The sequence below is a fragment of the Stenotrophomonas sp. RIT309 genome, from assembly GCF_000632045.1.
GTDB classification, from domain to species: domain Bacteria; phylum Pseudomonadota; class Gammaproteobacteria; order Xanthomonadales; family Xanthomonadaceae; genus Stenotrophomonas; species Stenotrophomonas indicatrix.
Window position 1 is genome coordinate 1 of the sequence record NZ_JFYS01000034.1, and the last position, 228,393, is coordinate 228,393.

204 protein-coding genes, 18 tRNA genes and 1 other RNA gene (1 of these 223 only partly in view) are annotated in these 228,393 nt (G+C 65.8%); 72 read left to right on the top strand and 151 right to left on the bottom strand.

The window, feature by feature from the left end; translation table 11 throughout:
- The first annotated feature begins 51 nt into the window (after positions 1–51).
- From lptA to BW38_RS05360, 14 genes are all read left to right on the top strand, one after another.
- Complete coding sequence (lptA, locus tag BW38_RS05425) at positions 52–576, top strand: lipopolysaccharide transport periplasmic protein LptA (RefSeq protein ID WP_025874018.1); 525 nt, start codon at positions 52–54, stop codon at positions 574–576.
- Positions 576–1,295, top strand: a complete 720-nt coding sequence (gene lptB / locus BW38_RS05420) for an LPS export ABC transporter ATP-binding protein (RefSeq protein ID WP_025874019.1) — start codon at positions 576–578, stop codon at positions 1,293–1,295. Before lptA ends, lptB begins: the two co-directional genes overlap by 1 nt.
- 40 nt (positions 1,296–1,335) lie before the next feature.
- Positions 1,336–2,775: an RNA polymerase factor sigma-54 gene (locus BW38_RS05415; RefSeq protein ID WP_032977283.1), complete on the top strand. Its 1,440-nt coding sequence runs from the start codon at positions 1,336–1,338 to the stop codon at positions 2,773–2,775.
- A gap of 58 nt (positions 2,776–2,833) precedes the next feature.
- A complete protein-coding gene (gene raiA / locus BW38_RS05410; RefSeq protein ID WP_004147311.1) occupies positions 2,834–3,151 on the top strand; it encodes a ribosome-associated translation inhibitor RaiA in 318 nt (105 codons plus the stop codon).
- A 21-nt stretch (positions 3,152–3,172) separates the two neighbouring features.
- Positions 3,173–3,625: a PTS sugar transporter subunit IIA gene (locus BW38_RS05405; protein WP_032977285.1), complete on the top strand. Its 453-nt coding sequence runs from the start codon at positions 3,173–3,175 to the stop codon at positions 3,623–3,625.
- Entirely contained in the window at positions 3,622–4,572 is a 951-nt protein-coding gene (hprK, locus tag BW38_RS05400; RefSeq protein ID WP_004147299.1) for an HPr(Ser) kinase/phosphatase, read from the top strand. Before BW38_RS05405 ends, hprK begins: the two co-directional genes overlap by 4 nt.
- Before the next feature lie 27 nt (positions 4,573–4,599).
- Positions 4,600–5,484, top strand: a complete 885-nt coding sequence (rapZ, locus tag BW38_RS05395) for an RNase adapter RapZ (RefSeq protein WP_032951584.1) — start codon at positions 4,600–4,602, stop codon at positions 5,482–5,484.
- Positions 5,485–5,913: 429 nt separating this feature from the next.
- A complete protein-coding gene (locus BW38_RS05390) occupies positions 5,914–6,306 on the top strand; it encodes a PTS fructose IIA component family protein (protein ID WP_025874023.1) in 393 nt (130 codons plus the stop codon).
- The gene (locus BW38_RS05385; RefSeq protein ID WP_025874024.1) at positions 6,299–6,568 is read left to right on the top strand and encodes an HPr family phosphocarrier protein; all 270 of its coding nucleotides are present in this window, start codon (positions 6,299–6,301) and stop codon (positions 6,566–6,568) included. Before BW38_RS05390 ends, BW38_RS05385 begins: the two co-directional genes overlap by 8 nt.
- Before the next feature lie 2 nt (positions 6,569–6,570).
- Positions 6,571–8,340, top strand: coding sequence for a phosphoenolpyruvate--protein phosphotransferase (gene ptsP / locus BW38_RS05380; protein WP_032977287.1), 1,770 nt, complete (start codon positions 6,571–6,573; stop codon positions 8,338–8,340).
- 282 nt (positions 8,341–8,622) lie between these two features.
- Positions 8,623–9,984: a magnesium transporter gene (gene mgtE / locus BW38_RS05375; RefSeq protein ID WP_025874026.1), complete on the top strand. Its 1,362-nt coding sequence runs from the start codon at positions 8,623–8,625 to the stop codon at positions 9,982–9,984.
- A gap of 11 nt (positions 9,985–9,995) precedes the next feature.
- Positions 9,996–10,262, top strand: coding sequence for a hypothetical protein (locus tag BW38_RS05370; protein WP_032977289.1), 267 nt, complete (start codon positions 9,996–9,998; stop codon positions 10,260–10,262).
- A 70-nt stretch (positions 10,263–10,332) separates the two neighbouring features.
- Positions 10,333–11,130 carry a prolyl oligopeptidase family serine peptidase gene (locus tag BW38_RS05365; RefSeq protein WP_032977291.1) on the top strand — a complete coding sequence of 266 codons (798 nt, stop codon included), beginning with the start codon at positions 10,333–10,335 and terminating at the stop codon, positions 11,128–11,130.
- Positions 11,131–11,262: 132 nt separating this feature from the next.
- On the top strand, positions 11,263–11,754 hold the full coding sequence (locus tag BW38_RS05360) for a transposase (protein WP_051585095.1): 492 nt from the start codon (positions 11,263–11,265) through the stop codon (positions 11,752–11,754).
- 118 nt (positions 11,755–11,872) lie between these two features.
- Here the strand turns inward: BW38_RS05360 and BW38_RS05355 are convergent, their stop codons facing one another.
- Genes BW38_RS05355 through BW38_RS05345 form a run of 3 tightly spaced genes read right to left on the bottom strand, consistent with a single transcriptional unit; the run spans position 11,873 to position 13,866 of the window.
- Positions 11,873–12,823, bottom strand: a complete 951-nt coding sequence (locus BW38_RS05355) for an aspartate carbamoyltransferase catalytic subunit (protein ID WP_025874030.1) — start codon at positions 12,821–12,823, stop codon at positions 11,873–11,875.
- Between the two features lie 16 nt (positions 12,824–12,839).
- A complete protein-coding gene (gene ruvX / locus BW38_RS05350) occupies positions 12,840–13,307 on the bottom strand; it encodes a Holliday junction resolvase RuvX (protein ID WP_025874031.1) in 468 nt (155 codons plus the stop codon).
- Positions 13,300–13,866 (bottom strand): YqgE/AlgH family protein, encoded by a 567-nt coding sequence (locus BW38_RS05345; protein WP_032977293.1) that lies wholly within the window; start codon positions 13,864–13,866, stop codon positions 13,300–13,302. The genes ruvX and BW38_RS05345 overlap by 8 nt, the downstream gene beginning before the upstream one ends.
- Positions 13,867–13,947: 81 nt before the next feature.
- Between BW38_RS05345 and BW38_RS05340 the strand changes: the two genes are divergently transcribed.
- Both BW38_RS05340 and BW38_RS05335 read left to right on the top strand, forming a co-directional pair.
- A complete protein-coding gene (locus BW38_RS05340) occupies positions 13,948–15,759 on the top strand; it encodes a DUF4153 domain-containing protein (protein WP_032977295.1) in 1,812 nt (603 codons plus the stop codon).
- Positions 15,756–16,301, top strand: coding sequence for a DNA-3-methyladenine glycosylase I (locus tag BW38_RS05335; RefSeq protein ID WP_025874034.1), 546 nt, complete (start codon positions 15,756–15,758; stop codon positions 16,299–16,301). Before BW38_RS05340 ends, BW38_RS05335 begins: the two co-directional genes overlap by 4 nt.
- Positions 16,302–16,375: 74 nt before the next feature.
- Here BW38_RS05335 and BW38_RS05330 read toward each other — a convergent pair whose 3' ends face one another.
- A complete protein-coding gene (locus BW38_RS05330) occupies positions 16,376–17,083 on the bottom strand; it encodes a YitT family protein (protein ID WP_025874035.1) in 708 nt (235 codons plus the stop codon).
- A 409-nt stretch (positions 17,084–17,492) separates the two neighbouring features.
- Positions 17,493–17,705: a DUF4287 domain-containing protein gene (locus BW38_RS05325; RefSeq protein ID WP_032977298.1), complete on the bottom strand. Its 213-nt coding sequence runs from the start codon at positions 17,703–17,705 to the stop codon at positions 17,493–17,495.
- Between the two features lie 394 nt (positions 17,706–18,099).
- Here BW38_RS05325 and BW38_RS05320 point away from each other — a divergent pair, with 394 nt between their 5' ends.
- Entirely contained in the window at positions 18,100–18,999 is a 900-nt protein-coding gene (locus BW38_RS05320) for a LysR family transcriptional regulator (RefSeq protein WP_025874037.1), read from the top strand.
- A 57-nt stretch (positions 19,000–19,056) separates the two neighbouring features.
- Here BW38_RS05320 and BW38_RS05315 read toward each other — a convergent pair whose 3' ends face one another.
- The 4 genes from BW38_RS05315 to BW38_RS05300 form a co-directional block, all read right to left on the bottom strand.
- On the bottom strand, positions 19,057–20,040 hold the full coding sequence (locus BW38_RS05315; protein ID WP_032977300.1) for an aldo/keto reductase: 984 nt from the start codon (positions 20,038–20,040) through the stop codon (positions 19,057–19,059).
- A 142-nt stretch (positions 20,041–20,182) separates the two neighbouring features.
- A complete protein-coding gene (locus tag BW38_RS05310; RefSeq protein WP_152543319.1) occupies positions 20,183–20,851 on the bottom strand; it encodes a PIN domain-containing protein in 669 nt (222 codons plus the stop codon).
- 43 nt (positions 20,852–20,894) lie between these two features.
- A complete protein-coding gene (locus BW38_RS05305; RefSeq protein WP_025874039.1) occupies positions 20,895–22,037 on the bottom strand; it encodes a PilT/PilU family type 4a pilus ATPase in 1,143 nt (380 codons plus the stop codon).
- A gap of 100 nt (positions 22,038–22,137) precedes the next feature.
- Positions 22,138–23,175, bottom strand: a complete 1,038-nt coding sequence (locus tag BW38_RS05300; protein WP_004147099.1) for a type IV pilus twitching motility protein PilT — start codon at positions 23,173–23,175, stop codon at positions 22,138–22,140.
- 87 nt (positions 23,176–23,262) lie between these two features.
- Here BW38_RS05300 and BW38_RS05295 point away from each other — a divergent pair, with 87 nt between their 5' ends.
- Both BW38_RS05295 and proC read left to right on the top strand, forming a co-directional pair.
- Positions 23,263–23,940 (top strand): YggS family pyridoxal phosphate-dependent enzyme, encoded by a 678-nt coding sequence (locus BW38_RS05295; protein WP_032977304.1) that lies wholly within the window; start codon positions 23,263–23,265, stop codon positions 23,938–23,940.
- A 16-nt stretch (positions 23,941–23,956) separates the two neighbouring features.
- Positions 23,957–24,778: a pyrroline-5-carboxylate reductase gene (gene proC, locus BW38_RS05290; protein WP_032977306.1), complete on the top strand. Its 822-nt coding sequence runs from the start codon at positions 23,957–23,959 to the stop codon at positions 24,776–24,778.
- A gap of 54 nt (positions 24,779–24,832) precedes the next feature.
- Here proC and BW38_RS05285 read toward each other — a convergent pair whose 3' ends face one another.
- On the bottom strand, positions 24,833–25,708 hold the full coding sequence (locus BW38_RS05285; protein ID WP_025874042.1) for a LysR family transcriptional regulator: 876 nt from the start codon (positions 25,706–25,708) through the stop codon (positions 24,833–24,835).
- A gap of 98 nt (positions 25,709–25,806) precedes the next feature.
- On the opposite strand from BW38_RS05285, the gene BW38_RS05280 reads away from it, so the two are divergent.
- A complete protein-coding gene (locus BW38_RS05280; protein ID WP_025874043.1) occupies positions 25,807–26,409 on the top strand; it encodes a short chain dehydrogenase in 603 nt (200 codons plus the stop codon).
- 37 nt (positions 26,410–26,446) lie between these two features.
- On the opposite strand, the gene soxR is transcribed toward BW38_RS05280, so the two are convergent.
- Positions 26,447–26,881: a redox-sensitive transcriptional activator SoxR gene (gene soxR / locus BW38_RS05275; RefSeq protein WP_032951587.1), complete on the bottom strand. Its 435-nt coding sequence runs from the start codon at positions 26,879–26,881 to the stop codon at positions 26,447–26,449.
- Between the two features lie 88 nt (positions 26,882–26,969).
- Here soxR and BW38_RS05270 point away from each other — a divergent pair, with 88 nt between their 5' ends.
- Positions 26,970–28,331: an MFS transporter gene (locus BW38_RS05270; RefSeq protein WP_032977308.1), complete on the top strand. Its 1,362-nt coding sequence runs from the start codon at positions 26,970–26,972 to the stop codon at positions 28,329–28,331.
- Between the two features lie 20 nt (positions 28,332–28,351).
- Here the strand turns inward: BW38_RS05270 and BW38_RS05265 are convergent, their stop codons facing one another.
- Complete coding sequence (locus tag BW38_RS05265; RefSeq protein WP_032977310.1) at positions 28,352–30,394, bottom strand: alpha/beta hydrolase; 2,043 nt, start codon at positions 30,392–30,394, stop codon at positions 28,352–28,354.
- Entirely contained in the window at positions 30,391–31,368 is a 978-nt protein-coding gene (locus BW38_RS05260) for a DUF4105 domain-containing protein (protein ID WP_032977312.1), read from the bottom strand. The genes BW38_RS05265 and BW38_RS05260 overlap by 4 nt, the downstream gene beginning before the upstream one ends.
- A 163-nt stretch (positions 31,369–31,531) precedes the next feature.
- Here BW38_RS05260 and BW38_RS05255 point away from each other — a divergent pair, with 163 nt between their 5' ends.
- Positions 31,532–31,936 carry a GFA family protein gene (locus BW38_RS05255; RefSeq protein ID WP_032977314.1) on the top strand — a complete coding sequence of 135 codons (405 nt, stop codon included), beginning with the start codon at positions 31,532–31,534 and terminating at the stop codon, positions 31,934–31,936.
- Between the two features lie 278 nt (positions 31,937–32,214).
- Here BW38_RS05255 and BW38_RS05250 read toward each other — a convergent pair whose 3' ends face one another.
- Both BW38_RS05250 and BW38_RS05245 read right to left on the bottom strand, forming a co-directional pair.
- Complete coding sequence (locus BW38_RS05250; protein ID WP_032977315.1) at positions 32,215–35,316, bottom strand: efflux RND transporter permease subunit; 3,102 nt, start codon at positions 35,314–35,316, stop codon at positions 32,215–32,217.
- Positions 35,317–35,320: 4 nt separating this feature from the next.
- A complete protein-coding gene (locus BW38_RS05245; RefSeq protein ID WP_032977497.1) occupies positions 35,321–36,487 on the bottom strand; it encodes an efflux RND transporter periplasmic adaptor subunit in 1,167 nt (388 codons plus the stop codon).
- Positions 36,488–36,639: 152 nt separating this feature from the next.
- Between BW38_RS05245 and BW38_RS05240 the strand changes: the two genes are divergently transcribed.
- The 3 genes from BW38_RS05240 to BW38_RS05230 all read left to right on the top strand — a co-directional run bounded on the left by BW38_RS05240 (position 36,640) and on the right by BW38_RS05230 (position 40,879).
- Positions 36,640–37,323, top strand: a complete 684-nt coding sequence (locus BW38_RS05240) for a response regulator transcription factor (protein WP_025874050.1) — start codon at positions 36,640–36,642, stop codon at positions 37,321–37,323.
- Positions 37,301–38,686, top strand: coding sequence for a HAMP domain-containing sensor histidine kinase (locus BW38_RS05235; protein WP_032977317.1), 1,386 nt, complete (start codon positions 37,301–37,303; stop codon positions 38,684–38,686). The genes BW38_RS05240 and BW38_RS05235 overlap by 23 nt, the downstream gene beginning before the upstream one ends.
- Positions 38,687–38,785: 99 nt before the next feature.
- A complete protein-coding gene (locus BW38_RS05230) occupies positions 38,786–40,879 on the top strand; it encodes a TonB-dependent siderophore receptor (RefSeq protein ID WP_032977319.1) in 2,094 nt (697 codons plus the stop codon).
- Between the two features lie 541 nt (positions 40,880–41,420).
- Here the strand turns inward: BW38_RS05230 and BW38_RS05225 are convergent.
- The 3 genes from BW38_RS05225 to BW38_RS05215 all read right to left on the bottom strand — a co-directional run bounded on the left by BW38_RS05225 (position 41,421) and on the right by BW38_RS05215 (position 44,172).
- Positions 41,421–42,308, bottom strand: a complete 888-nt coding sequence (locus BW38_RS05225) for a LysR family transcriptional regulator (RefSeq protein ID WP_032977321.1) — start codon at positions 42,306–42,308, stop codon at positions 41,421–41,423.
- A 39-nt stretch (positions 42,309–42,347) separates the two neighbouring features.
- The gene (locus BW38_RS05220) at positions 42,348–43,229 is read right to left on the bottom strand and encodes an SDR family oxidoreductase (protein WP_032977322.1); all 882 of its coding nucleotides are present in this window, start codon (positions 43,227–43,229) and stop codon (positions 42,348–42,350) included.
- Positions 43,230–43,308: 79 nt separating this feature from the next.
- Complete coding sequence (locus BW38_RS05215; RefSeq protein WP_032977499.1) at positions 43,309–44,172, bottom strand: DMT family transporter; 864 nt, start codon at positions 44,170–44,172, stop codon at positions 43,309–43,311.
- 133 nt (positions 44,173–44,305) lie between these two features.
- On the opposite strand from BW38_RS05215, the gene BW38_RS05210 reads away from it, so the two are divergent.
- Both BW38_RS05210 and BW38_RS05205 read left to right on the top strand, forming a co-directional pair.
- Positions 44,306–45,694: a PLP-dependent aminotransferase family protein gene (locus tag BW38_RS05210; protein ID WP_032977324.1), complete on the top strand. Its 1,389-nt coding sequence runs from the start codon at positions 44,306–44,308 to the stop codon at positions 45,692–45,694.
- A gap of 49 nt (positions 45,695–45,743) precedes the next feature.
- Entirely contained in the window at positions 45,744–46,469 is a 726-nt protein-coding gene (locus tag BW38_RS05205) for a hypothetical protein (protein WP_032977326.1), read from the top strand.
- An 11-nt stretch (positions 46,470–46,480) separates the two neighbouring features.
- Here BW38_RS05205 and BW38_RS05200 read toward each other — a convergent pair whose 3' ends face one another.
- On the bottom strand, positions 46,481–46,954 hold the full coding sequence (locus BW38_RS05200; protein WP_152543320.1) for a hypothetical protein: 474 nt from the start codon (positions 46,952–46,954) through the stop codon (positions 46,481–46,483).
- Between the two features lie 117 nt (positions 46,955–47,071).
- Here BW38_RS05200 and BW38_RS05195 point away from each other — a divergent pair, with 117 nt between their 5' ends.
- The gene (locus tag BW38_RS05195) at positions 47,072–47,755 is read left to right on the top strand and encodes a class I SAM-dependent methyltransferase (RefSeq protein ID WP_032977330.1); all 684 of its coding nucleotides are present in this window, start codon (positions 47,072–47,074) and stop codon (positions 47,753–47,755) included.
- 15 nt (positions 47,756–47,770) lie between these two features.
- On the opposite strand, the gene smqnr is transcribed toward BW38_RS05195, so the two are convergent.
- Positions 47,771–48,418 carry a SmQnr family pentapeptide repeat protein gene (smqnr, locus tag BW38_RS05190; protein WP_032977332.1) on the bottom strand — a complete coding sequence of 216 codons (648 nt, stop codon included), beginning with the start codon at positions 48,416–48,418 and terminating at the stop codon, positions 47,771–47,773.
- 173 nt (positions 48,419–48,591) lie between these two features.
- On the opposite strand from smqnr, the gene BW38_RS05185 reads away from it, so the two are divergent.
- Together BW38_RS05185 and BW38_RS05180 are read left to right on the top strand one after the other, a co-directional pair.
- The gene (locus BW38_RS05185; RefSeq protein WP_032977333.1) at positions 48,592–49,365 is read left to right on the top strand and encodes a DeoR/GlpR family DNA-binding transcription regulator; all 774 of its coding nucleotides are present in this window, start codon (positions 48,592–48,594) and stop codon (positions 49,363–49,365) included.
- Positions 49,366–49,376: 11 nt separating this feature from the next.
- On the top strand, positions 49,377–50,510 hold the full coding sequence (locus BW38_RS05180; protein ID WP_032977335.1) for an MFS transporter: 1,134 nt from the start codon (positions 49,377–49,379) through the stop codon (positions 50,508–50,510).
- A gap of 88 nt (positions 50,511–50,598) precedes the next feature.
- Here BW38_RS05180 and BW38_RS05175 read toward each other — a convergent pair whose 3' ends face one another.
- The 5 genes from BW38_RS05175 to BW38_RS05160 form a co-directional block, all read right to left on the bottom strand.
- Entirely contained in the window at positions 50,599–51,939 is a 1,341-nt protein-coding gene (locus BW38_RS05175) for a ricin-type beta-trefoil lectin domain protein (RefSeq protein ID WP_235189986.1), read from the bottom strand.
- A 101-nt stretch (positions 51,940–52,040) separates the two neighbouring features.
- Positions 52,041–53,546: a PepSY-associated TM helix domain-containing protein gene (locus tag BW38_RS05170; RefSeq protein WP_032977339.1), complete on the bottom strand. Its 1,506-nt coding sequence runs from the start codon at positions 53,544–53,546 to the stop codon at positions 52,041–52,043.
- 11 nt (positions 53,547–53,557) lie between these two features.
- Entirely contained in the window at positions 53,558–55,696 is a 2,139-nt protein-coding gene (locus BW38_RS05165) for a TonB-dependent receptor (protein WP_032977340.1), read from the bottom strand.
- Positions 55,697–55,814: 118 nt separating this feature from the next.
- On the bottom strand, positions 55,815–56,204 hold the full coding sequence (locus tag BW38_RS0120855; protein WP_032977342.1) for a DUF2946 family protein: 390 nt from the start codon (positions 56,202–56,204) through the stop codon (positions 55,815–55,817).
- 192 nt (positions 56,205–56,396) lie between these two features.
- Entirely contained in the window at positions 56,397–56,777 is a 381-nt protein-coding gene (locus BW38_RS05160) for a tautomerase family protein (protein ID WP_032977344.1), read from the bottom strand.
- Positions 56,778–57,335: 558 nt separating this feature from the next.
- On the opposite strand from BW38_RS05160, the gene BW38_RS05155 reads away from it, so the two are divergent.
- Complete coding sequence (locus BW38_RS05155; RefSeq protein ID WP_032977346.1) at positions 57,336–57,764, top strand: hypothetical protein; 429 nt, start codon at positions 57,336–57,338, stop codon at positions 57,762–57,764.
- A 54-nt stretch (positions 57,765–57,818) separates the two neighbouring features.
- On the opposite strand, the gene BW38_RS05150 is transcribed toward BW38_RS05155, so the two are convergent.
- The 14 genes from BW38_RS05150 to BW38_RS05085 form a co-directional block, all read right to left on the bottom strand.
- A tRNA-Val gene (locus BW38_RS05150) sits at positions 57,819–57,893 on the bottom strand.
- A 114-nt stretch (positions 57,894–58,007) separates the two neighbouring features.
- Entirely contained in the window at positions 58,008–58,361 is a 354-nt protein-coding gene (locus BW38_RS05145; RefSeq protein ID WP_025874071.1) for a PilZ domain-containing protein, read from the bottom strand.
- On the bottom strand, positions 58,358–59,314 hold the full coding sequence (locus BW38_RS05140) for a DNA polymerase III subunit delta' (protein ID WP_032977348.1): 957 nt from the start codon (positions 59,312–59,314) through the stop codon (positions 58,358–58,360). Before BW38_RS05140 ends, BW38_RS05145 begins: the two co-directional genes overlap by 4 nt.
- Positions 59,311–59,976, bottom strand: coding sequence for a dTMP kinase (tmk, locus tag BW38_RS05135; RefSeq protein ID WP_032977350.1), 666 nt, complete (start codon positions 59,974–59,976; stop codon positions 59,311–59,313). The genes BW38_RS05140 and tmk overlap by 4 nt, the downstream gene beginning before the upstream one ends.
- A complete protein-coding gene (mltG, locus tag BW38_RS05130; RefSeq protein WP_032977352.1) occupies positions 59,973–61,034 on the bottom strand; it encodes an endolytic transglycosylase MltG in 1,062 nt (353 codons plus the stop codon). The genes tmk and mltG overlap by 4 nt, the downstream gene beginning before the upstream one ends.
- A gap of 128 nt (positions 61,035–61,162) precedes the next feature.
- Positions 61,163–62,527 (bottom strand): aminodeoxychorismate synthase component I, encoded by a 1,365-nt coding sequence (locus BW38_RS05125; protein ID WP_032977353.1) that lies wholly within the window; start codon positions 62,525–62,527, stop codon positions 61,163–61,165.
- A gap of 92 nt (positions 62,528–62,619) precedes the next feature.
- The gene (gene fabF, locus BW38_RS05120; protein WP_025874076.1) at positions 62,620–63,882 is read right to left on the bottom strand and encodes a beta-ketoacyl-ACP synthase II; all 1,263 of its coding nucleotides are present in this window, start codon (positions 63,880–63,882) and stop codon (positions 62,620–62,622) included.
- 145 nt (positions 63,883–64,027) lie between these two features.
- Positions 64,028–64,267 carry an acyl carrier protein gene (acpP, locus tag BW38_RS05115; protein WP_025874077.1) on the bottom strand — a complete coding sequence of 80 codons (240 nt, stop codon included), beginning with the start codon at positions 64,265–64,267 and terminating at the stop codon, positions 64,028–64,030.
- 152 nt (positions 64,268–64,419) lie between these two features.
- Positions 64,420–65,163, bottom strand: coding sequence for a 3-oxoacyl-ACP reductase FabG (fabG, locus tag BW38_RS05110; protein ID WP_025874078.1), 744 nt, complete (start codon positions 65,161–65,163; stop codon positions 64,420–64,422).
- Positions 65,164–65,245: 82 nt separating this feature from the next.
- Entirely contained in the window at positions 65,246–66,190 is a 945-nt protein-coding gene (fabD, locus tag BW38_RS05105; protein ID WP_032977355.1) for an ACP S-malonyltransferase, read from the bottom strand.
- Positions 66,191–66,327: 137 nt separating this feature from the next.
- Complete coding sequence (locus tag BW38_RS05100) at positions 66,328–67,110, bottom strand: hypothetical protein (protein WP_032977357.1); 783 nt, start codon at positions 67,108–67,110, stop codon at positions 66,328–66,330.
- Positions 67,111–67,183: 73 nt separating this feature from the next.
- Positions 67,184–68,161, bottom strand: coding sequence for a beta-ketoacyl-ACP synthase III (locus BW38_RS05095; protein WP_025879387.1), 978 nt, complete (start codon positions 68,159–68,161; stop codon positions 67,184–67,186).
- A 91-nt stretch (positions 68,162–68,252) separates the two neighbouring features.
- Positions 68,253–68,447, bottom strand: coding sequence for a 50S ribosomal protein L32 (gene rpmF / locus BW38_RS05090; protein WP_025879386.1), 195 nt, complete (start codon positions 68,445–68,447; stop codon positions 68,253–68,255).
- A gap of 107 nt (positions 68,448–68,554) precedes the next feature.
- On the bottom strand, positions 68,555–69,064 hold the full coding sequence (locus tag BW38_RS05085) for a YceD family protein (protein ID WP_025879385.1): 510 nt from the start codon (positions 69,062–69,064) through the stop codon (positions 68,555–68,557).
- Positions 69,065–69,178: 114 nt separating this feature from the next.
- Here BW38_RS05085 and BW38_RS05080 point away from each other — a divergent pair, with 114 nt between their 5' ends.
- Positions 69,179–69,751, top strand: a complete 573-nt coding sequence (locus BW38_RS05080; RefSeq protein ID WP_032977501.1) for a Maf family nucleotide pyrophosphatase — start codon at positions 69,179–69,181, stop codon at positions 69,749–69,751.
- Positions 69,752–69,826: 75 nt separating this feature from the next.
- Here the strand turns inward: BW38_RS05080 and BW38_RS05075 are convergent, their stop codons facing one another.
- The gene (locus BW38_RS05075; protein ID WP_032977359.1) at positions 69,827–71,668 is read right to left on the bottom strand and encodes a glycosyltransferase family 39 protein; all 1,842 of its coding nucleotides are present in this window, start codon (positions 71,666–71,668) and stop codon (positions 69,827–69,829) included.
- Positions 71,669–71,712: 44 nt separating this feature from the next.
- Between BW38_RS05075 and BW38_RS05070 the strand changes: the two genes are divergently transcribed.
- Genes BW38_RS05070 through BW38_RS05055 form a run of 4 tightly spaced genes read left to right on the top strand, consistent with a single transcriptional unit; the run spans position 71,713 to position 76,079 of the window.
- Positions 71,713–72,666, top strand: coding sequence for an AAA family ATPase (locus BW38_RS05070; RefSeq protein WP_025879382.1), 954 nt, complete (start codon positions 71,713–71,715; stop codon positions 72,664–72,666).
- Positions 72,667–72,668: 2 nt separating this feature from the next.
- On the top strand, positions 72,669–73,613 hold the full coding sequence (locus BW38_RS05065) for a DUF58 domain-containing protein (protein WP_032977361.1): 945 nt from the start codon (positions 72,669–72,671) through the stop codon (positions 73,611–73,613).
- The gene (locus BW38_RS05060; protein ID WP_032977363.1) at positions 73,606–75,555 is read left to right on the top strand and encodes a DUF3488 and transglutaminase-like domain-containing protein; all 1,950 of its coding nucleotides are present in this window, start codon (positions 73,606–73,608) and stop codon (positions 75,553–75,555) included. Before BW38_RS05065 ends, BW38_RS05060 begins: the two co-directional genes overlap by 8 nt.
- A complete protein-coding gene (locus tag BW38_RS05055) occupies positions 75,552–76,079 on the top strand; it encodes a Slp family lipoprotein (protein ID WP_025879379.1) in 528 nt (175 codons plus the stop codon). Before BW38_RS05060 ends, BW38_RS05055 begins: the two co-directional genes overlap by 4 nt.
- A gap of 121 nt (positions 76,080–76,200) precedes the next feature.
- On the opposite strand, the gene BW38_RS05050 is transcribed toward BW38_RS05055, so the two are convergent.
- From BW38_RS05050 to dnaX, 4 genes are all read right to left on the bottom strand, one after another.
- Positions 76,201–76,560 carry a histidine triad nucleotide-binding protein gene (locus tag BW38_RS05050; RefSeq protein ID WP_032977365.1) on the bottom strand — a complete coding sequence of 120 codons (360 nt, stop codon included), beginning with the start codon at positions 76,558–76,560 and terminating at the stop codon, positions 76,201–76,203.
- Positions 76,561–76,626: 66 nt separating this feature from the next.
- The gene (gene recR / locus BW38_RS05045) at positions 76,627–77,226 is read right to left on the bottom strand and encodes a recombination mediator RecR (protein ID WP_025879377.1); all 600 of its coding nucleotides are present in this window, start codon (positions 77,224–77,226) and stop codon (positions 76,627–76,629) included.
- Between the two features lie 111 nt (positions 77,227–77,337).
- Positions 77,338–77,658 carry a YbaB/EbfC family nucleoid-associated protein gene (locus BW38_RS05040; RefSeq protein ID WP_025879376.1) on the bottom strand — a complete coding sequence of 107 codons (321 nt, stop codon included), beginning with the start codon at positions 77,656–77,658 and terminating at the stop codon, positions 77,338–77,340.
- A 6-nt stretch (positions 77,659–77,664) separates the two neighbouring features.
- Positions 77,665–79,761, bottom strand: a complete 2,097-nt coding sequence (gene dnaX / locus BW38_RS05035) for a DNA polymerase III subunit gamma/tau (protein ID WP_032977367.1) — start codon at positions 79,759–79,761, stop codon at positions 77,665–77,667.
- Positions 79,762–79,883: 122 nt separating this feature from the next.
- Here dnaX and BW38_RS05030 point away from each other — a divergent pair.
- Positions 79,884–79,976, top strand: a tRNA-Ser gene (locus tag BW38_RS05030).
- Between the two features lie 517 nt (positions 79,977–80,493).
- Here the strand turns inward: BW38_RS05030 and BW38_RS05025 are convergent.
- On the bottom strand, positions 80,494–81,288 hold the full coding sequence (locus BW38_RS05025) for an isocitrate lyase/phosphoenolpyruvate mutase family protein (RefSeq protein WP_032977369.1): 795 nt from the start codon (positions 81,286–81,288) through the stop codon (positions 80,494–80,496).
- A gap of 123 nt (positions 81,289–81,411) precedes the next feature.
- On the opposite strand from BW38_RS05025, the gene BW38_RS05020 reads away from it, so the two are divergent.
- A complete protein-coding gene (locus BW38_RS05020; protein WP_032977370.1) occupies positions 81,412–81,855 on the top strand; it encodes a GNAT family N-acetyltransferase in 444 nt (147 codons plus the stop codon).
- Positions 81,856–81,910: 55 nt separating this feature from the next.
- On the opposite strand, the gene BW38_RS05015 is transcribed toward BW38_RS05020, so the two are convergent.
- Both BW38_RS05015 and sugE read right to left on the bottom strand, forming a co-directional pair.
- Positions 81,911–91,174: an autotransporter-associated beta strand repeat-containing protein gene (locus BW38_RS05015; RefSeq protein ID WP_032977373.1), complete on the bottom strand. Its 9,264-nt coding sequence runs from the start codon at positions 91,172–91,174 to the stop codon at positions 81,911–81,913.
- Positions 91,175–91,541: 367 nt separating this feature from the next.
- Positions 91,542–91,859: a quaternary ammonium compound efflux SMR transporter SugE gene (gene sugE / locus BW38_RS05010; RefSeq protein WP_032977375.1), complete on the bottom strand. Its 318-nt coding sequence runs from the start codon at positions 91,857–91,859 to the stop codon at positions 91,542–91,544.
- Positions 91,860–92,158: 299 nt separating this feature from the next.
- On the opposite strand from sugE, the gene ffs reads away from it, so the two are divergent.
- Positions 92,159–92,255, top strand: an RNA gene (gene ffs, locus BW38_RS21585) — signal recognition particle sRNA small type.
- A gap of 76 nt (positions 92,256–92,331) precedes the next feature.
- Here the strand turns inward: ffs and BW38_RS05005 are convergent.
- From BW38_RS05005 to BW38_RS04995, 3 genes are read right to left on the bottom strand one after another with little or no spacing between them, the layout of a single operon-like run.
- Positions 92,332–92,721 (bottom strand): DUF4440 domain-containing protein, encoded by a 390-nt coding sequence (locus BW38_RS05005; protein WP_051585091.1) that lies wholly within the window; start codon positions 92,719–92,721, stop codon positions 92,332–92,334.
- Entirely contained in the window at positions 92,718–93,485 is a 768-nt protein-coding gene (locus tag BW38_RS05000; RefSeq protein ID WP_025878163.1) for an MBL fold metallo-hydrolase, read from the bottom strand. Before BW38_RS05000 ends, BW38_RS05005 begins: the two co-directional genes overlap by 4 nt.
- On the bottom strand, positions 93,485–94,234 hold the full coding sequence (locus tag BW38_RS04995; protein WP_025878162.1) for a 3-deoxy-D-manno-octulosonic acid kinase: 750 nt from the start codon (positions 94,232–94,234) through the stop codon (positions 93,485–93,487). Before BW38_RS04995 ends, BW38_RS05000 begins: the two co-directional genes overlap by 1 nt.
- Positions 94,235–94,254: 20 nt before the next feature.
- Here BW38_RS04995 and BW38_RS04990 point away from each other — a divergent pair, with 20 nt between their 5' ends.
- A complete protein-coding gene (locus BW38_RS04990; protein ID WP_032977376.1) occupies positions 94,255–95,301 on the top strand; it encodes a glycosyltransferase family 9 protein in 1,047 nt (348 codons plus the stop codon).
- Positions 95,302–95,419: 118 nt separating this feature from the next.
- Here the strand turns inward: BW38_RS04990 and BW38_RS04985 are convergent, their stop codons facing one another.
- Together BW38_RS04985 and BW38_RS04980 are read right to left on the bottom strand one after the other, a co-directional pair.
- Positions 95,420–95,824 carry a DUF6165 family protein gene (locus BW38_RS04985; RefSeq protein ID WP_032977378.1) on the bottom strand — a complete coding sequence of 135 codons (405 nt, stop codon included), beginning with the start codon at positions 95,822–95,824 and terminating at the stop codon, positions 95,420–95,422.
- A 220-nt stretch (positions 95,825–96,044) separates the two neighbouring features.
- Positions 96,045–96,135, bottom strand: a tRNA-Ser gene (locus BW38_RS04980).
- Between the two features lie 169 nt (positions 96,136–96,304).
- Here BW38_RS04980 and BW38_RS04975 point away from each other — a divergent pair.
- Positions 96,305–97,009 carry a protein phosphatase 2C domain-containing protein gene (locus BW38_RS04975; protein ID WP_025878157.1) on the top strand — a complete coding sequence of 235 codons (705 nt, stop codon included), beginning with the start codon at positions 96,305–96,307 and terminating at the stop codon, positions 97,007–97,009.
- A gap of 283 nt (positions 97,010–97,292) precedes the next feature.
- Here the strand turns inward: BW38_RS04975 and dnaQ are convergent, their stop codons facing one another.
- Genes dnaQ through BW38_RS04960 form a run of 3 tightly spaced genes read right to left on the bottom strand, consistent with a single transcriptional unit; the run spans position 97,293 to position 99,135 of the window.
- Positions 97,293–98,021, bottom strand: a complete 729-nt coding sequence (dnaQ, locus tag BW38_RS04970; protein WP_025878156.1) for a DNA polymerase III subunit epsilon — start codon at positions 98,019–98,021, stop codon at positions 97,293–97,295.
- 4 nt (positions 98,022–98,025) lie between these two features.
- Positions 98,026–98,478: a ribonuclease HI gene (gene rnhA, locus BW38_RS04965; RefSeq protein ID WP_025878155.1), complete on the bottom strand. Its 453-nt coding sequence runs from the start codon at positions 98,476–98,478 to the stop codon at positions 98,026–98,028.
- A 12-nt stretch (positions 98,479–98,490) separates the two neighbouring features.
- A complete protein-coding gene (locus tag BW38_RS04960) occupies positions 98,491–99,135 on the bottom strand; it encodes a methyltransferase domain-containing protein (RefSeq protein WP_032977380.1) in 645 nt (214 codons plus the stop codon).
- A gap of 11 nt (positions 99,136–99,146) precedes the next feature.
- Between BW38_RS04960 and gloB the strand changes: the two genes are divergently transcribed.
- The gene (gene gloB / locus BW38_RS04955; protein ID WP_032977381.1) at positions 99,147–99,911 is read left to right on the top strand and encodes a hydroxyacylglutathione hydrolase; all 765 of its coding nucleotides are present in this window, start codon (positions 99,147–99,149) and stop codon (positions 99,909–99,911) included.
- Positions 99,908–101,110, top strand: a complete 1,203-nt coding sequence (locus BW38_RS04950; protein ID WP_032977383.1) for a lytic transglycosylase domain-containing protein — start codon at positions 99,908–99,910, stop codon at positions 101,108–101,110. The genes gloB and BW38_RS04950 overlap by 4 nt, the downstream gene beginning before the upstream one ends.
- A gap of 366 nt (positions 101,111–101,476) precedes the next feature.
- Here the strand turns inward: BW38_RS04950 and BW38_RS04945 are convergent, their stop codons facing one another.
- From BW38_RS04945 to BW38_RS04860, 18 genes are all read right to left on the bottom strand, one after another.
- Positions 101,477–103,432 (bottom strand): peptidyl-prolyl cis-trans isomerase, encoded by a 1,956-nt coding sequence (locus BW38_RS04945; protein ID WP_032977385.1) that lies wholly within the window; start codon positions 103,430–103,432, stop codon positions 101,477–101,479.
- A 184-nt stretch (positions 103,433–103,616) separates the two neighbouring features.
- A tRNA-Asp gene (locus BW38_RS04940) sits at positions 103,617–103,693 on the bottom strand.
- A gap of 89 nt (positions 103,694–103,782) precedes the next feature.
- A tRNA-Asp gene (locus BW38_RS04935) sits at positions 103,783–103,859 on the bottom strand.
- Between the two features lie 89 nt (positions 103,860–103,948).
- Positions 103,949–104,025, bottom strand: a tRNA-Asp gene (locus tag BW38_RS04930).
- 89 nt (positions 104,026–104,114) lie between these two features.
- Positions 104,115–104,191 (bottom strand) — tRNA-Asp (locus BW38_RS04925).
- A gap of 25 nt (positions 104,192–104,216) precedes the next feature.
- Positions 104,217–104,291: transfer RNA gene (locus BW38_RS04920), tRNA-Val, on the bottom strand.
- Between the two features lie 11 nt (positions 104,292–104,302).
- Positions 104,303–104,575 carry an HU family DNA-binding protein gene (locus BW38_RS04915; protein ID WP_004146343.1) on the bottom strand — a complete coding sequence of 91 codons (273 nt, stop codon included), beginning with the start codon at positions 104,573–104,575 and terminating at the stop codon, positions 104,303–104,305.
- 218 nt (positions 104,576–104,793) lie between these two features.
- Complete coding sequence (gene lon, locus BW38_RS04910; RefSeq protein ID WP_025878144.1) at positions 104,794–107,247, bottom strand: endopeptidase La; 2,454 nt, start codon at positions 107,245–107,247, stop codon at positions 104,794–104,796.
- A 142-nt stretch (positions 107,248–107,389) separates the two neighbouring features.
- Positions 107,390–108,679, bottom strand: a complete 1,290-nt coding sequence (clpX, locus tag BW38_RS04905) for an ATP-dependent Clp protease ATP-binding subunit ClpX (RefSeq protein WP_025878143.1) — start codon at positions 108,677–108,679, stop codon at positions 107,390–107,392.
- 126 nt (positions 108,680–108,805) lie between these two features.
- Complete coding sequence (gene clpP, locus BW38_RS04900; protein WP_025878142.1) at positions 108,806–109,432, bottom strand: ATP-dependent Clp endopeptidase proteolytic subunit ClpP; 627 nt, start codon at positions 109,430–109,432, stop codon at positions 108,806–108,808.
- Between the two features lie 76 nt (positions 109,433–109,508).
- Complete coding sequence (tig, locus tag BW38_RS04895; protein ID WP_025878140.1) at positions 109,509–110,804, bottom strand: trigger factor; 1,296 nt, start codon at positions 110,802–110,804, stop codon at positions 109,509–109,511.
- Between the two features lie 191 nt (positions 110,805–110,995).
- A tRNA-Leu gene (locus tag BW38_RS04890) sits at positions 110,996–111,080 on the bottom strand.
- A gap of 123 nt (positions 111,081–111,203) precedes the next feature.
- Positions 111,204–111,530 carry a hypothetical protein gene (locus BW38_RS04885; RefSeq protein WP_032977387.1) on the bottom strand — a complete coding sequence of 109 codons (327 nt, stop codon included), beginning with the start codon at positions 111,528–111,530 and terminating at the stop codon, positions 111,204–111,206.
- A gap of 471 nt (positions 111,531–112,001) precedes the next feature.
- Positions 112,002–112,077, bottom strand: a tRNA-Lys gene (locus BW38_RS04880).
- A 151-nt stretch (positions 112,078–112,228) separates the two neighbouring features.
- Positions 112,229–112,304, bottom strand: a tRNA-Lys gene (locus tag BW38_RS04875).
- Between the two features lie 79 nt (positions 112,305–112,383).
- Positions 112,384–112,460: transfer RNA gene (locus BW38_RS04870), tRNA-His, on the bottom strand.
- Between the two features lie 173 nt (positions 112,461–112,633).
- A tRNA-Arg gene (locus BW38_RS04865) sits at positions 112,634–112,710 on the bottom strand.
- Positions 112,711–112,749: 39 nt separating this feature from the next.
- Positions 112,750–112,826: transfer RNA gene (locus BW38_RS04860), tRNA-Pro, on the bottom strand.
- A gap of 181 nt (positions 112,827–113,007) precedes the next feature.
- Between BW38_RS04860 and BW38_RS04855 the strand changes: the two genes are divergently transcribed.
- Together BW38_RS04855 and BW38_RS04850 are read left to right on the top strand one after the other, a co-directional pair.
- Positions 113,008–113,766 carry a Bax inhibitor-1/YccA family protein gene (locus BW38_RS04855; RefSeq protein ID WP_032977389.1) on the top strand — a complete coding sequence of 253 codons (759 nt, stop codon included), beginning with the start codon at positions 113,008–113,010 and terminating at the stop codon, positions 113,764–113,766.
- A 97-nt stretch (positions 113,767–113,863) separates the two neighbouring features.
- Positions 113,864–114,496 (top strand): flavin reductase family protein, encoded by a 633-nt coding sequence (locus tag BW38_RS04850; protein WP_032977391.1) that lies wholly within the window; start codon positions 113,864–113,866, stop codon positions 114,494–114,496.
- Between the two features lie 4 nt (positions 114,497–114,500).
- Here the strand turns inward: BW38_RS04850 and BW38_RS04845 are convergent, their stop codons facing one another.
- From BW38_RS04845 to grxC, 6 genes are all read right to left on the bottom strand, one after another.
- Complete coding sequence (locus BW38_RS04845; RefSeq protein ID WP_032977393.1) at positions 114,501–115,262, bottom strand: sulfite exporter TauE/SafE family protein; 762 nt, start codon at positions 115,260–115,262, stop codon at positions 114,501–114,503.
- Between the two features lie 27 nt (positions 115,263–115,289).
- Positions 115,290–116,198 (bottom strand): LysR family transcriptional regulator, encoded by a 909-nt coding sequence (locus tag BW38_RS04840; RefSeq protein ID WP_032977394.1) that lies wholly within the window; start codon positions 116,196–116,198, stop codon positions 115,290–115,292.
- A 53-nt stretch (positions 116,199–116,251) separates the two neighbouring features.
- Positions 116,252–116,995, bottom strand: coding sequence for an isochorismatase family cysteine hydrolase (locus tag BW38_RS04835; protein WP_032977396.1), 744 nt, complete (start codon positions 116,993–116,995; stop codon positions 116,252–116,254).
- Between the two features lie 216 nt (positions 116,996–117,211).
- The gene (locus tag BW38_RS04830) at positions 117,212–118,216 is read right to left on the bottom strand and encodes an isocitrate dehydrogenase (RefSeq protein ID WP_025878127.1); all 1,005 of its coding nucleotides are present in this window, start codon (positions 118,214–118,216) and stop codon (positions 117,212–117,214) included.
- 350 nt (positions 118,217–118,566) lie between these two features.
- Complete coding sequence (locus BW38_RS04825; RefSeq protein WP_005408260.1) at positions 118,567–118,959, bottom strand: carboxymuconolactone decarboxylase family protein; 393 nt, start codon at positions 118,957–118,959, stop codon at positions 118,567–118,569.
- A complete protein-coding gene (gene grxC / locus BW38_RS04820; RefSeq protein WP_025878124.1) occupies positions 118,956–119,246 on the bottom strand; it encodes a glutaredoxin 3 in 291 nt (96 codons plus the stop codon). The genes BW38_RS04825 and grxC overlap by 4 nt, the downstream gene beginning before the upstream one ends.
- Positions 119,247–119,338: 92 nt before the next feature.
- On the opposite strand from grxC, the gene BW38_RS04815 reads away from it, so the two are divergent.
- The 9 genes from BW38_RS04815 to lpxH all read left to right on the top strand — a co-directional run bounded on the left by BW38_RS04815 (position 119,339) and on the right by lpxH (position 133,338).
- Complete coding sequence (locus BW38_RS04815) at positions 119,339–121,039, top strand: M48 family metalloprotease (RefSeq protein WP_181950205.1); 1,701 nt, start codon at positions 119,339–119,341, stop codon at positions 121,037–121,039.
- A 116-nt stretch (positions 121,040–121,155) separates the two neighbouring features.
- Positions 121,156–121,845: a phosphate regulon transcriptional regulator PhoB gene (phoB, locus tag BW38_RS04810; RefSeq protein ID WP_025878121.1), complete on the top strand. Its 690-nt coding sequence runs from the start codon at positions 121,156–121,158 to the stop codon at positions 121,843–121,845.
- A gap of 105 nt (positions 121,846–121,950) precedes the next feature.
- Positions 121,951–123,282 (top strand): phosphate regulon sensor histidine kinase PhoR, encoded by a 1,332-nt coding sequence (gene phoR / locus BW38_RS04805; RefSeq protein WP_025878120.1) that lies wholly within the window; start codon positions 121,951–121,953, stop codon positions 123,280–123,282.
- 4 nt (positions 123,283–123,286) lie between these two features.
- Entirely contained in the window at positions 123,287–125,374 is a 2,088-nt protein-coding gene (gene ppk1 / locus BW38_RS04800; protein WP_032977397.1) for a polyphosphate kinase 1, read from the top strand.
- Between the two features lie 597 nt (positions 125,375–125,971).
- Positions 125,972–127,498: an exopolyphosphatase gene (gene ppx / locus BW38_RS04795; RefSeq protein WP_025878116.1), complete on the top strand. Its 1,527-nt coding sequence runs from the start codon at positions 125,972–125,974 to the stop codon at positions 127,496–127,498.
- Positions 127,499–127,814: 316 nt separating this feature from the next.
- On the top strand, positions 127,815–130,742 hold the full coding sequence (locus BW38_RS04790; protein ID WP_032977399.1) for a TonB-dependent receptor: 2,928 nt from the start codon (positions 127,815–127,817) through the stop codon (positions 130,740–130,742).
- Positions 130,743–130,908: 166 nt separating this feature from the next.
- Positions 130,909–132,054 carry a glycosyltransferase family 1 protein gene (locus BW38_RS04785; protein WP_032977401.1) on the top strand — a complete coding sequence of 382 codons (1,146 nt, stop codon included), beginning with the start codon at positions 130,909–130,911 and terminating at the stop codon, positions 132,052–132,054.
- Positions 132,035–132,574: a phosphatase PAP2 family protein gene (locus BW38_RS04780; protein WP_025878111.1), complete on the top strand. Its 540-nt coding sequence runs from the start codon at positions 132,035–132,037 to the stop codon at positions 132,572–132,574. The genes BW38_RS04785 and BW38_RS04780 overlap by 20 nt, the downstream gene beginning before the upstream one ends.
- Positions 132,575–132,591: 17 nt before the next feature.
- Positions 132,592–133,338 carry a UDP-2,3-diacylglucosamine diphosphatase gene (lpxH, locus tag BW38_RS04775; RefSeq protein ID WP_032977402.1) on the top strand — a complete coding sequence of 249 codons (747 nt, stop codon included), beginning with the start codon at positions 132,592–132,594 and terminating at the stop codon, positions 133,336–133,338.
- A gap of 87 nt (positions 133,339–133,425) precedes the next feature.
- Here lpxH and BW38_RS04770 read toward each other — a convergent pair whose 3' ends face one another.
- Entirely contained in the window at positions 133,426–134,679 is a 1,254-nt protein-coding gene (locus BW38_RS04770; RefSeq protein ID WP_025878107.1) for a zinc-dependent metalloprotease, read from the bottom strand.
- A 226-nt stretch (positions 134,680–134,905) separates the two neighbouring features.
- Here BW38_RS04770 and BW38_RS04765 point away from each other — a divergent pair, with 226 nt between their 5' ends.
- Complete coding sequence (locus tag BW38_RS04765) at positions 134,906–136,372, top strand: DUF2235 domain-containing protein (RefSeq protein WP_032977504.1); 1,467 nt, start codon at positions 134,906–134,908, stop codon at positions 136,370–136,372.
- Between the two features lie 74 nt (positions 136,373–136,446).
- On the opposite strand, the gene BW38_RS04760 is transcribed toward BW38_RS04765, so the two are convergent.
- From BW38_RS04760 to BW38_RS04730, 7 genes are all read right to left on the bottom strand, one after another.
- Complete coding sequence (locus BW38_RS04760) at positions 136,447–137,271, bottom strand: ferritin-like domain-containing protein (protein ID WP_032977403.1); 825 nt, start codon at positions 137,269–137,271, stop codon at positions 136,447–136,449.
- Between the two features lie 10 nt (positions 137,272–137,281).
- Complete coding sequence (gene purF, locus BW38_RS04755; protein ID WP_025878104.1) at positions 137,282–138,748, bottom strand: amidophosphoribosyltransferase; 1,467 nt, start codon at positions 138,746–138,748, stop codon at positions 137,282–137,284.
- Positions 138,749–138,778: 30 nt separating this feature from the next.
- The gene (locus BW38_RS04750) at positions 138,779–139,558 is read right to left on the bottom strand and encodes a CvpA family protein (protein ID WP_025878103.1); all 780 of its coding nucleotides are present in this window, start codon (positions 139,556–139,558) and stop codon (positions 138,779–138,781) included.
- Positions 139,559–139,604: 46 nt separating this feature from the next.
- Positions 139,605–140,642, bottom strand: coding sequence for an SPOR domain-containing protein (locus BW38_RS04745; RefSeq protein WP_032977408.1), 1,038 nt, complete (start codon positions 140,640–140,642; stop codon positions 139,605–139,607).
- Between the two features lie 81 nt (positions 140,643–140,723).
- Positions 140,724–141,995, bottom strand: a complete 1,272-nt coding sequence (folC, locus tag BW38_RS04740; protein WP_032977410.1) for a bifunctional tetrahydrofolate synthase/dihydrofolate synthase — start codon at positions 141,993–141,995, stop codon at positions 140,724–140,726.
- Between the two features lie 42 nt (positions 141,996–142,037).
- Positions 142,038–142,682, bottom strand: a complete 645-nt coding sequence (locus tag BW38_RS04735; protein ID WP_025878100.1) for a histidine phosphatase family protein — start codon at positions 142,680–142,682, stop codon at positions 142,038–142,040.
- Between the two features lie 199 nt (positions 142,683–142,881).
- On the bottom strand, positions 142,882–145,044 hold the full coding sequence (locus BW38_RS04730; RefSeq protein ID WP_032977412.1) for a S46 family peptidase: 2,163 nt from the start codon (positions 145,042–145,044) through the stop codon (positions 142,882–142,884).
- A 289-nt stretch (positions 145,045–145,333) separates the two neighbouring features.
- Here BW38_RS04730 and tdh point away from each other — a divergent pair, with 289 nt between their 5' ends.
- Positions 145,334–146,356 (top strand): L-threonine 3-dehydrogenase, encoded by a 1,023-nt coding sequence (gene tdh / locus BW38_RS04725; RefSeq protein ID WP_032952044.1) that lies wholly within the window; start codon positions 145,334–145,336, stop codon positions 146,354–146,356.
- A gap of 185 nt (positions 146,357–146,541) precedes the next feature.
- On the opposite strand, the gene BW38_RS04720 is transcribed toward tdh, so the two are convergent.
- Positions 146,542–147,234, bottom strand: coding sequence for a TorF family putative porin (locus BW38_RS04720; RefSeq protein ID WP_032977413.1), 693 nt, complete (start codon positions 147,232–147,234; stop codon positions 146,542–146,544).
- Between the two features lie 211 nt (positions 147,235–147,445).
- On the opposite strand from BW38_RS04720, the gene kbl reads away from it, so the two are divergent.
- Positions 147,446–148,651, top strand: coding sequence for a glycine C-acetyltransferase (kbl, locus tag BW38_RS04715; protein WP_032977415.1), 1,206 nt, complete (start codon positions 147,446–147,448; stop codon positions 148,649–148,651).
- A gap of 123 nt (positions 148,652–148,774) precedes the next feature.
- Here kbl and BW38_RS04710 read toward each other — a convergent pair whose 3' ends face one another.
- From BW38_RS04710 to BW38_RS04695, 4 genes are all read right to left on the bottom strand, one after another.
- Positions 148,775–149,113, bottom strand: a complete 339-nt coding sequence (locus BW38_RS04710; protein ID WP_032977417.1) for a hypothetical protein — start codon at positions 149,111–149,113, stop codon at positions 148,775–148,777.
- A gap of 84 nt (positions 149,114–149,197) precedes the next feature.
- Complete coding sequence (locus BW38_RS04705; protein ID WP_032977419.1) at positions 149,198–150,007, bottom strand: pseudouridine synthase; 810 nt, start codon at positions 150,005–150,007, stop codon at positions 149,198–149,200.
- Positions 150,008–150,027: 20 nt separating this feature from the next.
- The gene (locus BW38_RS04700) at positions 150,028–150,534 is read right to left on the bottom strand and encodes a hypothetical protein (protein WP_025878093.1); all 507 of its coding nucleotides are present in this window, start codon (positions 150,532–150,534) and stop codon (positions 150,028–150,030) included.
- Between the two features lie 217 nt (positions 150,535–150,751).
- A complete protein-coding gene (locus BW38_RS04695; RefSeq protein ID WP_032977421.1) occupies positions 150,752–151,840 on the bottom strand; it encodes an OmpA family protein in 1,089 nt (362 codons plus the stop codon).
- 358 nt (positions 151,841–152,198) lie between these two features.
- Here BW38_RS04695 and BW38_RS04690 point away from each other — a divergent pair, with 358 nt between their 5' ends.
- From BW38_RS04690 to BW38_RS04670, 5 genes are all read left to right on the top strand, one after another.
- Positions 152,199–153,218 (top strand): zinc-binding alcohol dehydrogenase family protein, encoded by a 1,020-nt coding sequence (locus tag BW38_RS04690; RefSeq protein WP_032977423.1) that lies wholly within the window; start codon positions 152,199–152,201, stop codon positions 153,216–153,218.
- Between the two features lie 105 nt (positions 153,219–153,323).
- Positions 153,324–153,953 carry a membrane protein gene (locus BW38_RS04685; protein WP_032977425.1) on the top strand — a complete coding sequence of 210 codons (630 nt, stop codon included), beginning with the start codon at positions 153,324–153,326 and terminating at the stop codon, positions 153,951–153,953.
- A gap of 106 nt (positions 153,954–154,059) precedes the next feature.
- A complete protein-coding gene (locus BW38_RS04680; RefSeq protein WP_032977427.1) occupies positions 154,060–156,090 on the top strand; it encodes an NADPH-dependent 2,4-dienoyl-CoA reductase in 2,031 nt (676 codons plus the stop codon).
- A gap of 299 nt (positions 156,091–156,389) precedes the next feature.
- Entirely contained in the window at positions 156,390–156,848 is a 459-nt protein-coding gene (locus tag BW38_RS04675; protein ID WP_025878087.1) for a cell wall hydrolase, read from the top strand.
- Positions 156,849–156,934: 86 nt separating this feature from the next.
- Complete coding sequence (locus tag BW38_RS04670) at positions 156,935–157,546, top strand: glutathione S-transferase N-terminal domain-containing protein (RefSeq protein ID WP_025878086.1); 612 nt, start codon at positions 156,935–156,937, stop codon at positions 157,544–157,546.
- A 65-nt stretch (positions 157,547–157,611) separates the two neighbouring features.
- Here BW38_RS04670 and BW38_RS04665 read toward each other — a convergent pair whose 3' ends face one another.
- The 6 genes from BW38_RS04665 to BW38_RS04640 all read right to left on the bottom strand — a co-directional run bounded on the left by BW38_RS04665 (position 157,612) and on the right by BW38_RS04640 (position 164,322).
- Positions 157,612–158,655, bottom strand: a complete 1,044-nt coding sequence (locus BW38_RS04665; RefSeq protein ID WP_032977429.1) for a suppressor of fused domain protein — start codon at positions 158,653–158,655, stop codon at positions 157,612–157,614.
- Between the two features lie 46 nt (positions 158,656–158,701).
- Positions 158,702–159,205, bottom strand: coding sequence for a hypothetical protein (locus tag BW38_RS04660; RefSeq protein ID WP_032977431.1), 504 nt, complete (start codon positions 159,203–159,205; stop codon positions 158,702–158,704).
- Between the two features lie 227 nt (positions 159,206–159,432).
- On the bottom strand, positions 159,433–161,313 hold the full coding sequence (gene prpE, locus BW38_RS04655) for a propionate--CoA ligase (protein ID WP_032977433.1): 1,881 nt from the start codon (positions 161,311–161,313) through the stop codon (positions 159,433–159,435).
- A 666-nt stretch (positions 161,314–161,979) separates the two neighbouring features.
- Positions 161,980–162,594, bottom strand: a complete 615-nt coding sequence (locus BW38_RS04650; protein WP_025879434.1) for an RluA family pseudouridine synthase — start codon at positions 162,592–162,594, stop codon at positions 161,980–161,982.
- Positions 162,595–162,717: 123 nt separating this feature from the next.
- Entirely contained in the window at positions 162,718–163,704 is a 987-nt protein-coding gene (locus tag BW38_RS04645; protein ID WP_025879435.1) for a malate dehydrogenase, read from the bottom strand.
- Positions 163,705–163,830: 126 nt separating this feature from the next.
- Positions 163,831–164,322 (bottom strand): peptidylprolyl isomerase, encoded by a 492-nt coding sequence (locus tag BW38_RS04640; protein ID WP_025879436.1) that lies wholly within the window; start codon positions 164,320–164,322, stop codon positions 163,831–163,833.
- A gap of 239 nt (positions 164,323–164,561) precedes the next feature.
- Here BW38_RS04640 and typA point away from each other — a divergent pair, with 239 nt between their 5' ends.
- From typA to BW38_RS04625, 3 genes are read left to right on the top strand one after another with little or no spacing between them, the layout of a single operon-like run.
- Entirely contained in the window at positions 164,562–166,409 is a 1,848-nt protein-coding gene (gene typA, locus BW38_RS04635; RefSeq protein ID WP_025879437.1) for a translational GTPase TypA, read from the top strand.
- Between the two features lie 11 nt (positions 166,410–166,420).
- Positions 166,421–166,888, top strand: coding sequence for a DUF2127 domain-containing protein (locus BW38_RS04630; RefSeq protein ID WP_025879438.1), 468 nt, complete (start codon positions 166,421–166,423; stop codon positions 166,886–166,888).
- Between the two features lie 41 nt (positions 166,889–166,929).
- Positions 166,930–168,552, top strand: a complete 1,623-nt coding sequence (locus BW38_RS04625) for an amidase (protein ID WP_032977435.1) — start codon at positions 166,930–166,932, stop codon at positions 168,550–168,552.
- A 74-nt stretch (positions 168,553–168,626) separates the two neighbouring features.
- Here the strand turns inward: BW38_RS04625 and BW38_RS04620 are convergent, their stop codons facing one another.
- Positions 168,627–169,772 carry a mechanosensitive ion channel family protein gene (locus BW38_RS04620; protein WP_170919619.1) on the bottom strand — a complete coding sequence of 382 codons (1,146 nt, stop codon included), beginning with the start codon at positions 169,770–169,772 and terminating at the stop codon, positions 168,627–168,629.
- A gap of 675 nt (positions 169,773–170,447) precedes the next feature.
- Complete coding sequence (locus BW38_RS04615; RefSeq protein WP_025879324.1) at positions 170,448–171,839, bottom strand: 3-deoxy-7-phosphoheptulonate synthase class II; 1,392 nt, start codon at positions 171,837–171,839, stop codon at positions 170,448–170,450.
- A 222-nt stretch (positions 171,840–172,061) separates the two neighbouring features.
- Between BW38_RS04615 and BW38_RS04610 the strand changes: the two genes are divergently transcribed.
- Positions 172,062–174,188 carry a TonB-dependent receptor gene (locus tag BW38_RS04610; protein WP_032977437.1) on the top strand — a complete coding sequence of 709 codons (2,127 nt, stop codon included), beginning with the start codon at positions 172,062–172,064 and terminating at the stop codon, positions 174,186–174,188.
- A gap of 77 nt (positions 174,189–174,265) precedes the next feature.
- Here the strand turns inward: BW38_RS04610 and BW38_RS04605 are convergent, their stop codons facing one another.
- From BW38_RS04605 to BW38_RS04375, 47 genes are all read right to left on the bottom strand, one after another.
- Complete coding sequence (locus BW38_RS04605) at positions 174,266–174,772, bottom strand: disulfide bond formation protein B (protein WP_025879322.1); 507 nt, start codon at positions 174,770–174,772, stop codon at positions 174,266–174,268.
- A 212-nt stretch (positions 174,773–174,984) separates the two neighbouring features.
- Positions 174,985–175,368: a 50S ribosomal protein L17 gene (gene rplQ / locus BW38_RS04600; protein WP_025879321.1), complete on the bottom strand. Its 384-nt coding sequence runs from the start codon at positions 175,366–175,368 to the stop codon at positions 174,985–174,987.
- A 197-nt stretch (positions 175,369–175,565) separates the two neighbouring features.
- Positions 175,566–176,564 (bottom strand): DNA-directed RNA polymerase subunit alpha, encoded by a 999-nt coding sequence (gene rpoA / locus BW38_RS04595; RefSeq protein WP_025879320.1) that lies wholly within the window; start codon positions 176,562–176,564, stop codon positions 175,566–175,568.
- Positions 176,565–176,619: 55 nt separating this feature from the next.
- Entirely contained in the window at positions 176,620–177,249 is a 630-nt protein-coding gene (gene rpsD, locus BW38_RS04590; protein ID WP_025879319.1) for a 30S ribosomal protein S4, read from the bottom strand.
- Between the two features lie 15 nt (positions 177,250–177,264).
- On the bottom strand, positions 177,265–177,654 hold the full coding sequence (gene rpsK, locus BW38_RS04585; RefSeq protein WP_004145443.1) for a 30S ribosomal protein S11: 390 nt from the start codon (positions 177,652–177,654) through the stop codon (positions 177,265–177,267).
- Between the two features lie 11 nt (positions 177,655–177,665).
- Positions 177,666–178,022 carry a 30S ribosomal protein S13 gene (rpsM, locus tag BW38_RS04580; protein WP_025879318.1) on the bottom strand — a complete coding sequence of 119 codons (357 nt, stop codon included), beginning with the start codon at positions 178,020–178,022 and terminating at the stop codon, positions 177,666–177,668.
- A 346-nt stretch (positions 178,023–178,368) separates the two neighbouring features.
- Positions 178,369–179,736, bottom strand: coding sequence for a preprotein translocase subunit SecY (gene secY, locus BW38_RS04575; protein WP_025879317.1), 1,368 nt, complete (start codon positions 179,734–179,736; stop codon positions 178,369–178,371).
- A 7-nt stretch (positions 179,737–179,743) separates the two neighbouring features.
- Positions 179,744–180,187, bottom strand: coding sequence for a 50S ribosomal protein L15 (gene rplO / locus BW38_RS04570; RefSeq protein ID WP_025879316.1), 444 nt, complete (start codon positions 180,185–180,187; stop codon positions 179,744–179,746).
- 4 nt (positions 180,188–180,191) lie between these two features.
- Positions 180,192–180,383 (bottom strand): 50S ribosomal protein L30, encoded by a 192-nt coding sequence (rpmD, locus tag BW38_RS04565; RefSeq protein ID WP_025879315.1) that lies wholly within the window; start codon positions 180,381–180,383, stop codon positions 180,192–180,194.
- A complete protein-coding gene (gene rpsE, locus BW38_RS04560) occupies positions 180,376–180,918 on the bottom strand; it encodes a 30S ribosomal protein S5 (protein WP_025879314.1) in 543 nt (180 codons plus the stop codon). The genes rpmD and rpsE overlap by 8 nt, the downstream gene beginning before the upstream one ends.
- 161 nt (positions 180,919–181,079) lie before the next feature.
- Positions 181,080–181,433 (bottom strand): 50S ribosomal protein L18, encoded by a 354-nt coding sequence (rplR, locus tag BW38_RS04555; RefSeq protein ID WP_025879313.1) that lies wholly within the window; start codon positions 181,431–181,433, stop codon positions 181,080–181,082.
- Between the two features lie 32 nt (positions 181,434–181,465).
- Positions 181,466–181,990, bottom strand: a complete 525-nt coding sequence (gene rplF, locus BW38_RS04550) for a 50S ribosomal protein L6 (RefSeq protein ID WP_025879312.1) — start codon at positions 181,988–181,990, stop codon at positions 181,466–181,468.
- Positions 181,991–182,007: 17 nt separating this feature from the next.
- Positions 182,008–182,406, bottom strand: a complete 399-nt coding sequence (gene rpsH / locus BW38_RS04545; protein ID WP_025879311.1) for a 30S ribosomal protein S8 — start codon at positions 182,404–182,406, stop codon at positions 182,008–182,010.
- Positions 182,407–182,639: 233 nt separating this feature from the next.
- Positions 182,640–182,945, bottom strand: a complete 306-nt coding sequence (gene rpsN / locus BW38_RS04540) for a 30S ribosomal protein S14 (protein ID WP_032977438.1) — start codon at positions 182,943–182,945, stop codon at positions 182,640–182,642.
- Positions 182,946–182,963: 18 nt separating this feature from the next.
- The gene (gene rplE / locus BW38_RS04535) at positions 182,964–183,506 is read right to left on the bottom strand and encodes a 50S ribosomal protein L5 (RefSeq protein ID WP_025879309.1); all 543 of its coding nucleotides are present in this window, start codon (positions 183,504–183,506) and stop codon (positions 182,964–182,966) included.
- Positions 183,507–183,517: 11 nt separating this feature from the next.
- Positions 183,518–183,835, bottom strand: coding sequence for a 50S ribosomal protein L24 (gene rplX, locus BW38_RS04530; protein ID WP_025879308.1), 318 nt, complete (start codon positions 183,833–183,835; stop codon positions 183,518–183,520).
- Positions 183,836–183,851: 16 nt separating this feature from the next.
- Positions 183,852–184,220, bottom strand: coding sequence for a 50S ribosomal protein L14 (gene rplN / locus BW38_RS04525; RefSeq protein ID WP_025879307.1), 369 nt, complete (start codon positions 184,218–184,220; stop codon positions 183,852–183,854).
- A gap of 12 nt (positions 184,221–184,232) precedes the next feature.
- Entirely contained in the window at positions 184,233–184,502 is a 270-nt protein-coding gene (gene rpsQ, locus BW38_RS04520; RefSeq protein WP_004145355.1) for a 30S ribosomal protein S17, read from the bottom strand.
- An 11-nt stretch (positions 184,503–184,513) separates the two neighbouring features.
- A complete protein-coding gene (gene rpmC, locus BW38_RS04515; RefSeq protein ID WP_025879306.1) occupies positions 184,514–184,699 on the bottom strand; it encodes a 50S ribosomal protein L29 in 186 nt (61 codons plus the stop codon).
- Positions 184,699–185,112, bottom strand: coding sequence for a 50S ribosomal protein L16 (gene rplP / locus BW38_RS04510; RefSeq protein WP_025879305.1), 414 nt, complete (start codon positions 185,110–185,112; stop codon positions 184,699–184,701). Before rplP ends, rpmC begins: the two co-directional genes overlap by 1 nt.
- A gap of 5 nt (positions 185,113–185,117) precedes the next feature.
- Complete coding sequence (gene rpsC, locus BW38_RS04505) at positions 185,118–185,852, bottom strand: 30S ribosomal protein S3 (protein WP_004145350.1); 735 nt, start codon at positions 185,850–185,852, stop codon at positions 185,118–185,120.
- A gap of 18 nt (positions 185,853–185,870) precedes the next feature.
- Complete coding sequence (gene rplV, locus BW38_RS04500) at positions 185,871–186,206, bottom strand: 50S ribosomal protein L22 (protein WP_004145348.1); 336 nt, start codon at positions 186,204–186,206, stop codon at positions 185,871–185,873.
- 12 nt (positions 186,207–186,218) lie between these two features.
- The gene (gene rpsS, locus BW38_RS04495) at positions 186,219–186,488 is read right to left on the bottom strand and encodes a 30S ribosomal protein S19 (RefSeq protein WP_004145340.1); all 270 of its coding nucleotides are present in this window, start codon (positions 186,486–186,488) and stop codon (positions 186,219–186,221) included.
- Between the two features lie 6 nt (positions 186,489–186,494).
- Positions 186,495–187,322 carry a 50S ribosomal protein L2 gene (rplB, locus tag BW38_RS04490; protein ID WP_025879304.1) on the bottom strand — a complete coding sequence of 276 codons (828 nt, stop codon included), beginning with the start codon at positions 187,320–187,322 and terminating at the stop codon, positions 186,495–186,497.
- 10 nt (positions 187,323–187,332) lie between these two features.
- A complete protein-coding gene (rplW, locus tag BW38_RS04485; protein WP_025879303.1) occupies positions 187,333–187,632 on the bottom strand; it encodes a 50S ribosomal protein L23 in 300 nt (99 codons plus the stop codon).
- Positions 187,629–188,234 carry a 50S ribosomal protein L4 gene (rplD, locus tag BW38_RS04480; protein ID WP_025879302.1) on the bottom strand — a complete coding sequence of 202 codons (606 nt, stop codon included), beginning with the start codon at positions 188,232–188,234 and terminating at the stop codon, positions 187,629–187,631. Before rplD ends, rplW begins: the two co-directional genes overlap by 4 nt.
- A gap of 12 nt (positions 188,235–188,246) precedes the next feature.
- Positions 188,247–188,897 (bottom strand): 50S ribosomal protein L3, encoded by a 651-nt coding sequence (gene rplC / locus BW38_RS04475; RefSeq protein ID WP_025879301.1) that lies wholly within the window; start codon positions 188,895–188,897, stop codon positions 188,247–188,249.
- Positions 188,898–188,908: 11 nt separating this feature from the next.
- The gene (gene rpsJ, locus BW38_RS04470; protein ID WP_010341589.1) at positions 188,909–189,220 is read right to left on the bottom strand and encodes a 30S ribosomal protein S10; all 312 of its coding nucleotides are present in this window, start codon (positions 189,218–189,220) and stop codon (positions 188,909–188,911) included.
- A 333-nt stretch (positions 189,221–189,553) separates the two neighbouring features.
- The gene (gene tuf / locus BW38_RS04465) at positions 189,554–190,744 is read right to left on the bottom strand and encodes an elongation factor Tu (protein ID WP_032977440.1); all 1,191 of its coding nucleotides are present in this window, start codon (positions 190,742–190,744) and stop codon (positions 189,554–189,556) included.
- A 51-nt stretch (positions 190,745–190,795) separates the two neighbouring features.
- On the bottom strand, positions 190,796–192,937 hold the full coding sequence (gene fusA / locus BW38_RS04460) for an elongation factor G (protein WP_032977442.1): 2,142 nt from the start codon (positions 192,935–192,937) through the stop codon (positions 190,796–190,798).
- A 138-nt stretch (positions 192,938–193,075) separates the two neighbouring features.
- Positions 193,076–193,543: a 30S ribosomal protein S7 gene (gene rpsG / locus BW38_RS04455; RefSeq protein WP_025879343.1), complete on the bottom strand. Its 468-nt coding sequence runs from the start codon at positions 193,541–193,543 to the stop codon at positions 193,076–193,078.
- Positions 193,544–193,555: 12 nt separating this feature from the next.
- Positions 193,556–193,930, bottom strand: coding sequence for a 30S ribosomal protein S12 (gene rpsL / locus BW38_RS04450; RefSeq protein WP_025879344.1), 375 nt, complete (start codon positions 193,928–193,930; stop codon positions 193,556–193,558).
- Positions 193,931–194,324: 394 nt separating this feature from the next.
- On the bottom strand, positions 194,325–198,566 hold the full coding sequence (gene rpoC / locus BW38_RS04445) for a DNA-directed RNA polymerase subunit beta' (RefSeq protein ID WP_025879345.1): 4,242 nt from the start codon (positions 198,564–198,566) through the stop codon (positions 194,325–194,327).
- An 89-nt stretch (positions 198,567–198,655) separates the two neighbouring features.
- Entirely contained in the window at positions 198,656–202,810 is a 4,155-nt protein-coding gene (rpoB, locus tag BW38_RS04440; RefSeq protein WP_025879346.1) for a DNA-directed RNA polymerase subunit beta, read from the bottom strand.
- A gap of 326 nt (positions 202,811–203,136) precedes the next feature.
- Positions 203,137–203,502, bottom strand: a complete 366-nt coding sequence (gene rplL / locus BW38_RS04435; RefSeq protein ID WP_025879347.1) for a 50S ribosomal protein L7/L12 — start codon at positions 203,500–203,502, stop codon at positions 203,137–203,139.
- Positions 203,503–203,565: 63 nt separating this feature from the next.
- Positions 203,566–204,102, bottom strand: coding sequence for a 50S ribosomal protein L10 (gene rplJ / locus BW38_RS04430; protein ID WP_025879348.1), 537 nt, complete (start codon positions 204,100–204,102; stop codon positions 203,566–203,568).
- Between the two features lie 388 nt (positions 204,103–204,490).
- Complete coding sequence (gene rplA / locus BW38_RS04425) at positions 204,491–205,189, bottom strand: 50S ribosomal protein L1 (RefSeq protein ID WP_025879349.1); 699 nt, start codon at positions 205,187–205,189, stop codon at positions 204,491–204,493.
- Positions 205,190–205,193: 4 nt separating this feature from the next.
- Positions 205,194–205,622: a 50S ribosomal protein L11 gene (gene rplK, locus BW38_RS04420; RefSeq protein ID WP_004145248.1), complete on the bottom strand. Its 429-nt coding sequence runs from the start codon at positions 205,620–205,622 to the stop codon at positions 205,194–205,196.
- Between the two features lie 196 nt (positions 205,623–205,818).
- Positions 205,819–206,379, bottom strand: a complete 561-nt coding sequence (gene nusG, locus BW38_RS04415) for a transcription termination/antitermination protein NusG (RefSeq protein ID WP_025879350.1) — start codon at positions 206,377–206,379, stop codon at positions 205,819–205,821.
- Positions 206,380–206,389: 10 nt separating this feature from the next.
- Positions 206,390–206,803, bottom strand: a complete 414-nt coding sequence (gene secE / locus BW38_RS04410; RefSeq protein ID WP_025879351.1) for a preprotein translocase subunit SecE — start codon at positions 206,801–206,803, stop codon at positions 206,390–206,392.
- 48 nt (positions 206,804–206,851) lie between these two features.
- Positions 206,852–206,927: transfer RNA gene (locus tag BW38_RS04405), tRNA-Trp, on the bottom strand.
- Between the two features lie 101 nt (positions 206,928–207,028).
- A complete protein-coding gene (gene tuf, locus BW38_RS04400) occupies positions 207,029–208,219 on the bottom strand; it encodes an elongation factor Tu (RefSeq protein WP_032977440.1) in 1,191 nt (396 codons plus the stop codon).
- Positions 208,220–208,258: 39 nt separating this feature from the next.
- Positions 208,259–208,334: transfer RNA gene (locus BW38_RS04395), tRNA-Thr, on the bottom strand.
- A 48-nt stretch (positions 208,335–208,382) separates the two neighbouring features.
- Positions 208,383–208,456: transfer RNA gene (locus BW38_RS04390), tRNA-Gly, on the bottom strand.
- 26 nt (positions 208,457–208,482) lie between these two features.
- Positions 208,483–208,568: transfer RNA gene (locus BW38_RS04385), tRNA-Tyr, on the bottom strand.
- 142 nt (positions 208,569–208,710) lie between these two features.
- Complete coding sequence (locus tag BW38_RS04380) at positions 208,711–209,721, bottom strand: isoaspartyl peptidase/L-asparaginase (RefSeq protein WP_032977444.1); 1,011 nt, start codon at positions 209,719–209,721, stop codon at positions 208,711–208,713.
- A gap of 111 nt (positions 209,722–209,832) precedes the next feature.
- Positions 209,833–210,852 (bottom strand): cyanophycinase, encoded by a 1,020-nt coding sequence (locus BW38_RS04375; RefSeq protein ID WP_032977445.1) that lies wholly within the window; start codon positions 210,850–210,852, stop codon positions 209,833–209,835.
- A gap of 170 nt (positions 210,853–211,022) precedes the next feature.
- Here BW38_RS04375 and BW38_RS04370 point away from each other — a divergent pair, with 170 nt between their 5' ends.
- From BW38_RS04370 to BW38_RS04345, 6 genes are all read left to right on the top strand, one after another.
- A complete protein-coding gene (locus BW38_RS04370) occupies positions 211,023–213,761 on the top strand; it encodes a TonB-dependent receptor (RefSeq protein WP_032977446.1) in 2,739 nt (912 codons plus the stop codon).
- A 177-nt stretch (positions 213,762–213,938) separates the two neighbouring features.
- A complete protein-coding gene (locus BW38_RS04365) occupies positions 213,939–216,704 on the top strand; it encodes a response regulator (protein ID WP_032977448.1) in 2,766 nt (921 codons plus the stop codon).
- Positions 216,701–217,918, top strand: a complete 1,218-nt coding sequence (locus BW38_RS04360; RefSeq protein WP_032977449.1) for an EAL domain-containing response regulator — start codon at positions 216,701–216,703, stop codon at positions 217,916–217,918. Before BW38_RS04365 ends, BW38_RS04360 begins: the two co-directional genes overlap by 4 nt.
- Positions 217,919–218,045: 127 nt before the next feature.
- Positions 218,046–221,249 carry a hybrid sensor histidine kinase/response regulator gene (locus BW38_RS04355; RefSeq protein ID WP_032977450.1) on the top strand — a complete coding sequence of 1,068 codons (3,204 nt, stop codon included), beginning with the start codon at positions 218,046–218,048 and terminating at the stop codon, positions 221,247–221,249.
- The gene (locus BW38_RS04350) at positions 221,246–221,887 is read left to right on the top strand and encodes a response regulator transcription factor (protein WP_025879152.1); all 642 of its coding nucleotides are present in this window, start codon (positions 221,246–221,248) and stop codon (positions 221,885–221,887) included. Before BW38_RS04355 ends, BW38_RS04350 begins: the two co-directional genes overlap by 4 nt.
- A gap of 262 nt (positions 221,888–222,149) precedes the next feature.
- Positions 222,150–225,392, top strand: a complete 3,243-nt coding sequence (locus BW38_RS04345) for an autotransporter outer membrane beta-barrel domain-containing protein (RefSeq protein WP_032977505.1) — start codon at positions 222,150–222,152, stop codon at positions 225,390–225,392.
- Between the two features lie 542 nt (positions 225,393–225,934).
- Here the strand turns inward: BW38_RS04345 and ychF are convergent.
- The 4 genes from ychF to BW38_RS04325 all read right to left on the bottom strand — a co-directional run.
- Positions 225,935–227,026, bottom strand: a complete 1,092-nt coding sequence (gene ychF / locus BW38_RS04340; RefSeq protein ID WP_025879150.1) for a redox-regulated ATPase YchF — start codon at positions 227,024–227,026, stop codon at positions 225,935–225,937.
- A gap of 98 nt (positions 227,027–227,124) precedes the next feature.
- Positions 227,125–227,706 (bottom strand): DUF4375 domain-containing protein, encoded by a 582-nt coding sequence (locus BW38_RS21245; RefSeq protein WP_235189987.1) that lies wholly within the window; start codon positions 227,704–227,706, stop codon positions 227,125–227,127.
- Positions 227,707–227,747: 41 nt separating this feature from the next.
- Positions 227,748–228,326, bottom strand: coding sequence for an aminoacyl-tRNA hydrolase (gene pth / locus BW38_RS04330; RefSeq protein WP_032977454.1), 579 nt, complete (start codon positions 228,324–228,326; stop codon positions 227,748–227,750).
- A gap of 50 nt (positions 228,327–228,376) precedes the next feature.
- Positions 228,377–228,393 carry the 3' end of a 50S ribosomal protein L25/general stress protein Ctc gene (locus tag BW38_RS04325; RefSeq protein WP_025879148.1) on the bottom strand. It continues 601 nt past the right edge of the window, so the window shows 17 of its 618 coding nt (coding positions 602–618); its start codon lies off the right edge, out of view; its stop codon occupies positions 228,377–228,379.

Here is a 228,393-nt window from a genome sequence, read left to right on the forward strand (position 1 = left end):
GTGGTGGCCCCCGGTCCCACCGGAGGGCCACCACCGGTAGAACGGACCCCGATGAAGATTCCCTTTGCAGCCGTGCTCGCACTCAGTCTTCTTGTCCCCGCTGTCGCCTTTGCCAAGTCGACGGACCGCAACGAAGCGATGAACATTGATTCCGGTGCGCAGTCCGGCACCCTCACCGGTGATGGCAAGACCGTGCTGTCCGGTGGCGTGATCATCACCCAGGGCACCCTGGACCTGCGCTCGTCCGAAGCGGAGATCTACCTCAAGGGCGGCGAAGCCGTGCGTGCGGTGTTCACCGGCAAGCAGGCCAAGATGAAGCAGCAGCTCGACGATGGCACCTGGATGGATGCGGTGGCCGACCGGATCGACTACGACATCACCACCGAGATCATCACCCTGACCGGCAACTACAAGGTCACCAGCGCGCGCGGCACCAATGCGGGCCAGCGCATGGTCTACAACACCCGCAGCGGTGAAATGAACTCCGGCGGTGATGGCAGCCGCGTGCGCACCGTGATTCCGCCGAAGAACAAGACGCCTGCTGCCGCTCCGGCTCCGGCTGGAGGCAAGAAGTAATGCTCGTCGCAACTGGCCTGCGCAAACGCTACAAGCAGCGCGAAGTCGTCAAGGACTTCGGGCTGACCCTGGACGCCGGTGAAGTGGTTGGCCTGCTCGGTCCCAACGGTGCCGGCAAGACCACCTGCTTCTACATGATCGTCGGCCTGGTCGGTGCCGATGCCGGCAGCATCGTGCTGGACGGCAAGGACATCACCGGCGACCCGATGTACACCCGCGCCAAGCAGGGCGTGGGCTACCTGCCGCAGGAACCGTCGGTGTTCCGCAAGCTGACCGTGGCCGACAACCTGCGCCTGGTGCTGGAACTGCGCGAGGACCTGGATTCGGCGGGCCGCGAGCGCGAACTGAACAGCCTGCTCGACGAACTGCAGCTTGGGCATGTTTCCGAACAGCTCGGCGCCAGCCTGTCCGGTGGTGAGCGCCGTCGCTGCGAGATCGCCCGTGCACTGGCCGCCAAACCGCGCCTGATCCTGCTCGACGAACCCTTCGCCGGTGTCGACCCGATCTCGGTCGGCGAAATCCAGCGCATCGTCACCCATCTCAAGCAACGCGGCATCGGTGTGCTGATCACCGACCACAACGTGCGCGAGACCTTGGGAATCTGCGACCGCGCGTATATCCTCGCAGAGGGCACCGTACTGGCCCAGGGCTCGCCCGAGGCGATCCTGGACAATGCCGACGTGCGCCGCGTCTACCTTGGGGATTCCTTCAAGCTGTGACCGCGGCCGCCGGGCCCTCTCCCTTCCGTTCGGCACAGGCATGAAGACTCGGCTGCAGACATCGTTGGGACAGCAGCTGGTGCTTACGCCCCAGCTGCAGCAGGCGATCAAGCTGCTGCAGATGTCCACGACCGAGCTGGAGCTGGAAATCGCCCAGGCGGTGGAGAGCAATCCGCTGCTGGACTGGTCGGACAGCAGCGACGAAGGCGCCGGTGTCGACAAGGACGGCAGCAGCGAGGACGCGGGCGGCGACAATGACGCCCCGCCCGACAACGCTGAAAGCAGCGGCGACGACTGGGCGCCTGCCGAGCTGGACTGGAGCAGTGGCGGCAGCGGCGGTAGTTTCGATGACGACGACGACAACGGCAGTGCCGCCGAACGCGTTGCCGAAACCGAAACCCTGGCCGACCACCTGCTGTGGCAGCTGCACCTGACTCACCTGTCCAAGCGCGACCGCAGCATCGGCGCCGCGCTGATCGATTCATTGGAAGACGACGGCTATCTGCGCGAGCCGCTCTCGGCCATCGCCGAAGCGCTGTTGCCGGCGATCCACGCCGGTGAAGACGAAATCCTGACCGTGCTGCACCAGATCCAGCGCTTCGATCCCGTTGGCGTGGCCGCACGCAGCCTCGGCGAATGCCTGCAACTGCAGCTGGACGTGCTTCCTGCTGATACCCCGTGCCTGGCCCTGGCCCGGCAGGTTGCCGCCGGCCCACTGGAACAACTGCCGCGCTCCGGCGTGACGGGCCTGGCCCAGCAGCTGAAACAGCCGCTGGCCGAGGTCGAGACCGCCGTGGCCCTGCTGCGCTCGCTGGACCCGCGCCCCGGCACCCAGATCGCCCCGCTCGCCCAGAACACCTACGTGGTGCCCGACGTCGTCGTATGGCGGCAGAACGGCATCTGGCGCGCCGCGCTGGCCGCCCATGCCGGCCCCAAGCTGGTGATCCACCGCGGTTACGAGCAGATGATCCGCCGCTGCGGTGACGCCGATGCCGGTTATCTGCGCGGCCAGCGGCAGGAGGCGCGCTGGCTGCTGAAGGGCCTGCAGGCGCGAGGCGAGACGCTGTTGCGGGTCGTGCGAAGCCTGATCCAGCAGCAGGCGGGCTTCCTTGAATTCGGCGAACAGGCACTGCGCCCGCTGACCCTGCGCGAAATCGCAGCCGAACTGGGCCTGCACGAATCCACCGTGTCGCGCGCGATCGCCCGCAAACATGTGCGTACGCCACGCGGCACCTTGCCGCTGCGCGCCTTCTTCGCTTCGGGCATCGACACCGACGGCGGCGGCGAAGCGTCCAGCACCGCCATCCAGGCCATGATCCGGCGCCTGATCGATGACGAGAACCCACGCAAGCCGCTTTCTGACGCCAAGCTGGCTGACCTGCTCAAATCGTCGGGAATCCCAGTAGCGCGGCGCACCGTGGCGAAGTATCGTGAGGCCATGAACATCTCCGCCTCGCACGAAAGAGTCAGAATCGTTTGACGCGCCGCCGCGCCCGGCGGAGAGGTTCATTGGCACATCCGATCAAAGGAGAAACCCGATGCGCATCGAAACGTTTGGCAAAGATGTCGAAGTCACCCCGGCCCTGCAGTCCTATGTAGAGGAGAAGCTGGCCCGGATCGGCAAACACTTCGACCAGCACTGCGAAGCGCGGGTGACGCTCAAGCTGCAGAAGACTGAACACCACGTCGATGCCAGCCTCAATATTCCGGGTCAGACCCTGCACGCTGAAGCCAATGCGCAGACCATGTATGCGGCGATCGACCTGCTGGCGGACAAGCTTGACCGCCTGGTGATCAAGCACAAGGAGAAAAAACAGCAGCACGCACCGCTGCCGGTGGGCGACAATGGTGGCTGATCGCCACCGCTCCCCGCAGACATGCCCCTGACTGACCTCCTGGCGGCCGTGCAGACCCAGCTCTGCACGGCCACCGACCGCGACAGCGTCCTGCAGGCCGCGGCCGGATTGCTGGCCTGCCGCCAGGCCAACGCCGAACAGATCTATCTCAACCTGTGCCAGCGCGAGGCGTTGGGCAGTACCGCGATCGGCTACGGCATCGCCATCCCGCATGGTCGTGCGCCGACCCTGGATCGCCCCCGTGGCGCGCTGCTGCGTCTGCAGACCCCCGTCGATTTCGGTGGTGACGAGCCGGTGGACCTGGTATTCGCCATGGCCGTTCCCGCCCACTACACCCATCAACACCTGATGCTGCTGTCCGAGCTGGCCGAGCTGTTTTCCGCGCCCTGCATCCGCCAGGCGCTGCGCGAGGCCGGTGATGCACGGGAGCTGCGCCAGGCCCTGGACCTGACCCCACCGGCGAGCGCCGCATGAATACCAGCATCACTGCCCGCGAACTGTTCGAACAGCAGCGAGAGCGGCTCGGCCTGCGTTGGGCAGCGGGCAAATCCGGCGAGAAGCGTGAGCTGGAGGCCGGCAATACGGTCTCGCGACGCCCTTCGCTGGCCGGCTATCTCAATGCGATCTATCCCAACAAGGTGCAGATCCTCGGTACCGAGGAACTGTCCTGGCTGGATGCGCTGGAACCACGCCAGCGCTGGGAGACCATCGAAAAGATCATGCAGTCGCATCCGCTGGCGCTGGTGCTGACCCGCAACCAGCCGTGCCCGGAAGACCTGCGCGCGGCCGCCGATGAATCCGGCACGCCGCTGTGGTTGTCACCCAAGCGCGGCCACGAACTGCTCAACCATCTGTCCTACCACCTGGCCCGGACGCTGGCGCCGCGGGTGATCCTGCATGGCGTGTTCATGGAAATCTACTCCATCGGCGTGCTGATCACCGGTGAAGCGGGATCAGGCAAGAGCGAGCTGGCCCTGGAACTGCTCAGCCGCGGTCACCGCCTGGTGGCCGACGACGCCCCCGAGTTCACCCAGATCGCCCCCGACGTGCTCGATGGCACCTGCCCGGAACTGCTGCAGGACCTGCTGGAAGTGCGCGGCCTGGGCGTGCTGAACGTGCGCGAGATGTTTGGCGACACCGCTGTAAAGAAGAACAAGTACCTTCGGCTGATCGTCCACCTGACCAAGCCGATGACCGAGCCCACCCCCCATGGTTACGAGCGCCTGACCGGCGACTCGGGCACGCGCCACGTGCTGGACCTGGACGTGCCGCTGATCACCCTGCCGGTGATGCCCGGCCGCAACCTGGCCGTCCTGACCGAGGCGGCCACCCGCCTGCACATTCTGCGTACCAAGGGTATCGACCCGGCGGCGATGTTCATCGCCCGCCACAGCAACCTGCTGGAACGGCGAACGCCCTGACCCCCCTGTCCTTCGAAGAGCCCGTCCATGAGCACCGTCATTCCCACCGCCCCGACCCTGATCATCGTCAGCGGCCTGTCCGGCTCGGGTAAATCCGTCGCCCTGAAGACCTTCGAGGACCAGGACTACTACTGTTCGGACAACCTGCCGATCCAGCTGCTGCCGGATTTCGTGCGCAATGTGCTTAGCCACCATGACGGCGCGGCATCGCGCCGGTTGGCAGTGGGCATCGACGTGCGTGGGCAGAGCGACCTGACCCAGTTGTCCAGCTGGCGGCAGCTGGCCACCGATGCCGGCGTCGACGCCAAGGTGCTGTTTTTCGAGGCCAGCGATGAAACGGTGCTCAAGCGCTACGCCGACACCCGCCGCCGGCACCCGCTGAGCCAGCTGGGCCTGTCGCTGCCCGAAGCGATTGCCCGTGAGCGCGAGCTGATCGCGCCGCTGCGCCGCGAAGCCGATGCGGTGATCGATACCAGTGCGTTGAACGTGCACCAGCTGCGGCGCCGGATCATCACTGAATTTGCGATGGGCCATGCCAGCCGCCTGTCGCTGCTGTTCGAATCGTTCGCCTACAAGCGTGGCGTACCGGCCGAGGCCGACTTCGTGTTCGACGCGCGCGTGCTGCCCAACCCGCATTGGGATCCGGAACTGCGTGCGTTGAGCGGCCGCGAGCCCGGCGTGCGCGACTACTTGGAGGCGCAGCCGGATGTTCAGCGCTACCTGGCGCAGCTGATGGATTTCCTGGATACCTGGCTGCCCAAGCTGGGCGATGGCACCCGCAGCTATGTGACGGTGGCCTTCGGTTGCACCGGCGGCAAGCACCGCTCGGTGTTCCTGGCCGAACGTCTGGCCCGCCATGCGCGTGAGATGGGCTGGGAAGACGTGGCGACGTACCACCGCGAACAGGATTGAGGGGGTCGGCCGGGCTGCGCCCGGCACCCGCAGAAACCACGGCAACGTCAACAGCAACAGCCGAAGCAACAGCAACATCGGATTCCCTTGGATGGCGAGGCGGTGTGGGCGCGCAGGACACGCCGTAAACCCATCCTTGGGGGCTCGATGGCGCCATCCATGGCGCCAACGGTCCTGCACCCCCACACCGCCCCGCCTCTGACAGATCGCGGCGGGTCGGAGTTGCACTGTGGGTAGGTGTCGACCTTGGTCGACACGGTAGATCCACGCCATGCGTGGATGAATCTCTGTCAGGCATCGAAAAAACGGATGGAGTCGGATCCCTTTTTCAACGAAAAAGGGCTCTGACCCGAACAACGCTGAATACGGGACACAGTGCCCCTCTCCTGCTGCTATCGCCAATTCACCTTGACCTGTTAACGTGCAGTAATGACCTGTGGCATTCTCCTCGTAACACATCCTGGGGTCGGGATCGCCCTGCTCGACGTGGCGACCCGGCTTCTGCGGCAGTTGCCGCTGAAGACCGAAGCTTTCGAAGTACCGTTCGACGCAGACTTGGATGCTCTGCTCCCGCTCGCCTCGGCCGCTCTGCGGCGGGTCGATGGGGGCGATGGCGTGCTGATCCTGACCGACCTGTACGGCGCCAGCCCTGCCAACCTTGCCGGGCAGCTGGCCCGGTTGGGGACCCCGGTTCGCCGGGTGTCGGCGCTGAGTCTGCCGATGTTGCTGCGGGTGATGAATTATCCGGAACAGGGACTGGATCAACTGCCCGCCACTGCGGCGGCGGGCACCCGTAATGGAGCGATAGTCGACGATGCTTGAACGAGAACTCACTGTGAGCAACCGCCTGGGCCTGCATGCCCGGGCCACCGCCAAGCTGGTGCAGACCCTGGCGCCGTTCCGCTGCAACGTGACCATGGCCGCCAAGGGCCGTGAGATCAACGCCAAGAGCATCATGGGCGTGATGCTGCTGGCGGCCGGGCAAGGCACGCCGGTCACCATCCGCATCAACGGCGAAGACGAAGTCGCCGCGATGGATGCGGTGGTCGACCTGTTCGAGCGTCGCTTCGACGAGGACAACTGAGCGTGCCGCGCGCGCGCGCCGGCCAAACCCCTACCGGCCAACGGCCGGTACAGCTGCTGGCCGGCCACGGCGCCGCCCGCGGCACGGCAATGGGCCGCGCCCGCGTGCGCCTGCCGCATGCACTGGAAGTGGCCGAACAGCGCGTCGCCCCCTCCCAGGTTGAATCCGAGCTGGCACGCCTGCATCGCGCCGTGGACGCGGCGCGCACGGAGATGCACGAGCTGCGCCAGCGCCTGCATGGCGCGCTGAACCAGGAAGTGGGCGAGTTCCTCGACCTGCATGCACTGCTGCTGGACGATCCCGAACTGCTGTTCGGCCTGGACGAACTGATCCGCAGTGGTCCCTACAGTGCCGGCTACGCGCTGCGCCTGCAGCGCGACCGCCTGGCCAAAGTCTTCGACGGCATGGACGATGCCTACCTGAAGAGCCGCATGGACGACCTCGACCATGTGATCGGGCGCATCCATGCGTTCCTGCAGCCCGAGCGGCCCGCAGCGGTGAAGGGCCTGGCCGGCGAAATCCTGGTCTGCGACAACATCGCCCCTTCCGAGCTGGCCCAGCTGCAATCGCACGGCGTGGTCGGCATCGTCACCAGCGCTGGCAGCGCGCTTTCGCACAGTGCGATCCTTGCCCGCAGCCTGCACCTGCCGTTGATCGTCAGCGTGCCGCAGCTGCTGAACAAGGTGATCGACGGCGACGTGCTGATCATCGATGGCGCCGACGGCAGCATCACCGTCAACCCGCAGGCCGACAACCTGCGTGATTACCGGGCGCGCCTGAAGGAGCACGCACGCGAGCAGCGCGAGCTTGGCCGCCTGCGCAGCAAGCCCAGCCGCACCCGCGACCAGGTCGACATCGCACTGCTGGCCAACGCCGAATCGCTGGAAGATGTGACCCAGGCGCATGCGCTGGGCGCCCACGGCCTGGGCCTGTACCGCACCGAATTCCTGTTCCTGCAGCGCAACGAGCTGCCGGACGAAGAAGAACAGTTCCAGACCTACCGCGATGCGGCGCTGGGCATGAGTGGCCGGCCGGTGACCATCCGCACCCTCGACCTGGGTGCAGACAAGGCCGACCGCACCGGCCTGACCCTGAGCAACGAGGAAAACCCGGCGCTGGGCCTGCGCGGCGTGCGCCTGTCGCTGGCGCGGCCCAAGGTGGCCGACACCCAGATGCGCGCGATCCTGCGTGCCTCGGCCTACGGCAAGCTGCGCGTGCTGGTGCCCATGGTCAGCACCCGCGACGAACTGCTGGCGGTGCGCCGGCGCATGCTGAAACTGGGCGAGCAACTGCGCGCCGAGGGCCACATGGTGGCCGAGCACGTGCCACTGGGCGCGATGATCGAAGTACCCGCCGCCGCGCTGGCGCTGGAGAGCTTCATCGATCTGGTCGACTTCCTGTCGATCGGCACCAACGATCTGGTGCAGTACCTGCTGGCCGCCGACCGCAACAACGAAGCACTGGGCGAACTGTATTCGCCGCTGCATCCGGCCGTGCTGCGCCTGCTGCAGATGGTGATCGAGACCGGCGCACGCCATCGCATCCCGGTGGCGGTATGCGGCGAAATCGCGGGCGACGCACGGATGACCCCGCTGCTGCTGGCACTGGGCCTGACCGAGTTCAGCCTGCACCCGGGCACCCTGCTGGAAGTACGCCGTGCTGTCCGTGATGCCGATCTGGGAGCCCTGCGCGCCCGCGCACCGAAGCTGCTGGGCATGCGTGACCGCCGCGGCATCGAGCGCTGGCTGGCGCTGGTGGCGGACGCGCCCTGACGCGTCGCGCTACGTGCTCGCCGGGCACGGCCCGGCGCTACCGCCGCGTGTCACCTTTGGTAGCGCCGGGCCATGCCCGGCGGATTCGGTCTGGAGCAGCAGCCCCTTGTTGTTCAAGGAGCGCGCCGACAGGCGGGGGATGAGGTGGCATGCGTGGACCCCAGTGGCCTGTGGCCAGCGGGGTATGCGCTGAAACATCCCCTTGCGATAATGACGCGCTGAACACCCCTGTTGCCGCATCCTTGCCAGGATCGCGGCTTTTCTTATCCCGCGGGAGCTGCGATGGCTGAGGCCGTACGCCACGACAAGACTGCGCGCCAGTTGCGGATGCTGTCCGATGCACTGGACAGCGGTCGGCTGGGCCCGGTACGCCGTCTGGTCAATACCCTGGCGCCGGCCGAGATCGGCAACCTGCTCGAATCGCTGCCGCCGGGCAAGCGCGAGATCGTCTGGGGCCTGGTCGATCCGGAAGACGATGGCGAGGTGCTGGTCCACGTCGGCGACGACGTGCGCGAAAGCCTGCTGGCGGACATGGACCCGGACGAAATCATCGCCGCGGTCGAAGACCTCGACATCGACGATCTGGCCGACCTGGTTGAAGACCTGCCGGACACGGTCATCGACGAAGTCCTCAAGTCGATGGACCGCGAGAACCGCGAGCGCCTGGAGCAGGTGCTGTCCTACCCCGAGGACAGCGCCGGCCGCCTGATGAACCCGGACGTGGTGACGGTACGCGCCGACGTCAACGTCGATGTGGTGCTGCGCTACCTGCGCCTGCGCGGCGAACTGCCGGACCACACCGATCACCTGTTCGTGGTCAGCCGCCGCCACCAGTACCTGGGCCGCGTGTCTCTGGCCTCGCTGGTGACCCACGAAGACACCACCCCGATCAACCGCCTGATCGACGATGAGCAGCCTGCCATCGATGTCGGCGAGAGCGACCAGGAAGTGGCGCGGCAGTTCTCCGACCATGACTGGATCTCGGCGCCGGTGGTGGATGACAACAACATCCTGATCGGCCGCATCACCATCGATGACGTGGTCGACATCATCCGTGGCCAGGCCGAGCACCAGGCGCTGGGCGCCGCCGGCCTGGACGAGGACGAGGACCTGTTCAGCCCGGTCTGGCGCGCGATGCGCCGCCGCTTGATGTGGCTGTCGGTGAATCTGTGCACAGCCTTCCTGGCCTCCAGCGTGGTCGGCCACTTCGAGGGCACCATCGACAAGCTGGTCGCCCTGGCGGTGTTGATGCCGATCGTCGCTGGCCTCGGCGGCAACGCCGGCACCCAGGTACTGGCGCTGATGGTGCGCGGCCTGGCACTGGGCCAGGTCGGCAGTTCCAACGCACGCACGCTGCTGTGGAAGGAAGTGCGGGTGGCCCTGCTCAATGGCGTGGTGCTCGGTTCGGTGCTGGGCCTGATCGTGCTCGCCTGGTTCCACTCGCCCGGGCTCTCGGCCGTGATCGCCATCGCGTTGACCTGCAACCTGTTGTTCGCGGCGCTTGCCGGCGTGCTGGTGCCCCTGGGCCTGAAGCGCTTCGGCTTCGATCCGGCGCTGGCCAGCGGCATCTTCCTGACAGCGGTGACCGACTCGATGGGCTTCTTCACCTTCCTCGGCCTGGCCACCATGGTCCTGCTGCACTGACTGGAACTGCCATGGCAACGACGATCGATAACTACTTTGCGCCGGGTTGGCGCGACCAGCTTCACACCTGTGCCGCCTGCGAGTGGAAAGGCAGTTCGCGGGCAATGGTGATGGAACTGGACGAGGACGCCACCGAGTATGTGTGCCCGGTGTGCGAGAACCCGTTGCTGGTGGTGCTGCACCCGGACATGGCGCAGGTGCAGGCCGCGGCCGCAGGCGGCAATGCCGAAGCACAGGAGCAGCTGGAGATCATCGCCAGCTTCCCGCGCCCGCAGTGATGCGGCGCACGATGCCGGGCCGGTCGCGGCGCACTACCATCGAGGCGACATCGCCCTCATGGGAACCGCAATGCTTCGATCGCTTCTGCGCTGGCTGCCGCTGCTGGCCCTGCTGATGTTGACCGGGTGTGCCAGTACGCCGCCCGGTGCCCGCGGCCACTTCGAGGCACGTGCGGTGAAGGTGGACGGCGACACCGCCTACTACCAGGTGTTCATACCGGCCGCTGCCGCGCGCGCGGCTGGTCGGCTGCCGGTGGTGCTGTTCCTGCACGGCTCCGGCGAGCGCGGCGGCGATGGCGTGAAGCAGACCCACGCAGGCCTGGGCCCGTACCTGCGTCGGCACGCGGCCGACTTCCCCGCGCTGGCGGTGTTTCCGCAGGTTCCCGGCGACGAGGAATGGAGCGGCCGCAACAACCGCGTGGCGATTGCGGCACTGGACGCCACGATCGCCGAGTTCGGCGCTGACCCGGCAAGGCAGTACCTGACCGGAATGTCGATGGGCGGCTATGGCAGCTGGAACATCGCGCTGGACGATCCGAAGCGCTTTGCCGCGATCGTGCCGGTGTGCGGTGCGGTGCTGGCACCACGTGCGGTACGCCCTACCCTGTTCGTCGAGCAGGTGGCGAACGAAGCGGATCCCTATGCGGTGATCGCGCAACGGTTGCAGCGCACCCCGATCTGGATCTTCCACGGCGCGCTGGATGACGTGGTGCCACCGGATGATGATCGCCGGCTGCATGCAGCGTTCCAGACCGCCGGCGCGCGCGACGTGCGCTATACCGAGTACGCGGAGGGCAACCACAATGCCTGGGATGCCACCTACGCCGACGCGGCGATGTGGGCGTGGCTGTTCGCCCAGAAGCGCTGAGCGCTTGCTCCGGTAGAGGCCAACCTTGGTTGGCCCCCTTCTGGTAGATGCCAACCTTGGTTGGCACCAGCCTACCCAAGATCAAGCCATTCCCCGATGTCCGTCGCAAGCGTGTCCGCCCAAGCTTGCGGCATGCAAAACGTCCGCCTCCTGCTCGGCCGTCGCTCCAGCATCGGTCTCAGCTACATCCTGACTACCGTCGTGGATCGTCGTGCGCCCCTGTTCGCCAACGACGCTGCCGCAGCCCTGGCAATCCAGGAATTCCAGAGGCTGGATCAGGAAGGCTTCACCCGCTCGATCGCCTACGTGGTCATGCCCGATCACATCCACTGGCTGCTCGAACTACGTGCGGGAACACTGGAAACCGTCATGAAGCGCTTCAAATCGCGCACGGCGCAGCAGGCAAACCGGTTGTTGGGAAGGGGCGGGCGCTTCTGGCAGGCCTGCTACCACGATCATGCGATCCGCTCGGACGAATCGTTGTACCGGCATGCGATGTACCTGATGGGCAATCCGATCAGGGCGGGTCTGACGACGCAGTTGGGGCAGTATCGGCACGCATGGTGCGAGTGGGAGCTCGAGGCCTTGGGTGATCGACCAGAGGCATTCAGCACGGACGGATAGTGCCAACCAAGGTTGGCATCTACCAAAGCAGTGCACGTGCCAACCAAGGTTGGCATCTACCAAAGCAGTGCACGTGCCAACCCAGGTTGGCACGCACCAACGCAGCAATCGGAGGCAATCAACCCAGCAGGGTTTCCAGCACGGCCATGCGTACGGCGACGCCGTTGGCGACCTGGCGCAGCACCCACGACTGCGGGCCGTCGGCCACTTCGTCGGTCACTTCCACGCCGCGGTTGATCGGGCCCGGGTGCAGCACGGCGGCGTCCTTGCCGGCGCGGGCCAGGCGCGCGGTGTTCAGGCCGTACTGTGCGTGGTACTGCTCCAGCGACGGCACCAGGCCTTCTTCCATGCGCTCGCGCTGCAGGCGCAACATCATCAGCGCGTCGACGCCTTCCAGCATCGCGTCGAAATCATCACCGACCACGCAGCCCTTGAGGGTGTCGTCGTCAGGCAGCAGCGACTGCGGGCCGCATACGCGGATCTCGCCCACGCCCAGCGTGCGCAGGGCATGCAGGTCGGTGCGGGCCACGCGCGAGTGCTTGACGTCACCGACGATCACCACCTTCATCTTCGAGAAGTCCGGGCCCTTGGCCTGGCGCAGGGTCAGCATGTCCAGCAGGCCCTGGGTCGGGTGCGAGCTGCGGCCGTCGCCGGCATTGACCAGCGCGGTGCCCTCGCCCGCCACCGCAGCCAGCGCCGCCACGGCGCCGTCATCGGGGTGGCGCACCACGAAACCGCGCACGCCCATCGCTTCCAGGTTCTTCAGCGTGTCGCAGGCGGTTTCGCCCTTGCGCGTGGACGAGGTGGAGGCGTCGAAGTTCAGCACGTCCGCACCCAGCCGCTGCGCCGCCAGATGGAACGAGCTGCGGGTACGGGTAGAGGGTTCGAAGAACAACGTGCACACCGCCGATCCGCCCAGCACGTGGCGCTTGTTACCGACACGGCCGACCGCGGCATCGCGGATCTGGCCAGCGCGGTCGAGCAGTTGCACCAGGGTGTCGCGGGGAAGACCTTCAAGCGTCAACAGGTGGCGCAGGCGGCCGGAGTCATCGAGTTGCTGGGCGGTCATGGCGGGGTTCGTATCGTCAGGGAATGGGAATGGCGTCGTCCGGCGACGACAACCAGCGGTCGATGATCACCGCCGCAGCCACGGCATCGAGCGCAGCCGCGTCGCGGCGACGCTTGCGCCCTTCGGCGCGCTCGACGGCGAAGCGGCGGGCGGCCTCGACCGAGCTGGAACGCTCGTCGATCATCACCACCGGCAGCTTGAAACGTTCCCGCAGCTGGCGGGCAAAGCCCTGCGCGCGCTTGCGGTTGGGCTGGTCCTGGCCGTCCAGGGTCAGCGGATCGCCAACCACCAGGCCATCGGGCTTCCATTCCTTGAGCAGGCGTTCGATCGCCGCCCAGTCGGGGCCATTGCCGTGCACATCGACCACGGCCACCGCACGCGCATGCGCGGCGAAGGCACTGCCGATCGCCACGCCGATCCGGCGCGAGCCGACATCGAAACCGAGTACGGTGCCATCGCGACGGATGAGGGCCGGCTCAGACATGGCCGCTGTAATCGGTCAGCCGGAACAGATCGACGCCAATGCGCGACGCGGCGCCCTGCCAGCGCTGTTCCAGCGGCAGCTGGAACACCAGTTCGGCATCGGCCGGCACGGTCAGCCAGCTGTTTTCGGACAGTTCGCTTTCCAGCTGGCCGGCACTCCAGCCCGCGCAGCCCAGGGTGACCACGGCATTGGCCGGGCCTTCGCCACGCGCCATCGCCTCAAGGATGTCACGCGAGGTGGTCAGGTACAGGCCCTCACCGACGACGAGGCTGGAATCCCACGCGCGCGCGTCGTCATGGATGACGAAGCCACGCTCGGGATGCACCGGTCCGCCATTGAGCACCGGACGCGCCTGCAGGACGCCATCGCCGGTAGCGATCTCCATCTGCGCAAGCACCTCGCCCAGGGTGTACTCGGACGGCTGGTTGACCAGCACCCCCATTGCCCCGTTCTCGTCGTGCTGGCAGATCAGCGCGACGGTGCGGGCGAAGGTGGCGTCGATCAGCGACGGCAGCGCCACGAGCAGGTGATTGGCGAGGGAAGTCGGCATTACTGGCATGGGCGCCATTCTAACCGCTGCGACCGGATGCGGGCGCGAAGGGATGGGCTAGGATGGCGCTCTTGCAAGGAGGACGACCCGATGCAGCAGGATGCAACGCTGTCATGGCCCACCCGCAGCATGATCGTGTTGATCGCACTGCTGCAGGGGCTGATGCTTTTCGCGGCCCAGGAACTGGCGGATCAATGGCCGTTCCGGGACATCGGCTGGCGCTACTGCTGGTATGCCTGGGTATTGACCGTGCCCACCGCAGTGGCCTTGACGCTGGTCGATCTGAAGGCCTGGCGCCTGTGGCTGCACGCCGGGTTGGCCTCGTTGCTGGTCCTCGCCCTGGCCGCTTGGACCGCCTGGAACCTGAGCGGAGAAACCGCGCTGTATGCGGCCGTGCTGCAGGTTCCGCTCTCGATCTGCCTGGCCGTTGCCACGTTCATTGCCCTGCCGTGGTGGCAGTTCCGCCTGCATGCCGGACATTGGCGGGCCGACTATGGCGCGTTGTTCGAACGCGCCTGGCAGAACGGGCTGACCCTGGTGCTGGCGGCGGTGTTCACCGGCTTGACCTGGCTGCTGCTGTGGCTGTGGGCGGCGCTGTTCCGGATGGTCAAGGTCGACTTTTTCCACGTCCTGTTCGGCAGCGATGCCTTCATCGCCTTGGCCACCGGCATGCTGGCAGGCTTCGGCGTGCTGATCGGGCGCACCCAGCATCGCGCGATGCAGATCACCCGCCAGGTGCTCTTCGCGATCTGCCGCGGCCTGCTGCCATTGCTGTCGTTCATCGCGGTGCTGTTCGTGCTGTCGCTGCCGTTCACCGGGCTGGCGCCGCTGTGGGCCACGCGTTCGGCCGCCAGCCTGCTGCTGGTGCTGGCGGTGCTGCTGATCAGCCTGGCCAACGCGGTCTACCAGCACGACGACGGCACCCCGCCCTACCCGGCATGGCTGCGCCGGCTGGTCGAGGCCAGCCTGCTGGCACTGCCGATCTACGCCGGCCTGGCGCTGTATGCGATGTCCCTGCGGGTCAGCCAGTACGGCTGGACCCTCTCGCGCTTCTGGGGCGTGGCGGTGGCAGTGCTGATTGCCGGCTATGCCATCGGCTACGCCTTCGCCGCACTGCGCCGGCACGGGCGTTGGCTGCATCGGCTTGAGCCGGTCAACCGCTGGATGTGCTGGGCCGTGCTGGCAACCGCACTGCTGGCCATCTCGCCGGTGATCGACCCGGTGCGCATCACCCTGGCCAGCCAGATGAAGCGCCTGCGCGCCGATCCGGCGTTGATGACTGCGGACGCCGCAAATCAGCTGCGTTTCGAGCTGGGCCGTCGAGGTGTGCAGGCGCTGCGCACGCTGCAGAAAGCACCGTCATTGGCGGCCGACACGCGCGCCTCCAGCATCATCGTGCAGGCCCTGGCCCGGCAGAAGCGCGAGTCACGCTGGGATAACGACATCGACGATGGCGTGCGCGACCTGGCCAGCCTGAAGTCACGGATCGTGCAGGCCAAGGGCACCGCCTCGCCAGCCGATGACTGGTGGCAGGCGATACTGGACCGTCGCTTGCACGCGGGCGATTGCCTGGACGACGACAAGACCGGCGACAACCGCTGCGTCACCCTGCGCCGTGACCTGGACGGCGATGGCCAAGACGACGTGCTGCTGTGCATGACCAGTCTGTACAGCGGTCCGCGCTGCCAGCTGCACGTGCGTGAACCGGCTGGCTGGAGAAAGGAGGGTGAGGTTTCCTTCCAGGACGTTGACCAGCGCACCTCGGACGGGGCCCCGCAGGCCCTGCGCGACGGCCGCCTGACCATGCAGCCGCCGCGCTGGCCGACGCTGCTGCTTGACGGCGCGGCGGGCCAGCTGGAGATTGATCGCAGCAACGACCGCGCGGAGGCGGCCACACCATGAGCGGATACTGCCGCATCGCCCCGGGCCATCCGGTGCACGAGTACTACCACGCCAATGAATATGGCTTCCCGCAGCGCGATGAGCGTGAACTGTTCGAGCGCCTGCTGCTGGAGATCAACCAGGCCGGCCTGAGCTGGGAGACCATCCTGAAGAAGCGCGAGGGATTCCGCGCGGCCTATGACGCGTTCGACGTTGATCGCGTGGCGGCCTACGCCGAGCAGGACATCGAGCGCCTGCTGTCGGACCCGGGCATCATCCGCAACCGCTTGAAGGTGCTGGCGGCGATCCACAACGCGCAAGTGATCCAGCAGCTGCGCCAGAGCCACGGCAGCTTCGCCGCCTGGCTGGACGCACACCATCCGCGCAGCAAGGCCGACTGGGTGAAGCTGTTCAAGAAGACGTTCCGCTTCACCGGTGGCGAGATCACCGGCGAGTTCCTGATGAGCCTGGGCTACCTGCCGGGCGCGCATGCCGAGGACTGCCCGGTGCATGCAACGCTGCTGAAGCTGGCACCGCCGTGGGTACAGGCAGCGCGCGGCTGATGCGCATCCGCCGGGCATGGCCCGGCGCTACCGGGGCGCGTGGCACCTGGGCGGGCGATCCGCCGAATGCGGAATCAGACGCCCATGTAGCGGCCCGGGCGGTGGTTGAACATCAGCACCAGGCTGAGTACCACCGCACCGATGGCCGAGTACATCACTTTCGACGGCGACAGCACGAAGAACGCGGCCACCATCAGGCACGCATCGAAGGACATCTGCACTTTGCCGGCGCTCCAGCCGCGGGTGCGCTGCAGGTACACCGCCAGGATGCCGATGCCGCCGAGGCTGGCGCGATGGCGGATGAAGAACAGGATGCCCAGGCCGGACAGCGCGCCACCGACCAGCGCCGAGTACAGCGGCGCGATATGCGAAAAGTCCGCCCAGCGCGGCAGGATGTCGGTGAGCAGGCCGCAGGCAGTGACCGCTGCGAACGTCTTCAGGGTGAATTCCCAGCCCATGCGGCGCACGGCCACCCAGTAGAACGGCAGGTTGACCAGCACGAACACCAGGCCGAAGTTCCAGCCCATCGAATAGTGCAGCAGGAAGGCCATGCCGGCCATGCCGCCGATCATCAGCCCGCCCTTGGCGAAGATGGCCAGGCCCAGTGAGGCCACGAGCATGGCCAGCACCATGCCCTGCACGTCCTCGGCGACCGAGTGGCGCAGCGCCTTCTCATCGGCGGGGGTGCCGGCAACATCGGGCGGCGGGGTCAGCGGGCCAGCGGTGACCAGGTGGCCGTCAGCGTCGTCGCACGGCGCCGGGCCATGGGATTGGAGGGACATACAGGTGGGGGCACTACGGGTGGGGAGCGGTATTAGACACGATCTGCATGACAGTTGCAGATGAAATCGTTCAGTTGGGAGTTGCGGCGAACGGCGCAGCCCCTCGTGGCTGGGCGGCGTAATGCAGTTCAGTGGCTTGGCCAGGCGGGGTGAGGCTGCGGGGGACGCCGTGAATCCGTCCCTGGGGACTTGGCCGCGTCTTGCTCGTGTGCGCTGTCCTGCGCACACAGCAAGACCGGGATTGGGCGTCCCGTCCTGCCCAACCCGCCCGAGGCATGCCTCGGGCCCATGCCGCGGACACCCCCGCAGCCTCACCCCACCCGGCCTTGGACAGGTTCCGTGCGCGTCCAGCCACGTAAAGAGAAAAGAAGAGCAAAAGCGGGTCGCTTCGCTCGGTGGAGCGGTTGTCTCAGCGCTGGGTGGCCAGGTGGTGGGCGACCAGGGCGTTTGCGTGGCCATGGCCCAGCCCGTGCTCGGATTTCAGGAAGCTGACCAGTTCCATGTGCTTCAGCCCCGGCCGTTTGGCCAGCAGCGCCAGCCAATGCGCCACCGGCTGCCCGTAGGTCTTTTCGATGGAAGGAAAATAGGACGCCGGGCCCTTGGGTTTGCTGTCGGTGCTCATGTGCTGCTCCCTTTTCTTTGGAAAGTACCCGATCGACGAACCACGGAACCACAAATCGACATAGCGCATTAACCGACCAGCGCCCGGCGCCACCAGTCACGCGCATCCACGCATGGCGTGGATCTACGTGTCGACCAAGGTCGACCCCCACCAACAACAAGTCATGCAATTCCAACAGATCGCGGAAAACTGTCGAAGGCGGGGTGGGTCCGGTTGCGGGGGTGTCCGCGGCATGGATGCCGCGGCCAAGCCTCCATGGATGGATTCACGGCGTCCCCCGTAACCGGGCCCACCCCGCCATCCCAGCAGGAAGCCAGCTGTTGCTGTTGCGGTTGCCGGCCAGCGGCCGGCACTACCGCGGGCGCCGGGCGCAGCCCGGCCGTATCATCCCCTCATGCCGCGTGAAAACCTCAACGACCTGCAAGCCTTCGTCCACGTTGCCCGCGAAGGCAGCTTCACCAAAGCCGCTGCCCAGCTGGGCGTCTCCCAGTCCGCCCTCAGCCACGCCATGCGCGGGCTGGAAGAGCGACTGGGCGTGCGCCTGTTGACCCGCACCACCCGCAGCGTCGCCACCACCGAGGCCGGTGCCCGCCTGCTGGAAACCCTGGCCCCGCGCCTGGCAGAGATCGAAGACGAACTGGCCGCGCTGGCCGAGTACCGCGAGCGCCCCGCAGGCACCATCCGCATCAACGCCACCGGCCACGCCGCCGAATACCTGGCCTGGCCCAGGCTGGCGCCGCTGCTGCAGCAGTACCCGGACCTGAAGGTCGAGCTGACCACCGATTACGGCCTGGCCGACATCGTCGCCGAGCGCTACGACATCGGCATCCGTCTCGGTGAGCGCCTGGCACGCGACATGGTGGCGCTGCCGATCAGTCCGCCGCTGCGCATGCGCGTGGTGGGGGCACCGTCGTACTTCCGCCAGCACGTGGCGCCGGTGCATCCGCACGATCTGGCCGCGCACAACTGCATCACCCTGCGCCTGCCCACCCATGGCGGCCTGATGCCGTGGGATTTCGGTCAGGATGGCCACGAACTGAGCATCCGCGTCTCCGGCCAATGGACCTTCAACACCATGGGCATGACGCGGGCTGCGGCGCTGGCCGGCAGCGGACTGGCCTGGCTGCCCGAAGACCAGGTGCAGGCGGCCCTGCTGGAAGGCCGCCTGCAATCAACACTGGATGACTGGTGCCCGCACTTCGATGGCTACTACGCGTATTACCCGTCACGCCGGCATGTCACCGTGGCGATGCGTACGGTGCTTGATGCGCTGCGCGGGCCGATGGTGGGGTGAGGCGTGCGGACCAACGGTCCGCACCCACCACAGGACGAAAGTCCGCACACACTGCGATCAGCCCTTGGCCTGCGCTGCGCGCTGCGCGTTGTAGCGCTCGCCGACGATGGCGATCTCCTGCAGCGTCTGCGCGATGCGCTCCAGCTCGGCGGGAGACAGCTGCAGGTCGGCGGCGGCGAGGTTCTCTTCCAGGCGATGGATCTTGGTCGTACCCGGAATCGGCACGATCCACGGTGCCTGCGCCAGCAGCCAGGCCAGCGCGACCTGTGCCGGGGTGGCGCCCCGCGCCGCCGCGATCGTGGTGATGCGGTCAACCAGCGCTTGATTGGCGCGACGCGCTTCCACTTCGAAGCGTGGCACGGTGTTGCGGAAATCGTTGTCGGCGAAGGTGGTGTCAGCGTTGATCGCGCCAGTCAGGAAGCCGCGACCGAGCGGGCTGAACGGCACGAAGCCGATGCCGAGTTCCTGCAGCGCCGGCAGCAGTTCGCGTTCCGGTTCGCGCCACCACAGCGAGTACTCGCTCTGCACTGCGGCCACCGGTTGCACGGCATGCGCGCGACGCACCGTGGCGGCGCTGGCTTCGGACAAGCCGAAGTGGCGCACCTTGCCCTCGGCGATCAGGTCACGCACGGTGCCGGCCACATCCTCGATCGGCACGTTCGGATCCACGCGGTGCTGGTAGAACAGGTCGATGTAGTCGGTGCGCAGGCGCTTGAGGCTGGCTTCGGCCACCGCACGGATGTTCTCCGGACGACTGTCCAGGCCGGTGTCGACCTGTGCGTCCTTGAAGCCGAACTTGGTGGCGATCACCAGCTTGTCGCGGTGCGGTGCCAGCGCCCTGCCGAGCAGGTCTTCGTTGGTATACGGTCCGTAGACTTCGGCGGTGTCGAAGAAGGTCACGCCGCGCTCGACCGCGGCGTGCAGCAGGGCGATGCCCTGGCTCTGCTCGACGGCGGGACCGTAGCCGTGGCTCAGGCCCATGCAGCCCAGGCCCAGGGCGGAGACTTTCAGGCCGCTGCGGCCGAGTTCACGTGTCTGCATCGTCGTGCTCCAGTAGGGGAGCGATGACGATACGCCTGCAGGGGCAGCGGATTGAACGACCTGGATGGCAGTCGGTCATGACTGGATTTCATGAATGCCGTCCTGCCGCCCGCACCAATTCTGCATCCGGTGGACGAGTTACCTACGCTACCTTGGACGGCAGCTGATAACGTACTTTGCTGCCCTCCAGTGTGATCCATTTCTTCTGCTGCAGTTGCTGGATGAGCGCAGTGACATCCTTTGCGGGAAGTGCCTTCTGAAACAGGCTGTTGATCGCGCAGGTGAGCGACTTCATTGAAGCCGGCCGCGCCTTGCCCTGCTTCACCAACACTGCATGTACGCGTTGCAGGCGCGCGTCGACACTCAACGCTGGCGGCTTGGCCTTCGATACGACCGGCGTCGGTGGCTTGGCCGGAGCCTGCTGCGTGCCACGGAGCATTGGCAGATCGGCAACGGATGCGCACCGCAGGACGTTGAGACGCCGCGATTGCAGGTGCGCCACCAGTGGATCGAAGCCGGTGTCCCTCGAAACGATCTGGAAGAATGCGCTGGGATCGACCGCAGCCATCTCGCCGATGTAAAAGGCGATATGGAAATCCAGCGCGTTCGACCCGCTACCATTGCAACGCACATAGCGTCCGTTGCCACCCAATGCCTGGACTGCCTCGGCAACATCCATGCTGATCCGCGATTGCGATGCGCCAACGAAGATCAGCACGGTGAAACCAGGGGCAACCAACTCCTTGAGAGACGGAGGCTGCACATTCTCGTAATCGATGAGCACGACGTTGCGAGCACGCGGCATATCCATATGCACCCCATTTACGATAGTCAGCCAGCGGCGGGCGGCGCCCTCACCGGACCTCTGAAATCTCCACGCCATCCAACCCCTGCGACAGGGTGCGGGCATCGCCGCCCTGGCTGAGCTTGATGCGCAGGCGCACTTCGTTCTGCGAATCGGCGTAGCGCAGTGCGTCCTCGTAGCTGATCTCACCGGCCTGGTACAGCTCGAACAGGCTCTGGTCGAAGGTCTTCATGCCCAGCTGGACCGATTCCTTCATCAGCTCCTTCAGCTTGTGGATCTCACCGTCGCGGATGTAGTCCTGCACCAGCGGCGTGCCCAGCAGGATCTCCATCGCCACCTTGCGCGAGCGGCCATCCGGCGAAGGAATCAACTGCTGCGCGACCACGCCCTTCAGGTTCAGTGACAGATCCATCAACAGCTGGTTGCGGCGATCTTCCGGGAAGAAGTTGACGATGCGGTCCATCGCCTGGTTGGCGTTGTTGGCGTGCAGCGTGCACAGCACCAGGTGACCGGTTTCAGCGAAGGCGATGGCGTGGTCCATGCCCTCGCGGGTACGCACCTCGCCGATCATGATCACATCCGGCGCCTGGCGCAGGGTGTTCTTCAGCGCGGCTTCCCAGCTGTCGGTATCGATGCCGACTTCGCGCTGGGTGATGATGCAGCCCTCGTGCTTGTGCACGAATTCGATCGGATCTTCGATGGTGATGATGTGCCCGGTCGAATTCTGGTTGCGGTAACCGATCATCGCTGCCAGCGAGGTTGATTTACCGGTACCGGTAGCGCCGACGAACAGGATGATGCCGCGCTTGGTCATCGCCAGCGTCTTGATGATCGGCGGCAGGCTCAGCTCTTCCACGGTGGGAATGCGCGTCTCGATGCGACGCAGCACCATGCCGACCTGGTTGCGCTGGTAGAAGCAGCTCACGCGGAAGCGGCCGACGCCGGACAGGCCGATGGCGAAGTTGCATTCGTGGGTCTTTTCGAATTCCTCGCGCTGCGCTGGCGTCATCACGTTCAGCACCAGGTCGCGGCTCTGCTGCGGCGTCAGTGGCGTCTGGGTGATCGGCGAAATCTTGCCGTTGACCTTGATCGCCGGCGGCATGCCGGCAGTGATGAACAGGTCCGAGGCGCGCTGGTGCGCCATCAGCTTGAGGAACGAGGTGAAATCGATGGTGGTCGCGGTGGTGTTCACGGCGGGCTCCCAATGGGGCATGTACCAGGAATCGGTCGGTGGAGGAAACAGCGCGGGGCCGGCGACGTATTCGCGCGCCCTGCCCCGCCATTGCCTCGCCTTACTCGAACAGACGCTTGTCCTTGGCGTATTCGCGGGCCTGGTTGCGGGTGATCAGGCTGCGCTTGACCAGGTCCTGCAGGTGCTGGTCCAGGGTCATCATGCCGTACTGCTGGCCGGTCTGGATGGCCGAATACATCTGCGCCACCTTGTCCTCGCGGATCAGGTTGCGGATGGCCGGGGTGCCCACCATGATTTCCCACGCAGCGGTACGACCGCCGCCGACCTTCTTCAGCAGCGCCTGCGAAATGACCGCGCGCAGTGATTCGGACAGCATCGAGCGCACCATCGGCTTTTCGCCGGCCGGGAACACGTCGATGATGCGGTCGATGGTCTTGGCCGCCGAACTGGTGTGCAGGGTGCCGAACACCAGGTGGCCGGTTTCCGCGGCGGTCAGCGCCAGGCGGATGGTTTCCAGGTCACGCAGTTCGCCGACCAGGATGATGTCCGGGTCCTCACGCAGTGCCGAACGCAGCGCTTCGTTGAAGCCATGCGTATCGCGGTGCACTTCGCGCTGGTTGATCAGGCACTTCTGCGAGGTGTGCACGAATTCGATCGGATCCTCGACGGTGAGGATATGGCCGTATTCGTTCTTGTTGATGTAGTCGATCATCGCCGCCAGCGTGGTCGACTTGCCCGAACCGGTCGGGCCGGTCACCAGGATCAGGCCCTGCGGCTGCTGGATCACCTCGCGGAACAGCGGCGGGCAGGCCAGGTCTTCCAGGGTCAGCACTTCGGACGGAATGGTACGGAACACCGCACCGGCGCCACGGTTCTGGTTGAACGCATTGACACGGAAGCGCGCCAGCGACGGGATCTCGAAGGAGAAATCGACTTCGAGGAATTCCTCGTAATCGCGGCGCTGCTTGTCGGACATGATGTCGTACACCAGCGCGTGGACCTGCTTGTGGTCCAGGGCTGGAATGTTGATCCGGCGAACATCACCGTCCACGCGGATCATCGGCGGCAGGCCTGCGGACAGATGCAGGTCGGACGCTTTGTTCTTTACGGAAAACGCCAACAGCTCGGCGATATCCATGAGCGGCTACTCCCCAATAACGGCTTCGACTGGAAGGATCTTTCCCCGGGCGGCAGTATAGCCTCCTGATTGAACGGAACGCGTTACGTGGCCACTCCCCTGCCCCAGATCCTGAGCAACCTGCACAACGCCGCCGCTGCCGCCGGGCGGCCACCGCCGCGCCTGCTGGCGGTGTCCAAGACCCAGCCGGCCGAGGCCGTGGCTGCGCTTGCCGCGCAGGGCCAGACCGCGTTCGGCGAAAACTACGTGCAGGAAGCGCTGGCCAAGATGCAGGAACTGCAGCCGCTGGGCCTGGAATGGCACCTGATCGGCCACCTGCAGTCGAACAAGGCCGAACCGGTGGCCACGCACTTCGACTGGGTGCAGAGCGTGGACCGGCCCAAGCTGGTCGCCGCGCTGGCCCGCTACCGCCCCGCTGAACGCGGCCCGCTGAACGTACTCATCCAGGTCAACATCGATGACGAGTCGAGCAAGCACGGCTGCGCGCCGGACGACGTGGACGCGCTGGCGGCAACCATCGCCGCCGAGCCGAACCTGCGCCTGCGCGGCCTGATGGCGATTCCTGCGCCGTGGCCCGACGCCGAGCGCCGGCGCGACGCGTTCGTGCGCATGCGCACACTTTTCGAGGCGCTGGCTGCCGCTCATGCCCAGGTGGACACCCTGTCGATGGGCATGAGCAGCGACTACGCTGAAGCGATCGCCGAAGGTGCCACCCTGGTGCGCATCGGTACCGCCCTATTCGGCGCGCGTCCGCGCCCGGCCTGATTCCAAGGAGATTCCCATGGCAGCTGATTCCATCACCTTCATCGGCGGCGGCAACATGGCCCGCAGCCTGATTGCCGGCCTGATCCGGCAGGGCGTGCCGGCCGCGCACATCCACGTGGCCGAACCGGTGGCCGAACTGCGCGAAAATCTGGCTGCCGATTTCGGCGTGCAGACCCACGACAACGCGGCCGCTGCGGCGGCGCAGGGCAACACGTGGCTGCTGGCGGTGAAACCGCAGGTGCTGCGCGAGGTCTGCCAGTCACTGCAGGTGTTGGCGCAGGCACAGGAGCCGTTGGTGATCTCGATCGCCGCCGGCATCACCAGCCCGCAGCTGCAGCGCTGGTTGGGTGGCACGCTGCCGGTGGTGCGCGCGATGCCCAACACCCCGGCCCTGCTCGGCGCCGGGGTCACCGGCCTGTATGCCACGCCAGCGGTGGATGCGCAGCAGCATGCGCAGGCCGAACGCGTGCTGGCCAGCGCGGGACGCACGGTGTGGATCGACGACGAAGCGCAGATGGATTCGGTCACCGCCGTATCCGGCAGTGGCCCGGCCTATGTGTTCCTGCTGGCCGAAGCAATGGAAGCGGCCGGCATCGCACAAGGCCTGCCTGCAGAAGCGGCGCGCACGCTGGTGGTGCAGACACTGCTGGGCGCCTCGCGCATGCTGGACGAAGCCGGTGAAAGCCCAGCCGAACTGCGGCGCCGGGTGACCTCACCCAACGGCACAACCCAGGCGGCGATCGAAAGCTTCCAGGCAGGTGGGTTTGAAGCGTTGGTGGAAAAGGCACTGCGTGCCGCGCAGGTGCGTGGGCAGGAACTGTCTGCCGCCAATGATTGAAACAAGTGTGCCGACCAACGGTCGGCACCCACCGCCATCCACGCATGCGTGGATCTACGTGCCCAGCCTGGCCATGACGAAATCAACGAAACACTGCAGCCGCGGTCGGGGGCGACGGTCGGGCAGGTAGATCAGGTGCATCGGCCGTGGCTCGGGCAGATAGTCGCGCAGCAGTGGCTTCAATCGTCCCGCTGCGATTTCACCGGCAAGCAGCGCGGTCGGCTGCAGCACCAGGCCTGCGCCCGCCACGGCTGCTTCGCGGAGCGCGTAACCGTCATTGCTGGTCAACCGCGCTTCCCAATCGACCTGTTCGCCATTGGCCAGCTGCCAACCGTGACCGCCGCGCCAGGCCAGGTGGCTCAGGCAATCATGTCCTTCAAGATCGGCGGGCGTGCGCGGCGTACCACGGCGGCGCAGGTACGACGGTGATGCACACAGACTCATCGCATACGGCGGCAGCGGCCGCGCCACCAGTTCCTGCGACGGCAGCGGACCGACGCGGATGGCTGCATCGAAGCCATCCTCGATCAGGTCGATGCGGCGATTGCTCAGGTCCAGCTCGATGTTCAGCAGCGGCTGTGCCCGCAGCAGATCGCTCAACACGGGAGCCAGCACGCAGCTGCCCCAGGTGGTCGGCGCACTGACCCGCAACAGCCCGCGTGGCTGCACCTGCAGCCCGGCCACGTCCGCCTCGGCCTGCTGCACCTGTTCCAGCACCTGCCGGCAACCGGCCAGGTAGGCAGTGCCGGCTTCGGTCAGACGTTGGCGACGGGTGTTCCGCTGCAGCAGCGCGGTGCCCAGGTGCGCTTCCAGCTGCTGGATGTACTTGCCGACCATCACCGCCGACACCTGCAGGTGGCTGGCGGCAGCGGAAAAACTACCGTGCTCGGCCACGGCGACGAAGGCCTGCATGCAGCGCAAGGTATCCATTGCAAATCCCTGGTTAGGAATATGCGAATCATAAGCCACTTACCAAACCAACCGGTGACAGCGCAGACTGCATCCATCCCCTCTCGCAAGGAGCTGTCATGAAGATTCTTCTCGTCGGTGCCAGCGGCACCCTCGGCCAGGCGGTCGCCCGCCACCTGGGCCAGCAGCACGACATCCTCGCTGCCGGCCGCCACAGCGGCAGCCTGCGCGTGGACCTCACCGACGACGCCAGCGTGCGCGAGCTGTTCGCGCAGACCGGCCCGGTCGATGCGGTGATCTCCACCACCGGCAAGCTGCATTTCGGCCCGTTGCAGCAGATGACACCCGAACAGTTCAACGTCGGCCTGCAGGACAAGCTGCTCGGCCAGGTGCGTCTTGCACTGGCCGCGCAGCACCATCTCAATGCTGGCGGCTCGATCACCCTGACCAGCGGCATCGTCAGCGCGCAGCCGATCCGCGATGGCGCCAACGCCACTGCCGTCAACCATGCGCTGGAAGGTTTCGTGCGGGCGGCGGCGCTGGAACTGCTGCCGCGCGGGCTGCGCATCAACGTGGTCAGCCCGAACGTGCTGGTGGAATCGATGGAAGCCTACGGCCCCTACTTCCCCGGCTTCGAAGCGGTGACCGCACAGCGCGCGGCACTGGCCTTCCAGCGCGCGGTGGAAGGCATCCAGAGCGGCGAAACCATCACCGTCTGGTAACGAGCGTGCCGACCAGGGTCGGCACCCACCAGCACGGTCAGCCCCAGCGCATCGGGCCGTCGCCGCGCTCGCCGAGCACGTCATCCGGGTTGGCCAGGCGGCAGCGCTTCAGTGACAGGCAACCGCAGCCGATGCAGCCGGTCAGCTCGTCGCGCAGCAGCTGCAGCATGTGGATGCGTTCCTCCAGCTCCACCTGCCAGCGTGCCGACAGCTTGGCCCAGTCGGCCTTGGTCGGCGCCCGCCCCTGCGGCAGGCTCTCGAACGCACGTGCCACCGCTTCCAGCGGCATGCCCACGCGTTGCGCCACGCGGATCACCGCCAGCCGGCGCAGCACGTCGCGGGCGTAGCGGCGCTGGTTACCCGACGTGCGCAGGCTGCTGATCAATCCCTTACGCTCGTAGAAATGCAGCGCAGAGACGGCCACGCCGCTGCGACGGGCGACATCGCCGACGCTCATGTCCTGTGCCAGCATCGATTGACCTCAACTTTGGTTGAGGTGGCATGCTGCTACCATCGCCGCCAGATGACAAGCGCGGCCCGTCCGCCCCCGCAGGAACCCGATGCCCTCCCCCGCTGCCACGGCCGATCCGGTCGATTCCTCCATCCTGTCCGCGCGCTACCGCGCCACCACCCTGGGCATGGTCGCCCTGGTCTCCCTGCATGCCTTCGAGGCACTGGCGGTGGCCGCAGCAATGCCGACCGTGGCCGAGGCCCTGGACGGCCTGCGCCTGTATGCGTTGGCCTTCGGCGGCACCTTGGCCACCAGCGTGATCGGCATGACCCTGGCCGGCCGCTGGGCCGACCGCCACGGCCCCGCACGCCCGCTATGGTGGGGCCTGGCCTGCTTCGTGCTGGGCCTGCTGCTGGCGGGCTTCGCCCTGCGCATGGGCATGCTGGTGGCCGGACGCCTGCTGCAGGGCCTGGGCGCAGGCGCCATTTCGGTGTCGCTGTATGTGATGGTCGGCCGGACCTATCCCGAGCATCTGCGGCCGAAGGTCTTCGCCGCGTTCTCTGCCGGCTGGGTGGTGCCGTCGATGATCGGCCCGGCGCTGAGCGGTGTGATCGTGCAGCATCTTGGCTGGCGCTGGGTGTTCCTGGCGGTGCCGCTGCTGGCGATACCGGCCGGCCTGCTGCTGCGACCGGCACTGGCGCGCATGCAGGCTGCAGCCACGGATGTTGCCGATGATGGCCGCGGCAACATCGTGCGCTGGGCCAGCGGCGCCTCCCTGGCTGCCCTGCTGCTGTATCTGGGCGGGCAACAACAGGGCGTACCGGCACTGCTGTGCATCGGCGTGGCGATGCTGGCGCTGCTGTTCTGCGTGCATCGCCTGTTGCCCGCTGGCACCCTGCGCCTGCGCCGTGGCCTGCCCAGTGTGATCGCATTGCGTGGTGTGGCCGCTGCTGCGTTCTTCGCCTGCGAGGCCTACCTGCCCCTGCTGCTGCAGCGCGAGCGTGGGCTGACACCCAGCTGGGCCGGTGCAGTGCTGAGCCTGGGCGCGCTGGGCTGGTTCACCGGCTCGTGGCTGCAGGGTCACCAGCAGCGCGGCTGGTCGCGGCAGCAACTGCTGCGCGTGGGCACACCGCTGATGACCGTGGGCATCGCCGCGACGCTGGCAGTGCTGTTCACTGCGGTGCCACTGCCGGTCGCCCTGGTCGGCTGGACGCTGACCGGCTTCGGCATGGGCATGATCTACGCCAGCCTGTCGGTGCTGACGCTGTCACTGTCACCACCACACGAACAGGGTGCGAACACCTCGGCCCTGCAGTTGAGCGAAGCATTGTCGGTGACCACCGCACTGGCGGTATCCGGCGCGCTGTTCGCACTGTTCGTGGAAAGCGCCCCGCATACCGGTTACATCCTGTGCCTGGCCATCACCCTGGGCCTGGCGGTGTTCGCCACGGTGATCGCACGTCGCGTGTAGACGCCCCGGAGAGCGTCCCGTTACGGCCTCGCCACCGTACCCACTTCATCGATGTCCTGGTGCAGGATGCGGCGCACTTCCAGCACTGCCTGCGGCGTCTCCTGCACGCTGTGGCCGGAGATGATCACCTTCTCCGACAACGCGCCCGGCAGGTGCGAGCTCCAGTACGGCACCAGCCCATCGTCGGATTTCTCCACCGGCAGTTCCGGTTTACGCTGGGCGATGATGGAGTGGTACTTCAGGCCCGGCGTGATCGGCAGCTGCGCAGCGGCTTTCACGAACGGGTCGCTGGCCTTGAGGTTGTCGATGCTGTTGGGAATCTTCGGCTTGGCCGTGCCATCCGCCTGCTGCTCGGCCTGTGCCAGTGCCAGGAACACATCCTCGAACTTGCCGAGGATGGTCAGCGGCAGGCGCACCAGGCGGCCGATCAGGCGGCCGACCTTGTTGCCGGCGATGTCCGTGCCCTGGTGCGGGGCGGCGATGAAGATCGCACGCTCTACGTTCGGTTCGGCCTTGAAGTGCAGCAACGGACCCAGCTTGGACTGCACCCGCTTCAGGCGCTCGCCCTTCAGGTTGTAGTTGGCGAGCAGATCATTCCACAGCACATCGCCGGAATCGCTGACCAGCAGGCGCGCCAGCACGCCACCCATGCTGTGGCCGATGTAGACCATGTCCTTCGAGGCGCGCGTGCTCCCGTTGGGGTCGAAGTGCTGCAACGTGTCGTTGAATGCGTTGGCGATCTCGTAGCGGTTCAGCGCGATCGGCGCATTGGTCGGGTAGTACACCTGCCACACCTGGAACTGCTGGCGCAGTTCGGGGTCACCCATGATCTCGTTGGCCAGGTTCACCCACGCTTCCGGGCTGCTGCCCAGGCCATGCAGCATGAAGATGATGCGGCGGTTCGGATCCCATGGCTGCATCAGGTAGATGTGCGGCTCGCCGATGCCCTCGCTCATGCCGAACAGGGTACGCAGCGACTGCGTGGCGAATCCGCTCTGCGCCAGCCACAGACCGTAGGCGGCGGTGAAGTTGCCCGCCAGCGGCACCTCTTCGCCATGCAGGGTGATGCGCTCGGTGGCCTCGGGCGAATAGCCATCCAGCAGCACCTGGCGGGTGCGCATCACGTCTTCCAGCGTGTTGCCTTCAAAACGCAGCAATGCCGTAACGTTGATCGAGGACATCTCGCTGTACTCGGGCACCGAATCATCGTGCTGGTGGCGGCGTCCGCGGCGGACGCCCTCCTCCTGCTCGTCCTTGGTGGCCTGCGCCTGTGCCGTTTCGGCCTTGGCCCCTTCCGCGGCGACGGCAGGCACCACCAGCTTCGGCGGGTCCATCACCATCACCAGCTCGGCGCCGAAACCATCGCGGCGATAGGTGCTGCGCATGCCGACGAAGCTGACGGTACCGGCCGGCACCAGCTGCTTGGGGATGCTCTTCAATGAAAGGCGCTGGAAATCGGAAGCCAGCGTCCAGCTGCCCGCCGACACCGGCTTGGTGTAGTCCTCGCCGGCCAATGCTGCGGCACGGGCACGCGCGAACAACACCACGGCGGCCTTCTCGGCAGCATAGTTGTAGTAATCGCGTACCTGCGTCTGCCGATCCTCGAACGCGCGATCGGAGGGCGAGCGCCCGCTGTAGAACAGATAGGCATAGCCATAGCGCGCCGCCTCCAGCCATGCATCCAGCGCTGCATCGCTCATCGGCGGTTCGTTGGCCGCCTGCTTCTTCGACGTCAATGCCAGAGCGGCCTTCACCCACAGCTCGGACAGCGTCGACAACCGCTGCTCGACGTTGAGGTCATCGGTCATCAACAGCGTGCTGCGGCAGACCAGGAAGTCCTTCTCGCACTGTGATTCGTCCAGCCCGGCCGCACTCAGTGTCTCGCGCGAGGCGGGGCTGAGCTTGCCGGTGTTGAGCACATCGGCGCGCTTGTTGACCAGGTAATCGCTGGACGCCACCTGCTTGACGGTGACCATCGCGCAGCCGCTGCCGCCCAGCAGCAGGAAAGCAGCCAACAACGCCGGCAGCGCGCGCTGCCAGCGGAACAGGATCATCGGGGTCATTGCTGCGGGTCCTGCTCGGTGCCAGGGATGCCCTGGCGGATCACGGTGGAGAAGTCATCGTCGGGTGCCATCTTCAGCGCGCGCTCGGTGATGCGGCCCTTGGCATGCAGTTCGGCGTACGGCACGCCAGGCGTGAGCGCGCCCACCTCCTGCGCGTACTCGGCCAGGTAGCCCGAGGCCAGCAACCGGTAGTCCAGCGGCAGGCGCGGGGCGATATGCCGCGCCAGGTCGAAGACAATCGTGGTGCAGTTGCTGGTCAGCGTGTTGTAGAAGCCGGGCGTGGCATCAAGCTGGCGTGCTTGGTCGATGTAGGCAGCAAACAGGGTCTTGAGCTGGTTGCGGTCCATGCCGTGCAGGCGGTACAGGTAGACATCCTCGCCGCGCGCGTTGGTGCGCGTGCGGATGATGTCGGTTTCTTCGGACGCGACCAGCGTCATCTCGAACTTGCGGAAGAAGCCGCCCAGTGCCGAGAACGATTCACCACGCTCCTTGCGGATTTCCAGCGAGAACACCAGGTGGCGCCCGTCCTCGAATCCGAACGAGACCAGGGTGTGGGCGATCGCCGGGCCCATCCAGTACGACAGCACCAGGTCGGCCGAACGCAGCTGGTCCAGGTCGTAGCTGCGGCGCACCCAGCGCGCGTCGTAGTCGGTCTCGGTGCGCCAGGTGAAATCGCGCACGTTATCCAGCACCACGTGGCGGCCATCGAAGGATTCCACGTGCAGGCGCTGCGCCACGTCATCGGCCCAGTCGCGGTCCTGGCGTGGGGTCAGCAGCAGCCACCACAGCCCCGCCAGCGCCAGAGCGCCGGCAAAGGCCGCCCACAACCGGCGCGTGCCACGGCCGCGCGCCACCTGCCAGGCCGCCCAGGCGGCGGCCAGCAGCCACAGCATCGCCGCGGTCACGCCCAGCCAGCCTGGCCCGGGCATCTGGTAGGTCAGCAGACCGGCCACCCACAGCGCCAGCAGCACCATCACACATCCTGTCATCCATCGTCCTGCGGCTTTCACTGGCATCCTGTCGGGGTCCCGGGGCGGCATAGTTAGCCACAAGCCGCCTCACGGCGACATCTACGACGGTTCAGGCTGGCGCCTGCGGGCGCATACTGGCGTCCACCAAGGTGTACAGGGAGCGAGGATGGGCATTACCACCGTGGCCGGCGTCGCCGTGCAGGCGCAGCACCGGGCCAGCTGTCATTGCGGCACCGTCGAGCTGCTGCTGGACCTGCCCGAGGGCATCGTCGACCCGCGCCGCTGCGACTGTTCGATGTGCCGGCGCCGCGGCGCCATCGCCGCCAGCGTGGCCGAAGACGGGCTGCATATCGTGCGTGGCCAGGCCCATCTGCGCCTGTACCAGTTCAATACGCACGTGGCCGAGCACTACTTCTGCGACGTCTGTGGCATCTACACGCACCACCGCCGCCGCTCCAACCCGGACCAGTACGGCTACAACGTGGCCTGCCTGGAAGGCATCGATCCGTTCGCGCTGGGAACGATTCCGGTCAATGACGGGGTGAACCACCCCGCCGACCGCACCGGTTAGTGGCGGCTGCGCCTGGGCGGCGGCGCGACCTTCTGCCACGGGGCCATGCTGGCCCGGCCGACGCGCAACGGACGCTTCAACGGCGTTCGACGCGCGGGCAGGTCCGCTGCAGGCGGCAGCGTCGCGGCGGGCAGCGCAGGGCGTGAGGGCCAGAGTCGGTCAAGCAACCACATGGCAGGTCTCCGTGGGGGACGGGGACGATCACCCTACCGATGCCCGGGCCAAGACCGGGTGATGGCGTTGCGGCAGGCCGATGACAACCGACGGCCCTGGCCTCCTCAGTGCACCGGCCGCGCCCTGCCCATCCGCCGTACCAGCACGAAGAACAGCGGCACCAGCACCACCGCCAGCACCGTTCCGGAGAGCATGCCGCCGATCACGCTCATGCCGATTTCACGCCGGCTGACCGCGCCGGCGCCGGTGGCCAACGCCAGCGGGATGACGCCTGCCACGAAGGCCAGCGAGGTCATCACGATCGGCCGCAGGCGCAGGCGCGCGCCCTGCAGTGCCGCTTCCACCGCTGAACTGCCGGCGCGGTAGCGTGCTTCGGCGAACTCCACGATCAGGATCGCGTTCTTTGCCGACAATCCAATCGTGGTCAGCAATCCCACCTGGAAGTAGATGTCATTGACGAAGCCCGCAGCCGTGGTCGCCAGCACCGTACCGATCACGCCCAGCGGAATCACCAGCACCACCGCTACCGGCACCGTCCAGCTCTCGTAGAGCGCGGCCAGGCACAGGAAGATGAAGGCAATCGAAGCGGCGTACAGGTACAGCGTCTGGTTGCTGGCCAGTTGCTCCTGATAGGACAGCCCGCTCCATTGCAGATCGAACCCGGGTTGATCGGCCACCAGCGCCTGCATGCGCTGCATCGCTTCACCCGAGCTGCGCCCCTCGGCCGCGCTGCCCTGGATCTGCATCGCCGGCAGGCCGTTGAAACGCTGCTGCAGCTGCGGCCCACGCGCCCAGTGGCTGCTGGCAAAGCTGGCGAACGAGGCCATCTGACCGTTGCCACCGCGCACGTACCACTGGCCGATGTCGTCGGGCACGCTGCGGTAAGGCTGGTCGCCCTGCATGTAGACACGCTTGACCCGGCCGCGATCCAGGAAATCATTGATGTAGCTGCCACCCCAGGCGGCAGACAGCGTGGAATTGATGTCGGCCTGTGCCAGGCCCAGCGCGCTGGCCTGGGCGTGGTCGATGTCGAGCCGCAGCTCGGCCTTGTCGCCCAGCCCGTTCAATCGCACCGAGGTCAGTCCGTCGTCTTCGCCGGCCGCGCGCACCACCTGCTCCTGCGCGGCCTGCAACGCCACGCGTCCGGCCGCGCTGGTGTCCTGCAGCCACAGCTCGAAACCGCTGGACTGCCCCAGGCCGCGCACTGCCGGCGGCGCCAGCACGTTGACCTTGGCATCGGGCAGCTTGCGGAAATAGGCATTGGCGCGCGCGATGATCGCCGCTGCGGTGTTGTCGCCCTTGCGCTCGTCCCAGGGCTTGAGTGCCAGGAAGCCCTGCCCCGCATTCTGGCCGGTACCGGCGTTGTTGCGACCGACCACCACGAACACCACGTCCAGGTTCTGCTTCTCGTGCTCCATGAAGTAACGGCTGATCTGCTCGCCCAGCGCCTCGGTGCGCGCCATCGGCGTGCCTTCCGGCGTGGAGAACTGGAAGGTCACCTGGCCCTGGTCCTCCACCGGCAGGAAGCCGGTGGGCATGCGTGCGTACAAGGCAATCATGGCGATCACCAGCAGCAGATAGAACGCCATCCAGCGCCGCGGACGTGACACCACGCCACCGAGCTTGCCCTGGTAGGCCGACTGGCTGCGTTCGACGCCACGGTTGAACGCGGCGAAGAAGCGCCCCGGTGGCTTCTGCGCCGACGAGGGCTTGAGCAGGGTCGCGCATAGTGCTGGTGTCAGGGTCAGCGCGACCAGCGCCGACAACGCCATGGCCGATGCAATCGTGATCGAGAACTGCCGGTAGATGATGCCGGTGGAACCGCCGAACAGCGCCATCGGCAGGAACACCGCACCGAGCACCACGGTGATGCCGATCAGCGCACCGGTGATCTCGCCCATCGACTTCTCGGTTGCCTCGCGTGGCGGCAGATGCTCTTCGTGGATGATGCGTTCCACGTTCTCCACCACCACGATCGCGTCATCGACCAGCAGGCCGATGGCCAGCACCATCGCAAACAGCGTCAGGGTGTTGATGGTGAAACCGGCCACCGCAAGGACGCCGAAGGTACCCAGCAGCACCACCGGCACCGTGATCGCAGGAATCAGGGTGGCGCGCAGGTTCTGCAGGAACAGGAACATCACCACCACGACCAGTACGATCGCCTCGATCAGGGTGTGGATGACCCCTTCGATGGAGACCCGTACGAACGGCGTGCTGTCGCGTGGATAGGCCACCTGCAGCCCGGGCGGGAACGTAGGCCGCAACCGTTCAAGCTCGGCGCGTACCGCATCGGCAGTGGCCAGCGCGTTGGCGCCGGAGGCCAGGGTCACTGAGAAACCCGCAGCCGGATAGCCGTTGAGGAAGCTGCTGGTCTGGTAATTCTCCGCGCCGATCTCGACCCGCGCCACGTCGCCCAGGTGCACCGCCGCGCCGCTGGGCAGCGTGCGCAGGATGATCGCGCGGAACTGTTCCGGAGTCTGCAGGCGCGACTGCGCCGTGACGGTGGCATTGAGGCTCTGCGTCGCACTGGACGGCAACGCCCCCAGCTCGCCGGCAGTGACCTGGGTGTTCTGTGCCTGGATCGCGCTGCGCACATCCGACGGCATCAGGTCGTAGGCACGCAGCTTGTGCGGATCCAGCCACACCCGCATCGCATAGGCCGAACCGAACACATTGATCTCGCCGACGCCGGCAATGCGGCTGATCGGGTCCTGCACGTTGCTGACCAGGAAATCGGAAACGTCCACCCGCTCCATGCGCCGGCTGGTGTCGTACAGCGAAACCACCATCAGCGAGTCGCCCTGCGACTTGGCCACGGTCACGCCCTGCTGCTGCACTTCCTGCGGCAGGCGGTTGATGGCCTGGTTTACGCTGTTCTGCACCTGTACCTGGGCGATATCGGGGTTGGCGCTCTGGTCGAAGGTGACCGTGATCCGCGCCTGTCCCGAAGACGAACTGGTGGAGGAAAAATACAGCAGGTGGTCGATGCCCTTGATCTGCTGTTCGATCACCTGGGTGACGCTGTCTTCCACCGTCTGTGCAGACGCGCCGGTGTAGTTGGCGGTGATGTTGACCTGCGGCGGTGCGATGTCCGGGTACTGCTCGACCGGCAGCTGGGTCACCGCAATCGTGCCGAACGCCATGATGCAGATCGCCAGTACCCAGGCGAATACGGGGCGGTGGATGAAGAAGCGCGGCAGCATGCGCTCAGTCCTTTCCGGCCGGCGCAGCCACGGGCGCCGTCTTCATCCGCACCGGCATGCCGTCGGCAAGGCCCTGCGCCCCCGCCACCACCACCTGATCGCCAGCGCTGATGCCATCAAGCACCAGCCACTGGTTGCCGACCGCGCGGGCGGTGCGGAAGGTGCGCAGCCGCGCCTTGCCCTCCTTGTCGACCAGCCACGCCTGCGCCTCGCCCTTGGCACTGCGGTCCACCGCCGACTGCGGTACCAGCAACGCCTGCTGCTGCGTGCCCTGGCCTACCTGCGCGCGCACGTACATGCCCGGCAACAGCTGTCCCTCGGGGTTGGGGAACTGCGCGCGCAAGATGATGCTGCCGGTCTCCTGCTGCACATCGATGTCGGCAAATTCCAGCGTGCCCGGCAGCGGGTAGTCGGTGCCATCGGACAGGCGCAGCCGCACCGGCGCGCTGTTGGCCTGCACGCCCCCCTCGGCAATGGCGCGACGCAGCGCCAGGTACTCGTTGCTGGACTGGGTGATGTCCACGTTCATCGGGTCGACCTGCTGGATCCGCGCCAGCGGATCGGCCTGGGCGGATGTCACCAGCGCCCCCGGGGTGAACAGCGCGCGCCCGATGCGACCGGCAATCGGTGCGGTGACCGTGGCAAAACCCAGCCGCGTACTGGCGGTATCGCGCGCTGCCTGCGCAGCCTGCACGGCCGCAGCCGCCTGCTGGCCACTGGCGATGGCATCGTCCACGTCCTGGCGCGCGGCCAGCTGGTCCTTGCCCAGCGCCTGCATCCGCTGCGCCCGCAGGCGAGCGGTCACGGCGGCCGCTTCGGCGGTCTTCAGATTGGCCTGCGCCTCGTTCAGGGCGGCCTGGTACAGCGCCGGCTCGATCTGGAACAGCGGCTGCCCGGCCTTCACCAGCTGCCCCTGCTCGAACAGGCGCTTCACCAGCACCCCGTCCACCTGCGGGCGTACATCCGATTCCTGCGAGGCAATGGTGCGTCCCGGCAGTTCCTGCTGCAGCGCCAGCGTCTGGTTCTGCAGCGTCAGCACGGTCACTTCCGGCGTCGCCTTGCCTGGTTTGGGCGCGTCCTTGCCGCAGCCGGCCAGCAGGGTAGCCAGGGCAAGCACCAGCAGCGGCCGGCGCCAGCCCGCGGCAGGCAGGGAGAAGTACGGAAGGGTCATCGGCAGCAGGTTCCACGCGCGGGGGGAGCGTTCGGCGCCGAATATAGAAGACAGCGCGCTGCGATCCAGCGAAAAACGCATGAAACATTTTTCATTTGCAGTGCACGCCTACGGTTGCGAGGATGCGCAGGTCCCAATCTGCAAAGTGGCCCATGCCGCGCGTACTCACCATCGAGGACGACCTTGTCACCGCGGAGGAAATCGCCACCGAGCTGCGCAGCCACGGCTTCGAGGTGGATCTGGCCAGCGACGGCAGCAGTGGCCTGGCGCTGGCACGTTCAGGCGACTACGCGGTGATCACCCTGGACCGCATGCTGCCCGGCATTGACGGGCTGGCCCTGGTCACCACGCTGCGCCATGAAGGCATCGCCACGCCGGTGTTGATGATCAGTGCGCTGTCGGACGTGGATGAACGCGTGCGCGGCCTGCGCGCAGGTGGCGACGACTACCTGACCAAGCCGTTCGCCTCCGATGAAATGGCCGCGCGCGTGGAAGTGCTGATCCGGCGCCAGGGCCAGGCCGCTGCCAGCGACAAGGTGCTGCGCGCCGGCGACCTGGAACTGGACCTGATGAGCCGCTCGGTACGCCGTGGCGGCCAGGAGATCAACCTGCTGCCGACCGAGTTCAAACTGTTGGAATTCCTGGTCCGCAATGCCGGCCAGGTGGTCACCCGCACCATGTTGTTCCAGGAAGTCTGGGGCTACCACTTCGACCCGGGCACCAACCTGATCGACGTGCATATCGGCCGGGTGCGCAAACGCATCGAACAACCCGGCCGGCCGCAGCCGATCCTGACCGTACGTGGAACCGGTTATGTCTTCGACGCGCAATCCTGACCATTGGCGCTCATCCAGCAGCCGTCTGCTGGGCCTGTACTGCATCCTGTTCGTGGCCTGGTCCAGCCTGCTGCTGGGCGTGATGTACTGGCGCATCTCGGACTACCTGAACGACCTGACCGAATCGGGCCTGCAGCAGCGCGCCCATCTGTTCATGAGTTTCGACGGCCCGGCGCTGGATGACGCGCTGCGCGACAGCCAGCGCTTCGACCTGCACCAGGTGTATACGTACGGGCTGTTCGACAAGGCCGGCGTGGCGATGGCGGGCCCGCTGACGGCCATCCCCGAAGGACTGCCGCTGGATGGCAACTCGCATCAGGTAGCGGGTTGGACGCTGGTCGATGGCCGCCACGAGAGCGGTGGCAGCGCGCTCGGCGTGGTGACCCGGGATGGCCGGACACTGGTGTTCGTGCGCCAGAACGGCAAGCTGATGGCGGTCAACAGCATCATCCTCGATGCACTGCTGTGGGGTGTGTCACTGACCGTCATCCCCGGGCTGGTGGGCTGGCATCTGCTGCGCCGGCGCCCATTGAAGCGGATCCAGCAGATCGAAGCGGCCACCAACCGCATCATTGCCGGTGACCTCGGGCAACGCCTGCCGGTATCCAACCGACGCGATGAGATCGATCGGCTGTCGAGCATCGTCAATGCCATGCTGGAACGCATCGAACAGCTGATGACCGAGGTCAAGGGCGTGTGCGACAGCATCGCGCATGACCTGCGCACACCGCTCACGCGCCTGCGTGCACACCTCTACCGCATGCGGGTTGGCCTGGGCGAGCACGACCCGCATGCGGACCCGCTGGACAAGGCGCTGGCGGAGACCGACATGCTGATGGCGCGCTTCGCCGCCCTGCTGCGCGTGTCCGAGCTGGAAAGCCACCAGCGCCGTTCGGCCTTCGACGAGGTCGACATCGCCGACCTGCTGCAGGAACTGCACCAGTTCTACCTGCCGTTGGCCGAAGAGAAGCAACAGGATCTGCAGCTGCAGGTGGCGCCGCAGATCGGCATGCTGCGCGGCGACCGCGAACTGCTGTTCGAAGCGGTGGCCAACCTGCTGTCCAACGCGCTGCAGTTCACGCCTGCGCACGGACGCATCCTGCTGCGCGCGATGGACGACCACGGCGCGCCCCGGATCGATGTGATCGACAACGGGCCGGGCATCCCGCCGCAGGACCGCACCTTGATCTACCAGCGCTTCTTCCGCGGCAGCAGCAGTGCCGGGCAAGGGCCCGGCTTTGGCTTGGGGCTGTCGATCGTGGCCGCCATTGCCGGGCTGCACGGCTTCCGTGTCCGCGCCGGCAGCGCGCCCGGCGGCGGCGCCTGGATGAGCATCCGCGGCGCCGCAGACGGCCTGCCCTGAAGCCGGGCTCATCACCGGCAAGTGCATTTGGGAATCATTTGTATTTGGAAGCGGGCATCCGGATAATCCGCCGTCACCGCCCTTCCCGGATTCCCCACGATGCCCGCCCTGCCGTCGCGCCGCCCGCTGCTGTACACGCTGTTCCTGCCCACTCTGCTGGCGTCGGCCATCGCCCAAGCCCAGGACGGCACTGCGGCCCGGACCCTGGACAAGGTGACCGTGGTGGCCGAGCGCGCCAGCACCGCGACCAAGACCGACACCGCCCTGACCGAGACGCCGCAGGCGATCAGCGTGGTCACCCAGCAGCTGTTCACCGATCGCGGCGCACACAACCTGCAGGAAGTGCTGCGCTACAGCGCCGGTGTCACCGCTGACGCCTGGGGCCTGGACACCCGCAATGACGCCAGTTCGGTACGCGGCCTGGACCCGGTGCAGTACCAGGATGGCCTGCGCCGCAGCTACGGCTTCAGCCCGCTGGCACGCCCGGAGGTATACGGCCTGGAACGGGTGGAAGTGCTGCGCGGCCCGTCATCGGTGCTGTACGGAGCGGGCGCCACCGGCGGCATCATCAACGCCATGAGCAAGCGCCCGACCTTCGGCGCCGCCAGCGGTGAGGTCGGCCTGCAGCTGGGCAGCTTCGATCGACGGCAGCTGCAGGGCGACATCGGCGGTGCGCTGAATGACGACGCCACGATTGCCGGGCGTTTGGTCGGTCTGGTCCGCGAATCGAACATGCAGACCGATGTCCTCAAGGACGACCGCGTGTATCTGGCACCCTCGATCAGCTGGCGCGGTGAACGCAGTACGTTGACCCTGCTGGCCAGCTACCAGCACGACAAGACCGGCTCCAGCCAGCAGTTCCTGCCGCTGGCCGCCACCCTGCACGCAGCGCCCGGTCGCCGCCTGGATCCGACCACCTTCATCGGCGATGCCGGTTTCGACCGCATCGATTCGCGCGTATACAGCCTGACCGCCCTGTTCGATCATCGCTTCAACGATGCGGTCAGCCTGCGCTCGGCGGTGCGCTACATCGACGGCAAGACCACCCTGCAGCAGTTGTATGTGGACAGCTACAGCAACCCGGAAAACCCCTTCATTGATGCCGACCGGCGCGTGGTCAACCGCACCGCCTACGGCACGCAGCCGGACATCCAGGTGATCAGCGCCGACAACGCGGTGCAGTTCGACTTCGCCACGGGCGCCTTCCAGCACCTGCTGCTGGCCGGCGTGGACTACAGCCAGTACAAGGAGCAGCTGCAGCGGCTGGATGCCACCGGCACGCCCATCGACGTCTACGCGCCGGTATCGACCGCCCCGACGGTACGTGGCTGGGAGCGCCAGCCGGACCAGGAATCTTCCCAACTGGGCGTGTATGTGCAGGACCAGATCCGCTGGGCTGATCGCGTGTCGCTGGTGCTGGGTGCGCGTCGCGACCATGCTCGCTCGAAGACCGAAGGCCAGCCCAGCCAGACCGACGATGCCACTACCTACCGTGCCGGACTGATCGGCGACGTCGGCGGCGGCGTATCGCCGTACCTGAGCTACAGCGAATCATTCCTGCCGGTGTCCGGCCAGGATCTGTTCGGCAATGCCTTCAGGCCGATGCGCGGACGCCAGGCCGAAGGTGGCATCAAGTGGCAACCGGCCCGCAACATGCTGTTGACCCTGGCCGCCTACCGCATCACCGAGACCAACCGCCAGACCAACGATCCGGACAACGTGCTGAACGTGGTCCAGACCGGCCAGATCCGTTCCAAGGGCGTGGAGCTGGAGGGCCAGTTCCAGTTCGCCAACGACCTTACGGTCACTGCGGCTTACGCGCGCAACGAAGCCGAAGTCAGCCGCAGCAACTTCGCACTGGAAGTGGGCGAACGCCTGAACGACACCCCGCAGGACCTGGCCTCGGCCTGGGTGTCCAAGGGCTTCCAGCTGGATGACGCCGCACGAATGAAACTCGGCCTGGGTGTCCGCCATGTCGGCAACACGGTGTCGCTGGGCAACGGCGGCCGCGTCATCACCCCCAGCTACACCCTGGCCGATGCGCTGGTGGAAGTGCAGGTGACCAACTGGACCTGGGCCTTGAACATCACCAACCTCACCGACAAGCGTTACTACGCGCCGTGCCGCACCTTCGGCGATTGTTTCGCCGGCTACCCGCGCGTGGTCACCGGCACCATCAGCTATCGGTTCTGAGCACGGCAACGGACGGCGACCGCCGCAGCAGCACAGCCAGCACCCCATTGCTGGCGTGCTGGCCACACGTTACGCAGGTGCGCAGATGCACCGCCCGCCGCCGCTCCCCATGCACGACGCGCATTGCCACCCCCGAGGCAAGCGCCATCAGCGCACTCGTGGCTGACCACGAACAGGCGGCGGGCGATGCGGGTTGGCGTACCGGACAACTCTGGGACTGACCGGCGGATCATTGTGATCCCCACACATCGCCCACCACGGACAGCGGGTCACGAGATCCGCAGGCGCCATCCGTGCGCCTGCCGATCACGTGCCAGAGTTGATTGTGGGACGCCAATCCCAGCCGGCCGATGATGGCCGACAGGGGCATGCTGATTACTGTCGCCGAGGCGGTATGTAGGGGTTGTCCGCGCCCGCGCCTCAGGCTTGCCGCAGGTGCGATTTCCAAGGGCAGAACTGCAGGACGAGTCACACTCCGCAGGCATACTCACCGCGGATCAGCGTGCCGCCACTGCACGCAGCACAGATGCTCAGCTGGCAATCACGACACTACCGGTTGCGCTGCCATCGCCAGGAAATTCTGCAGCACCGGCGCAGGCGATTCCGGGCGCATGCAGAACTGCAACTCGAACGCAGCGTTGCCGCCATCCAGTGGTCGATAGACTATTTCTTCGGGACGGAACCCGGCCATGCTGGCCGGCACGATCGCCACGCCCGCTTCCACGGCCACCAGCGACAGCACTGCGTGCATGCCCTGCGCTTCCTGCACGACCCGTGGCGTGAAGCCGGCAGCAGTACACAGGCCCAGCACCTGTGCGTGGAAGCCGATGCCTTCGGCCGACGGCCATGAAACGAACGGCTCGTCCACCAGCGCGGCGACATCCAGCCGTGGCCGTGCGGCCAACCGATGCGCGCGCGGCAGGGCAATGGCCAGTCGATCATGGTCGAACGCCTGCAGATGCAGCTCTGCGGAAATGATCGGCGGAATCAGGATGCCCAGGTCGATGCGTCCCTCGCGCAGCCACTGTTGCTGCTGCCGCGAGGTGGCTTCGTGCAGATGCAGCTGCACCTGCGCAAACGCATGGCGGAACTGGCGGATCAGTGCCGGCAGTCGCCCATAGAGTGCGCTGCCGACGTAGCCGACACGCAGGCTGCCGGTCTGCCCTGCCGCCGCTTCCCGCGTGCGCTGCAGCGCCTGTTCGGCGTGCTGCAGGGTTGCACGCGCCTCCACCAGCAGCGTCTGCCCCGCTGCGGTCAGGCCCAGCGTGCGGTTGCCGCGTACGATCAGGCCGGTACCCACCTCGTCTTCCAGGCGCCGCATCGCCGCCGTCAATGGCGGCTGCGACATGTGCAGGCGTGCAGCAGCGCGATGGAAGTGCAGTTCTTCGGCCACCGCCACGAACTGGCGGAGCAGGCGCAGATCGATCATTTCATCGCAGGCAGGTGGAGACCTGCCTAGGGTACGCGTTCAACCGCGCGCGTCGACACTCGGCCGTGCAATGACCGGCCACTGCAGGGCCACCGATTCGATGCTGTCCGCTGCCACCGCACGCAGGTCGCGCGGATAGGCCACATGTTCGGCTTCCTGCAATCGCAATGCATGGAACTGGCCGTTGCTGGCCCGCAGGGTCCAGCCACCCTGCCGGCACCGCGTAGAGGCAAGGAAGGCGACCCCGGGTGCCACCGCGTCTGGATGCAGTTCATCCGGTTCCCCGTCGATGCCCCACATGCGGGTCTTGGCCACCGGCGACACCGCGTTGACGACGATGCCGTGCTCGGCGCCTTCCAGGGCCAGCACATTGACCAGCCCCTGAGCAGCCAGCTTGGCCATCGCGTAGCCGCACAGGCCGCGCTGCGCATACTGCGGGTACAGCGCGCGATCGGAGGTGGTCAGCACGATGCGGCCGCCGCCGGCAGCACGCATCGCAGGCCATGCCGCCTGTGCCAGCCACAGCGGTGTCTTCGCCGCCAGGCACAGCATCTGCTCCAGCGCATCGTCATCCACCACTTCAATACCGGCGTAGGCCACCCAGCCGGCGTTGTGGATGATGAAGTCCAGGCGACCATGGCGCTGCAGGATGTCCTGCACGAGCGCGTGGCAACCGCTGCGCTGGTTGATGGGTCCGCTGGCGGCTTCGACCGGCAGGCCCTGGGCATGCAGTGCTGCCACCGCCTGGACGATGCGCTGCGGATCGGTACCCGTGCCGTCCGTCGCGGCGCCCACGTCATGCATCACCACGTGCGCGCCACGCTGGGCCAGCAGGCGGCTGTAGGCCAGGCCGAGGCCACCGGCGGCACCGGTCACCAGGCCCACCTGGCCTTCGAACGAGATACTGGAATTGGGTTTCATCGGCACAGCTTCAACCAGGCGCGCCGGCCCCGGCCAATACTGTTGGCGGCACGCCACGATACGCCGACGCTATCGCGCGTCATCGGCTGAAGCGGCGGGCGCCGGCCACGCAGATCACCGCTGCCACGGTCACCAGCAACATGCCGGCGCTGACGGTCTCGTGCAGCAGCAGCGCCGCCAGCGCCAGGCCGAAGAACGGCTGCAGCAGCTGCAGCTGGCCGACCGCAGCGATACCGCCCTGGGCCAGGCCGCGATACCAGAACAGGAAACCTACCAGCATGCTGAACACCGCCACGTACCCCAGCGCCCACCAGGCCGACGCGGCCACCGCCGTGAACGAGGCCGGGCGCATCGCCACCATCAGCGGCAGCATCACCGGCAATGCCAGCAGCAATGCCCAGCTGATTACCTGCCAGCCACCCAGATGCCGGGCCAGGCGGCCGCCCTCGGCATAGCCAAGTCCGCACACCACGATCGCTGCCAGCATCAACAGGTCGGCCTGCAGTGAGGCTTCGACGCCGTTGCGCGCGGCGTAGCCGACCACACAGGCGCTGCCCAGCAGCGAGAACACCCAGAACGCCGGGCGCGGCCGGTCGCCGCCGCGCAGGACGCCGAATACCGCCGTGCTCAGCGGCAACAGCCCAAGGAACACGATGGTGTGTGCCGAGGAGGCGTGGCGCAGGGCAAGCGCGGTCAGCAACGGGAAGCCCACCACCACGCCCAGACTGACCAGCACCAGACCGGGCAGATCGCTTCTGACCGGGCGCGGCTGGCGCAATGCCAGCAGCAGCACCAGCCCCAGCAACGCGGCGATGCTGGCGCGCGCGGCGGTGACGAAGCTGGCGTCCAGCTCCATCACTGCCAGGCGGGTGGCCGGCAACGAGCCGGCGAAGATCACCACACCGATGAAGCCATTGATCCACCCGCTTGCCGACCGTTCCACACCCTGCTCCAGAAATGCCGGGCAATGGCCGGCCGTGCCCGTCATTGGGCCACCGGGCACGGGCGATACACAGCTACAATCCAGTACAGTCACAAGTAACTGTACTGCCCACAATCCCCTTACAGTCACGCGCATGTCCCGACCGCCCAGCCGCATCGACAGCGTCATCCACGCCGTCCGCTCCCGCATCAGTTCGCGCCTGGATGGCCCGGGCAGCCGCCTGCCCTCGGTGCGCGCGCAGGCCACGGCGATGGGCGTTTCCGTGTCCACCGTGGTCGAGGCCTACGAACGCTTGGCCGCCGAAGGCGTGATCGCCGCGCGCGCCGGCTCCGGCTTCTACGTGGCTGGCCCGGCGGCACCACTGGCGCTGGCGGAAATGGAACCGCGGCTGGATCGCGCGGTGGACCCGCTGTGGGTATCACGGCAATCGCTGGAAACCCCGCCGGGACACCTCAAGCCTGGCTGCGGCTGGATGCCCAGCGACTGGCTGTACCACGATGGCCTGCGCCGCGGCCTGCGCCGCATGGCCCGCGCCGACTCCGCGCAGCTGGTGGACTATGCAGGACCGCTGGGCCTGCCGGCATTGCGGCAGACACTGCAGCGACGCGCTGCCACGCTGGGCATCGACGCGTCGATGGAGCAGTTGCTGCTGGCCGAATCGGGGACGCACGCGGTCGACCTGATCTGCCGCTTCCTGCTGAAGCCCGGTGACTGCGTGCTGGTCGACGACCCGAGCTATTTCAATTACCACGCGATGTTGAAGGCCCATCAGGTGCAGGCCATCGGCATACCGTACACGCACACCGGGCCGGACCTGCAGATGTTTGCCAGCGCGCTGCAGGAACACGCGCCACGCCTGTACATCACCAACGCCGGGCTGCACAACCCGACCGGCGCGGTGCTGTCGGCGACCACGGCACACCGCCTGCTGGGCCTGGCCGAACACAGCGAACTGATCATCATCGAAGATGACATCTTCGCCGACTTCGAGCTGCGCCCGGCGCCGCGGCTGGCGGCGCTGGATGGATTGTCGCGGGTGATCCATGTCGGCAGTTTCTCAAAGACCATTTCCGCGGCATCGCGCTGCGGCTACATCGCCGCGCGCCCGGACTGGATCGAGGCACTGACCGATCTGAAGCTGGCCACCAGCTTCGGCGGTGGGCACTTGGCTGCGCACCTGATGCAGATCGCACTGACCGATAGTGGCTACCGCCGCCACATGCAGGCGGTGCGCACGCGCCTGGCCGATGCGCGCAAGCACACGCTGCGGCAGGTGCAGAAGCTGGGCATCACGCCATGGCTGCAACCCGATGCAGGGCTGTTCCTGTGGTGCCGGCTGCCCGATGGTCGTGATGCATCGGCGCTGGCCAGGCAGTGCCTGCGCGAAGGCGTGGTGGTCGCGCCGGGCAATGCCTTCAGCCAGTCGCAGCGGGCTGCCGACTACGTGCGCTTCAATGTGTCGCAGTGCCAGGACCCGAAGATCTGGCAGGTGCTTGGGAAGGCGTTGCAGCAGCACAGCTGAAGCATCCGAGTGCGTTATCCTGCCAGCCATCCAGGCAAGGAGCGCCCGCATGCGTCGATGGATCGGCATCACCTTGGTCTGCGGGCTGGCCAGTGGTTGCGTCACCTTCGGGCCACCCGACGGCTCGCTGCAGATCGCTGGCTATGCGCCCACGGATGGCAACTGCCAACTGCAGATCACCGCGCCGGGGGCGTCCAACACGGATGCCGAGCCGGTACAGGGCTATTTTCAACGGCACTTGATGGTTCATTCCACCAGGCCCGGTCGCGTTGCACTGCTTTGCAATGGCAGGCCGCAGGCCGAACGCAGCTTCCGCTATGGCCGCGACGTGGGGTTCGGCGAGGTTCTGCCGCTTCTTGTTTTCGAACGCAGCGCGCTGGATCTGGGCGGCAGCACGCCGGTCGTACGCATGCGCGCCTTCCAGTCCGACTTCCTGGAATGGAACAAGGCCTCGCTTGCACGGCTGGCAGAGCATGGCCCATCGCGCGGCCAGGCATTGGCCGACGCGTCGTACGCGAAGCTGGTGGAGCACTATGCCCTGCCGGGCACCTCTCGCACTGTCATGCGCCGGCCCAGCGTCGAGTCAGCGCATGATCCGGAAATGGAACAGGTCCTGGCCGTGCAGATCCTCGGCGACGCAGCGTCCATACGTACCGCGCAACAGCGCCGCTCAAGCGTCCGCATCCATGAGTACCGGCTGCAGCGCGTACACGATGACTGGCGATTGACCGGCCTGTATCGCCTGGAAGCAGACGGGATGAAGCCCGCGCTCTGAAAACCCCGGGCTCAATGGGCGAGGTAGGTCTCTGCCGGGATGTCCAGAAGCTCCGGACCCGAAAGCGCGGCGCCCTGCAGATCGGCGCCGGTATTCAAGGCGTTGTTGATCGCGTTGAGCGACGAACTGCGCTGGCAGATCGCCCGGAACGCGGCGCGTGGACCTTCGTGGTACATGGCCAGGGCGCGCTGGAGACCGGCAGCGAATACAGGCTCACGGTCGAGCGGCAGTTCATGCAGCTCGCCCTGTGCGTCGGAGGCGGTGAAGGTACCAGGCAGCTGCACGCCCAGTTCCATATGACCGATCAGGGCCATGGCGAAGGCTTCAGGCAACCACACCAGCAGGCGGCGCATCTGCCAGTGTTCGCTGCCGAGCGCGAGCAGCGCCCGCTCGGCCTGCTCCTCATCCACGCCCTCCCGTCCCAGCATTGTCAGCGCCAGTTCGAAGGCTTCCGCCGATGGCATCGCGGGGCTGCGAGGGTCCATTCCCGATCTCTTCAATGCATGCAGGCGCAGACCTTAAGCAAAGGCGGGCCACTGTGCAATCGACACTTGCCGAGCACGGTAAAGTGGATGTTCGCCATTGCCGCAGGAATCCTTCCGATGTCCTTCTCCGATCCCCACGCCGTGGCCCGCTACGCGGAGGGCCCGCTGCGGCAGGTACCCGGTTTCCTCGGACTGCAGCAGATGAGCCACCTGCTGCTGGCCGAACACGTACCCGATGACGGCCAGGTGCTGGTGCTCGGCGCAGGCGGCGGTCTGGAACTCAAGGCCTTCGCAGAAGCGCACCCGCAATGGCGGATGCTCGGCGTCGATCCTGCCGCGCCAATGCTGGCGCTGGCCGAACAGACCCTGGGGCCGTTGCTGGCCCAGGTGACGCTGCTGGAAGGCTACATCGACGATGCCCCGCGCACCGTCTTCGACGGCGCCACCTGCCTGCTGACCCTGCACTTCCTCACCGTTGAACAGCGCCTGCACACCCTGCGCGAACTGCGGCAACGGCTGCGCGCAGGTGCGCCGTTGGTGGTGGCGCACCACAGCGTGCCGCAGGACGCGGCCGGCAAGCATCGCTGGCTGCAGCGCTACGCCGCGTTCGCCGAGGCTTCCGGCATTCCACGTGCCGATACACAGCGCGCTGCCGAGGCGATCGCCGAACGCCTGCCGCTGCTCTCACCCGAACAGGAAGTGGCGCTGCTGCAGGAGGCCGGCTTCGAGAACGTGGAACTGTTCTACGCCGGCTTCAGCTTCAAGGGCTGGGTGGCACATGCGCCGGCCACACCGGCATAGCGCCGCGACGCACGCTCATGGCACCACGGTAATACCGATCCGCTGCATCAGCAGCGCGACCTGCTGCACATCGAGCGTGGCGCCACGCAGGTTGGTACTGCGCAGGTCCAGTTCGCCCAGTTCGGAGTTGGTCAGGTCGCAATCGGTGAAGTTGGCGGAATTCCAGTCGACGCCATCGAACTGGCCGCCGGACAGGTCCGACCCTGCAAAACTGGCGCCGCTCACATTGGCGCCGTCCCAGCGGTTTTCCCACAGCTCGCACTTCTCCAGCAGCACCCGCGAGAAGTTGGCATAGCGCAGGTTGCTCTTCTTGATGAAGGCACTGCAGAACCAGCTACGCGTGGTGATCTGGTTCATGAAACTGGCGTTGCTGAAATCGGCACCCTGTGCGCGGCATTCGCTGATTTCCAGCCCCAGCGCCTTGATGAAGTTGAAGTTGCACATGCTGATGTCGCACTGGCGGAAGCTGGCTTCCTTCAACGTGGCACCACTGAAACGGCACCCGGTGCGCGTGTCGGCATCGTAGAAAACGCAGTTCACGAACTCGGTGGCGGTGAGGTCAGCGCCGGAGAAATCGCATTCCAGGAACTGCTGGTCGACCACCTTCTGGCCGGTGAACTGATCGGCGCCGATGCGCAGCTTGTGGTGAACAGTGGAGGACATGCAGGGTTCCGTGCCGGGTGCCTTGCCATGATGCCGCGCTGGAAAGGCGATGGGCAGGACGCGCTCGCGTGGGATTCACCAGCGCTGCAGCCGGAGTGTGTACATCCCACCCTTACGCGCCACCGCCAATACCCGATCTTGCACGTTGATGCATGATTGTGCACACTTCAGGCATGACCTCCGACCCGACACTACCCGCCGAACGTACCCAGTTGATCCTGCAGGAGCTGCGCCAGCAGGGACGCGTGGTCGCCACCGAACTGGCCCGCCGTTACGCGGTTTCCGAAGATTCGATCCGCCGGGACCTGCGTGAACTGGCTGCCCAGGGCCTGTGCCAGCGCGTCTATGGGGGTGCGGTGCTGCCAGCCCCGAAAGCCGTGCCACTGCGCGAACGGATGACCCAGGACCGCACCGGCAAGGACGAGCTGGCCGCCCGTGTCTGTACGCTGCTGCAGCCCGGCCAGGTCCTGCTGATCGATGCCGGCTCGACCAACCTGGCCATTGCCCAGCAATTGCCGGGCGCGCTGGGGCTGACGGTGATCACCAACGCGCCGCAGATCGCCACCGCCGCAGCGTGGCGGGAGGGCACCACCGTACAGCTGATCGGTGGGCGACTGGCGGCCGGCGGCGGCGCGGTTGGCGCCGAGGCGCTGGCCCAGGTGCAGCGCCTGCGCGCGGATGTCTATCTGCCCGGCCCCTGCGCCGTGGACGTGGACACCGGCGTGTGGGCGATGGATGCCGAGGAGGCCACGCTCAAGCGCGCGATGGTCGCCTGCAGCAGCCGCATCATCGTCGCTGCCACCAGCGAAAAACTGGGCGCGCGGGGCAACTGGCAGATCGCCAGCCTGGATGACATCGACGACCTGGTACTGACCACGTCTGCACCGCCTGCCCTGGCCGCCCGCTTCCGCGCCGCCGGCATCACCGTGCATCCAACACCTCCCTGACCGGATCGCCCATGTCCCTCGTCAACCGACCGCGTGCCCAACAGCACGCGACCCGCGCTGCATTCTTCATTCCCGGCTTCGCTACCGCGCTGTGGGCCACGCTGGTGCCCTTCGCCAAGACGCGCACCGACATCAACGATGCAACACTCGGGCTGGTGCTGCTGTGCCTGGGCGCGGGCTCGCTGCTGGCCATGCCGCTGTCGGGCGTGCTGGCCGCACGGCTGGGCTGCCGCCGGGTAATGCTGGCTACCACGCTGATCATCTGCGCGACGGTGCCCGGCCTGGCACTGGCCGACTCGGCGTGGTTGCTGGGCCTGGTGCTGTTCGTCTTCGGTGCCGGCGTAGGCGCGATGGATTGCACGATGAACGTACAGGCCGTGGTGGTGGAACGCGAAGCGCAGCGGGTGATGATGTCCGGCTTCCACGCGTTCTTCAGCATCGGTGGATTCCTCGGCGCGGCGACCATGACCCTGTTGCTGAGCGCACGCATGGCGCCGGTTGCCGCGGTGCTGCCGGGCGTGTTGATGATGGCGGTGGTCGCGCTGCTGTCGGCACGCCACTGGCGCAGCGAGCGCATCGCGCACGACACGCCGTTGCTGGCCTGGCCACGTGGCATCGTCATGTTCATCGGCGTGCTGGCCTTCATCGCGTTCCTGGCCGAGGGCGCGATGCTGGACTGGAGCGCGGTGTTCCTCACCGACATCCGCCAGGTCGATGCCAGCCATGCCGGCATCGGCTACGTGACCTTCACCCTGACCATGACCGTGGCGCGCCTGTTCGGCGACAGCCTGGTAGAGCGCATCGGCCGGCAGAAGGCGATCGTGGCCGGTGCGCTGCTGGCCTGCGCCGGCGTGCTGGTGCTCACCCTGGTCACGCCATGGCAGGTGTCGTTGGTCGGCTATGTGCTGGTCGGCCTGGGCTGCGCCAACATCGCACCGGCGCTGTTCTCGCTGGCTGGCAGCCAGAACCGGATGCCGCAGGCGATCGCCATCACCGCCGTGTCCACCCTCGGCTTTGCCGGCATTCTTGCCGGCCCGGCGCTGATCGGTTTCGCCGCCAATCACTTCGGCCTCATCGCCGCCTTTGTCGGCGTGGCGATGGCACTGTTGCTGGTGGCAGTGTCGACGCGCTGGCTGCGGATGTAGACCTGCATGGCAGGCCGTTGACCTGTCCCTGCAAAGAACCGTGCGCGCGAAGGCGCACGGTTCCACAACACTGCATCGGGCCGAAAACTCAGTAGGAGGAGAATTCCCAGCGCTGGTTCTCTGTGCCCTGGCACATCCACATGTGCACCTTCGAGCCATTGGCATTACCCATGCCCGGGTCATCCAGGCACATGTTGGTCTGCGGGTTGCGGATCTCGCCTACCAGCCGCCAGGACTGGTGCGCGCCACCATTGCAGGACCACATGCGGATCGGATTCCCATCGTGGCTCGCACCGTCAGCCGCTTCCAGGCATTTGCCGCCCAGCCCACGGATGGACCCGTCCGCGCCCAGTTCGAAGCGCTGCTGCGGCACGCCCGTGCAGTCCCACAACTGGACGCGGGTGCCATCCGCAGAATTGGCCCCTTCAACATCCAGGCACTTGCCACCGACACCGACAATCGAGCCGTTGGCGGGATTGAACTCCCACTTCTGGTTGCTGGTCTGCGCATTGCTGTACAGCTGGATCTTGGTGCCGTTGGCGCTGGACGCACCAATGGCATCCAACACCTTGTTGGCCACGCCGACGATGGATGTGTTGGTGAACTTCCACGACTGATTCCAGTCACCATGGGCGTCGTAGAGCTGGATCCGGCTTCCGTTGCTTGTGCCATAGCCCACGATGTCAAGCACGCGATTGCTGGGCACGCCCGTGATGGTCGACGTATTGGGCTTCACGGTCCAAAGCTGCTGCGCGGTGCCCGGTGTGCAATCCCACACCTGGATGGCCGTGCCTGGCGCGGTGTTGGCGCCCTCGGCATCCAGGCACTTGTTGCCCATGCCGCGGATCTCACCAAAGGTCGGAATGTTGCGCAGGTTGACGGGCGCCGACACCGACCCTTGCGTGAACTGACCATCGCCACTGAACGTCGCCGTGATCGAAGCGGTAGTGAAGCCTGCCGGAACGGTGTAGTTGATCGCAACCCTGGCCGGACGGCCGTAGGCGTACTTGTGCGTACAGGCCTGGACGTCACGGATGGCAGCCCAGCACCCCTTGTCCAGGTCGGAAACCGTACCGAGGAACGGCGTGTTGACGGTACTGACCTGCACCTTGCCCACCGCTTGGCCATTGACCTTGAATTCGACGAAGCCACCGATCTGCTCATTGCCTGGAATGTGATACAGCCCGAGTGCTTGGCCATCGACCTGCGCAGACAACTGGATCACCTGCCCCGGTGCCGGCAGCGCATTGGAAACAGACGCTGTCGTTGTGGTTGGAAAGCTGTACAGGCGCGGCAACGATTTGGCCTGAACGCTTGAAGACGCCGCTGCAATTCCAATTGCGAGAACACCCATCGAAACGTAATTCATCCTTGCTCCATTTACGTTGTGTGGAAATCCTATCCAGGGACTACCGTTGCACCCTTGCAAGCATTGAGCCCCTGCACTTCCCTGGCCATCGACATCGGGCCGCAGCCTTCATGGCCAGGAACTCCCGATAGTCTCATACGCGCCAGGCCAACGTCAGGGTGCTACGGCCGCCGACGCCGCACCTTCATCCGCAGACGCCGGTAACCGATCACCGCAGCGGTGGTACACAGTGCCGTGCCAGCCACGCTCAGCAACAGCAGCACGCCCAGCCGCGTGTTCTGCTGACGCAGCGCGGCAGGCAGGTCCCAGCTGTGCAGGAAAGAGAACAGCCAGCGCCCGGCCCGCTCGCGATGCCCCATCGTCAACAGCGGATCGCCGGTCGCCAGATCGATGTAAACGCGCATGGCCTCGGCATCGCCGAACCACGCCACCGCCACCGGGAAGCGCCGCACCGCCGCACCGTTCATGGCCTCCGGCGCGCGCGCATAGAAGTACGCATCCGGCGCATGCCGGATCGTGAAACCCTGCATCGGCGCAGCGGACATCGCCTGCACCTTCTGCTTCAGCCATGCCTCCGGCAGCAGCCGTGCGACACGCAGGCGCCCTTCGACGGCCGACACGATTCGGGTATCGCCCTGCCCGTCCAGCAGCACGGCGAACAGTTCGCCACCGATACGTCGCCACTGGATCTCCACCGGCACGAAGCCAACGTCCGTCGATGCAGCCAGCAGCCGGCCGGGCTCGGCCAGTGCGCCCTCCACCGTCACCACGCCACCTCGATAGTGCGCGGTGTCGATCACCACGCCCGTGCTGCTGAACACCCCAAGCGGGTTCATCGACATCAATCCACTGAAGATCCAGGTGAACACGAATGCACTCGCCATCAAGCCGATCAGGTGATGCCAGCGCATCCACGGCTCCTGGTACGGCGTCTTCGACCCTGACCGGTACTGTCCGCGAAACCGCCAGCGCCAGATGCCGACCACGACCCCGCTGATCGCGGCCACGGTGCACAGCGCCGACAGCACGATCACCGTCCAGGTCCATACCGGGTCCACCGACTGCATGCGCAGGAAGTACAGCCAGTGCAACCACGCACCCACATAGTTCCAGCGCTGCTGCAGGCGCGGTGCATCCAGCACGACTTCGCCGGTCCGCGAGGACACGTAGACATCACCGGGCTGTGCACCACCGACGCCGACGCGGTACAGCGGTCGATGCGGATCCAGCGCGCGCGAATGCGTCCAGCGGTCTTCGTCCAGCGGCATGGCGCCAACGAAGGCAGGGCCGCCGGCGAACTGCGCGGCGGAAACCTCGGCCAACTGCGCCGATACCGGCGGCAATGCCTGTCCGGTAAGCACCGACCACGCGCCCACGTTCGCGCCGGAGCGCACCACGTAGGCGGGCTCGCCACGCAGCGTCGTCAACACGACCCGCTCAGGCGCCTGTCGCACCACTTCCGGCAGCACGGAAAGTGCCTGCCAGCCGCGCGCGTCGACCAATGCGGGCAGCGCGGCCAACCGCTCCGCTGGCGTCAGCTTCGGGTAGCCGACGAACAGCATCACCATGCCGCTGACGAACCACAGCAGCATCAGCAGGCACCCGCCGATGCCGAGCCAGCGATGCGTCAGGTAGGTCCAGCGTTTGGCGGTGGATCGCAACGACATGGCCTGCGTCCTCAGAAGCGATGGTCGAGGCTGAACTCGACGCGCCGGTCTGCGCCCAGCAGCCACTGCGTGCTGGTGTAGTACGCCGTGGCGTAGTACGCCTTGTCGAACACGTTGAACACGCGCGCGGTCAGCCGTGTGCGCGGCGCGGCCTGCCAGGTCAGGGCCAGATCGGTGGTGGCGTAACCCGGAAGCTGCAGCGTGTTGGCGTTGTCGGCATAGCGCTTGCCCACGTAACGCACGCCACTGGCCACGCTCCAGTCGGGCTGGAACTGCCAGCTCAACCAGACGTTGGCCAGGCGCTCGGCCACGTTCGGCGGCACGTTGCCATCACGCGAGACGATCACCGCCGGCGTGCCGGTGGCTTCCAGGAAATCCTCGAACCCGGCCTTGAGCACGGTCGCGTTGGCATCCAGCGACCACTGTGGAGCGAAGTTCCAGTTCAACGAAGCTTCTATTCCCTTTGAGGTCTGTGCCCCCACCTGCACCCGCCGGTCGGGCTGCAACGGGTCACGGCTCACCAGGCCGGTCTTGCGGATGCGATAGGCCGCCAGCGTCCACTCGCCTCCGTCAAAGGCCTGCTTCATGCCAACCTCGATCTGCTTGCCCTTGGCCAGATCGAACGCGCCGTTGGCCGGGCTGATCATCAACAGACCACTGACCGGGTCGGCCGCCTGCGAGTACTGCGCATAGAGGGTCAATGTTGGTTGCAGCGCGAAGACCGTGCCCGCGCGCCAGCCGGTGCTGTTGTAGGTGCTGGAGAACGCACGCTGGCCGCTGACCAGGTCACTGCGGTCGATCGTGGCGCGATCGTGGCGCAAGCCAGCGAGCACCGACCAGCGCTCGCTCAGTTCCAGCCGGTCTTCCACGAACAACGCGACCTGTTCGGCGCTGTTGCGGTAGCGCGGCAGGTTGGGAGCATCGCTGCTGAACCCGCCGGGCACCGGGTTGAAAGGATCCACCGGCCCCGAGCTGCCCGCATAGGTGTTGTTGGTGTGCTTGAAATGCGCACGGTTGGCATCGAAGCCGACGGCGAAACTGTTCGGCAGCCCACCCGCGTTGCCCAGCAGGCGCAGCGTGGAGGTCAGTCCGGTCTGGTCCTGGTTGTGGGTGATCTGGGTGTTGCCGGAGCGGTCGATCAGGCCCGTGCGCCCGTTGTAGACATAGGCCTCGGCGTTGCGCCAGTCACGCTGGCTGTCGATCTGGTAGACGCGCGTACGCCATTCCACGGTGTCGTTCGGCGTCCAGGCCGCATCGAGCTGGGTCCAGCGGTCGCGGAAACGGATCACGCTGTCGGCCAAGTTGTAGTTCTCGTGGCGCAGCGCGTCCAGCTGCCGCCCATCGATCAATGGCGTACCGAAGTAGCGCATCGGCTTCTGGTAGCCCTGCGCATGGGTCAGCGTGAACTGCAGATCCGTCCGTGGCTGCCATAGCAGCGCGGCAGAGAACGTGGCATCGCCGTTCTGGCCGCGATCGACCCACCCGCTGCTGTAGTTGCCGCTGACATCCACGCGGTAGGCCAGCGCCGGCGTGAGCGCACCGCCACTGCCGAATCCAAGCCGCGCAGTATCTTCGCTGCCCACGGTCACGCTGACCTCATTCTCGATGGCGCCGCGCGAAGGCTTCTTCGGCACGATGTTGACCACGCCGCCGATGGCGCCATCGCCGTGGATGACCGAGGCCGGCCCGCGCAGCACCTCGATGCGCTCGATAGACCAGGTATCGAACGGAAAGGTGATGCCCACACCACCATACTGGCGCAGGCCGTCGTACAGGCGCATCACCGAAGCGCCATCGGTGAAGCCACGGCTGGACAGCGCACTCAGGCCGTTGCCCGGATGGGGCATGGCACTGATCGCGCCAGCGCGGGTGATCGCGTCGTTGAGATTGGAATCGCCGCGCTGTTCCAGCTGCTCGCGTGAAATCACCGTCAGGCTGGCCGGCGTCTGCAGCACGCTCAGCCCGAGCGCCGAACCGGTATTGGCGGTGGAGGACAGCGAACCGCTGCGGGTATCGACCACGCGGACGGTATCCAGGGTTGTCGGCAGCACGGCATCTGCAGCAAGCGCAGGCGTCGCCTGCAGGAAGGATGCGCACAACGCAGGCAGCATCGCCCAGCGCAGCGGGGCGAAGTTGGGGGTGGTTTTCATGTGTTCACGGCATGCAAGACCGCCCCGCACTGCGAGGCAGCAGAAAGAAAGGCGCACGCGGTAGTGCCAGGCCACGCCTGGCAACCCGGGAGAATCAATCAGCGCGTGCGCAAAGCGCTCAGACGGCCAGCAGCACCGGTGGCCCGCGCGCACCCAACGTGCCGCAGATCCGCTGCGGCAACGTCTGCACCGAACCGCGCAGCGCGCGGCACACCGGTGCCAGCGGAATCATCAACAGCAGCGCCGCCACCAGCAGGGTGATCAGTCGTGCGGCAATCAGGCAGTAATCGCAGTCCACGCCCATCTCGTGGTCGGCGTGTGGATCGGCCGGCGGCTTCGGTGTCGCTTCGCCATGCTGCATTGCCATCGCGTGGTGGTCGTGATGCCCTTCCATCGCGTGCTGGGTGTGTGCGGCGTGGTCCATGGCCGCCACCGGTGCTGCAGACGCAACAACGTGCCCATGTACCAGCCAGCGGCTCACCAGAGGCGCGAGCAGCACCAACAGCATGGCAAGCCATGCCAGGGTCTGGAACCGGCGGTGGAGAACGGAGCGGCGCACCCAGCCATTCTACGAGCCCGCGGCCAACCTTGGACCACGTTCAGGGTTTGGTCCCTGCGACACGGTGACGCAGGGTTCTGGCACCGCCCACATCACGGATCCCCCAGTAGATCCACGCCATGCGTGGATGCTCTTCGCGCATCAACTCACGTACTGCGCTTGGCCATTACCGAATGACCAGTTCTCCCGCTTCACTTCCACCAGGTTGATGAACACATCCTCGCGGCGGATACCCACCGCCGCGTGCAGTCCATCGGCAATACCGGCATACAGCGCCTTCTTCTGCTCCAGCGTGCGCCCCTCGTTCCAAGTGATCTGGATGCAGATGAAATCATCGGTGCGGGTGATGCCCAGGTAGCCCGGGTCGTACACCAGCGTACCGGCGTCGTGCTCCTGGAAGATCTGGAAGCGATCGTTTTCCGGCACGCCGACGGCGCGCATGGCCTGGTAGATCGCTTCGCCGACACGCTGGCGATACTCGACGGATTTACCTTTGCGAAGATCGATACGGGCGAGCGGCATGGTGGCACTCCAGGGATGGGAGGGGGACGCGGCAATGGGCCGAGATTACGCCCGCCGAGGGCGGCGGGACAGCGCATGGATGGAACCCTCTGCTTCCATCGATGGCATGCGCCGCGCGGAGTGACGTGATCGCCACGTTCGTCCATGCAGGGTGACGCCAGGCGCAGGGTCAGCGCGGTCGGTGGATGACGCCATCAGTGATGCGCTGCACGGCGTGCGGGTGCTGTCCCGCACAGATCGGGGAACACGCGGTACGCCCGGGTGCTGTTGCGAAATTTCCTTACAGACCAGTGTGATTGTTCAACTCGATGATCGCCGGGCCGAGGCAGGTTGCCTTGGCCGGGATTGGCGTCTCGAAAAAGCAAACCGAACGGATGGGTTGCGCAGCAGTGCGTAGCCGCAAGAATGCACCAACTGCCCTCAATGGCGGGCGGTGCGTGGGGATCACTCGATCCGCCGGGTGATTTCTCACTCCGTTGTGTTTGCCCCGGCACGCCAACCCGCACCGTCCGCCACCTTCTCTTTGGAAGGTGGCCCTATGCCAGTGAGGGTTCCACCATGACCAACAACACCGTCCTCATTCCGCGCCTGCACGCTCTGATCGGCGACATCGCCAGCAACGTTCCCGAAGGCCTCGCACGCGAGATCGAGTGCGCACTGAAGGAGCAGCAGTTCCCTCCCGCGCAGCCGATGTCCTTCACCTTCCTGGATGCGATCCGCAGGGGAGATGGCGAAGACGGCCAGCCGCGCACCACGCAGATGCTCAACGCACAGACCCCCGCCTCCCTCGGCCGTTCACTGTCCGCACTGACCGCCGTACTCGATCTTCTGCACGCGGCAGAGCGCGCACGCGTGGACGGAAATACCGACGAGCAGATCGGCGACTTCCATCGAAATGGTCTGCTGCTGGCCGCGCGCCAGATCGCGCATGCCGCGCAGACAGGTCTGGGCGATGCGATCACAGCGGTGGCAAACAAGCCCGGGTAAATCGCGGGCAACAAAAAAGCCCCCATCGCTGGAGGCTTTTTTCGTTCTGCAACATGGTGGGCGGTACAGGGATCGAACCTGTGACCCTTGCCGTGTGAAGGCAATGCTCTACCGCTGAGCTAACCGCCCGGTGTGTTGCTGAGCCGCTCATTATAGGGGCTTTTCAGAGACCGTCAACAGTTTTCACATTCGTGTTCACGCGCGTTTCCAGGGGCCGCCGGGCATGGCCCGGCGCTACCGGAATCACATCGTATGCGTCGGCTTGTCCGAACCGGTCAGGCCGGCCAGGATCGTTTCGATCTTGTGGCGCACCGTCTCGCCTTCCTGGCCATCTGCCAGCTGCACGCCGATGCCGGCGGTGCGGTTGCCCTGCGCACCGGCCGGGGTCACCCAGATCACCTTGCCGGCCACCGGCAGGCGCTCGCTGGAATCGGGCAGGGTCAGCAGCAGGAATACCTCATCGCCCAGGAAATAACGCTTGGGCGTGGGCACAAAGATGCCGCCATTCTTCACGAACGGCATGTACGCGCTGTACAGCGCGGCCTTGTCCTTCACTGCCAGGGACAGGATGCCCTGGCGGGCGTTGCTGGCACTCATCGATTTCCCCTTGCGGCAGGCCGCTCGTTCACCTTGTTCCAGGCCAGCAGCAACTCGACCACCGCAAGGTCTGCGCGCACGGTGGTGCGCAGCAGGTCTCGGGTGCGGTTGGCCGCATCGAACCAGGCTGCAAGCTTGTGCAATCGCTCCGGCGTGGTCAAGGCATCGGTGCTGGCCTGGGCCAGCGCCAGGTCGGCGGCGAAGCGCAGGCGCAGCGCCGCGTTGTCATCGGCGCACCACTTCTGCGCCAGCTCCACTGCGCCGGTCTTGCCGGCGGCCAGCTGTTCCAGCTCGCGGCCGACCTCGCGACGCAGGCTCAGGCCATCTTCGCGCAGCCAGTTGTCGGCCTGCCCGGGATGGCCGCGTGCTGCATCCAGTGCCTCGCGCGCGGCCGCTTCGCTGTGGCCCTGCTGCTGCAGCCAGGCCAGCGCTTCCTCGCGCGGCGGCAGCTTGAATTCCAGGCGCTGGCAGCGGCTGCGCACGGTCTGCGGCAGGCGCGCCGGGTCGCTGCTGATCAACCACAGGTAACGCCCGGGTTGCGGTTCTTCCAGGGTCTTCAGCAGCGCATTGGCGGCCGAACGGTTGATGGCATCGGCCGGGTCGACGATCACCACCTGCGCCACGCCGTACTGCGGGGTCAGCGCCAGCTTGTTGCTGATCTCGCGCACCTGCTCGATCACGATCTCGGTGCGCAGCTTGTCGCCGCTCTTGTTGGGAATGAAGCTGATCAGCTGCAGGTCGGGATGCGTGCCGGCGGCAATCAGCTGCCGGGTGCGGGTGGCATGCGCGCCATCCCCGCGTGCCAGCACGTGGTCGGCCAGCGCCAGGGCCACCTCCCGCTTGCCCAGCCCGGCCGGGCCACAGATCAGCAGGCCATGGCCCAGCCGATCTGCATCCAGTGCAGCCACGGTCTGGTCGAACGCGCGCTGCTGCCAGGGCGAGAACGTACTCATGCGCCCTCCCCTTGCTGCAGCCAGCGCTCGACACGCGCAACCACATCGGCGGCCACGCGCTCCTGCACCTGGCCTGCATCAACCAGCGCGAAACGCTGCGGATCCTGCTGTGCGCGGCCGCGAAACACTTCGCGCACGCGCTGGAAGAAATCGTCCTGCTCGCTTTCGATGCGGTCCGGCCACAGGTCGCGGCCGTTGGCACGCGCGCGGCCTACGGCCACGTCCACGTCCAACAACAGGGTCAAACCGGGCAGCAGGCCAACGGCGCGGCGCTCCAGGTCGGCGATCCACTGCGGGTCGAGGCCGCGGCCACCGCCCTGGTAGGCATAGCTGGAATCGGTGAAACGATCGCTGAGCACGTAGGCGCCGCGCTGCAGCGCCGGCTGGATCACTTGGCGCACATGCTGCGCGCGCGCGGCGAACACCAGCAGCAGCTCAGCCTCGGCACTGAGCGGCTCGGCAGCAATCTCGGCATCCGGCTTCAGCACCAGGCCGCGGATGCGCTCGGCGAGCGGCGTGCCACCGGGCTCGCGGGTCAACACGACCTCATGGCCGTGGCGGCGCAGGCACTCGCGGATGGCGTTGATGGCGGTGGTCTTGCCCGCGCCCTCGCCGCCTTCCAGGCTGACGAAACGGGGATGGCGAAGCAGCGCGGAACTCATTGCGCCGGAGTCTCCTGGGTGCGTTGCTGGCGCAGCTGCTGCAGGTAGCGGGCTACGGCGGCGTTGTGTTTGTCCAGGCTGGGCGAGAACACGTGCGCGCCACTGCCATCGCCCACCGCGACGAAGTACAGCGCATCGCCCGGTGCCGGTTGTGCAGCGGCCATCAGCGCATCGCGGCTGGGCATGGCGATCGGGGTCGGGGTCAGGCCAGAGCGGGTGTAGGTGTTGTAGGGCGTATCGGTGGTCAGATCGCGGCGGCGGATGTTGCCGTCGTACGCCGCGCCGATGCCGTAGATCACGGTCGGATCGGTCTGCAGGCGCATGCCGATCTTCAGGCGGCGCATGAACACGCCGGCAATCTGCGGTCGCTCGCTGGCCAGCGCGGTTTCCTTTTCGATGATCGACGCCAGCGTCAGCAGCTCGTAGGGCGTGTTGATCGGCAGGTCCGGCGCACGGCTTTCCCAGGCTTCGTCCAGCGCCTTCTCCATCGCGCCGTGGGCACGCTTGAGCACGTCCAGGTCGCTGTCGCCGCGCTGGTAGACGTAGGTTTCCGGCAGGAACCGGCCTTCCGGATGCTGGCCGGCGAAACCGAGGCGATCCATCAGCGCTGCGTCATCGAGGTTGTCGGTGGTGTGCAGCAGCGGATCGGCGCGTTTGAGCGCGGCACGCAGCTGGCGGATGTTCCAGCCTTCGATGATGGTGACGCGGTGCTGCAGCACCTTGCCCGCACGCATGCGCAGCAGCAGCTCGCGCGGGGTCAGGTCCTTGCTCAGCGCGTACTCGCCCACCTTCAGCTTGCCGGCGGCATCGAGCTGGCGCGCCAGCAGTTGCCACTGGGTGTCCTGGCCCTCGTCCACGCCGGCCTCGCGCAGCTTGCGCAGCACGCTGTTCATGCCATCGCCGCTGGCGATGACCACACTGTCCGCACTGGGGGTCAACGGCACGTCGGCAAACTGGCTCTGCTTGTAGAAGAACCATGCGCCCGCGCCGGCCACGATGGCGGCCAGCACCAGCAGCAGCGTTACCACCAACAGACACCCGCGCTTGGCTCCCGCCATGGACTACCTCTGAACTCGATTCCGTCGTGCAGGATACCGTGCCGGTGGGGCGGGGTCATGACCGGGGGCACGCGTCCGTGCCGACCAACGGTCGGCACCCACAAGCCATGCCCAGCGGCGGCAATCGATCAGCCCTGCTGCCCCAGCGCCCGCAGCAGGCCGCGGGCCTTGGCCCGGGTTTCGTCCAGTTCCTTGTCCGGGTCCGAATCGACCACGATGCCGGCTCCGGTGCGGAAGCTGACCTCGTTGCCGTCCACTTCGGCGGTGCGGATCAGGATGTTCAGGTCCAGGTCGCCATCACGGTTCAGCCAGCCGAATGCACCGGTGTACGCGCCGCGTGGCACCTGCTCCAGTTCGCTGATGATCTGCATGCAGCGCACCTTCGGGCAGCCGGTGATGGTGCCGCCGGGGAAGGTCGCGGCGATCACCTCGCCCGGGGTGACGTCCGCGCGCAGCTGGCCGCTGACGTTGCTGACGATGTGATGCACGTGGGCGTAGCTTTCCACGGTCATCAGCTCGTCCACCACGACCGTGCCGGGCAGGCAGATGCGGCCCAGATCGTTGCGCTCCAGGTCGATCAGCATCACGTGCTCGGCGCGCTCCTTGGGATGGCCGACCAGTTCCTGGATGCGCGCGGCATCGTCGTCGCCCTCGAAGCGCGGACGGGTGCCGGCGATCGGGCGGGTCTGTGCGTGGCCGCCATGCACCGACACCAGCCGTTCCGGCGACGAGCTGACCACATGCCGGCCGTGCGCACTGAACAGGCCGGCAAACGGCGCCGGATTGGCCCGCCGCAGCTGCGCGTACAGCGCCTGCGGGCTGACCGGTGCTGCGAAGTGCGCGCTCCAGCGCCGCGACAGGTTCACCTGGAACACGTCGCCGGCGCGCAGGTAGTCGATCACTCGGCGCACACCCTCGGTGAAGCGCTGCGGCTCGTCTTCGCGGACCGACTGCGGCGGCTGCCAGCCCTGCCCGGCCGGCGGCAGTTCACCCGCTACCAGCGCGACCAGCGAGTCCAGCAGCGCTTGCTCGCCCGCTTCGGCAATGAGGAAGCTGGCGTCGGCCTGGTGGTCATGCAGCACGGCGGCCGGGCAGCGCAGGGCAAGTGCGGTCGGTCGGCCGTCATCGCGCGCGCGCGCCGGCAGCACCGGTTCGACCTGGCTGGCCACTTCGTAATCGAGCATCAGCGCCCAGCCACCGCGGAACGGCAGCGCGTGGCCGCCGTCGTGCGGCAATCGCTGTGCCTGCCATGCGTGGTCCAGCGCCTGCAGGAAGCTGCCGGGCTGCACCGCGCCGTGCTGGTCGCGCACCTGGCCATCGGCGTCCAGCTGCAGGGTGTCGCCCTGCGCGGCCAGCAGCAGGCTCCAGCGGCCCTGCGCAGTGCCCGAGGCGGTGGACTCCATCAGCAGCGGGAAACGCGCCGGGTCGCGCTGCTGCAGGGCCAGCAGGTCGATCGGGTGCGGCAGCGGGTGGATCAGCGGGGCGTGGGTCATGGCAGCCAGTTCGGGAGACGGATACACGGAAGCCGCCTTGCGGCGGCCTCGTGGTTGGCGGAGCCGAGCATGGCTCGACCCTACCGGTGCGATCAGACGCGCTTGAAGATCAGCGTGCCGTTGGTGCCGCCGAAACCAAAACCATTCGACATCACCACGTCGACCTTGGCCTGGCGTGCTTCGTTGGGCACGTAGTCCAGGTCGCAGCCTTCGCCCGGCTGCTGCAGGTTGATGGTCGGCGGAATCACGTTGTCGCGCATTGCCAGAACCGAGAAGATCGCTTCCACGCCGCCGGCAGCGCCGAGCAGGTGGCCGGTCATCGACTTGGTGGAGCTGACCATCATCTTGTAGGCGTGGTCGCCGAAGGCGGTCTTCATCGCCATGGTCTCACCGAGGTCGCCCAGCGGGGTCGAGGTGCCATGTGCGTTGAGGTAGCCGACCTGTTCCGGGGTGACACCGGCGTCCTTCATGGCCATGGTCATGCAGCGCGCAGCGCCTTCGCCGTTCTCGCTCGGCGCGGTCATGTGGTACGCGTCGGAGCTGGCGCCGAAACCGGCCAGCTCGCAATAGATCTTCGCGCCACGCGCCTTGGCGTGCTCGTACTCTTCCAGGATCAGGATGCCGGCGCCGTCGCCCAGCACGAAGCCGTCACGGTCCTTGTCCCACGGGCGCGAGGCCTGTTCCGGAGCATCGTTGCGGGTGCTCATCGCCTTCATCGCGCAGAAGCCGCCCAGCGCCGTCGGCGAGGAGCCGCGCTCTGCACCGCCGGCCACCATCACGTCCGCATCGCCGTACTGGATCATGCGCATGGCGGTGCCGATGGAATGGTTGGAGGTGGCGCACGCCGAGACCGCCGAGAACGACGGGCCCTTCAGGCCGCTGATGATGCTCAGCTGGCCCGGCAGCATGTTGATGATGGTCTTGGGCACGTAGAAGGGAGAGATCTTCTTCCCCTCGTGGAACTCGATGGTCTGCTCTTCGATGCCGAGCAGGCCGCCGATGCCAGCGCCAACGATGGCGCCGATGCGGTCGGCATTGGCGTCGGTGATCTCCAGGCCCGAATCATGCAGGGCCATGAAGGCGGCACCGAGGCCGTAATGGATGAACGGGTCCATCTTCTTGGCATCCTTGCCACTGACCCGGTACTTGCCGAACAGTTCGTTGTCGGCGGTGATGTCAAAGCCTTTGACCTCACCTGCGATCTTGGTGGTGAACCGTTCCAGGTAGGCATCAGAAACGTTGGTCAGCGGACCGATGCCCGAACGACCGTGGGTGATGCCTTCCCAGCTGCTGGCCAGATCATTGCCCAACGGCGAGACCATACCCAGGCCGGTTACGACGACGCGACGCTTCATTGCTGATTCTCCTGACCCGAACGTTCTTTGCGGGTAACGCGGTTTACTTCGGTGTGGTGCGCAAACACACGGGGCCGCAAACAGCGGCCCCATGGGGTGTCGTGCGCGCCGGACTCAACGCCCGCACGCGCACTGACGTCCTGCATCAGGCCTTGACGTGGGCCGTGATGTAGGTGATCGCAGCCTGCACGGTGCTGATCTTCTCGGCTTCTTCGTCCGGGATCTCGCACTCGAATTCTTCTTCCAGCGCCATCACCAGCTCGACGGTGTCCAGCGAGTCAGCGCCCAGGTCATCGACGAACGATGCGCTGTTGGTGACTTCTTCTTCCTTGACGCCAAGCTGTTCGATGACGATTTTCTTGACGCGTTCTTCGATGGTGCTCATGGGATATCGCTCCAGATGGAGTAGTGGTTCAAAAGTGGTCGCCATCAAAGGCGATGGCCGTGGGATAGTGTAGTGGAAACCGGCGTGACCTTGCATTGCAGCAAAAATCCTCGCAGATCAACCACTTGCGGCGCGATCCCTGCGCCCCTTGCTTACGGCATGTACATGCCGCCGTTCACATGGAGAGTTTCGCCGGTGATGTAGCCGGCAGCCGGGCTGGCCAGGAAGGCCACCGCATGGGCGATGTCCTCCGGCGAACCCAGGCGTTCGAGGGCGATGTCGCCGATCAGCGCGGTACGCGCTTCTTCCGGCAGCGCCTTGGTCATGTCGGTGTCGATGAAGCCCGGCGCGACCACGTTGACGGTGACCCCGCGCGAGCCGATTTCCTTGGCCAGCGACTTGGAGAAACCGATGATGCCGGCCTTGGCGGCGGCATAGTTGGCCTGGCCGGCGTTGCCGGTCACGCCCACCACCGAGGCGATGTTGATGATGCGGCCCTTGCGCGCCTTCATCATGCCGCGCATGACGGCCTTGCTGGTACGGAACACGCTGGTCAGGTTGGTGTCGATGATCGACGCCCAATCGTCTTCCTTCATGCGCATCAGCAGGTTGTCGCGGGTGATGCCGGCGTTGTTGACCAGGATCGAGATCGGGCCGAATTCCTTGGCGATACCGTCAAGCACGGCATCGAGCGCAGCGGCGTCGGTGACGTTCAGCGCGCGGCCGTGCCCGCCGTGGGCAGCCAGGCGCTCGCCGATCGCGGCGGCGCCGGAATCGGTGGTGGCAGTGCCGATGACGGTGGCGCCCTGGGCGGCCAGCAGATCGGCGATGGCGGCACCAATGCCACGGCTGGCACCGGTAACCAGTGCGATTTCACCCTGCAGGGGCTTGCTCATGATGTTTTCCTCAGGCTGGGGCGGCCGCCGCACCCGCGCCGCTTGCAGCGGCCACCGGCACGGTCGGCAGGAACAGGGGCAATCAGGCCGACCACGTCTCGCGGGCGGTTTCGAAGTCGCCCGGGGTGGCCAGGGAACGGCCGTCGATGGCCTTGTCGATGCGCTTGACCAGACCGGTCAGCACCTTGCCCGGGCCGCATTCGGCGATCCGGGTGACGCCACGGGCGGCCAGCGCCTGCACGCAGCCGGTCCACTGCACGGGCTGGTACAGCTGCTGCACCAGCGCGGCGCGGATCGCGTCCACACCGTCGTGCACCTTGGCGTCGACGTTCTGCACCACCGGCAGCTGCGGCAGCTGCCAGGACAGGCCGGCCATCACTTCGGCCAGACGGTTGGCGGCTTCGCGCATCAGCGGGGTGTGCGAGGGCACGCTGACGGCCAGCTTGACCGCCTTGCGCACGCCCTTCTCGGCCAGCAGCGCCAGCGCGCGGTCGACCGCGGCAGCGTCGCCGCCGATCACGATCTGGCCCGGCGAGTTGAAGTTGGCCGGAACGACCACCTGGCTGCCGGCAGCTTCCGCGCAGACGTCCAGCACCAGCTGGTCTTCGGCACCGAGCACGGCGGCCATGGCGCCCACACCCGCCGGTGCGGCGTCCTGCATCAGCTGGCCGCGCAGGCGCACCAGTTGCGCACCGTCGTGCAGGCTGAGGGCGCCAGCGGCGACCAGGGCGGTGTACTCACCCAGGCTGTGGCCCGCCAGAACCGACGGACGAGGACCGCCCACGGCGTTCCAGGCGCGCCACGCGCCGATGCTGGCGGCCAGCAGGGCCGGCTGGGTGTATTCGGTACGGTTGAGCATTTCCTCCGGGCCGCCCTGGGACAACGCCCACAGGTCGACGCCGGCACCATCGGATGCCTCGGTGAAGGCCTCACGCACCTGCGGGTGCAGTTCGGCCAGCTCGGCCAGCATGCCCACAGACTGCGAGCCCTGACCGGGGAAGACAAAAGCGAGGGTGGATACGGTCACGCGGTCATCCGCTTGTTGCAATCGAAGCGGGCCATGATAAGGGGGAACATGCCGTGTCGTCTGTACGTGCGCGTATGCACGGCGTATGGACAGTGCCGCGATACGGGGTCCGCCGGGCATGGCCCGGCGGACCGCGATCAGCAGAGCAGCTGCAGGATGTCCAGCTCGCCGTCGGCAAACCAGTCCATGCACAGGCCGACCACCATCAGCAGGCCCAGCGTGGTGGCGCCATGGGTGATGAAGATGGAGTGGGCCAGCGCACGCGCCGAGCGCCCCAGCTTCATGCACACCCGCGCCAGGCGCTGCAGACGGCCGCTGACGGCGTGCACATGCGCGCGTACCGGTGCCTGCACCCCGTTCATCGCCTCGGCCATCATCGCCTGCAGGCTTTCGGGGCGGTCAGCGTAGTACTTGGCCACGCCGTAGCCGAACATCAGCCAGTCACGCGCCTGCGCTTCGGCCAGGTCCATGACTTCCAGCGGATCTTCTTCGAAGTCGATGAAACCGACGTTCTGGCCATCCCAGGTGAGGTTGCGCGGCAGCGGCTGGCCGAAATAGGCGCCACGTGCGTGTGCTTCGGCGATGGCCTGCATTGCCGCGGCCACGAGGCGATCGCGGCCTGCATCATCGGCTTCGCGCAGGCAGGTATTGAACGAGCTGCCGTTGTCGCCGATCACCAGCGCGGCATGGCCGCTGCCGATCACCGCGGGCACGTTCACGCCCTGCGCCTGCAGTTCCGCCAGCCGGCGGGCCTCGGTTTCGCGCGCGGCATCGCCACCGCGGTGCGGCGGCGGGCGCAGGGCATCGAGATGGAACCGGCGGGCAACAAAATTGAGCAGGCCCAGGGCCACCGCTCGGCTTCCTTCGCCGTACTGCTTCAGCCAGGCGCGCTGCCCTTCGATGACGATGGGCTCAACCATGACAGTCTCCTTTAACGCATTACGGCCCCAGAGGGGCCGTAACGACAGTTTCACGTTGTCGTAACTGGCACTATCAATAGCGCAGCAGTGCCGAACCCCACGTGAAGCCACCGCCGAACGCTTCCAGCAGCAACAGCTGGCCGCGCTCGACCCTGCCGGAACGAACAGCAGCATCCAGGGCCAGCGGCACCGAGGCCGACGAGGTGTTGCCATGCTTGTCGACGGTGACCACGACCTGATCCATCGACATCTCCAGCCGCTTGGCAGTGGCTTCGATGATGCGCAGGTTGGCCTGGTGCGGGATCAGCCAGTCCAGGTCGGACTTGGTCAGGCCGTTGGCATCCAGGGTTTCGTCCACGACCGAGTCCAGCGCCTTGACGGCGTACTTGAACACGTCGTTGCCCTTCATGTTGATGGTGCCGCCACCGTTGTTGCCTTCACCGAAACCGACCGAAACGCCGACCGGATTCCACAGCAGCTCTTTCTTGCTGCCGTCCGAATGCAGGTGGGTGCTGAGGATGCCGGTTTCTTCGTCGGCCTTGAGCACGACGGCGCCCGCGCCATCACCAAACAGCACGCAGGTGGTGCGGTCTTCCCAATCGACGATGCGGGTCAGGGTTTCCGTGCCGATCACCAGCACATGGCGGGCATCACCGGAGCGGATGAATTTGTCAGCCACGCTGAGCGCGAACACGAAGCCCGAACAGGCCGCGTTGACGTCGAAAGCGGGACAGCCGCTCACACCGAGCTTGGCCTGGATCAGGCACGCGGTGGAGGGAAAGATCAGATCAGGAGTGGTCGTACCGACCACGATCATGTCGAGCTGCGAAGCGTCGATACCAGCGGCTTCGATCGCACGCAGCGCGGCCTGGTAGCCGAGATCGCTGGTGGTTTCGCCTTCGGCAGCGATGTGCCGTTCACGGATACCGGTGCGCGTCTGGATCCACTCGTCCGAGGTCTCGACCATTTTTTCCAGGTCGGCGTTGGTCAGGACTTTTTCCGGCAAATAGCTACCGGTGCCCGCGATCCTCGAGTAGATCCGCTTGCTCATCATGTTTCCTGTTGCACGAGCCGCCGTTCACCGGCGTGCCCGGGAAAGAAGGCGAAGGCCGCTGCCCAGCGGGCAGCGACCTTCCGGCACATCAGTCTTCCTGGACAGCCGAAGACTTGGTCTGGATGACCTTCTTGCCGCGGTAGAAACCGTCAGCAGTGATGTGGTGACGCAGATGCACTTCGCCGGTGGTCGGGTCGGTCGACAGCTGCTTGGCGCTCAGGGCGTCATGCGAACGACGCTGGCCGCGACGGGACGGGGTAACACGGGATTTCTGGACAGCCATGGGATTGCTCCAAACTCGGTTCGTTTTGCTTCGTCGTTTCGTCGCACAGGACGCCAGCGTCCAGCACACTTTTCGCTTTCGCCGCAGCCGCCGACGACAACCGGCTGCTATTGTTTCTTCAATGCCGCCAACGCCGCGAACGGATTGGCCTTTTCAATTTCTTCTTCGGTCGGCGCCCAGTCCTTGTCGACTGCCTCACCGTACGGCGACAGGGGTACCACCGGCACCGCCAGCACCAACTCGTCCTCGACCAGGTCCAACGGACGCAGCTGGCCATCTTCCGGCACCAGCAACGGCTCGTATTCCTCCGGCAAAGACGATTCCTCGTCTTCCTCGCGGATCAGGCCAAGCCTCTGGGTCATCTTCACCGGCAGCAGGAAACGCTGCATGCTGCGCTGACAGGTCAGCGGCAACGCGGTATCGATGGTCAGTTCCACATAGGATACCCGCAAGATCTCGTCGCGACCGAATTCGAGCGAGTAATTACACTCACCTTCGGTATCTGCGACAAGCCCCTGCAGGCGAGTCAATTCAGCCAGGGGAACCTGACCGTCGAAGCGCCTTCGCGCTACGACCATCCGCCAGGCATCCAGCGTTTCGGGTACGTTCGCGGACATAAGCCGCCGAATATTAAGGATCGCCAGGTCGCGTGTCAAATGACTGCCATGAAAGGCTTGCTGTGGCTGGCGGTACCGGGCCAGACTGCCGCGCCCCGCCCCCGGAATTCCTGCATGCCTGCCTTGGTCCTGGCCTCCACCTCCCGCTACCGCCGCGACCTGCTGGAACGGCTGGGCCTGCCCTTCGACTGCGCACGCCCGCAGGTGGATGAGACTGCGGAGGCCGGCGAGGCGCCGTTGGCGCTGGCGGCACGCCTGGCCAGCGCGAAGGCGGCCGAGGTGGCCGCCCGCCACCCCGGCAGCTGGGTGATCGGCTCGGACCAGGTGGCGGACCTGAACGGTCAGCCGCTGGGCAAGCCGGGCACGGTCGAGGCGGCCTGCGCGCAGCTGGCGGCAATGTCCGGGCAGACGGTGCGCTTCCACACGGCCGTCAGTCTCATCCGAGACGGAGAATCACTTTCGGCAATGGATACGACCCAGGTGCGCTTCCGCGCGCTGCAGGCGCCGGAGATCGCCCGCTACGTGGCCATCGAACAGCCACTGGACTGCGCCGGCAGCTTCAAGTGCGAAGGCCTGGGCATCAGCCTGTTCGAGGCCATCGACAACCAAGACCCCACGGCGCTGATCGGGCTGCCGCTGATCGCACTGTGCGGATTGCTGCGCAGGGCCGGATTCGCGGTGCCGTAAAGTTGCCCGCCCGCAAGTACAGGGCCAAGCCATGCGTCGAGCCGAGTGCAGGCCCCTCACAGGGGGCACGAGGCCTCAGCGCTTTTCAACCACGAAGGGCTGCTCTTGCCACTGCTCCACGCTGCCATCGCGACCGTGCAGGCGCAGGCCCAGCCAATGTCGGCCAGGCGTCAGCGTGGTGGTATCCACTTCGGCATCAAAGCCGACCCGTGGATGCTGCGGGTCATTGGAATCGGACCAGAATGAGCGGATATCGTGCTCGCGGCCATAGCGTGCATCACCGATCGAACGCCCATCCACCAACACTTCCACACGCAGCAGGCCGGCGCCTTCCTTGAACGCCCAGCCCTTCACCGCCAACGTGCCCGACACTTTCTCAGCATTGGCCGGCGAGTCCAGGTAGGCCAGCGCAGGTGTCACGCACGCCCCCTGTGCGCGCTTTGCCGGCAGGCGGAACAGCAGGAAGCGCTGGAATCCGTGATCGTTGCTGACCACGCGTGGTGGCGGCAGCGGCCCTACCTGTTCACAGATGGCGTGGTAGCGGGCGAGCAGATCGCGGAAACGCTGATCGCTGGGCGACAGCACCAGCAGCATCGGCACGTCGCGCTCGCCTTCATGCAACTGGTTCCATTGCGCCAACTGCGCGGTACGGCCGTGCTTGTCATTGAGCGGATGCGGCAGCACGTCGATGTCACCGCGGCCCAGCTGGAAGCCCAGTTCGGCACCTACCTTGAAGTTGCCGGCCAGTACGCGGCTGCCTTCAGGCATCTGCTGAAGTTCTTCGCGAACCGCAGCAGCCAGCGGCTGCCAGCCGGCGAAGTTGCGCGGGTAATACTTGTCGCCGGCCAGTTGCTCGCGCAGCGATGACGAGGACGCCATCAGGTAATAGCCGAAGGCCAGCACCATGCCCAGCCCGGCCAGCCACCAGCCGGTACGCCGCAACCAGCGCGGCCAGCCGTTGAGTATCACCGGCACCGCTACCAGCAGGGCCAGGTAGCCCGGCAGCGGCCAATGGAAGCTGATGCGCTCGACGTCGGTGAAGAAGCCCAGTGCGAAGATACCCAGTGTCGACACGCCACCGACCAGGCCGAAATAGCGCCACTGCACGCGCGCACCGCCGCCGCTGCGGGTGCCGGCCAGTGCAACTTTCCACATCGCGATGCAGAGGATGGGCGTCACCAGCATCGGCTGGATCACCAGGAACCACAGGCCGCGCCACTCGAACGCCCACGGATGACGCTCGACCACCTGGAACTTCAGTCCGGCATCGTGATTGTCGGCATTCCAGGCCAACAGCGGCAGCCATGCCACTACGCCAACGGCCAGGGCCACCCAGACGCGCGGATCGGCCAGCATGCGCCGGCCCTGCGGCAGCGCCAGCAGAGCAATGAAGCCGACGCCGATCACACCGATGAAGCGATAGTGGCTGAGCGCACCGATCAGCAGGCCCAGCGCCAACTTCACCGCCGAGGAAGCGTCGACGCTGCGCAGCAGGCGTGCGCCGGCGTCCAGGCACAGCACGGCTGCCAGTGCCATCGGCACATCAGGTACGGCCAGCAGGCCCAGCGTTGCCGACAACGGCATCAGCAGCGTCAAGCTGCCGGCCTGCCAACCGGCAACATTGCCGAACCAGCGCGCTGCAATGCGCGATACCAGCAGCGGCAGCAGTGCACCGATGGCCAGGAACGGCAGGCGCAGCGCAAGCACATGCTGGCCGCCAAGCTCCACACCCAACCGGGTCAACCAGGCCGTCAGCCCCGGCAGATCCGAATAGGCCGCAGCCAGATGCTGGCCTTCCTGCCAATAGAACGCCTCATCGACGAACAACGGCAGGCGTGCGGCCACGACCAGTTTGGCCGCTGTGACGAGCGTCCATAACCAGAGAAAAATCGTACGTGCGCGCTGTTCGCCCTGCATTGATGTATGGATAGAATCGACCGGTTACCGAACTTGAGACGACCATGACAGCTTCGTCCCCCATGCCCAGCATGCTAACCGATCAACTGCGTCAGTCCCTGCGCAACGCTCAGGACCAGGTCAACGCGCTGGTGCTGGGCAAGGTGCATGAGGTGCGGTTGGCCTTCGTGGCCCTGCTCTCTGGCGGCCACCTGCTGATCGAAGACCTGCCTGGTCTCGGCAAGACCACATTGGCCCACGCCTTGGCCAGCAGCCTGGGGCTGAGCTTCCAGCGCGTGCAGTTCACCTCCGACCTGCTGCCTGCCGACGTGCTCGGCGTATCGGTGTACGACGCCGGCAGCCGCCAGTTCCAGTTCCATCCCGGGCCGGTGTTCACCCACGTGCTGCTGGCCGACGAAATCAACCGGGCGCCGCCGCGCACGCAGAGCGCCCTGCTGGAAGCGATGGCCGAGCAGCAGGTCACCCTCGACGGTCAGACACATGCCCTGCCCGATCCGTTCTTCGTGATCGCCACGCAGAACCCGGTGGATCTGTCGGGCACCTTCCCGTTGCCCGACTCGCAACTGGATCGGTTCCTGCTGCGGCTGGCGATGGGCTATCCCAGCGCACAGGCCGAGCGTGAACTGCTGCGCGGCAGCGATCGTCGCGACCTGATCGCCCGCGCGCTGCCGCAGCTGGACGACAACCAGGTACGCGCCCTGCGCGAAGCGGTCGGCCAGGTACATGTCAGCGATGCGCTGGTGGACTACGTGCAGGCCCTGCTGACCCGCAGCCGCCAGCATGCCGGCGTACGCGTGGGATTGTCGCCGCGCGCCGGCCTTGCCCTGCTGCGTGCCGCCAGGGCACATGCGCTGCTGCTCGGCCGTGGCCACGTCGTGCCCGAAGACGTGCAGACCCTGTTCGTGGCGGTGGCGGGCCATCGCCTGGTGGGCGAAGCCGAGTCCAGCACAGGGCCGGCGCTGGCACGGGCGATCCTGCAGACCGTCGCGGTCGATTGAAGATGGCATCGCATGCCCGGCGACTGCTGCAGATGGCACGCCCGCGTACGCCCGAGTCGTTGCCGCAGCGGCTGGACCGCCGGCGCATCTATGTGCTGCCCACCCGCTTCGGCCTGTTTGTGGCCTGCCTGCTGGTCGCGATGCTGCTGGGCGCGCTCAACTACAACAACAATCCGGCCCTGTTGCTGGCGCTGCTGCTGACCGCAGCCGCGATCGCCAGCACCATCGCCGCACACCTGCAGCTGTCGGGCGTACAGATCGATGCGATCTCCGCCGAGCCGGTGCCGGCCGGGCAACCGCTGCGCCTGCGCGTGGACCTGTCGCTGCGCGACCCACGGGCGCGCCACGGCCTGCACCTGCAATTGGGGAACAGCGAAGCGTGGCTCGACCTGCCCGCGCACGGCCGCGGCGAAGCCGCGCTGGAAGTGCCCAGCGAACGCCGTGGCTGGCTGGAGCTGCCTCGCATCCGCCTGTCCAGCACCCAGCCGCTTGGCTTGGTCAGGGCGTGGTCATGGGTGTGGCCGGAAGAACCCCTGCTGGTCTACCCGCTGGCCGAAGCGAAGGCACCGCCGCTGCCGCAGCAGGGCAGCGATCCGCTGCACACCCGCGCCCATGCCAACGGCGAGGAACTGCACCAGCTGCGCCCGTATCGCGCCGGGGATCCCCCCCGCAGCATTGCCTGGAAACACTCGGCGCGCCGCGACACGCTGCTGGTACGCGAGTATGAAAAACCGATAGGCATCGAGGTCGTGCTGGACTGGCGCGCGCTGGCCCCCTTGGGCCAGGAGGCCCGCATCGCGCGGCTGGCACGCTGGGTGGACAGCGCCGAGCGCGAAGGCCGTCGCTATACGCTGCTGCTGCCGATGCAGCCACCGCTCGGCCCCGGCCAGGGCGCCGGCCACCACCATCTGTGCCTGCGCGCGCTGGCATTGCTTCCCCATGACTGAGCCTGCCCTGCTGCTGGACCGCAACACCCGCACGTGGACGCTGGCCAGCGCCGCACTGGCCTTGTTGCCGCTGCTGCTGCAGCTGCCCACCGCATTGGCCACGTTGATCGCCGTGGCGGCGCTCGTCACCGCAGCACTGTCACAGCGCGGCGTGCTGCCGATGCCGGTGCGGGTACTGCTGGTGCTGGGCATGCTTGCTGCCATCGTCTGGCAGATGGGGGCGGTGCGCCCCGGCCGGGATACCGGTTGCGCGCTGCTGGCGGCGATGCTGGCCATCAAGTCCAGCGAGCTGCGTACCCTGCGCGATGCACGCAGCCTGCTCGGCTTTGCCCTGTTTTCACCGTTTGCTGCCTTCCTGCTCGACCAAGGGCCGCTGACCACCGTGCTCGCGGTGCTGGCCGGCGTCAGCGCCCTGATTGCGCTGCAGCGCCTGGCGCAGGGTGAAGGCCGCAGTGCGCCGCCGCCGCTGACCACGCAGTTGCGCGGTGTCGGTCGCCTGCTGCTGATCGGCCTGCCGCTGGCGCTGGCCTGCTTCTGGCTGTTCCCGCGGTTGGCCACGCCGCTGTGGGGCATTCCCGAACGCGCCGTCGGCACACCGGGGCTGTCGGACACGATGGAGCCGGACAAGTGGCTGGACCTGATGGCCGACGACACCCCGGCCCTGCGGGCGCAGTTCTTCGGCGCGGTTCCAGCGCCGGCACAGCGCTACTGGCGCGGGCCGGTACTGACCCAGTTCGATGGGCATGTCTGGCGACGCGACCGCCGTACCGAAGGTCTGCCGCCAGCCATCGTGGAACACGGCACGGAGGGCTGGGACTATCAGATCGATTACGAACCCACCGACCGTCGCCAGCTGGTCGCGCTGGATCTCCCTACTGCCGCACCAGAGGGCAGCCGGCTGGATGCAGCCCTGAGCCTGAGCAGCGACCGCGCATTGTCCGCACTGAGCCGGTGGCGCCTGCACTCGGCTCCGCCGCAGCGCTTCGATGCCACGCTGTCGTCGTACCAGCGTCGCGCTGCGCTGCAGTTGCCGGAAGGCTTCAATCCACGCACGGCAAGCCTGGCCCGACAGTGGCGGCAGGAGGCGGGCACCGATGACGCCGCCGTGGTCCGTCGCGCCCTGGCGTGGATCACCGCGGACTTCTCGTACACGCTGGCAACACCGGCCCCCGGGCGCGATCCGGTCGATGCATTCCTGTTCGACTACAAGGCCGGCTACTGCCAGCATTTCAGCTCTGCCTTCGTGGTGCTGATGCGCAATGCCGGCATTCCCGCGCGGGTGGTCACCGGGTTCGCCGGCGGCACGCGCAACCGGATCGGCGACTACTGGGTGCTGCGGCGGATGGACGCCCACGCCTGGGCTGAGGTGTGGCTGCCGCAACGCGGCTGGGTACGCATCGATCCGACAGCGGCAGTAGCACCCGAGCGCATCCTGGACACGCTCGACGATCGCCTGCAGGCCGGGGCCGATACCGGCCTGCAGCACCGCTGGCTGCAGCTGGGCCAGGTCGGCGACTGGATGCGCAGGGGCTGGAACGAACTGGTGCTGTCCTTCGACGCGCGCCGCCAGCAGCAGTTGCTGCAACCGTTCGGGCTGGACGACCTCGGCCCTGGACAGCTGCTGGCCGGCTTCGTGATGGCCGCGTTGCTGGCGCTGGCGTGGATGGCGTGGCTGCTGGCCCGTGGCGAACGCGAGCGTGACCCGCTGCTGCGCGCCTGGCACCGGCTGGGGCAGCGCTATGCGCGGCTGGGTCTGGGCCGCGAACCGCACGAACCGGCCCTGCACTGGGCCCGCCGGGTCCACGCACAGTGCCCCGACCCGGCCCTCATCACACTCAGCCAGCGTTTCGCTGATGCACGCTACGCTGGCACTTGTACCGAGCTCGCCCCATTATTGCGGGACCTGCGCAGGCATCGCCCGACTTCCGGAGCCTCCCCATGAATACCAAGTTCCTCCTCACCGCCGTGGCCGCCCTGGCCTTGTCGGCCTGCGCCACGGCCCCCAAGCCGCTGCAGGGACAGTTCAGCCTGGTTTCCCCGCGCGACTCGGTTGCCACCCAGCAGGTCGGCACGCCGGTGCGCTGGGGTGGCCGGATCATCGAAACCAAGCCCGGCCAGGGCGAGACCTGTTTCCAGATCATCTCGCGCCCGCTCAACGGCAGTGGCCGCCCGAACACCACCTCTTCCGATGCCAGCGACGGCCGCTTCATCGCCTGCCGCGCCGGCTTCTACGATCCGGCCGTGTTCGAAGCCGGCCGCGACGTGACCTTCATCGGCAAGATCGATGGCTACGCCAACACCCGTATCGGCGATTACGACTACCGGCTGCCGAAGCTGTCTGCCGACGTGATCTACCTGTGGCCGGAGCAGCGCCAGGTCGATGTGGTGCCCTACCCCTACGGACCGTGGGGCCCGGGCCCGTATGGCCCGTACTGGGGCGGTTACCGCGGCTGGGGCTGGTGGTAGTCCAGGCCCGGTACGCATGATGCACAAGGCCGCCCATCGGGCGGCCTTTTTTCATCCACGCCAGGCGTGGATCGACAGCGCACCAACAACAGTAGATCCACGCCATGCGTGGATGGCCGCCTCAACGCCCTGGCGTACCGAAGTGGCCCAGCGGCGCGCCAGCCAGCAGATGCATGTGGATATGGAACACGGTCTGCCCGGCATCTTCGCGGCAGTTCATCACGATGCGGTAGCCGTCCTGCGCGAAACCTTCCCGACGCGCGTACTCGGCGGCGGCCAGCGCCAGCTTGCCGATCAGGTGCGCCTGCGACGGCTGCAGGTCATCCAGGGTCGGAATGATCTCGTTCTTCGGAATGAACAGCACGTGCACCGGCGCCTGCGGTGCGATGTCCTTGAACGCCAGCACGTCGTCGTCTTCATAGACGATGGTGGCCGGGATCTCGCGACGGATGATCTTGCTGAAGAGGGTTTCGCTGCTCATGGTCGGCCTCGGCGGGGTGTTTTCCGCATTGTAGGCCGGTAACGTCGGGGCATGCCCGGCATCGACTCAATCGCGCACTTCGCTGCGGGTGCCGAACGCGTGCGACAGCGTGCCGCGATCGACGTACTCCAGCTCACCACCGAGGGGCAGGCCCTGGGCCAGTCGACTCGGCCGCACCTGGCGGGCACGCGCCAGCTGCGCGAGATAGTGCGCGGTAGCTTCGCCTTCGACGGTGGCGCTGGTGGCAATGATCAGTTCCTGCACCTCCGCCTCGGCCAGGCGCTGTTCCAGCTGCTCCAGACCCAGCTCGCGCGGGCCGATGCCATCCAGCGGCGACAGGCGCCCCTGCAGCACGAAGTAAACGCCGCGATAGCCGGTGGCGTTCTCGATCGCCAGGCGGTCAGCCGGCGATTCCACCACGCACAGCTGGCTGCGCTCGCGGCTGCCATTGGCGCAGGTCGGGCACAGCTCGGTTTCGCTGAAGTCGCGGCACTGCGCACAGTGACCGATGCGTTCAACCGCCTGCGCCAGCGTCTCGGCAAGGCGTTTGCCACCTTCGCGCTCGCGTTCGAGCAGGTGGTAAGCCATGCGCTGCGCCGTCTTCTGGCCTACGCCAGGCAACACCCGCAGTGCATCGATCAGTTGTTCAAGCAGGGGTGCGGACACGGCGGCGTGTTCTGTGGAGCCGAGCGTGCTCGACTGGAAATTGCGGGCAATCGAGCACGCTCGACGCTACACAGTGCATGGCACCCGGCAGTGCGGGTGCCAGACCGGACATCAGAACGGCATCTTCATGCCCGGCGGCAGCTGCATGCCGGCAGTGGCCGAACCCATCTTCGACTTCGACTCGGCGTCGATCTTGTTCGATGCGTCGTTGAAGGCGGCGGCGATCAGGTCTTCCAGCATTTCCGGATCACTGGCCAGCGACGGATCGATGCGTACCTTGCGGCACTCCTTGGCGCCGGTCAGGGTAACGCTGACCATGCCGCCACCGGCGCTGCCGGTCACTTCGATCTTGGCGATTTCTTCCTGGGCCTTCTGCAGGTTTTCCTGCATCTTCTGGGCCTGCTGCATCAGTTGGGCGATATTGCCGCGCATGTCGTCTTACTCGTCAAAAGAACGGATGGAATCGGAAACAACCCGGGCGCCGTGCTGCTGGATCAGCAGCTGGACTTCCGGGTCGTCCATGAAAATGGCCTCGGCAGCCTGCTGCCGCTCGCCACGCTGGCGGTCGGCGCGCTGGTGCAGGGTCTCCGCCGGGACCTGCTCGGTTTCCACGGTTTCGACCACGATCTTCAGCGCGTGGCCAAGGGACTTTTCCAGCACCTCGCCCAACGCTGCCAGCGCGCGCTCGGAGCGCAGGTATTCAAATCCGGGCGAAAGGCCCAGTTTCAAGACCCCATGCTGGCAACTGATGAAGGCCGCATTGGCCGCAAGCTGTCGCGACGGACCGCTGAGGCCACTGTTGGCGATCAGGTCGAGCCAGTCTTCGGCACAGGCCAGGTCACTGACGCTGCCTGCCGGCGAGGCCTTTTCCTTTGCCGCAACCGGTGCCGGGGCGATGTCGATACCCTCGGCACGGAACGAACGCTCCGGCGCGGCAACAGCCTCTGCAACCGGCGGTGAAGCCGGCGCCGGCGGCTCGTGCCACGGCGCGACCATGGCCGCGTCGGGCGTTGCCATCTCGGCCGCCAGCGCTTCATCGCGCGCGCCAGCCTCATCGGTCGCCCACGGCGGCAGGTCATCTGCCTCGGCAGGTGCCTTGGGCGTGGCCGCCTCGGGAGCCAACTGCGCCTTCATCGGCAGCGGGGATCCGGGTTCCTCGACCGGAGCCGGTTCAGGTTCAGGGGTCGGATCCGGTTCCGGGGTCGGCTCGGGCTCCGGCTCGGGTTCGCGCTGTGGCGCCGGGTTCGGCGTCTGCGCGGTTGCCGCCGCCAACACGGGTGCCGCAATTGCCTGGGTGACCGCTGCGGCTTCTGGCGCCGCAGCAGCGGCCGGTGCAGCTCCTTCGTGGCTGCCAGCAAGGCCGCCCCCGGTCTGGCCCGTACCGGTCGGTGCGCTGCCACCGGAGGATTCCGGAGTACGCGGCACCGACGGCACGGCAGCCGCAGGGCGGAACGCCAGCATGCGCAGCACGGCCATTTCAAAGCCGGCGCGCGGGCTGGGCGCCAATGGCAGATCGCGACGACCATTCAGGGCCATCTGATACCAGAGCTGGACCACTTCCGGGCGCAGGCGTTCAGCAAACACGCTGGCATCCAGTCCCTCGGCAGCGGCGGACGCGCCCGGCACCAGTTGCTGCACCTGGATGCGGTGCAGGCCCTCGGCCAGCGCATCGAGCACCCCGCTCCAGTCCGGCGAGAACTCGGCCAGTGCCGCGACCACCTGAAGCAGGCGCGGGCCATCGCCCTCGGCCAGGGCATCGAGCATGGCCGCCACCTGGGTGCGGTCGACCGTGCCCAGCATGGTGCGCACCACGTCCTCACGCAGCGCACCGCCGGCATAGGCAATGGCCTGGTCGAGCAGCGACAGGCCATCACGCAGGCTGCCGTCGGCGGCCTTGGCCAGCTGCACGATGGCGGTCGGGTCCGACTCGATCTCCTCGGCAGTGAGGATGCGGGTCATCTGCCCCTGGATCTGGTCTTCATCCAGGCGCTTGAGGTTGAACTGCAGGCAGCGGCTGAGCACGGTGACCGGCAGCTTCTGCGGATCGGTGGTGGCCAGCAGGAACTTCACATGTTCCGGCGGTTCTTCCAGCGTCTTCAGCAGCGCATTGAACGCGGCCTTGGACAGCATGTGCACCTCGTCGATCAGGTACACCTTGTACTTGCCACGCGAGGGCATGTACTGGGCGTTCTCGATCACCTCGCGCACATCGTCCACGCCGGTATTGGACGCGGCATCGATTTCCAGCAGGTCGATGTAGCGACCGGCGTCGATGTCCAGGCAGGCCGCACACTGGCCGCAGGGATCGGCACTGGTGCCCTGCTCGCAGTTCAGCGACTTGGCGAAGATGCGCGCGATCGTGGTCTTGCCCACGCCGCGGGTACCGGTGAACAGGAACGCATGGTGGACCCGGCCGCTGTCGAGCGCATTGCTGAGCGCACGGACCACGTGTTCCTGGCCCACCAGCTCGGCAAAACGCTTCGGACGCCACTTGCGGGCAAGGACGAGATAGGACATCAGGCCACCGTCTTCCATCGGATGTTCCATTGTGCCACGCCTGTCCAGCCCTCTCGCCCTGCAAACCAGTGCTTGTGTCCTGCCGCTGCGCCCGCTAGAATCTGCGCCCCTGCTGAGGCGTTTGCCGATGGCAGGGATCCGGAGAGGTGTCCGAGTGGTTGAAGGAGCACGCCTGGAAAGTGTGTAAGCGTCTAAACCGCGCTTCGGGGGTTCGAATCCCCCTCTCTCCGCCAGATAAATAAAAAAGGCTGCCCTTCGGGCGGCCTTTTTTATTTATCTGGCTGGGGACGCGAAGTGCGCTGCGCGCGCTTCGCCCCAAACGTTGCTGCGCAACGTTCGGGCCCCTCCCTTCGCCGGCCTCTCCCCGCCCCTGTCGGGGCAGCCCCTCAACAAAGGGGCTTGTTCCCCCAGATACGGCAGTAGATCCGCGCCATGCGTGGATGACCGAAGGAACCGCGTCCGCCCAGGTTCGACGGCCTGCAGGGGTAGAGCCGGACAGCAGCCCTTTTTTATTTATCTGGCTGGGGACGCGAAGTGCGCTGCGCGCGCTTCGCCCCAAACGTTGCTGCGCAACGTTCGGGCCCTTCCCTTCGCCGGCCTCTCCCCGCCCCTGTCGGGGCAGCCCCTCAACAAAGGGGCTTGTTCCTCCAGCTACGGCAGTAGATCCACGCCATGCGTGGATGCCTCGGCCCGGTCGCATCGACTACCCGCCCGTGGTCGAGCCTGTCGGCGCGCCCCGCCTTGGCGCCCTCACCTGTCGCTGAACAGCTGGTTCAAGGCCGCATAGCCCGGTGCGCCCTCGGGCATCGCCATGACACCGCCGAGAAAATCCGTGGTCGCCGCAGCCATCGCTGTCCATGCGTGCATGAACAAGGCCGGGCCAGCGCTCAGCCGCCGCACGCCGGCCTGAGACAGCGCAGCAAACGGCGCCATCCCTGGCAGCCACATCAGGTTGAGAGGCAGCGACACGCCGCTGGCAACTGCAGCAGCCTCGTCCAGCGCGCGAAGTCCGGGCACGAAGCCGCCGTCGGCACCGGCACGTGCATAGGCCTGCAGCCGATCGATGCTCATCCTGACCGCCTCATCCTCTTCAGCCAGGCCGCGCAGATACACATCGGTGCGCGCATTGATGAACAGCGATCGTCCGCCCAGCGCCGAACGGATGGCGGTGATCTTGCCCACCAGCGCCGCAGGGCTGCCGGCACCGTCTTCGATGTTGATCCCTACTGCACCCGCCTCCACCAGGCGCAGCACCCGCTCAGCGACCGCATCGGGGACATCGCTGTAACCGTCCTCGATATCGACCGTGACCGGCAGCGAGGTCACACCAACAATTTCTGAAACCCGCTGCAGCAGCGCGGTATCCGGCAGCGCACCGCCATCGGCATAGCCGCAGGACCACGCCATGGCAGCACTCGATGTTCCCACCGCGACAGCTCCCAGCTGCTGGACCAGGCGTGCGCCACCGGCATCCCATACGTTGGGCAGCACATAAAGACCAGCGCGTTGATGGAGTTGAACGAAGTTCTGGTGAACGTTGGACATGGAACCTCCTGATGACGGGGACCCGCAGTCTGCGTCCGGACCGGTTTCCGGGCTCGCCATATCCGGACATCAATGGTCCGGACCTCGCGCACAATGTGCCCGCCACCACGATGACAGTCATTCATGACACCCCGCCCCTACCGCTGCACCGACATCACCGCCTGCCTGTCGATCTTCGACAGCAACGTGCCCACCTACTTCGCACCGGCAGAGCGGGGTGACTTCGAGCGCTTCCTGCACGAACATGCCGTGCCACGCGCCTTCCAGGTGATCGAGGTCGAGGGCCAGGTGGTGGCCTGCGGCGGCCTCTGGCACTGCGGCGATGGCAGCGCCAGCTTGTGCTGGGGCATGGTCGAACGAAGTCGCCACAGACAGGGGCTGGGACGCGCACTGGCAGTGGCCCGCTTGCATCAGGCTGAAGCAGACCCATCCATCCAGCGCATTACGCTCAGCACCAGCCAGCACACGCAGGGCTTCTATGCCGGCCTCGGCTTCCAGGTGGTACGCGTGGTAGCCGATGGCCACGGCGCCGGAATCGACGCCGTGGAGATGCAGCGGGTGCTGTAACCCGGCTCTCGACGGATCCACGCATGGCGTGGATCCGTCGAAGACACGCGCTGGCTCAGAACCCGACGCGCAGGTTCAACTGGCCACCGATATCGTTGCGACCGTCGCCATGCTGGCCCTGCACGAACAGCGACAGCTGGCTGCTGCGTCCCAGGCCGACGGCCACACCGACCTGGCTGACCAGTGCGTTGCGCGCCATCACGGCACTGTAGGCATCGAACGCATTGCCACCGACGGCGAAGCTCTGCCGGCTGGCCACGTCGGTGTCACCGGACGCATGCTGCCAGCCCAGCCCGACCGTCAGCTGTGCCGGATAGCGCTCGCCGCTGCCCACATCCCAGCGGCCGCGTACGCCGACGGTGCTGACATTGAGCGTGTCCTTGCCGCCCTCCAGTACCAGCGCCGCGCTGCCGCCCTGCTCCACCGCGCGATCGCTGTCCACCCAGTGCTTGGTGAACTGCACATACGGTTGCAGTTGCGTCCTGCCATGGGTCCAGGTCCAGCTGCCTTCGATCTGGGCGATGGTGACATCCGAATCCTGGCGGCTGTGCAGCGTCTGTGCCAGCAGCGGCACTTCACGCGTGGTGCGCGTGCGGTAATCGCCGCGCGACACACTGCCACCGACCGCAAATCCGTTGTTCCACTCGCCCTGCGCATACAGTCCATAGGTGTTGCCACGCAGGCGTGCACGCGACTGGCGATCGTACAGCCGCGTATCCAGCCGCTCGCTGCCCGCCGCCGCACCCAGCACCACATGCTCGCCGAGCTTCCAATCGACGCCGGCCATCAGTGCATTGCGGTTGGCACGGATCTCGTCACCGTTGCCATCGCCGTCCTGCTTGAACACCTTGCCGCTACCCGCCAGCCATGCCGAAGCACGCTCGCCACGCACCGTCGGCAACTCGCTGCCGAGACGCTGGCGGATGCCCTCTTCCAGGTAGTTGTCGTACAGCAGCACTGCACGGCTGGCCGCATGCACTTCACCGGAGAGCTGGTTGAACGCGTTGCGCGCGGTGGCGGTGTCGTAGGCCAACAGCGTGTTGTACAGGCCCAGCGCCGCGCCGGTCTGCGGCAGGCTGTCCAGCGCCGATGCCACGCCCAGCTGGTTGCGGGTCTGCGCAGCCGTGACGAAGGCCGCTGTCTGCTTCACATCGATCTTCAGCTGCGCGGCATTCGCTGTGTAGACCGGGCTCAGTGAGAGGAACGCCGAGGTGGTGGTGGGGGGCACGAACTGCCCGCTGACGCCGCCGCCTGCGTTGATGATCGTGTACTGCTGGCCCTGCTGGTAGCTGGTGTTCGGGTCGATGGCATTGACCACCACCGATGCACCACCGATGTTCGCGCTGCCGCCCACCTGCACCACGTCACTGCCGGTAGCGCCCAGGTCGACCGACAGCGTGCTGCCCGGTGCCAGGGTCAGGTTGCCGCCCACGGTGATCGCGCCCGTACCGTTGCCGCCACTGCTGCCATTGCCCGGGCCGTTGCCCGGCGACAGCACACCGCCGCTGCTCACGGTGACGCCGCCAGCGCTGCCGCCGATGGTGCCGGTACCCGACAACGTGGTGCCGCTGCCGATGGTCCATTGGCCACCGACGGTGCCGGTGACATTCAGGCCACCACCGGTGACCTGACCGGTACCGGTGAATCCGCCACTGTTGCCGCCCAGGTTGAGCAGGCCAGGGCCGGCCTGCACGATGCTGCCCGCGCCACTGATGCTGCCACCCAGCGTGGTGGTGCTGCCGGTGTTGACCACCAGGCCACCGTTGTTGGTGATGTTGCCGGTGACCGCGCCGCTGGCGCCGCCGTTGCCGATCTGCACGGTACCGCCGGTGTTGATCGTGGTGCCACCGGTATAGGTGTTGTTGCCGGTAAGGACCAGCGTGCCGCTGCCGGCCTGGGTCAACCCGCCGCTGCCACTGACCACGCCACCAAGCGTGGTATTGCCGCCGACGTTGAACACCAGGCTGCCGTTGTTGCTGACGTTGCCGGTGATCGCACCCGTGGCGCCACCATTGCCCACCTGCAACGTACCGCCGGTGTTGATGGTGGTACCGCCGGTGTAGGTGTTATTGGCGGTCAGGGTCAGCGTACCGGCACCGGCCTGGGTCAGACCGCCGCTGCCGCTGACAACGCCCGCGAGCGTAGTGTTGCCACCCACGTTGAACACCAGGCTGCCGTTGTTGCCGACGTCGCCGATGATCGCCCCCGTTGCACCACCATTGCCCACCTGCAGGGTGCCACCGGTATTGATGGTGGTGCCGCCGGTATAGGTATTGTTGCCGGTCAGCGTCAGCGTGCCGCTGCCGGCCTGGGTCAGGCCACCGCTGCCGCTGACGGTGCCAACGAGTGTCGTGTTGCCCGACAGGTTGACCACCAGTGCGCCGTTGTTGGTCACGTCGCCGACGATCGCACCGGTCGCGCCGCCATTGCCGATCTGCAAGGTGCTGCCACCGTTGATGGTGGTTCCACCGGTGTAGGTGTTGTTGCCGGTCAGGGTCAACGTGCCGGTGCCAGTCTGCACCAGGCCACCGCTTCCACCGATGGTGCCACCGAAGGTGGTGCTGGCATTGCTGCCGCCGGTGGTCAGGGTGGAACCGCCGAGCACCACGTTGCCGCTGGCAACACCGGCCAGGCCACCAATGGCCTGGTTGCCGGCCGCACTGATGTCCAGCGTTCCGGCGCCGGCCAGGTTCACCGTGCTGGCCGAGGACAGGCTGCCACCGGCGGCGACCGCCAGGGTGCCGCTGTTGATCGTCGTGGTGCCGGTGTAGCTGCTGGCGCCGCCCAGGGTCACCGTCGCCGCACCATCCTTGAGCAGGCTGCCACTGCCGGCGATGTCACCGTCCAGCGTCAGCGGCGTGCCCCCCAGCAGGGTCAACGTGCCGCTTGCCAGCTGCACGTTGTTGGCCAGGGTCAGCGGCACACTGCCGTCCAGCGTGGCGTCACCGCCTACGGTCAGCGTGCCGGTGCCCAGGGCACCACTGCTGCCCAGCGACAGACCACCGGCGTTGAGCGCCACTCCGCCACCGAAGGTGTTGCTGCCGGTGAGGCCGAGCACGCCGGCACCGTTCTTGACCAGGCCACCGGCGCCACTGATGTCCCCGGCAAAGGTGCTGTTGCCCGCTGCGTTGGTGGTCAGTGTGTTGCCGCCAAGGCTGATCGTGCTGCCGGCAACGCCGGACAATGTACCGATGGCCTGGTTGCCACCGCTGGAGATGTCAAAACCGGTACCGGCGTTGGCCAGGTTCACTGCGCCGGTAGCGGCCAGGCTGCCACCGGCGCCGATCGCCAGCGTGCCGGCGTTGATGGTGGTGCCGCCCGTGAAAGTGTTGGTGCCGGTCAATGTTTCGGTACCGGTGCCCTCCTTGATCAGTCCACCGGTGCCGCCGATCGAACCACTGAACACACCATTGGTGGCATCGCCGATGGTCAACGTATTCGCGCCGAGGTTGACCGTGCCATTGCCGATCAGCGTGCCGAATACCTGCGTGCCGCTGCCGGCCGAAAGATCGAAGGTGGCACCCGTGGCCAGATTGACGATACCGCCTGCGCTGAGGCTGGCACCGGCACCGAGCGCGAGCGTGCCCGCGTTGATGTAGGTGCCGCCGGTATAGGTGTTGGTGCCGTTAAGCGTGAGGGTAGCAACGCCGTCCTTGGTCAAGCTGCCGGCCCCCGACAGGTTGCCGTTGAGGGTGAGATCGTTGCTGCCAAGTACGGTCAGGCCGGCGTTGAGCACCATGTTGTTGGCCAAGGTCACCGCACCGCTGGAATCGAGCGTGGAAGCGCCCCCAACGGTCAGCGTGCCGGTTCCCAGCGCAGCGTTGTTGCCCACCACCAGGCCGCCGGCATTGAGGGTGACGCCGCCACCAAACGTACTGGCACCGTTGAGGGTCTGCACGCCGGAGCCATTCTTGACCAGCCCACCGCTGCCGGTCAGGGCACCGTTGAAGGTCGCGTCGGTGGTACCTCCCAGCGTCAGGCTGCTGCCACCCAACGACACCGTGCTGCCGGCCACGCCCGCCAGCGAACCGACGCTCTGGTTGCCGCCGGCGGAGATGTCGAAGGCGCCGGTACCGGCCAGGTTCACCGCGCCGGTCGGCGACAGGCTGCCGCCCACCCCGATCGCCAGCGTGCCGCTGTTGATGACCGTACCGCCGGTGAAGGTGTTGCTGCCGGTCAGGGTGACCGTCGCCGCGCCGTTCTTGATCAGGCCACCATCGCCGGTGACCGCCCCGCCCAGCGTCAGTGCATTGCTGCCAAGCAGGTTGAGCGTGGCACCGGCCAGCAGGCCGATGTCGTTGCCGAGGTTCGCAGCGATGCTGCTGTCCAGCGATGCGTTGGCGCCCACGGTCAGCGCGCCGGTACCCAGCGCGGCATTGTTGCCCACCACCAGGCCGCCACCGTTGAGTGCCACCCCGCCACCGAAGACGTTGGCGCCGCCCAACGTCTGGATGCCCGTACCGTTCTTGACCAGCCCGCCGGTCCCACCGATCACGCCATCGAAGGTCCCGTTGCCAACGCCGCCGAAGGTCAGCGTATTTCCGCCCAGCGCCACGGTGCTGCCAGCGACGCCGTTGAGCGCGCCGATGGTCTGGTTGCCGGCCGCGGAGATGTCGAAGCCGGTGCCCGGCGCGGAAAGCGTGACTGCACCGGTTGCCGCCAGGCTGCCACCGGCACCGATCGCCAGCGTTCCCGCATTGATCAGGGTGCCACCGGTGAAGGTGTTGGTACCGGTCAGCGTTTCAGTACCGGTCCCCTCCTTGATCAGGCCGCCGGTGCCGGCGATGGATCCGCTGAAGACACCGTTGGTCGGTCCGCCGACAGTGATCGAGTTCGCGCCCAGGTTGACCGTGCCACTACCGGTCAGGGTGCCGAAGGTCTGGGCACCGTTGCCCGCGGAGAGATCCAGCGTAGCGCCGGTTGCCAGGTTGACGATGCCGCTGGCGGCCAGGCTTGCACCTGCTCCCAGGGCCAGCGTGCCGGCGTTGACGTTGGTGCCACCGGTATAGGTGTTCACGCCGTTCAAGGTCAGCGTGGCAGCACCATTCTTGGTCAGGCTGCCGGTGCCGGAGATCACCCCGTTGAGCGTCAGCGCGTTGCTGCCCAGCACGGTCAGGCCGGCATTGAGGGCGATGTTGTTGACCAGTGTTGCCGCCAGGCTGGTGTCGAGGGTGGCCGCGCCACCCACGGTCAGCGCACCACTGCCCAGTGCCGCATCATTGCCGAGCAGCAGGCCACCGGCATTGAGGCTGACGCCGCCGCCGAAGGTGTTGGCAGCGGACAGCGTCTGCACGCCCGCGCCCACCTTGACCAGGCCACCACCTCCGCTGATCACGCCATCGAACACCGCATCGGCTGCCGTACCAAAGGTCAGCGAGTTTCCTCCCAGCCCGACCGTCGAACCGACCACGCCATTCAGCGCGCCGATGGTCTGGTTGCCGGTTGCCGCCGATATATCGAAGCCCGCGCCGGCGCCGCCGAGGGTGACGTCACCCCCGACAGCCAGGCTGCCGCCTGCGCCAAGCGCCAGGGTTCCGGCATTGATCGTGGTGCTGCCGGCGTAGGTGTTCGCATTGGCCAGGGTCAGTGTGGCTGCACCGTTCTTGACCAGTGCACCATTGCCGGACACCACGCCGCCGAGCGTCAGCGCATTGCTGCCCTGCAGGGCAAGCGTCGTGCCCGAGGCCAGGTTGATCGCGTTGCCCACGGTGTAGGCGGCGGCAGTGTCCAGCGTTGCATTGCCGCCGACGTTGAGCGCACCCGTTCCCAGAGCGCCAGCGTTGCCCAACTGCAGGTTGCCGCCATTCAACGCCAGGCCGCCACTGAAGCCGTTGGCGTTGCCGAGGGTCAACGTGCCGGCGCCGTTCTTGACCAGACTGCCGGTGCCGGAAATCACGCCATCGAGCGTGAGTGCATTGCTGCCGATCAGCGTCAGTGCCGAGCCGGCGCCAAGGTTGACCGCATTGGTCAGGTCAAGCGCAATGCTGTTATCCAGGCTGGCATTCGCAGCAACGTTCAGCGCGCCGGTTCCCAGCGCTCCACTGTTGCCCAGCAACAGGCCGCCGCCCGCCAGGTTCAGGCCGCCACCGAAGGTATTGGCACCGTTGAGCGTCAACACCGTGGCGCCGTTCTTCGCCAGGCCACCGTCGCCGGACACCACGCCGCCCAGCGTTATGTTCTGGCTGCCGGGGAGCGTAAGAATCGCACCGGTACCCAAGGCCACGTTGTTGCTCAGGTTCAGCGCAACCGCCGCGTCCAGCGACACGTTGCCGCCGATGTTCAGCGCGCCGGTTCCGGCCGCCGCACTGCTGCCCAGCAGCACGCTGCCGGCATTGAGGTTGAGGCCACCGCTGAAGCCATTGGTGCCGTTCAAGGTCAACAGCGAGGCGCCGTTCTTGGTCAGGCTGCCGACGCCGGAGATGTCGCCGGTCAGGGTGATGTTGTTGCTGCCGCCCAGGGTCAGTGCGGCACCGAGGTTGACCGCGTTGCCCAGGGTCAGCGCAGAGCTGCCGTCCAACGTCGCGGCACCGTTGACGCTGAGCGCGCCGGTGCCCAGTGCACCGCTGTTGCCCAGCAGCAGACCGCCAGCATTGAGCGCGACGCCGCCGGTGAAGGTGTTTGCGCCGGTCAACGTCTGTACGCCACTTCCGTTCTTTACCAGGCCTCCGCCGACGCCACTGATCACTCCGGCGAAGACCTGGTCGGTCGCACTGCCAAAGGTGAGCGTATTGCCGCCCAATGCCACGGTGGAACCTGCCACGCCGGACAGTGCACCGATGGTCTGGTTACCACCCAGGGAAAGATCCAGCGCCGCCCCAGCCCCCGACAGGCTGACCGCGCCGGTCGCGGCCAGGCTGCCACCACTGCCCAGCGCCACCGTGCCGGCAGCAACGTTCAAACCACCGGTGAAGGTATTGGCGCCGTTGAGCGTCAGTGTCGAAGCCCCGCTCTTTATCAGGCCGCCACCACCGGAAATCGCACCGCCCAGTGTCAGCGCGTTGCCACCCAGCACGTTCAACGAACCTGCCGCGCCGATGATCACGTCATTGCCCAGGGTCAGGGCTGAAGAGGTATCCAGCGTCGCAGCGTTGTTGATGTCCAGCAGGCCGGTACCGAGCGCACTGCTGTTGCCCAGCAGCAGGCCGCCACCGTTGACGACGAGGCCGCCACTGAACGTGTTGGCGCCGTTCAAGGTAAGCAGCGATGCGCCGTTCTTGCCAATGTTGCCGACGCCGGAGATCACCCCGTTCAACACCACGGGCTGGCCGCCCTGCAGCGCGAGCGAGCCACCGGCGCCGAGCGTGATGTCGTTGGCCAGGGTGAGCGCTGCGGTGGTGCCATCCAGCGTGACCTCGCCGCCCACGCTCAGCACACCCGTTCCCAATGCACCGTTGTTGCCGAGCAGCAGGCCGCCGCCATTCAGGGCAAAACCACCGGTCAAGCTGTTGCTGCCGGACAGTGTCTGCACTCCGGTACCGACCTTGACCAGGCCACCGGTAGTGCCAGTGAAGTTGCCGGCGAAGGAGGTATTGCCGAGACCGCCTAGAGTAAGTGTGCGAGTGCCCAGGCTGACCGTTCCACCAAGCCCGGACAGCGAGCCGACGGTCTGGTTGGCTGCGGCAGTGAGGTCCAGCGACGTGCCTGCCGTGAGCGAGATCGCAGCGGTCGGTGACAGGCTGCCACCGGCACCGAGCGCCAACGCGCCGCCCGCGATCGAGACATTGCCGGTAAGCGTGTTTGCACCGCCCAGGGTGAGCGTGCCGGCGCCGTTCTTCACCAGGTTGCCGGCACCAGACAGCGCACCGTTCAACGTCAACGCATTGGTGCCGACCAGATTCAGACTGCCACCACCGTTGACGACGATGTTGTTGGCGAGATTGAAGGCCCCGCTGGTATCCAGCGACGCGGCACCACCTACCGTCAGGTTGCCGCTGCCCAGCGCACCTGCGTTGCCCAGCAGCAAGCCGCCAGCATTGAGGTTGACGCCACCACCGAACAGGTTCGCGCCGCCCAGCGTGACCACACCGGTGTTGGTCACGGTCAGGCCGCCAGCACCGGACAGCACACCACTCAAGCTGAAGGGGTTGGTGCCGCCCAACGTCAGTCTGCCAGTGTTGAGCGCAAAGGAATTTGCAAGCGTGAGCCCGCCCGCCGATGCCGCGATGGCGCCGCCGTTGACGTTGAAGGTACCGGTACCGAATGACGCCGCGTTGTTGAAGTTGACCAAGCCATCGTTGATCGTGGCACTGGTTCCGGTCCAGGCACCTTGCAGATTCCAGGTACCACTGTTGACGGTCAGGTTCTCGAATCCGGTGTAGCCGGACCAGTTGATCGTGGTCACCGCACCGCCAGTGCCACTGCCCGGGCCGGTTGCGCTGTTCTGCAGGAGCAGGCGGTCGCCGGTACCGGTACCGCCATCGACGATGCCCGCCGCTGCGAGGTTCACGCCTGCAGCACCGAATACGCCGGCAATACCGGTCGCCAGCGGCCCCAGCGCCACGCTGGAGCCGGACACTGCAGTGAAGCTGTTGCCGGTCGTGGTGGAGTTGCCCAGATGCACGCTGCCAGTGATGGTGCCGGCGTTGATCACGGTGTTGCCAGCAGCTGAGCTACCCAACCCGATGCGCCCGGTGATGGTGCTGGTATTGACGAGGTTCGCCCGGGCACCGCCGTAGGTGACGATCGCCGCAGCATCGGCGGTGGTCAGCAGGCCCGCTCCGAGAATGGACATGCCCACGGTGCCGTTGTTGGTGATGTTGGCTACCCCGCCAGCAGCGTTCTCGGTGATCAGCGCCTGCCCGCCCAGGCCCAGAATCGAGCCGATGTTGACCAGGCCCTTGATGCTGCCGCCCGCCTGGTTGGTGACGTTGATCGTGTTGCCACCGGCGGTGTTGTTGCCCAGCACCATGCCAGAGGCAGCCAGACTGATACCTCCGTTGAGAGTGGGATCAATCGAGCCTGCGTTGTTCACAGTGATCCCGTTGCCGGTCAGCGTCACTGCGTTGCCGCCGACGATGAGCGGCACGCTCAGCACCGCGCCGGTGGCGATGTTCAGGGTCACGCCATTGGCGGTACTGGAAAGAGTGTTCTGGTCCGTCGCGCCATCGCAGGTAATCACCGCACCGGCCGTGGTGCAGGCTGCAAACGCCGAACCGCTGGCCAGTGTAGCGGCCAATGCCAGCGCCAGCCGATGCGCCTTCAGGCCCGGCAGGTGTCGTCCTGCCGATTTACCGCCTCCCGTCGGATTCTGGGTGATTTCCGAGGCCACCTGCATCACACCCAGGGCACGGTTGAAAACCAGACGGTAAATGCGGTTCATCGGTAAATCTCCATGAAATGACCGGTGGCACAGCAGGCAGGTTTTTTGGAGGTGATGTCGTCCTGCCCTGCTCCACCCGGGAACAAGACCTTCGGTATCAACCTTGAAAAACAGTCGCACTTTCACGTGCAAGCGCTGCAGGAACTGCGCGCGCCTGCCTGTCCGTCAGCGCGAAAACTCCCCGGTTTCGCTTGACGAATGGGCGCACTGTGCGGCCGTCAACGCCAGCACCACGTGAATCCGGCACGTTATTTTCATGATGGCCGTCAAATAATCACGGCAGTCGTCACGACTTTGCCGAAAATGCATATTGTCTTGTTTCTGCTGAACGGGAATATCCATATTCCCGCCGCATTCGTAACCGGCCTCAGCTGCTGGAGAGTTTCATCAGCACCAGGCCGGCGACGATCAGTACCGCCGCGCCAATCCGCATCGGGCTGACCTGCTCGCCCAGGAACACGATGCCGACCACGAAAGCACCGACCGCGCCGATACCGGTCCAGATCGTATAGGCGGTGCCCAGCGGCAGGCTGCGCATGGCGACGGCCAGCAGCCAGAAGCTGGCGATCATGCCGACGATGGTGATGACGGTGGGGGTGAGTTTGGTGAAGCCTTCAGACTGCTTCATCGACACGGCCCAGACGATTTCCAGCAGGCCGGCAAACAACAGATAGATCCAGGCCATGACAGCCCTCCTTTGGTAGGGCCAGGCCGTCCTGGTCATTGAATCCCGATGTGGGGGAGGTCGTTCCTCCTGGGACCGGATTCTAGCAACGGCGGCAGCCACCGGCCGACGCTGGGCGCACAGGGTTACATCGGATTCAGTGCATGAAGCTGGCATCAACGCACCTGCCTGCGCTAGAATGCGCGTCTGCCATCGGTAAGCCGATGTGCAGTCCGGCTGTGGTCTCCGGCGCACAACGCGCTGCTTCCCCTGATCCGTGAATCGGCCGCCTCCGGGCGGCCAACGTCTCTATGGTGGCCCCGTCGGCCCCTCGCGACGCTAGGTCGAAAACTCCGCCAGGGCCGGAAGGCAGCAACGGTATCGATCGACGCGGGCGCCGAGGTCAGCCGGCGGGGCCACCGCCTTTTCGGCGAAGCCCCGCTCCGGTAGATGCCAACCTTGGTTGGCGCCCTTCGCCGGGCATGCCCCGGCGCTACCGCGCCTCAGGCGTACCCTGGTGGAACACCATCCGCCAGCCCGTTGAATGCTGACGCCACAGCGAGCTGCGCAGCACCCACCGCTGCGGTTGGTCATCGACGTGATAGCGACTGCGGTAACGCACCTGGGCCAAGCCCTTTGCCAGCATCCACACGGCGTACTGGTCCGACTCGATCACCACCTGCGCACGCTCCAGCGGGATCTCTTCCAGCGCGGCTTCACGGCCGTAGCACTGGCCGGAGCTGCCGATCTCATTGAAATCCTCATCCAGCAATGCCGCCAGACGCTCATGGTCTGCGCGCACCTGCGGGCAATGCAGTGCGCGTTCCAACCCCTCCAGTTCGGCGGCCAGCGCCGGTGAAGCGGCGGCGCCAGCGCTGCTCACGGCGGATCCTGCGCCAGCACGTGCGGGGCGGTCGGCGCGGCCAGCACAACACACTGGCCCGGCTGTGCCACCCGGTGCCCGCGCGCGGCCAGGGCCTGGCCATCGGCCACGCTGGCGTAGTGGTACAGCATCATCCGTGCCTGCAGCTCGGCGCTGTACTCGCGCTCCAGGTCATCCACCCCGGTATGCGAAGGATTGCCGTGCAACCCGCAGTCGTGGGCGATCAGTTCGTTGTCACTGGCATAGCGCGCCAGCATTTCCGGAATCGGCCTGGTGTCGCCGCTCCAGGTCAGCGCACCCTGCAGGCGCAGGCCATAGGCCGTCTCCGGCCAGTGGTGCCGCACCGGGAACACCTCCAGGCGCACGCCCTCGTGCCAGAACGCATCGCCCACCACGATCAGCTGGAAGGCATCCCAGAAGTTGGCGCCGCCCTCGGCCAGCACGTTCGGGTAATCGCCGATGCGCTTGTGCAGCAGCGGCACCACCGTGGCCGGCACGTACAGGCGCACCTTGCCGCGCCGCTGCGCGCTGAAGAAGGTATCCACGAACAGCCGTTCGAAACCGGCCACATGGTCCAGGTGTACATGGGTGACGAACAGCGCCTGCGGCATATGCCCGTAATGGGCCTTAAAGGCAGTCAGGCCTTCGCCGCCGCAGTCGATGGTCAGCCAGGGCCGACCATCGCGCTCGATCACCGACATCGGCGAACCCAGCTCGACCGCCGACGCATTGCCGACGCCGAGGAAACGCAACGACCAGTCCATCAGGTGCCCCGGTTCCAGGCCATGTCATAGGCGCGGCGCAGGCGCGCGTAGTCTTTTTCCACGTCTTCCACGCTGCGCTCACCGCGCAGCTTGATCAGCGAGCGCAGCAGGCGCTTGAGATTGCGCTCGCGCCAGGCCGTGGCCGGGATGCGGATCACCCCGCGATCGAAGTCGATCAGCCAGCCATGGCCGTTGCCATCGAACAGGATGTTGTGCGCATTGAGATCGGCATGGTCCAGCCCGGCACGGTGGAAGCGCGCGATCATCCGCCCGGTTTCCTCCCACGGCGCCCCGCGCCCGGCCACCAGTGCGCGGTCGGCCAGCGAGCGCACCCCTTCGATCCGTTCCATCAGGATCGCGGCGCGGTAGCGCAGGCCTTCACGCATGTAGAAGGCGGCAATCGGCCTGGGCACCGGCAGCTTCTTCTCGCGCAGCGCGCGCATCAGCCGGAATTCGGCAAAGCTGCGGGTCCGGTCCGCCCCCCGCCAGATGTACTGGTCGTGGCTGATCCGGGCCGCGAGCCCACCGCGCAGGTAGTGCCGCAGTACGCTGGCGCCGAACGGCGCATCCACGAACCAGGCGCTGCCACGGCCGCCCTCACCCACCGGCCGGGCCTTGCCGGCCCAGTGCTGTGGCGAGAACAGACCGATGTCGGCTTGCCGCAGCCGCTCGCGGTCGAACAGAATGGCCCCGATGCCGCGACCCTCGCGGCATGGCGTCAGCGCTTCATTGGCGTCGAATGCGACCATTCCTTTGAGTCTAACAACACATGGCATCAGCGTCCTCCTCCTTGTGTCTTCTGCGCCTGTCCGCTCTTGGCGATGTGACCCACGTAGTGCCGCTGGTGCGCACCCTGCAGGCCGCGCGCCCGGACACGCCGATCCACTGGATCATCGACAAGGTCGGGCAGAAGCTGCTCGATGGCCTGCCGGGCGTCACCTTCCACGCCTACGACAAGAAGACCGGCATGGCCGGAGTGAAGGAGCTGCGCAAGCAGTTGCCGCCCGGGCGTTTCGAGGCCCTGCTGCAGATGCAGGTGGCGTTCCGCGCCAACGTGCTGTCCGCCTTCATTCCTGCCGAGCGCCGCATCGGGTACGACCGCAGCCGCTCCAAGGATCTGCACGGCCTCTTCATCAACGAACGCATCCCTGATCGCCCGGGCATCCATGTGCTCGATGCCATCGGCAGCTTCTGCGAGCCGCTGGGCCTGCGCCAGACCGATGTCAGCTGGGACCTGGCCGTGCCGCAGGCAGCCTATGACTGGGCCGCCGCGCAGTGGCAGGACGATGGCCGGCCGGTGCTGATGATCTCGCCCTGCTCCAGCCACGTGCGCCGCAACTGGTACGCCGACCGCTATGCCGAGGTCGCCAACCATGCCGTCACGCGCGGTTGGCGGATCGTGCTGTGCGGCGGCCGCAGCGAACTGGAGCGCAGCATGGCCGACGCCATCCAGGCCCAGCTGGATGTTCCGGCACTGGACCTGGTCGGCAAGGACACGCTCAAGCAGTTGCCGGCCCTGCTGGCCCGCGCCAATCTGGTGATGACCCCGGACTCTGGCCCGATGCACATTGCCAACGCAATGGGTACCAAGGTGCTGGGCCTGCATGCGGCCAGCAACCCGAACCGCAGCGGCCCGTATTCGGACCGCCGCTACTGCGCGGACCGCTACGACGACGCGGCGCGCAAGTATCTGGGCAAGCAGGCAGCCGACCTCAAGTGGGGCACCAAGATCGAATTCGACGATGTGATGGAACTGATCACCGTCGAGGACGGCATTGCCGCGTTCGAGCGTTACGTCGCCGACCATCTGGTTTGAGTGGCACGCCGGGCAGCTGAGCGCTGTCTACTGGGTGCGGACCTTGGTCCGCACCGTCCCGCAACCCGGGAGATCCATCCACGCATGGCGTGGATCTACTGCGTCGGGCCGCCCGGGATTACGCGCGCTGCGTGTAATCCTGGTAGGACTTCTCTTCCACGTACGCCGAACCCAGCGCCAGGTTGATCGCCTTCTTGATGCGTGCGCGTTCGTCGTTGCGCAGGTACACGCTGCGCGCCAGGTCGATGAACCCCTGATCGAACGCCTGCGCCTTGTCCTTCAGGCGGATGTCGTCCTCGATCTCCCACAGCTGCTCGTTGACCGCCTTCAGCTCGGCGCGCAGCTTGGCGATGTCCTTCACTGCCGCCGGGTGCGCCATCCACGTGGTTTCCAGCGCGGACAGCTCCTTGCGTACGTTGGCCAGCTTGCCTTCGTCACTGATGCGCTCGGACTTGATCTGCAGGATCGAGATCTTGTCCAGCAGCTCGCCGAATGAAACGGGGACGAGGATTTCAGCGGTCATCGTGGCGGCTCCAGCAGGTGATGACGTACATGGTAACCCGCCGCACGCGAACAGCATCCACGCATGGCGTGGATCTACTGAAGCATCCGCAGGAAGGCCGGCAAAGGGAGGGGCCCGAACGTTGCATCGCAACGTTTGGGGCGACGCGCGAAGCGTCGTCGCATCCCCGCGCCAGATTAAAAAAGAAGGGCTGCCTTTCGGCAGCCCTTCTTTTTTAATCTGGCGGAGAGGGGGGGATTCGAACCCCCGAGGCGCTATAAACGCCTGCCTGATTTCGAGTCAGGTACATTCAACCGCTCTGCCACCTCTCCAGATGTTCCCCGGCGAACCGGGGACGCGCATCATACGAGGAAGCGCGGCTGACGACAAGTCATTGCGCCCAATGAAGTGAAATTTTCCTGACTGCATGGCTTGCCGGATGTCCGCTTGGCCGTGATGATGCCGTTCTCCCCGGCATTACCCCCTCGCCCAGCACCCACCATGATCGAATTCGGACATCTCACCCACCCCGGCCTGCGCCGCGAGCTCAATGAGGACACCTATTACGGTGACGGCGAGCTGGCCCTGTGGCTGGTAGCCGACGGCATGGGCGGGCACGCCTGCGGCGAAGTGGCCAGCGCACTGGCGCGCGAGACCATCGTCCGTGAGATCCGCCGTGGCGCGCCGTTGGCGCAGGCGATCCGCACCGCCGACGAAGAGATCATCCGCGCCTCGCGCCGGCGCAACGACAGCCTGCCGATGGGCACCACCGTGGTCGCTGCACGGGTGCAGGGCAACCGTTACGAAGTGGCCTGGGTCGGCGACAGCCGCGCCTATCTGTGGCGCGATGGCCAGCTTGCCCAGCTCAGCCAGGACCACAGCGTGGTGCAGGAACTGGTCGCGCAGGGCAACCTGACCGCCGAGCAGGCGCGCGCCCATCCCCACCGGAACGTGGTCACCCAGGCACTGGGCGTCACCGACCCGGCACACCTGAACGTGGCGACCACCAGCGGCGAGCTGCGCCCGGGCATGCAGTTGCTGCTGTGCAGTGATGGCCTGACCGAGGAAGTGGATGACCGCGGCATCGCCCGCACCCTCGCCTTCGACGACGCCAGCGCGCAGGAATGCGTGGACAGCCTGGTCGCCTCCGCCCTCGACGGCGGCGGCTCGGACAACATCACCGTGATCCTGGTGCGCTGCCACTGATGCCGGCTGGAGGCAAGCCCCCTGAGTCAGGGGGCGGCCGCGAAGCGGCGGGGGTCTGGGTGCTGGTGAGACGGGGCCCACGATTTGCAGCGCAAATTGTGGGGCGCCAGCGCGATTGCGCTGGCGCGTCATCGGACAACATCACCGTGATCCTGGTGCGCTGCCACTGATCCACGCCATCCACGCATGGCGTGGATCTACAGTAGAGCCACGCCATGCGTGGCTGCATTTCACACGCATCACCACGCCATGCGTGGCTGCATTTCGCACGCCACCGCTGCGCCTACGCGCTCGCGGCCTCTTCCACCTTCGGGCCGTCCCACAACGCGTGGCCGGCCTTCTTGCGCAGCCGTTCCAGACGCGCCGCATGCGCTTCCTGCTCCGACGGCGTGGCCACCACGCGCGGCCGCGGCAGCAGCTTGGACGCATCGAACGCCTGCAACGCCGCAGCGCCACCGGCATCGTCATCGCCCAGCCCGAAGCCGATCTCCTCCTGGCCCGAGGTCAACGCGATGTACACATCACCCAGGATCTGCGCATCCAGCAGACCGCCATGCAGGGCCCGGTGCGAGTTGTCCACGCCCAGCCGCTTGCACAGGGCGTCGAGCGAGTTGCGCTGGCCCGGGAAGCGCTCGCGCGCCAGCGCCAGGGTATCGATCACCGTGCAGCGGTCGGTGATCTTCCCGTACTGCTCTCCCAACAGGGAAAGCTCATTGTCGAGAAAGCCCAGGTCGAACGCGGCGTTGTGGATGATCAGCTCGGCGCCATCGATGAAGGCCAGGAACTCCTCCACGACCTGCGCGAACTCCGGCTTGTCGGCGAGGAATTCCAGGGTCAGGCCGGTCACTTCCTGCGCACCCTGTTCGAATTCGCAGTCCGGCTTCAGGTACTGGTGATAGGTATTGCCGGTCGGGCGGCGCTTGAACAACTCGACGCAGCCGATTTCGACGACGCGGTTGCCCTTCTTCCACTCCAGGCCGGTGGTTTCGGTATCAAGGATGATCTGACGCATGGGCTCAGTTTACCGGGCTGCCGTCGCGGATCTGGATCGCGGCGTTGCGGGCCAGGGTATCCACGCGTTCATTGTCCGGGTCGCCGGAATGGCCTTTCACCCAGCGCCAGTCGATCTGGTGCCGCAGCGTGGCGGCCTGCAGGCGCTCCCACAGTTCACGGTTCTTCACCGGGTCACCGCCGGCGGTCTTCCAGTTCTTGCGGATCCAGCCCGGCAGCCACTGGGTCAGGCCCTGCCGTACGTACTGCGAATCGGTATAGAGGACGATCTCACAGGGCTCGGTCAACGACTCCAGGCCGGAAATGGCCGCCATCAGCTCCATCCGATTGTTGGTGGTATGCGCTTCACCACCGCTCAGTTCGCGCTCGTGCCCCTTGTAGCGCAACAGCGCTGCCCAGCCACCGGGGCCGGGATTGCCGAGGCAGGAACCGTCGGTGTGGATTTCGATGGTTTTCAATACAACTCCAGGTCAGGTAGCAACGGTGCCGTGCCAGCGCACGGGCAACGGGGTCGGCCCGGGCAGGGCCAGCGTGCGTTTTTCAGCGTGAAACAGGCAGGCCGCGCGCAGGGGGGCCCAGCCGCCGCGACGGCGGCTGCCGGCACCCTGCCACATCGGCCCCAGGTAACGCATGTCCTCGCATTCCAGCCCATGGCGCTCAAGCAGCTGGCGGATCCGCTGCGGCGTGCGCACCACCAGCCCGTGCTGGCGCCAGCGCGTGCGGAACGGGCTGAACGGGTTGAGGCTGCTCAGCCACAGATGGCCGCCGGGCATCAGCACGCGCTCGCATTCGTCCAGCAGATGGTCGGCATCGCCGACGGTCACATGCTGCAGCACGATGGCGTTGACACTCTCGTTGGGCAGCGGCAACGGCAGGGCACAGCGGGTATCGCCGGCGTAACCACTGCCCTGGCGATGCAGGCGCAGGCCCCGACCGCCCAGCTGCGCATCCGCCAGCCAGGCGGCGCTGGGGGCGATCCACAACCAGGGCCGGGTCGGCAGCAGCGACAGCTGCGGCAGCAGCAGCTGCCGTTCGAGCACGCGCAGGGCCTCCGCCGGTTCACTGTCGAACCACGGGGCCTGGCTCGCTTGACGGGTGCTCTGCAGCGCGGGCATGGTCCAATTCTATGCGACTGACTGCCCTGCCCGCATTTGCGGACAATTACATCTGGATGCTGATCGCCGACGACGGTGCTGCCGTGGTCGTCGATCCCGGCGACGCAGCGCCGGTACTGGCGCTGGCTGCCCAAGGCGTGCGCGTGGACACCATCCTGCTCACCCATCACCACGACGATCACATCGGCGGGGTACCGGCGCTGCAGGCGCGTTTCCCTGGGGTGCGCGTGGTCGCACCGGTCGACGAGCGCATCCCGATGGCCACCGAGCGGGTCGGTGAAGGTGAACGTGTTCAGGCAATGGGCCGGATGTTCCACGTACTATCCGTCCCCGGGCACACCCGCAGCCACATCGCGTTTCACACCGCTGAACAGCTTTTCAGCGGAGATTCGTTGTTCAGCCTGGGCTGTGGACGCCTGTTCGAAGGTACGCCGTCCCAGCTGCTGGCATCGATGCGCAAGCTGGGTGCCCTGCCCGCGCAACTGCTGCTGTGTTGCGCTCACGAGTACACCGTGTCAAATGCCGTCTTCGCGCGGCATGTCGACCCCGCCAACGCTGCCTTGTTGCAGCGCCAAGAGGAGGCTTTGGCCATGCGCCGCGATGACCGTTCCACCCTGCCAGTATCCCTGGCCGATGAAATTGCCTGCAATCCGTTCCTGCGTACCCACACGGCGCCCATCCGCGCGGCCGTGTCGGCGCACCTGGGGCGCGAAGTCGTGGACGACGTCGACGTCATGGCCGGTCTCCGGCACTGGAAAGACGGCTTCCGCGCATGAGTCGCCGAAGTCTGCCGCTGGCCCTGGGTCTCGTCTTGGGGTTGGCCGGAACTGCCGGCGCACAATCGCTGGGCGCCGGCATCAGCCAGAACCTGACCGCCGCCTCGGCCCTGCCGCTGGATCCGTCAACGCTGCCGGCCGCATCGGTACGTAACGGTCAGGAGATCTTCTCCAGCTTCCGCGACGGCCTTGCAGAACCTACCTGTGACGCCGAAGCCACCAGCCCGCGCTGGCAGAAGCAGTTCGCCCATGCGCCTTCGCGGTTGGCCAACCAGGATGACGACGCGCTGGTGCTGTTCGGCTATGTGGTCGAAGAGCTGCGCAAAGCCAACCTGCCCACCGAATTCGCCCTGATTCCTTTCGTCGAAAGTGGCTACCGGCCCAATGCCCGCAACGGCAGCGGCCCGACCGGCCTGTGGCAGTTCATCGCCACCACGGCACGCAACCATCGCGTACCGATGAGCAACAACTACGACGGCCGACTGTCGGCAGTGGAGTCCACCCAGGCCGCCGTGCGCTACCTGAAGACCCTGCATGGCATGTTCGGCGGTGACTGGCGCCTGGCCACGATGGCCTACAACGCCGGTGAATACCGCGTGCTGCAGTCCATGCGCAAGGCCGGCATGAATGCGCAGAACGCCAAGCCGGCCGGCCTGCCCGGGCTGTCGCCGGTCACCCATGCCTACGTCGAGAAGCTGCATGCCCTGGCCTGCGTGCTGGAAGACGTGGAAGACCAGCCTGGCGTGATGGCCTCGCTGGACCGCACCGTGCCGGTGCTGAAGGACCACACCCTGCCGGCGGGCACCAGCGTCCAGCAGTGGGCCGCCCAGCGCGCGCTGGACCCGGCGAAGATCGCCCGCCTGAATCCAGCACTGGCCGCCGGCAACCGCCCGTCGGGCACGGCCCGCGTATTGGCCCCGGTTTCGGCGTCCAACGCGGACGTTGCCGACATCGCCAGCACGGCCGTTGCCACCGCAGTGGCCAGCACCGCCAGCGCCGCGCCGAGCCCGCAGGTGGCCAAGGTGGTCGCCTCGGCCGCCGATCGCCCGCGCAACCGTCGCCACACCGTTCGCAATGGCGAATCGGCATGGACCATCGCCCGCCGCTACGGCATGCCGGTGAAGGCGCTGTTGTCGCTGAACGGCTTGAGCGGCAGCAGCGTGCTGAAGCCAGGCGCGGTACTGCGCGTCGAAGACTGAGGTCGGCGCGGCGCTGACACGCGGTTTCCGGCCAACGGCGAAGCCCCTCGCGGGTGGCGGCAGCAGCATTCATGAGTTGGGACGAGCGAGGTGGACCCACGGGGGACGCCGTGAACCCATCCTTGGGGGCTTGGCCGCGGCATCCATGCCGCGGACACCCGCGCGCGCCCACCCCGCCCGTCCCCTGATGGTTTCCGGTGGCACCACCCACGGATTGGAAGATGAAGAGCAGGAGCAGGTCGCTTCGCTTCTGGTAGCGGCCGACCTTGGTCGGCACTCATCGCGCAGGTCACGGATCGATCAGGGGTGCGACAACAAAAAAGGCCCGGCAATGCCGGGCCTTTTCGTTCCTGCTCGCCGGAGGGCTTACAGGTTCGCTTCGGTGGTCTGGATCAAGAACTTCTTGCGCATCGCCTCGATGTAGGCCTTGGCAGCAGCCATGCCGTCGATCTGGCTCAGCTGGTCCTTCAACTGCTTCTGCTGTTCGGCGGTCACTTCCTTGATGTCGCCCGGGTTGACCTTGTTCACCGCGAAGACCAGCGCATGGCCGTTGACATCGACCTTGCCGTAGCTCGGCTTGCCCTCGGCAGGCAGCGGCGCACTGAAGATCGCACGGTTGATCTCCGGGGTCGGCACCGGCTGGCTGCGCGGCAGGCCCGGCATCGGGCTCAGCTGCAGCTTCTCGCTGGCAGCCAGCGACTGCAGGGTCGCGCCGGCCTTCAGCTTGGCCAGCAGGGCATCGGCGGCCTTGTCACCGGCCTGGCGCTGACGGTCGGCACGGATCGCGGCGATCACCTGCTCACGCGCCTTGTCCAGCGGCAGCGCCTGCTCCGGGGTATGCGCGGCAACGCGGATCACCACGCTGTGGTTGCTGCTGCCGCCCAGGGCGATCGGATCGCTGGCGGTACCGTCCTGCACCAGGACGTCGGAGAAGGCGGCACGCAGCACGGCCGGATCAGCGGCAATACCGGTGGCGGTCGTGCGCGTGATCGGGCCCAGCGTCTGCATCGACAGGCCGACCGCCTTGGCGGCCGCGGACAGGTCGCTCGGGCTCTTGTTGATGGCATCGACCAGGCGGCCCGCCAGATCGTTGAAGCCGCGCTCGCCGTCGGCCTTCAACTGCTCGGCAGCCAAGGTGTCGCGTACTTCTTCGAAGGACTTGCCCTGGCCGCCACGAACCGCTGCGACCTTGATGATGTGGTAACCGAAGTCGGTCTTGACCGGGCCGATCACCTCACCCGCCTTGGCACCAAACAGTGCGTCTTCGAACGGCTTGACCATCGCGCCCCGCTCCACCCAGCCCAGGTCACCGCCCTGCGCCTTGGAGCCGGGATCTTCCGAGTTCGCCTTGGCCAGCGCGGCAAAGTCGGCACCTGCCGCCTTTGCTTCGACAGCCAGCTTGGCGGCCTTGGCTTCAGCACCGTCGCCGGTGATCAGGATGTGCGCCGCCTGGCGCTGTTCCGGCGTGGTGAACTTGGCCTTCTCGTCTTCATAGCGCTTGCGCAGGGTCGCTTCGTCGGCCGCAGTCGGCGCCGGCAGGTTGGCACCATTGAGCTCGACATATTCCAGCGACACCGATTCGGCCTGGCGGAAATCCTTGCCATGGCTGTCGTACCACTGCTTGATCTGCGCGTCGGTCACCGGCGCGGTATCCACCGGAACTTCCGGCAGCGCGGCCAGTTCCACATCGCGGGTCTCGCCCAGCAGCTTCAACAGACGCTCGGTCTCAGCCTGGGTGACAAAGCCGGAATTCTGCAGGCCCGACGGGATCACCGACTGCTGCAGGCTCTCACGCACCAGTTCCTGGAACTGGGTCGGCGTGCGCGGCGGATTGCCACCGGCCAGGGCCAGACGGTAATTGCTTTCGCTGAACTTGCCATCGGCGCCCAGGAAGCCCGGAATGGTGGTGATGTATTCGCGCACAGCGCCGTCGCCAATCACGACACCGGCCTGCTCACCGACCAGGCGCACGACCTGCTCGTCGATCAACTGGTCGAGCACGGCCAGCTTGTTCTCGGTGCTTTCGAACGCGCGCGGGTCGAAGTTCTCGCCCTGCTGCTGGCGTTCGCGCATGCGTTCCTGCTCGAAACGGGTGCGGAAGTCCTGTGCACTGATCTCATGGTGCTGCCACATCATGCGCACCGGCCACCAGGACGGTGCCGAGCGCCACCAGGTCGGCGGTGCCGAAACCTTGGCGACGTTCTGTGCGCCGACGCCACCGAGGTAGCTGTTGTCGATCACGAACAGGAACGGAATCATCAGCAGCCCCAGGATCACGGTGACGATCCAGCCTGAGGTCTTGTCGCGGAGTTTCTGCAGCATGGTGAGGAATCACAAGGCTTGATTGGCGAGCCCGGCAGTGTAACCCGCTTCGCGGCGTGGACCAAAAGCAGTGGCAGCAGGGCCTGGCGCCATCCCGCCCAGGCGATCTACAGGTTCGCGCGCATCGAATGATGGAAACGGCGCAAAGAAAAAGCCCCCGACTTACGTCGAGGGCTCTTAGAGTTGGCGGAGCGGACGGGACTCGAACCCGCGACCTCCGGCGTGACAGGCCAGCATTCTAACCAGCTGAACTACCGCTCCGTATTGCAGACCTCTTTGTTTTCTCTACAACCGGTTGGTTGGAGAGAAAACAAGGCCCCCAGCTTTTCGGCCGGGGGCCTCGTTGAAAATGGCGGAGCGGACGGGACTCGAACCCGCGACCTCCGGCGTGACAGGCCAGCATTCTAACCAGCTGAACTACCGCTCCGTATTGCAGACCTCTTTGTTTTCTCTACAACCGGTTGGTTGGAGAGAAAACAAGGCCCCCAGCTTTTCGGCCGGGGGCCTCGTTGAAAATGGCGGAGCGGACGGGACTCGAACCCGCGACCTCCGGCGTGACAGGCCAGCATTCTAACCAGCTGAACTACCGCTCCGTATTGCAGACCTCTTTGTTTTCTCTACAACCGGTTGGTTGGAGAGAAAACAAGGCCCCCAGCTTTTCGGCCGGGGGCCTCGTTGAAAATGGCGGAGCGGACGGGACTCGAACCCGCGACCTCCGGCGTGACAGGCCAGCATTCTAACCAGCTGAACTACCGCTCCACATTTCAAACTTACCGCGGTGCTGTGGTGGGTGCTGAGGGTTTCGAACCCCCGACCCTCTCCGTGTAAAGGAGACGCTCTACCGCTGAGCTAAGCACCCCAGCGAGCCGCTTAGTTTACAGCATCCTTCAGGGCCTTACCAGCCTTGAACGACGGATTCTTCGAAGCAGCGATCTTGATGGTGTCGCCGGTCTTCGGGTTGCGGCCGGTGCGGGCAGCACGGTCGCGGACCTGGAAGGTACCGAAGCCAACCAGGGTGACCGCATCGCCGTCCTTCAGCGCCTTGGTGACGGCAGCAACGACGGCATCGACAGCGCGGCTGGACTCGGCCTTGGTCAGGTCGGCAGCTTCAGCAACGGCATCGATCAATTCGGTCTTGTTCATTCTTTACAACTCCTTTGGCGGTGGGTTCCGCGTATTCGACAGGGAAGCAACCGCACGACGTCTGCATGCGGTTGCCATGTGGAAACGGTTCGCCGAATTCAGTGAGCGCTGACTGCGATCACTCATTCGCGAGTGCTGCTTTTATACCAGCGGCCCTACCCCCACGCAAGCTGGAAAGCCAGCAACGACGCGGGTTTCAAGCATTTCGACAGGACGCATCAATGCTTGACGCGCGCGTTTCCACTCGGTTTGGCCTTGCTGCGCACCGTGACGCGCTGCGCACTCTTGCGCGTCTTCTTCGGTGCCAGCGGACGTTCCAGGGCCAGATCGAGCACTTCCTCGATGTACTTCACCGGCACGATCTCCAGGTCGCGGGTGACGTTGGCCGGAATGTCGGCAAGATCCTTGCGGTTCTCATCGGGGATGATCACCGTGCGGATTCCGCCGCGCAGGGCCGCCAGCAGCTTCTCCTTGAGGCCGCCGATCGCGGTGACGCGACCACGCAGGGTGATTTCGCCGGTCATCGCCACATCGGCGCGCACGGCGACCTTGGTCAGCATCGACACCAGCGAGGTCACCATTGCCGCACCGGCACTGGGGCCATCCTTCGGCGTCGCACCATCGGGTACATGCAGGTGCACGTCGTGCTTCTGCAGGAAGTCCGCATCGATGCCGAAGCGCTCGGCGCGCGAACGCACCACCGACAACGCCGCCGACGCTGATTCCTTCATCACGTTGCCGAGCTGGCCGGTCAGGATCAGCTGGCCCTTGCCCGGTACCAGCGTCGATTCGATCTGCAGCAGATCGCCACCGACTTCGGTCCAGGCCAGACCCGTGACCAAGCCGATCTCGTTCTCCTCTTCGGCACGGCCGAAGTCGAAGCGACGCACGCCCAGGTACTTGTCCAGGTTCTTGCTCGACACGCTCACCAGCGCCTTGGACTTGCGCGCGCCCTTCTTCGCCTTCGCCACCGGCTGCGGCCCACCCAACGCGATTTCCTTCACCACCTTGCGGCAGATCTTGGCGATCTCGCGTTCCAGGTTGCGCACGCCGGATTCGCGCGTGTAGTAGCGCACGATGTCCTGGATGGCATCGCTGCCGATCTCCAGCTCTTCCGGCTTCAGGCCGTTGGCCTTGATCTGCTTGGGCGACAGGTAACGGGTGGCGATGTTGAGCTTCTCATCCTCGGTGTAACCGGGGATGCGGATCACTTCCATGCGGTCCAGCAGCGGGCCGGGGATGTTGAGCGAGTTGGAGGTCGCCACGAACATCACTTCGGACAGGTCCAGGTCCACTTCCAGGTAGTGATCGTTGAACGCGTTGTTCTGCTCGGGATCGAGCACTTCCAGCAGCGCCGAGGACGGATCGCCACGGAAGTCCATCGACATCTTGTCGATCTCGTCCAGCACGAACAGCGGGTTCTTGCTGCCGACCTTGTTGAGGTTCTGCACGATGCGGCCCGGCATCGAACCGACATAGGTACGACGGTGGCCACGGATCTCGGCTTCATCGCGCACGCCGCCGAGCGACATGCGCACGAACTTGCGGTTGGTGGCCTTGGCGATGGACTGGCCCAGCGAGGTCTTGCCCACGCCCGGCGGCCCGACCAGGCACAGGATCGGACCCTTCATCTGCTTCACCCGCGACTGCACCGCCAGGTATTCAAGGATGCGCTCCTTGACCTTCTCCAGGCCGTAGTGATCGGCATCGAGGGTGTCCTGCGCGGCCTTCAGGTCCTTGCGCACCTTGCTGCGCTTCTTCCACGGCACGCCCAGCAGCCACTCCAGGTAGTTGCGCACGACCGCTGCTTCGGCAGACATCGGCGACATCTGCTTGAGCTTGTTGAGCTCGTTGCGCGCCTTGGCTTCCACCGGCTTGGGCATGCCCGCTTCGGCGATCTTGCGCGCCAGCTCTTCCAGTTCGCCCGGCGCATCGTCCAGGTCACCCAGTTCCTTCTGGATGGCCTTCATCTGTTCGTTGAGGTAGTACTCGCGCTGGCTCTTTTCCATCTGCGACTTCACGCGGCCGCGGATGCGCTTTTCCATCTGCTGCACGTCGATCTCGCCGTCGACCAGGCCGACCAGCATCTCCAGGCGTTCGCCCACGGCCAGCGTTTCCAGCAGGCGCTGCTTGTCCGACAACCGCACGCTGATATGGGCGGCGATGGTATCGGCCAGGCGTGTCGGCTCATCGATGCCGGCCAGGGTCTGCAGCAACTCCGGCGGCAGCTTGCGGTTGGTCTTGACGTACTGCTCGAACAGCGACATCAGCGAGCGGGCGATGGCCTCGATTTCGCGCGGCTCGCGTGCATCGGCGGCCTCGATTTCCACGGCCTGGCCGTGCAGCGATCCATCGCGTTCGCTGACGCTGGTCACCTGCACGCGCGACAGGCCTTCGACCAGCACTTTGATGGTGCCGTCAGGCAGCTTCAGCAGCTGCAGGACCTGCGCCAGGGTGCCGACCTGGTAGAGGTCGGCGGCCTGCGGGTCATCGGTCTCGGCCGACTTCTGCGCCAGCAGCAGGATGCGCTTGTCTGCTTCCATCGCCTGTTCCAGCGCGTGCATGGACTTGTCGCGGCCGACGAACAGCGGGATGACCATGTGCGGGAATACCACTACGTCGCGCAGCGGCAGGACCGGCAGGTCGAGGGTCTCACTTGGGGAACGGGCCATGGGGGCTCCAGGGAAGGGGAAAACCGTCTCCGGGAGGGCATCTTCCGGAGACAAAAAAAGCCGATGGCCCCGTTATGGGGCCATCGGCTTTCAGATGCAAGACGTTCCGAGAAAATTCTTTCTATTCAACAAGTTGAAAGAATCATTCGGCGCCAGCGGCCTTCTGTTCAGGGACCGGCGGGGTCTGGTAGATCAGGTACGGCTCGGACTTGTGCTCGATCACCGATTCATCCACGACAACCTTGCTGACGTTTTCCTGCGACGGCAGGTCGTACATGGTGTCCAGCAGGACCGATTCGACGATGGTGCGCAGGCCACGGGCACCGGTCTTGCGCTTGAGCGCCTTCTTGGCGATGGCCGACAACGCGTCCGGACGGAACTCCAGCTCGACGTTCTCCATCTCGAACAGCTTCTTGAACTGCTTGGTGATGGCGTTCTTCGGCTCGGTCAGGATGCGGATCAGGGCCGGCTCGTCCAGCTCCTCCAGGGTCGCGACCACCGGCAGGCGGCCCACGAACTCGGGAATCAGGCCGAACTTGATCAGGTCTTCCGGCTCGACTTCAGCCAGCACCTTGCCCACTTCCTGCTTGCGCTCGCTGCTCTTCACCTTGGCGCCGAAACCGATGCCGCCGGCGTCGTTGGAGCGCTGCTGGATCACCTTGTCCAGGCCGGCAAACGCACCGCCGCAGATGAACAGGATGTTCTTGGTGTCCACCTGCAGGAATTCCTGCTGCGGATGCTTGCGCCCACCCTGCGGCGGAACGCTGGCAACGGTGCCTTCGATCAGCTTCAACAGGGCCTGCTGCACGCCTTCGCCGGACACATCGCGGGTGATCGACGGGTTCTCGCTCTTGCGCGAGATCTTGTCGATTTCATCGATGTAGACGATGCCCTGCTGTGCCTTCTCGACGTCGTAGTCGCACTTCTGCAGCAGCTTCTGGATGATGTTCTCCACGTCCTCGCCCACGTAACCGGCTTCGGTCAGCGTGGTGGCGTCGGCCATGGTGAACGGCACGTTGAGCAGGCGGGCCAGGGTCTCGGCCAGCAGGGTCTTGCCCGAACCGGTCGGACCGACCAGCAGGATGTTCGACTTCGCCAGCTCGACTTCGTCGTTCTTCTGGCGGCTCTCGATGCGCTTGTAGTGGTTGTACACGGCCACGGCCAGGGTCCGCTTGGCGCGGTTCTGTCCGATCACGTACTGGTCGAGCACCTCGAGGATCTCGCGCGGCTTGGGCAGCGAACTGCGCGCCGACTGCGCCTTTTCCTCAAGCTCCTCTCGGATGATGTCGTTGCACAGCTCCACGCACTCATCACAGATGAACACGCTCGGACCGGCAATCAGCTTGCGCACTTCATGCTGGCTCTTGCCGCAGAAAGAGCAGTAGAGGATCTTGCCGGTGTCCGTGGAACGACCTTGGCGGTCTTCGCTCATGCTTCGCTTACCCAGTTACCCCACCCGCTGAACGGGGGTTCGATTCGAGAATAACACAGGGCCGGAGGGACATCAGTCCACCCGACCCTGCAGGAACGGGGCCTGCCATGGCCCCGTGAGTGCCGGTCAGCCGGCCTGGATCGACTCTTCCGGACGACGCTCCAGGACCTGGTCGACCAGGCCGTAGGCGACCGCATCGACCGCGCTCTTGAAGTTGTCGCGCTCGGTATCGCGCGCGATGGTCTCCAGCGACTGGCCGGTGTGCTTGGCCAGCACTTCGTTCAGGCGCGCACGCAGGGTCAGGATCTCGCGTGCGTGGATGTCGATGTCGGTGGCCTGGCCCTGGAAGCCACCCAGCGGCTGGTGGATCATCACCCGCGAGTTCGGCAGCGCATAGCGCTTGCCCGCCGCACCGGACGCCAGCAGCAGCGCGCCCATCGAGGCGGCCTGGCCAACGCAGATGGTGCTCACGTCCGGCTTGATGTACTGCATGGTGTCGTAGATCGCCATGCCGGCGGTGACCACGCCACCCGGCGAGTTGATGTAGATGCTGATGTCCTTTTCCGGGTTTTCCGCTTCCAGGAACAGCAGCTGCGCCACCACCACGTTGGCCATGTGATCGTCGATCGGGCCAACCAGGAAGATCAGGCGCTCCTTCAACAGGCGCGAATAGATGTCGTAGGCACGCTCGCCGCGGCTGGTCTGCTCGACCACCATGGGAACCATGTTCAGGGCTTTGGTTCGGTTGTCCATTTCGTGAGGTACCTATCTTGGGGGGAAACACCCCCGCGCCAGGGCTGGCGCGGGGTATCCGGCAATCCGCCAGCGATTACTGGCGGATCGCGTCCTGGAACGACAGCTTTTCTTCAGTGTGCTGGGCGCGCTCGGCGATCCAGTCGATCACCTGCTCTTCCATCACGCGGTTCTGCAGGCCAGACATCAGCTGGGGGTCGTTGCGGTACATCTCAATGACCTGTTCCGGCTCTTCGTAGGTCGAGGCGATCAGACGCATCGTTTCATTCAGACGCTTCGGCTCCAGGCGCAGGTCGTTGCTGCGGGCCACTTCGCCGACCACCAGGCCGACCAGCACGCGCTTGGCAGCAGCGTCCTTGAAGCCTTCGTGGGCGTCGGCCGGGATCTCGCCCGGGTTGCGGCCACTGCGGCGGATCTGCTCGACCTGCTGGGCCAGCATGGCACGGGCTTCGTTCTCGACCAGGCGCGGCGGCATTTCCACCGACGAATAGGCCGCGATCAGCTGCTCGCCGACTTCACGACGCAGGCGGTTCATCAGTGCGCCCTTCAGCTCACGCTCGAGGTTGGCGCGGATGTCGCTGCGGAACTGCTCGACGTCGCCACCCTTGACGCCGAAGCTCTTGATGAAGGCTTCATCGACGGCCGGCACGACCGGCTCGGACACGTCGCTGACCTTCACGGTGACCTGCACGGTCTTGCCCGCCAGCGCCGGCACGCGCCAGTCAGCCGGGAACTCGACGTCCAGGGTCTTCTCTTCGTCCTTTGCCATGCCGACCAGGCCCTGCTCGATGGTCTCGAACATCATGCCCTGGCCGAGCACGATGCTGCCCTTCTCGGTGCCTTCGGCCGGCAGGCGCTCGTCACCGGCCTGCGACCAGGTTTCCAGTGCGACCAGGTCGCCGTCCTGCGCGGCACGGGTGACCGGCGACCAGCTGCGACGCTGCGTCTGCAGGTTCTCGATCATCTGGTCGATGTCGGCATCGGTGATTTCGGCGGTGTGGCGCACCACGGTCAGCTTGCTGACGTCGATGTCACCGAAGTCCGGCACCACTTCGACGGTGGCCACGAAGGAGAACTCACCCTCGTCACCCTTGTCGATGCGCGGGCTGCCGACGATGCGCAGGTCGTGCTCACGCACGGCGGCGTCGAAGGTTTCGCGCAGCAGGCCGTCCAGCGCCTCGCCACGGACCTGCGCGCCGAAGCGCTGCTCGATCACCTTGGCCGGCACTTTGCCCGGACGGAAACCCTTGATGCGGGTGGTGCGGGCGATTTCGCCCAGGCGGCCGTTGATGTGGCTCTGCAGACGGTCTTCCGGCAGCGAGAAGCTCAGGCGGCGTTCCAGGTTGCCGATGGTTTCGATCGAAGCTTGCATGTTGACTCCTGCCACCGGTGGCGCCCTGGCCCCCGGCTCGATGATGGATGAAACGGTTGTAAGGACACGACGTCGATGACGCGCCTGCTTGCCGCAGCCCTTTAGTTTCGCCCAATTCGGGCGGCGCCGCCAGCACGGCCGGGCGCAGGGGTTGACGCGGAATGCCCGACTGGGCAGGGGACGGGCCGGCCTGGTGCGAAAGGGGGGACTCGAACCCCCACGCCTTGCGGCACTGGAACCTAAATCCAGGGCGTCTACCAATTCCGCCACTTTCGCGTGGCCGGCTCAGGTGTTCATTGTTGCAGGCGGGGGCGGAAAGCGGAAGGCTTCCACAAAACTGAACAGGGAAATTGCCCTTTGGAGCCGGCCTGGGCGCATCCCGCCACAGGCCGATCCGGGTCAGCGGGCGGCCGGCGCGGGCCCGGGTGTTTCGCCCGCAGGGACGCCGGCCGCATCGTCACTGGGTGTTTCCAGCGCGGCGCCATCGACGGAGCGCGCCACTTCAACCGCGCCAGCAGGCAGCGCCTCCCCTGTCGCCCCGGCCGACTGCGTGGCGTCGCGACCCTCCACCGGCTGTGCCGCGATGTGGTCGACATCCGCAGATCGCTCGACCGTCCGCGCGTAGTCCGGCGCAGCGGCGGTGGCCGCCTCGTCCGCCCTGCAGCCTGACAGGGCGACAACCACCACGGCGGCCAGCATCACGCCCGTGCTCTTGTTGAACGTCATCGAAGCACTCCTCATGCATGCGCCTTCGGCGCGGAACAACTATTGGGAGCGATGCCGGCAGCAACCGGTGAGAAGCAGCTCACAGCATTGAACATGCTGATGACGCATGTGACGCTGATTTCAGCCGTGCTTCAGTAGATCCACGCCATGCGTGGATGAACCCATCAATGCCTGCGATATCCACCCATGACGGGGACCTGCCGACGCTGCCGCAGGAAAGAAAAAAGCCACTTGGCGGACCAAGTGGCTTTCGTCTGGTGGGCTGTCAAGGATTCGAACCTTGGGGACGCGGCTGCGCATTCGCGCTGCCGCCCCACGCGCTGCTGCGCACCGCGCGGGCCCCTCTCACCAACACCCACATCCCCCCGGCTTCGCCGCGCCCCCTTGACTCAAGGGGGCTATCCTCCAGCCGGCTCCACGCCAGCGGAGACTAAAGAAAAAAGCCACTTGGCGGACCAAGTGGCTTTCGTCTGGTGGGCTGTCAAGGATTCGAACCTTGGACCTATTGATTAAGAGTCAACTGCTCTACCAACTGAGCTAACAGCCCGAAATCGGGGGGCGAATTATGACCCGATCCGCGAGGGCGTTGCAAGCACTTTCTTCAACGTCGTTGAAACAAGCACTGCAACCAGCGATCCATCGCGAAGGGTTACATCTTGAAGAAAAAAGCCACCGGGCGGACCCGATGGCTTCTGTCTTGGTGGGCTGTCAAGGATTCGAACCTTGGACCTATTGATTAAGAGTCAACTGCTCTACCAACTGAGCTAACAGCCCTTGAAACTCAGGCGCACATTATAGCCGGCGACCTGTTTATTGCAATACCGTTTCGGCGATGCCGATGCGGTTGAATCAGTGGGGTGGCTGAGGGGATTCGAACCCCCGACCACCGGAATCACAATCCGGTACTCTAACCAACTGAGCTACAGCCACCACTGAAACTTTCGCTTCACCGCCAATGCTGCCGACGCTGACGCTTGATACGTTGCCCGAGGACTGTCACCGAAGTTCAGGTCCGCCGAAGCGAGTCCGACATTCTGGTGGAGTCTGCATGCTTTTGCAAGCACTTCTTCACATCCGCCAGCTACGTTCCGGTGTCGCGCCAATGGCGCGCCCGACAGGAATCGAACCTGTAACCGCCGGCTTAGAAGGCCGGTGCTCTATCCAGTTGAGCTACGGGCGCCCGAACCGGAACGGCGTCCAATCCGACGTGACGTGGGATTGGTCGGGGTAGAGGGATTCGAACCCCCGACATCCTGCTCCCAAAGCAGGCGCGCTACCAGACTGCGCTATACCCCGGTGTTGCAATCCCCTCGGGCATGGACCCGGGGAGCTGGCCATTGTGGCCAAGCGCCCTGCGAACTGTCAACGCGCAATCCCAGCCCTGCCCCGCCATGACCACGGCTTGCGCAGTCATCGGCTATGCTCGCAGCCAGCGGCCGGATGGCCCAATCGCCCCCTTTTCGCACGGAGACCTCGCATGCGCAGCGGCAACCCGGCTCTTTCCGAGTCGACCTTCCTCGATCTGGCCAGTGGCTCGGTGGTGACCAGCCCCGACCAGACCATGACCCTCAATGGCACCGTCAACAAGACCGGCTTCCTGCTGCTGCTGACCGTGCTGACCGCGGCCTTCGCCTGGAACCAGACCGTGGACGACTACGGCCAGGTGATGGCCGGCGCCAAGCTGTACGCCATGGGCGGGGCGATCGGTGGCCTGGTGTTGGCCCTGATCACCGTGTTCAAGAAGGAATGGTCACCGGTCACCGCACCGCTCTACGCGCTGGTGGAAGGCCTGTTCCTGGGTGCCATCTCGGCCGTGTTCAACATGAAGTTCCCGGGCATCGTGTTCCAGGCCGTGCTGCTGACCTTCGGCACCCTGTTCGCACTGCTGTTCGCCTACCGTAGCGGCCTGATCAAGGCCACCGAGAACTTCAAGCTCGGCGTGGTGGCTGCCACCGGCGGCATCGCCCTGCTGTACCTGGCCTCGTTCGTGCTGGGCTTCTTCAACATCAACGTGCCGGTGATCCATGACGCCAGCTGGCTGGGCATCGCCTTCAGCCTGTTCGTGGTGGTCGTGGCCGCGCTGAACCTGGTGCTGGATTTCGACTTCATCGAAACCGGCGTGGCCCAGCGCGCGCCGAAGTACATGGAATGGTATGGCGCATTCGGCCTGATGGTGACCCTGGTCTGGCTGTATGTGGAGTTCCTGCGCCTGCTGTCGAAGATCCAGCAGCGCTGATCCAGTCCATGCCGTAAACGACAAGGCCGCGGTCCGTCGGGATCGCGGCCTTTTTTTGTAGCGTCGAGCACGCTCGACTCCCGCGGAAACACGCCCCATGGCAGACACCCTCCCTCGCCGCTTCCACAGCTATCGCCCGGCCGATGGCCATCGCCTGCCACATGATCCGTTCAACGCCATCATCGGCCCGCGCCCCATCGGCTGGATCTCCAGTCGTGATGCCGACAGCAATGTGAACCTGGCGCCCTACAGCTTCTTCAACGCGTTCAACTACACGCCGCCGATCATTGGTTTCAGCAGCCAGGGCCGCAAGGACTCGCTGCGCAACATCGAAGCCACCGGCGAGTTCGTCTGGAACCTCGCCACATTCGATCTGGCCCAGGCAATGAACGAAAGCTGCCGCGCAGTCGCGCCCGACGTGGACGAGTTCGTCCTGGCCGGGCTGACACCACTGGCCTCGGAGCAGGTTGCACCGCCGCGCGTTGCGCAGAGCCCGGTGAGCATGGAGTGCCGCTGCACGCAGATCGTGCGTCTGCGCGACGCGGCCGGTAACGACACCAATGGCTGGCTGGTACTGGGAGAAGTGGTCGCCGTGCATATCGATACGCGGTTGCTCGTCGACGGCATCTACGACACCGCAGCGAGCGACACCATCCTGCGCGGTGGCGGACCGGCCGACTACTTCCGGATCACCGCCGACCAACGCTTCCGCATGCTGCGGCCCGCCTGACCCCTCAGCCCGCCGCCCCACGGGACAGCAGGATCGGCAGCGACGAGGCCAGCATGGCCACGCCGGAAGCGGTCAGCAGGCCGAGGACGATCTGCCGGAAACGCGCCTCACTGATACCGATATACAGCTTCGCCCCCAGCAGCGTGGGTACCAGCATCGCCGGCGCGACAATGGCGAAGTACGGCAGCATCTGCCGGGTGACCATGCCGGTACCGACATAGGTGGCCATGGTCACCGCCAGCATCGCCAGGTTGAAGTTCTGGATGACCGCGCGCTGCTCGTCCTTGCCGAAGCCCCGCAGCGTGCTCCACAGGGTCGGTATCGGCCCGGCGAAGCCACCGATGCCACTGAGCACACCACCGGCCATGCCGGCCAGCGCGTCGCCGAACCGGCCGCCAACGGTGACCGGTGGCAACGAACGCGCCATCAGCATCACCGGGCACCACAGCGCCAGGAAACCTCCCAGCAGCGCCTTGAACCAGGCCATGTCCAGCTGCGGCAGCACCAGCACGCCAAGCGGAATGCCCGCCAACCCACCGAGCACGAACGGCAGCAGCAGGCGCAGGTTGAAGCCACGGCGCACGGTGAATACCGCCAGCAACTGGCCGACCAGCGCGCCGAACACCGACAGCGTCGCCGCAAGCCGGGGATCCAGCCCCCACGCCCAGAACGACATCGCGACCATGCCGAACGCGAATCCCGACAGGCCCTGCACGAACCCCGCGACGATCGCGCCCAGCGCGACCAGCAGATACACCGGCTCCATCCCCACTCCTCACCACTGCCGTGCGACTTACCCTGCCGCACCCGACGCTGCAGCGTAATGCGTGGCGAGATGATCGACCAGCGCGCGCACCTTCGGCGCCAGCGCACGCGCATGGGGATACAGCGCGAAATAGCAGCGCGTGCCACCGTGCCAGCTGGGAAGCACGCGGATCAAGCGGCCGGCGCGAAGATCTTCCTGCACCGTAAGCGCGGTGAACAGACTGATGCCCATGCCGGCCAGCACGGCCGCATACAGTGCCGGCGTGGCGTCCACGCGTAGTCGTTGGCCTGCTTCCACGCTGGCGATGACACCGCGCGGTCCGTGCAGCTGCCACGGCGTCATCGCCGCAACAGGGTTGAACCCCAACAAGGTGTGGTTCTGCAGGTCGGCCACCTGTCGAGGCAGTCCCTGCCGGGCGAGGTACGCCGGTGCCGCAACCAGGATGCGCGGGCATCGCGCCAGTTCACGGGCGACCAGTTGGCTGTCAGGCAAGGACGGCGCGATGCGCAGGGCGAGGTCGAAGCCACCGCCGACCACATCGACCAGCTGATCGTCGGCTGACAGTTCCAGCGCAACCTGGCGATAGCGCGCCAGGAAGCCAGGCAGCCAATGCGGCAGCTCCTGGCTGGCGACCACCTGCGGCACGCTGACCCGCACGCGCCCGCTGGGCTGGGCCTGGCCGGCCCGCGCACGGTCATCTGCGGCCTCCAGCCGGTCAAGCAGCGCCACCGCCTCGCGGTAGTAGTCGCGCCCGGCCTCGGTCAGCGACAGCCGCCGGCTGTTGCGATCCAGCAGACGCACCTGCAGGTGCTCTTCAAGTTGACGCAACTGCCGCGACATCGCCGAATGGGTGGTACCCAGCCGCTCGGCGGCGGCAGTGAAACTGCCGGCGTCGACGATCGCGCGCAGGGCTCGCAGGGCGGCGAAATGGTCCATCTGCAGCGCGCTCCAGTCGGCGGGGCCCGCAGGCTGCGGACCCCGCCAGCTTATCAAGTGCCGTTGCCTGCCTTGCGCACCGGCAGGGCCAGAATCGCCGAGGTGGTCATCACGTCGCCGAAGGCATCCTCGATCTGCGCCAGCGACGCTTCATGCAATGCGCGATAGCCGATGGTCCCGCCATTGGCCAGATCCAGATCACGGCTGGCAGAGGCATCGGAAGCCACGATCACCCGGTAGCCGCGCGGCGGCGCCGCAGCATCGCGTGCAGCACCGGCAACGCAGGCATGGGTCTGCAGCCCGGTGACGATGAGGGTGTCGATACCGGCATCCTTCAGCACCTTGTCCAGTGCCGCTGCCGAGGTACCGGCGAACACGCTGACGCTGTCCTTCTGCACCACGGTCTCGCCCTTGCGCGGTTGCATGTCACGGTGGAATGCCGCGTTGACACTGCCTTCTGCAAACAGCGGCGCGCCTGCCGGCAGTACGTGCTGCACATGGATCACGCGGATGCCGTTGGCATCAGCGAAGTCGATCACGCGACGCGTCTGCCGCAGGGCCGCTACACCATCGGGAATGACCATGCGACCACCGGCGAAACCGGGCGCGGCGCTGGCGTCGAAGTACTCGTTCTGGAAGTCGATCACCAGCACGGCCGTCTTCGCTGCGTCGAGCGAGGTGGCAGCCGCAGCGCCGGCCATATGGCGAATGGTGGGGTGGACCGGCTCGGCGGCGACAACCGGGACGGTGGCAGCCATGCCGATCAGGCCGGCCAGGCCGAAAGCAGTGAGGTTCATGGTCAAACTCCTGTGCGGTGGGAAGTGGGCACAGGATGAGGAGCATTGAATGCACGAACCAGCCGCCGTTGAGCACACAATCTGTGCGTTTTTCGCACAGATCATTTTCCTTGGAGATGCCGCCATCCACGCATGGCGTGGATCTACTGGCCGGTGAAACGCAGCGGGGCGCCCGAAGGCGCCCCGCTGTGGATCCAATCGGAGTCGAGCCGCCGCTTACAGGCGGCTGGCGATCGCCTTGGCGAAGCCCATCGTGTTGCCGGTGCCGCCGAGGTCGCCGGTCAGCGAATCCTTGGCTTCCATCGTGGCGACGATGGCCTTGCGCAGGCGCTCGGCGTTTTCCGGCTGGCCGACGTGGTCCAGCATCTGTGCCGCCGCCAGCAGCAGGGCGCACGGATTGGCCTTGCCCTGGCCGGCGATGTCCGGCGCGGTGCCGTGCACGGCTTCGAAGATCGCCGCGTCCTTGCCGATGTTGGCGCCCGGGGCCAGGCCCAGGCCACCGACCAGACCGGCGCACAGGTCGGAAATGATGTCACCGAACAGGTTGGTGGTGACGATCACATCGAACTGTTCCGGACGCATCACCAGCTGCATGCAGCAGTTGTCGACGATCATTTCCTGGAACTCGATGTCCGGGTACTGCGCGGCGACTTCGCGCGCCACGGCCAGGAACAGGCCCGAGGTCGACTTGATGATGTTGGCCTTGTGCACGGCGGTGACCTTCTTGCGGCCGGTGCTCTTGGCCAGCTCGAAGGCGTAACGCACGATGCGCTCGGAGCCCTTGCGGGTGATGCGGGTGCCGGAGAAAGCGGTCTCGCCGTCGGCCGACACTTCCTGGCCTTCGGCCAGGTACGCACCTTCGGTGTTCTCACGAACGGTGATCAGGTCGACGTTGTCGAAACGCGACTTGGTGTTCGGGAAGGTGTGGGCCGGACGCACGTTGGCGTACAGGTCGAAGTGGCGGCGCAGGCTGACGTTGATCGAGGTGAAACCGCCACCGACCGGGGTGGTCAGCGGGCTCTTCAGCGCGACCTTGTTGCGCGCGATCGATTCCAGGGTCACCGCCGGCATCAGATCGCCATGCTTCTCCAGGGCCACCAGGCCGGCGTCGGCGTCTTCGTACTCCAGGCCAGTGTTGAGCTGGTCGAGCACGAACAGGGTGGCGTCCATGATTTCCGGGCCAATGCCGTCGCCGCGGATGACCGTAATTTTCTGCGTCATTGATCGATGTTCCGAACAGGGGGAAAAACGCCGTCCGGACGTGCCCGGAAACGCCGGCGCAAAGGAAGTTTCACCCGCAATTATGCCTTAGCCGGGCCCGGCTACCCAAGTAGACCATGGTCCCGACCCCGGCAAAGGCATAATTGCCCGCGCATTCCTCCTAATCCCCGCGCCTTCGGCGCGCCCCCCTTTAACAACAAGGGGGCTCCTGGGCTGCGGGATCGCGGGGAGGCCCGGCGCATGCGTGGTAGTGCCGGCCGCTGGCCGGCAACCTCTGCCGATTTGGGTCCACCAGATGCCGGCCAGCGGCCGGCACTACCAGAGGGCCCGGTTCGCGGTAGCGGCCGGGCTCAGTGCTCGTGCGCTGCCGGGGCGGCGGCGCCACCTTCCAGCTGGTCGAGGAAGTCCACCGCGCGGCGCAGGTGCGGGATCACGATCGAGCCGCCGACAACCAGGCCTACCGAGAAGGTCTCGAAGAACTCCTCACGGGTGACGCCGGCGTCCTTGCACTGGGCCACGTGGTAGCTGATGCAGTCGTCGCAGCGCAGCACCATCGAGGCCACCAGGCCCAGCAACTCCTTGGTCTTCACGTCCAGCGCGCCGGCCTGGTAGGTCTGCGTATCCAGGGCGAAGAAGCGGCGCACCACCTGGTTCGGCTCGCCCAGGATGCGTTCATTCATGCGCTTGCGGAAGTCGGTGAACTCGGCGATCCGGTCCTTGCTGCCGTCGTCGGCCGCGCTCATGCCTGGCCCTGCCCGGCCAGCAGCGGCTCGAGCTTGCCTTCACGATGCAGGGCCATCATGTCGTCGTAGCCGCCCACGTGGACGTCGCCCACGAAGATCTGCGGGACGCTGGTGCGGCGGGTCTTGGCCATCATCTTCTCGCGCTCGACCGGGTCCAGGTCGATGCGGACCTCGGTCCATTGCTGGCCCTTGCTCTTGAGGAAGTTCTTGGCGGCCACGCAGTACGGGCAGACGGCGGTGGAATAGATGGTGATGGCGGGGGTAGCGCCGGCGGACTGGGCTGTCACGGGAAACTCCACGATGGATCGACGGTCCATATATGGTACCGGTGCGCTGGAATTTCCACGCCACGCCCGCAACACTGTGGATTGATTAACGAATGGTTGCCCCCTGCCCTGCCACGCTGGGCCGACCCTGCCCGAGGACCGACCGCTTGCGACCCCTGCTGCTCACCGCTGCCCTGACCCTGGCCCTGGCCGCCCCGCTGGCGCAGGCCCAGGAGAAGCTGCCGGACATCGGCTCCTCGGCGGGCGAACTGCTGACCCCGGCCCGGCAGGCCGAGTACGGCGCGATGATGCTGCGCGAACTGCGCAACTATGGCTACCTGCTGGACGATCCCCTGGTCAACGACTGGCTGCAGACCATGGGCACCCGCCTCGGATCCAACAGTGACCAGCCACGCCAGCCCTACACGTTCTTCGTGATGAAAGACCGCCAGATCAATGCCTTCGCCACCCTCGGCGGCTATATCGGCGTCAATGCCGGCCTGGTGCTGACGGCCGAGCGCGAGGACGAGGTGGCGGCGGTGCTGTCGCACGAAATCGCCCACGTCACCCAGCAGCACGTGCTGCGCGGGGTCGAGCGCGCCCAGCGCGACCAGATCCCGATCCTGCTGGGGATGCTGGCGGCGGTGGTTGCCGCCCAGGCCAGCAACAGTTCGTCCTCGGGCAACGCGACCATGGCCGCGATCAGCTCGGGCATGGGCCTGATGCAGCAACGGCAGATCGACTACACCCGCTCCAACGAATCGGAGGCCGACCGGCTGGGCATCCGCACGCTGTCGCGCAGCGGCTACGACGTGGATGCGATGGCCGGCTTCTTCGAACGCATGTCCTCGGCGATGCGCGGCAACGATGGCGGCTACAGCGTTCCCGACTTCCTGCGCACCCACCCGGTCAACACCACCCGCATCAGCGAGGCCAAGGCCCGCGCCGAACAGATGAAGAAGGACACGGTGCTGCTGACCACGCGCACGCCCAGCGGCGAGCGCAAGGAGCGAGTGGATCCCGCCGACCCGACCCTGGGCGATCCGCTGCTGCGCGGCATCAACCCGCTGCTGCCCGGCAGCGTGCTGCGGGTTCCGATCGGCCAGCTCAGCCGCGGCGCCAGTGGCGATTTCAACTGGGCCCGTGAGCGCCTGCGCGTGCTCAGCGCCGACAGCCCGGCCGACCTGCAACGCGAGTACACCGATCTTGCGCGCAGGCAGAAGGACGGTCTGGATGACGCCCAGCGCTATGGCCAGGCGCTGGCCACGATGCGCGGTGGCCGCAGCGGTGCCAGCCAGGCCCGGCAGACCCTCACCGACCTGCTGAAGACCCACCCGGACAGCCTGTGGGTCGCCCTGGCCCTGGCCGAAGCGGAGTCGCGCACCGGCCAATCCACCCAGGCCAATGCGCGCTTCGAGCAGCTGCTGCACGAACACCCCAACAGCCGGCCGGTGGCCCTGACCTACGCCGAGATCCTGAACGAGCAGGGAGGCCAGGCCGCGGGCCAGCGCGCGCAGGCGATGCTGCGCCCCCTGCTGTCGCAAAGCGGTAACGATCCGGTCTTCCAGCAGCGCTACGCCCGCGCCAGTGAACTGGCCGGCGACAGCGTCCGCGCCAGCGAGGCCTATGCCGAGGCGGCGTTCCTGGGCGGGCGCCCGGAACAGGCCCTGATGCAGCTGCAGGCACTCAAGCGCAACCCCGCGCTGGACTATGTCGGTCGGGCCCGGGTGGATGCGCGGATCGAGTCGATCACGCCCACCGTGCTCGAGCTTCGCCGGCAGGGCGTGCAGGACCCGGATCTGGACCGCCGCTGAGTGCGGCATGACCGGCAGATGGCAGCAATGCCAGATGCCGGCCAGGCAGTCACAAACATGTCATCAAACCGTAGTCTACTGGCACCACTCCAGTAACTGAGCCCTACGGTGCCCTCGTGCAGAAACGCATCCTGATCGTCGATGACGAGCCCGCGATCCGCGAAATGGTCGCCTTCGCCCTTCGCAAGGGCGATTACGAACCTGTCCACGCCGGTGACGCCCGCGAGGCCCAGACCGCCATCGCCGACCGCGTCCCCGACCTGATCCTGCTCGACTGGATGCTGCCCGGCACCAGTGGCCTGGACCTGGCCCGGCGCTGGCGCAAGGAAACCCTCACCCGCGAAGTGCCGATCATCATGCTGACCGCGCGCGGCGAAGAGAACGACCGCGTCGGTGGCCTCGAAGCCGGTGTCGACGACTACGTGGTCAAGCCGTTCTCGGCGCGCGAACTGCTGGCGCGTATCCGCGCAGTCATGCGCCGCGCCCGCGACGATGACGAGGACGGCAGCGTGGCGGTGGGTGCGATCCGCATCGACGGTGCCGCCCATCGCGTGTTCGCCAACGACCAGCCGGTGCCGATCGGCCCGACCGAGTACCGCCTGCTGCACTTCTTCATGACCCACCCCGAGCGCGTGTATACCCGCGCGCAGTTGCTGGACCACGTGTGGGGCGGCAGCGTGTATGTGGAAGAACGCACCATCGACGTGCATATCCGCCGCCTGCGCAAGACGCTGGAACCGTTCAACGCCGAGAACATGGTGCAGACCGTGCGCGGCGCCGGTTACCGCTTCTCCACCGCAACCTGAGCCTCGTCGTGCCGGCGCCGCGCACCCCACGGTGCCGGCGTCGGCAACTCTGCTATAACTTCCGGTTCACCTGCGTGAACCGCCGCAACCCACGACGAGACCGCAATGCCCCGCCACATCCGCTCTGCCTGGTTGAAGACACTGGCCACCGTGGCCACCGTGTTGCTGTTGGCCGGTCTGGTCGGTTGGTTCACTGGCCACCTGTGGCTGTGCATCGCGCTGGCGGCACTGGCGACGCTGGTCTGGCACTACTGGCGGCTGCGCCGCGTGCTGCGCCGGCTGACCGCGCGCCAGCGCTGGGACACCGCCGCCGAAGGCACCGGCGTCTGGAACGAGCTGGACCGCCTGCTGTACCGCAACCAGGTCGAGATGCGCGTACGCAAGCGGCGACTGCTGGACATGCTGCGCAGCTATCGCGCTGCAGCGGCCGCGCTGCCCGACGCCGTGGTGGTGCTGGACCGCAACAGCCAGCGCGTGCAGTGGTTCAACGAAGCGGCCACGGCCCTGCTCGGCCTGCATCATCCGGGCGATCTGGGTGAGGCCTTGGTCGAACGCCTGCAGCCGATGCCGCTGGCCCACTGGCTGGCCGGTGGCCGCAATGCCGAACCGATCCTGGACGTGCCCTCGCCGGTCGATCCTGCGATCCGCCTGAACCTGCGCCTGATTCCCTATTCGTCCGACTACTGGCTGTTGATCGCCCGTGACGTCAGCAAGCTGCTGCGCCTGGAACAGGTACGCCGCGACTTCGTGGCGAACGTTTCACATGAGCTGCGCACCCCGCTGACCGTGGTCCACGGCTACCTGGACATGATGGACCCGGAGGACTTCCCGGGAACCGGACCGATGCTGGAGGAAATGCGCAAGCAGAGCCAGCGCATGGCCCAGCTGGTGGAGGACCTGCTGACCCTGTCGCGGCTGGAATCGCAGGAACACAGCGAGGCCGAGACGGTGGCCATGCAGCCCATGCTGGCCACCCTGCGCCGCGAAGCCGAAGCGCACAGCCAGGGCCGGCACCAGATCAGCATCGACGACCTGGCCGGCGTGGACCTGCAGGGCTCGACCAAGGAACTGCACAGCGCGTTCTCCAACCTGGTCACCAACGCGGTCCGCTACACCCCGGCCGGTGGCCGCATCGCGGTGGAGTTCCGCCGCGAGGGCGACGGCGTGGTGCTGGCGGTACGCGATACCGGCTACGGCATTCCGGCCACCCACCTGCCCCGCCTGACCGAACGCTTCTACCGCGTGTCCAGCAGCCGCTCGCGCGAAAGCGGCGGCACCGGCCTGGGCCTGTCGATCGTCAAGCACATCCTCGGTCTGCACCACGCACGCCTGGAAATCGACAGCGAGGTCGGCAAGGGCTCGGTGTTCGCCTGCCATTTCGATGCCGACCACGTGCGACCGCGTGAGTCCGCCCCCCTGACCTCCTTCGAAGAATGACGCCATGAGCAGCCTCGGATCCCTCCCCCTCCCCGTGAGCACGGACAGCGATCCGTTGCGCGACCCGGCGCTGTACATCAACCGCGAACTGTCGCAGCTGGATTTCAACTTCCGCGTGCTGGCGCAGGCGATGGATCCGCAGGTGCCGCTGCTGGAGCGCCTGCGCTTCATGTGCATCTCCTGCACGAACCTGGATGAATTCTTCGAGATCCGTGCCGCCGCGGTCCGTCATGCACAGGAGTTCGGCCTGCCGCCGGCACCGGACGGCATGAGTCCGCAGGCCATTCTCAATGCCATCCACGAGCGCGCCGCCGAGCTGGTGGACCAGCAGTACCGCTGTTGGAACCAGACGCTGCGCCCGGCGCTGATGCAGGCCGGCATCGGCGTGCTCGGCCGCAACTCCTGGACCCATCGCCAGAAGCGCTGGCTGCGTGCCTATTTCCGCAACGAGATCATGCCGGTGCTGTCGCCGCTGGGCCTGGATCCGGTGCATCCGTTCCCGAAGATCCTCAACAAGTCGCTGAACATCGTGGTGGTGCTGAAGGGCACCGATGCGTTCGGCCGCAGCGGCCACCTGGCCATCGTGCGCGCACCGCGTTCGCTGCCGCGGATCATCCAGCTGCCGGAAAAACTCGGCGGCCCGCAGAATTTCGTGTTCCTGTCCTCGGTGCTGTCCACCTTCGTGGACGAGTTGTTCCCGGGGCTGGAAGTGCTGGGCGCCTACCAGTTCCGTGTCACCCGCAACTCCGAGCTGGTGGTGGATGAAGAGGAAGTGGAAAACCTGGCGCTGGCCCTGCGCGATGAGCTGGTGGACCGCGGCTACCGGCCTGCAGTGCGGCTGGAGATCGCCCACGACATGCCGCGCGACATCGTACGCACCCTGCTGCAGAACTTCGGCCTGACCGAGAACGCGGTGTACCGCATCGACGGACCGGTCAACCTCAACCGCATCATCCAGCTGTACGACCTGATCGCCCAGCCGGACCTGAAGTATCCGCCGATGACCCCGCGCACCCTGCGCGACAGCGACGGCATCTTCGAGACCGTGGCCCGCCAGGACCTGCTGCTGCACCACCCCTTCGACGCGTTCGCGGCAGTGCTCGACCTGATCCGCCAGGCCGCGCTCGATCCGAACGTGCTGGCGATCAAGCAGACCCTGTACCGCACCGGCAAGGACTCATTGATCGTCGATGCACTGATCCAGGCGGCGCGCGCCGGCAAGGACGTGACCGTGGTGGTCGAGCTGCGCGCGCGCTTCGATGAAGAGGCCAACCTGGGCCTGGCCGATCGGCTGCAGGAAGCCGGCGTGCAGGTGGTGTACGGCGTGGTCGGCTACAAGACCCACGCCAAGATGCTGCTGATCGTGCGCCGCGAAGGCCGCAAGCTGCGCCGCTACGTGCACCTGGGCACCGGCAACTACCACAGCGGTACCGCGCGCGCGTACACCGACCTGAGCCTGATCACCGCCGATGCAGACATCGGCAACGACGTGCACCTGCTGTTCCAGCAGCTGTCCGGGCTGGCGTCGAAGATGAAGCTCAAGCGCCTGCTGCAGTCGCCCTTCACGTTGCACACCGGGATCCTGGCGAGGATCGAGCGCGAGACGCGCATCGCCGCCGCCGGGCGACCGGCGCGGATCATCGCCAAGATGAACGCCCTCAACGAAGCGCAGGTGATCCGTGCGCTGTACGCCGCCTCGCAGGCGGGTGTGCAGATCGACCTGATCATCCGTGGCGCCTGCACCCTGCGCCCGGGCGTACCGGGCGTGTCGGACAACATCCGCGTGCGCTCGATCGTCGGCCGTTTCCTGGAACACAGCCGGGTCTACTGGTTCGGCAACGACGGCGCACCGGAGCTGTACTGCGCCAGCGCCGACTGGCTGGAACGCAACCTGCTGCGCCGGGTGGAAACCTGCTTCCCGATCCTCGACCCGGCGCTGGCCAAGCGGGTGTACCGCGAGGTGCTGCAGAACTACCTGGACGACAACCTCAACGCCTGGGAGCTGGATGCCGAAGGCATCTATCACAAGCGCGCACCGGCCCACGACGAAGCCCCGCATTCGGCGCAGATGGCGTTGATGCAGGGCCTCTGACCCGGCAGGTGGCCAGGTAGGTGCCAACCTTGGTTGGCACGTTTGGATTCATCCACGCATGGCGTGGATCTACCGTGTCGACCAAGGTCGACACCTACCAACAGCCGCGTGAACCTGTCAAAGGTCGACATATGCAGACCCTTTGATCCGATAGGTGCCAACCTTGGTTGGCACGTTTGGATTCATCCACGCATGGCGTGGATCCACCGTGTCGACCAAGGTCGACACCTACCAACAGCAGGCAAGGTCGACACCCACCAGAAGCAGGCCATGCCATTCCGACAGATCGCGGGAACCTGTCGAAGGCGGGGTGGGTCCGGTTGCGGGGGTGTCCGCGGCATGGATGCCGCGGCCAAGCCCCCATGGACGGGTTTACGGCGTCCCCCGCAACCGGACCCACCCCGCCATCCCACAGGAAGCCAGCTGTTGCCGTTGCTGTTGCTGTTGCTGTTGCTGTTGCTGTTACGTTGAGGTTGCCGGCCAGCAGTCGGCACTACCGCTTCGGCGGGTGCAGGGCGCAGCCCTGCCACACTCCCCCTCCAAAATGTGAAGGCCGCGCGGTGACGAGTTCACCGCCCCTTCGGCTAACATTCGCCCATGCCGCATACCACCACGACTCCGCCCGCATTGCAGGATGGCGACCTGCTGGCCGCCATCGACCTTGGCTCCAATAGTTTCCACATGGTCATCGCGCGTTACACGCTTGGCCAGCTGCGGGTGATCGACCGCCTGCGCGAAACCGTGCGCATGGCCGACGGCCTGGACGGCAAGGGCGGACTCTCCGCAGCAGCGCGACAGCGCGCGCTGGAGTGCCTGGCCCGCTTCGGCCAGCGCATCCGCAACGTCCCGCCGCATCGCGTGCGTGCTCTGGCCACCAACACCGTGCGCCAGCTGCGCTCGCCGCAGGCGTTCCTGATGCCGGCCGAAACCGCGCTCGGGCACGCCATCGAAGTGGTCAGTGGCCGCGAGGAAGCGCGCCTGATCTACCTGGGCGTGGCCCATGCGCAACCGCCCAAGCCCGACCAGCATCGCCTGGTGATCGACATCGGCGGCGGCTCGACCGAGTTCATCATCGGCAAGGGCATGCAGACCCTGGAGCGCGAGAGCCTGCAGGCCGGTTGCATCGCCAGCACCCGTCGCTTCTTCCCGGGCGGCAAACTCAGCAAGAAGCGCTGGAAGGACGCACTGGCCGAGATTGGCCGGGAGTTCCAGCCATTCGCCAGCAAATACCGCGCGCTGGGCTGGCAGGAAGCACTGGGGTCGTCTGGTACCCACAAGGCCATCAGCGAAATCTGCGCGACGATGAAGCTGAGCAAGGGTGCGATCACCGCCGAGGCGTTGCCGCAGCTCCGCGATGAGCTGCTGAAGGCCAAGAAGATCGACGACATCGTGCTGCCTGGCCTGTCCAGCGATCGCCGCCCGATCATCGCCGGCGGCATCCTGGTGCTGGAGGCCGCCTTCCAAGCGCTGGGCCTGCAGAAGCTGCTGGTCAGCAAGGCCGCGATGCGCGAGGGCATCCTCTATGACATCCTTGGCCGTGCCGGCGACAACGACCCGCGCGATGAATCGGTGGCCGCCCTCACCCATCGCTATGGCATCGACACGGTGCAGGCCGGCCGCGTTCAGGACACCGCACTGTCGTTGCTGGAGCAGGTGCAGGAGCGCTGGAAGCTGGATGCCGATGACGCACGCATGCTCGGCTGGGCCGCACGCCTGCATGAGCTGGGGTTGATGATCGCCCACAGCGGTTACCACGTGCATGGCAGCTACGTGCTGGAAAACTCGGATATCGCCGGCTTCTCGCGGCAGGAACAGCAGATGCTGGCGACGCTGGTGCGCAATCACCGCCGCGGCATCAGCAAGACCGCCTTCGATGCCATTCCCGAACGCCTGCTGCTGACCGCACGGCGCCTGGCTGCCCTGCTGCGCCTGGCGGTCCTGCTCAACCGCGCGCATGAGGACGCACCGCTGCCGGTGCTGGAACTGACTGCCGACGACAGCCGCCTGTCGCTGATCGTGCCGCAGGACTTCATCGATGCGCGCCCGCTGCTGCGCGCCGACCTGATCGGCGAGACCGAGGGCATCGCTGGACTCGGCATCCAGTTCCGTCCGTTCGTGGTCTGAGCAGGGCGACGGGACGCCGTCCGATCGCTGACCGGCGCCCGATTACATTTCGTTACAGTTCGCGCAATCGACCGCCAATTTCTGCTGCAACGCAGCAGTTGGCGGCGGCCGTGCCTGCCGCGTCTTCACGTAAACCCCTGCTTTTGTTCACATTTCGTGAAACCACGCGATGTGTAGCGACACAAACCGACACACGCTCTTTACAGAGCATTAACCAACGAGACTACTATCGGGTCATCGGCTCGGTCATGGACCGGCCGATTCCTTCGACGCCCGTTTTGGCGTCCTTTGCACGACCCGAGAGAGAGAGCTCGTCATGACTTCACGCACCACCGCACTGGGGCAGGCCATCCGCTACGCCCTGGCAACCACCGCGACGCTGGCTGCGCTGCCGGCGTTCGCCCAGAGCAGCAGCACCGCTTCGCCGACCAACCTGGACCGCATCGAGATCACCGGTTCGCGTATCCGCCAGGTGGACGTTGAAACGTCGCAGCCGGTACTGGCGCTGACCCGCGCCGACATCGAACGCCAGGGCTTCAGCTCGGTGTCGGATATCCTGCAGAACGTGACCGCGATGGGCAGCCCGACCATCAGCCGTGCCAACGTGCTGTCGGCCGGTGAGGATGCCGGTGGTACCTACGTGAACATGCGCAACCTGGGCACCCAGCGCACGCTGGTGCTGGTCAACGGCAAGCGCCTGGGCATCAGCACCTCCGGCTACCAGGACGTGTCGACCCTGCCCGTGTCTGCGGTCGAACGCATTGAAGTGCTGAAGGACGGCGCCTCGGCCATCTACGGTTCCGACGCGATGGCCGGCGTGATCAACATCATCACCCGCACCAACGTCAACGGCGTCACCGCCAACGTCTACCACGGCCAGTACAGCGAGGGCGACGGCGCCCGTGATCGCGTCGACGTGGTTGCCGGCTGGTCCAACGACCGCTTCTCGGCCACCTTCGCTGCCGAACACTCGGAAGAAAAGGCCGTGTGGGCGCGCGACCGCGGCTTCAGCCGTTACGGCAACACTGACCGCCACCCGACCGATGGCTGGACCACCAACAGCCAGTGGGGCCAGTTCTACGGCGTGAAGGGCGGCCCGGGCTGCACCAAGGCAGCCGGTTGCGACTACGCGCTCAACCGCGGCACCGACCCGACCAACCCGGCGAACTACCACTTCACCGATCCGACCGCGTTCACCGGTGATGTCAGCAACACCAATGAACAGATGCACCTGAGCTACCCGATCAAGCGTGATTCGCTGTACTTCTCGGGCACGGCCAACATCACCGACAACGTCCGTTTCAAGGCCGAGCTGGGCTACAACAAGCGCTCCTCGACCCGCGTCACCGCCGGCTATCCGTTCGACACCGCCACCGCCAAGATCAAGGGCATGTCGGTGGACAGCTACTTCAACCCGTTCGGCAACCAGCACGGTTACGCCAAGCCCACCGAGGTGAGCTGGAACCGCCGCCTGTGGGAGGTGCCGCGCACCAGCACCAGCGAGCTGAAGACCTACCGCGCCGTGGCTGCGTTCGAGGGCTCGTTCGACATCGGTGAGCGCTACTTCGACTGGGAAGTGGGCTACCAGTACAACAAGAACGAACTGCGCCAGAGCACTTTCGGCAACCTGCACAAGGGCCGCGTCGAACAGGCTACCGGCAAGTCCTACCTGAACCCGGCAACGGGCAAGGTCGAGTGTGGTGCGCCGGGTGCGCCGATCGCCAACTGCATGCCGTGGAATCCGTTGATTCCCTATGGCGTGGAAAGCCCGTACGGCATGACCAACAACCAGGCCCTGCAGGACTGGCTGTTCCCGCCGGAGAACGCAACCGGCCGCACCACCTCCAAGAACGCCTTCGCCACCATCAGCGGCAGCCTGTTCACCCTGCCGGCCGGCGACCTGGGCTTCGCCTTCGGCGTAGAAAACCGCGAGGAAACCGGCAAGTTCGTACCGGACCCGCTGGCGCAGACCGGTGCCACCACCAACCTGGCCGCCGGCCCGACCGGTGGGTCGTACAAGGTGAAGGAAGCCTACCTGGAGTTGAACGTGCCGGTGCTGGCCGACCTGCCGGGTGCGCGTGAGCTGAGCTTGAACGCGGCGACCCGCTTCTCGGACTACAACACCTTCGGCAATACGCTCAACAGCAAGTTCGGCTTCAAGTGGAAGCCGATCGACCAGCTGCTGGTGCGTGGCACCTGGGCACAGGGCTTCCGCGCTCCGACCATTTCCGACCTGTACGGCGGTGGCTCGGAAACCTTCGCCAACTTCTCCGACCCGTGTGACAGCAAGTACGGCTCGGCCCGCAGCAGCGCCGAAGTGCGTGCCCGCTGTGCACGTGACATCGCCGATGTGGCCAACTTCCGCCAGCTGGACAACCGCAACCAGCCGACCGAAGGCTCCGTCGCCGCTACGCCGACGCCGTTCACCTCCGGCTCGAACCCGGACCTGAAGCCGGAAACCTCGACCAGCCGCACGTTGGGCGTGGTCTGGAGCCCGACCTTCATCAGCAACTTCAACGTTTCGCTGGACTGGTGGAAGATCCGCATCGACGACACCATCGTCGACGACAGCCCGAACCAGATCCTGATCGACTGCTATGAGCAGGGCCTGGCCGACCGTTGCGCGCGCTTCACCCGCAACGCGACCACCGGTATCGTCACCGGCCTGAAGTTCGGCAACCGCAATGCCGGCTTCATGGAAACGGAAGGCTACGACATGGACCTGACGTACCGCCTGGATACCGACTACGGCAAGCTGAGCACCTCGTGGTCGACCACCTACGTGGCCAAGGACGTCTTCCGCTCGTCCAACGACAGCACGATCGTGCCGACCGTCAACAACGGCATCGCCACCAACACTGGCATCGGCTTCCGCGTGCGTTCGAACCTGACCGTGGGCTGGGATCTGGAGAACTTCGGCGTCAGCTGGACCGCACGCTACTATTCCAGCGTCAAGGAACAGTGCGTCAACCCGGGCAAGTACGCCGACGAGTGCTCGGACCTGAACGTTGCAGCTCCCTGGTACAAGGGCACGCGCAACTACAACGAGCGTGGTTCGGTCACCTTCCACGACGTCCAGTTCCGCTACAACCTGCCATGGGATGCCACCGTGTCGGTCGGCGCCAACAACGTGTTCGACAAGCAGGGCCCTGTCATGTACACCAAGCCGCGCTCGGTCTTCTCGTACTACGGCGGCTATGACATCGGTCGTTTCATCTACATGAAGTACACCCAGCGCTTCTGATCCTCGCGCTGTCGCACCACCACGACCACGGCCCTTAGGGGCCGTGGTTTTTTTGTGCCGCTGAACTGCGCAGGCACCGCCTTGCCCGGTCGTCATCGCGTTGTCGCAAAGCGGTCATGTCGGCTACATCGCCAGGCCCGAGCATGCGTAAAACCGGAGGCCCGCCATGCGCTATGCCATCGTCACCGAAACCTACCCGCCGGAGATCAACGGCGTCGCACTGACCGTGCAGGGCCTGGAGCAGGGATTGCGCGCCGCCGGCCACGAGGTCGACCTGATCCGTCCGCGACAGGTCAGCGAAGCACTGGATGCGGCGCCGGGCACCCTGCTGGTACCGGGCGCGGCCTTGCCGCGCTACCCCGGCCTGCGCTTCGGCCTGCCGGCACCGATCCGGCTGGGCCGGCACTGGCGACAGCAGCGCCCCGATGCGGTCTACGTGGCGACCGAAGGTCCGCTGGGCTGGTCGGCACTACGCACCGCGCGCCGCCTCGGCATTCCGGTGGCTACCGGATTCCACACCCGCTTCGACGAATACCTGCCCGACTATGGCGTGGCGTGGCTGCAGTCGGCGGCAATGCGCTGGATGCGCCGTTTCCACAACCAGGCCGACGCGACCCTGGTGCCCACCCGCGAACTGCAGGAATTCCTGACCGACCAGGGCTTCGAGCGCGTGCGCCTGCTCGCCCGTGCGGTCGACAGCCAGCAGTTCGACCCGTCACGCCGCGACCCGGCACTGCGCGAGGAATGGGGTATCGATGGCACGGGCCTGGCGGCGATCTACGTTGGCCGCATCGCCGCCGAAAAGAACCTCGGCCTGGCGGTGAAGGCCTTCCGCAAGCTGCAGCAGGTGCGTCCGAAAGCGCGTTTCATCTGGGTCGGCGATGGCCCGGCGCGCGAGAAACTGGCGCATGAGAATCCCGATTTCATCTTCTGCGGCATCCAGCGCGGCGATGCCCTGGCCCGACACTTCGCCAGTGGCGATCTGTTCCTGTTCCCCAGCCGCAGCGAAACCTTCGGCAACGTGACCCTGGAAAGCATGGCAAGCGGCCTGGCCACGGTCGCTTTCGACTACGGCGCGGCCCGCGAGTACCTGCGCAACGGCGAGAACGGTGCCGCAGTGGATGACGACGAGCAGTTCGTGCAGGCAGCGGTGCAACTGGCTGCCGATGATGCCCAGCGCCGCGGGTTGGGTGGCAACGCGGCACGGGCGATGAAGCGGCTGCACCCGCAGCAGGTGGTGGCGGAGTTCGAAAGCCTGCTGGCGGAACTGGCCAGCGCGCGGAGGAGCGGACATGCGCACCACGCCGCTTGAGCTGCTGGCCGGTCGCGAAGCCCGGTTGTGCCGCCGCGCCAACCACTACTGCCGACGTCGCCGCGTGCGGCGCGTCTTTTCGATCATCAGCCGGCTCGGCGATGGCGTGTTCTGGTATGTGCTGATGGGCGCGCTGGTGCTCATCGATGGCTTCGACGGCCTGCGCGCATCAGTGCACATGGCCGCCACCGGCCTGGCCGCGCTGCTGCTGTACAAGGGCCTGAAACGCTGGACCCGGCGGCCACGGCCGTACGCGGCCGACCTGCGTATCCGTGCCTGGGTGGCGCCGCTGGATGAGTTCAGTTTCCCGTCCGGCCATACCCTGCACGCGGTGTCGTTCACCATCGTCGCGCTGGCCTACTATCCTTGGCTGGCGCCGCTGCTGGTGCCGTTCACCTTCGGCGTGGGCCTGTCGCGCGTAGTGCTGGGCCTGCACTACCCAAGCGACGTTCTGGCTGCCACCGGCATCGCTGCACTGCTGGCCTCGGCCAGCCTGGCCTGGCTGCCGTTGCCGGTGTGATGCCCTAGAATGTCCGCATGACCACGCTGTTCATCTCCGATCTGCATCTGGACCCCAGCCGTCCGGCCATCACCGACCTGTTCCTGCGCTTCCTGCGCGAGGAAGCGCCTGGCGCCGATGCGCTGTACATCCTCGGCGATCTGTTCGAAGCCTGGATCGGCGATGACACCCCCTCGACCGCAGCCGACGCGGTGGCCGATGCGCTGAAGGTACTGTCCGACAGCGGCGTGCCGGTCTTCTTCATCCGCGGCAACCGTGACTTCCTGTTGGGCGAAGACTATGCCCGCCGCGCCGGCCTGCGCATCCTGCCGGACCCGTGCATGATCGAGCTGTACGGCCGCCCGGTGCTGCTGCAGCACGGTGACCTGCTGTGCACCGATGACATCCCCTACCAGCAGTTCCGTGCCCAGACCCGCGACCCGGTCTTCCAGGCGCAGTTCCTGTCGCAGCCGCTGGAAGCGCGTATCGCCTTCGCGCAGAAGGCGCGTGATGCCAGCCAGGCGCGCCAGTCGGAAATGAAGCAGGGCGACCGTGCGCAGTTCGAAACCGTCACCGACGTGGCCCCGGCCGAAGTGGAAGCCACTTACGTGCGCCACGGCGTGGACACGATGATCCATGGCCACACCCATCGCCCGGCGATCCACACCCTGCAGGCCGGCGGACGCAGCTGCACCCGCATCGTGCTGGGCGATTGGTACGAACAGGGTTCGGTGCTGCGCGTGGATGCCAACGGCTGGACCCTGGATACGCTCAGCCGCGCATGATGGATCGCAGGATGCCAACCAAGGTTGGCATCTACCAGAGCAGGTGCACGCGCCCTGGTAGACGCCGACCCTGGTCGGCGCCTGGACTCAGCGGAAGGCCGCGATGGTGGCCTTGGTATTGACCAGCACGCGCTGGTTGTCGGCACTGCTGGCGATGCCCATCGGCACGCCGTTGTAGCTGATGTTCGGATTGGACCAGTAGTTCAGCCGCGGGCAGCCGGCCGAGCAGTCATAGGCCATGATCGTGCGCCAGCGCGATCCGCTGGCCGGCTCATAACGATAGCCATGGCCATAGGCATACGGCGACGTGCTCGGATCACTGGCGATGTCGTGCCGTGCGCTCTGCAGGTGGCCGATTTCATGGGCGAACGAGTAATAGCCGGTGGCGCAATCCCAGTACACCGCAGCAAACGCGGTCGATGCGGTGGAACCGATGCCCGACGCCAGTCCGCAGTAACTGGTGTTGTTGATCAGCAGTACGCCGACGTCGGCGGCGGTGTTGTTGCGGCTGGTGTGGATGCTGTCCATGTAGCCGTCGCTGGTGCCACGGAAGCGCGACAGGTCGGTGGTGAAATTGCCGGACTCGGTGTAGTTGGTGGTTTCATAACCGGCCAGCTGCAGGGTGAGGCCTACGTTGCTGTTGGTGTAACCCTGGTTGGATTCGGCAACCGCCAACTGCACCAGCGACTGCATGTTGCCACCGTAGGCGGTCACTGCAGCATTGGTTGCCACCACCAGCACGCGGATGGTCGCCGGGCTGCCTGAGGAGGCCTGCGCAGTGCCGAGGCGATCATTGGCAGGCATGGCGATCTTCGGCAACTGGTTGTAGTCGGCCGGATGATCGGCCGGCATCCGCGATTCATCCACCTCGACCAGCACGTGGCGATTGCCCAGCGGACGCAGACGATAGAGTTTGCCGTCCTTGCGGATCGAGCCGGTGAGGGTATTGCCCGAGCGCACCAGGATCAGCGAATTGCCCGGATCGTCCTGGCCATTGGACGTGGCCGCCTGCAGGCGATCGGACGGCGCGCGCAACTGGCCGTACCAGATGCTGCCACCATCGGGCAGCGCCTCGACCTTGCTGCGAACGGCCTGCACCTTCTGCCCGAGCAGCTCGAATTCCAGCTGCGGCTGCGCGGTGGCGGCAGCATCGACACGCACTTCCTGTACGGCGGCGGTGGACGGGGTGGCCAGCAATCGCCCCAGTGCCGGCTCGCTGGTGGCCGATGCACGGCTGAGCACGGTGACCGGCTCGAACAGCGGCGCCGCATGGGCGGCCGCCGCTACCGACAATCCCAACAACAGACCACCTGTCGCTTTACCTATCGATCTGGACATCATCTTGTCGCTCCTTGAAGTGAAGTGGACAGCGTTGATGCAGCACGACCCGGGGTGCCGGGTCCGGCCATCAGGCCTGCGCAGGGCGTGTGAATTCAATAGACGAGAGGAATGGAAATCGCGATCTGTGATCGACCGCATCTGCGTTCAGTCAGGTCAAAAGCGTCAGTACACTTCGCCAACACACGGCTTTCGCGCTACCGTGACGTGGCCACGACAGGGGATGCACATGGCGCCAGCGCAGCACAACGGTGACACGACGGCTGATCCGGGCCTGCTGCGGATCGGCCTGTTCTTCGATGGCACCCGCAACAACGCACACAACCTGGCGCAGGGCCACCGGCAGGTGCCGCGACCGCGCCCCGCCCTGCTCCGCGCCGATGATGATTCGACCTACCAGAGTCGTTTGACCAGCAGCTATGACAACGGCGCCACCAACATCGCGCGCCTGCATCAGTTGTATCCGGACAGCCGGCGCACGCCCGGCAGTACACCTTCGCTGGCGATCTACGTGGAAGGCGTCGGCACCCGCGATGATGCCGAGGACGACCTGATCGGCCTGGCCTTCGGTATCGGCGCCAGTGGCGTGCAGGCGAAGGTGCAGCGTGCGTTGCAGGTGCTGTTGCCGGCGGCACTGACGGCTCTTGCGTCGCAGTGGCGCGCGCCCCTGCACAGCGTGCAGCTGGATCTGTTCGGCTACTCGCGCGGCGCGGCCTCCGCGCGTGATGTGGCCAATCATCTGCGCGGATGGGACGGCGCGCGCTGGCGACAGCTGCTGCAGCAGGCGGGGCTTTCATGCAGCGCCGATTTCGCCCTGCCACGACCGATATTGCGCTTCATCGGCCTGTTCGACACGGTGGTCGCCGTCAACGGCGGCCGCGCCGACGAACACCCCCGCATCGCCCTGCCCGCAGGCATCGCCGAGGCCGTGCTGCAGCTCAGTGCGCGCGACGAGCATCGCCAGCACTATGCGCTGACCACGGTGGCACCAGCCCATCGCGAAATCGCACTGCCCGGCGTGCACGCCAACATCGGTGGTGGCTACGACCAGGTGGAAGAAGGGCCCAAGCTGCTCAGCCGGCCGCGTCGGCAGCAACTGCGGCGGCCTGGCGTGGAGGACTACCAGACACCGCCCCTGGCACTGCTGCAGGCGACCACCGCGTACGCTGAAGCACAGGCCGACGCCGAACGCTGGCGGCAGCAGCTGGGGTTGAGCCCGAAGGAAGTGTGGGTCGATGTCTGGCACCAGTGGCAGCAGCAGCGACGCGCGGGCAGCCGCAGCGTGCTGATGTCGCCGGTGCTGTACGTCACCGCTGCGGTGGTGCTGCACCGGCGCATCGATTGGCGCTACCAGCTGGTTGCGCTGCAGGTGATGCAGCAGCACGCCATCGATGCCGGCGTGACCTGGACTACCGACGCGGCCAAGGTGGCGGGTTGGGAACTGCCCGGCGCGCTGCAGCCGATCGCGCGCCGCCTGATTGCCGGCCAGCCGTTGACCCCGACGCAGGAAGCGTTGCTGCGCCGCCGTTACCTGATGCAGTCCGCACACTGGAATTTCGATGCGCTGGGCGATACCGCCCTGACCTACACCGCCGACGCCGGTGTCAGCGAGCTGCCGTATCGCCCCGGGCCGGGGCTGTTCTACATCAACCGGCCGACGGTGGATGGCAGACGCCAGGTGTTGCCGAACGCATGAGAACCAAAAAGGGGACAGAGGGAATCAAGTCGTTTGTGGCACAAACGACTTGATTCCCTCTGTCCCCTTTTCCTTCAACCCGCCTGTTCGACCAGGTTGGCGAGCTCATCTGCATCGAACCCCGCCAGCAGGCGTGCCTCGATATTGAACGGCCCATGCAGGTAGCCACCGGCATACTCGACCAGCAGTTCCTTGAAACGCGCTCGTGGCTCGACGCCGGCGCGCTCGCAGTACCAGCGGAACCAGCGCGATCCGGCGGCAACATGTGCAACCTCCTCGCGCAGGATCACCTCCAGCACGTCGGCGGTTTCGCCATCGCCGACGTTGCGCAGCTTGTCGATCATGCCCGGCGTCACGTCCAGCCCGCGCGCTTCCAGCACGCGCGGCACCAGCGCCATGCGCGCCAGGCCGTCGTGCGCGGTCTTCTCGCACATTTCCCACAGGCCGTTGTGCGCCGGGAAATCGGCGTACTCATGGCCATGTGCCAGCAGGCGCTCGCGCAGCAGCATGAAGTGGCGCGATTCGTCGTCGGCGCAGCTCACCCAGTCGGCATGGAACGCCGCCGGCAGACCGCGGAAGCGGTACACCGCGTCCCAGGCCAGGTCGATCGCATTGAGCTCGATATGGGCGATGGCATGGATGAACGCCGCACGCCCTTCCACCCCGCCCAGGCCGCGCCGGGGCACTTCACGCGGATGCACCATCACCAGCTGCGGCGGCCGGCCCGGCATGCGGATCGGATCGGCCGGCGGTGCATCGGCCGGTACGTTCAAGCGGCCGGCGCGGAACGCGGCGGCGTAGGCCTGGGTCAGTGCGACCTTGCGCAGCGGATCGGCTTCGGCCAGGCACTGCTGCGCGGCGCGCAGCAGATTGCCGCCGACGTCAGGCACGTCGATCACCGCATGGACCTCAGGCGCGGCGCTTGTGCTTGGCGTCGTCCGAACGCAGCTGCTGGATGCGTTCGAAGTAGCCCGGCTCGATGCCCGTCGGGTAATGGCCGTTGAAGCACGAGGAATCGAAGTTGCGCAGCGCCGGATTGCCCTCGCTCACCGCCGCTTCCATGTCTTCGATGTCCTGGTAGATCAGCCAGTCACAGCCCAGGTGCGCTTCGATTTCCTCGATGCTGCGGTTGTGCGCGACCAGCTCTTCAGCGGCCGGCATGTCGATGCCGTAGATGTTGGGGTAACGCACCGGCGGCGCGGCGCTGGCCAGGTAGACCTTGCGCGCGCCGGCGTCACGCGCCATCTGCACGATCTGCTGGCTGGTGGTGCCGCGCACGATCGAGTCGTCCACCAGCAGCACCACGCGGTTGCGGAATTCCAGGTGGATCGGGTTGAGCTTGCGGCGCACCGACTTCACCCGTTCGCCCTGGCCCGGCATGATGAACGTGCGGCCGATGTAACGGTTCTTGATGAAGCCTTCGCGGTACTTCACCCCGAGTACGTTGGAGATCTCCAGCGCGGCATCGCGCGAGGTGTCCGGGATCGGGATGATGGTGTCGATGTCGTGGTCCGGGCGCAGGCGCAGGATCTTCTCGCCCAGCTTGATGCCCATGCGCATGCGCGCCTTGTGCACCGACACGTTGTCGATCATCGAATCGGGGCGTGCGAAATACACGTACTCGAAGATGCACGGGGTGTGTTCGGCCGGCTCGGCGCAGATTTCCGAGAACAACTCGCCGCGCGCGGTGATCACCAGTGCTTCGCCCGGCTGCACGTCACGCACGCGCTGGAAGCCCAGCACGTCCAGCGCGGCCGACTCGGAGGCAACAATGTATTCGTCACCCTCGGCATGACTGCGCTTGCCCAGCACCAGCGGGCGGATGCCATGCGGATCGCGGAAAGCGACCAGGCCCAGGCCCAGCACCACGCTGACCACCGCATAGCCGCCCTTGCAGCGGCGGTGCACGCCGGCAACCGCGCGGATGGCGGCTTCCGGGCTGAGCTGGCGCTGCTGTTCCAGTTCGTAGGCGAACACGTTCAACAGCACTTCGCTGTCCGAATCGGTATTGACGTTGCGGCGGTCCTGCTCGAACACCTGCTGGCGCAGGTCCTCGGTGTTGATCAGGTTGCCGTTGTGGGCCAGCGCGATGCCGTACGGCGAATTGACGTAGAACGGCTGTGCCTCGTCCATGCCTTCCGAACCGGCGGTCGGATAGCGCACATGGGCGATGCCGACGCTGCCTTCCAGGGTGGACATGGTGCGTGCATCGAACACATCGCGGACCAGGCCGGTGGCCTTCTGCACCCGCAGGCGGCTGCCGTTGACGGTGGCGATGCCCGCCGCGTCCTGGCCGCGATGCTGGAGGACGGTCAAGCCGTCATACAACTGCCCGGCGACGTTCTGGTTGCCGACGATTCCGACGATGCCACACATGATGCGAGGTCTCCGCTGGGCTGTGCCCAGTTACAAGGAAGGTGGCCGTGCCTGGCCAGAGTTGTCGCCGCGTCTGCGGTCGACATTGGCCGGGTCGTCCGGCTCGATGCTGCCCGGTAGTGCTGGGGCGTCCGGGCGCACTTCGGCCGGATCGTATGCCTCGCCCTGTTCCGCCTTCGCAGGCCGCAGCCATCCGCTGCCCGCCACTATCTGACCGAGTACGCCATTATCGCCTGTCGCCCCCGGCTTGCCCACTCCGGCGCCGGCGCTCTTGCCCAGCTCCATCAACGCAGATGGGGACAGCGCGTCCATCGGCAAGGCCTTGGGCAGCAGGTCGGTGCCCGGCACCTGCCACTGCGGCAGCTTGCTGTTCATCCAGGCCACGGCCGGGTTCAGCACCGGGCGCAGCGCCGAGCCGCGCCAGGAGGGTTCGGCGGTAAGCGGGGTGAAGCCGGCCAGCAACAGCAGCACGGCGGCGATCAGCCCGCCACGCACGGCACCGAGGACCCCGCCCAGCAGGCGGTCCAGGCTGCCCAGCATGTTGCGGTGGACGATGGCCTTGATGACCATGCCGATCACGGCGACCACGACCATCACGCCGATGCCGACGCTGAGGTAGCCGCCGATGAAATGCTCGCCGCCGGGCGCAGCCGGTGCGGCCCACCAGCGTGCGGCGTCATTGCCGAAGGCGAAGGCCGCCCAGGCGGCCACCAGCCACGATACGGTGCCGATGACGATGCCCACGAAGCCGCGCAGCAACCCAAGCAGGGTGGAGGCGGCGATCACGATCAGCAGCACCACGTCGATCATGGCGCCCCGCTCCTTCGGCGGCGCTGGCAACGGGGCTGCGTACAGGTCATGGGTGCGGTCGCACCATGCCGGCCACGCCGACCTTGGCGGCGACCTGCGCCTTCAACTGTTCAGCGTCGGCGCGGTTGGCGACCGGCCCGACACGGACACGGTGCAGGCTGCCCTTTTCGGTACGCACCTGCTCGACGAAGGCGCTGAAGCCTGCCGCGCGCACCTTGTCGCGCAGGGCGTTGGCATCGTTGGCCTGGCCGAATGCGCCGAGCTGTACGGCAAAACCCACTCCGCTGGCGGCCGGTGCGGCCGGCGTGCTCGGCGGCGTGGCCGGCTTGCTGGCGGTCGCTTCCGGCTTGGGCTCGGGCTTCGGTTCCGGCTTGGCCACCGGCTTGACCGGCTCCGGCTTGGCGGCCGGCGGCGCTGCTGCGGTCGGCGTACTCGGCGGCAGGCTTTCACTGCGCACCGGGTTGCCGGTCGCCGACGGCGTGGCCGCCGCGACGGGAGTACTGGCGCTCGGCGCGGGCGTCGGCGTGCTTGCCACCGGTGCGCTGGTCGAGGGCTTCGCATCGAGCGTGATGACTTCTGCCTTCACGTCGGCACGCACCTTCACCGCCTGCAGCCGGGCCGCTTCGGCCTGGGCACGGTCGGCATACGGCCCAACGCGAACGCGCCAGGCCGGGCGACCGTTGATCGATGCGGTCTCGATGAAGCCCGGAAGCTGCGAACGCTTGAGGTAGGCGATCACCGCATCGGCGTCGCCCTGGCTGCCGTAGGCGCCGAAGGTCACCGCGTAATTACCTGCGGCGACGGCTGGCGAGGTGTCCACGGTCGGCGGTGCCGCCGGGGCGGCGGCCTCCTCGACGGGGCGGGCCTGGCCACTCTGCAACCCGGTGGCGCCACCGGCCGGTGCTACCAGCGGCAGTTCACGGGTTTCAAACTGGCCATCGGCCGGCGCATCGGGCGCGGCGATCGGCACAGAAGCGACACCGCTGTCCGGGGCCGGGCCCTTGACGAGCATCGGCAGGAAAATGACGGCCAAGGCCACCAGGACGATGGCACCAATCAGACGCTGTTTCAGGGGCGTATCCACGTAGGGCAGGCGGCAGGCTGGACGTTGCGGTCGATTATACGGGTGCGCGACCGCACGGCGTCGGTAATGGCTGAACGGCGGTCAGGCGTGGGCCTGCAGCCATTGCAGCGCAGCGGCGGCGGTATGGAAGGAACCGAATACCAGCACCCGGTCGCCGCGCTCGGCGCGGGCCAGCACCTGCGCCAGCGCCTGTTCGACCGTGCCGGCCAGCGCCGCAGTTGCTGCCGCGGTAGCGGCCAGCCGTGCCTGCAGTTCCCCCGCACTCTGCCCACGCGCGCCATCCAACCCGGCCAGCGTCCAGTCGCCCACTACCTCCTGCAGCGCCTGCACCACGCCCACGGCGTCCTTGTCCTGCAGCGCGGCGTACACCGCCAGGGTGCGCCCGGGCGATGCTTCGGCCTTCAGCGCGCGGGCCAGCTGACCGGCTGCCTGCGGGTTGTGGCCGACATCGACGCGAACCTGCACGCCATCGCGCTCGAACGCCTGCAGGCGCCCGGCGATGCGCGCCGCTGCCACGCCTGCGGCCCATGCCGCGCGCGGCACCGGCCGGTCCAGCGCGCGCAGCGCCGCGATCGCCGCACCGGCGTTGGCCAGCTGGATCGGCCCGGCCAGCGTCGGCGTCGGCAGTTCCAGGCGGGTGCCGACATCGCGCCAGCGCCAACGCTGCGCGTCGATCGGTTCGTAGAAATAGTCGCTGCCGCCGCGGATCGCATTGGCACCCACCAGGTAGGCGCGCGCCAGCACGCTCGACGGCGGATCGGTCTCGCCCAGGATCACCGGCTTCCAGCCGCGGATGATGCCGGCCTTCTCGGCACCGATGGCCTCGCGGTCCTCGCCCAGCCATTCGGCGTGATCGATGTCCACGGTGGTGATCACCGCCACGTCGGCGTCGACGATGTTGACCGCATCCAGGCGGCCACCGAGGCCCACTTCCAGCACGGCCAGATCAAGATCGGCATCGGCAAACAACTGCAGCGCGGCCAGCGTTCCGTACTCGAAGTAGGTCAGCGTCACATCACCGCGCGCTGCCTCGACCGTGTTGAACGCGGCCACCAGTGCGGCGTCATCGACATCCTGGCCATCGATGCGCACGCGCTCGTTGTAGCGCAGCAGGTGCGGCGAGGTGTACGCGCCGACCTTCCAGCCCGCAGCACGCGCGATGGCCTCGATGAAGGCGACGGTGGAACCCTTGCCGTTGGTACCACCGACCACGATGGTGTGCCTGGCCGGCGTGCCCAGGCCCATCGCGGTGGCCACGGTGCGCACGCGCTCCAGTCCCATGTCGATGCTGGCTGGATGCTGGCGTTCAATGTAGTCCAGCCATTCGGCCAGAGTGGTCGGGGTGTTCTTCACGGCAAGGCTTCCAACAGGTGCAGGTGGTTCAGGGCAGAAGATTCAGAGTGCGCGGTGCTTGGCTTCACCGAAGAACGGCGTGTGGTGGGCGCAGTCGTTCAGGCGCACCACTTCCAGGCTGTCCAGGTCGGCGCCTTCAAGCAGGTTGAGCGTGGTCGGTGCCTGGCGGAAGGTCCACAGCCGCGACAACGGCAGGCCCAGCACCTTGCACAGGATCACCCGGTTGACTGCATCGTGGGCGACCACCAGCAGGGTGTCGTGTTCGCCAAGGCCTTCGGCGGCTCGGGCCAGGCCGCGCCAGCTGCGCTCCAGCACCAGGCGCAGCGATTCGCCACCGGGCATCAGCACGGTGTCCGGTTCATTGCGCCACGCCTGCAGGCGCGACGGGTCTTTTTCGTTGATTTCGCTGGCCAGCAGGCCTTCCCACTCACCGTGGGCGATTTCCTGCAGCTCCGGCTCGGTCAGCAGCATGTCGGCGCGTGCAGCACCCAGGGCCAGTTGCGCGGTGCGTTGGGCGCGTGACAGCGGCGAGGCCACCGCGCGGGTGATGTCCACCGAAGCCAGGCGGGCGCCAAGCGCCTGGGCCTGGGCCTCACCGATGGGCGAAAGCGGGATGTCGATCTGGCCTTGGTAGCGGCCTTCGGCGTTCCACGGCGTTTCGCCGTGACGGGCAAGCAGGATGCGCATGCGAACAAGGGGTCCTTGGGGGAGGAGTTCCGGCGCATTGTTCACATCCTGTGAAGTGCGCGGAACAGGGATGATACCTGTTCGGCGGACCCGGCCGGTCGGGGCATGAAAAAACCCCGCGACAGACGTCGCGGGGTTTCAGAAACTCCGGCTATCTGGTCGAGGTTGCCGGCCAGCGGCCGGCACTACCGCAACCGGTTTATTTCGCCAGGTTCAGTTCCTTCAGCAGCTGCGGCGCCGGCGCCACTTCCTGCATGATCCACTGCATGTAGCGGCTGTCGACGGCGATCATGCGGGTCATCACCGGGTCGAACACCCAGTTGGAACTGACCGATTCCCAGTTGCCGTCGAAGGCCAGGCCGACCAGCTTGCCGTTGGCATCGAGCACCGGCGAACCGGAGTTGCCGCCGGTGATGTCCAGGTTGGACAGGAAGTTCACCGGTACCGAACCGATCCGCTTGTCTTCCAGACCGCCGTAACGCTTGGCCTTGACCGCATCGAGCAGTGCCTTCGGCGAGTCGAACGGATCCTCACCGGTTTCCTTCGCCGCCACACCTTCCAGGGTGGTGAACGGGGTGTACTTCACGCCGTCCTTGCCATAGCCCATCACGTTGCCGAAGGTGATGCGCAGCGACAGGTTGGCATCGGGATAGACGAACTCGCCCTGGCTCTTCTTGTAGTCGGCCACGGCCTGCAGGTACAGCGGACGAGCGGTCAGCGATTCGCCCTCGCGGATCTTCTTCTGCTCTTCCTGCTTCAGCAGCGCCGGCATGACGGCCACCGCGTACTGGATGGCCGGATCATTGCTGGCTTCAAACGCAGCGCGATCGGCCTTGAACCACTTCAGGCGGTTGTCCAGGCTGCCCAGTCCGGTGCCGCCCAGCTTGGTCACCAGCGACTTCACCGCAGTGGCATCGCTGCCGGCCAACCACGTGTTCAGCACCTCGTTGTCGCGCTGGGCGGCTGGCAGGGCCACGTACTGGTCCAGCCAGTAGGTCTGCAGCTGCTGGTCCATCTTCGCCACGTAGCGGCGATCCATCTGCTTCAGGCTGCCCTCGATGGTGGTCAGGTCGCGGTCCTGGTAACCCGCTTCGCGCTCGGCGTCGGGCTTGCTGCGCTCGATCGACAGGCGGTACAGGGTGATGGCCACGCCCACCGCGGAGGTGTTGTTGAACTGGCCGACGAACAGGTCGCGCTCGCGCGTCGACTTGCTGGTATCCAGGTGCTGCAGCAGCTGCGCGTGTGCAGCCAGTGCCGGCTTGCCGGCAGCGCCCTGCTTCTTCAGCCAGGCCAGCACCGCCGCTTCTTCGGCCTGCTTCTGGCCGGCGGCATCGATGCGCTTGAAGCCTTCCAGCTGGCCCAGGTAGTTCTTGGCCACGTTGTTCATGCTGGCCGCGGTGGCGGCGTACTTCACCTTGACGTCGGCGTCGGCCTTGCCGGCGTCGGCGATCATCTTCAGCACCGCGTTGTAGTGGCGCGCGATGGTCGGGTAGGTGAAGCTGGCGGTCTCGTTGAACTCGCCGGCCAGCGCGTAGCGGTTGGTGCGGCCCGGGTAGCCGGCCACCATCACGAAGTCGTCGGCGCCCAGCGGCGTATCGGCGAACTTCAGGAAGTGCTTGGGCTGGTAGGGCACGTTGTCGGCCGAGAACGCCGCCGGCTTGCCGTCCCTGCCGACGTAGGCACGGTAGAACGAGAAATCACCGGTGTGGCGCGGCCACATCCAGTTGTCGACGTCACCGCCGAACTTGCCGACGCTGCCCGGAGGTGCATAGACCAGGCGCACGTCCTTGATTTCCAGGTTGCGGAACAGGCGGTAGGTGTTGCCGCCGGAGAACGAATACAGGCGGCAGCGGAAGCCGGCATCGGCTTCACACGCGGCGACCTGGGCCTTGTCGAAAGCGTCCAGCGCACGGCTGCGGGCCAGCGGGTCCTTGCCGGCGCCGGCGATGGCCGCCTTGGCCTGGGCGGTGACGTCGGTGATCTGGTCGAGCACGAACACGCGGGCGTTCGGGCCGGCACTCAGTTCATCGCTGAGCTTGGGCGCGTTGAAGCCGTCCTTGATCAGGTTCTTCTGTGCGGTCGAGTTCAGCTGGATCGCACCGTAGGCACAGTGATGGTTGGTGACCACCAGGCCCTGCGGGGAGACGAAGCTGGCGGTGCAGCCGCCCAGCGCGACCACCGCCCCCATCGGGTCACCGGTCAGGTTGGCCAGCTGTTCCGGGGACAGCTTGAGGCCGGCCTTCTGCAGCGGGCCGGCGATTTCCGGCAGCTGCTGCGGCACCCACATGCCTTCAGCGGCATGGGCGACCTGGACCAGCCCAAGGCTGGCGACGACGGAGAATGCAAGCAGGTTCGAGCGCATGGAGCGGCCCCTGGTAGTGGAACCCTCGATTGTAGCCCGCCGCCCTGCCCCGGCCCGAACCCCGGAAGTCATGGACCCCGGCCCGCCGGCCATGCCCCGGCGCTACCCGCACGATTTGCCGGTAGCGCCGGGCCATGCCCGGCGAACGCAGTGGCACTGTTCGAAACGCCCGCCTGCGCACAGCTTTCGTTCCACCGCTGCGCCCGCAGCGCAGCATGGGAATTCCGCGTGGCGCCCTATAATCCGCGCTTTCCCCCTGATGAGTTCCACCCCGATGGCGCAGCAAACGATGAAGGCCCTGGTCAAGCGCGAAGCGGCCAAGGGCATCTGGATGGAAGAGGTTCCGGTGCCGACCCCGGGCCCCAACCAGGTCCTGATCAAGCTGGAAAAGACCGCGATCTGCGGCACCGACCTGCATATCTACCTGTGGGACGAATGGAGCCAGCGCACGATCAAGCCGGGCCTGACCATCGGCCATGAGTTCGTCGGCCGCATCGCAGAGATCGGCCCGGGCGTGACCGGCTACGAGATCGGCCAGCGCGTGTCGGCCGAAGGCCACATCGTCTGCGGCCACTGCCGCAACTGCCGCGGCGGTCGTCCGCACCTGTGCCCGAACACCGTCGGCATCGGCGTCAACGTCAACGGCGCGTTCGCCGAATACATGGTGATGCCGGCCAGCAACCTGTGGCCGATTCCCGACCAGATCCCCTCCGAGCTGGCCGCCTTCTTCGACCCGTACGGCAATGCCGCGCACTGCGCGCTGGAATTCAACGTGATCGGCGAAGACGTGCTGATCACCGGCGCCGGCCCGATCGGCATCATCGCGGCGGGCATCTGCAAGCACATCGGTGCACGCAACGTGGTGGTGACCGACGTCAACGACTTCCGCCTGAAGCTGGCCGCCGACATGGGCGCCACCCGCGTGGTCAACGTCGCCAACACGTCGCTGAAGGACGTGATGAAGGAACTGCACATGGAGGGCTTCGACGTGGGCCTGGAAATGAGCGGCAACCCGCGCGCGTTCAACGACATGCTCGACTGCATGTACCACGGCGGCAAGATCGCCATGCTCGGCATCATGCCCAAGGGCGCCGGCTGCGACTGGGACAAGATCATCTTCAAGGGCCTGACCGTGCAGGGCATCTACGGCCGCAAGATGTACGAGACCTGGTACAAGATGACCCAGCTGGTGCTGTCCGGCTTCCCGCTCGGCAAGGTGATGACCCACCAGCTGCCGATCGACGACTTCCAGAAGGGCTTCGACCTGATGGAAGAAGGCAAGGCCGGCAAGGTGGTCCTCAGCTGGAATTGACCCTTCGGGTCAATTCCCCCGCAGGTTTCCTTATCCCCGCGCCGTCGGCGCGCCCCCTTGAACAACAAGGGGGCTCTCCCCCAGATGGGATCAAGAACGCTGCGGAATCGAAAAAGGCGCCCATTGGGCGCCTTTTTCGTGAAGCGTGCCAGGCAAGCCAGGCACCTACCGTAACGCCTGCGGCGTTACTTGCCTACGGCCACGCTCAGCATCACCCGGCTGTGGGCCAGCTTGCCGGAGTTGTCGCGGCCGTTGCCATCGGTGCCGTAGTAACCCAGGCCGACATTGAACAGGCCGAACTGGCGGGCGACGCCGACGTTCCAGTCGGTGTAGTCCTTGGCGATACCGTCCTCGAAGGTGCTGCGGCCGACGTTGGCGTTGAGCGTGAAGTCCTTCGGCAGGCCCCAGCTGCCACCCAGGCCGAAGTACCAGCCGTCGGTGCTGCTGTTCCACACATCGTTGCTGTAGGCCACCGTCAGCTTGTAGGTGTCGTCCAGCGTGGTGGTGGTGATCAGCTCGTTGTAGTTCTGGTGGCTGGCCTTGAGGTAGGTGTAACGGTTCAACAGCACGTCGAAGTTGACGCGCTCGGTCACGTCCACGCCGTAGCCGATAAGGTAGTCGACCTCGGTCTTCGGATCGCCCGGACCGAAGTCCACGCCCGAACCCCAGACACCGGCATACAGGCCAACCGGGCTGGTGTAGGTGAAGCCGGCCTGCAGGGTCGGATCCTCATCGGTCTGCGACACACCACGGAACAGGTAGTCCGAGACGGCGGTGACGTTCCAGCTGTACGGAGATTCGTTGTCCTGGGCGCTGGCGGCGAACGGCGCGAGGGTCAGGGCGGCGGCAATGGCGAGGCAGGCACGGGCGTGCTTCATGAGCGTCTCCGGTGGGGTCGGTGGCGTGGAAGGCGGGGATCTGCAGCGGGCGCAGCAACCGGAGCCAGACAGCCCCGGTTCACGAATTTTTAACCCGTTTGCTATTGCGATGCAACATGTGCCGGCCATGGCGGTGCCCCATCCGGCCCGGTCCGCAGCCGTCGATGCCCGGTAGAATCAGCGGGTTCCCGTGCTGAGCCGTGCCCACGCCATGACCGACTCCTCCGCCCTGACCCGCCACTATGCTGAGGAACTGGACGCCATCCGCGCCCAGGGCCTGTTCAAGTCCGAGCGGATCATCACCAGCCCGCAGTCCGCCGAGATCACCCTGGAGGACGGCCGCAAGGTGCTGAACTTCTGTGCCAACAACTACCTTGGCCTGGCCGACCATCCTGACCTGATCCAGGCCGCGAAGGACGCGCTGGACAGCCACGGTTTCGGCATGGCATCGGTGCGCTTCATCTGCGGCACCCAGGACCTGCACAAGCAGCTGGAGAAGCAGATCGCCGACTTCTTCGGCAAGCAGGACACCATCCTGTACGCGGCCTGCTTCGACGCCAACGGCGGCCTGTTCGAACCGCTGCTGGGCGAGAACGACGCGATCATTTCCGATGCACTGAACCATGCCTCGATCATCGACGGCGTGCGCCTGTGCAAGGCCAAGCGCTTCCGCTACGCCAACTGCGACATGGCCGATCTGGAAGCGCAGCTGCAGGCCGCCGATGCGGCCGGCTGCAAGACCAAGCTGATCACCACCGACGGCGTGTTCTCGATGGACGGCTTCATCGCGCCGCTGGACGAAATCACCGCGCTGGCGAAGAAGTACAACGCGCTGGTCCACATCGACGAATGCCATGCCACCGGCTTCCTCGGCGCGTCGGGCCGCGGCTCGGCCGAGGTCAAGGGCGTGCTGGAGAAGATCGACATCATCACCGGCACCCTGGGCAAGGCCATGGGCGGCGCGCTGGGTGGCTTCACCTGCGCCAGCGCCGAAGTGATCGAGCTGCTGCGCCAGCGCTCGCGCCCGTACCTGTTCTCCAACTCGCTGCCGCCGCACGTGGTCGCCGCCGGCATCAAGGCGTTCGAGATGCTGGCCGCGGCCGATGACCTGCGCAGCACCCTGGCCGCCAACACCACCTACTTCCGCGAGAAGATGACCGCTGCCGGCTTCGACGTGAAGCCCGGCGTGCATCCGATCAGCCCGGTGATGCTGTACGACGCACCGCTGGCGCAGAAATTCGCCGAGCGGCTGCTGGAAGAAGGCATCTATGCGATCGGCTTCTTCTTCCCGGTGGTGCCCAAGGGCCAGGCCCGCATCCGCACCCAGATCAGCGCCGCGCACAGCCGCGAGCACCTGGACCGCGCGATCGATGCATTCACCCGCATCGGTGTCGAGCTGGGCGTGATCAAGGGCTGATCATCCACGGATAACGCCGGGCCATGCCCGGCGGTTTCCCGATAGCCGCGCCATGCGCTCGCCGGGCACGGGCCCGGCGCTACCCATCAGGGCGTGCCGACCAAGGTCGGCACCTGCCAGGCCTTATTTCTTCTTTTTCTTCTTGTCCTTGGGCTCGTCCTTGCTGGCGACCACCACCGGCTTGGCGACAGCATCCTGCCCGTTGCCCTTGGCAACGCGGATGCCATTGGCCTTCATCCAGGCATCGAACTGGTCGGCGGTCATCTTCTGGTCGCCGTTGCTCATCATGAAGCGATAGCTGCCGCGGCCATCCAGCTCCGGGGTCTTCACTTCAACCACCGGGGTTTCGGCGGGGCGATCGGCCTTGGCCGTCTTCTTGTGGCCGCCGCAGGCCGTCAACAGCACGATCGGCAACAACAGGCTGGCGCAGCGCAGGGTTTGCTTGAGGGTCGGGTGATACATGGCAGGCTCCGTTCTGGACATTCGACAACCAGGCGCCCCCTACGCCTGGAACGGTGGCCGGCGAGCGCCGGCCGTGGGCATCACTCAGCCCGGTGCAGCGGCCCCCAGCCGCTGCTGGTCGCTGACCTCCAGCGCCCGCCACTGGCCCTTGCCGAGATCGCCGAGCGTGAGCTCTCCGATCGCAACGCGGACCAGGCGCAGCACCTGCAGGTCGAAGGCCGCCAGCAGGCGACGGATATGGCGGTTGCGGCCCTCCTCGAGGACCACCTCCAGCCAGGCGGTCTTGTCGCCGCTGCGCAGCACGCGCACGGCCAGGGCAAGCAGGAACTCGCCCTCGTCTTCGACACCGGCGCGCAGCGCGGCCAGGGTGTCCTCGTCGGGCAGGCGATCCACCTGCACGTGGTAGGTCTTGTGCGGGCCGGTCTCCGGATCAGTCAGGCGCGCAGCCCACTGCGGATCATTGCTGAACAGCAACAGGCCTTCACTGGCCTTGTCCAGGCGACCGACCGGCGCGATCCACGGCAGGCCGGCACCATCGAAGCAGCGGTATACCGTGTCGCGGCCACGCTCATCCTGCACGGTGGTGACCACTCCGCGCGGCTTGTTGAGCATCACGTACAGGCGTTGCGGTGCGCCCATCGGCTGGCCGTCGACCTCGATCGGCGGCGCCGGGCTGGCAATGGGGAATTCCGGATCACGGACGATGCGCCCGGCGACACGAACGCGGCCATCGGCGATCCAGCGCGCGGCCTCGCTGCGCGAGCACACACCCGCCTTGGACAGCACGCGCGCCAGGCCATGGCGCACACCAGCGGAAACCGCAGGGGGATTCGCACGCCCACGCGCAGCGTGGGAGCGGGCAGCGGGGGCGGCAGGTGGGCGGCGCGTGCGCAAGCCTCTGCTCCCCGCCGCGCTTACTTCTTGTCGACCGGCTTGGTCTCAGCCGGCACTTCGGCTGCGGCCGGGGTGGCTGCCGGAACCGGACGCGCCTTGACCACGCGTACGCCGCGCGCCTTCATCCAGGCGTCGAACTCTTCGGCGGTCATGCGCTTGCCGTTCTGGCTCATGTCAAAGCGCCACGGCGTGTTGTCGAACTCGGTCTGCGGCTTGTACGCGGCCGGATCATTCGGCTTCACCGCCGGCGCGCTCGGAATCGCCTTGGCGATGTTCTGGCAGCCATCGATGCGCAAGCGCTGCAGCACCTGGTCCAGCGACTGCGACGGATCGTAGCTGCTGCCCAGCACGCCGCTGGACATGCCCAGCTGGCTGCTGCGGATGTACAGCTCGTCGGCCACCGGGGCGACGGCCGTGGCCGGCAACGGCAGCGGCGAGGCGCTGGTGTTGACCGAGCAATCGACCGCAGCGTGAGCAGCAGGAACCAGGGCCAGCGCCAGAACGGCAGCCGATGCAGAGCGCAGCATGAGGGCATCCACGAAAGGAAGTGACGCGGCGAGTTTAGCAATGCCGCGTCATCTTTCAAGCGGCACTTTCAATGAATACGGCAACTCATTGGTTTAATAAGCAAATTGCCGACGAACGGTCACCATTCCAGCGCTGATTCATCATTGCGGACCGCACAAACAACAAGACCCGGCCGAAGCCGGGTCCTGCTGTGTCTTACTGGCAGAGCGTCAGAACTTAGTTCTGGACGTTCAGCTCGGTACGACGGTTCTTGGCGCGACCTTCCGGATTGTCCGAACCATCCGGGTTGGTGTTCGGCGCAATCGGACGGCTCTCGCCGTAGCCGATCGGACCGGCCAGACGGCCAGCGTCGACGCCGTTCTTGGTCAGGTAGTTGTACACCGCGGTAGCACGACGCTCCGACAGCTTCTGGTTGTAAGCGTCGGTACCCTTCGAGTCGGTGTGACCGGCAACTTCAACGCGCAGATCCGGGTAACGCTTCAGGATCTCGGTGGCTTCGCTCAGGATGGCCACAGCGTCCGGACGCAGGTTCGACTTGTCGAAGTCGAAGTTCACGCCCTTCAGGTCGATCGAGACCGGCACCGGGCAACCGTCCGGACCGATGGTCTGACCCGGCTGCGAGTTCGGGCACTTGTCGTCGCAGTTGTTGACGCCGTCACCGTCGTCATCCAGGTCGGCGCAGCTCGGGGCAACCGGAGCCGGAGCCGGAGCAGCAGCCACCGGGGCCGGGCCCAGCGGGATCACGACGCCGACCGAAGCCAGCACGTCGCCGAACCAGCTTTCGTCGCGCGCGGCGATGCTCTGGTCGTCGAAGTCAGCGCGGTAGGCCACTTCGGCGCGGACAGCAACGCGCTTGTCGAAGGTGGTCTGCAGGCCGACGCCGAGCTTGGCAGCCAGGTTGCCGTCCTTGCGGTCAGCCAGGCCACCGGCGATCGGGTTGTACTCTTCTTCCGACTTCTGGTAGCCCAGGCCGCCCACGATGTAGGGGTTCCAGCCGCGGCCTTCCTTGATGAAGTGGCGACGCAGATCGAACGACACGCCGTACTGCGACCAGTTCTTGTCCTGGTTGGCGTCGAAGTTCGGGTTCTGGTAGTTCAGCTCACCATCCAGCGACCAGTTCGGGCTGATGAACTTGCCCAGACCCAGGGTCACGAACGGAGCGTCGTTGGTCAGGCGGTCGTTGTCCTGGAAGTTGAAGCCGGCCGAACCGGTCAGGTACCAGCGGTCATCGAACTCCTGCGCCGACGCAGCCTGGGCGAAAGCCAGACCGCCCAGCAGCGCGGCAGTAAGGATCTTCTTGTTCATTGAGTACAGCTCCTATTTCGGGGGTATGAAACCGGTAGAGGCATGGGCCAGCACTACTGCGTCGATGTTCAGACAGCCGATTCAGCACGCCACCGCCGCGAACATTATGCTCAGGCGGGTGAAGGTCATGTTAACAGTCCCGTAACATGTGAAGCGTCGTGCGCGACCGGCTACCGGCCCGACGTTGAAACCCTATACAGGATGATGAAAATCCGCAAGACCCACACACCACAAGGGTTTGGAAGGGTTTAAGAGCCAGATGCGACAGTTTTGACGCTGATTGTCACAAAGCGATTCAGCGCGCGCCCATCGAGGTGAGGAACCTTATGATGCAGACAGGAACCGAGCTGGAGCTGCAATGAAAGCCGTCGCCCTGTGCCGTGACTCCGCCCCTGCCCTGCGCGATCTGGTGCTGCCACCGCCGCAGCCGCCACGTGGCCGTGACCTGCTGATCCGCGTCGAAGCACTTTCCGTCAATCCCGTCGACGGGAAGCTGCGTGCAGCCACGTCGGCCGCGTCGCTGGATACCCCGCGCATTCTCGGCTGGGACGCGGCAGGGGTGGTCGAAGCGATGGGCGAGGAGGCCAGCCTGTTCGCCTCCGGTGACGAGGTCTACTACGCAGGAGATGTCACCCGCCCTGGCTGCAATGCACAGTATCAGCTGGTGGATGAGCGGCTGGTGGCACGCAAACCGACCACCCTCGATTTCGCCGAAGCGGCCGCACTGCCGCTGACCACCCTTACTGCCTGGGAACTGCTGTTCCAGCGCATGCCCCTGCAGCTTGATGATCGCCGCCACGCCGGCCAGCGCCTGCTGGTGATCGGTGGTGCCGGCGGAGTCGGCTCGATGGCGATCCAGCTGGCCCACCACGCGGGGTTTGAGGTCATTGCCACCGCCTCGCGTGAAGCCTCGATCGACTGGTGCCGGCGGATGGGCGCCCAGCATGTCATCGACCATCGCCAGCCCCTGTTGCCGCAGCTGCAGGCGCTTGGCGTCGACGAAGTGCAGGTTGCACTCAACCTGGCCGACACCGATCACTACTGGGACGAACTGGGCCAGCTGCTGGCACCACAGGGACATGTAGGCCTGATCGTGGAACCCCGCGGCCCGCTGCGCATCGGCGATCCCTACAAGGCCAAGTGCATCGGCATCCATTGGGAATTCATGTTCGCCCGCGCGCGCTTTGCGACCGCCGACCGCATTGAGCAGCACCGCATCCTCAACCGCGCCGCCAGCATGATCGACGCGGGCCAGTTGCGCGGCACGCTGAGCGAAGTGCTGGGCCCGATCAATGCGGCCAACCTGGATGCCACGCATCAGCGTCTGGCCGGCGGCCGCACCATCGGCAAGCTGGCGCTGGCCGGCTGGGACGACTGATTCACCGCCCACAGCCTGTCGCAGTGGATTGGCCGGCATCTGTATCTATTGAACGGCCTGTTTCGGGGATAGGGTGGAAACAGACCCCCCTCCCCCGAGCCCGTCATGCCCTCCGCCCTGCCCCTGCGCCTGCTGCAACTGATCATCGGCCTGTTCCTCTACGGCTTCGGCGCCTCGCTGATGATCCGCGCCGCGATCGGTGTCGCGCCGTGGGATGTGCTGTCGCAGGGCATTGCTGCACAGACCCCGTTGTCGTTCGGCCTGGCCACCAACGTGATCGGCGCGCTGGTGCTGCTGCTGTGGTGGCCGCTGCGGCAGAAGCCAGGTGTCGGTACCGTGCTCAACGTGATGCTGATCGGCCCTTCGGCCCAGTTCGGACTGTGGCTGCTGCCCCCGGCCGTCGGCCTCGGCTGGCAGGTGGCGATGTTCTGCGCCGGCATGCTGCTGGTGGCGCTGGCCACCGGCCTGTACATCGGCGCCAAGCTCGGCCCTGGCCCGCGCGATGGCCTGATGACCGGACTGCACGCGCGCACCGGCTGGCCGATCTGGAAGGTGCGCAGCCTGATCGAAGGCAGCGTGCTGCTGCTGGGGTGGTGGCTGGGCGGCAATGTCGGCGTCGGCACGCTCGCCTTCGCGTTGCTGATCGGACCGTTGTGCGGGGTCACACTTGGCTGGTTCGGGATCGGCCGCACACCAGTAGTGCCGGCCGCTGGCCGGCAACCGCAATCGCCCTGAGCTGACCGGTAGGCCGGGCATGGCCCGGCGCTACCGAGCGAGGCAGCCCTTGCCCCGGGAGCCGTTTCGCGGCACCCTTCGCGCTTCCGTACGCAAGCGTATCGACATGTCGCCAGCCAACGAAAGCGCCTACCCCCACCTGTTCTCCCCGCTGGACCTGGGCTTCACCCAGCTGCGCAACCGGGTGCTGATGGGCTCGATGCATACCGGCCTGGAGGACCGCGCACGCGACTTCCCGCGCCTGGCCGCCTACTTCGCAGAGCGCGCCGAGGGTGGCGTCGGCCTGATCGTCACCGGTGGTTTCGCGCCGAACGTGGTCGGCTGGCTCAAGCCTTTCGGCGGCAAGCTGTCCTGGCCTTGGGAAGTGCGCCCGCATCGGCAGTTGACCGCCGCCGCGCACCAGCACGGCGCGAAGATCTGCCTGCAGCTGCTGCATGCCGGGCGCTACGCCTATCACCCGCTGTCGGTAGCGCCGTCGAAGCTGAAGGCGCCGATCAATCCGTTCACCCCGCGCGCCTTGTCGGCCAGCGGCGTCGAGCGGCACATCGCCGACTATGCACGCAGCGCGAAGCTGGCCCGCGAAGCCGGCTACGACGGCGCGGAAGTGATGGGCTCGGAGGGTTACCTCATCAACGAGTTCATCGCCCCGCGCACCAACAAGCGCAACGATCGCTGGGGCGGTGATGCCGCACAGCGCATGCGCTTCGCGGTGGAGATCGTGCGCCGCATCCGCGAAGCCTGCGGCCCGGATTTCATCATCATCTACCGCCTGTCGCTGGTCGACCTGGTCGAAGACGGCAGCAACTGGGAAGAGATCGTGCAGCAGGCCCAGGCCATCGAGGCCGCCGGTGCGACGATCCTCAATTCCGGCATCGGCTGGCATGAAGCGCGCATTCCGACCATTGCCACGTCGGTACCGCGTGGCGCATTCGCCGCGGTCACCGCCAAGCTCAAGCCGCATGTGTCATTGCCGCTGGTGGCGACCAACCGCATCAACATGCCCGAGGTCGCCGAACGCATCCTCGCCGATGGCGGTGCCGACATGGTGTCGCTGGCCCGTCCGCTGCTGGCCGACCCGCAGTGGCCGAACAAGGCCCGCGCCGGCCGCGCCGAAGCCATCAACACCTGCATCGCCTGCAACCAGGCCTGCCTGGACCACGTGTTCGAAAACAAGCTGGCCAGTTGCCTGGTCAACCCGCGTGCCGCCCACGAGACCGAGCTGGTCTACACCCCGACCACCGCACCGAAGCGGGTGGCCGTGGTCGGCGCCGGCCCGGCCGGCCTGGCCTGCGCTACGGTCGCTGCCGAACGCGGCCACCAGGTCACCCTGTTCGACGCCAGCGAGGAGATCGGTGGCCAGTTCAACGTGGCCAAGCGCATTCCCGGCAAGGAAGAGTTCCACGAGACCCTGCGCTACTTCCGCCACAAGCTGGGCGAGACCGGCGTGCAGCTGCGCCTGGGCACCCGTGCCGACGCGGCCAGCCTGGCCGGCTTCGACGAGGTCGTACTGGCCACCGGCATCCTGCCGCGCAAGGTCGACTTCCCCGGTGCCGACCACGCCAAGGTGGTCAACTACCTGGACGTGCTGCTGGGCCGGGTCGAGGTGGGTGCCAGCGCCGCCATCATCGGCGCCGGTGGCATCGGCTTCGATGTCGGCGAGTTCCTTGCCCATGACGGCCCCTCGCCATCGCTGGACCCGCAACGCTGGATGGCCGAATGGGGCGTGGATGCCACCTTCGAGGCCCGCGGTGCACTGGCCCGCCCGGCCGTGGAGGCGTCGCCGCGCAGGCTGTGGCTGCTGCAGCGAAGTGCCGGCAAGCCCGGTGCACGCCTGGGCAAGACCACCGGCTGGATCCACCGCGCCACGCTGAAGGCCAAGGGCGTGCGCATGCTGGGTGGTGTCGAGTACCTGGGCGTGGACGATGCGGGCCTGCGCATCCGCGTGGACGGCAGCGAACAGCTGCTGCCGGTCGACCACGTGGTGATCTGTGCCGGCCAGGAACCGCAGCGCGCGCTGCAGGCCGAACTGCAGGCTGCAGGCATCGCCCCACACCTGATCGGTGGTGCAGACGTGGCCGCCGAACTCGATGCGAAACGTGCGATCGATCAGGGCAGCCGGCTCGCCGCCGCGCTCTGATGAACACCTGAATGGGGGCCGGAATGTGATTTCCGTCACCGGCCCCCAAGCTGAATGTCAAGCCGGACGATTCAGGATGCGTTCGGCAATGCCCCCCTACCTTGCGCCGACTTTCTGCTCACCAGCCAGTTTCCGGTGAGCCGGTGCGGCCCCCGCCGATCGATCCACGATCGTGTTCTTGGGGCCGCCCACGGGGCAGCCCCGATGGCCGCCTCCCCATGACGCCAAGTCGTACCCCGCCTCCAGCAGCCTGCGCTGCCGGAACCGCCAGGTGCGTCCCACACGGAGCAAGGAGTTATATGAAACTGGCCTGGATTCTCTGGCTGTCGCAGTTGCTGCCGCAGCCGGCCGCTGATTCATTGTGTTTGAGCACCACCGTTTACCTGGAAGCCCGCGACCAGACCCTGCGTGGCCAGCAGGCCGTGGCCGAAGTCGCCCTGCGTCGCCTCGACAGTGGCCTGTGGGGCGACTCGATGTGCCAGGTGGTGACCGCGCGCAAGCAGTTCGCCCCCACCATCGTCTCCCCCGGCACCCAGCTGGGCAACGATGCGGCGTGGAGTGAGGCGATGGACGTGGCCTTCGACGCCGAGCGCAACTGGGCGCTGCCAGCCGGCGAGCGCCGCGAGATCGTGCCTGGCGCCAGCCACTTCGCTGCGCTGGCCATCGCCAGCCCGAACTGGCGCAACGCCTACCAGGTGGCCACCATCGGCGATCACACCTTCTACAAAGTGCAGAACCTCAAGCCCCGGCAGTCGTAACGATCCGTTGCCGGTGGCAGCGTTGCCGCGTGCGGCTGGGCTCTGGGATAGTGGTGGTTTCCCGCCACACCCCGCCTGGAGTTCCCATGAAGCTGTACAGCAAGCCCGGTGCCTGTTCCACCGCCGACCACATCGCCCTGCAGTGGACCGGCCAGCCGTTCGAGGTTGAACTGCTGAACAAGGACACCCTGAAGGGTCCGGAATTCCTCAAGATCAATCCGGCCGGCGCGGTACCGGCGATCGTCGATGGCGACTTCGTGCTGGTGCAGAACGCGGCGATCATGGGCTACATCGCCGACAGCTACCCGCAGGCCGGTCTCGGCGGCGATGGCAGCCCGCGCCAGCGCGCTGAAGCCACCCGCTGGCTGGCCTTCGTCAACTCCGACGTGCACCCGGCGTTCTCGCCGCTGTTCGCGCCGGGCAAGTTCATCGCCGATGAAGGCCAGTACGACGCGATCCGCGCCGCCGCGCACAAGCGCCTGCGCGCCCTGTTCGAGACCGCCGACAGGCAGCTGGCCGACAAGCCGTGGCTGGCCGGCTTCCGCAGCTTCGCCGATCCCTACTTCTACATCACCCTGCGCTGGGCGGCCGGCGCCAAGGTCGACCTGTCGGGCCTGGACAACCTGGCCGCCTACAAGGCGCGCATGGACGCCGATCCGGGCGTGCAGGCGGTGCTGAAGGCCGAAGGCCTGGCCTGATGGAACCGGGGTCGGATCCGTCTACGCAGCAGGCGGCTCCGACCCCATTGGTGCCATCGGCGCGGTCAGCCGATTTCGCGGATCACTTCGCCCTTCGCATCGCGCAGGAACGTCGGCACTACTTCAACCTGCAACGTATTCGACACCGGGTAGGTCCCGCGTTGCGGCCGCACGTCATGCCAGGCCTGCAACGCCGCCTCATCCAGTATCCAGCGCACGTTGTCGTCCTCGACCGCGACCGCGCCATCGGTGGCCGGCATGAACTCCCATTGCCGTTCGCGGCTGACCAGCGTCAGTGCCTTGCCGTGGCGCAGGCGCAGTGGCAGCAGCTCACCCACACTGCCGACCTGCCCGGCCCCCAGCACCAGCGTGGTGATACCCGCCGTCTGCCGCCAGTCCAGCGTCTCGATGAACAACATGCCGGTACTGGATCCCTCACGCTCGCTGCCGGCCTCCACCCGCGCGGCCAGCGCCGGATCGTCCAGCAGATTGCCGCGATGCAGATCGGTGATCCACAGCGGCATCGCTTCCTCAAGCACCTGCAGGACACCGCGCGTGGACCAGCGCTTGATCGCGTCCATTTCCTCGTCGGTCAGCCCCACCACCTGAAGGAACTGCAAATGTCCATTGGCGGTGTCGCGCGGTGGCAACTGCGGATCGGCAACGAATGCCAGATGGCAGAGACGGGTGTCGGTCTCCAGCGCGATCGGGCCATTGGCGTTGAGGTGGTGGCCATCCTCGAACACATTGCCGCTGCTGAACACATAGCGCGCCAGATTCTGCAGCAGGTTCATCGGCCACGCAGGCGGCGTGCTGCCTGCATCCTCCCCCTTGTCCGCAGCCAGGCGGAACGTCAGCTCGAAACCATAGCCACTGGTAGCCGCATCACTGCTCTCTTTTGCATACAGTTCTGACAGGCCGTAGGTGACGTAGTGCCAATGCGGAACCGGTGATTCCGCCCAGTACACGCTGATGCCATCGAGCGGATCCTGGCCACCCAGCGTGTACGGCAGCGCGGTACCGAAGTGACGCGGCTCCTGGCCGGCGTACAGCGGTGCCAGCGCGGCATTGATCGCATCCCAACCGGGGGTATCGGTGTCGTCCTGCATGCGGGGCTCCTGGGCGGAAAAAGAGCGGACCACTTTACCCCGCGCGTCAGCCGGGCACGACCTCGGCAGTGACCGGTGCCATCGAGATCTGGATCTCCTGCCACCAGCGCTGGGCCAGCGCCGGGCTGCGTGCCTTGCCGATCGCGGCGATCATTTCCGGGCACAGTTTTTCCAGGGCGACCGCGTCGGTACAGCGCTCGATCTTCAACTGCATGAAGTAGCCTTTCAGGCCCAGATGGCGGCGCACGGCATCGCTCATCGCGTCGTACAACTGCTGGTACAGCGCCGGATCCTGCTCACGGCCGCTGCACAGCCCGCGCTGCGGTACAGGTTCGGCCCTGCCGCCGACCACTTCGATCAGGCCGAGTGCAGCCAGCTGCTGCAGCGCATCCGGCGGCGCGCGCAGTCCCTCGAACAAGCCGCGCAGTTCGCTTTCATCGCGCTGGCCGTCAACCATCAACAGGATCGAACGCAGCGCCGCCGGCAGGCGCCGGGCACGATCTTCGATTTCCTTGCGGCCAGCGGCCGTCTTGGCATGCAGCAGTGCCATAGCTCCCCCTTCCCACGATGCGATACGCATGCACGCCCTTGCGGGCACGCCCCCCTGTTCGCCATCCCCGGGTGGCACGCGCGTTCCCCGGCGCGTGCCGCGTGTTGCAGGTCGATGACAGGCGGAGCTTAGCGCATGTCCTGGCAGGCCTGGGTAGCGCCAGGCCATGCTTGGCGGCTTTTCCGCGCTTTGCGCTCGCCGGGCATGGCCCGGCGCTACCACCCCGATCAGCGTCCCAGCGCGCGGCGGATCTCTTCCAGCGCGCCCGGGTCGTCCAGCGTCGACAGGTCGCCGGGGTCGCGCTGCTCGGCCAATGCCTGCAGCGAGCGACGCAGCAGCTTGCCCGAACGGGTCTTGGGCAGCGCGTTGACCACATGGATGTGCGCCGGTCGCGCCACCGCACCCAGCGAGGCGGTCACCGTGGCCATCATCTCGGCCACCACTGCGGCCGGGTCTTCGCCATCGAGCCCCTGCTTGAGGGTGACGAACACCAGCGGCACCTGCCCCTTCAATTCGTCCTTCACCCCGATCACCGCTGCCTCGGCCACGCGCGGGTGACTGGAGATGGCCTCTTCGATCTCACGCGTGCCCAGACGGTGCCCGGCCACGTTGATCACATCGTCGGTGCGGCCGAGGATGAAGGTATAGCCATCGTCATCGCGGATGGCCCAGTCCAGCGAGCTGTACAGCAGTTCCTTGAAGTGGCTGAAGTAGCTCTGCAGGAAGCGGCTGTCGTCATTCCAGACCGTGCTCATGCAGCCCGGCGGCAACGGCGGCGTCATCACCAGCACACCCTTCTGCCCGGCAGCCACCTCTTCACCGGTGTTCTCGTCGATCACCTTCATCCGGTAGCCGAGATTGGGGAACCCGGGCGAGCCGAACCGCACTGGCTTCATGTCCAGCCCAGGCAGCAGGGTCAATGCCGGCCAACCGGTTTCGGTCTGCCAGTAGTTGTCGATGATCGGCTTGCCCAGCGCGTCGCTGATCCAGTGCGCGGTCGGCTCGTCCAGCGGCTCGCCGGCCAGGAACAGATACTTCAGCGCATCCAGGTCGTGGCGGTGGATGAAATCGGCATCGTGCTTCTTCAGCACGCGGATCGCCGTCGGCGAAGAGAACATCGTGCGCACGTTGTACTGCTCGCACAGCGCCCACCAGATGCCCGGATCGGGGTTGGTCGGCAGCCCTTCGTACAGCAGCGAGGTGCAGCCGCCGATCAGCGGGCCATACACGTTGTAGGAATGGCCCACGGCCCAGCCGACATCGGAGGTGGAGAACATCACCTGTCCCGGCTTGCAGTCGAACACGGTCTGCATCGACTGCGCCATCGCCACCGCATAGCCACCGACATCGCGCTGCACGCCCTTCGGCTTGCCGGTGGTGCCGGAGGTATACAGCAGGTAGCTGGGCTCGCTCGATTCCAGCCATTGCACCGGCACATCGGTCTGCCCGATCTGCGCACGCAGGGTGGCGTACTCGACGTCGCGCCCTTCGATGCGTGGCTCGGCCGGGTCCAGCCCGCGCGAAACGATCAGCACGTGCGGCGGCGGACTGCTGGCTTCGGCGCAGGCGGCATCGACCATCGCCTTGTACGGAATGAGCTTGCCGCCACGCATGCCGGCATCGGCAGCGATCAGCAGCTTCGGCTTGGCATCGTCGATGCGCAGCGCGAGGTTGTGCGCAGCGAAGCCACCGAACACCACCGAGTGCACCGCACCGATACGTGCACAGGCAAGCATGGCGAACACGGCCTCGGCCATGTTCGGCATGTAGATCACCACGCGGTCGCCGTGGCCGACGCCAAGGTGCTTCAGCACGGCGGCGAAGTCGTTCACTTCGCGATACAGCTGGCGATAGGTGATTTCGCGGGTGCTGTTGGTTTCGGTGGAGATGGCGACCAGTGCGAGCTGGTCCGGGCGGTCGGCCAGATGCCGGTCGACGGCGTTGTAGCAGAGGTTGGTTTCACCACCCACGAACCAGCGCCGGAACGGCGGGTTGCTGTAGTCGAGCACCTGTTGCGGCGGCGTGTGCCAATGGATGCGCTTGGCTTCCTCGCCCCAGAATGCCTCCGGCTCGTCGATCGAACGGCGGTAGGTTTCCTCGTAGTTCATGACGCAGCCCTCCCAGACAAAGTCATGGCTTCGAGCATAGTCCGGCGCTGGCGCGTGGGCCGCCCTACCTTGGTAGGGGGTGTGTTGCCGGCAGGGCTGTGCCCTGCACCCGCCGAAGCAACGGCAACCGCAACGGCAACCGCAACCGCAACAGCAAGCATTCCTTGGGATGGCGGGGTGGGTCCGATTGCGGGGGACGCCGTGAATACGTCCATGTAGGCTCGGTCGCGCCATCCATGGCGCTCACGCCCCCGCAACCGGCCCCACCCCGCCTTCGACAGTTTCTCGCTGCTGTTGGGCTACAGTTTCCCGCTGCTGTTGGGCTGCTGTTGGTAGCTGTCGACCTTGGTCGACACGTAGATCCACGCCATGCGTGGATGCTTTTCGATGAACTGTCGAAATATTCGATTCCGATGGATTTGATCCACGCAAAGCGCGGACAGACCTCCGTCACCGGAGATCTGCCGAAGGCGGGGCGGTGCGGGTTGGCAGGACCGTTGGCGCCATGGATGGCGCCATCGAGCCCCCATGGATGGGTTAACGGCGTGTCCTGCCAACCCACACCGCCCCGCCCAACACGCAGAAATCCAGAGCTGCCTTGGCTTTTGACATTGCTTCGGTTCGTAGCAGGGTGCAGGGCGCAGCCCTGCCGAACACCCTACCCTTCTAGAACGGAGTCGTAGACTCGAACGCGAGCGCCTCGCCCGTCACCGGATGAGTGAACTGCAGTTTGCGCGCATGCAGGCACACGCGCTGCGCGGCCTCTGCGCCATACAGCACGTCGCCGACGATTGGATGACCCAGGCTGGCCATGTGCAGGCGCAGCTGATGGCTGCGGCCGGTGACCGGTTCCAGTTCAACGCGCGTGCGTTGCGCCTCGGTGTCACGCGACAGTACCCGCCATCGGGTCAGTGCCGGCTTGCCGCGTTCGTGGTCGACCATCTGCTTGGGCCGGTTCGGCCAGTCGACGATCAGCGGCAGGTCCACTTCACCGGCATCATCTTCCAGCAGCCCCTGCACGATGGCTTCATAACGCTTGCCCACCTGGCGCTTCTCGAACTGCATCGACAGCGCTACCTGCATGTCCTTGCCGCGCGCGTGCAGCAGCAGGCCAGAGGTGACCTGGTCCAGGCGATGCACGGTCAGCGCATCGGCATACACCGCCTGCAGCCGTGCGACCACGCAGTCCTGGTTCTCCGCCGAGCGGCCGGGCACGGACAGCAGGCCGGCCGGCTTCTCGGCCACCAGCAGCGCGTCGTCGATGTAATGCAGAAGGATCATGTCGTTGCCAGGTACTCCATACGAAAACGGGGAAGCCGAAGCCTCCCCGTTTCCTGCGTACCGGCCAACGGCCGGTACCTATCCTGATGGAAAGGTGCCGGCAGGGTGCCGGCACCGACCGCATCAACCCAGCAGGTGGGCGACGCCGGCGCGCTCTTCTTCCAGCTCGGCCAGGGTCTTGTCGATGTACTTCTGGCTGAAGTCGTCGACCGGCAGATCCTTGACCAGGGTGTACTCGCCGTTCTCGGTGGTGACCGCGAAGCCGAAGATCACGCCTTCCGGAATGCCGTAGGAACCGTCGGACGGCACGCCCATGGTGACCCACTTGCCGTTGCTGCCCAGCACCCAGTCACGCACGTGGTCGATCGCTGCGTTGGCCGCCGAAGCTGCCGAGGACGAGCCGCGGGCTTCGATGATCGCCGCGCCGCGCTTGCCGACGGTCGGGATGAAGGTGTTGGCATTCCACTCCTGGTCGTTGATCGCATCGGCGATCGACGCACCATCGGCGGTGGCGAAACGGTAGTCCGGGTACATGGTCGGGCTGTGGTTACCCCACACCACCAGCTTCTCCATGCCGGCGACCGGCTTGCCGAGCTTGGTCGACAGCTGGCTCAGCGCACGGTTGTGGTCCAGGCGCAGCATGGCGGTGAAGTTGCGCGGGTTCAGGTCCGGCGCCGACTTCATGGCGATGTAGGCGTTGGTGTTGGCCGGGTTGCCGACCACCAGCACCTTCACGTCACGCTTGGCGACCTTGTTCAGTGCGGCGCCCTGGGCGGTGAAGATCTTCGCGTTTTCCAGCAGCAGATCCTTGCGCTCCATGCCCGGACCGCGCGGACGTGCGCCGACCAGCAGGGCGATGTCGGCGTCCTTGAAGGCGACTTCAGCGTCGTCGGTACCGACCATGCCGGCCAGCAGCGGGAACGCGCAGTCTTCCAGCTCCATCATCACGCCCTTCAGGGCGGCCTGGGCCTTGTCGACCGGCAGCTCCAGCAGCTGCAGGATGACCGGCTGGTCCTTGCCCAGCATTTCACCGGAGGCGATACGGAACAGCAGGGCGTAGCCGATCTGGCCGGCGGCGCCGGTCACGGCAACACGAACAGGTGCTTTCATGGGGATTTCCTCTGCTAAGAAGCTAAGTAGCGTTGTGGGAGATGGCCGCGCGGGCGGGGACAGGCCTGGCGGGGCGGCCGCAACATGGAAACGGCCCCCTCTGCAGGGGGCCGTCCGGGTATTGGATCAGGCGGCGAGGATCTTGTTCCACTCACCCACGCGCTCTGCCTGGGCGGCGAGCACGGCGTCGGTGTCGCCTTCCAGGGTGATCGAATGGATCACGTCGCCCTGCTTGACCGAATCAACGATCGCCTGGCCTTCCAGGACCTGGCCGAACACGGTGTGCTTGCCGTCCAGCCAATCGGTCTTGATGTGGGTGATGAAGAACTGGCTGCCATTGGTGTTCGGGCCGGCGTTGGCCATCGACAGCGAGCCGATCTGGTGCTTCACACCATTCTTCTCGTCTTCGAACTTGTAGCCCGGGCCGCCGGTGCCACGACCCTGCGGGCAGCCGCCCTGGATCATGAAATCGGGGATCACGCGGTGGAAGATCAGGCCGTCATAGAAGCCGCGCTTGACCAGGTTCACGAAGTTGGCGACCGTCAGCGGCGCCTTGTCGGCGAACAGCTCGACCTTGATCGGGCCCTGGGTGGTGTCGAAAGTGGCGATGAGGGACATGCAGATCCTTGGGATGCGGGGTGTGTAATCAGCCCCATAAGGATACACCTCCCCCGTGGCATGGGCGGCTTCGACCATGTGCGCAGACAGGGTCTTCAGCCTGCGGACGGGCAGCGCCGGGGGGCAGGCTGAATGGGGGCCTCAGCGGTCCTGAAATCCAGGTTTTCGCCAATCGTCAAGTTCGACGTATAATGTTGGACTTCTTTTTCCAAATCCGGCGCCGACTGGCCCCCTTTCGTATGTCCATCGAAAACCTTCGCAACATCGCCATCGTCGCTCACGTCGACCATGGCAAGACCACCCTGGTCGACCAGCTGCTGAAGCAGTCCGGCACCCTGTCCGAGCGTACCGTCCTCGCCGAGCGCGTGATGGACAGCAACGACCAGGAAAAGGAACGCGGCATCACCATCCTGGCCAAGAACACCGCCATCACCTGGGAAGACAAGAAGACCGGTATCAAGAACCGGATCAACATCGTCGACACCCCCGGACACGCCGACTTCGGCGGCGAGGTCGAGCGCGTGCTGTCGATGGTCGACACCGTGCTGATCCTGGTCGACGCGATGGACGGCCCGATGCCGCAGACCCGCTTCGTCACCCAGAAGGCCTTCGCGATGGGCTTCAAGCCGATCGTCGTGGTCAACAAGGTCGACCGTCCGGGCTCGCGTCCGGAGTGGGTGATCGACCAGGTCTTCGACCTGTTCGACAAGCTCGGCGCCACCAATGAGCAGCTGGACTTCCCGATCGTCTACGCCTCGGCCCTGAACGGCTACGCCGGCCTGGAAGACACCGTGCGCGACGGCGACATGACCCCGCTGTACGAAGCGATCATGCAGCACGCGCCGAAGCCGGAAGTGGACCCGGAAGGTCCGTTCCAGATGCGCATCAGCCAGCTGGACTACAACAACTTCGTGGGCGTGATCGGCATCGGCCGCATCCAGCGCGGCACCCTGAAGAAGAACATGCAGGTCGCGGTGATCGACCGTGAAGGCAAGAAGCGCAACGGCAAGGTTGCCCAGGTGCTGGGCTTCCTGGGCCTGGAGCGCATCGAGCAGGACACCGCCGAAGCCGGTGACATCGTCGCCATCTCCGGTATTCCGGAGCTGACCATCTCCGACACCCTGTGCCACCCGGAAACCCCGGAAGCCCTGCCGGCACTGACCGTCGACGAGCCGACCATCTCGATGACCTTCCAGGTCAACAACTCGCCGTTCGCCGGCAACAAGGACCTGTCCGGTGGCAAGTTCCTGACCAGCCGCCAGATCAAGGACCGCCTGGACCGCGAGCAGGTCCACAACGTGGCCCTGAAGGTCGAACAGCTGGAAGACGCCGACAAGTTCCTGGTCTCCGGCCGTGGCGAACTGCACCTGTCGGTGCTGATCGAGAACATGCGTCGTGAAGGCTACGAGCTGGCCGTGTCGCGCCCGGAAGTGATCATCAAGCAGATCGACGGCCAGGCCATGGAGCCGATCGAGCAGCTGGTGGTGGACATCGAAGAAGTCCACCAGGGCGGCGTGATGGAAAAGCTGGGCACCCGCAAGGGCCAGCTGAAGAACATGGAATCGGACGGCAAGGGCCGTGTCCGCCTGGAATACCAGATCCCGGCCCGTGGCCTGATCGGCTTCCAGAACGAGTTCAAGACCCTCACCCAGGGCTCGGGCCTGCTGTTCCATGTGTTCGACCATTACGGTCCGAAGGAACAGGGCGCCATCGCCAAGCGCATCAACGGTGTGATGATCGCCAATGCGCCGGGCACCACCCCCGCGTACTCGCTGGGCCCGTTGCAGGAACGCGGCAAGCTGTTCGCTGCTGAAGGCGACAACGTGTATGAAGGTCAGCTGGTCGGCATCCACTCCAAGGACAACGACCTGACCGTCAACGCGATCAAGACCAAGCCGCTGACCAACATGCGCGCTTCGGGCAAGGACGATGCGATCCAGCTGACCCCGGCGATCAAGTACTCGCTGGAACAGGCCCTGGACTTCATCGAAGACGACGAGCTGGTCGAGATCACCCCGAAGGAGATCCGTCTGCGCAAGAAGTTCCTGACCGAAAGCGACCGCAAGAAGAACTCGCGCGGCGGCTGATCCAGCGAACCGTGAGCCAGAACGGCTACAACCCGGATCCACACCGGCATCCGGGCCTCCATGTCATCGCCTTGCTCGAAGCGAGCAAGGCGATGCTGGCGTTGTTGGCGGCCACCGGGCTGGAAATCCTCGGCCCGCAGCCGCTTCGCGACGGCGTCAATGCCCTGATCCGGCGTTTCAGCCTGGACCCGGATCACGGCACCCTGCCCTCGCTGTTGAATGCAATCAGTCCCGACGCGGTGCACCTGGCTGCGGCGGCGATGATCGGCTACGGCCTGCTGCACCTGGTCGAGGCCTGGGGCCTCTGGAAAGCCAAGGCATGGGCTTCCTGGCTGGGCTGCCTGACCGCCTCCATCTATCTGCCCTTCGACATCTACGCGATCGTCCGCCATCCCGGCTGGGCCTCGTGGACGGTGCTGGCGATCAACCTGATCGTCGTCTACGTGCTGGCGCGCGACCTGCGCAAGCGCCGTCGCTGAGCAGCCGCTACACTGGGGATCGGAGCCGTCGAAGCTGCCCCATGCGCCTGTCCTTGCCGCCCCTCCTGTCCTTCCTGATCACCGCGTTGCCTGCGGGGCTCGCTGCTGGCTGCAGCCCGGCCGCGTCCACCGCGCATGCCGGTGAACCCGGCAACAGTTCTATGCCTTTCCCCTACGCCGAGACCGAAGTCTCCGACCTGCAGGCGCGGATGGTCGCCGGTGAGCTCGACAGCGTCACCCTGACCGGCGCCTACCTCAAGCGCATCGCCGCCCTGGACCGCACCGGGCCACGCCTGCGCGCGGTGATCGAACTCAACCCCGATGCCCTCAAGGAAGCCGCACAGCGCGACCAGGAGCGCCGTGCCGGCCGCCTGCGCGGCCCCCTGCATGGCATCCCGATCCTGCTGAAGGACAACATCAACGCCGCACCGATGGCCACCAGTGCCGGCTCGCTGGCCCTGCAGGGCTTCCGCCCTGGCGATGCCTACCTAGTCCGCCGCCTGCGCGAAGCGGGCGCAGTGGTGCTGGGCAAGACCAACCTCAGCGAGTGGGCCAACTTCCGCGGCAACGACTCCATCTCCGGCTGGAGCGCGCGCGGCGGCCAGACCCGCAATCCCTACCGCCTCAGTCATTCACCCTGCGGCTCCAGCAGCGGCAGCGCGGTGGCCGTGGCCGCCAACCTGGCCAGCGTGGCCATCGGCACTGAAACCGATGGCAGCATCGTCTGCCCCGCAGCGATCAACGGCGTGGTCGGCCTGAAACCGACCGTCGGCCTGGTCAGCCGCGAAGGCATCATCCCGATCTCGTTCAGCCAGGACACCGCGGGCCCGATGACCCGCAGCGTCGCCGACGCCGCCGCCGTGCTGACCGCCATCGCTGGCCGCGATGACGCCGATCCCGCCACTGCGACCATGCCCGGCCGCGCAGTCTACGACTACACCGCACGGCTGGATCCGCAGGGCCTGCGCGGCAAGCGCATCGGCCTGCTGCAGACACCATTGCTGAAATATCGCGGGATGCCACCGCTGGTTGAACAGGCTGTCGCTGAACTGCGCCGAGCCGGCGCCGTGGTGGTACCGGTGGAATTACCCAACCAGGGCGCCTGGGCCGATGCCGAGCGCATCGTCCTGCTGTACGAATTCAAGGCGGGTCTGGAGCGCTACCTCAACACCTACCAGGCGCCACTGCGCAGCCTGGCCGGGCTGATCGCCTTCAACGAGGCGCACAAAGGCCAGGAACTGGGCCTGTTCGGCCAGGAGCTGCTGCAGGAAGCCCAGGCGACTCCAGGCCTGGGCGATCCCGTCTACATCCGCGCGCGCAGCGATGCGCGGCGACTGGCGGGCCCGGAAGGCATCGACGCCGTGCTGGCATCGCAGAAGCTGGATGCGCTGGTCGCACCGACGACCGGTGTGGCCTGGCCCCTGCGCAGCACCGGCGATGACTTCCCCGGCGAGAGCTACAGCGTCGCCGCCGTCGCCGGCTACCCCAGCCTGAGCGTGCCGATGGGCCAGATCGATGGCCTGCCTGCGGGGCTGTTGTTCATGGGCACGGCCTGGAGCGAGCCGAAGTTGATCGAGATGGCCTACGCGTATGAGCAGCGCACGCGCGCCCGGCGCCCACCGCACTTCGATACCGATACCTTGATCGAATCCGGCGACCCCTGACCCAATGGATGGTAGCGCCGGGCCGTGCCGGCGAGCGCAGCGGCACTCTGCAATCCGCCGGGCATGGCCCGGCGCTACCATTCCGGGCGCGGCTCCGCCGGCGCGATGGCCGCCTCACCATCCTCCGCACCGGGTGAACGCACATCGGCGCTGCCTGCACGCCGCATCCGCGGCATATCCAGCTCATCGTCCCGCTGCAGGCGCGCGCGCACCTGCGGCAACGATTGCGGATGTTCGCGTGCGAGGAAATCCAGCATGCGTTCGCGCACCAGGCAGCGCAGGTCGAATGCATCACCGGAACTGCGCGCGCTGACCAGCAGCCGCACCTGGATCGCGCGCTCGCTGGTCTCGGTCACCTGCGTCACGCACACCCGTCCATCCCACAGCGGCTGGCCCTGGCAGATGCGTTCCAGCTCGGCACGTATCGCCGCGATCGGCGCACGGTAGTCCAGCCACAGAAAGGCCGTACCCAGCAGGTCGGCACTGCGTCGTGTCCAGTTCTGGAACGGGTGCTCGATGAACCAGGTCAACGGCACCACCATCCGCCGCTCATCCCAGATGCGCACCACCACGTAGCTGCTGCCGATCTCTTCGATGCGCCCCCATTCGCCCTCGACGATCACCACATCATCGAGCCGGATCGGCTGGGTCACCGCAATCTGCAGGCCCGCGATCAGATTGCCGAACACCGGTTTGGCGGCGATACCCGCCACCAGGCCGATCAGGCCCGCCGACGCCAACAGTGCGGTGCCGATCTTCTGCACCATCGGGAAGGTCAGCAGCACCAGCGAAGCACCGAGCACGATGATGCCGCCCATCAGCACGCGGCTGAGCACTCGCGTCTGGGTCTGGATGCGGCGCGCTTCAAGGTTGTCCGACACATCGATCGGGTGGCTGCGCAGGATCGCCCGCTCACCCGCCGCAACGCCGCGCACCAGCAACCAGATGAAGCAGGCAGTCAGGGCGATGTGCAGCACGCGCAGCAGTTGATCGAGCGTGTGTTCCGGCAATGGCGTGGTCTGCAGCGCCGGAACCAGCAACAGCACGGGCAGTGCAAGAGCCAGCGGCGGTCCGATCACCCGGCCAATGCGCGCACGGCGCCGGTCACGCCCGCGAAGGCGACGGTACAGGGCCAGTACGGCCCAAGCCCCCAGGCCGCCAACCACCAGGGCGCTGCCGATCGGCCACAGGTACTGCTGCAGCTGTTGCCAGACCACCATGCATCCTCGCTGTAAACACCGAGCTACAGCGTGGCCCATGCACCATGAGCACAATGTCAGTCGTTCGTAAGCAGAATGTAGGCGGGGGTGTTCGGCAGGGCTGCGCCCTGCACCCGCGGTAGTGCCGGCCGCTGGCCGGCAACCTCAACCTCAACCTCAACAGCAACAGCAACAGCAACAGCAAAAGCCTGCATTCCTTGGAATGGCGGGGAGGGGACAGATGGCGGGGGACGCTGCAAGTACGTCCATGTAAGCTCGGTCGCGCCATCCATGGCGCTCACGCCCCCGCCATCTGCCCCCTCCCCGCCTTCGACAATTTCCCGCGGCTGTTGGCGGGTGTCGATCCCCGCTGCTGGTGGGTGTCGACCTTGGTCGACACGTAGATCCACGCCATGCGTGGATGCTCTTCGATCAATTGTCGAAATATTCGATTTCGATTGGATTTGATCCAAGCGAAGCACAGATGGACCAACCGCCACCGGAAATCTGTCAGAGGTGGGGCGGTGTCGGAGTGCGGGGTGTCAGCCGCATGGATGCGGCTGCCAAGCCTACAGGGACGTACTTGCGGCGTCCCCGCACTCCGACACCGCCGCGCCAACCACGGAATGCCGCTCTTGCTGTTGCTCTGGCAGTGGCCTCTGCAGGTGCAGGGCGCAGCCCTGCAGAAGCAAACCCCTACCGCACCTGCTCCTGCTTGCGCACGATCGCCATCGCGATCTCCAACGACTGCTCGTAGTTCAATCGCGGGTCGACGGTCGAACGATAGGCGCGCTCCAGGTCACGTTCGGTCAGTTCGCGCGCACCGCCGGTGCATTCGGTCACATCCTCACCGGTCAGCTCCAGATGCACGCCGCCCAGACGGGTGCCTGCGGCCGCATGCAGGTCGAAGGACATCTCGACCTCGCCGCGCACGTTGTCGAAGCGCCGCGTCTTGAAGCCGTTGGCGGTGCTTTCGGTATTGCCGTGCATCGCATCGCACACCCACAGCACGCGACGACCATCGCGCTTGACCGCATCCAGCAACGGCGGCAGCTTCTGCGCGATCTGCGCCGCTCCCATACGATGGATGAAGCTCAGGCGGCCCGGCTCGTCATCCGGGTTGAGCACATCGATCAGGCGCAGCAACTGGTCCGGCGTCACCGACGGCCCCACCTTGATCGCGATCGGATTGCGCACGCCGCGCAGGTACTCCACGTGCGCGCCATCCAGCGCGGCGGTACGCATGCCGATCCACGGATAGTGCGTGCTCAGGTTCAACCAGCCCTGCTGGCGCGGCACTTGCCGGGTCAGCGCCTGCTCGTAGGGCAACAGCAGCGCTTCATGCGAGGTGTAGAAATCGATGCGGTTGAGGTTGTGCACGCGGGCCCCGGCCAGGGTCTCCATGAAGTGCACGGCATCACCGATCGAGGCCACCATCTTCTGGTATTCGGCGGCCAACGGCGAATGGCTAACCCATTCCAGGTTCCAGTATTCGGGATGGTGCAGATCGGCGAAGCCGCCATCGATCAGCGCCCGCACGAAGTTCATCGTCATCGCCGAATGCGCGTGGGCCTGCAGCATCCGCTTCGGGTCGGGCAGACGCGCCGCCTCGGTGAAGGCCGGCGCATTGATCACATCGCCGCGGTAGCTGGGCAGGGTCACGCCGTCGCGGGTCTCGGTATCGGCCGAGCGCGGCTTGGCGTACTGGCCGGCGAAACGGCCGACGCGGATCACCGGCTGGCGCAGGCCGTGCACCAGCACCAGGCTCATCTGCAGCAGCACCTTCAACCGGTTGGAGATCGTGCCCGATTCGCAGTCGCTGAAATTCTCCGCGCAGTCGCCGCCCTGCAACAGGAAACGCTTGCCTTCCTGGGCGTCGGCCAGCTGCTGCTTCAGCGCCAGGATCTCCCACGAGGTCACCAGCGGCGGCAGCCGCTTCAGCTCGTGCAGCGCGGCATCCAGTGCCACCGGATCGGGATAGGTCGGCATCTGCAGCGCGGTCTTGCCCCGCCAGCTCTCCGGTGACCAGGCGGCGCCAGCAGCGATGGCGGCAGGATCGGGGGCGGGCGGAACGGCGGACAGGCTCATTACGGACATCCGGGGTGGGGGGCGGTCATGGTCGCAGAGCCAGCCGCTGGCGCAAAGGGCCGGGCCCGGTCATGACTGCCTGAACGGTGTGGAAAGGGACCGTGTGATCGGCCAGAAACGGCATGGTCGCCATCGCCGGACAGGCGCATGATCGGCACGCAGTTGTTACGGAGTAACACTCCCTCATGGACCGGCCCCCTCCCCCTTCCCTGCCCATTTCCCATGAAGCCCTCCCTGCTCACCACCGCCATCACCTTCGCCCTGATCCTCGCCAGCCAACCCGTGCTTGCCGCCGACACTGATGCCAGCGCGGCTGCGGTCAAGGACCTCGACGTAGTCACCGTCAGTGCTCAGCTCGACCAGGCCCGCAACGCCCTGTCACCGGACATCGGCAGCAGCCAGTACCAGATCACCGCCGAGGACATCCAGAAGCAGCCGCTGGGCGCCTCCGCCCCGCTCAGCCAGGTGCTGCTGCAGGCCCCGGGCGTGGTCCAGGACTCCTACGGCGGCGTGCACGTGCGCGGCGACCACGCCAACCTGCAGTACCGCATCAACGGCGTACTGCTGCCCGAATCGATCTCCGGCTTCGGCCAGACCCTGGATGCCCGCACCATCAAGAGCATCCGCCTGATGGATGGTGCGCTGCCGGCGCAGTTCGGTGAACGCACCGCCGCGGTGGTCGATATCACGACCCGCAGTGGCGCCGAGCTGGGCAACGGCGGCAGCGCTGGCATCACCGCCGGTTCGTTCGGCAAGGTCAATCCGAATGCCTCCTGGTGGGGCAACCAGGACCGCTGGAGCTGGTTCCTGACCGGCAACTACGATCAGAACGAGGTCGGGCTGGAGAACCCCACCAGCACACGCAAGCCGCTGCATGACGATACCCACCAAGGCAAGGCCTTTGCCGACCTGACCTACCTGGTCAACGACAGCACCCGCCTGAGCGTGTTCGCCGGCTTTGCCAACAACCGCTTCCAGATCCCGGTCAACCCGGGGCAGACCGCGCAGTTCGGCTACCTGGACACCACCACCTTCGATTCCAGCCAGCTGGACGAAACCCAGCGCGAGACCACCCGCTTCGGCATGCTGGTGCTGCAGGGCACGCTTGGCCAGACCGCGTACCAGCTCTCGGCCGGCCAGCGCTACAGCGATGTGGCCTTCAACCCGGACGTCGTGGGCGACCTGGTGTTCAGCGGCGTCGCCTCGCAGGTCCGGCGCAGCAACCGCGCCAACACCCTGCAGGCAGATTTCTCCACCCGCCTGGGCGACAACCACACCCTGCGTTATGGCCTGTATGGCAACTACGAACACGCCGCCGCCAACAACAGCAGCTGGGTGTTCCCGGTCGACGCCGACGGCCAGCAGACGAGCACCACGCCACGGCTGATCCCGGACCGCAATGCCTTCCACGCCAGCACCGCAGCCCTGTACGCGCAGGACGAGTGGCGGATCGGTGATGACTGGACCGTCAACTACGGCCTGCGCGGCGACCGCTTCAAGGCATTCGGTCACACCGAGGGCCAGCTCAGCCCACGCCTGGGCGTGGTCTGGAACGCCAGCGACAGCACCACCGTGCACGCCGGCTATTCGCGCTACTTCACCCCGCCTGCCAGTGAGTTGGTTGCCGGCAGCGATCTGGCCCTGTTCGATGGCACCAGCAACCAGCAACCGGCCGGTGGCAGCACCACGCCGTTGTCCGAGCGCAGCGACTACTACGACATCGGCGTGTCACAGCAGCTCGGCGACCACCTCACCCTCGGCCTGGATGCCTACGACCGACGCGTGCACCGCCTGCAGGACGAAGGCCAGTTCGGCGCCGCCTACATCTATTCCACCTTCAATTATCGCCGCGGCCACATCCACGGCCTGGAGTTCAGCGCCGACTACAGCAACGGGCCGATCAGCGCGTACTTCAACGCGGCCTACAACAAGGCCATGGGCACCCAGGTCATCACCAGCCAGTACAACCTCGATCCGGATGCACTGGCCTACGTACAGCAGAACTGGATCCATCTGGACCACGACCAGAAGCTGACGTCTTCCGGCGGCGTCAGCTATGCGTTCGCTGGCCACAATCGGGTCGGTGCGAACTACGTGTACGGCAGCGGCCTGCGTTCGGACATCGAGGGCGTGCCCAATGGCGGCGAATTACCGTCGTACCTGCAGGTCAATCTCAGCGCCGCGCATGACTTCAACGCCGACAGCGGTCATCCGCTGCATGTGCAACTGGCGGTGATCAACGCGCTGGATCGCAGCTACCAGCTGCGCGATGGCGGAGGCATCGGCGTGTTCGCACCGCAATGGGGACCACGTCGCGGCGCCTATCTGAGCCTGCAGCAGGACTTCTGAGGTACCACCGACTGCCGGCCAGCGGCCGGCACTACCGGAACGCAGTAGAGCCACGCCATGCGTGGCTCCGGACTGGCTCAGTGCTTGACCTTGCGCAGCGACACCACCAGCGCCCACAGGGCCAGCAACACGAACCAGACCCCCGACCACATCGGCATGGTCAGGCCAAGGAACGTCCAGTCGATGTTGCCGCAGTTGCCGGTGCCGGTCAGCACGGTGCGGAACACTTCCAGCGGCCCCATGGTCTCGCGCAGGAAGGCCAGCGGCGGGCCACACGTCGCCCCCATTTCCGGCGGCAGCATCTGCACGTAGACATGGCGTGCGGCGATGCCCACGCCCACGGCGGCAGCGATGAACGCGAGGATGCCGTAGGTCGCCCGCCCCGGACGGTTGGACGGCCCATGCAGTGCGCCGATCAGGAACAGCAGGCCCAGGGCCGCGAACGCCAGGCGCTGGAAGATGCACAGCGGACACGGCTCCAGCCCCATCTTCAGCTGCAGGAAAATCGCGTAGCCCAGCAGGCCCGCGCAGATCAGGAAGCCCAACAGGAACTGGGCGCGGAAAGGCCAGCGCAGAGGATTCATCGGCAACGCTCGTGTAGTACGGACCGCAAGCGTAACCGAGAGTGCGCGCCGTTCGAACCGCCACAACGTCGCGCCCGTCGGAACACGCCGGCGCGCGCGCCGCAACATGCGGGATCATCCACGCCCGGCGTGGATCTCCATCCGTCGCCCAGAAACGGAAAAACCCGGCACGAGGCCGGGTTCTTCACCGAATGACGGGTGTCGCGCGTCGATTACTCTTCGACGGCTTCAGCCACGACCGGACGGTCGACCAGCTCGACGTAGGCCATCGGCGCGTTGTCGCCGGCGCGGAAGCCGCACTTCAGCAGGCGCAGGTAACCGCCCGGACGGTTCGCGTAGCGCGGGCCCAGGATGGTGAACAGGTTGCCGACGGCTTCGTTGTCGCGCAGGCGGGCAAAGGCCAGACGACGGTTGGCGACGGAGTCGACCTTGGCCAGGGTGATCAGCGGCTCGGCGACGCGGCGCAGTTCCTTGGCCTTCGGCAGGGTGGTCTTGATCAGCTCGTGCTTGAACAGCGAGGCGGCCATGTTCTTGAACATCGCTTCGCGGTGGGCGCTGGTACGGCTGAACTTACGGCCGGATTTCTGGTGACGCATGGTGATATTCCTTGGTTAATGATGTGGCTTTGCGGATCGTTGTCGCCTTCCTGGCGCTGCTGCTCGGACTGCGGTTGGTCCTGGCCATCCGTCCTGGACGACCTGCCCGCGAACCTTCGTTCGTCGTGGCGGTATTGCCTTGGTGCAATGGCCCCGTCGTTGCCGACGGGGCCATGCGGTCTTGCAGAAAGGCGGTATCAGCCCAGCATGCCGTGGCTGGCGACGCCGGCCGGCGGCCAGTTCTCCAGCTTCATGCCGAGCGACAGGCCACGCTGGGCCAGCACTTCCTTGATCTCGGTGAGCGACTTCTTACCCAGGTTCGGGGTCTTCAGCAGCTCGACTTCGGTCTTCTGGATCAGATCGCCGATGTAGTAGATGCTCTCGGCCTTGAGGCAGTTGGCCGAACGCACGGTCAGCTCCAGATCGTCGATCGGGCGCAGCAGCACCGGATCCACGCCGTTGTTGGCCGGCTTCGCCGCACCGCGGTCGCGATGGGTGAAGTCACCGAACACCGACAGCTGATCGCTGAGGATGTCGGCAGCGGTACGCACTGCTTCTTCGGCGTCGATGGTGCCGTTGGTCTCGATATCGATGACCAGCTTGTCCAGGTCGGTGCGCTGTTCGACACGAGCCGCTTCCACGGCATAGGCGACACGGCGGACCGGCGAGAACGAGGCATCCAGGACCAGACGGCCGATGGCACGGGTTTCTTCGTCCGGACGACGACGCGCAGCTGCCGGCTGATAGCCGAAACCACGCTCGATCTTCAGACGCATGTTCACTGCCGTGTCCTTGGTCAGGTGGCAGATCACGTGGTCGCCGTTCAAGATCTCCACATTGTGGTCGACCTTGATGTCGGCAGCGGTGACAACGCCCGGACCCTGCTTGGACAGGGACAGAGTCGCGTTGTCGCCGGAGTGCATACGGATGGCCACGTCCTTCAGGTTCAGCAGGACTTCCAGCACGTCCTCCTGCAGACCTTCGACCGTGGTGTACTCATGCAACACGCCGTCGATTTCGACTTCCGTGATGGCGAAGCCCGGGATGGACGACAGCAGCACGCGACGCAGGGCATTACCCAGCGTATGCCCGTAACCCCGCTCCAAAGGTTCGATAACGACCTTTGCACGGGTGTCGGTAATGCGTTCGATCTGCGGACCGCGAGGACGCAGAACCTGGTTGGCGGTAACCGTCATGTTGCGGGTTCTCCTAGTGAACCCCCGGCCGTCGCCGGGGGCTCTCCAATGTGAATTACTTCGAATACAGCTCGACGATCAGCGCTTCGTTGATGTCCGCAGGCAGATCCGAACGATCCGGAACAGCCTTGAAGATGCCGGAGAACTTGCCGGAATCCACTTCAACCCACGACGGGCTCAGGTCATGCTGGGCGGCGACGGTCAGGGCTTCCTGGACGCGCAGCTGCTTGGCAGCCTTTTCAGACAGGGCGATGGCGTCGCCAGCCTTGACCTGGTACGAGGCCAGGTTGACCGACTTGCCATTCACGGTGACGCCGCGGTGCGACACCAGCTGACGGGCAGCCGGACGGGTCACGGCGAAGCCCATGCGGTAGACAACGTTGTCCAGGCGGGTTTCCAGCAGCTGCAGGAGGTTCTCGCCGGTGTTGCCCTTCTTGGTCGAGGCCTTCTTGTAGTAGTTGCGGAACTGACGCTCCAGCAGACCGTAGATACGCTTGACCTTCTGCTTTTCACGCAGCTGGGTAGCGTAGTCGGACAGCTTGCCCTTGCGGGCAGTGGCGCCATGCTGGCCGGGCTTCTGCTCCAACTTGCACTTGGAGTCCAGCGCACGCGCCGGGCTCTTCAGGGACAGGTCGGCGCCTTCGCGACGGGCGAGCTTACAGGTAGGACCGATATAACGAGCCATTTCTTATCGCTCCCTTTAGACGCGACGCTTCTTCGGCGGACGGCACCCGTTGTGCGGGATAGGCGTCACGTCGATGATGTTGGTGATCTTGTAGCCGACGTTGTTCAACGAACGCACGGCCGACTCACGGCCCGGACCCGGACCCTTGATGCGGACTTCCAGCGACTTCACGCCGTAGTCCAGCGCAGCACGACCGGCCTTTTCGGCAGCCACCTGGGCTGCGAACGGGGTCGACTTGCGCGAACCGCGGAAGCCAGCGCCACCGGAGGTCGCCCACGACAGAGCGTTGCCCTGACGGTCGGTGATGGTCACGATGGTGTTGTTGAACGAAGCGTGGACGTGGGCAACGCCGTCGGTGACGACGCGCTTGATCTTCTTCTTGGTCTTAGCAGCAGGCTTAGCCATTTATATGTCCCTTACTTCCTGATCGCCTTGCGCGGGCCCTTGCGGGTGCGGGCGTTGGTACGGGTGCGCTGGCCACGCAGCGGCAGACCGCGACGGTGACGCAGGCCGCGGTAGCAGCCCAGGTCCATCAGGCGCTTGATCGCGATACCGATTTCACGGCGCAGATCGCCTTCCACGATGTACTTGCCGACTTCGGCGCGCAGGCGCTCGATTTCCGGCTCCGACAGATCGCGGATCTTGGTGGTCGAAGTGACGCCTGCGACTTCGCAGACCTTCTTCGAACGGGTACGGCCGATGCCGTAAATGCTTTGCAACCCGACCCAGACATGCTTCTGGGCTGGCAGGTTGACGCCTGCAATACGCGCCATGACGCGGTTCTCCAGCTGAGTGATGGCCGACAGCGCGCTCAAGGCACGCCGATCCGGCAGGATGGATCAAAAAAGTGAACCAGTGATACTAACAAGGTTCCGGTTTACTTGGAAGCCCGTGAAACCAGAGGTTTCATGAACCCGGCCCGGGGAGTGTGCCCAGGCTCCGGCGCCGGATGGGGTTGGACCTGGAGTTGCCTCCCGGGCCGCCCGCGCTACTCCAGCGCGGGACCACCTCATCACACCCCCACCCGGAACCGCTGCGGGGGCCGCCCTTCGTTTGTGTGGCCAGAGTCCGCGAAGCGGAGGACCATCACGTCAGGAAGACGAAAGTATAACAGGCTAATCAGCCGCGAGCAAAACCGCCGCGGTTGCCGCCCTTCAGGTTGGCCTTCTTCAGCAGGCTCTCGTACTGGTGGGACATGAGGTGCGCCTGCACCTGGGCGATGAAGTCCATCACCACCACCACCACGATCAACAGCGAAGTACCGCCGAAATAGAACGAGGCGTTCAGCTGCGTGCGCATCAGTTCCGGCAGCAGGCAGACGATCACCAGGTAAGCCGAACCGGCAGCAGTCAGTCGGGTCAGCACGCCGTCGATGTAGTCGGCGGTGGCCTTGCCCGGACGGATACCCGGAATCAGCGCGCCCGACTTCTTCAGGTTGTCGGCGGTTTCCTGCGAGTTGAACACCAGCGCGGTATAGAAGAACGCGAAACCGGTGATCAGCGCAGCGAACACGATCATGTGCAGCGGCTCGCCCGGACCCAGGGCATTGGCGACCTTCTGCAGGGTCTGGCCAAAGGTGCTCTGGTTGGCAGCCTGGCCGGACCACATGGCCAGGGTGGCCGGGAAGGCCAGCAGGCTCGAGGCGAAGATCGCCGGGATGACGCCGGCCATGTTCAGCTTCAGCGGCAGGAACGAGGTCTGGTTCATGTACGCGTTGCGACCGCCCTGGCGGCGCGCGTAGTTCACCGTGATCCGGCGCTGGCCGCGTTCGACGAACACCACGAAGAAGGTGAAGGCGAGCACGACGATGGCGATCAGCAGCAGCTGGATGAACTGGATGTTGCCGTCGCGGTAGGCGTCGAAGGTGTGGATGACCGCACCCGGCAGGCCCGCCACGATACCGGCGAAGATGATCAGCGAGACGCCGTTGCCGATGCCGCGCTCGGTCACCTGCTCACCAACCCACATCAGGAACATGGTGCCGGCGGTCAGTGCGACCACGGCAGTGAGCACGAAGCCCATGCCCGGCATGTACACGACCGGTGCACCGGTCGGCGACACCTGGCCCTGCAGCGCCAGCGCGATCGAACCGCCCTGCACCACTGCGAGCAGCACAGCGCCGATGCGCGAATACTGGGTGATCTTGCGGCGGCCGGACTCACCTTCCTTCTGCATCGCCTTCAAGGCGGGGAAGATGTGCACAGCCAGCTGCATCACGATCGATGCCGAGATATACGGCATCACGTTCAGCGCGAAAATGCTGAAACGGTGCAGGGCGCCGCCCGAGAACATGTTGAACATGTCCACGATGCCGCCGCCCTGCTGTTGCATCATGGCAAGCATGGCATCGGGATTGACGCCCGGCACCGGCACGTAGCAGCCGATGCGATAGACGATCAAAGCCCCGACGACGAACAGCAAACGTTGGCGAAGTTCAGTGAACTTGCCCATTCCGCCCGCGAGGTTACCGATGCCAGCTTGCGCCATGATTCTCTTACTCCGTTACGCTGCCGCCGGCAGCTTCGATCGCAGCCTTGGCACCGGCCGTGGCAGCAACACCCTTCAGGGTGAACGCCTTGGTCACTTCGCCCTTGACGACGACCTTGGCCTTCTTGGCAGTGCTCGGGACGAGCTTGGCAGCACGCAGGACAGCGAAGTCGATCTCGCCGGCCGGCAGCTTGTCCAGCTGGTACAGCAGCACTTCAGCGGTGTCCTTGGCGATCGGCGAACGGAAGCCGATCTTCGGCAGACGACGCTGCATGGGGGTCTGGCCGCCTTCGAAGCCAGCCTTGATCTTGCCGCCACCCTTACGGGCAAACGAACCCTTGTGGCCGCGGCCGCAGGTCTTGCCCAGGCCGGAGCCGATACCGCGACCGACGCGGGTACGCTCTTTACGAGCGCCCGGTGCCGGGCTCAATTCATTCAGATGCATGGTCATTGGATTATTCCTCAACCTTGACGAGGTAGTGGACCTTGTTGATCAGACCGCGAACCTGCGGGCTGTCCTTCAGTTCACGCACATCGTTGAGCTTGCCCAGACCCAGCGCACGCACCGACAGGCGATGACGCGCCTGGGCACCACGCAGGCCGCGAACCAGACGGACCTTGACGGTCTTGTTGGTTTCATTAGCCATGGTTGAGATCCTCCACCTTCTTGCCGCGCTTGGCCGCGATGCGAGCCGGCGACTGCGCTGCAGTCAGGCCCTTCACGGTGGCACGCACCAGGTTGATCGGGTTGCGCGAACCGGTGGCCTTGGCCAGCACGTTCTTCACGCCAACTGCTTCCAGCACGGCGCGCATGGCACCACCGGCAATGACGCCGGTACCTTCGGAAGCCGGCTGCATGAACACGCGCGCTGCGCCGTGACCATCCTTGATGGTGTGCCACAGGGTGCCGTTGTTCAGATCGACGGTGACCTGGTTCTTGCGAGCCTGCTCCATCGACTTCTGGATGGCGACCGGCACTTCGCGTGCCTTGCCATAACCGAAACCGACCTTGCCTTCGCCGTCGCCGACAACAGTCAGTGCGGTGAAGGTGAACTGACGGCCACCCTTGACGGTCTTGCTGACGCGATTGACCGCGACCAGCTTTTCGATCATGCCGTCATCGACTTTCTCTTCGCGGTTACGGTCGCGATCGCGACCCCGCTGCTGACGTTCTTCTGCCATGTTTATTCCTTGGTTGTTGGGTTATGTACGGCTCGAGGCCGCTTATGGTTGTGGAGTGGTGCGTTGTTGCGGTGGGCCGCTGCAGAAGAGCGGCGCCGCCCAGCCTCACTCAGGCTGGCGAGCAGGCGGGCATGGGGACCGGAGTCCCCTGCCCTGATCCCTTAGAACTGCAGGCCGGCTTCGCGGGCAGCGTCAGCCAGGGCCTTGATGCGGCCGTGGTAACGGTAACCCGAACGATCGAAGGCAACCTTCTCGACGCCGGCGGCCTTGGCACGCTCAGCGACGATGCGGCCAACCTTGGCGGCGGCATCGGCGTTCTTGCCGTTCTTCAGGCCTTCCTTGATGTCGGCCTGGGTGGTGTTGGCGGCAGCCAGCACCTTCGAGCCGTCAGCGGTGAAGACCTGTGCATACAGGTGCTGGCCGGTGCGCAGCACCGACAGGCGGGCCACACCGAGCACACGGATGTGGGCACGGGTCGACTTGGCGCGACGCAGGCGGGCGATGTTCTTGTTCATGATCTTTTTCCCTGGAAAGCGGAAGGTCCTAATTAGGCCTTCTTGGCTTCCTTGCGAATGATGACTTCGTCGGAGTACTTCACGCCCTTGCCCTTGTACGGCTCCGGCTTGCGGAACGCACGGATCTTGGCGGCAGCTTCACCGACGGCCTGCTTGTCAGCGCCCTGCACCAGGATTTCAGTCTGGGTCGGGGTGGTGATGGTGATGCCTTCCGGCGCCACGAACACGATCGGGTGCGAGTAACCCAGCGACAGGCTGAGGTCCTTGCCCTGCATCGCGGCACGGTAACCCACGCCGACCAGCTCAAGCTTGCGCTCGAAGCCTTCGGAAACACCCTTGACCATGTTGGACAGGATGGCGCGGACGGTACCGGTCAGCGGGATCAGCTCCACGTTGTCGGTGCTCAGGGTGGCAACGCCGTTTTCGACATTGATGTTGATGCCAGCCGGCTTGGCCAGCGACAGGGTGCCCTTCGGGCCCTTGGCGATGACGCTGTCGTTCTGGACGTTCAGTTCAACCTTACCCAGGTCGATCGGCTTCTTGGCTACACGGGACATGGTCTACTCCTTTCGCCTTAGGCCACGAAGCACAGGACTTCGCCGCCGACGCCCAACTGGCGCGCCTGCGCATCAGTCATGATGCCCTTGGAAGTGGAAATGATGGAAATGCCCAGGCCGTTCATGACCTTCGGCAGTTCGCTCTTGCCGCGGTACTGGCGCAGGCCCGAACGCGAGAAGCGCTTCAGGGTCGCGATGACCGGCTTGCCTTCGAAATACTTCAGCACGATTTCCAGCTCGGACTTGTTGTTCTCGAGCGCGGTCACGCGCAGGTCGGCGATGTAACCCTCGTCCTTCAGGACCTGGGCGATCGCAACCTTGATCTTGGACGACGGGGCTTTCACCGTCTGCTTGCCAACCGCTGCCGCATTCTTGATGCGGACCAGCAGGTCGGCGATGGGATCAGTCATGCTCATATGAGTACCTTTGAGTGCACCGATATCCGCTTTCGCGAAAATCTGTTGTCTCCTGGAAACGGGCCAGGCCCCCTACCCCTACGCGTTGCGCAGAGCAAGACGCGGGAGTATACGCCAAAAGAGCCCGACTTGCGTCGGGCTCTTCGGTTTTTTGCAGAGGGAAAGCTGAACGCCTCCCCTCCCCGGCTGCGAAGCCCCCCGGGGGGAGCCCTCGCTGGCAGGACCGGCTGGGGTTACCAGCTGGCCTTGCGCAGGCCCGGAACGTCGCCACGCATGGTGGCTTCACGCAGCTTGTTGCGACCCAGGCCGAACTTGCTGTACACGCCACGCGGGCGGCCAGACAGTTCGCAACGGTTGCGATGGCGGCTCGGCGACGAATCGCGCGGCAGCTTCGACAACTTGGTGGCGGCCTCGATCTTCTCTTCGTAGCTCGCGTCCGGGGAGGACACGATCTTCTTCAGAGCAGCACGCTTGACAGCGAACTTTTCAGCCAGCTTCTTCCGCTTGATGTCGCGGTTGACCATGGAGGTCTTTGCCATTTCGGTTTCCTCGACGAATCAGTTACGGAACGGGAACTTGAACGCTGCCAGCAGCGCCTTCGCTTCCGCGTCGGTCTTCGCAGTGGTGGTGATGGCGATATCCATACCGCGGATCGCGTCGACAGCGTCGAAGTCGATTTCCGGGAAGATGATCTGTTCCTTCACACCCATGTTGAAGTTGCCGCGACCGTCGAAGGAACGACCGGAAACACCACGGAAGTCGCGCACGCGCGGCAGCGAGATGTTGATCAGGCGGTCCAGGAACTCGTACATCTTGTGGCGACGCAGCGTGGTCTTGCAGCCGATCGGCCAACCATCACGGATCTTGAACGATGCCACCGAGATACGCGACTTGGTGACGATCGGCTTCTGGCCCGAGATCTTGGTCATGTCGCCAACGGCGTTTTCCAGGATCTTCTTGTTGGTGGCCGCTTCGCCGACACCCATGTTCAGGGTGACTTTGACCAGCTTCGGCACCTGCATGGAATTGGTGTAACCGAACTGCTTCATCAGCGCCGGCACCACTTCTTCCTTGTAAAACTTTTCGAGACGGGAAGTCATCTTCTCATTCCTCAGGCGTCGAGCGCCTCACCGCTGGAGCGGAACACACGCAGTTTGCGTCCATCCTCCAGCACCTTGAAGCCAACGCGCTCGCCCTTGCCCGAAGCCGGGTTCAGCACATTCACGTTGGAGATATGGATCGACGCTTCACGCTCGACCACGCCGCCGGCAACACCTGCCTGCGGGTTCGGCTTGGTGTGGCGCTTGACGATGTTCACGTTGGCGACGACCAGACGGTCGCCATCGACGCGGACGACTTCGCCCTGCTTACCCTTGTCCTTGCCGGCGTTGACGACAACCTGGTCGCCCTTCTTGATACGGTTAGCCATGATTATCTCCTGTCGCTCACAGCACTTCGGGAGCGAGCGAGACGATCTTCATGAACTTCTCCGAACGAAGTTCACGAGTCACCGGCCCGAAGATACGGGTCCCGATCGGCTCCTGCTTGTTGTTAAGCAGAACGGCGGCGTTGCCGTCGAAGCGGATCAGCGAGCCGTCGGCGCGACGCACACCCTTGCGGGTACGCACCACGACGGCGTCATACACTTCACCCTTCTTGACCTTGCCGCGCGGAATCGCATCCTTCACGGTGACCTTGATGATGTCGCCGATGCCGGCGTAACGGCGCTTGGAACCACCCAGCACCTTGAAGCACATCACTCGCTTGGCACCAGAATTGTCGGCGACGTCAAGGTAGCTCTGCATCTGGATCATGATTCAGACTCCTTATTCAGCCGCACGCGTGATGACTTCCACCACGCGCCAGTTCTTGGTCTTGGACATCGGAGCAATCTCGGTCACGCGGACGACATCGCCTTCCTTGCAGGCGTTGTCGGCATCGTGGGCGTGCAGCTTCGTCGAGCGCTTGATGTACTTGCCGTACAGTGCGTGCTTGACCTGACGCTCGACCAGGACGGTAACCGTCTTGTCCATCTTGTTGCTGACGACACGGCCTTCGACCGTGCGCAGCGCTTTGTTTTCAGTATTGTCGCTCATAGCGGCCATCCTTACTTCGTGCTGCCGAGCAGGGTCTTGACGCGAGCAATTTCGCGACGCACCCGGCGGATGTCGTGTGTCTTCGGCAGCTGGCCGGTGACCTGCTGCATACGGACAGAGAACTGTTCCTTACGCAGGTCGATCAGGTGGGCCTTGAGGTCGTCAGCCGACTTTTCACGGAGAGTTTTGATATCCATCAGCGCACCGTCCGGGTCACGAAAGTGGTGGTGACCGAGAGCTTGGCAGCGGCCAGGCGGAACGCCTCGCGTGCCACTTCCTCGGTAACACCCTCGATTTCATAGATCATGCGGCCGGGCTGGATCTGGGCCACCCAGTATTCCACGTTGCCCTTACCCGAACCCATTCGAACTTCGATGGGCTTCTTGGTGATGGGCTTGTCGGGGAACACTCGGATCCACATCTTGCCGCCGCGCTTCACGTAGCGGCTGATCGAACGGCGAGCCGCTTCGATCTGACGCGCGGTCAGCTGACCGTGGGCGGTTGCCTTCAGGCCGTACTCGCCAAAGCTGACAGCGTTTGCGCTCCAGCTGAGGCCTTCGTTACGGCCCTTGTGCACCTTGCGGTACTTGGTTCGCTTGGGTTGCAACATTGTCGTTACCTCGCTTCACGAGCCGGGCGCTGACGGTCACCGCGGTCGCCGCGATCATGACGATCGTTGCGCGACGGGGTGTCGTCCTGCTTTTCCTGGCCAACCTGGGAGAAATCGAAGACCTCGCCCTTGTAGATCCAGACCTTGATGCCGATGATGCCGTAGGTCGTCTTGGCTTCAGCGAAGCCATAGTCGATGTCGGCACGCAGGGTGTGCAGCGGCACGCGGCCTTCGCGGTACCACTCCGAACGGGCGATTTCTGCACCGTTGAGGCGGCCACCGACGTTGACCTTGATGCCCAGGGCACCCAGGCGCATCGCGTTGCCGACCGAGCGCTTCATTGCGCGGCGGAACATGATGCGACGCTCCAGCTGCTGCGCGATCGATTCGGCAACCAGCTGTGCGTCCAGCTCGGGCTTGCGCACTTCGGTGACGTTGATGTGCGCCGGGACGCCCATCATCTCGCTCACTTCCTTGCGCAGCTTCTCGATGTCCTCACCGCGCTTGCCGATCACCACGCCCGGACGGGCGGTGTGGATCGTCACGCGAGCGGTCTTTGCCGGACGCTCGATCAGGATCTTGCTGATGCCGGCCTGCGCCAGCTTCTTGCGCAGCATTTCGCGCACTTTCAGGTCGGCTGCCAGGTAACCAGCGAACTCGGCCTTGTTGGCGTACCACTTGGAGTTCCAGTCCTTGGAAATGCCGAGGCGGATACCAATCGGATGAACTTTATGACCCATGGTCTTTTCCTTATCCGCTTACTTGGCGGCGCCCACAACCACAGTGATGTGGCTGGTGCGCTTGAGGATGCGGGTACCGCGGCCTTTCGCCCGCGCCATGAAACGCTTCAGGGTCGGACCTTCATCTACCATGATGGTCTGAACCTTCAGCTCGTCGACGTCGGCGCCCTGGTTGTTCTCGGCATTTGCAATAGCCGACTCCACCACCTTCTTGATCAGGTGGGCAGCCTTCTTGTCCGAGAACTTCAGCAGGTTGACGGCACGCTCGGCCGGCAGACCGCGCACCTGGTCAGCGACCAGACGTGCCTTCTGCGGGGAGATGCGCGCGGTGCGCAGGATGGCTTTCGCTTCCATTGTCATCTCTCCTTACTTGCCCGACTTCTTGTCACCACCGTGACCCTTGAAGGTCCGGGTGATGGCAAATTCGCCGAGCTTGTGGCCGACCATGTTCTCGTTGACGAGAACCGGGATGTGGTTCTTGCCGTTATGCACGGCAATGGTGACGCCTACCATGTCAGGCAGGATCATCGAACGACGCGACCAGGTCTTGATCGGACGCTTGCTACCCGCAGCGGCAGCCACCTTAGCAACCAGGTGGTGATCGACAAACGGGCCCTTCTTGAGTGAACGTGCCATGGTCGATTAGCCCCTACGATCGCGGACGATGAACTGCTGAGTGCGCTTGTTATGGCGCGTCTTGTAACCCTTGGTCGGAACACCCCACGGGGTGACCGGATGCGGGTTACCCTGGCCGGCCTTCGCCTCACCACCACCGTGCGGGTGGTCAACCGGGTTCATGGCAGCACCACGAACGGTCGGGCGGACGCCGCGCCACCGCTTGGCACCGGCCTTGCCCAGCTTTTCCAGGCTGTGCTCGTCGTTGCCGACTTCGCCGATGGTCGCGCAGCACTCAACCGGAACCTTGCGCATCTCACCCGAGCGCAGGCGCAGGGTGGCGTAGATGCCTTCACGAGCAACCAGCTGCACGGCAGCACCTGCAGCGCGAGCGATCTGAGCGCCCTTGCCCGGCTTCAGCTCGATGCAGTGGATGGTGGTACCGACCGGGATGTTGCGCAGCGGCAGGGTGTTGCCCGCCTTGATCGGAGCATCCGAACCAGCGATCACCTGATCGCCAGCCTTCAGACCCTTCGGGGCGATGATGTAGCGACGCTCGCCGTCGACGTAGCACAGCAGGGCGATGTGCGCGGTGCGGTTCGGATCGTATTCGATGCGTTCCACGCGCGCCGGGATGCCCAGCTTGTTGCGCTTGAAGTCAATCAGGCGGTAGTGCTGCTTGTGGCCACCACCGACGTGACGCACGGTGATGCGGCCGTGGTGGTTACGACCACCGGAACGGCTCTGCGACTCGACCAGCGGAGCGTGCGGAGCGCCCTTGTGCAGGTCGGGAGTAACCACGCGCACGGCCGAACGGCGACCGGGAGAAGTGGGCTTGAATTTCATCAATGGCATGGGATGTACCTCAGGCCTTGGCCGTTACATCGATCGACTGGCCGTCGGCCAGGCGAACGTACGCCTTGCGCCAATCGCCGCGGCGGCCAGCACGGTTACGGAAGGACTTGTTCTTGCCCTTGACGTTGACCACGTTGACTGCTTCGACCTTGACGTCGAACAGCTGCTCAACCGCGGCCTTTACATCGGCCTTGGTGGCTTCGTTCGAAATTTCGAAGACGTACTGATTGGAGAGTTCCTGCAGGCGCGCGGTCTTTTCGGAGACACGCGGGGCGAGCAGCACGCTGAAGATTTTTTCGTTGCTGTTCATGCCAGCCACTCCTCGACCTTCTTGACCGCGTCAGCGGTGATGACGACCGTGTCGGCACCGACCAGCGACACCGGATCCAGGCCCTGGACGTCACGCACTTCCACGTAGGGAATGTTGCGAGCCGACAGGTACAGGTGCTCGGAGGCTTCTTCAGTGACGATCAGCGGGCGCTTGCCCACTTCCAGGCCGGCCAGCTTGGCGATCAGAGCCTTCGTGTTGGTCGCTTCGACATCGAAGGACTCCACGATGGTCAGACGGCCCTGACGGTTCAGCTCGGACAGGATCGCGCACATGGCGGCACGGTACTGCTTACGATTGACCTTCTGCTCGAAGCTGCGCGGCTTTGCCGCGAAGGTGACACCGCCGCCGACGAAGATCGGAGCCGTCAGTGCGCCATGACGCGCGCCGCCGCCCTTCTGCTTCTTCGACTTCTTGGTGGTACCTGCCACTTCGGAGCGAGTCTTCTGCGCCTTGGTGCCGGCGCGACCGGCGTTGCGGTAAGCAACGACAACCTGGTGAACCAGATCTTCGCTGAAATCGCGACCGAACACGGCGTCGGAGACCGAGACCTTGTTATTGCTACCCGTGATAACGAGTTCCATCGTCATCTCTCCTTATGCCTTGCTCGCCGGACGGACGATCACGTCGCCACCCGCCGCGCCCGGAACGGCGCCGCGAACCGCGATCAGACCGCGTTCGACGTCGACCTTGACAACTTCCAGGTTCTGGGTGCTCTGCTGCACGGCGCCCATGTGACCGGACATCTTCTTACCCGGGAACACGCGGCCGGGCGTCTGGCGCTGACCCAGCGAACCCGGCGCGCGATGCGACAGCGAGTTGCCGTGGGTAGCGTCACCCATACGGAAGTTGTAGCGCTTGATGGTGCCCTGGAAGCCCTTACCCTTGGTGACACCCTGGACGTCGACGATCTGGCCGACTTCAAAGATGTCCGCCTTGACTTCGCCACCGACGGCGAAATCGCCGAGCTGGGCGTCTTCAACGCGGAATTCCCACAGGCCACGACCCGCTTCCACCTTCGCCTTGGCGAAGTGGCCGGCTTCCGGCTTGTTGACCAGGGCAGCGCGACGCGCACCGACGGTCACCTGCACGGCGCTGTAGCCGTCAGTTTCGACGGTCTTGATCTGCGCGATGCGGTTGGGGGTTGCTTCGATCAGGGTCACCGGAATGGAACGGCCATCTTCGGTGAACACGCGGCTCATGCCAGCCTTGCGGCCCACGAAGCCCAACGAATACTTCTTCGTCATGGTCGTAGTCCTCAGGTCAGCTTGATCTGAACGTCGACGCCGGCAGCCAGTTCGAGCTTCATCAGCGCGTCCACGGTCTTGTCATTCGGGTCAACGATATCGAGCACGCGCTTGTGCGTGCGGGTCTCGTACTGGTCACGCGCGTCCTTGTCGACGTGCGGGGAGACGAGGATGGTGTAACGCTCGATCTTGGTCGGCAGCGGGATCGGGCCACGCACTTGCGCGCCGGTCCGCTTCGCCGTCTCAACGATCTCGCTGGCCGAACGGTCGATCAGACGATGATCGAACGCTTTCAGCCGGATCCGGATCTTTTGGTCCGCCATGGCGGTAGGTTCCTTCGATAAAAGAGCGACAGACAAAGCCTCTGGGTTGCTTTGCCCCATGAAATCCCTGAATACAGACGGCCCGCATTCCCGCAGGCCGACAAGGTCAATCCGTAGACCCCAAATGCATAGGCAGACCCGTGAAACCGGCCTGCCCAGACGGAGAAGCATAATGGCACGCAAGGCAGCTGTCAACAGTCTCCTGTTGACGCCGCCTGAATGGCATTGACCCTTCCTGGTCCGGGGAACACAAGGCACATCCTGTGCCTACTTTCCCGTTTGATACGCCCCGATGCCCTACCCAGGCAACATCGGGGCGCAGAGTCTAGCAGATTACTCGAGGATGTTGGCAACCACGCCAGCACCGACGGTACGGCCACCTTCGCGGATGGCGAAGCGCAGGCCGGCGTCCATGGCGACCGGGTTGATCAGGGTGACAACCATCTTCACGTTGTCGCCCGGCATCACCATCTCGACGCCTTCCGGCAGCTCGACCGCACCGGTGATGTCGGTGGTACGGAAGTAGAACTGCGGACGGTAGCCCTTGAAGAACGGGGTGTGACGGCCGCCTTCGTCCTTCGACAGCACGTACACTTCGGCGTCGAACTTGGTGTGCGGCTTGATCGAACCCGGCTTGGCCAGAACCTGGCCACGCTCGACGTCGTCACGCTTGGTGCCGCGCAGCAGCAGACCGGCGTTGTCGCCTGCCTGACCCTGGTCCAGCAGCTTGCGGAACATTTCCACGCCGGTCACGGTGGTCTTCTGCACCGGACGGATGCCGACGATTTCGATTTCTTCGCCGACCTTGATCACGCCGCGCTCGATACGACCGGTCACCACGGTGCCGCGGCCCGAGATCGAGAACACGTCTTCGACCGGCATCAGGAACGCCTTGTCGACGTCACGCTCCGGAGTCGGGATCCAGGTGTCCAGCGCCTCGACCAGCTTGATGACGGCCGGCACGCCGATGTCGCTCTGGTCGCCTTCCAGCGCCAGGCGGGCCGAACCCGAGATGATCGGGGTGTCGTCGCCCGGGAAGTCGTACTTGCTCAGCAGCTCGCGGACTTCCATTTCGACCAGTTCCAGCAGCTCGGCATCGTCAACCATGTCGGCCTTGTTCAGGAACACGACGATGTACGGCACGCCGACCTGACGCGACAGCAGGATGTGCTCGCGGGTCTGCGGCATCGGGCCGTCAGCGGCCGAGCACACCAGGATCGCGCCGTCCATCTGGGCAGCACCGGTGATCATGTTCTTGACGTAGTCAGCATGGCCCGGGCAATCGACGTGGGCGTAGTGACGAACGGTGGATTCGTACTCGACGTGCGCGGTCGAGATCGTGATGCCACGTGCCTTTTCTTCCGGCGCGGCGTCGATCGCGGAGTAATCCTTGAACTCGCCACCGAAGCGCTCGGCACCGATCTTGGTCAGTGCGGCGGTCAGCGTGGTCTTGCCATGATCGACGTGACCGATGGTGCCGACGTTGACGTGCGGCTTGGTGCGCTCGAACTTACCCTTTGCCATTTCGTTCTACCTTTTAGTTCGTAAGTGGTTTGGAGGACCTGAGCGTTACGCTCAGGACTTCTTCATGACTTCGTCGGCGATGTTGTTCGGCGCCGGCTCGTAGTGGTCAAATTCCATCGTGAAGGTGGCGCGGCCCTGGGTCTGCGAACGCAGCGAGGTCGCGTAGCCAAACATTTCGCCCAGCGGGATCATCGCGTTGATGATGCTGGCCGAACCGTCACCGGTGGTATCAGAACCCTGCAGAACGCCGCGACGACGGCTCACGTCGCCCATCACGTCACCCTGGTAATCCTCCGGGGTCACGATCTCGACCTTCATGATCGGCTCCAGCAGGACCGGCTTGGCCTTGCGGAAGCCTTCCTTGAAGGCCATCGAGGAAGCGAGCTTGAACGCCATTTCCGAGGAGTCGACGTCGTGGTACGAGCCGAACACCAGCTTCACCTTGACGTCCACGACCGGGAAGCCAGCCAGCGGACCGTTGGTGATGGTTTCGCGCAGACCCTTTTCAATCGACGGAATGAATTCCTTCGGAATCACGCCACCGGTGATGTCGTTGATGAACAGGAAGTCGTCCTTGATACCCGCGGCGATCTTCGGATCTGCACGATCGGCATCGGTGATCGGCGACAGCTCGATCACGACGTGACCGTACTGACCCTTACCACCGGACTGCTTGGCGTGCTTGTAGTCCGACTTCACGTCCGACAGGGTGATCGTTTCGCGGTAAGCCACCTGCGGCTTGCCGACGTTGGCTTCAACGTTGAACTCGCGCTTCATGCGGTCAACGATGATGTCCAGGTGCAGCTCGCCCATGCCCGAGATGATGGTCTGGCCGGATTCTTCGTCGGTCTTGACGCGGAACGACGGATCTTCCTGGGCCAGACGACCCAGTGCCAGACCCATCTTTTCCTGGTCGGACTTGGTCTTCGGCTCGACGGCCATCGAGATGACCGGCTCCGGGAACACCATGCGCTCGAGGATGATCGGCTGATCCATGGAGCACAGGGTGTCACCGGTGGTGGTGTCCTTCAGGCCCACGGCGGCGGCGATGTCGCCTGCCAGCACTTCCTTGATTTCTTCACGGTTGTTGGAGTGCATCTGCAGGATACGGCCGATGCGCTCCTTCTTGCCCTTCACCGAGTTCAGCAACTGGTCGCCTGCATTCAACGTGCCCGAGTAGACACGGAAGAAGGTCAGCGCGCCGACGAACGGGTCGGTGATGATCTTGAAGGCCAGGGCCGAGAAGGGAGCCTTGTCGTCAGACTTGCGGCTCATTTCCTTGGTTTCATCGTCAACGTCGGTACCGGTCACGTCCGGCACGTCGATCGGCGACGGCAGCAGCTGGATCACGCCGTCCAGCATGGCCTGCACGCCCTTGTTCTTGAACGCCGAGCCGCAGTACATCGGCACGATGTCGGTCGCCAGGGTGCGCACGCGCAGGGCTTCGATGATCTCGGCCTCGGTCAGCTCATCGCCGCCCAGGTACTTGTCCATCAGCTCTTCGCTGGCTTCGGCAGCCGCTTCGATCATGAAGGTACGGGCTTCGGTCGCTTCAGCCAGCAGCTCGGCCGGCACATCGCTGTACTCGAACTTCATGCCCTGCGAAGCCTCATCCCAATGGATGGCCTTCATCTTCAGCAGATCGACGACGCCCTTGAAGCCTTCCTCAGCGCCGATCGGCAGCTGCATCGGAACGGCCTTGGCACCCAGCTTCGCCTTCAGCTGGCCGACGACCTTGCTGAAGTTGGCGCCGGTGCGGTCCATCTTGTTGACGAACGCGATGCGCGGCACCTTGTAACGGTTGGCCTGGCGCCACACGGTTTCCGACTGCGGCTGCACGCCACCGACGGCACACAGCACGAAGACGGCACCGTCGAGCACGCGCAGCGAGCGCTCCACTTCGATGGTGAAGTCAACGTGCCCGGGGGTGTCGATGATGTTGAAGCGGTGCTCCGGCAGGGACTTGTCCATGCCCTTCCAGAACGCGGTGGTCGCAGCGGACTGGATCGTGATGCCACGCTCCTGCTCCTGCTCCATCCAGTCCATGGTGGCGGCGCCGTCATGCACTTCACCGATCTTGTGGCTCTTGCCGGTGTAGAACAGGATGCGCTCGGACGTGGTGGTCTTGCCGGCATCGATGTGGGCCATGATGCCGAAATTGCGGTAACGCTCGATGGGAGTGGAACGGGCCACGGGGAGCCTCTCAGATTTCTTGGATTTCGGATGGCCGAACGCCGCCTTTCGGCGGCCTTCGGATTGGCGCAGCCCTTCTGGGGCCGCGAGGCAGCACCGAAATGGTGCTGCCCTGCCTGTTTTACAAGGCCGTCAAACTCACCAGCGGTAGTGGGCGAATGCCTTGTTGGCTTCGGCCATGCGGTGGGTTTCTTCGCGCTTCTTGATGGCGCCGCCACGGTTTTCCGAGGCGTCGATCAGTTCAGCGGCCAGCTTCTTCGGCATGGTGTTCTCGCCACGCTTGCGCGCGGAGTCGATCAGCCAACGCATGGCCAGAGCCATCTTGCGCGAGGCGCGCACTTCGACCGGCACCTGGTAGGTGGCACCACCGACGCGGCGGGACTTGACTTCGACCGACGGAGCCACGTTTTCCAGAGCCTTCTGAACCAGCTCGACGGAATTCGGGTTCTTCTCACCGATCACGTCCATGGCGCCATAGACGATCTTTTCAGCGACCGACTTCTTGCCGCTCAGCATCACCATGTTGATGAAACGGGCGATGGTTTCGCTTCCGTGCTTCGGATCCGGCAGGACTGCGCGCTGCGGCGTATTACCTTTACGAGACATGTGTGCTTTCCCTTAGCTCTTCGGACGCTTGGCGCCGTACTTGGAACGGCCCTGGCGACGCTTGGCAACGCCGGAGGCGTCGAGCGAACCACGAACGGTGTGGTAACGCACACCCGGCAGATCCTTGACGCGACCGCCACGGATCAGGACCACGGAGTGCTCCTGCAGGTTGTGGCCTTCACCGCCGATGTAGGAAATCACTTCTTCCTGGTTGGTCAGGCGAACCTTGGCAACCTTGCGAAGGGCCGAGTTCGGCTTCTTCGGAGTAGTGGTGTAAACGCGCGTGCAGACGCCACGGCGCTGGGGGCACTTTTCGAGAGCCGGCGAGGCGCTCTTATAAGTGGTTGCCTGCCGCGGCTTGCGGACAAGCTGATTGATCGTCGCCATCAGTATGTTCTTCTGAGAGAGGCCGAAAAAACCGGCCATGAATGCGGATATGTGCGAGCAGGCGAAAGACCGGCCTGCTGAGACAGACGATTGTAGCAACCTGGCGAAAACGCGGTCAAATGCGCACACGCCAAGCCAGCCCTGATCCAGGGCCGTTACAGGGGAGCCTTCTCCATGCCCCCCGTTCAGGTTGTCGCCCGACCCATCGCTGGGCCGGGGCGGCATCCTACCTCATCGACGGCGAACAGACCAGCGGCCTGGGCCCTCGAGTGCAGATCCCGCCGAAGCGGGTCCTGCGTGATACGTGTCCGGCACGGAGCCGGACCATGAAGCAGGGACCGGCCGATGGCCGCCCCCTGCCCGATCGAGGTCCGGCCTGAGCCGGACCGGCCGATCAATCCTCGGCCTGCTCGGCGTCGGTCGACTCCACCACCACTTCCGGTGCTGCCACGGCCACGGCGGCTGCAGCTGCCGGGGTGCCGGCGAGGGTCTGCATTTCCGAGTCCGTCAGCCCGCTCGCATTGCGGCGGCGGTTGGCGTGGTAGGTCAGACCGGTACCGGCCGGAATCAGACGGCCGACGATCACGTTTTCCTTCAGGCCGCGCAGGTTGTCCTTGGTGCCGCGGACGGCAGCCTCGGTCAGCACGCGGGTGGTTTCCTGGAAGGAAGCAGCCGAGATGAACGATTCGGTAGCCAGCGATGCCTTGGTGATGCCCAGCAGGACCGGATCGAAGCGAGCAATCAGCTCGTTGCGGGTGGTCAGGCGTGCATTTTCCTCGATGACGCGCTGGCGCTCGACCTGTTCGCCGTTCAGGAACTTGCTGCTGCCCTGATCGGTGATCTCGACCTTGCGCAGCATCTGGCGGGTGATCACCTCGATGTGCTTGTCGTTGATCTTCACGCCCTGCAGGCGGTACACGTCCTGGATTTCCTTGACCAGGTAGGCGGCCAGCGGCTCGACGCCCAGCAGACGCAGGATGTCCTGCGGGCTCGGCTCGCCGTCGACGATGGTTTCGCCCTTGGTCACGTGCTCACCTTCGAACACGATGACCTGACGGTACTTCGGAATCAGCTCTTCGTGCTCCGAACCATCGGTGTCCTTGATGATCAGGCGCTGCTTGCCCTTGGTGTCCTTGCCGAAGCTGATGATGCCCGAACGCTCGGCCAGCACTGCCGGATCCTTCGGCTTGCGGGCTTCGAACAGATCGGCCACGCGCGGCAGACCACCGGTGATATCGCGGGTCTTCGACGCTTCCTGCGGGATCTTGGCAACCACGTCACCCACGCCGACGGCAGCGCCGTCCTGCAGGTTGACGATCGAGCGCGGCGGCAGCAGGTACTGCGCCGGCAGGTCGGTGCCCGGAATCGACAGGTCGTTGCCCTTGCCATCGACGATGCGGACGATCGGGCGCAGATCCTTCGCCTGGGCGCCGCGGCGCTTCGGGTCGGTGATTTCGCGCGACGCCAGGCCGGTCAGCTCATCGGTCTTCTCGATGACGGTAATGCCGTCGACGAAGTCGATGAAGCGGATGAAACCGGCCACTTCCGAAACGATCGGATGGTTATGCGGATCCCAGTTGGCCACGGTCTGGCCAGCCTTGACCGCATCACCGTCCTTGGAGGTGATGGTCGCACCGTACGGCAGCTTGTAACGCTCACGCTCACGGCCGTGCGCATCGAGCACCGACATTTCACCCGAGCGCGACACCGCGACCAGCGAGCCGTTGGCATGGGCAACCGACTTGAGGTTGCTGAACTTGACCGAGCCGGTGGTCTTGACGGTGATGTTGTCGACCGCAGCAGCTCGCGATGCCGCACCACCGATGTGGAACGTACGCATCGTCAGCTGGGTACCCGGCTCACCGATGGACTGCGCGGCGATGACGCCGACCGCTTCACCGATGTTGACCAGGTGGCCACGGGCCAGGTCGCGGCCGTAGCAGCGAGCGCAGACGCCGAAGGCCGATTCGCAGGAGATCGTCGAGCGGACCTTGATGGTCTGCACGCTGGCCTCTTCAAGCTTGGCGACCCATGCTTCGTCGAGCAGGGTGTTGCGGGTGACGATCGGATCTTCGTCGTTGCCCGGCAGGAACACGTCCTCGGCAACCACGCGACCCAGCACGCGATCCTTCAACGGCTCGACCACGTCGCCGCCTTCAACGATCGGGGTCATGATCAGGCCTTCGGTGGTACCGCAATCCACCTCGGTGATCACCACGTCCTGCGCCACGTCGACCAGACGACGGGTCAGGTAACCCGAGTTCGCGGTCTTCAGCGCGGTATCGGCCAGACCCTTACGGGCACCGTGGGTGGAGTTGAAGTACTCCTGCACGTTCAGGCCTTCGCGGAAGTTCGCCTTGATGGGCGTCTCGATGATCGAGCCATCGGGACGGGCCATCAGGCCACGCATGCCGGCCAGCTGACGGATCTGCGCCTGGCTGCCTCGTGCACCGGAGTCGGCCATGATGTACAGGGAGTTCATCGACTTCTGGTCGATGGTCTCGCCCTTGGCATTGATGACCTTCTCGGTACCGATGGTGTCCATCATCGCCTTGGCGATGCGCTCATTGGTGCGCGACCAGATGTCGACCACCTTGTTGTAGCGCTCGCCGGCGGTGACCAGGCCCGACTGGTACTGCTCCTGGATTTCCAGCACTTCGGCTTCGGCCTCGGTGAGGATGCCCTTCTTCTCGTCCGGGATCAGCATGTCGTCGATGCCGATCGAGACGCCGGCGCGGGTCGCGTAGGCGAAGCCGGTGTACATCAGCTTGTCGGCGAACACGACCGTGTCCTTCAGACCCAGCTGGCGGTAGCTGGAGTTGATCAGGCGGCTGATGTTCTTCTTGGTCAGCTCGGTGTTGGCCAGCGCGAACGGCAGGCCTTCCGGCAGGATTTCAGCCAGCAGGGCGCGACCGATGGTGGTATCCACGATCGAGGTCTTGCTCTGCTTGTTGCCTTCCTCGTCGGTCACCACCTCGGTGATGCGGACCTTGACGCGCGCGTGCAGTTCCACCACGCGGTTGTCGTAGGCGCGCTTGACTTCGGCGATGTTGGCGAAGGCCATGCCCTCGCCCTTCTTGTTTTCCAGCGAGCGGGTCATGTAGTACAGACCCAGCACGACGTCCTGCGACGGCACGATGATCGGCTCGCCGTTGGCCGGCGACAGGATGTTGTTGGTGGACATCATCAGCGCACGCGCTTCCAGCTGGGCTTCCAGCGAAAGCGGCACGTGGACGGCCATCTGGTCACCGTCGAAGTCGGCGTTGAACGCGGTGCAGACCAGCGGGTGCAGCTGGATGGCCTTGCCTTCGATCAGGACCGGCTCGAAGGCCTGGATGCCCAGACGGTGCAGGGTCGGCGCACGGTTCAGCATCACCGGATGCTCGCGGATGACCTCTTCCAGGATGTCCCAGACTTCGGCTTCTTCGCGCTCGACCAGCTTCTTGGCGGCCTTGATGGTGGTGGCCAGGCCACGACGCTGCAGCTTGGCGAACACGAACGGCTTGAACAGTTCGAGCGCCATCTTCTTCGGCAGGCCGCACTGGTGCAGGCGCAGGTACGGACCGACCACGATGACCGAACGGCCCGAGTAGTCGACGCGCTTGCCGAGCAGGTTCTGGCGGAAACGACCCTGCTTGCCCTTGATCATGTCGGCCAGCGACTTCAGCGGGCGCTTGTTGGTGCCGGTGATGGCACGGCCGCGACGGCCGTTGTCCAGCAGCGCATCGACCGATTCCTGCAGCATGCGCTTTTCATTGCGCACGATGATGTCCGGCGCGCTCAGTTCGAGCAGGCGGCGCAGGCGGTTGTTGCGGTTGATGACACGGCGGTACAGGTCGTTCAGATCGGAGGTCGCGAAGCGGCCACCATCCAGCGGAACCAGCGGACGCAGGTCCGGCGGCAGCACCGGCAGGACGGTCATGACCATCCACTCCGGACGGTTGCCCGATTCCAGGAAGGCTTCGATCAGCTTGATGCGCTTGGTCAGTCGCTTCAGCTTGGTTTCCGAACCGGTGCTGGCGATCTCTTCGCGCAGGCGGGTCATTTCCGACTGCAGGTCGATGGTGCGCAGCAGTTCGTACACGGCCTCGGCGCCCATGGCGGCGTCGAAGTCGTCGCCATGCTCCTGGCGGGCCTGCAGGTACTGTTCTTCGGTCAGCAGCTGGCGGCGCTCCAGGGCGGTCAGGCCCGGCTCGGTCACCACGTAGGCTTCGAAGTACAGCACGCGCTCGATATCGCGCAGGGTCATGTCCAGCATCAGGCCGATGCGCGACGGCAGCGACTTCAGGAACCAGATGTGCGCGACCGGCGAGGCCAGGTCGATGTGGCCCATGCGCTCGCGACGCACCTTGGCCAGGGTCACTTCGGTGCCGCACTTCTCGCAGACCACGCCGCGGTGCTTCATGCGCTTGTACTTGCCGCACAGGCACTCGTAGTCCTTGACCGGTCCGAAGATGGCGGCGCAGAACAGGCCGTCACGTTCCGGCTTGAAGGTACGGTAGTTGATGGTTTCCGGCTTCTTCACTTCGCCGAAGGACCACGAACGGATCAGGTCCGGCGAAGCCAGCGCGATCTTGATCGCGTCGAAGTCCAGCGTCTGGCGCTGCTGGTTGAAGAGGTTGAGCAGGTCTTTCATGGTGTTCTCCAGAAGGAGGAATGCTGTGTCGATGGGCTTTCAGTTCACTGCCAGCGGCGCGGCGGCGGTGGCCGCCGCGCCGGCATGGATCAGTTGTCTTCCAGTTCCATGTTGATGGCCAGCGAGCGGATTTCCTTCACCAGGACGTTGAAGGATTCCGGCATGCCCGCGACCATCTCGTGCTCACCGTCGACGATGTTCTTGTACATCTGGTTGCGGCCCTGCACGTCATCGGACTTCACCGTCAGCATTTCCTGCAGGGTGTAGGCCGCGCCGTAGGCTTCCAGCGCCCAGACTTCCATTTCACCGAAGCGCTGGCCGCCGAACTGCGCCTTGCCGCCCAGCGGCTGCTGGGTGACGAGCGAGTACGGACCGGTCGAACGGGCGTGCATCTTGTCGTCGACCAGGTGGTTCAGCTTCAGGTAGTGCATGTAGCCAACGGTGGTGTGGCGATCGAAGGCTTCACCGGTGCGGCCGTCATACAGCTGGGTCTGGCCACTGCTCGGCAGGTCGGCCAGTTCCAGCATGCGCTTGATTTCCGCTTCGGTGGCACCGTCGAACACCGGCGTTGCCATCGGCACGCCGTCGAACAGGTTGCGGGCCAGGCGCAGCAGTTCCTCGTCGCTGAACTGCGACAGGTCGACACGGTTGGCCACGTTGGTGTCATCGTGGTTGTAGATGTCGTCCAGGAACTTGCGCAGGTCGGCGACCGCGGCCTGGGCTTCCAGCATTGCCTGGATCTTGCGACCCAGACCCTTGGCTGCCCAGCCCAGGTGCACTTCCAGGATCTGCCCGATGTTCATACGCGACGGCACGCCCAGCGGGTTCAGCACGATGTCCACGGTTTCGCCCGAGGCCATGTACGGCATGTCCTCGACCGGCACCACGTTGGACACCACACCCTTGTTGCCGTGGCGGCCTGCCATCTTGTCGCCCGGCTGGATGCGGCGCTTCACTGCCAGGAACACCTTGACCATCTTCAGCACGCCCGGGGCGAGGTCGTCGCCAGCGGTAATCTTGCCGCGCTTGTCGGCGAAGCGACGCTCGAATTCCTTCTCGTGCGCCTGGATCTGCTTCTGTGCGCGTTCGATGGCTTCGGCGGCGTCCTCGTCCTTCATGCGCAGCACGAACCAGTCGGCCTTCTTCAGGCCATCCAGGTAGGCGTCGGAGATGACGTCGCCCTTCTTCAGGCCGGCGCCACCGTTGACCACCTTGCCGACGATCTGCGAACGCAGACGGGCATAGATGGCTGCTTCCAGGATGCGGAACTGGTCGTCGAAGTCCTTCTTGACGCGCTTGATTTCAGATTCTTCGATCTGACGGGCGCGCTTGTCCTTCTCGATGCCATCGCGGGTGAAGACCTGCACGTCGATGACGGTGCCGTCCATGCCCGGGGGCACGCGCAGCGAGCTGTCCTTCACGTCCGAAGCCTTCTCGCCGAAGATCGCGCGCAGCAGCTTCTCTTCCGGGGTCAGCTGGCTTTCGCCCTTCGGGGTGACCTTGCCGACCATGATGTCGCCGGCGCGGACTTCGGCACCGATGTACACCACGCCGCTTTCGTCCAGGCGGTTCAGCGCCTGCTCGGAAACGTTCGGGATGTCGGCCGAAATTTCCTCCGGCCCCAGCTTGGTGTCACGCGCAACGCAGGTCAGCTCTTCGATGTGGATCGTGGTGTAGCGATCCTCTTCCACCACGCGCTCGGAGAGCAGGATGGAGTCTTCGAAGTTGTAGCCGTTCCACGGCATGAAGGCGATCAGCATGTTCTGGCCCAGGGCCAGTTCACCGATGTCGGTGGACGGACCATCGGCCAGCACGTCGCCACGCGCCACCACGTTGCCCACTTCCACCAGCGGACGCTGGTTGATGCAGGTGTTCTGGTTGGAGCGGGTGTACTTGATCAGGTTGTAGATGTCCACGCCGGCGTCGGACGCGTCGGTGATCTCGGCTTCGTTGACCTTGACCACGATGCGGGCGGCGTCGATCTGCACGATCTCACCACCACGACGGGCGTTCACGGTCACGCCCGAGTCACGCGCCACGGCGCGCTCGATGCCGGTACCGACCAGCGGCTTCTGCGCACGCAGGGTCGGCACGGCCTGACGCTGCATGTTGGCGCCCATCAGTGCGCGGTTGGCGTCATCGTGCTCCAGGAACGGAACCAGCGCGGCCGCGATCGACACGGTCTGCATCGGCGAGACGTCCATGAAGTGGACTTCCGCCGGCGGCTTCAGCAGCGATTCGCCCTGGTAACGGCAGGGGACGAACTGCTCGGTCAGCACGCTGTTGGCATCGGTCAGGGCGTTTGCCTGGGCGATGACGTACTCGTTTTCTTCGATGGCCGACAGGAACTCGACTTCGTCGAAGACCTTGCCGTCCACGACCTTGCGGTATGGGGTCTCGAGGAAACCGTACTGGTTGGTGCGGGCGTACACGGCCAGCGAGTTGATCAGGCCGATGTTCGGGCCTTCCGGCGTTTCGATGGTGCAGACGCGGCCGTAATGGGTCGGGTGCACGTCGCGCACTTCGAAGCCGGCGCGCTCACGGGTCAGGCCGCCCGGGCCCAGGGCCGAGACGCGACGCTTGTGCGTGACTTCCGACAGCGGGTTGTTCTGATCCATGAACTGCGACAGCTGCGAGGAGCCGAAGAATTCCTTGATCGCCGCAGCCACCGGCTTGGCGTTGATCAGCTCCTGCGGGGTCAGGCCTTCCGACTCCGCCATCGACAGGCGTTCCTTGACCGCGCGCTCGACGCGGACCAGGCCCACGCGGAACACGTTCTCGGCCATTTCACCGACCGAACGCACGCGACGGTTGCCCAGGTGATCGATGTCATCGACCACGCCGCGACCGTTGCGGATCTCGGTCAGGACCTTGATCACGTCCAGGATGTCCGAGCTGTCGCCGTGTGCGGCAACCAGGCGCTTGGACTCTTCGTCGTTGCGCTCGCCGTAGTACTTGCGGTCGTACAGCACGGCTTCGCCGGTGGTTTCCTTGCGGCCCACGCGACGGTTGAACTTCATGCGGCCGACTGCGGACAGGTCGTAGCGCTCGAAGGTGAAGAACAGGTTGTGGAACAGGTTCTGCGCGGCATCCTTGGTCGGCGGCTCGCCCGGACGCATCATGCGGTAGATCTCGACCAGGGCTTCCAGCTGGGTCTTGGTCGGATCGATGCGCAGGGTGTTGGACAGGTACGGGCCACGATCCAGGTCGTTCACCCACAGGGTGCCCACCGCATCGACGCCGGCCTTGCGGAAGGCCTGCAGCTGTTCGTCGGTGATTTCGTCGTTGGCCTGGGCCAGCAGTTCGCCGGTGGAGGCATCGACCACGTCGTGCGACAGGATGCGGCCGACGATGTAGTCGTCCGGCACGGCCAGGGCGGCGATGCCCGAGGCTTCCAGCTGCTTGATGTGGCGCGCGGTGATGCGCTTGCCGGCTTCCACGATGACCTTGTCGCCGTCGGCGAGGTCGAAGCCCAGGGTTTCGCCGCGCAGGCGCTCGGGCACCAGCTCCAGCTGGACGCCTTCATCCGGGTTGATGTGGAAGGTGTTGATCTCGAAGAACTCGGCCAGCATCTCTTCGTTGCTGTAGCCAAGCGCACGCAGCAGGATCGACACCGGCAGCTTGCGGCGACGGTCGATACGGGTGAACAGCGCGTCCTTCGGGTCGAACTCGAAGTCCAGCCAGGAGCCGCGGTAAGGAATGATGCGGGCGCTGTACAGCAGCTTGCCCGAGCTGTGGGTCTTGCCACGGTCGTGGTCGAAGAACACGCCCGGCGAGCGGTGCAGCTGCGAGACGATGACACGCTCGGTGCCGTTGACGATGAAGGTGCCGTTGTCGGTCATCAGCGGGATTTCGCCGAGGTAGACCTCCTGCTCCTTCACGTACTTGATGGCCTTGGTCGACGACTCGCGGTCGTAGATCACCAGGCGCACGGTCACGCGCAGCGGCGCACCGTAGCTCATGCCACGCTGACGGCACTCACGCTCGTCGAAGACCGGATCGCCCAGCTTGTAGCCGACGTATTCCAGGGCAGCATTGCCGCTGTAGCTGGCGATCGGGAAGACCGACTTCAGTGCAGCGTGCAGGCCGTGGTCCGTGCGCTTGGCCGGATCGACGTTCTCCTGCAGGAATTCACGGTAGGAATCCACCTGGATGGCGAGCAGGAACGGCACTTCGAGAATCGAACGCTGCTTGCCGAAATCCTTGCGGATACGCTTTTTTTCGGTGAACGAATAGGACGTCATGAGGTCTTCCACCTTGTTGTGCGGGTCGTGCGCCCACGACCCGAAGGGAACTTGAAATTGTCAGTTGGAAGTCGCTGGTATTGCCGGCACCAGCACGCCTTCTCCCGCTACTTCCAACTGCCAACTCGTCTGCATCCACTCCCCCGCCGCCGCGCGTTGCGCTGGCCGGCCAGGGTTTGACCGCAGCCCGTGTTGGGCTTTTTCACCGTATTTCCGTAGAACCGCGCCACGATTGGCCGGGCCTACAACAACGACCAAAGGCCGGGGGCTTACGCCCCCAGCCTTGGCTGCATCGCCGGATTTCGATGGCGACGCAATGGAAGTGCTTACTTGACTTCGACAGTCGCGCCAGCAGCTTCCAGGTCCTTCTTCATCTTCTCGGCTTCGTCCTTCGAAGCGTTGTCCTTCAGGACGCCGCCGGCTTCGGCCAGGTCCTTCGCTTCCTTCAGGCCCAGGCCGGTGATGGCGCGGACGGCCTTGATGACTTCGACCTTCTTGTCGCCAGCGGTCTTCAGGGTGACGACGAATTCGGTCTGCTCTTCAACGACGGCAGCCGGGCCAGCCACAGCAGCGGCGACCGGAGCAGCGGCGGAGACGCCGAACTTCTCTTCGATGGCCTTGACCAGCTCCATCACTTCCATCAGGGACTTCTCGGCGATGGCGTCGACGATCTGTTCGTTGGTAAGGGACATGATAATTACCTTTGGATGTTTTTCTGGATTGAGGTTCCGTCAGGAACCACGATTAGTCGAAACTCAGGCGGTCTCGGCGGCCGGTTCAGCAGCGTCGGCGGCGACGTCGCCACCATTCTGCTTGTCGCCGATTGCCTTGATGGCGCGGGCGAACATCGTGACCGGCTCGGTCAGGACGCGTGCCAGCATTGCCAGGGCCTGGTCGCGGGTCGGCAGCGAGGCCAACACGTCGACATGGCTTGCCGGGAACACTTCACCACCGATTGCGACGACCTTGGCCTTAAGCTTGTCGTTGCCCTTGGCGGCATCCTTGATCAGGCGACCGGCAGCACCGGGCTCCTCGAGCGAGAACGCGTACAGCAGCGGACCAACCATCTGGTCCTGTGCGACTGCGAACTCGGTGCCTTCAACGGCACGCGACGCCAGGGTGTTCTTGACAACTTTCAAGAAAACGCCGGTTTCACGCGCCTGCTTACGCATCGCGGTCATCTGAGCGACCGTGGTGCCAGCGTATTCGGCTGCGATCAAGGAGTGGGCCTTGGCGGCGATGTCTGCCAGCTCCGCGACTACTTCTTGCTTCTGGGACAGATTGAGAGCCATTGCACTCCTCCGATTGAACTCCGCTTACGGCTCCTGCCGTGTGCGGTCCTGTGCGGCATCCGTCCTGGACGCCGGGAACATCGGAATGATGTTCCGGGGGGTGGGCCGTTCTAGACCTGGAGTGGGCCAACCTGGGTAACCCCAGACGTGCGTGAACCAGAAAAACTCCAGAAGGGCACCATCTACGCAGGGTGATTCCTGGGAATCGATTAAGCGTTCGTGACTGCTCCGGCGGCGACTCCCTGCCAAATCGAGCTTCCGTGCCCGTCGCCGGTATGCCACGACCGCACCTGCGGTCTTTGACGGCTACCACCGGCGATGTGTTGCCGGCGATGCCTTCAAATGTCACGGTCGCGGGACCCGAGGGACCCGCGACCGCTTGAAACGATTACTTCAGGCTCAGCGACGACTGGTCGACGGTGACGCCCGGGCCCATCGTCGAGCTGACCGAAACCTTCTGCAGGTAGGTGCCCTTCGAGGTGGCCGGCTTGGCCTTGATCAGGTCCAGCAGCAGCGCGGTCAGGTTCGACTTCAGCGCGTCTTCGGCGAAGTCGGCCTTGCCGATGGTGCAGTGGATGATGCCGGCCTTGTCGGTGCGGTAACGCACCTGACCCGACTTGGCATTCTTCACAGCCTCACCCGGGTTCGGGGAGACGGTGCCGACCTTCGGGTTCGGCATCAGGCCGCGCGGGCCCAGCACGGTACCCAGCTTACCGACAACGCGCATTGCGTCCGGGGTCGCGATCACGACGTCGTAGTTCAGATCGCCGGCCTGCATCTTCTCGGCCAGGTCGTCCATACCGACGGCTTCGGCGCCAGCGGCCAGGGCTTCATCAGCCTTGGCACCGGCCGGAGCGAAGACAGCGACGCGGACCGACTTGCCGGTACCAGCCGGCAGCACGGTGGAGCCACGGACCTGCTGGTCGGACTTCTTCGCGTCGACGCCCAGGCGCACAGCAACGTCGATCGACTCGACGAACTTGGCCTTGGTGGCGGTCTTCAGGATGTTGATTGCGTCCTCGAAGGCGTATGCCTTGCCCGGAACGATAGCGGCCTTGATGGCCTTCTCACGCTTGGTCTGTGCCATCTTCTTAACCCTCCACCACGAGGCCCATGGAACGGGCAGAGCCAGCGATGGTACGCACGGCGGCGTCCAGGTCGGCGGCAGTCAGATCCGGTTCCTTCGCCTTGGCGATCTCTTCCAGCTGCTTACGGGTGACCTTGCCGACCTTCTCGGTGTTCGGGCGCTTGGAGCCCGACGAGATGCCAGCGGCCTTCTTCAGCAGGGTGGTGGCCGGAGTGCTCTTGGTGATGAAGGTGAACGTACGGTCCGAATAGGCCGTGATGATCACCGGAACCGGCAGACCCGGCTCGAGCTTCTGCGTGGCGGCATTGAAGGCCTTGCAGAATTCCATGATGTTCAGGCCGCGCTGACCCAGCGCAGGACCGACCGGCGGCGAGGGATTGGCCTGACCGGCCTTCACCTGCAGCTTGATATAACCGACAACTTTCTTTGCCATGTGAGTACTCTCCGGGTGCTAGCGCCTTGCGACAACAGGCTCCCCATCGGACCGGGAATCACGCGTCCCGGCATCGCGTTTTGAAATCATGCCGAAGGCCACCTTTCGGTGGCCTCGTCCCGCCAGCTTCCCAACGGGAGCCGCGCAGCATATCAGATTTTTTCTTCACATGCCTGAAGCGACATATGAATGCAGATCAGACGGCCTTTTCGACCTGACCGAACTCAAGTTCGACCGGGGTGGCGCGACCGAAGATCAACACCGAGACGCGCAGACGGCTCTTCTCGTAATTGACCTCTTCGACGACACCATTGAAGTCGTTGAACGGACCCTCGGTGACGCGGACCATCTGGCCCGGCTCGAACAGCACCTTCGGACGCGGCTTCTCGACGCCTTCCTGGACACGGTTCAGGATCGCCTCGGCCTCGGAGTCGGCGATCGGCAGCGGACGATCGGCGGTTCCGCCGATGAAGCCCATGACGCGCGGGGTTTCCTTGACCAGATGCCAGCTTTCGTTGTCGATGCGCGGAATACCGGCTTCTTCGTGGGTCTCGATCTGGACCAGCACGTAACCCGGGAAGAACTTGCGCTCGGAACGGCGCTTCTGGCCGGCGCGCATTTCGATCACTTCCTCGGTCGGAACCAGGACGTCGCCGAAGCGCTCTTCCATGCCGTCACGGACGATGCGATCGCGCAGAGCCTGCGCCACCGACTTCTCGAAGCCCGAATAGGCGTGAACGACGTACCAACGCTTCATGCATTTCTCCTTAGCGGCTCAGGAACCACTGAGTCAGTTTCTGGATGAAGAAGTCGAACCCGCCCAGCAGCAAGCTGAGAATCAGGACGACGACAATCACCACCCAGGTCATGCGAATGGCTTCCTGGCGGGTCGGCCAGACCACTTTACGCAGTTCAAAGCGCGACTCGGAGAGGAATTCGCGGGTGTCGCGCCCCTTGCCGGTCAGCATGAACACGCCGATACCGCCAACCAGGCCGACCACGACCGCCAACGCACGCAGCTGACCCGCCCACGCGCCCAGCTGGGCAGCGCGACCGGAGTCGGCGGAGAACCAGAACCAGACGAACAGACCTGCCAGCACCAGCAACGATGCGAGGACGTACTTGACGATATCCCCGCCTTGCGCGGAGGTGTCCTTGGAATGTTCGATCTTGCTATTCATCAGGCTGTGTCTGCTTTAGCGGCAGGGCCGCTCGGTAAGGTGGGCAGATGGCACGCCAGGAGGGACTCGAACCCCCAACCTGCGGTTTTGGAGACCGCTGCTCTGCCAATTGAGCTACTGGCGTACGTTGAAAACTTGCCTTCCCTTAGACGGCGAAGGCGGACCGAGGTTCCCGGCCCGCCACTCGCCAGACCGGCAGCGCTATGCGACCGCCGGCATGCAGGCTTACTCGAGGATGTTGGCAACCACGCCAGCACCGACGGTACGGCCACCTTCGCGGATGGCGAAGCGCAGGCCGGCGTCCATGGCGACCGGGTTGATCAGGGTGACAACCATCTTCACGTTGTCGCCCGGCATCACCATCTCGACGCCTTCCGGCAGCTCGACCGCACCGGTGATGTCGGTGGTACGGAAGTAGAACTGCGGACGGTAGCCCTTGAAGAACGGGGTGTGACGGCCGCCTTCGTCCTTCGACAGCACGTACACTTCGGCGTCGAACTTGGTGTGCGGCTTGATCGAACCCGGCTTGGCCAGAACCTGGCCACGCTCGACGTCGTCACGCTTGGTGCCGCGCAGCAGCAGACCGGCGTTGTCGCCTGCCTGACCCTGGTCCAGCAGCTTGCGGAACATTTCCACGCCGGTCACGGTGGTCTTCTGCACCGGGCGGATGCCGACGATTTCGATTTCTTCGCCGACCTTGATCACGCCGCGCTCGATACGACCGGTCACCACGGTGCCGCGGCCCGAGATCGAGAACACGTCTTCGACCGGCATCAGGAACGCCTTGTCGACGTCACGCTCCGGGGTCGGGATCCAGGTGTCCAGCGCCTCGACCAGCTTGATGACGGCCGGCACGCCGATGTCGCTCTGGTCGCCTTCCAGCGCCAGGCGGGCCGAACCCGAGATGATCGGGGTGTCGTCGCCCGGGAAGTCGTACTTGCTCAGCAGCTCGCGGACTTCCATTTCGACCAGTTCCAGCAGCTCGGCATCGTCAACCATGTCGGCCTTGTTCAGGAACACGACGATGTACGGCACGCCGACCTGACGCGACAGCAGGATGTGCTCGCGGGTCTGCGGCATCGGGCCGTCAGCGGCCGAGCACACCAGGATCGCGCCGTCCATCTGGGCAGCACCGGTGATCATGTTCTTGACGTAGTCAGCATGGCCCGGGCAATCGACGTGGGCGTAGTGACGAACGGTGGATTCGTATTCGACGTGCGCGGTCGAGATCGTGATGCCACGTGCCTTTTCTTCCGGCGCAGCGTCGATCGCGGAGTAATCCTTGAACTCGCCACCAAAGCGCTCGGCACCGATCTTGGTCAGTGCGGCGGTCAGCGTGGTCTTGCCGTGGTCGACGTGACCGATGGTGCCGACATTGACGTGCGGCTTGGTGCGCTCGAACTTACCCTTGGCCATGGCTGCTTATCTCGAATTCGTCTGGTGTGGTGCTGAAGATGGTGCTCACAAAAGGAATCGAACCTTCGACCTCTTCCTTACCAAGGAAGTGCTCTACCGACTGAGCTATGTGAGCGAGTTTTGCATTATGGCATGAACTCGATAATATTCAAAGTTCATTCAATGGAGCGGGAGACGGGAATCGAACCCGCACCATCAGCTTGGAAGGCTGAGGTTCTACCATTGAACTACTCCCGCACCGGGAATGTGCCACAACGTGAAGCTGGTGGAGGGAGGTGGATTCGAACCACCGAAGGCGTAAGCCAGCAGATTTACAGTCTGCCCCCGTTGGCCGCTTGGGTATCCCTCCTTACCACCCCATTCCGTGCCGCCGAAGCGTTGCGGTGTGTGGTGGTGAGCCCGCAATTCTGGAGATGAAGCGGGGGTCTGTCAACGCTTTTTTTCACTTTTTTTCACGCGCGTCGCAAACCCCTTGATACGCAAGGGTCTGCTCAAGGCAGCGCGATTGTCTCGTCGGCAAAGATGGCCACATGGGCAACGCCATCGGCCCCGATCCAGCCCCGATACATGCCCTGGGTGTTGAACGGCGCTGCCGCTTTTCCATCTGCAGAGAGCACGATCGCCCCGCCGTCGCCGCCCATCTGCGGAATCGCGTCGTTGATCACGCCCTTGCCCGCCTGTTCCGGCGACTGACCGAGGTAGCGCATGCGCGCGCAGATCTCATGGGCTGCCGCGGTACGGATGTAGTACTCGCCCCAACCGGTGCCCGACACCGCACAACGCGCATCGGCCCAGGTGCCGGCACCGATGATCGGCGAATCGCCGACACGTCCATAGCGCTTGTTGGTCATGCCGCCAGTGGAGGTGCCTGCAGCAAGATGCCCCTGTGCATCCAGGGCGACCGCACCGACCGTGCCGAAGTGCTTTGCGGTTTCCAGGTCGGCATGCGCCTGCCCGCTCGCTTCTTCCTTCAATGCACGCTGCAGCTGCTGCCAGCGCTTGTCGGTGCGGAAGTAGGAGGGGTCGACCAGGGTCACGCCCTGTTCGGTGGCGAAGGCTTCGGCGCCCTGCCCCACCATCATCACGTGCCTGGACTTCTGCATCACCGCCTGCGCGAGGAGGATCGGGTTGCGCACGCGCTGCACGCCGGCCACTGCTCCGGCCGCCTGGGTGGCACCGTCCATCACCGCCGCGTCCAGTTCATTGCGGCCTTCGTGGGTGAACACCGCGCCCTTGCCCGCGTTGAAGGTCGGATCATCCTCGAGCACGGTGATGGCCGCGGTCACCGCCGCCAGTGCCGGACGCCCGGCTGCAAGTTCGGCATGGCCCTTCAGCAATGCCGCCTTCAGCGCAGCGCGCGCGGCCTGTTCTTCTGCCGCGGAAAGATCCTTGCGCTCCACCCCGGCACCGCCGTGGATGACCAGCAGCGGTGATGCGGTGGGTGCGGCCTGGGCCAGCAGTGGCAGGGACAACAGCGCGGACAGCGCCATGCGCAGTTTCATGGAAGCAGATCTCCAGCAGGACAAGGATTGGATTGCACGGTAGCGTCGGGCCATGCCTGGTGGAAGGCACAGCGCGGCGGCATCCGCCGGGCATGGCCCGGCGCTACCGGATCATTGGCGGACGACTTCAATCTCGCCATCGCTGATTTCAGCCAAAGCCTGGTAGGCCGCGTCGGCCTGCAGGTCATCCAGGCGCATGCGACTGCCGCTGGCGACCACGGTGACCGGTACCGCATGGAAGCGCAGCGGTTCGCCTTCCACCAGCCGGTCGGCGTCGCGTCCGGGGCTGACCACCCAGACCTTGCCTTCGCCGTCGGCACTGTAGACCTGGGCCTGGCCGTCAGGCTCCACGCACAGGGCCGTGTCTTCGTCGACGCCGATGCCGACCATGTCCGGGTCACCGCTGTCATGCGCGGCGCGGGCCACGAACACGATCAGGCGACCGAGACGGTCGCGCTTGTCGAAGTGGGTGTCGGTGACCACCCGCTGCAGATAGGGCAACTGCAGGAAGCCGCGGTCCAGGGTCACCGCCTCGCCCATCGGGTCGGCCATGGCGCTGGCCGAATCGATGCTGCCGCCATCCAGTGCGCCATAGGCGTAGCCGCCGAGGATGGCCAGCCCGGCGCTGGTGCCGGCAATCGGCTTGCCGGCGCGCACGTGGGCATTCAGCGCGCGATTGAGCGCGGTGCCTTTCCAGAAGCGGATGTAGCGGGACTGATCGCCGCCGGCGATGAAGATCGCATCGGCCGCGGCCACGACCCGCAGCACGGCCGGGTCATCGGCGCCGCGGCGGTTGTCGAACACCAGGGTCTGCACGGCGGTGGTGCCGCCAATCTCCCGGTACAGACGGTCCTGCAGCTCATCGGTGCCGGAGGCGCGCAGGATCAGCACGCGGCCATTGCCGGCCTGGCGCAGCCACCACTGGAAGGCTTCAGGCACCCATTCGCCACCGCCCATCAGCATCATCGCGGGGGCTCGCGGGCCAGGCCGCGGCGCATCCAGATCGCCCACTTCGTAGTAGGCGAAGCCCGGGTCCATCAGTTCCTGTGCCGCCGCTGGCCATGACCAGAAGATCGCCGACAGCAGCAAGGCGATGAGCGGGCCACGCAGCCCGTAGCGAAGGCGTCGCATTTTGATCTCCCTGAACAAAAACGACCTGCAACCGTTTTCACTCTTTGCCAGACATATCCCCAGTAGTCAAGGACATGAAAAAGGCGTTAAATGCGCGCGCCCATTCCTGAAATGTGAATGGGGGACAGGGCCCCTCCTCTGTGGGCCGGCATTACTTCCGAGAATTTCTCATGCGTAGACAGGCGATGGCGTGGTCGATCCAGCTGGCGTTGATGGGCGTTGCTGCTTCGGCGGCGGCACAGACTCCCGCTTCCTCTTCGGTACAACAGCTGGATGCGGTGCAGGTGACCGGCTCACGCATCCCGCGCGCCCAGGTGGAAGGACCGGCGCCGATCACTGTCATCAACGCAGAGCAGATCCGCTCCAGCGGCTTCACCACCGTGCCGGACGTGCTGCGCGCGATGACCCAGAACGGCGGTGAGACGCAGAGCCAGCAGTCCTCCGGCGGGGCCGATTTCTCGCCGGGTGCGCAGCAGGTCGACCTGCGCGGGTTGGGCCCGAACCACACCCTGGTGCTGGTCAACGGCCGTCGCATCGCCGACTTCCCGATGCCGTTCAAGGGCCGCAGCAACTTCACCGATGTGTCCAACATTCCGCTGGGCATGATCGACCGCATTGAAGTGCTGACCGGCAGCGCGTCGGCGATCTACGGCTCGGATGCAATCGCCGGCGTGGTCAATTTCATCCTGAAGAAGAAGGCCGATGGCACCACCCTCGACATGCGCATGGGCACCACCACCGAAGGCGGTGGTGAGTCGTTCGACATGAGCCTGGCCAGCGGCTTCAGCAGCGGCAACTTCAACGCGGTGTACAGCGTCGAACTGCAGTCGCAGACGCCGCTGTGGGCCTACGACCGCGACATCCAGGACTCGACGCAGGACGGCCCGACCGAAGGCGCGCGCATCGCCCGTCGTTCCTACCTGCGCACCGATTACAACGATGACTACCTGGACCCGGGCGCGGCGACCTGCGAGGCGTTGGCCGGGCAGAACCAGGGCAGCACCTACCGCGCGTTCCGTCCGCGCTACGGCTACTACTGCGGCAGCGACAGCTCGATCGGCTACGGCACCATCCTCAGCAAGCGCCGCGGCGCCAACGGCTATGCCTCGCTCAGCTACGACTTCGACAACGGCCAGCAGTGGTTCGCCGACGTGCAGCTGGGCTACCACACGATGTCGCTGATGCGCGATGTCACCAAGTGGGGCCGCATGGCCGCCGACGGCGATGAGTCGGGCTACTTCAACAATGAAGCCACCGGCGAGATCGAGTTCTGGCAGCGCCAGTTCTCGCCCGAGGAAATGGGCGGGCTGGACAATGCGATGGTGCGCAGCACGCAGAAGACCTTCAGCGTGACCACCGGCTTCAAGGGCAACCTGACCGGCAACTGGGACTACGAAGCAGCACTGAGCCATTCGCAGTACCAGTCGCGGATCAGCTGGGCGCAGATCATCGCATCCAAGGCCAACGACCTGTTCCTGGGCCCGCAGCTGGGCGAGGACGAGGATGGCTTCCCGATCTACAACGCCGATCCGTCGCGCCTGTACCGGCCGCTGACCCGTGCCGAGTACGATTCGATCGCCGCACGCACCACCTATACGCCGAAGTCGCGCACCGAGACGGCTGCGTTGACCCTGACCAATGGTTCGCTGTTCACCCTGCCCGGTGGCGATGCCGGCTTTGCCGCGACGGTGGAAGTGGGCCAGCAGGCCTATGCGCTCAACCCGGACCCGCTGGCGACCGGCTATTACTACTACAGCTGGAAGGATTCGGACGGCAATGGCTCGCGCAACCGCTGGGCGACTGCCGCCGAGCTGCGCATGCCGCTGCATGAGACGGTCAACCTGAGCGTGGCTGGCCGTTACGACCAGTACCGCTATTCGGGCCACACCATCGGCAAGGCGACCTGGAGCGGCGGCCTGGAATGGCGCCCGATCGACACGCTGCTGGTGCGCGGCTCGTACGGCACCGCGTTCCGTGCGCCGGACCTGCACTATGTATTCGCCGGCCCGGGCAACGACGAGACCAGCGCGGAAGATCTGTACAACTGCCGCGCCGACGCCGCCGATGATTGCGCCGACTACGAGCGCAACGTGATCCGCAGCCGCAGTGGCAACCGCGAGCTGGAACCGGAAACCAGCACCTCCTGGAGCGCGGGCTTCGTGTGGTCGCCGGCCGCCGGCCTGGACCTGTCGGCCGACTGGTTCAACATCGACATGCGCGACCAGGTGCAGGACATGGACGTGCGTACGATCCTGGCCAACGAAGCGAACTGCCGGCTGGGCAGCGCCGACATCGGCTCGCCGACCTGCGTGGATGCCCTGGCCCGCGTCACCCGCACCGCCGACGGCCGCCTGTACGGTGTGCACGTCAATCCGATCAACGTGGCGCGCGAGTCCACCTCCGGCATCGACGTCGGCCTGCGCTACCGCCTGCAGACCGGCATCGGCGACTTCATCTTCAATGGCACCCACACCTGGGTGAAGAAGCATGACTTCCAGCGCTATGCCGGCGATGTGACCGAAGACCAGTTCGCGATCAACAGCGGCTTCGATATTCCCCGCACCAAGACCAGCGTCAGCGTGACCTGGGAAAAGGACGCCTGGTCGGCCACCGTGTACGGCTCGCGCCTGGGCAAGCTGCCGACCTCGGACAGCTACGACCAGGTGTTCGACGAGGAAAGCGGCGACAGCCCGTGGATCAAGGCGACCTACCGCTACAACGCTTCGCTGCAGTACCGCTTCGACGATCACTCGCGGTTGTCGCTGTCGGTGGTCAATGTGTTCAACAAGATGCCGCCGAAGGACAAGACCTATACGGCGTACCCGTACTACGACGTGTCCTGGTTCGACAGCGTCGGCCGTACCATCAACCTGCAGTACACCCACAAGTTCGGTGGCAGCGCGCTGTAAGGACGCCCTGCTGCTGGCTCGCCACAGACCCCCGCTTCGGCGGGGGTCTTTTTTTGACCGCCTGCCGCTGCCCCAGCCTGAACGGTTCCCCGCCGGCGGCGGCCTCCACGGCGGGCGCGCCGCTTTTTAGGACATGGCTGATTCCGGGCGGGTGACCGTCGTCCCTAGGATCGGTGCATGTTCCGATTCCCTCGCCCTTCCCTGCCCCTGGTCGCACCGCCGACCACCGCCTCGGTGCTGCTGCGCTGGCTGACGGTGTGCGTGTTCCTGTGCCTGGCTGCCGCCACCGGCTTCTACCTGCTGACCGCGTTGACCGAAGATATCTCCAGCCACCGCCGCGACATGAATGCCGCCGCGTACAGGGCGCAGATCTACTTCGACCAGCGTGAGGCCCTGCTGCGCTATCTGGGCGATTCGGTGGTGGTGGGTGATCCGTCGGCGCCGTCCAGCGAGGGCGTACGCCAGCTACCGTTGGACGGGCCGGGTGGAAAGCCGGGCCAGCGCCTGCTGCTGTCGCCGCGCGCAGAACACACGCTGCAGACCCTGCAGACCCATCTGCTGCTGGTCGACGCGCAGGGAACGCATTGGCTGGCCGGCGGCCAGGCCGACGTGGACATCGCCGGCCTGCCCACGCTGCATGTACTGCAGCAGCGCAGCGGCACGCTTGCCGGTACCGATCCGGTGTACTGGCTGCGCGCGGGCGACGCCGGGGTCGCTCTGGCACAACCGGTACAGGCCGGACCGCAACCGGGCCAGTGGTTGATGCTGCTGCTGGACAGTGCGGCCGCCTCGGACATGATCGATGGCCAGGGCATCGGCGGCTACGCCCTGCTGGACCGCGACGGGCAGCCCGCCCTGTCGAGCCTGGCTCCGCGCCTGGACAGCGCAGGCTGGAAAGCACTGCAGCAGCGCCAGGACGACAGTTTCGGCGTGCTCTGGAGCACAGGCCTGCCACGCGGCGTGGCCTTGGTGAAGGGCGTAGGCAATGACGGCTGGCGGCTGGTCTATCACCTGCCTCCACGCCTGCTGCTCGGCGACATGGCGACCTCGCTGCTGATCAGCAGTGCGTTGCTGCTGCTGGCGGGCATCGCGCTGCGCCTGCTGCGGCATCGCGTCGACCGCCAGTTGATCCAGCCGGCCCTGCTGCAGCACCGGCGCCTGCTGGAAAGCCTGGATTTCAGTTCCACGGTGATCGACCTGGCGCCGGTCGGCATCTGTGTCCTGCGCCGCAGCGACCGCCAGCTGCTGCTGTCCAACCAGCTGCTGCGCGACTGGCTGGGCGAGGAAGGCACGGACAGCGATTGGCAGGCACCGTGGCGCGGGCATGCCGGCGAACGCGGTCGCGGGCTGGAGTTCACCGCACGCGACGGTCGCCAGCTGCAGGTACTGCATGCGGCCTGCCGTTACCAGGATGACGACGTGCTGCTGTGCGTGTTCCATGACATCTCACGCCATCGCCAGGCGCAGGCGGCGCTGTCCTCGGCGCGGCAGGCGGCCGACGCCGCCAACCAGGCCAAGAGCGCGTTCCTGGCGACCATGAGCCATGAGATCCGCACCCCGCTGTACGGGGTGCTTGGCACGCTGGAGCTGCTCGGCCGCACGCCCCTGGATGCGCGCCAGTCGCAGTACCTGCGCACCATCGAGAGTTCCTCGTCGGTGCTGTTGCAACTGATCAGCGACGTGCTGGATGTGTCCAAGATCGAGTCGGGCCAGCTGAGCCTGGAGCCGGCATCGTTCTCGCCGCGCGAGCTGACCGAGAGCGTGCTGCGCAGCTTCGCCGCTGCGGCGACGCGCAAGGGCCTGCAGGTACTGGTCTGCACCGATCCCCGGTTGCCGACACGGGTGCTCGGTGATGCCGACCGGATCCGCCAGGTGCTCGGCAACCTGCTCAGCAATGCCATCAAGTTCACCGAGCATGGCCGGGTGGTGCTGCGCGTACGACTGGTGCACCGCGAAGGCGAGTCGAGCGTGCTGGCCTGGCAGGTCACCGATACCGGCGTGGGCATCGCCACCGAGGAACAGGCACGCCTGTTCGAGCCCTTCCGTCAGGTCCGTGGCGCTGCCAGTGCGCAGGGCACCGGGCTGGGCCTGTCGATCAGCGACCGCCTGGTGCGCTTGATGAGTGGCGAACTGCGCGTGGTCAGCGAGCCGGGACTGGGCAGCAGTTTCACCGTGCGCCTGCCCTTGCCGGTGCTGGCGGCGACCGAGGATGGCCCCGCGTTGCTGGCCGAACCGCCGGTCTACGTGCGCGGCCGCGATCGCGAGCTGGTCGATAGTGCCTGTGGCTGGCTGCGCCGCTGGGGTGCCAATGCGCAGCCGCTGCAGGGCGATCCTGCCCTGCTCGACCACGCCGGCGCGATCCTGATGGATGGCGAGGCGGAACAGCCGTTGGCCTGGCAGGGACCGCGGGTGCTGGCCTCGATCGATGGTGGCGACCAACCGGCACCTGCCGCCGATGGCGCGCTGCTGGTCACCCTGCATGGCATGTCCTCGATCGCCTTGGCGGTGGCACGCCAGCAGCGCCAATGCGCAACGCTGCCGACCGCAGCGCGCGATGTGCAGCCAGGCCCGCTGGGACTGCGGGTGCTGGCCGTGGAAGACAATCCCATCAACCGGGTGATCCTGGCCGAACAGCTGCAGGCCCTGGGCTGCGAGGTGGAGCTTGCGCAGGATGGTGTCGAGGCGTTGCAGCTGTGCCAGGCCCATGACTTCGACCTGGTGGTCACCGACATCAACATGCCGCGCATGGACGGCCACACCCTGGCGCGCCGGCTGCGGGCGGAGGGCGTTCTGCTGCCGGTGATCGGCGCCACCGCCAACGCTACCGCCGAGGAACGCGAGCGCTGCCTGGCCAGTGGCATGCAGGGCTATCTGAGCAAACCCATCGACATCGCACGCCTGCGTCAGGCGCTTTCCGCCGTTCGCCAAGGAGATCCTGCATGACCCGCCGTGTCCTGATCCTGGAAGACCAGCCGTTCCAACGCGGCTATCTCGTCAATCTGTTCAGCGCGCGCGTCGGCGTGCAGGTCGACGCCTGCGAAGACGTCGATGCGGCTATCGCCCTGTGTGCCTGCCAGGCCTATGACCTGGTGGTGAGCGATCTGTTGATGCCCGGCCAGGATGGCATCCAGTTCATCCAGGCACTGGCCGCGCAGCCGCGTCCGCCGCGGCTTGCCGTGGTCAGCGCAGCCTCGCGGCGGATGATGAGTTCGGCACGGTTGATGGCTGAATCACTGGGCCTGGACGTGGTGGGGCTGTTGGCCAAGCCGGTCGCCGCCAGCGATGTCGATGCGCTGCTCGATGCACTGGCGCAGACCCGGCCAGCCGTACGCACCAGCCCGGCTGCACTGACTCCCGAGCCGGACGCGGTGCAGCTGCGGCAGGCGCTGGCCGACGGCAGCCTGACTGCCTGGTTCCAGCCGAAGAAGTCGTTGCAGTCCGGGCGCGTGGTTGCCGCCGAAGCACTGGTGCGCTGGCGCCATCCGCAGCTCGGAACACTGGCGCCTGGAAGCTTCCTGCCGGCACTGTGCCGCCATGGCCTGGAGGGCGAACTGCTGCGCGCGATGCTCACCGCCAGCATCCAGGCGCAGGCGCGCTGGCGCTCCCAGGGATTCCGCGTGCCGGTATCGATCAACCTGCCGCCGCATCTGCTGGAGCAGTCCGATCTTCCCGATGAGCTGCTGGCATTGACCCTGGCCGCCGGCGGCAACCCGGCTGACCTGTGCTTCGAACTGATGGAGAACAGCACCACCCGCCACGTGAGCGACTTCTATGCAGGCGCGTGCCGGTTGCGGATGAAGGGGTTCGGCCTGGCCCAGGACGACTTCGGCCAAGGCCTGAGCTCGGTGCACAACCTGGTCAACACCCCCTTCACCGAGGTCAAGATCGATCGTGCGCTGGTCAGCGGCTGCGCGCGCGATCCCGCCCTGCACCTGACCTTGACCACCGTGATCGCGCTGGCCAACCAGCTCGGCCTGACCATCGTTGCCGAGGGCGTGGAGAGCGATGCCGATCTGGCCGCGCTGCGCCAGCTCGGCTGCAACCAGGTACAGGGCTTCCTGATTTCGCAGGCGCTGCCCTCGGACGACTTCACCCGACTGCTGGACGAAGATGCTCCGGATGAGGGCGCGCGCGGCAGCCGTGCAGCATCGCGCTGACAGTCGAGGCTGAAAGGCTTCACAATCCCATCAAGAGTCATTGACGATCCTCTCTGCGCGGCGGTACCGGCCGTGCCCCGGGCCCTTCGGGGCCGCCATCGACCGCCTACTGCTCCGAGACCTGCCCATGCCGGCCGAGGCCGCTCCCGTACGCCGACTCGCCCGCCGCTCCCTGCGCGTACATGCCCTGCTGATTGGCGTGGTGGTGCTGGCAACCCTGCAGGCCGGCCTGCTGCTGTCCACCGGCAGCCAGCTGTTCAACGAAGAACAGAGCAAGATCCGCTATCACTTCCGTCGCCTGGACGGCACGCTGCAGGAACAGGACCGCTTCCTGCGGCAATGGCGCCTGCATGACGTGGGCAGTCGCGGGCAGCCAGTGGACGAATCTGCCTCGCGTGCGCCGCCCAGCCCCTTGTTCGCCAGTTTCGCCCGGATCGGTGCCGACAGCGGCGCTTCGGCACAGGCAGCGGACGAACTGGGCGACCGCTTCCTGCGCTTCTACGGCGCCTTCTGGGCGGCCTCCCGGTTTCCGCCTCCGCAATGCCTGCTGGTCGATGGCCAGGGCCGCCGTGGCCTGCTTGCGCCGATCCAGACAACGCGTGGTGATCCGGGCCAGAGCAGCCCGCATCACCTGCATCCGGCACTGGCCGCCATCCACCAGGTCCTGCGCGAACGTCCAGCGCTGCGCCGCGGCAGCGTGGTCTGGACACCGGTGGCCTGGCGCGAAGGCCAGACCCGGCTGCTTGCCATCGCGCACGCGCCGCAGGATGCCCGCCTGTGGGGCGAGAACGAGGACGAGTCCCTGGCCGCCGTGGCCTGCCTGCTGGATCCCGGCCGCGTCGATGACTACCGCCAGGTGATGGGTACGCCGGTGTTCGAACGGATGTCGCTGTTCGATGGCAACGGCCGCCTGCTGCTCGGTGATGCCAGCGATGCCAGCCGCGCCGCTACGTCGTGGCGCGCGGGACTGGACGGCCTGCTGTTCCGCATGCGCAGCGAACACGGCTGGCTGGCGGTGTATCACGTGGGCTGGCAACAGGTGTTCCAGCACCCGCGCGGGCCGCTGCTGGGCAGCATGGTGGTGGCACTGCTGCTGGCCACCGGTGGCGTGCTGATCCTGCGTGCCTACCGGCGTTCGGTGATCGAACCACTGCGCCGCAACCATGCGCGGTTGCTGGAAAGCGAAGCCTTCAGCCGCACCATCCTCGACAACGCACCGATCGGATTGTGCCTGCTGCGTCGCACCGATGGCCGCGTGCTGCTGGACAACGCGCTGGCGCGTCAGTGGCTGGGGGAAGACTACGACGAGGGTGGCTGGCACGGGCCCTGGCGACGCAGCGTGCTCGCCGCCGGCGGCACCGCCACGGGCGACGGCCTGGCCTACACCACGCCGGACAACCGCCACCTGCTGATCACCGCCACGCCCGCGCGCTATCGCGGCGAACCGGCTGTGCTGTGCCTGTTCATCGATCTCAGCAGCCAGCACGAGGCCGAGCAGGTGCTGCAGCAGGCACGGCGCGCGGCCGACCAGGCCAACCGCGCCAAGAGCCAGTTCCTGGCCACCATGAGCCATGAAATACGCACCCCGCTGTACGGCGTGCTCGGCACGCTGGAACTGCTTGGCCTGACCCCGCTGGATGCGCGCCAGCAGGACTACCTGGACACGATCCAGCGCTCGTCATCGACATTGATGCAGCTGATCAGCGACATCCTGGATGTCAGCAAGGCCGAGGCCGACCAGCTGAGCCTGGAACCCGGCGCGTTCGATCCGGTGCGGTTGACCGAGGACGCACTGGACTCCTACGCCGCTGCCGCCGCACACAAGGGCCTTCAGTTCTACGCCTGCATCGACCCGGACGTGCCGGCTGCGGTCAACGGTGATGCCGCGCGCATCCGCCAGATCCTCAACAACCTGATCAGCAATGCGCTGAAGTTCACCGACAGCGGTCGGGTCGTGGTACGCCTGGGTGCACAGCACGTCGATGATCGCTGCTGGCTGCGCTGGCAGGTGGCAGATACCGGCATCGGCATCGCCAGCGAGCACCAGGCACATCTGTTCGAACCCTTCTTCCAGGCCAACCCGGGCACCGATGCCATGCGTGGCACCGGACTGGGCCTGGCGATCTGTGCACACCTGACCGCGATGATGGACGGCCACCTGCGGGTGGTCAGCGAAAGCGGCCTGGGCAGCAGTTTCTCGGTCGAACTGCCGCTGCCTGAGGCAACGCCCGACCCACTGCAGGCGGCTTCACCGCAGTTGCCGGCAGGGCTGCCGGTGCAGGTTCGCGGCAGCGTTCGCGAGTTTGCACAATCGATATGCGATCGGCTGCAGCAGCGTGGCGCACAGGCCAGCGTGCACCGCGACGATGCGCCGGCGCTTGTCGACCCTGGCACGGTGATGCTCGACCTTGTGCTGGACGAGGGTGCGCCTGCGTGGAGTGGACCGCAGGTGGTGGCCTGCCGCGAAGGCGGAATGCAGCCGCAACAGGTGCAGGGACATTGGCAGGTCGGCGTGCATCGCCTGGATGCGATCGTGATGGCGCTGGCGGCTGCAGCCGGGCGAGCACTGCCCGCCGAGGTCAACGGGCGTCTGCCCGCGACACGCAGGTTCGGCGGGCTGCAGGTGCTGGTCGCCGAAGACAACCCGATCAACCAGGCGATCCTGCGTGACCAGCTGGAGCAGCTCGGCTGCCACGCCGTGGTCGCCAGCGACGGCAATGAGGCCCTGCGCTATTGGCCGCAGCGTCCTTTTGCCCTGGTGTTGACCGACCTCAACATGCCGGGACTGGACGGTTACGGTCTGGCCCGTGCATTGCGCGCGCGTGGGGTTGGCGTACCGATCCATGGCGCAACCGCCAACGCCGACCCGGCCGAACGGCAACGCTGCCACGAGGCAGGGATGCAGGGGGTGCTGGTCAAGCCGATCACCCTGGCAGCACTGCAGCGCCTGCTGACCCAGGTCACGGCCGGGCCGCACAGCGAACCCAGCGACGACGATGCCGATGTTCCGCTGCAGGTTCCGGAAAAGATGCAGGCGTTGTTCGTGCAGACCATGCAGGCCGACCTGGACAGCCTGCAGCGGGCGATCGGCGATGCCTCGCCCGAACGCGTGGCACAGGTGCTGCACCGCATCCGCGGCGCACTGGTGATCGTCGGCGCACCGGCACTGGTGGCACACGGCCAGCAGATCGAACAACAGATCGGCGACGGCGACACGCTGCCTGCCCTTGCCGGGGCGCTCGATCATTTCCAACGGCGCCTGCAACGGCTGCTGGGACCATTGACGCACGTCGCCGCCCCCTCACCTTCCCGCAACCCGACACTGCCATGACCACCCGCATCCTCATCGCTGACGACCACCCGATCGTGCTTGCCGGCATCCGCGATGTCCTGGCTGGCGAACTGGACCTGGACGTGGTCGGCGAGGCCGCCGATCCGGCGACCCTGATCGAGTTGATGACGAGCACCCAGCCCCATGCGGTGATCACCGATTACAGCATGCCCGGTGGTGACAGCTTCGGCGATGGCATAAAGCTGATCTCGTTCCTGCGCCGCAGCTTCCCGGACACGCATGTACTGGTATTGACGATGGTCTCCAATCCTTCGCTGGTGGCAGCCATGTATGCCGCTGGCGCGGGCGGCGTGGTGCTCAAGAGCCACGGCCTGGGCAGCCTGGTGCAGGCGCTGCGCACGGTGCTGGCCGACCGCATCTATCGCCCGCCCGGACTGATGCCGGTTGCCGCGGCGGAACCGGCCGATGCCGCGGTGGTGCTGGCACGCCTTTCTCCACGGGAACTGGAAGTAATCCGCCTGTTCACCGGCGGCATGAGCGTGGGCGACATCGCCCGCCAACTGCAGCGCAGCGCGAAGACGGTCAGCACCCAGAAGATCAGCGCGATGCGCAAACTGGGCGTGGACAGCGACCAGGCGCTGATCGAGTACTGCCTGCAGGCCTCGTTGTTCGCCTGAGGCGTCCACAACGCTGAACCGTGCCCGGCCCATGCGCCGGGCACGAAGTGCTTTAGGAAACGCCTGATTCCATAGGACAGGGCTGATTTCTAGTCTGGATGCATCCCGCCACGGTGACGACGTCCCATCGTCATCGCGTTACCGGCGGGAGGGAAACCGGATGGCGCCTGCAGCGGCCATCGCACGCGGTTTCCACAGCGACGCGGCCCTGCCGCGCCAGATCGCGCAGCCGCGCTGCGCCCTGCCACAGGAATCCAACAGCATGAACGCCTCTCCCCCACGGCGCCGCCGTGCGCCCGCCTGCGCGCGCGTGGCGCGCCTTCCCTTGATTCCCAGCCTGCTGGCCAGCGCCTTGTGGGCCGCCCTGCCCGTGCATGCGGCCGAACTGCAGGGGCCGTTGAAGGTTACCGATGGTGGCAGCCTGCAGCTGGGCGCCGACGACACCCTGCAGCACAGTGCAGGCGGCTACGCGCTGGAGGCCAACGGTGTGGGCAGCACCATTACGGTCGATGGCAGCTGGATCTCGAGCACCGGCGGCGGCAGCGGCATCCTTGCCAGCGCCGGTGGCAGCGTCGTCATCGAGGGCGGCATCCTGCAGATCGGCAACGGCAGCACCACCGTCGGCTATGCGCTGAACGCCAGCGGTGCGGGTAGCGTGATCCGGGCCAACAACCTGGTCATCAATGCTTACCGGAACGGTTCGGGCTACGGCACGGTCAATGCCACCGGTGGTGGCAAGCTCTGGTTGAATGGCGGCAGTGTAAGCAGCGCCGGACATGCTCTGTACTCCACTGGGCGTGGCAGCGAACTGCACGTGACCGGTACGGAGATCAACAACGGTGCCAACAGCGCAGTGTACGCCGAGGGTGGCGCGCTGCTGTCGCTGGAATCGCTGAAGATGACCTTCGACGAAGCCAGCAGCGGCTACAGCGGCCGTCTGTCCTCCGGCGGCAGCGGCAGCGTGCTGTCGCTGCGCGACGTGGACGTGGTCAACGGCTACTTCGACATCGACAACGGTGGCACGTTGCAGATCGTGGGCGGCAGTGCCAGCAGCAGCGGCAGCAGCATCCGCCTGCTCGGCAACAGTGGCAACCGCGTGTACTCCACCGCCGATATCACCGGCGGCCGTTTCGAGACCGTCGGCGGCTACGGCGTCAACGTCAACAGCTGGGCCAAGCTGACCACCAACGGTGCCCACTTCACCGTGCGCGACGGCTATTCCGGCATCTGGCTGTCCGGCGCGGACTCGCTGGCCGACCTCACCGATACCAGGCTCAGCACCTATGGCGACAACGGCTACGGCCATGGCGTGGACGTCTGGGGTGGTACCGCCACGATCACCGGCGGCAGCATCGATACCCACGGCGATGGGGTCTACGGCCTGCGTGCCTCGGGCAGCAATCCGCCGACGCCCTACTCGCGCATCCGCGCCAAGAACCTGGACATCACCACCCATGGCTCCGGCGGCGGCGGTGTCTTCCTTGGCGGCAGCACGGCCGATGCGCAGCTGGACGGAGGCTCGATCACCACACTGGGTGCATCCTCGTTCGGCATCGTGCAGATGAACACGGCCAAGCTCACCGCCGACAACCTGAGCATCCATGCGCAGGGCACGAATTCGGGTGTCTATCGCTCCTACATCACCGTGTTCGGGCCGTATTGGGACCGCTTGGTGTTCAACAACAGCACCCTGCAGACCCAGGACGGCCCCGCGTTGTGGCTGCAGGGCAGCAACCACGAGCTCACGCTCAACAACACCGATGTCGTCGCGCGCCAGCAAGGCAACCTCGACGGTGGCCGCCTGCTGCGGGTGAGCGATACGGTGTTCACCGATGGAAGTTCAGTCGCCACCGCAGACATTCTGTTCACTGCCGACAACAGCCGCCTGACCGGCGATGTCGTGGTCGACAGCGCCACCGCCAACGTGCAGATGACGCTGCGCAACGGCACCGTGTTCAACGGCGCGCTGCGCAACGATTCGGGCTACCAGGTCGCGCAGCTGGCGATGGACGGCAGCAGCCAATGGAACGTGCGTTCCAGTTCCAGCGTCGGCTCGCTGGACCATGCCGGTACCATCGCCTTCGTCGCCCCCACCACCGACGACTTCAAGACCCTGACCGTCACCGGCGACTATGTCGGCAACGATGGCCACTGGCTGTTCAACCGCGCGCTGGGCGACGATGCCTCGCTGGGTGACCAGCTGGTGATCCAGGGCAACAGCAGTGGCACCGCCTCCGTCAGCGTGCGCAACGCAGGGGGCGCCGGTGCCCTGACCAGCGAAGGCATCCGCCTGATCAGCGTGGGCGGCCAGTCCGATGCGCAGTTCTCGCTGCAGGGACGCGCGGTGGCCGGCGCTTACGACTACTTCCTGTACAAGGGCGGCGTCTCCACCCCGGATGACGGCAACTGGTACCTGCGCTCGGAATACGTCCCGCCGGTCGACCCGCCGGAACCGCCCGATCCGCCGATTGATCCGCCGACTCCGCCGATCGATCCGCCTGCTCCGCCGATCGATCCGCCGGTAGTTCCGCCGGTCGATCCGCCACTGCCGCCGGCACCGCCGCGCGTGGAGCGTCCGGAGCCGGCGGTATACATGGCCAACCAGAGCAGTGCGCTGGGCATGTTCCGGCACAGCCTGTACGACCGCAGCGGTGATCCTGCCGAGGCGACCGGTGGTGGCAGCGACGCCATTGCTTGGGCACAGGTGCGCAGCAGCGCGCCCGGCAGCCGCGGCCACCAGGTGAATGTGGACAGCGAGCTCAACAGCCTGCTGCTGGGCATCGGTCGTCGCTTCGAAGCCAATGCCGGCGGCCAGCTGCAGGCAGGTGTGATGGCCGGCCATGGCCGGGCACGCAATGACAGTCGCTCGCAGGTGACCGGTTACACCGCGCACGGTGTGGTCAACGGCACCAGCCTGGGCCTGTATGCGACCTGGTTGCAGGACGCGCGGATGGAGCACGGTGCGTATGTGGACGGCTGGCTGCAGTACGGGCGTTTCCGCAACAGCGTGCAGGGCGAAGGGCTGCAGAAGGAGCACTATCGTTCGCACAGCTGGACCGGTTCGGCCGAGGCAGGCTACGTGCTTCCCGTACAGCGTACGGCCCAGCGCGGTGTCTACCTGGAGCCACAGCTGCAGGTGATCCACAGCCGCTACGACGCCGACCGCGTGGTCGAGGCCAACGGCACGGTGGTTGAAGGACGCGACAAGGACAGCACCACCACGCGTGTGGGACTGCGCCTGTACACGCGTTCGCTGACGCAGCGCCAGGGGCAGGTACAGCCGTTCGTCGCGGTGAACTGGTGGTCCGGTGGCAACGACGCGACCATCGCCGTGGACGGAGAACGCCTGCGCCGGCAGTTGCCGCGTGACATCTACGAAGCCAAGGCCGGCGTGCAGGTGAATCTGTCGGGCGGCTGGCGCGGCTGGGGTGAGATCAGCCACCAGACCGGTGGCATGGGCTTCCGCGATACCAGCGGCCAGCTGGGCGTCTCTTACCGCTGGTAAGCGCTGCGACGGGTGATCCCAGCGAGGGGTCCGGCGATGCGTCGTCGGACCCCTTGTTGTTTTCCACACCACGCGTGGAAATCGATGGGGGTTGGATGTGGACAAGTGGCCATGAGCCACGCACGACAAGCGTTTTCAGCTCTGGTCATTTTTTATCCAACCAATCCACCGCGCCCGCAGGTGCATGTTTTCCACACAGCGAGTGGAAAGCGCTGCGGACTTGATGTGGACAACCCGGCTTGAACGTTATGCCGCAAGCGTTTCAGGGTGTGGCTGTTTTTTGTCCAAGCGCTTTGATGGTTTTCCACACATCGCGTGGAAAGCCGTGGGGGTTTGGTGTGGACAAGTAGCTGCGAGCCCTGCACGGCAAGCGTTTCAAGGCGTGGTGAATTTCTGTCCACGGCCACCGGCAGCACTGCGCTGGCGCTTCCGCAGCAGAAGCGCGCAGCGGCACTGCTCGTGCGCCCCTTCTGACAGGCGCCCGATACAACAAGACCCCGCATTGCGGGGTCCTGTGGACAATCACTGCGCTGCGTCGTCGATCAGACGTTGAAGCGGAAATGCAGGATGTCACCTTCCTGCACGCGGTATTCCTTGCCTTCCAGGCGCAGGCGACCGGCTTCCTTCGCACCGGCTTCGCCCTTGTACTTGATGAAGTCGTCATACGCGATGGTTTCGGCGCGGATGAAGCCCTTCTCGAAGTCGGTATGGATGACCGCGGCAGCCTGCGGCGCGGTGGCGCCCTTGCGCACGGTCCACGCGCGGACTTCCTTCACACCGGCAGTGAAGTAGGTCTGCAGGCCGAGCAGGCTGTAGGCCGCGTTAATCACGCGGTTCAGGCCAGGCTCGGTCAGGCCAAGGTCGGCCAGGAAGGTATCGCGGTCTTCGTCATCCAGCTGCGACAGCTCTTCTTCGATCGCCGCCGACACCGGCACCACCTGCGCGCCTTCTTCGGCGGCACGGGCGCGCACGGCGTCCAGGTGCGGGTTGTTCTCGAAACCGTCTTCCAGCACGTTGGCGATGTACATCACCGGCTTCAGGGTCAGCAGGAACAGATCGCGCACCAGCGCCTTCTCTTCCTCGTCCAGACCAGCGGAACGGCCGGCCTTGCCGTCGGCCAGCGCAGCCTGCAGCTTGGCCAGCACCGGCTTGCGCGCCGCTGCGTCCTTGTCACCGCCCTTGGCCGCACGCTCGGCGCGGTTCAACGCCTTCTCGACGCTGTCCAGGTCGGCCAGGGCCAGCTCGGTATCGATGGTGTCGATGTCCGAGATCGGGTCGACCTTGTTGTTGACGTGGATGACGTCAGCGTTCTCGAAGCAACGCACCACGTGGGTGATCGCATCCACTTCGCGGATGTGGGCCAGGAACTTGTTGCCCAGGCCTTCGCCACTGGCCGCACCGGCCACCAGGCCGGCGATGTCGACGAACTCCACCGCGGTCGGGATGACCTTCTGCGGGTTGATGATCGCCGCCAGCTCGTTCAGGCGCGGATCCGGCACCGGCACGATGCCGACGTTGGGCTCGATGGTGCAGAACGGGAAGTTCGCCGCGGCGATGCCCGCCTTGGTCAGCGCGTTGAACAGGGTCGACTTGCCGACGTTGGGCAGGCCGACGATGCCGCATTTGATACCCATGTGTTGAATCCGGGTTTGAGTGTAAGTGGATGATTCGGGATTCAAGGCTCGCCTGTGGGCATGCCCTCAATCCCCAATCGTCCTTCCAGTAGCCCGCGTTAGAACGCGGCGTACAACCTGTGACGTTCTGCGTACGCTTTCAGCAGTTCTTCAAGCTGGCCGTCATCAACTAGTGCATAGAATCGCCCATCCAACGCATCAAGTGCTGTTTCGAGTTCATCGCCGAGATACCCGTCAGCACGATAGATCTGCAGGCGTCTCTGCGCATGATGATCTTCCATGGCCTCATTGCCAAACAGCAGCCTCTGGGCCGCCAGCACGATGTCGCGCACGTCAAGCCGCTCTATCTCCTCAAGCCCTGCAAGGGCTTCAGCGATGTAGCCGCCAGCAGAATTGTGGAAATAGGCGTCAAGCCCTCCCCGATAGACATCACTGATGAGCGCGTTGATCGCAAAGTAACGCTGATCGTGTACCGACAATCCCGCAAATCCACACCCGCCACCGTGGACCTGCTCGATCAACCAATGCCAATACCGCCCTTCTGCAGACTCCTCGAAGCGCTTGCGCTCTTCACGAATTTCCCGATCTCGTTCCCGCGCCATTTCCATGCTTTGCCGCGTGCCATTCCCGCACGGCATGCAGAGCCCATCGTTCCGGGCCGCCGTAGCCAGCAGGATCATGGCGCCACACACGGTGCAGGGAGTACGCGGGTCGGTCATGATCAGCGCGGGGTGTGCAGCCGCTTCATCGCTTCGCTGAAATCGCCCTGCACCGCCAACGGCAGCACGTCGATCGCATCGTCGATGGCGCGGGAGATCAATACTTCATCGTCCTTGGAGGGACGTCCCAGCACCCAGCCCACCACGCGGTCCTTGTGTCCGGGATGGCCGATGCCCACGCGCAGGCGGTGAAACCTGCCATGGCCGAGCAGGCGGATGGTGTCACGCAGGCCGTTCTGGCCACCGTGGCCACCGTCGAACTTCAAGCGCGCCACGCCGGGCGCCAGGTCCAGTTCGTCGTGGGCCAGCAGGGTGTCCTCCGGCTCGATCTTCCAGAACCGCTGTGCGGCGGTGACCGACTTGCCGCTGAGGTTCATGAAGGTGGCCGGCTTGAGCAGCCACACGGCCTGTCCGGCAATGTCGACCTTGGCGGTCTCGCCAAACAACTTGCTGTCCACGTTCCATCGTGCACCGGCTTTTTCAGCCAGGGCCTCAACGAAATGAAACCCGGCATTGTGCCGGGTCCGGGCGTGCTCCGATCCGGGGTTGCCCAGACCGACGATCAGTCGCAATCCTGCCATCGTTCCATCCAGATACGGCGCCTGCCCCGAAGGACAGGCGCCGCGGGGTATTACTCGGCCGCTGCTT

What these genes read in the sequence shown, in the direction of transcription:
- lptA (WP_025874018.1), top strand. Translation starts at nt 52, where the DNA reads ATGAAGATTCCCTTTGCAGCCGTGCTCGCACTCAGTCTTCTTGTCCCC.
- lptB (WP_025874019.1), top strand. Translation starts at nt 576, where the DNA reads ATGCTCGTCGCAACTGGCCTGCGCAAACGCTACAAGCAGCGCGAAGTC.
- BW38_RS05415 (WP_032977283.1), top strand. Translation starts at nt 1,336, where the DNA reads ATGAAGACTCGGCTGCAGACATCGTTGGGACAGCAGCTGGTGCTTACG.
- raiA (WP_004147311.1), top strand. Translation starts at nt 2,834, where the DNA reads ATGCGCATCGAAACGTTTGGCAAAGATGTCGAAGTCACCCCGGCCCTG.
- BW38_RS05405 (WP_032977285.1), top strand. Translation starts at nt 3,173, where the DNA reads ATGCCCCTGACTGACCTCCTGGCGGCCGTGCAGACCCAGCTCTGCACG.
- hprK (WP_004147299.1), top strand. Translation starts at nt 3,622, where the DNA reads ATGAATACCAGCATCACTGCCCGCGAACTGTTCGAACAGCAGCGAGAG.
- rapZ (WP_032951584.1), top strand. Translation starts at nt 4,600, where the DNA reads ATGAGCACCGTCATTCCCACCGCCCCGACCCTGATCATCGTCAGCGGC.
- BW38_RS05390 (WP_025874023.1), top strand. Translation starts at nt 5,914, where the DNA reads ATGACCTGTGGCATTCTCCTCGTAACACATCCTGGGGTCGGGATCGCC.
- BW38_RS05385 (WP_025874024.1), top strand. Translation starts at nt 6,299, where the DNA reads ATGCTTGAACGAGAACTCACTGTGAGCAACCGCCTGGGCCTGCATGCC.
- mgtE (WP_025874026.1), top strand. Translation starts at nt 8,623, where the DNA reads ATGGCTGAGGCCGTACGCCACGACAAGACTGCGCGCCAGTTGCGGATG.
- BW38_RS05370 (WP_032977289.1), top strand. Translation starts at nt 9,996, where the DNA reads ATGGCAACGACGATCGATAACTACTTTGCGCCGGGTTGGCGCGACCAG.
- BW38_RS05365 (WP_032977291.1), top strand. Translation starts at nt 10,333, where the DNA reads ATGCTTCGATCGCTTCTGCGCTGGCTGCCGCTGCTGGCCCTGCTGATG.
- BW38_RS05360 (WP_051585095.1), top strand. Translation starts at nt 11,263, where the DNA reads ATGCAAAACGTCCGCCTCCTGCTCGGCCGTCGCTCCAGCATCGGTCTC.
- BW38_RS05355 (WP_025874030.1), bottom strand. Translation starts at nt 12,823, where the DNA reads ATGACCGCCCAGCAACTCGATGACTCCGGCCGCCTGCGCCACCTGTTG.
- ruvX (WP_025874031.1), bottom strand. Translation starts at nt 13,307, where the DNA reads ATGTCTGAGCCGGCCCTCATCCGTCGCGATGGCACCGTACTCGGTTTC.
- BW38_RS05345 (WP_032977293.1), bottom strand. Translation starts at nt 13,866, where the DNA reads ATGCCAGTAATGCCGACTTCCCTCGCCAATCACCTGCTCGTGGCGCTG.
- BW38_RS05340 (WP_032977295.1), top strand. Translation starts at nt 13,948, where the DNA reads ATGCAGCAGGATGCAACGCTGTCATGGCCCACCCGCAGCATGATCGTG.
- BW38_RS05335 (WP_025874034.1), top strand. Translation starts at nt 15,756, where the DNA reads ATGAGCGGATACTGCCGCATCGCCCCGGGCCATCCGGTGCACGAGTAC.
- BW38_RS05330 (WP_025874035.1), bottom strand. Translation starts at nt 17,083, where the DNA reads ATGTCCCTCCAATCCCATGGCCCGGCGCCGTGCGACGACGCTGACGGC.
- BW38_RS05325 (WP_032977298.1), bottom strand. Translation starts at nt 17,705, where the DNA reads ATGAGCACCGACAGCAAACCCAAGGGCCCGGCGTCCTATTTTCCTTCC.
- BW38_RS05320 (WP_025874037.1), top strand. Translation starts at nt 18,100, where the DNA reads ATGCCGCGTGAAAACCTCAACGACCTGCAAGCCTTCGTCCACGTTGCC.
- BW38_RS05315 (WP_032977300.1), bottom strand. Translation starts at nt 20,040, where the DNA reads ATGCAGACACGTGAACTCGGCCGCAGCGGCCTGAAAGTCTCCGCCCTG.
- BW38_RS05310 (WP_152543319.1), bottom strand. Translation starts at nt 20,851, where the DNA reads ATGGATATGCCGCGTGCTCGCAACGTCGTGCTCATCGATTACGAGAAT.
- BW38_RS05300 (WP_004147099.1), bottom strand. Translation starts at nt 23,175, where the DNA reads ATGGATATCGCCGAGCTGTTGGCGTTTTCCGTAAAGAACAAAGCGTCC.
- proC (WP_032977306.1), top strand. Translation starts at nt 23,957, where the DNA reads ATGGCAGCTGATTCCATCACCTTCATCGGCGGCGGCAACATGGCCCGC.
- BW38_RS05285 (WP_025874042.1), bottom strand. Translation starts at nt 25,708, where the DNA reads ATGGATACCTTGCGCTGCATGCAGGCCTTCGTCGCCGTGGCCGAGCAC.
- BW38_RS05280 (WP_025874043.1), top strand. Translation starts at nt 25,807, where the DNA reads ATGAAGATTCTTCTCGTCGGTGCCAGCGGCACCCTCGGCCAGGCGGTC.
- soxR (WP_032951587.1), bottom strand. Translation starts at nt 26,881, where the DNA reads ATGCTGGCACAGGACATGAGCGTCGGCGATGTCGCCCGTCGCAGCGGC.
- BW38_RS05270 (WP_032977308.1), top strand. Translation starts at nt 26,970, where the DNA reads ATGCCCTCCCCCGCTGCCACGGCCGATCCGGTCGATTCCTCCATCCTG.
- BW38_RS05265 (WP_032977310.1), bottom strand. Translation starts at nt 30,394, where the DNA reads ATGACCCCGATGATCCTGTTCCGCTGGCAGCGCGCGCTGCCGGCGTTG.
- BW38_RS05260 (WP_032977312.1), bottom strand. Translation starts at nt 31,368, where the DNA reads ATGGTGCTGCTGGCGCTGTGGGTGGCCGGTCTGCTGACCTACCAGATG.
- BW38_RS05255 (WP_032977314.1), top strand. Translation starts at nt 31,532, where the DNA reads ATGGGCATTACCACCGTGGCCGGCGTCGCCGTGCAGGCGCAGCACCGG.
- BW38_RS05250 (WP_032977315.1), bottom strand. Translation starts at nt 35,316, where the DNA reads ATGCTGCCGCGCTTCTTCATCCACCGCCCCGTATTCGCCTGGGTACTG.
- BW38_RS05245 (WP_032977497.1), bottom strand. Translation starts at nt 36,487, where the DNA reads ATGACCCTTCCGTACTTCTCCCTGCCTGCCGCGGGCTGGCGCCGGCCG.
- BW38_RS05240 (WP_025874050.1), top strand. Translation starts at nt 36,640, where the DNA reads ATGCCGCGCGTACTCACCATCGAGGACGACCTTGTCACCGCGGAGGAA.
- BW38_RS05235 (WP_032977317.1), top strand. Translation starts at nt 37,301, where the DNA reads ATGTCTTCGACGCGCAATCCTGACCATTGGCGCTCATCCAGCAGCCGT.
- BW38_RS05230 (WP_032977319.1), top strand. Translation starts at nt 38,786, where the DNA reads ATGCCCGCCCTGCCGTCGCGCCGCCCGCTGCTGTACACGCTGTTCCTG.
- BW38_RS05225 (WP_032977321.1), bottom strand. Translation starts at nt 42,308, where the DNA reads ATGATCGATCTGCGCCTGCTCCGCCAGTTCGTGGCGGTGGCCGAAGAA.
- BW38_RS05220 (WP_032977322.1), bottom strand. Translation starts at nt 43,229, where the DNA reads ATGAAACCCAATTCCAGTATCTCGTTCGAAGGCCAGGTGGGCCTGGTG.
- BW38_RS05210 (WP_032977324.1), top strand. Translation starts at nt 44,306, where the DNA reads ATGTCCCGACCGCCCAGCCGCATCGACAGCGTCATCCACGCCGTCCGC.
- BW38_RS05205 (WP_032977326.1), top strand. Translation starts at nt 45,744, where the DNA reads ATGCGTCGATGGATCGGCATCACCTTGGTCTGCGGGCTGGCCAGTGGT.
- BW38_RS05200 (WP_152543320.1), bottom strand. Translation starts at nt 46,954, where the DNA reads ATGGACCCTCGCAGCCCCGCGATGCCATCGGCGGAAGCCTTCGAACTG.
- BW38_RS05195 (WP_032977330.1), top strand. Translation starts at nt 47,072, where the DNA reads ATGTCCTTCTCCGATCCCCACGCCGTGGCCCGCTACGCGGAGGGCCCG.
- smqnr (WP_032977332.1), bottom strand. Translation starts at nt 48,418, where the DNA reads ATGTCCTCCACTGTTCACCACAAGCTGCGCATCGGCGCCGATCAGTTC.
- BW38_RS05185 (WP_032977333.1), top strand. Translation starts at nt 48,592, where the DNA reads ATGACCTCCGACCCGACACTACCCGCCGAACGTACCCAGTTGATCCTG.
- BW38_RS05180 (WP_032977335.1), top strand. Translation starts at nt 49,377, where the DNA reads ATGTCCCTCGTCAACCGACCGCGTGCCCAACAGCACGCGACCCGCGCT.
- BW38_RS05170 (WP_032977339.1), bottom strand. Translation starts at nt 53,546, where the DNA reads ATGTCGTTGCGATCCACCGCCAAACGCTGGACCTACCTGACGCATCGC.
- BW38_RS05165 (WP_032977340.1), bottom strand. Translation starts at nt 55,696, where the DNA reads ATGAAAACCACCCCCAACTTCGCCCCGCTGCGCTGGGCGATGCTGCCT.
- BW38_RS0120855 (WP_032977342.1), bottom strand. Translation starts at nt 56,204, where the DNA reads ATGCTGTTGGTGCTGCTCGCGCCTCTGGTGAGCCGCTGGCTGGTACAT.
- BW38_RS05160 (WP_032977344.1), bottom strand. Translation starts at nt 56,777, where the DNA reads ATGCCGCTCGCCCGTATCGATCTTCGCAAAGGTAAATCCGTCGAGTAT.
- BW38_RS05155 (WP_032977346.1), top strand. Translation starts at nt 57,336, where the DNA reads ATGACCAACAACACCGTCCTCATTCCGCGCCTGCACGCTCTGATCGGC.
- BW38_RS05145 (WP_025874071.1), bottom strand. Translation starts at nt 58,361, where the DNA reads ATGAGTGCCAGCAACGCCCGCCAGGGCATCCTGTCCCTGGCAGTGAAG.
- BW38_RS05140 (WP_032977348.1), bottom strand. Translation starts at nt 59,314, where the DNA reads ATGAGTACGTTCTCGCCCTGGCAGCAGCGCGCGTTCGACCAGACCGTG.
- tmk (WP_032977350.1), bottom strand. Translation starts at nt 59,976, where the DNA reads ATGAGTTCCGCGCTGCTTCGCCATCCCCGTTTCGTCAGCCTGGAAGGC.
- mltG (WP_032977352.1), bottom strand. Translation starts at nt 61,034, where the DNA reads ATGGCGGGAGCCAAGCGCGGGTGTCTGTTGGTGGTAACGCTGCTGCTG.
- BW38_RS05125 (WP_032977353.1), bottom strand. Translation starts at nt 62,527, where the DNA reads ATGACCCACGCCCCGCTGATCCACCCGCTGCCGCACCCGATCGACCTG.
- fabF (WP_025874076.1), bottom strand. Translation starts at nt 63,882, where the DNA reads ATGAAGCGTCGCGTCGTCGTAACCGGCCTGGGTATGGTCTCGCCGTTG.
- acpP (WP_025874077.1), bottom strand. Translation starts at nt 64,267, where the DNA reads ATGAGCACCATCGAAGAACGCGTCAAGAAAATCGTCATCGAACAGCTT.
- fabG (WP_025874078.1), bottom strand. Translation starts at nt 65,163, where the DNA reads ATGAGCAAGCCCCTGCAGGGTGAAATCGCACTGGTTACCGGTGCCAGC.
- BW38_RS05100 (WP_032977357.1), bottom strand. Translation starts at nt 67,110, where the DNA reads ATGGTTGAGCCCATCGTCATCGAAGGGCAGCGCGCCTGGCTGAAGCAG.
- BW38_RS05095 (WP_025879387.1), bottom strand. Translation starts at nt 68,161, where the DNA reads ATGAGCAAGCGGATCTACTCGAGGATCGCGGGCACCGGTAGCTATTTG.
- rpmF (WP_025879386.1), bottom strand. Translation starts at nt 68,447, where the DNA reads ATGGCTGTCCAGAAATCCCGTGTTACCCCGTCCCGTCGCGGCCAGCGT.
- BW38_RS05085 (WP_025879385.1), bottom strand. Translation starts at nt 69,064, where the DNA reads ATGTCCGCGAACGTACCCGAAACGCTGGATGCCTGGCGGATGGTCGTA.
- BW38_RS05080 (WP_032977501.1), top strand. Translation starts at nt 69,179, where the DNA reads ATGCCTGCCTTGGTCCTGGCCTCCACCTCCCGCTACCGCCGCGACCTG.
- BW38_RS05075 (WP_032977359.1), bottom strand. Translation starts at nt 71,668, where the DNA reads ATGCAGGGCGAACAGCGCGCACGTACGATTTTTCTCTGGTTATGGACG.
- BW38_RS05070 (WP_025879382.1), top strand. Translation starts at nt 71,713, where the DNA reads ATGACAGCTTCGTCCCCCATGCCCAGCATGCTAACCGATCAACTGCGT.
- BW38_RS05065 (WP_032977361.1), top strand. Translation starts at nt 72,669, where the DNA reads ATGGCATCGCATGCCCGGCGACTGCTGCAGATGGCACGCCCGCGTACG.
- BW38_RS05060 (WP_032977363.1), top strand. Translation starts at nt 73,606, where the DNA reads ATGACTGAGCCTGCCCTGCTGCTGGACCGCAACACCCGCACGTGGACG.
- BW38_RS05055 (WP_025879379.1), top strand. Translation starts at nt 75,552, where the DNA reads ATGAATACCAAGTTCCTCCTCACCGCCGTGGCCGCCCTGGCCTTGTCG.
- BW38_RS05050 (WP_032977365.1), bottom strand. Translation starts at nt 76,560, where the DNA reads ATGAGCAGCGAAACCCTCTTCAGCAAGATCATCCGTCGCGAGATCCCG.
- BW38_RS05040 (WP_025879376.1), bottom strand. Translation starts at nt 77,658, where the DNA reads ATGCGCGGCAATATCGCCCAACTGATGCAGCAGGCCCAGAAGATGCAG.
- dnaX (WP_032977367.1), bottom strand. Translation starts at nt 79,761, where the DNA reads ATGGAAGACGGTGGCCTGATGTCCTATCTCGTCCTTGCCCGCAAGTGG.
- BW38_RS05025 (WP_032977369.1), bottom strand. Translation starts at nt 81,288, where the DNA reads ATGTCCAACGTTCACCAGAACTTCGTTCAACTCCATCAACGCGCTGGT.
- BW38_RS05020 (WP_032977370.1), top strand. Translation starts at nt 81,412, where the DNA reads ATGACACCCCGCCCCTACCGCTGCACCGACATCACCGCCTGCCTGTCG.
- BW38_RS05015 (WP_032977373.1), bottom strand. Translation starts at nt 91,174, where the DNA reads ATGAACCGCATTTACCGTCTGGTTTTCAACCGTGCCCTGGGTGTGATG.
- sugE (WP_032977375.1), bottom strand. Translation starts at nt 91,859, where the DNA reads ATGGCCTGGATCTATCTGTTGTTTGCCGGCCTGCTGGAAATCGTCTGG.
- BW38_RS05000 (WP_025878163.1), bottom strand. Translation starts at nt 93,485, where the DNA reads ATGGACTGGTCGTTGCGTTTCCTCGGCGTCGGCAATGCGTCGGCGGTC.
- BW38_RS04995 (WP_025878162.1), bottom strand. Translation starts at nt 94,234, where the DNA reads ATGGTCGCATTCGACGCCAATGAAGCGCTGACGCCATGCCGCGAGGGT.
- BW38_RS04990 (WP_032977376.1), top strand. Translation starts at nt 94,255, where the DNA reads ATGGCATCAGCGTCCTCCTCCTTGTGTCTTCTGCGCCTGTCCGCTCTT.
- BW38_RS04985 (WP_032977378.1), bottom strand. Translation starts at nt 95,824, where the DNA reads ATGACCGCTGAAATCCTCGTCCCCGTTTCATTCGGCGAGCTGCTGGAC.
- BW38_RS04975 (WP_025878157.1), top strand. Translation starts at nt 96,305, where the DNA reads ATGATCGAATTCGGACATCTCACCCACCCCGGCCTGCGCCGCGAGCTC.
- dnaQ (WP_025878156.1), bottom strand. Translation starts at nt 98,021, where the DNA reads ATGCGTCAGATCATCCTTGATACCGAAACCACCGGCCTGGAGTGGAAG.
- BW38_RS04960 (WP_032977380.1), bottom strand. Translation starts at nt 99,135, where the DNA reads ATGCCCGCGCTGCAGAGCACCCGTCAAGCGAGCCAGGCCCCGTGGTTC.
- gloB (WP_032977381.1), top strand. Translation starts at nt 99,147, where the DNA reads ATGCGACTGACTGCCCTGCCCGCATTTGCGGACAATTACATCTGGATG.
- BW38_RS04950 (WP_032977383.1), top strand. Translation starts at nt 99,908, where the DNA reads ATGAGTCGCCGAAGTCTGCCGCTGGCCCTGGGTCTCGTCTTGGGGTTG.
- BW38_RS04945 (WP_032977385.1), bottom strand. Translation starts at nt 103,432, where the DNA reads ATGCTGCAGAAACTCCGCGACAAGACCTCAGGCTGGATCGTCACCGTG.
- BW38_RS04915 (WP_004146343.1), bottom strand. Translation starts at nt 104,575, where the DNA reads ATGAACAAGACCGAATTGATCGATGCCGTTGCTGAAGCTGCCGACCTG.
- lon (WP_025878144.1), bottom strand. Translation starts at nt 107,247, where the DNA reads ATGGCCCGTTCCCCAAGTGAGACCCTCGACCTGCCGGTCCTGCCGCTG.
- clpX (WP_025878143.1), bottom strand. Translation starts at nt 108,679, where the DNA reads ATGAGCGAAGACCGCCAAGGTCGTTCCACGGACACCGGCAAGATCCTC.
- clpP (WP_025878142.1), bottom strand. Translation starts at nt 109,432, where the DNA reads ATGGACAACCGAACCAAAGCCCTGAACATGGTTCCCATGGTGGTCGAG.
- tig (WP_025878140.1), bottom strand. Translation starts at nt 110,804, where the DNA reads ATGCAAGCTTCGATCGAAACCATCGGCAACCTGGAACGCCGCCTGAGC.
- BW38_RS04885 (WP_032977387.1), bottom strand. Translation starts at nt 111,530, where the DNA reads ATGACGTTCAACAAGAGCACGGGCGTGATGCTGGCCGCCGTGGTGGTT.
- BW38_RS04855 (WP_032977389.1), top strand. Translation starts at nt 113,008, where the DNA reads ATGCGCAGCGGCAACCCGGCTCTTTCCGAGTCGACCTTCCTCGATCTG.
- BW38_RS04850 (WP_032977391.1), top strand. Translation starts at nt 113,864, where the DNA reads ATGGCAGACACCCTCCCTCGCCGCTTCCACAGCTATCGCCCGGCCGAT.
- BW38_RS04845 (WP_032977393.1), bottom strand. Translation starts at nt 115,262, where the DNA reads ATGGAGCCGGTGTATCTGCTGGTCGCGCTGGGCGCGATCGTCGCGGGG.
- BW38_RS04840 (WP_032977394.1), bottom strand. Translation starts at nt 116,198, where the DNA reads ATGGACCATTTCGCCGCCCTGCGAGCCCTGCGCGCGATCGTCGACGCC.
- BW38_RS04835 (WP_032977396.1), bottom strand. Translation starts at nt 116,995, where the DNA reads ATGAACCTCACTGCTTTCGGCCTGGCCGGCCTGATCGGCATGGCTGCC.
- BW38_RS04830 (WP_025878127.1), bottom strand. Translation starts at nt 118,216, where the DNA reads ATGACGCAGAAAATTACGGTCATCCGCGGCGACGGCATTGGCCCGGAA.
- BW38_RS04825 (WP_005408260.1), bottom strand. Translation starts at nt 118,959, where the DNA reads ATGAGCGCGGCCGACGACGGCAGCAAGGACCGGATCGCCGAGTTCACC.
- BW38_RS04815 (WP_181950205.1), top strand. Translation starts at nt 119,339, where the DNA reads ATGGTTGCCCCCTGCCCTGCCACGCTGGGCCGACCCTGCCCGAGGACC.
- phoR (WP_025878120.1), top strand. Translation starts at nt 121,951, where the DNA reads ATGCCCCGCCACATCCGCTCTGCCTGGTTGAAGACACTGGCCACCGTG.
- ppk1 (WP_032977397.1), top strand. Translation starts at nt 123,287, where the DNA reads ATGAGCAGCCTCGGATCCCTCCCCCTCCCCGTGAGCACGGACAGCGAT.
- ppx (WP_025878116.1), top strand. Translation starts at nt 125,972, where the DNA reads ATGCCGCATACCACCACGACTCCGCCCGCATTGCAGGATGGCGACCTG.
- BW38_RS04790 (WP_032977399.1), top strand. Translation starts at nt 127,815, where the DNA reads ATGACTTCACGCACCACCGCACTGGGGCAGGCCATCCGCTACGCCCTG.
- BW38_RS04785 (WP_032977401.1), top strand. Translation starts at nt 130,909, where the DNA reads ATGCGCTATGCCATCGTCACCGAAACCTACCCGCCGGAGATCAACGGC.
- BW38_RS04780 (WP_025878111.1), top strand. Translation starts at nt 132,035, where the DNA reads ATGCGCACCACGCCGCTTGAGCTGCTGGCCGGTCGCGAAGCCCGGTTG.
- lpxH (WP_032977402.1), top strand. Translation starts at nt 132,592, where the DNA reads ATGACCACGCTGTTCATCTCCGATCTGCATCTGGACCCCAGCCGTCCG.
- BW38_RS04770 (WP_025878107.1), bottom strand. Translation starts at nt 134,679, where the DNA reads ATGATGTCCAGATCGATAGGTAAAGCGACAGGTGGTCTGTTGTTGGGA.
- BW38_RS04765 (WP_032977504.1), top strand. Translation starts at nt 134,906, where the DNA reads ATGGCGCCAGCGCAGCACAACGGTGACACGACGGCTGATCCGGGCCTG.
- purF (WP_025878104.1), bottom strand. Translation starts at nt 138,748, where the DNA reads ATGTGTGGCATCGTCGGAATCGTCGGCAACCAGAACGTCGCCGGGCAG.
- BW38_RS04750 (WP_025878103.1), bottom strand. Translation starts at nt 139,558, where the DNA reads ATGATCGACGTGGTGCTGCTGATCGTGATCGCCGCCTCCACCCTGCTT.
- BW38_RS04735 (WP_025878100.1), bottom strand. Translation starts at nt 142,682, where the DNA reads ATGCGCATCCTGCTTGCCCGTCACGGCGAAACGCCGTGGAACGCCGAA.
- BW38_RS04730 (WP_032977412.1), bottom strand. Translation starts at nt 145,044, where the DNA reads ATGCGCTCGAACCTGCTTGCATTCTCCGTCGTCGCCAGCCTTGGGCTG.
- tdh (WP_032952044.1), top strand. Translation starts at nt 145,334, where the DNA reads ATGAAGGCCCTGGTCAAGCGCGAAGCGGCCAAGGGCATCTGGATGGAA.
- BW38_RS04720 (WP_032977413.1), bottom strand. Translation starts at nt 147,234, where the DNA reads ATGAAGCACGCCCGTGCCTGCCTCGCCATTGCCGCCGCCCTGACCCTC.
- kbl (WP_032977415.1), top strand. Translation starts at nt 147,446, where the DNA reads ATGACCGACTCCTCCGCCCTGACCCGCCACTATGCTGAGGAACTGGAC.
- BW38_RS04710 (WP_032977417.1), bottom strand. Translation starts at nt 149,113, where the DNA reads ATGTATCACCCGACCCTCAAGCAAACCCTGCGCTGCGCCAGCCTGTTG.
- BW38_RS04700 (WP_025878093.1), bottom strand. Translation starts at nt 150,534, where the DNA reads ATGCTGCGCTCTGCATCGGCTGCCGTTCTGGCGCTGGCCCTGGTTCCT.
- BW38_RS04695 (WP_032977421.1), bottom strand. Translation starts at nt 151,840, where the DNA reads ATGAACAAGAAGATCCTTACTGCCGCGCTGCTGGGCGGTCTGGCTTTC.
- BW38_RS04690 (WP_032977423.1), top strand. Translation starts at nt 152,199, where the DNA reads ATGAAAGCCGTCGCCCTGTGCCGTGACTCCGCCCCTGCCCTGCGCGAT.
- BW38_RS04685 (WP_032977425.1), top strand. Translation starts at nt 153,324, where the DNA reads ATGCCCTCCGCCCTGCCCCTGCGCCTGCTGCAACTGATCATCGGCCTG.
- BW38_RS04680 (WP_032977427.1), top strand. Translation starts at nt 154,060, where the DNA reads ATGTCGCCAGCCAACGAAAGCGCCTACCCCCACCTGTTCTCCCCGCTG.
- BW38_RS04675 (WP_025878087.1), top strand. Translation starts at nt 156,390, where the DNA reads ATGAAACTGGCCTGGATTCTCTGGCTGTCGCAGTTGCTGCCGCAGCCG.
- BW38_RS04670 (WP_025878086.1), top strand. Translation starts at nt 156,935, where the DNA reads ATGAAGCTGTACAGCAAGCCCGGTGCCTGTTCCACCGCCGACCACATC.
- BW38_RS04665 (WP_032977429.1), bottom strand. Translation starts at nt 158,655, where the DNA reads ATGCAGGACGACACCGATACCCCCGGTTGGGATGCGATCAATGCCGCG.
- BW38_RS04660 (WP_032977431.1), bottom strand. Translation starts at nt 159,205, where the DNA reads ATGGCACTGCTGCATGCCAAGACGGCCGCTGGCCGCAAGGAAATCGAA.
- prpE (WP_032977433.1), bottom strand. Translation starts at nt 161,313, where the DNA reads ATGAACTACGAGGAAACCTACCGCCGTTCGATCGACGAGCCGGAGGCA.
- BW38_RS04650 (WP_025879434.1), bottom strand. Translation starts at nt 162,594, where the DNA reads ATGATCCTTCTGCATTACATCGACGACGCGCTGCTGGTGGCCGAGAAG.
- BW38_RS04645 (WP_025879435.1), bottom strand. Translation starts at nt 163,704, where the DNA reads ATGAAAGCACCTGTTCGTGTTGCCGTGACCGGCGCCGCCGGCCAGATC.
- BW38_RS04640 (WP_025879436.1), bottom strand. Translation starts at nt 164,322, where the DNA reads ATGTCCCTCATCGCCACTTTCGACACCACCCAGGGCCCGATCAAGGTC.
- typA (WP_025879437.1), top strand. Translation starts at nt 164,562, where the DNA reads ATGTCCATCGAAAACCTTCGCAACATCGCCATCGTCGCTCACGTCGAC.
- BW38_RS04625 (WP_032977435.1), top strand. Translation starts at nt 166,930, where the DNA reads ATGCGCCTGTCCTTGCCGCCCCTCCTGTCCTTCCTGATCACCGCGTTG.
- BW38_RS04620 (WP_170919619.1), bottom strand. Translation starts at nt 169,772, where the DNA reads ATGGTGGTCTGGCAACAGCTGCAGCAGTACCTGTGGCCGATCGGCAGC.
- BW38_RS04615 (WP_025879324.1), bottom strand. Translation starts at nt 171,839, where the DNA reads ATGAGCCTGTCCGCCGTTCCGCCCGCCCCCGATCCTGCCGCCATCGCT.
- BW38_RS04610 (WP_032977437.1), top strand. Translation starts at nt 172,062, where the DNA reads ATGAAGCCCTCCCTGCTCACCACCGCCATCACCTTCGCCCTGATCCTC.
- BW38_RS04605 (WP_025879322.1), bottom strand. Translation starts at nt 174,772, where the DNA reads ATGAATCCTCTGCGCTGGCCTTTCCGCGCCCAGTTCCTGTTGGGCTTC.
- rplQ (WP_025879321.1), bottom strand. Translation starts at nt 175,368, where the DNA reads ATGCGTCACCAGAAATCCGGCCGTAAGTTCAGCCGTACCAGCGCCCAC.
- rpoA (WP_025879320.1), bottom strand. Translation starts at nt 176,564, where the DNA reads ATGACGGTTACCGCCAACCAGGTTCTGCGTCCTCGCGGTCCGCAGATC.
- rpsD (WP_025879319.1), bottom strand. Translation starts at nt 177,249, where the DNA reads ATGGCTCGTTATATCGGTCCTACCTGTAAGCTCGCCCGTCGCGAAGGC.
- rpsK (WP_004145443.1), bottom strand. Translation starts at nt 177,654, where the DNA reads ATGGCTAAGCCTGCTGCTAAGACCAAGAAGAAGATCAAGCGCGTCGTC.
- rpsM (WP_025879318.1), bottom strand. Translation starts at nt 178,022, where the DNA reads ATGGCGCGTATTGCAGGCGTCAACCTGCCAGCCCAGAAGCATGTCTGG.
- secY (WP_025879317.1), bottom strand. Translation starts at nt 179,736, where the DNA reads ATGGCGCAAGCTGGCATCGGTAACCTCGCGGGCGGAATGGGCAAGTTC.
- rplO (WP_025879316.1), bottom strand. Translation starts at nt 180,187, where the DNA reads ATGACCATGCATCTGAATGAATTGAGCCCGGCACCGGGCGCTCGTAAA.
- rpmD (WP_025879315.1), bottom strand. Translation starts at nt 180,383, where the DNA reads ATGGCTAATGAAACCAACAAGACCGTCAAGGTCCGTCTGGTTCGCGGC.
- rpsE (WP_025879314.1), bottom strand. Translation starts at nt 180,918, where the DNA reads ATGGCAGAAGAACGTCAGCAGCGGGGTCGCGATCGCGACCGTAACCGC.
- rplR (WP_025879313.1), bottom strand. Translation starts at nt 181,433, where the DNA reads ATGAACAAGAACATCGCCCGCCTGCGTCGCGCCAAGTCGACCCGTGCC.
- rplF (WP_025879312.1), bottom strand. Translation starts at nt 181,990, where the DNA reads ATGTCCCGTGTAGCCAAGAAGCCGATCGACCTGGGTAAGGTTGAACTG.
- rpsH (WP_025879311.1), bottom strand. Translation starts at nt 182,406, where the DNA reads ATGAGCATGACTGATCCCATCGCCGACCTGCTGGTCCGCATCAAGAAT.
- rpsN (WP_032977438.1), bottom strand. Translation starts at nt 182,945, where the DNA reads ATGGCAAAGACCTCCATGGTCAACCGCGACATCAAGCGGAAGAAGCTG.
- rplE (WP_025879309.1), bottom strand. Translation starts at nt 183,506, where the DNA reads ATGACTTCCCGTCTCGAAAAGTTTTACAAGGAAGAAGTGGTGCCGGCG.
- rplX (WP_025879308.1), bottom strand. Translation starts at nt 183,835, where the DNA reads ATGGCTAACCGTATCAAGAAGGGCGACCAGGTTGTCGTCAACGCCGGC.
- rplN (WP_025879307.1), bottom strand. Translation starts at nt 184,220, where the DNA reads ATGATCCAGATGCAGAGCTACCTTGACGTCGCCGACAATTCTGGTGCC.
- rpsQ (WP_004145355.1), bottom strand. Translation starts at nt 184,502, where the DNA reads ATGAGCGACAATACTGAAAACAAAGCGCTGCGCACGGTCGAAGGCCGT.
- rpmC (WP_025879306.1), bottom strand. Translation starts at nt 184,699, where the DNA reads ATGGATATCAAAACTCTCCGTGAAAAGTCGGCTGACGACCTCAAGGCC.
- rplP (WP_025879305.1), bottom strand. Translation starts at nt 185,112, where the DNA reads ATGTTGCAACCCAAGCGAACCAAGTACCGCAAGGTGCACAAGGGCCGT.
- rpsC (WP_004145350.1), bottom strand. Translation starts at nt 185,852, where the DNA reads ATGGGTCATAAAGTTCATCCGATTGGTATCCGCCTCGGCATTTCCAAG.
- rplV (WP_004145348.1), bottom strand. Translation starts at nt 186,206, where the DNA reads ATGGAAGCGAAAGCCATCCTGCGCACCGCGCGCATCTCCCCGCAGAAG.
- rpsS (WP_004145340.1), bottom strand. Translation starts at nt 186,488, where the DNA reads ATGGCACGTTCACTCAAGAAGGGCCCGTTTGTCGATCACCACCTGGTT.
- rplB (WP_025879304.1), bottom strand. Translation starts at nt 187,322, where the DNA reads ATGCCATTGATGAAATTCAAGCCCACTTCTCCCGGTCGCCGTTCGGCC.
- rplW (WP_025879303.1), bottom strand. Translation starts at nt 187,632, where the DNA reads ATGAACAGCAACGAAAAAATCTTCAGCGTGCTGCTCGCCCCGCGTGTC.
- rplD (WP_025879302.1), bottom strand. Translation starts at nt 188,234, where the DNA reads ATGGAACTCGTTATCACGGGTAGCAATAACAAGGTCTCGGTCTCCGAC.
- rplC (WP_025879301.1), bottom strand. Translation starts at nt 188,897, where the DNA reads ATGACGAAGAAGTATTCGTTGGGCTTCGTGGGCCGCAAGGCTGGCATG.
- rpsJ (WP_010341589.1), bottom strand. Translation starts at nt 189,220, where the DNA reads ATGGCGGACCAAAAGATCCGGATCCGGCTGAAAGCGTTCGATCATCGT.
- tuf (WP_032977440.1), bottom strand. Translation starts at nt 190,744, where the DNA reads ATGGCAAAGGGTAAGTTCGAGCGCACCAAGCCGCACGTCAACGTCGGC.
- rpsG (WP_025879343.1), bottom strand. Translation starts at nt 193,543, where the DNA reads ATGTCTCGTAAAGGTAATACGCCGCAGCGCGCAGTCCTGCCGGATCCG.
- rpsL (WP_025879344.1), bottom strand. Translation starts at nt 193,930, where the DNA reads ATGGCGACGATCAATCAGCTTGTCCGCAAGCCGCGGCAGGCAACCACT.
- rpoC (WP_025879345.1), bottom strand. Translation starts at nt 198,566, where the DNA reads ATGAAAGACCTGCTCAACCTCTTCAACCAGCAGCGCCAGACGCTGGAC.
- rpoB (WP_025879346.1), bottom strand. Translation starts at nt 202,810, where the DNA reads ATGACGTCCTATTCGTTCACCGAAAAAAAGCGTATCCGCAAGGATTTC.
- rplL (WP_025879347.1), bottom strand. Translation starts at nt 203,502, where the DNA reads ATGTCCCTTACCAACGAACAGATCGTCGACGCCATCGCCGAGAAGTCC.
- rplJ (WP_025879348.1), bottom strand. Translation starts at nt 204,102, where the DNA reads ATGGCTCTCAATCTGTCCCAGAAGCAAGAAGTAGTCGCGGAGCTGGCA.
- rplA (WP_025879349.1), bottom strand. Translation starts at nt 205,189, where the DNA reads ATGGCACAGACCAAGCGTGAGAAGGCCATCAAGGCCGCTATCGTTCCG.
- rplK (WP_004145248.1), bottom strand. Translation starts at nt 205,622, where the DNA reads ATGGCAAAGAAAGTTGTCGGTTATATCAAGCTGCAGGTGAAGGCCGGT.
- nusG (WP_025879350.1), bottom strand. Translation starts at nt 206,379, where the DNA reads ATGAAGCGTTGGTACGTCGTTCACGCCTATTCGGGCTTCGAGAAGTCG.
- secE (WP_025879351.1), bottom strand. Translation starts at nt 206,803, where the DNA reads ATGAATAGCAAGATCGAACATTCCAAGGACACCTCCGCGCAAGGCGGG.
- tuf (WP_032977440.1), bottom strand. Translation starts at nt 208,219, where the DNA reads ATGGCCAAGGGTAAGTTCGAGCGCACCAAGCCGCACGTCAATGTCGGC.
- BW38_RS04380 (WP_032977444.1), bottom strand. Translation starts at nt 209,721, where the DNA reads ATGAAACTGCGCATGGCGCTGTCCGCGCTGTTGTCCCTGCCACTGCTG.
- BW38_RS04375 (WP_032977445.1), bottom strand. Translation starts at nt 210,852, where the DNA reads ATGCGACGCCTTCGCTACGGGCTGCGTGGCCCGCTCATCGCCTTGCTG.
- BW38_RS04370 (WP_032977446.1), top strand. Translation starts at nt 211,023, where the DNA reads ATGCGTAGACAGGCGATGGCGTGGTCGATCCAGCTGGCGTTGATGGGC.
- BW38_RS04365 (WP_032977448.1), top strand. Translation starts at nt 213,939, where the DNA reads ATGTTCCGATTCCCTCGCCCTTCCCTGCCCCTGGTCGCACCGCCGACC.
- BW38_RS04360 (WP_032977449.1), top strand. Translation starts at nt 216,701, where the DNA reads ATGACCCGCCGTGTCCTGATCCTGGAAGACCAGCCGTTCCAACGCGGC.
- BW38_RS04355 (WP_032977450.1), top strand. Translation starts at nt 218,046, where the DNA reads ATGCCGGCCGAGGCCGCTCCCGTACGCCGACTCGCCCGCCGCTCCCTG.
- BW38_RS04350 (WP_025879152.1), top strand. Translation starts at nt 221,246, where the DNA reads ATGACCACCCGCATCCTCATCGCTGACGACCACCCGATCGTGCTTGCC.
- BW38_RS04345 (WP_032977505.1), top strand. Translation starts at nt 222,150, where the DNA reads ATGAACGCCTCTCCCCCACGGCGCCGCCGTGCGCCCGCCTGCGCGCGC.
- ychF (WP_025879150.1), bottom strand. Translation starts at nt 227,026, where the DNA reads ATGGGTATCAAATGCGGCATCGTCGGCCTGCCCAACGTCGGCAAGTCG.
- BW38_RS21245 (WP_235189987.1), bottom strand. Translation starts at nt 227,706, where the DNA reads ATGATCCTGCTGGCTACGGCGGCCCGGAACGATGGGCTCTGCATGCCG.
- pth (WP_032977454.1), bottom strand. Translation starts at nt 228,326, where the DNA reads ATGGCAGGATTGCGACTGATCGTCGGTCTGGGCAACCCCGGATCGGAG.